Raw genomic sequence first — 230,686 nt, forward strand, 5'->3', positions numbered from 1 at the left:
CATCATGTTTTAAATAGTTCAGAGCGGATAAATCAAGATATTTTTTAAAAATATTTAGGAAATTTTTGTCAGTCAATACTGTTTTTTTAATTTTTTTGTTGTTAAGATGTGAATCCGAATATCCAACCACCTAGTTCTCTTCCTGTGGATATTTATTTCCAGAGTTCTATTTACATTTCTAAAGTTAAACTTCAATTCTTAAAATTCTCCTTGTCCTATATGGGTTTTTCCAGCTATTCCGGTTTATCTCGCATGAATTACTTATCCACATTTTCTGTGGATATCTCTGTGAATAGCCTCTTAGTCTTCTTATGAATTCAGCAGGATAATTGACTGATTAGGACTTACACAAAGTGCTGGAGCAGTATGTTTGTGTTATTAATCGCCGATGCATAACAAATGCTTTATCTTATTGATTTTCAACAGCCGATGTAGCCTGTATTAGCGAAGCGTAATACAGGATCGAAGTGGTAGCATACTCCATTGTTTCCCCGTATTACGCTTCGCTAATACGGGCTACAAAATAACCAATATACGCTAGGCTTTACCCTTCTTCCTTAATTTTAACGTCAAATCTCCAAATGCAGGCATGATGCCACATTCAGGAGATCCCTCATTGCATTCGGGATGACGTGCTGTTTTCAATTCCGAGAATACCGTCATCCTGAACGCAGTGAAGGAATCTCCAAATGCAGGCATGATGCCACATTCAGGAGATCCCTCACAATGTTCGGGATGACGTAATGTCATCACTGAATCTTGGAATAAAATCTACGTTGTGTTCTAAACAACCTCCAATAACGCGCAGGCCGCGATTCCTCCGCCTCCGGCAGCGACCAGAAGTACTTTTTCTCCAGATTGGATCGGTGAATTGACTCTTAAATCCTCGAGGGCGATTCCTACGCTAGCTCCAGAAGTATTGCCGGTTTCTTCAACGGTTTTGATTACTCGCTCATCAGGAAAACCCAATTGTTTCGCAACCGACAGAACCAGATTTTTATTTCCTTGATGAGGTACTAGCCAATCGATTTCTGTTGGGCTCATATTCAGTTCTTTAAGAAACATTTTGGCACTGTCAACCATTCCATGAACGGCTTTCACAAACAGGGCGGTGCTTTCACGTATGGTAATATGAAATTGATCCGGATTGGTACATAAAGACGCCGGTAAGCGTGACCCTCCTGCGGGTGTTGAAACGGTATCACTGACTTCTCCATCAGCAAATAATGCAGAAGCAATAAAACGAAATTCAGCTTCTGCCGCATCCTGAGAAACAATACACGCAGCGGCACCATCTCCAAACAGAACGCTGGTGGCAAAATTATTCTTATTTAAAAATTTGGAGCGAATTTCACTGGCAATCAGTAATATCGCTCCTAAACCTGCTTGTGCAATAGCAGCACTGGTATGCAAACCTACGACAAAACCCGCACAGGCAGCGCCTACATCAAAAGCGCCAGCACGATCTAAGCCCAACCGATATTGAATCAGTGGACTTGTAGGGGGCGCTATATAGTCTCCAGAGATGGTTGCGAGAATAACCTGGGTTATTTTATTTTTTTCGTCAGGTCTTTCAGAAAACAATCGTTCAGCAGCGCTCACCGCGAGATCACTACAGGCTTGATCTTCATTGACCCAACGTCGGTTTCTAATCCCGGTAGAAAATCCAATCAAGGCAGGGTTTTGGCTGCTGTTCATCCAATTCAGGACGTCCTGATTGCTCATTACTCTTTCTGGCAGGGCAACATAAGGGCCTTTAAGATAAATTGGTTTTTCTGCGCGTAAGAAATTCATTATGCCAATCCTTAAAAATCGATGGAATCGTGTATTATAGTGAATGCAGCTGCTGAATTCAGGATAATACTCCTTCAGAACTCATTAAAGGCAATCCACCGCTTACAGTGACTACTGAACCAGTCATGAATGACGTCAGGGAAAGAAGGGGATCCATAGCTTCCGCAACTTGATCAGGCTCGCCCATGGTTCCTTGTGGAATTATTTTTGATACTTTTTCCTGGTAGACCGGATTTTTCCAGAACTGTTCTGTTCGGGACGTTTTAATCAAACCCACTCGCAGTATATTGGATAATATATTTTTTGCGCTGTAATCTACGGCTAAATTGAGAAATAGTCCTTCCAGAGCAGCCTTTGCCGCGCAATAAGCCGGATATCGGCTTGTTCCTGTTACTGATGAAAGACTTGAAATCAGAACCAGTCGTCCCAATTTATTAAGAAGCATGGATGAAATGACTTTTTGAATCAGCCATATATTGCCGTTAATATTGTTATCGATGTACGTTCGTACTGCATTGAAGGGCAGGGCATGCAATTTGCGTAATTGAGTAACACGGGTGAAGGCATTAAGTACTAACCCATCCAATGGGCGCTGTATAATTTGTTCTAATTCCTTTTCACAGCGTTCTGGCTGAGCAAAGTCATAGACAAAACCCGTTACCTTCATTTTTTGAAGTTCGTAGAGTTCCAAAGTCTGATTGAGGCTCTGCTCATTAGAACAGGTGATAATAACCGTATCGCCCATTTGAATGCGTCTTTTGGCTATGGCCTGGGCAATATCTGAGGAACCTCCGGTAATTAACAGATTCATTTTGCCCCCAGATCTGCAAGGTGTTTTTCTATACTTGCTCTGGTTTCATAATGCTCTTTTATCAACGGGATGACGGGGATCTTAATTTGAAACTCACGCTCAAGTTCCAGAATTAACAAGGCCAGCATTAAACTATCCAGTCCTCCCTGTTCGAGTTGTGCATCCTTGTCTTGAGGAAGATTACCCAGTCCTATTCGTTCAAAAGCGTTTTGAATTCTATCGCTTAACATGGTGTGATTCCTTCTGATCAAAATTCTTAGTGTTTGCCAGCAACGTTTTTCTGTCCAGTTTACCGTGTTGATTTCTTGGTAATGAATCCAGAATACGTGCGCTAATGGGTATTTTTCTAGGAAGTAGATGCTGTTGAATGTGTTCTGTTAACTGCAGCTCAGTCAGATTAGTGGATAGAGTGCTTTGCTCAAAACAGGCGATTAATCGTGTGCCATAGAGTTCATCCTCTAGAGGGAGCACAATGACTTCTTTAATCTCATTCATTTGACACAGTTTTTGTTCAATTTCAGCCAGGTTTACTTTTTCGCCGCCAATATTCACCTGATTATCACGCCGCCCTTTGATCGCGACTAATCCATTGGGGAGTATCTCGGCAATATCGCCTGTATGCAGCCAGCCATTGTGTATCTTTTCATTCTCTTCATCTCCCAGATAGCCTAACATCATCTGACTGCCCTGTAGCAATAACTCCTGGTCTTCGGACAGTTTTATTTGCCAGTCACCTACCGGATAACCAGCATAGTCTTCAAAAAAATGAGGATCCTGACTGGAATAAGTCAGTACACGCGGTGATGCCTCAGTCAAACCGTAATTATTATAAATTATGGTCTGGTTAAAAAATGTATATAATTCTGTTCGTAAGGAAGTAGGCAGGGGGGCGCCCGCAGAAACAATAGCGGTAATTTGTTTGGCATTTTCTGGATAAGCAGCTGCCATCCTGCTGATGGCCACCCAATGAGACGGTACCCCACTCCACATTTGAGGAATCGGTCCATGTTCAAGAATGTTCTTGAGATCCGTAAATTGTGATACCAGTTGGATTGTGTGGCCACACATTAAACCGGGCAGTAATTGCCCTAATAATCCATAGGAATAGGAAAGTGGTAAAAACAGTAATTGACTCTTAACGTTTGGAAAATTCAGGGCCTTAATCACCGCCAGACAATTTGATGCAATGTTTTTAGCGGATAACTGGACTGCCTTTACTTGTCCGGTTGTACCGGACGTGAACAGGATCAACGCCAGCAGTGGGTGATGTTTGGTTGTTTTCTTTTCATAAAAGTCCAATAAATTTCCATTGCTGTCCACGGTCATCGCTGTGTCCAGAATGGACAGCCTGTTTTGCAATTCCTGTTCTGATAACGTAGTGGGACAAAGGGCCACTGGTTTATCACACTGCAAAGCAGCCATGAGTTGAATCACAAACTGGATGCTGGGGGTCGCTGTAAGCAGGAGTATGCCATCTGGTAACTTGTGTATTTGATTTGCCAGACGCGATACTTCATCGTGCAATTGTGCATAAGAAAGGTTTATCTCTCCTTCAACAAGCGCTGTCTTTTCAAGAAATTTATTGGATATAAGATGCATGTACTCAATCCTTATTCTTATTTAATTGCCAGGAAGCGATGACTGGCAACGAATTATCCAATAAATACTTACGACAGAAATTTCTGCGTATTTTTCCGCTGGTAGTATGGGGTATTGCATCAGGTGAAATGAGCACAATTTTATTAATTTCCAGTTGATGTATTTGATAAGTGAGTTTGAATATGGCGTTAAATAATTCATCCTGGGCAGCAGTATCCATCTGTTCATCTCTGAGCTCACATACTACTGTGAGTTCATATTCCTGTTCATTCTGAATAACAAATGCGGCGCATTTCCTCAAAAAAGATCGTAAGGGTGAATGCAGTAGACTGTATTCTATATCTTGAGGATAATGGTTTTTACCGTACAAAATAATTAAATCTTTGATCCTTCCGGTAACATATAATTCATCATCGTGTATAAACCCCAGATCACCAGTCCTTAAATAGGACAGGCCTGTTTGGTCGCCTTTGATTTTACCGTGAAAGGCATGCTCGGTTTCTTCTTTTTGATTCCAGTAACCGAGGGTGACGCTGTCGCCATGTACCCAGATTTCACCTACTTGATCACGGTCACAGGGTATTAAAGTATCCGGATCAACAATTTTAACGGTTTGAGCCATTGCGCCACAACCAACCAGAACATGGCTGCCAGGGCTATTCTCTGGCGCAAAATGGACACGATGATCGCGGTAGTGTTCTTTATCCAGAGTAAGTGTCTTGAAGTGTTGTCCAGGTGTTCCGCAAGTAACTACTAAAGTTGCTTCTGCCAAGCCGTAGCAGGGATAAAAGGCTTCCATACGGAATCCATAGTCTTTAAAGGCTTGATAAAAATGTTCCATGGTTACTTTACTGACGGGTTCTGCGGCATTTGAAGCGATGTTCCACGAGCTTAAATCCAATCCTTGTTTTTTTTCCTCCTTGATTCGTTTAACGCAGTAATCGTAAGCAAAATTAGGACTTCCACTAATGGTTACTTTATATTTGGTAATATTGGTTAACCAAGAAAGAGGACTTTCTAAAAATGAAAATGGCGACATCATAATTATCGGGAGCATTCTGTATATGGGTGTTAAAATATAGCCAATTAAACCCATATCATGATGTGGCGGCAGCCAGCTGAACAAGACATCCTCGTCATTGACCTGAAAGTTAGTACACATCAGTTCAAGATTATCGATTAAGTTACCGTGACTGACCATAACACCTTTGGGATGCATGGTTGAACCTGAAGTATATTGAAGAAAGGCAATATCGTTTTTATTGATTACTGGAGGATGCCAATCAGCTCCTTTATCTGCTTTGATCGAATCAACAGTGATACAGGGAATCTGAGCAAAAGTTCCGCTTGCTTCCGATTCTGCGTCACCGAATTGTTTCAGATGGGCGGCTGTCAGTATTACAACGCGCGGTTTGGAGTTTTTAATAATACGCTGAGTTTTTTCGAGTAGTTTTTCCTGTGCCGGGGGGTAGATTGGAACTGCTATGCAACCGGCATAAAGGCATCCAAAAAAAGCCTGGATCAAGGGTAATCCCGGAGAGAACAATAACAGCACCCTGTCTCCCTTGTTTAGTCCTTGCTCTTGTAATGTAGCGGCGATGGCTCTGGCGTGTTCATCCAGTTCAGCGTAATTCATTATGTGCTCTATCCCTTTATTGAGAAAGGTGCAGATGTTGTTCTGTGGACTACTTAGTGCTCTAAATCTCAAAACCTCAACCAAAGACTGACACTGTTTTAATTCGATACTCATCATAAATCCTTAGTGTTCACATGTTACATTTAAAGATTATCGATTCGCCATGATTCAGATCCCATGTTTGGTGGAAGTGCCAAATGGCCATGGTGCAGAATGTATTATTTTTTTTCATTTAACGATCCTTGTTAAATAGGTTTTGGGTTGTTTAAGTTTTGACGTATTGCAGTACTTGCGCAGCATAGGACAATCCGCCACCAACACTCATTAATAGAATTTTTCCTGATCGATCAAATACATTTTCTTCTACAGCACGTGCAAGGGTATACGCTATGGAAGCTCCTCCGATGTTTCCAATTTTATCGGAATCCCATAATACTGTTGTATTTTTGAATTGATTTTCATCCAAAAGAAGATCAATTAATTTACGGTTAACCTGATGAGGAATCACCCAGGTAATTTCATTTCGCTCCTGTTCTGTAGGGAGAATATGAGTAATCATCTCGGTATATCGTTTATAAGCCAGCTCTTTTAACAACGCTTCATCGCCGAGCAAATGATATCCTATAGTATCTAATTGCTCCTGAGTTGGTGGGAAGACTCCTTGAGTGGTGAATGCCTCAACATAGGCTCCATCCGTTGAAAAAAAACTTTGTTCTACTGTAAATGAACCCTGGTCTGATTGCTCAAGAAATAATGCTGCGGCGCCATCAGCCAGACCGATCCAGGTTTTTTCATTTTCGGGATCGATTACTTTTGATAAAGTCTCAGCACAACTGACTAAAACATTTTTATAGCCCAAAGCCATCAAAGCATAGGCTAAATGCAAGGTGGATAATGAAGTAGAACATCCTGTTTTCAAATCATAAGCAGGCGCATTTAAACCCAACTCACCCAATACTGCTGCTGCCTGAGAACCAGTAAATCGTTTATTTGTAGTAGAACCTAACAGAAATGAGGCTATGTGTTCGGGTTTATGAGTCTCAATTAATTTTTTTACTGCGCCCGCTGCCAATGATTCAGCGGTTAGATTTCGTGACGCATCAAGAGATTCCCAGGGTTTATGACACCAGTAGCGGGAATAAAAACCAAACTCTTCACCTATTTTTTCAGCGAATTTTTCGAGAAAAGCGGGAGATTGTTTTGCTGTCCTCGGAAAGTTCCTCAGAATTTCCAAATTGGTAATTGGGGCAGATTCAGGTAAGATTCTTGAGGCAGCGGAAATATTAAATCGAATATTAGGTTTTAAAATATCCATGACTTGTGTTCACCTCTGAACGTATTGGGGTGATGTGTTGTTATTGAAACTACACTTTTTTGTAGGAGCAGATCAAGTTTATTTTTTTCACTGAATTCAAAATTAGTATGTCATAATTAAATTAAGATTAGTCTATATTTTACTGATTGATAAATATTTAATCAGTTTTGGGGGGTAGATGTCTTTACAGTCTTCTGAGAAAGCTTCCATGAAATGGATAGAAAGTTTGATTGATGCCCATAGTTTTCTCCCACTGGGGTCAGAATATACTCCTGAGCATCAGCCCCATTTGAAAGTAGGTGCTGAAGTGATTACCGGATTGGCAAAGGTAAATCATCGGCCAGTTGCTGTATACGCGCACAACACTGGAGAGAATCGAGGTTATGTGACTCGTGAGGGCGCGATAAAAATTGTTCGATTGATGGACAAGGCAAGAGACTTAAAGATTCCTGTAATTGCTTTTCTGGCCTCTCCAGGTATTTCTCTGGATTTATTAAGTGGCGACGAATACACCCAAATCATCAGTAGAAACATTTCATTATCCGGTTTGGTTCCTCAGCTTGCCGTCATCTCTGCGCCTACTCTTGGAGCTCCTGCTTATTCTGCTGTATTAATGGATTTGTTGTTTTTTAATAAACATCGCAGTTATCTGATGGTCACCAGTCCTATGGTAGTCCAACAGGCTATAGGTGAAAAAGTATCGATGAGTGAATTAGGCGGTACTGGAATGCATGCTACAACTACAGGGATAGCTGATTTTGTGGATGACAGCACGGCTGCTCAAATCAACCATGTGAAATTGCTGCTGAATTTTTTACCCTCAAATGCCAATGAACTCCCACCACTGCATGCAGCACATGAACCGGTGCATCCCATGCCGGTGATCCCAGCCAATCCGCGTTTGCCGTTTAATATTCTGGAGTTGATTCACGCGATTGTTGATAATTCTGAAGTCATTCAATACAAACGTTCTTATGGCCAGGCAATGATTTGTGCTTTTGTTCATATTAATGGCTATGCCGTTGGTTTGGTTGCCAATCAAAGCATACGTTTTAGTGGAGCGATTGATTCTGACGCAGCGCAAAAAACGTCTAAATTTATTCGAATCTGCGACGCCTATTCAATTCCTATACTGACCCTAATCGATGTACCGGGCTTCATGCCGGGTAAAAGGGAAGAGCATAAGGGGTTGCTCCAACATGGTGCTAGACTGTGCGTGGCCATGCAGACCAGAGTGCCAAGGGTTAGTGTTGTTGTTCGTAAATGCTATGGTGCCGCAGCGTTTTTGATGATGCAAACCAAATCTCAGAATGGAGATTTGGTTCTTGCCCTGGAAACCGCAAGTTTAGGGGTAATGGGTAAAGAAACCACAAAAAAAGTGCACACTACGGATGGTCAGGTTCAGGATCACAAAATGGATTCAACATCAGAACATGCATCATTAATCGATGAATCACTCGCCGAAGCCTACTCTTTGGGAATCATTGATGAAATCATTAAACCCATGCAGATACGTGCGCGATTGGCACAGCATCTCGAGTTTTTATATAGAAAAATGCACCAAATGCCTGATGCGCGACATTCAATTGTATAAGGAACAATCATGTCTTCCCTTGATGATTTGATTCAATTATTAGAGTCCTTTGAAGCCTATCTGGGTAATCCTGAAGAACCCAAAACTCCCGTAAATTTTAAACAGATATTAATTCATGATGAGCAGGAAGCGCTTGACTGGAAGCATTTAAATTACATTAGGGACTGGGGATTTATGAATTACATTATCCCCCAGAATAGTGGCGGAGCATTGAATGCTCTGGATGAGGTTTATTTGCTGAGTAAATTAATTGCCAGAAGAGATATTACTGTCGCTATTGCTCTGGGATTATCTTTTTTTGGTGCTTTGCCTTTTTGGATTTCCGGTACAGTAGAACAGAAAAAATTATTGGCGGGGCTCATTAAAAAGGGGAGCATTGCTGCTCTGGCTTTAACTGAAGAAACTCATGGATCAGATTTGACCTCAAATGAAGTTATTGCTCAACCTGTTGAAGACGGTTGGGAACTTTCAGGACAAAAATGGTGCATTAATTTTGCTACTGAGGGGGATCTGGTTTCAGTTCTTTGTCGAACTCATGAAAAGGGAGGGCTTCTAGGTTTTGGTCTGTTTTTTATTGATAAATCACTAATTAACACAGGTTTTACACCAATACCGAAACTCCCTACGCATGGTGTCAGAGGCTTGGATATCAGTGGTTTTGTTCTGGATAAGCTCCGATTGCCTAAAGACGCATTAATAGGTACAGCACAACGTGGTTTGGAACTGACCTATAAAACGTTTCAAATTTCGCGAACTTTATGTGCTGGTTTATCGGTAGGTGGAGCCGATACCGCATTGCGACTGGCTCTTTCTTTTAGTTTGGACAGACAACTATACGGTAAGCCCGCTTATGAAATCCCTGCGGTGAAACAGCGATTAGGGGAATTGTTTACCCAATTGTTAATCGCGGATTGTACTTCTCTTTGTGTACTAAGAGCATGCACTGTGTTTCCTGAAAAGTTGAGTTTTTGGTCAGCGATTATCAAGTTTTTAATACCTCGGCTTTGTGAGGATCTCGTGGAGCAATGCGGGATTATTTTGGGAGCCAGAGGTTTTTTAAGGACAACACCGTGGGCTGTATTTCAGAAAATCAGGCGTGATATTCAGGTTGTGGGCTTATTTGATGGAAGTACTCAAGTCAATTTATCCCTAATTGCCGGTAATTTATTACCTCAGGTCCGCATGCGCGGTACTAATGCGCTGGTTGATTCGGAACAACTGAAGCGAATGTTTCATCTGGAATCCCCCTGTCCTCCATTTGAAGGGGACAATCTGAGTCTTTTTACCCATGAAGAAGATGATGTGTTTGCTGGATTAATGCAACTGGATTGTGAGCCCATCAATCATCTTATTGCTGCTGTTCGCGATGAAATTAAGACACTGGATCAACAGATTAGCCAACTTAGAGAACAAAAGGTATTTGACGCACGAAGCCTGCCTGCTTTTCGTTTGGCCGAGCATTATTGCTGGATATATGCTGCCTGTTGTTGCCTGCAGTTTTGGTATCACAATCACCATTCCCTGAGTCATGAATTAAAAGATATTAACTGGCTCAATTTAGCACTACAATTCATCCTGAATAAGCTGGACTCATCTCGCCTGATAGAAAGTGATTTACAAGAAAAGATGGCTGATCATTTATGTGCTTATTATCAGCAAAAAAAATTATTTGCTGTAATTTCAACGAAGATAGCGGAGTAGTGTGGATGAATTGGAAAAAGATGTTAATTGCTGCAATGACTAAAAATAAGTACAAAGCTTTTCTTAAAGATACCCAGTTCCCTAAGCAGGCACGAGACCGATTATGGACAAAGGAAATTATCCCTTTATTGCGCCAATCGACTTATTGGCCTCCTGTTCTTGAACAAAAAAAATCATTGGATCTTGATGAGTTTGCAATAACGAATTATGAGGATTATGAGGAAGCTTTATTAGCCGCTCAGAACATGCATATTCAGCCTTTCAATGGTGAGGAATTAATTTTTTGGTCTGAGACTTCAGGCACAGCGGGTGCCAGGAAATTCTTTCCGATTACCGCTTCATTTCAAAAGCAGTTTCAACGAACCATGCCACCTTACATCTACACCCTGACGCAGCGATTCAAGAATTTGTTCAAGGAAAAATTAGTGTATCTGGTTGCGGTAAATACGAATAAAACAACTCCTGCAGGTACTCCTTCGGGTTGGATTAGTAATTTTAACTACCGTCATCTTCCTTCGTTTATAAAGCGATTTTATGCGATGCCGGACGAAGTTTTTGCTAATGATGAAGTGTATGAACAATGGGCTCCCTTGTATGCTCTGGCTTGTGATTTAAGTGCCATGTTTGCGGTATCTCCCATGGTTATTGATACCTTTTACGATCGATGCGTTGAACGCTTTCATCATTATCTTCCCTATTTGATGGGCGAGAAAGCAGTTCCTGCTGGATTGCCACCCGTTCAAATAACAAAAGCCCGTCAGGAATATTTAAAAAACCTGGCGGCCAATAAATCTCCTCTGGGTTTTAATGAGTTATGGCCATCTTTGGAACTTGCGGGGTGCTGGACTTCAGGACTTTGTGAATTTCCCGCTCAGCAATTACAAAAACGGATGGGTGATAAAATAAGTCTGGTTGATGGAACTTATTCCGCTACAGAAGGTTGGCTGACCGTGCCACTGGAAGAGGGGGTGTTAGGCGGAATAGTGCATCCGGGTGCTCATATTGTTGAGTTTATTGAAGAAGGTAAGGAGCTGGATAAAAGTAATCTGTTGCAGAGCTGGGAGTTGGAAGTTGGCGCGAATTATGAGGTGTTTTTGACTACAGCGATGGGATTTGTGCGTTATCGGCTAAAAGACGTTGTACGCTGTACGGGTTATTTGAATAAGGCGCCCAGATTGGAGTTTTGTTATAAAACCCAGTTACTGAAATTGGAAAGTTGCGCAATAACGGGTCAGGAGTTGCAGTCCATGGTGCAGGCAGCTGATTTTAAAATGGCGCCACACTGGTTTTTTGCGCGAAACAGTATTGGGAACCGAATTGTTCTGGTAACGGATAATACGGTGGAACTATCCGAATCTATCCTGGCAGATTTACATCATAACTTAATGCAAATCAGTCCAACCTATGCTCATAGCATGGATACTGGCGAAGTTGTTCCTATGACCTTGCTTCAATTACCAAAAGAAGAATTGTTGGCTGGTGTTCATGCTCAGACAAAACCAAAATTAATTTCACAACAGGTTATTGCGGAACGATGATGAGTTGGTCGTTTGATACTGGGGCGCGGTAACTCGGTGAATATTTGTTAGAAATGATACCGGCGCAGAAGAAACCGAGCCGCGACCGTCAGGAAGCGGAAACCTGGGAAGATTGACGCACAATACGAGTAAGGAACTGAAATAAGCTGGCTGTATTTGAAATTAACTACTGGTTATTCAACGCGCTCATTATACTGTTCCGCTTCCTGACAGCCTCGGATCGGTTTCTTCTTATAAAGTATGAGGGTATTGGTGTGTATTTCCTCCTGGTAGTAAAACGTATTCAGGAGGAAATGGTGAATTTATGGCCGTAAGTAGCTGAAGTTTTTTTCTGAAGTATGATTTTCGAGAAAGGGTTGAAGTATGAAGGCGGACAGCAGAGGCATGTCTTTTTTCATGATGTATTGGGCACTATAGTTTATAGTGTATTTAGTGAGTCTGTTCGATTCTTCGATATTTAATAAGCCGTGATCGCCATCAATCTCATCGGGGTTACTTTTAATCCGATCGGTGAACCTTTGGATGTAAGCACTAGCGATTGGCTGCCCTTGTTGACGCTCTTTCTGGTAATACAACAAGATGACCTGAAAATGAGCTTTGAGTTTCATCAAATCCCCATATAAAGTGGGATATGGACTATCGTTCATCAGAGCGAATAACAAGCGGTTGGCAGTTGCTGTCAAGGTTTCGAGAAACTGTTTATTATTCAGTGGTTGATTCGAACTTTGAGCCAGATCAATCAGCTGACTGTTGTTCAAGTCTACCAAGTGCATAAAATTATAGATATATTGTGGTATGTCCCTTTCAGCGTTTATCTGTTTTAGAATGTTATGGGCTTCAATGCTTGATAACGGTATGTGAATCTCGTGTTCATAAGGTGATTCAATTGGTAGTTGATTAACTGAATTGGTTTTAGAAATTACAGTAGATTTTTTTTTAGTTTTGAAGAATGTTCCCATAATTTAGCCATCCCTATGCTCGTTTCATTGAGCTACTCGTGCCATTTCAAATGAATCCTTAAATCGGGCATCTCAATAAGCTATCTTCATTCCCTGCTTCTTTTTTTATCCTATGTGAATTAGAAACAATACTCCAGATATTCAAGTGAAAATAATCCTATGTATTCAACAATGAGTCAATTTGGTTTGTAATTTTATGCAATGTTTATTTTTTGTAATATACTTTAATTCGATAGCTAATTAAAATAAGGTTTATATCATGGACATGAAAAAATATATTTTATCGCTTTCGTTGGTTACTTTAATGGGTTCCCATGCCTTTGCTACAACACAGGAAGGTGAAGATGCTTATAATCAGAAACGTTATGAAAAAGCATTTATTTTGCTCAGTCCTGAGGCGGAAAAAGGGGATGCCAAGGCTCAATATTTGTTAGGTAAAATGTATTACAATGCTCAGGGTGTAGCCTATAATGCGGACAAAACAGAGCAATTATTGCTAGCCTCAGCAAACCAGGGTAATGTCGACGCCCAGGTACTTCTCGCAGGATTTTACTGGTACCTTAATACTCCCGAAGGATTTAAAAAAGCTCTGACCTGGTATCAAAAAGCCGCAGATCAGAATAATCCGGACGGACAATATGGTCTGGGCTATATGTATGATACCGGCTCAGGAGTCCCTCAAAGTGCTGAAACAGCGATGATCTGGTATAAAAAAGCAGCTGAATTGGGAAATTCAAACGCCGCTTTAGCTATTGGTTATGATTACGATACCGGAACGGGTGTAAAAAAAGATAAAGCTGAAGCCATAGTATGGTATTCCAAGGCAGCAGATATGGGAAATGCCAGCGCTCAGTATAATCTTGGTTTAATGTATGAGCAGGGTGATGGTGTTCCTGTAGATTATAATAAAGCGTCTCAATATTTTGAAAAAGCAGCAGAACAAAATCACGCCAAATCTCAGTTGGAACTGGGTTATTTATACGATGCAGGAAAACTGGGCAGGACTGATTTGCAAAAGGCTGCTTATTGGTATCAAAAAAGTGCCGATTTAGGTAATGCTAATGCACAATATAATCTGGGTGATATGTACTTCTATGGTGATGGAGTAGGTAAAAATCTGGAGCAATCTGTGTTGTGGATGCGCAAGGCTGCAGAACAAGGATACGGTAAAGCTCAAAATCAATTGGGTATCTATTATCGTGATGGTATTGGGGTAACAGCAGATCCCGTAATGGCCTATGCATGGTTCAGCGCGGCTGTAAATCATGGCTACGATAAAGCATCCGCAAATCTGAGTGATCTTGAGAAATCATTAAGTGCTGACGATCTGGTTAAGGCCAAGATGTTAGGTCAGCAATACAGTGATAATTATAAATCTCAAACAGAATAACACAATTCCCGGGTGAGTGATTGCCTTCACCCGGGTCACTTTCAGATTCCTTTTTTTAATTGTATTATGGATGTCTATAACGGCTTTAATTAAAGCTGGCTAGCTCTCAGGTCAAGATATATTGCTGTTATCCGGAGTGAAAAGAAGGATCACCTGAAACTAGCACAGTGCCGATACAGGGAGATCCTTCACTACGTTCAGGATGACGTGATACCCAAAGAACACGTCATCCCGTGTGAAACGAGGGATCTTCTGAAACAGGCACAGTGCCGACATTGGGAGATCCTTCACTACGTTTAGGATGACGTGATACCCAAAGGACACGTCATCCCGAGAGAATCGAGGGATCTCCTGAAGCTGGCACAGTGCCGATATTGGGAGATCCTTCACTACGTTCAGGATGACGTGATACCCAAAGAACACGTCATCTTGAGAAAATCGAAGGATCTTCTGAATCATTTGAAGGTGTTATATCAGATAGTGATCTGTTTATACTGTTCACGATTCAGTTGCTCAGTTTAAATTGCATCAATTTTAAAGGAACACGGTGTCATGACAGAGAAAGCCAAAAGTAAAAAATCCTCCCCCAAAAAAAATCAAATTACCGTTTCTTCTCTTCTTTTTATTGATTTAATTTCTCTGTTCTTAAGCTTGATGCCGGCCGTTTTTGCCATGAGTGTGACGGGTTTGTTTATTTATCATGGTTACTCAAAAACCTGGCTTGTATTGCCGTTAGCGCCATTTATTCTTTTTTTTACATTAATTGCGATTATCTTCTTAATCAGAATCAGTTTACCCAGATTAAAACCTGGGCGTTATAAACGGGAATTGAATCGAATGATGATAGCCTGGTTTTGTCATTTTGCCTTGTCCCGCGCTGCAAAAATCACCGGATTTATTTTTATCATTCAATCTTTTAATGTATTGAAATTTTTGTATTGGCGAGCTTTGGGAGCCAATGTTTCTTTTCAAATTATGAATTCCTTTGATATCGATTTGGTAGATACTCCTCTGATTACAATAGGAAAAAATGTCACTATCGGTAGCAACGTAACCATCAGCTGTCATTCCGATGTGGGCAGTCTTGTTTTTATGTCTCCTGTTGTCATTGAGGATGATGTATTTATTGGGATGGCAACCAAAATAGGCCCCGGTACTACAATCAAAAAAGGGGCATGGATAGGATATGGCAATACTCTGGTCAATGAAACCGTGGAAGAAAATGCCAAACTTGGAAGTATTCGAGCAGTTTCAGAATAGTTGTTCAGGATGAGCGTTTTTTTGCAATGCAACCAATGTATTTTTTTAGCACCTGATGCAATTGTGGTTGTGAGTTCCCTTTATAACAGGCCAGATAAACAGGCGTTCCTCCAGTTTTTGAATTCGTTGCGATAATGCGGATTGAGTAATATGCAACTGTTGTGCTGCCTTGGAAAAATTAAGTGTTCTGGCAGTCACTGCAAAAGCTTCTAATTGCTGCGATGAGAGTTTCATAAATAAAATTAATGGATCAATAAGAATAATTAATTTTACTTATAATAAGGTAACAAATACAGTGCTTCCATCAAATAAGAGGATGGAACAGAATGAACAAGTATATAGTTGGCTTATTGTTAGTTTCTTCGCTGGCTCATGCTCAGTGTAGGGTTTATAAGAATGAACAGCCTTTAGAACCCCGCATGCATGATCCCTTGTTTTTATTGTTATCAAAAGCGTCATCCTGTCCTGTGGATATTCATGAGCTTAAAAAAATAGTTAAAGAACAGGGAATGAAAGAGCAGATCAGCATGGTAGCTAATCGAGGGCGAAACAACCCTAACCAAGGGAGTTTCAGTTTTTTTGAATCCGTTTATGGCAGAGTACCTACAGGCGATTTGATTGCTCGAGGCGACTTATTTTTGGGGTATTTTACCGATTTACACGATTCTGAAATTATATTGGATCAACAGCCTGAACCACGTAAATTATTGATAGAGGCTATCGCCTGGGATAAACAAAAAGCCTTATATAATTTTTATGAGCTCAGAGGGATAGACCATGGCGCTGTTCGATGGTTTTATCGAGGCGACTCAGAGGATGCCTATAAAGACAACACGTGGTTGTACCGAGATAGTCCTAAGGATGAACCCCATTTTGGCAATCGCATGCGCTGCTCCGCCTGTCATAACTCAGGCGGTCCCATCCTGAAAGAATTGAGCAAACCGCATAATGACTGGTGGACGGAACATCGCCCGTTAATTCTGACTCCCAATACTCCCGATCATGCGGTTAAGGCTTTATTACAGGAAGTAAGTGATGCAGAGTTGTTCGCCGATGATGTAGAGGCTGGAATGGTGAAACTGGCAAGGAGCAAGCGCATGAGCGAGGTTCAAACCAAATTATCCTTACAGGAACAATTACGTCCGTTATTCTGTACTAATGAAATCAATCTTGAGTCGAGTACTACGCGTTTAGAACATCGTGTTGCTATTCCTTCTTCATTTTGGCTTAATCCCTTACTGGGACGAATCGATTTATCGGTTTCTTATCAGGATTATCAGCAAGTGCTTCGAGACTTTGATATGCAATTTCCTGAAACCTCATTAAGAGATGCCGATCATGCATGGCTCACACCGGTTAAAGGACAGTCGGACATCCGGATGATTCGTCAATTGATTCAGCACAACGTAATCAACACACATTTTGCTGAGTCAGTTTTGATGGTGGATTTTATGCACCCAGTGTTTTCATCGCAACGTTGTGATTTATTAAAGCTTCTACCTAATCACGTTACGGGAGATTGGATGCTCCAGTTTTTAACCAATCTAAGGAAGAACAGCGCACAGTTTAAAGGAGCTGCAGTGTTGGCCGATTATTTGGATAATGAGACCTTTTCTCATCAGGTATTTATGGATTACATCAAACAATACAGCCAGGATCTGAATCAGTTAGTCGGTACGGTTGCTGGCTTAAGTGTCAGTTATCAATACCTGATAGAATTACGAACATTGGTATTTACCAGCGAACTGTCGCAAAATCCTCTGGGGCAGATTATGGAGCCGGGATTTAGAGTTATTTTTCCTGTGAGCAGAATGTTTAATGAGGGGTAAAGTTAATGTTAGCATCGCCAACTGAATTGTATTATTTCAATGAAGTCTGTCATACGCTTAATTTTTCCAGAGCCTCGGAACGATTAGGAATCAGTCAACCTTCATTAAGTCAGGCCATCAAACGTCTGGAGACTTTTATAGGAACGCCACTGTTCCTGAGAGTAAAAACCGGGGTCAAATTAACTAAAGCCGGTTGCCAATTACATAGTCATACCAAGGAGCTGTTAACGTTATGGGAACGGGTTAAATCTGAAAGCCTTGCCTCCTGCCAGGAAGTACAGGGCAGTATTACTCTGGGCTGCCATTCCACGGTGGCGCGTCATATTCTTCCCACTTTATTACCCGATTTTGTGGCGGATTATCCCCATCTGGAAATTGCCTTGATCCATGATCTATCAAGAAAAATAGTTGAGGGCGTCATTAACATGTCAATCGATGTAGGGATAGTAGTGAATCCCGTACAACATCCGGGAATTGTTTTAAAAAAATTATATCGGGATGAAGTGGGTTTTTGGCAAGCAAACGACTATCAGTGGTCATTTGAGCAAGGTGGAACAATTATTTGTGATCCTGAGTTAATGCAAACCCAACAAGTCCTGAGTACCCTTCGTGAACAGGGGCGAAGTAATTATCGATTATTGACCAGCAGTAATCTGGACGTAATCGCCAGTTTGGTTGCAAACGGGACTGGTATCGGGATTTTACCCTATAGTGTTGTTAAAACAGTACGATCAGCTTTAAAGGCTGTACCGGAAATGCCAAGTTATCAGGATGAAATATACCTGGCTTATCGTCCGGAGCAACGTGATATTATGGCTTTAAAAGAATTAATAAAAGCCATTAAAAATACCGTTAAGCTGCTTCATGCAGATGATCTGCAAACCAGCTCCTGAGCACTTCTTCACCCAGTATCTCATAAACGTAATTAAGAAATAACGTGAGAGACTCAACGAATTGGGATTCAGAATAGGCCAGGCTCTCTCTCATATTGGGTTCGTGGTGAAGAAAGCGACCGAAATAGTGGTGACAAAAGTCATGATAATCTCGGGTTATTAATATAAATTCATGCCACATATTATCTATGGCGCGCATTTCCTCATGCATTACCGGAATAAAATGCAGGTCAGGATTATCAGGGGAGCGCTCTGAATCCCAGGAATGTTTCTCACATAGCCATAAATAACGCAGCATCTCGGTAAACAGGTGCTCGGCTCGCGCAGCTTCTTTGGGAAAATTAGCTGCAAAGCGTTTAATTACTGCTGGATTCTTGTATTCCAGTACGTCTTTTAATTGCGGTAGTTGATTCATCATGGAGTACCTGTATTGTCTTTTAGGGAAACAATCAGGACTTACGAACAACTCCCAATCTCTTCGTTAAAAGGAATTGTTAATTCGTTCTGGAGACGTCATCTCGAACGAAGTGAGCGATCTCCTGAAACGGGTATTGAGCCTGCTTTTTGAGATCCTTCACTGCGTTCAGGATGACGAAATTTCAGAGGGAATTGAGACGTTACACCAATTCTATTTGCCTCGACCTTTGGTGGTTCGTAAGTCCTGATCTTGAGAATTAAAACTAAATGAATTAACCATGCATTCCACGGCAACATTTACAATGGATGATGCCTTTTGCTAATTTGGCTTTGATGATTGTATCGATTATTTGTTGTCTCATTTTGGGTTCCTTTTAGTTAAATGACGAACCCAGTATAGAAAGAACGAACCCATTCAACCATTAGGAATGGGTTATGATGATGATAACGTTTTGTTATATCTTTATTGTTGAATTATTCATCCTTACAGTCTGACAAGCTTTTAACGCAGGTTTCAGTACCATTGATATAACAACAATAATCATATCCTGTAGCACAACGAGTTCCATCCGAGCAACGAGCCCCATCATTTGCTGCAACTGGAACTGAATTAATCAATTGATTATTTTGCGATTGCTGTAAAGAACACCATTGGGCTGAATTGGCGCAGGCACTGGTAGAAACAAAGAATAAAACCAAAAGAGTACTCAATAATTTAGGCTTCATAGTATCTCCATATAATTAAGAACTACCTTATGAGTTTTGGACTTAAGCCATCTTAATCATTAAAACAGTGTCGTTTTCACAAACGAGTCTTGTCAAGTACATTATAGTATTGATTCAGCTGAATATCCGGGAGAGCATTTTGTTGTTATTCTCTAAATGATTAAGAATGACCTGCTCCAAATACTGTTGACATAGGAACAAAAGGAGTATGGCCACCACCTAGTGTAAAATCCACAGGCATATAAGGAATATTAAAGAGGAACAAGGCGATAATAAATAATATCGCAGTACCTATGTTGCCAATATAAATCCACTTTTTTTCCTTTTCAACGCTAAACCATGCTGTGATGGCGTAATTGATGCTGAATAATAACCCGACTAGTAAATAGATAAGGAGATTACTATCTAATGAGTATTCTTTTAAAACTTTGTAGGTCAATATCAGGAACAGTATAAATAAAACGACTCTATAAACACGCAAAAAGAATTTAATCCAGGCCGGGTATTTAATCTCATTTGTTCCATCCTGGTAGCATGCATTAAAAAAGATAATACCCAAGGAGGATAAGGGTAATAAAACAATGATCGAACTGATAAATACTTTTTCGCCATAGAAATTATGGATGTTGTACATCACAAAATAGATGATGCTGTGCAGGGCTAAAAATGGGAATAGATAATACATGATGCGTAAGAGCAAAAAACGTAAATTGTAAATGAGTTTGATTTGTTCCTGTCCGATACTTAATCCAATAAAAAAAACAGTAGTGTTGCTGATCAAATTGAAATGGTGGTTATTAAAATATAAGTTCCATAAAAAATCGCTGCCAACAGTTTTAAACAGCACGGCGCCAAGCATCATGATCATATTGGTCAGTGAGCAAAAAATACTTGCAACAAATATTAATGGAAGAGTATTCCACACCGCGGCAAATAAACTGCTGTATTGGATTCGCCAGGTATTGTCATGTTGGTAAGCATAGTGAAATGAATGGGTGACATAGACAAAAAATGGAAATCCAAGAAGAAAGGTGAATAAATGCAGGTAATGATTATTGGATAAATCTATTTTAAGAGGAATAAGTGGAAGAGATAAAAACAATGCAACGAATAAACTGGTTACTGCGAGACGTATCTGATTTTTTTCGTTATAGGCAAATGCGTATAATAGACAAAACAGGGTTGTTAAACTGTAATAAAAGACTGTGGTGCTTGTATTGCGAATTAATAAATCGATAGTAATCCCAAGAAGTAAACCAATAGTTGTAAAAATATAGATCCCTTTTTTCGTTGTCATTTTTTCTCCTGAAAGGGGATAATCAATTATTGCATCTTAATCAATAAGGTTTTGCACAGGTTAAATGCATTACTTTATGATACTAATCATTGAGAAACTCACAAAGCAACCGTTGAAAATGATGAGTACCCTGTTCTTTTGTTGGTGAAAATCGTCCCGTATCATAATATCGTGATTTAATGCCTTGTTGGACTGATTCTACGACGGCCTCATCTTCAAGTTCCACTTGATCCAGCGCGCCTCCTGCGCCTTTACCCAGTTTTGATTTATCCAGAACATAGGTCAAAAATGAAACTTTTGTTAATTCAGGACCAATGGGTTGAACTACATTGACTGAGCAACCCCATGGATAGAAATTCAACATGGTATTAGGGAAAATCCAATAATAATAGGCCGCAACTCGTGTTCCATAATCTTGTGACTCTCTTGGCAAGTCGAAACACTCTTCCCCTTCACGAGCCAGCGCGAGTTGTAAATTACTGTATCGGTACAGCTCAGTGGTATAAGTAGTACAATCAATAACCTGCCTTAATCCAGGATGTACAAAGGGGATGTGTAAGGCTTCCAGATAATTTTCACAATATAAAGCCCAGTGCGCTTTAACCATATAATCGCGGGAACACGTTGTATCAAGACGCATTTGATCCATAGGAAGCCAGGACAGCCTTTCTTTAATATCCGCAAATACCTCATGGAAGGGTACTGTCGGAGCCAGGGATGCAAAAATAAAGGGTTCCAGTGTATTGAAAGGGACTGGGGTGAGGTGCTCCCGGGCTGACGGAAAATCGAGGGTTTGCTCAAACTCGGGCATATGGATGAATTCACCGCAGTAATTAAATCGGCGTCCATGATAGGGGCATTTAATTTTTTGCGAGGAACAGGGTTGATCAACCAGAATTTTTCCTCTATGCGTGCAAATATTGCTTAAGCAGCGAATAATTCCGTGTTCATCTTTGGTAAAAAGCACAGGTTCGTTTAGAAAATCAGGCAGTAGGGTATGAGGTACAAGGGTTCCCTTGCTATTCAACGTATCGGTGCCAAGACAGAATTGCCAGGTTTTGCTGAATATTTTCTCTTTGCTTAATTCAAACCAATCCTGTGAGGTATAAAATTGCGAGGTAATGGTTGATGCTTTTGCAATATCCGGATCAACAAACAGGGTTTTCATAGTGACATCCTTAGTATAATACCAATCCAAAATTAAGACAGGACTTACGAAAAATGCCCAATGTCTTCATTAAAAGGACTCTTTAATTCGTTCCAAAGACGTCATCCCGAATGTAATGAGGGAACTCCCGAAACCGGCACAGTGCCTGCATTTGGAGATCCTTCACTGCGTTCAGGATGACGCAATAATCTCCGGGCACGTCATCCCGAATGTAATGAGGGAACTCCTGAAACCGGCACAGTGCCTGCATTTGGAGATCCTTCACTGCGTTCAGGATGACGTAATTTTCAGGATCATTGAGAAGTAACCCAAATTCCTTTTCCTAGCCCCTGGGAGTTTTCGTAAGTCTCCTTAGGGTCTAAACGCTAGAGTAACTCACCACGTACTGTCAATAATTTAATGATTAAGTGGAGGATTAAAAAGTAATTTGCCATCATAATGGTTGATTAATTGCCCTAATGATGTAAAATTGTGCATTATTTGAAATAAAGGATCAGCTAATGCGCTATTCCAGAATTATATCGTTCATCAATGGGTTAATGATGTCGGGCAATGTAATTGCACTAACACTTCCCGCAATACCTTCATTCAGTCCTTACGTCGATCTGACTTTGAATACTCATTGGGATTCTCAATCTCAGGATATGGTGCCTATGGATTTGACCACGCCAGCACACACTGAAGGAATAGGCGCCTATCATTTGGCTTTTATAACGGACAGTGGACAGTGTCAACCCGCTTGGGGAAGCCAACAGGCATACAGTCTGGAAAAGCAATGGGGTAAGCAGGAGGCAGATTCATTGGCCAACGCCGGAGTGCGGCTGACCGTCTCATTTGGTGGAGCCAATGGCACTGATGTATCGCAAAACTGTGATAAAAATCAGTTGAACACTATTTTTCAGCAGGTGATAAAAATTTATCACGCAACCGGTTTGGACTTTGATATTGAAAATGGAAGTGCAGATGTTTCCAAATTAATTGATGCATTGCAGAACATACAACAACAATACCCCGAACTTAAATTAAGTTTTACACTTCCAGTGATGCCAGAAGGATTAACCGGTGATGGGAAAAACGTGATTTACCAAGCGAAAAAGGCAGGTCTTCGATTTAACGTGAATATTATGGCTATGGATTACGGTCCAGCCTATAGCGGTGACATGGGGCTTTACGCCATTCAGGCTGCAACCAATGTTCAGTTGTTTTTAAAAGACATTTATCCTGAAAGAAGGCCTGCTTCTTTATGGAACCTGATTGAAGTTACTCCCATGATAGGCGTAAATGATGTGAACAGCGAACAGTTTACCTTGAGCGATGCAGATCATTTAAAGCGCTTTGCTTATGAGAATCAATTAGGCGGCTTATCCATGTGGTCTTTTACCCGAGACAAGCCGTGTTCCGATCAATGGGCCAGTCCTGTATGCAGCGGAAATAATCTGCAAAACAGAGATTATGAATACATCGCTCATTTTAAGTAATTAAGGTTGTGAGCATCTTCGTAAATCCTGAGAGTGTTTTCTCACAATGAGAATCTGTTGATTACTAAGAATCTAAAATTAAGCTTAATATTCTCGAAATAATCAATTAATATCAATTGAGGTCAGGCAGGACTGAACAGGTAACTGCTCCATAGGTTCGAGATACATCATCTCGAATGAAGTCAGATATCTCCTGAAATTGCCACGGTGCCTGGATTGGGAGATCCTTCACTGCGTTCAGGATGACGTGATAATCTTCGAGCACGTCATCCCGAATGCAATGAGGGATCTCCTGAATGTGGTGCTGTGCCTGGATTTGGAGATCCTTCACTGCGTTCAGGATGACGTGATAATCTTCGAGCACGTCATCCCGAATGCAATGAGGGATCTCCTGAATGTGGTGCTGTGCCTGGATTTGGAGATCCTTCACTGCGTTCAGGATGACGTACTTGTCGGAGCTCTTGATAACACTACTTATTGAAAGCCAATTAACGGATTTAGGATGATGATGTTGACTAAAAGGGAACGTTTTGAACAATGGCGAGGGACAGAAGCGCGTAACGAACAAGGTATTATAGATACTGTCATCATAATAGAAGATTATTTTACCACTCTGGACAGTCTTGCTCCGATAAAAAATGATCTTGCCCATCATAAAACAGATCATTTTGTGAAATTGAACGTATACGGTGGACGTTCATTTGGTGCTGTGGCTTTTTGCCGATTCGTCATAGAAGAGTCCATGGATTTAATGCCTGATACAGCATCAGACGACAAACACATTTTAATGGACTTAAGAAACATCCTGGGCGAACTTTATGTTAACCCGCGAAATAATACCGTAAATAAGGCAAATCGTTTAATTGGACATATCCAAAAATTATTAGCACGAACGATAGAGGATGTTACTCAATTAAAACAAACCAGATCATTGTGTTTCTCTATTTATTATATTCTTAAACTTCTTAAAGCTGGAATTGATAATCTAAGTGATTGGAAAAAAATTGCGCTAAGCGCTTTTATCGATCTGGGAAAAATTATACAGGATACTACGGTACTTGCTGAACTTACAGAAGAAAAAATCGCGCAAATTGACTTAGCACTGGAACAATTAAAGATTGAAGAAGCTAAAAAATTCGATTCAGATAAAACACTGCAAGATTATTTTAATGAACGATTCGCAGCAGTTTTTATGGCAGAAGAACGAGAAGATAGAAAATTTCTGAATCTGCGCTCGTCTCTGGATGAACTGAGCGATGGGATCAATTCCCTAATTGCGGCACGAAACACCCAACATGAAATTACTGTGAATATTCCCAAAATCCAATCATTATTAAGCACACTGTTGGAGAATGATCAGAGAGTGATCGGCAGGCAGTATTTTTTGGAATTAGTGAAGAACTCACAGGACTCATTTAATGTTTTGATGGAACATACCAAGGGAATTAAAAAAAATCAGTTAATTGAAAAAATGAATCAACTTAAAGATCCTGGAATCCTGCAAAATCTATCTTCCAAACTCTTGTATGGTATGAGCTGGGCAACCAGTTTTCTTACTATTGGTTACCGATTAGTGACCTCCAATTCACTGCAGGATTCCATAGCAAAAAAAATACCATCAACCCTTGATGCTCAATGTAAAGCGGAACTTAAAGTACTGGCAACGGACTATTTAGCTGAATTGAGGCGACAATCCGTAGATGTTCAAAATCAAATTACGGCTCTTGAAGAACACTTGTCCAGAGGCGATGCGGTTTTAAAAAAAATGATAAATCATGCCTCTAATGAAAGATTATCCGATGTTCTGACTGCAAATCACGCTGTAGGTAATGCATTTAGTGAATACAGAAGAATTTCATTTTCATTAGTCCAGAAAAATCATTTTTTGACATCACTTAAAGAAACGCACAGCCAGATATGTGATTTTATTCAGCAACATGATGGATGGTTGGTGAAATTATCCAATTTTTTTGCTCAATTTTTTACATTTTTTAAATCAGAAACAGCACTATTGATCGATCGTGCCCGCGCTCTGAAGCACAATTTAGTGAGTTTTGAAACGGAATATAGAAAAGAAGTTAACAATGGTGTGATAGCAATTCAAAATAATCCTGATTTACCCAAAGAGATTAAAGATAAGTTTGTTAAGCAGTTCGGTATCGTCAAATCCCTGGAATCGGACAGGGTTATTCGTCCTGCGATCAGTAAGGAAGAGCTCGATACACTTATCAATAACACGTCACTTTTCTTTAATCAGGGCAGGAAGCATCGTCTACTGAGTCCGCAAATAAGAAATGAATCTACTGCAACTGATGGAGCTGTATTTTCTTTTTAATTCAACAGGTTACCTGATATAAGTGTAACTTCTCGATAAGTGTTGGAGTTTCGTCATCCTGAACGATGTGAAGGATCTCCCAATGCAAGCACAGCACCCTATTCAGGAGATCCCTCGTTACACTCGGGATGACGGATGAATTTCGTCATCCTGAACGAAGTGAAGGATCTCCAAATTCAGGAACAATACCACGTTCAGGAGATCCCTCGTTCCACTCGGGATGACGGATAAATTTCGTCATCCTGAACGCAGTGAAGGATCTCCAAATTCAGGAACAAGATCCCTCATTGCATTCGGGATGACGTGCTCCGGATAAATTTCGTCATCCTGAACGCAGTGAAGGATCTCCAAATTCAGGAACAATACCACGTTCAGGAGATCCCTCGTTCCACTCGGGATGACGGATAAATTTCGTCATCCTGAACGCAGTGAAGGATCTCCAAATTCAGGAACAATACCACGTTCAGGAGATCCCTCGTTACACTCGGGATGACGGATGAATTTCGTCATCCTGAACGAAGTAAAGGCTCTCCCAATGCAAGCACAGCACCCCATTCATGAGATCCCTCGTTACACTCGGGATGACGGATGAATTTCGTCATCCTGAACGAAGTAAAGGCTCTCCCAATGCAAGTACAGCGCCCCATTCATGAGATCCCTCGTTACACTCGGGATGATGGATGAATTTCGTCATCCTGAACGCAGTGAAGGATCTCCAAATTCAGGCACAATACCACGTTCAGGAGATACCTCATTTTATTCGGGATGACGATACCAGAGGATATTGAGAAGTTACATAGGATTTAAATTCGGGTGAGATTTATATGAATTAGGTCTGATGATTCAGTATCATCAGACCTAATGGGTACAATGCAGCGGAGATTAATTACTGAAATTGAATTTAGTGTGATAAGGATACTCTTGATCAGGGTATGAATTATCTTTTTTGGAAGAACCAAACAGAGAGTTAACCGCACCACCAATTAAATCAATTAAATTAACTAAAGGACTTAAAATAGCTGCAACTAAAAATAAGGGAGAGGCAAGTAATGATTTACCACATTCTTTTAAATTATCAATAGCTTCAGAAAAACTTAATTCAAGAATGTTTGAAAAAGTAAGCAATAATTTGCTGCCTGCTTCTAACAGGAGTGCAAGACTGGCTGATGTTAACAAAACAGGTGCTGTACCTACAGATGCTGTTCGAAAAGCAAAATCACTCGCAGATTTATATTTCGCAAAAAAAACCGGTCTATCATCACTGTCGATAAGTGGATATAAGGTGGCTCCAACAAATTTTTCTTTAACACTTCTACGGTCTCTCAAAAGATGCTCCAAAATAAATAAATGAAGCCGAATTATAACACAAATTGATAAAATTTAAACACATTGAGTGTGGTTTTTTATTAATTCCAAATGAAATAATTTTATCGACGTTCCGCAGAATTTTTTTTGGGAATGTGAGCAAAAGACAGAACGAAGTAAGCGAGCTGGAAATGAATCTTCTGCGGCAGATGGTGACAATGCTGATTCAATTAGCAAATAGACTGAATTGGGAACTGATTCGTTACGTGTTATTTGATAATTCGCTGCAAATATAGTAGGGTTTATTAGGTTCTGTGCACTTCTCTACTATCTCGGCCACAATGGCCTTATTTTTTGTGCCCCGATGCTCACATACTGATGTATGCTTCGCTTCGGCCCTCAAAAATAAGTTCATTTTGAGGCAAGCTAGCGATAAGTGCACAGAATCTAGCAATCGCATTAAAACTTCGGCGCATCCTTACAGCTTGAAAGTAGCCAGCGAACTTATAGATGTCCCGGGCTAACCTCGTGAGATCCTTAGTTTAATTGCCGACAAACCCTGGTTAACAAGAACTGCACTAAAAGGAGTTTAGTCCATCGTGAATATTTTAATAGCTGGAGCTTCAGGTTTAATTGGTCAGGAGTTGATTCATGGTTTATCTCAGGAGCATCATTTTACCGTACTTGGCAGACATAAAGATTTATTACGTCAGGTTTTTTCAGGACAATTTGTGTCGGTTTCCTGGGATGAATTGGATACATTAGATGCCAGTGAATTTGACGCAGTGATTAATTTGTGTGGATTAAATATTTCGGCTGCGCGTTGGACACCTAAAATAAAAGAAGAAATCATAACTTCACGCGTAGAGACTACTGAACGTTTGGCGCGTTGGATTATAAAACAAAAGGCCAATCCTCACTTTTACTGTGCCAACGCAGTCGGAATCTATGGCATGCAGGAACATGGTGAATCTGCTGTTTTAAGTGAGGATACGGTTATTGATTTTTCCCGTCCTAAAGATTTCTTAAGCGAGGTAGGGATACGTTGGCAACAGGCATTACAAGAAGCAGAAACAGCAGGACTTGCTGTGACGTCAACTCGATTTGGTGTGGTTTTAAAGAAAGGCAAAGGAATGTTGGGGAAATTATATCCCAGTTTTATCAGTGGATTTGGAAGTGTTATAGGAAACGGAAAGCAATATATATCCTGGGTGGACAGTAAGGATGTCGTCAATGCTTATCGATTTTTGCTCGAACGGCCTGATATTACAGGAGCTGTGAATCTTACTTCTCCTAATCCATGCATGCAAAAGGATTTTGCCAAAGCCTATGCTAAATCCCTGCATCGCCCGTTATTGTTAATGACACCGGCTTTTGTTATTCATCTTTTATTCGGTGAAATGGGTGATTGTTTAATCAATCATGGTCAACGAGTAATTCCCAAACGATTACTGGATGAGGGATTTACATTCCAATTCCCTACAATTGATAAGGCATTGGAGTATGAAGTAACAGCCACGGATAAAGTGTGATTTGGATGGTGATTCAGGAGCTGTTGACTATAGCTTGATAACTCTTGGGTGGTGCGACTTGTCCCTGAACGCTTCTCACTTTTGTACGTCATCCTCGCGAAAGCGGGGATCCATGCAACAAGGTGGCATGGTGCTAATTTTTAGGATGGATTCTCGCTTTTGGGAGGATGACAACCTAATTAAAAGTGAGATATTCATAGGAAAAAGCTCTGGCAGGTAAGCGTTTTCAGGTACTCGTCAAACTGAATAGGCAACACCATCCAGACTGGTTCATTAATTTATTGCGGGACAGGACATGAAGATATTTAAAAATGGACGATTGGCGCCACCAGCGAATATGTATTTACATTTAATCCGTAATTGGTTTATTGGTATCTTTCTTATTGTCGCCGCATTATCTGTAGGCATGCTGGGCTATCATGTGTTTGAAGGAATGCCATGGGTCGATTCTTATTTAAATGCGTCAATGATTCTTTCCGGAATGGGGCCTGCCGCTACTTTAACGACCTCAGCAGGTAAAATATTCGCCGGAACTTATGCATTATTCAGTGGGCTTGCTTTTATTGCCATTGTTGTAGTCATGTTGTCGCCAGTAATACATCGGTTTTTTCGTAAAATTCACATGGAAAGTGGCGCTACAAAGGATCAATAACTGATTGACTTCAGGTGATTAGCACGAGTTTTTTGATGCAGTGATCAGGTGAAATCCGCAAAACGAGATGCGTTTTGCGGGATGACTCAATAGACTATTAATGAGCTCTTTTGAAGAAGTATTTTAGTCTCATTGGGGTAATTTGTTGATTATCATTGATTGCAGCTGCGAATACATCCTGACGACCTGTATCGTAATCGCAAATAACCGCGCCGCCATGTTGCTCAGGAACTCCAGGAGCACTCATAGTACTTAAAATTTCATTAGCGCCTTCAATAGCAACTTCAGTAGAGTCTGCTTCTACTGGAGCGATAAGAAATCCCCAGGTAGATTCAGTATTGTAGTTGCTGATATTATAGCTGATATAAATATTAGGCCCAATTTCTTCAGCCATAGATATGCCTTCCGCTTTAATATCATTTATGTTGGGGCATATGCTTTCTTGTCCAGCAAAAGCAGATCCAGCGAGAAGTAATGCGCCAGCAAAAGCAGCTAATTTCGATTTCAACATCATGTTCTGTACTCCTGACTTGTTTATTAAAAAAATCAGCAAAAGAGTACCACTTGCTTATAAGATTTACAACAGAGTATTTTTTTGGAATCGAGGGTTAAAAATAAATCATGGACTTTTGTTTTTAGCGCAGTGAATTATCTAATAGTATTTTAAATCAATTACTTATAGGATTTTCTGGTAACTTCTCAATAAGTCCGGGAAACGTCATCCCGAACACTGTGAGGGCTCTCCTGAAAGTGGCACTGTGCCTGGATTTGGAGATCCCTCGTTACACTCGGGATGACGAATTTCCCGGACTTATTGAGAAGCTACATTTTCAGGGCTGTTGAACGTTACCTCTTCTGACACTGCTCTGTATACTTATTTTTGCCTAATAGCTCATCCTTGAAGAGCTGGCCTGTGAGTTCTGCTGAATTAAATGAGTCCCGATAAGCTGAGCTAATATATTTATTTGTCGTTCATACATGGCACGATCGTAACCTCCTTCCAAACCCCAATATATGCCTGTAATATGTTCTTTGTTTTCATTATATAACTCGAATATTTGTTCATAAAAAAAAGTTAAATCCCCATCATTAAATCGGGTTTTACTTGCCTCTGATTGTGACATCATCCGATCATTGACCCATTTTCCGCAGGGAGCGGTTTCGTCTTCGTGTGAATCCCAGCCTGTTGGTAATAAAAGGGCGACTTTATGGTGATGCGTTTTTGCCTGTGCAATCTGCTCTTTAAGCTTGGTGAGAGCAAATTGAAGCGCCGGATGAAGATCAATTTTTTTACGGGACGTCAAACTTAAATCGACAGCATAATATTCCAGATTATTGTGGTTCCAACATTTAATTTTTTCGCCAACCTCAGTACCCATTGAATTGAATTCCTGATTAATATAAGAATGATCCTGGCCTGGATACACTCTTGAGTCAAAGATATCAATGTGGCATATATTCATGTGGGATGCTGTCTGGCACAGAATCTGACATAAGCCATTATCCCTGTTCACATCAGTTCCAATTATAACGTAGTGCACCGGTTCCTCGTGTACAGTCTCCCAAAACTTCATGAGAACAGCGGTCTTGTTGATAAGACAAAAACCACTGCCTTCATTACTAAATGCATGATGAGTGGGTAAACCAAAGGAAAAAATTATTTTTGAAGGATTTAATAACGTAGTCGCGAGATCGGTGATCAGCACTCTAAAAGTTTCTGGAGTGATCACGATGTCTGAATTTATTTCTTTAACCCCTCTTTTCGATGCCTGAATGGAATAATCTATTAATTGCTTCAAGTAATCTCTAGGGTGGATTGCAAGCAGGGATTGGAGAATTATGTCGGTTTCAGGAATTTGATCTAATAAATGAAAGGCTGCTGGACGATTCCCTTTGGTGATTTCTCCAAATAACTGGGACCAGCGCTCGGGTACACTTCCCTGAGTGTTGGTCATGATCGGTAACGAATGGTAATTTTTCAGTGCCTGAGTCATATGCATAATGCGAGCTTGTTGATCTTCCTTACCACCGGCAGGCATATGATGCATCTGAGCTATCTCGTCAGGGGAGGGAATTTGAATGTAACACTCAGATAGATCAAATTCCTCAATGTCATCCTGAACTGAATTTAATAAATGCATACGTTCATCAATTTGGGCGATGATGCGTCTCAGAATTTGTTTTATAGCGGGTCTAAGATTGGAGAAATAAGGGTCTTGAATATAAGAGTTTATTAATTCTTTATATTCAATGAGATCCTCAATGGATTGCTGTTCCAGGAACTTTTTAGTTTTAAATAACTGATTAAGTGCGATTATGTCCTTTCTAAGGCTACTCGGCGATTGCTTCTCAAAAAATGTTCTTGGCATATAATATCCTGAGCAATTCAGTTCAGCTTATAATTAATATTCTAGTCTATACAGTTTAGCTGGTGTAGGCTATATGCTCAGGACTTTGGAAATAATGTGATCAATTGGCACGACATGCTGGAACATCCTGACGATAAATAATTGGGAGTACTTATTAATGATAACTCATAAAATAGTTCAATTATCACCTAAACCTTATGGAGTACATCTTATCACCAATGAGATATTAAATAAGGCTGAACTGTCTGGATCAGGAGTCCTGCATCTGTTTATTCAACATACTTCAGCTGCTTTGGCATTAAATGAAAATGCATCACCTGATGTGTTAACGGATGTGCACCAATTCTTTTGTGATTTTGTTCCTGAAAACAGGCAATACCGACATAAGGAAGAAGGTCCAGATGATATGCCTGCTCATATTAAATCCATAATTTGTGGCGCATCCTTAAGCATCCCTTATCTGAATAACTCTTTATTACTAGGTGTTTGGCAAGGAATTTACTTAATGGAATTCAGGAGGAACGCAGGCACCAGGAATATTGTCTTGAGCCTGCTGAGTTAATTCCTGGCGCAGGGTATTAATTTTTTCTGGCAATAACTGTGGGAAATATTCCCTGACTGTCATAGATAATGTCCAATACGTCAAAGCCTGCTTTATTCAACTGTTCACGGGTCTGATCCTCGGTTCTGTAGGTTTGCCAGTTGGCCTGTATGATATCGTTAAAAAGAGCATGTTGTTTCAGTGCATCGTCGCTGTTGATATTCTTCCAGGTGGATTGACTGTTAAATTTGGGAGGAGGTGTAATGAAACTGGTTATTAATATCCCTTTATTTTTTAATGCGTTATAAAATTGTTTGTACAGTAACGTGACTTGTTCATCATCAGATTCGTAAATATTAAGTCCATTACTGGTTATCAGGTTAAATTGTGATTCAATTCCCAGGTTCCATGCATCTTTTATCAAAAATGAGACGTTTTTAAAATCATATTTAACAGCATTCTGTGCGGCAAGTTCTATTGATCCATTATCCAAATCGATTCCAACCAGATTGATGTTGGTTTTATTTGAATAATCCAGACTGAGGAGATCATCCATTAATCCACAGGGAATTGAAGCCAGTGTCCAATTATCCTGTATATGTAATTGCAGTTGTTCCTGAAATATTTTGAAGCGTTCTTTAGTTGCTTTAAATCCTGGTGCTTTATTTAACAGCCAATGCTCTAAAGGGTGCATGGATTCTTTTTTCATGCTGTACAGAATGACATAGGCAGTCCAATACCCATTGAGGCCTCTGTTGGATAATAAAAACCGCCCCAGCTCAAATTGAGATAATCCATCAAGTAATTTGAGTTCCTCATCCAGAGGAAGAATTAAGCCATCCGAATTTTTAAGTCTGTTTTGGTGTTCGGATAAATTAATATTAATGCTGTTGTTATGTGAAATAAGCACGTTAAATTCCCTATTGGTTCATGTGGAGCCTAGTATATAACTTCCTTTAATCACATATCCAGAATCTTGAATCCGGACTTGGCAAAAACCCCATTTCTTTCGCGAGGATTACGTATCACTTCTTTTGCCTCAACCCTGGAGTTTTTCGTAAGTCCTGTAATTATTAACTATACTATATATTATTTTGGATTCAGGATGATCTCATGCCACCAGTAAATAATAAACAAATTAATAAAGCGGAACTGTTAACCGCATTGATTCTATTGTTTTTTTCTGAAGCACTACTGGCAAATGATACAGCTTTTGGTGGCGAGGGCTCTTTACCGATACCTATCTCACAACCGGATATAAAAATGGTTAATGAAGTCATTACCATAACCGGAAAGAATTTAGATAGCTCAGAGATGAATGGCTCCTGGCATTACAGATGCGATTTTAATTTTAAAAATACTCTGAATGAAACTCTGAACGTTACTATGGGTTTTCCGTTTCCAGTATATAATGAAGAATCAAGCAATATTGCTCTTCCTGAAGGACAGAAGACGGGGCAGGGAAAACCTTTGGTTTATGATTTTCAGGTACTGGTTGATGGTAATTCAGTATCTGCTCATAAAGAGAAAATCGCTCCAAACCGGGATAAAGGTTTGTACTATGATGAAGCGTATTTATGGACCACAACTTTTCCTCCTTTGGCATCGATACATATCCAGCATGATTATGATACAGGTGCAACGTTTGATGTAATGGGCTATCACTGGGTTGCCTATGTTCTTAAGACCGGAGCACTTTGGCATAATGAAACCATAGGGCATACCCAACTGGAGGTCATTCCGAATACCCCAACTCGATTATGCTCTGAAATTGACGGTAGTGCGGATTATTTGAAAACGACACCTGCTGGTATGACCATTCAGGGCAGTGGGGCAAGTAGAAAGTATATTTGGGATTTGCCTCAATTTCATCCTGCAGAGGATCTTTCTCTGTGTTTATTTACTCCTAAAAGTTTTGTGCGCTATAAAATGATTTATCCTGTTTTAAATGCTGAGAATCCTGTAAATGAGTTATCCAAATTGACTTCATCGCAACTACGAATTTTGCGTAACACTGTTTTTGCTCAATATGGAAGACAATTCAAATCTCCTGATTTGCAAAATTATTTTAATAATCAATGGTGGTATGAACCAAATCCCGCTTATTCAGACAATATGTTAACCGCTGAAGATAAAAAGTTAATTTCGTTCATTAGTCAGGTACATTAATTGGATGGACAATAGGTCGCATTTCCAGTGTATTGGGATAATGTACCGGTTTTAGTGCAGTGGGCTAAATCTGCCCACTGGATAAGGTGTATTATGCTGGTGAGTTGACGGATAGAAGATTTCGTTCGATTTCTTTATGATCAGGAGCAGAACCAAAATTAAACAGTCCAATACCACCCGTGAGCATGGCCGTGATCCCAATCCCTCCAACAACCAGGCCTGCAATTCCCCCCGAGGCAGCGTGTAACAGGGTAAAGGCCAGAGCAACCGCAGCTACCCCTATGGCAAAAATAAAGCCTGATATAATGTGACAATCGAAGCTATTTATCGATGTAGAAATTAATTGCTTGGTGTTGGTTTTATCTGTTGCGTTGCTTGCTGCACTGTTCTCGGAATCAATGAATCTATCAGCATGTTCCTGAGGTACCACGATTAGATCAGTTTGTGTCCCATCATCATTGTATACTATTCCATGAGGAAGCATTTCATGAACACCTTTTTTGCTTTCATCACACAGATCATAGAAAAAAGTGCCGTCAGCCTGATCCTTTAATTGATAAACCATGTCTTTAGTTGTTGCTGCACAATATCCAATGGCGTTGAAATAACGTAACCAGGCGTTTAAAAGCGCATCTTGCCATGAGTCTTTTATCCAAGGTTGAAATTCACCTTGAGTTTTGCTGTTTTGTAGTTCAAGTTTCGATTGAATTGCATTTCGGTTGTACTCATCTGTTTCAATAGTTAATGTGCCATGTGCATCATTTTCAGCAAATACTACCTGAAAGCGTATATAGTATTTATCTTCATGGCCTGGATAAGAGAGTGAATATTTAGAAATGCACGTTGCTGATATGGGCTTCATAAGCTGCTCGTTGTTATAAGCTATTTTAAAAAATTCGAAAATCGATTATAGAACATTATTTGGACATGCCAAAGAAAAATGTACTATTCTATTCTCGTTTTTCCTATGTCCCGATGATGTATTTTTTGCAATTTTAAAATACTATCATGTACTGCCATTTTATTTTGAAGGAATAATTATGAAAGCAATAGGATATTTACAGTCATTACCCATTGATAATGATCAGGCTTTAATGGATCTGGATCTGCCCACTCCTAAAGTTTCAGGGCGTGATATTCTGGTTGCTGTAAAAGCCATTGCTGTTAATCCAGTGGATACTAAAATAAGACGAAATGTTCAACCGCAAGGAGCTGAGCCTAAGGTTTTGGGTTGGGATGCCGCAGGTGTGGTTTTGGAAGTGGGTCCTGACGTAACCCTATTTAAGCCAGGTGATGAAGTGTGGTATGCCGGCGATTTAACTAGACCCGGAACTAACAGTGAATTTCATCTGGTCGATGAGCGAATTGTTGCAAAAAAACCTAAGTCGCTAGGTTTTGAGGAAGCAGCCGCTCTTCCATTAACCAGTTTGACTGCATGGGAGCTGTTATTTGATCGTTTGGAATTATCACCCACTGAACCTGGCAGTTTATTAATTACCGGTGCTGCTGGAGGAGTTGGTTCTGTGCTGGTTCAATTGGCAAGAAAGTTAACTCATTTAAGCGTTATAGGGACTGCTTCCCGTCCTGAGTCTGTCCAATGGATTCTTGATAAGGGCGCTCATCATGTTATCGATCACAGTAAAGATATGAAGGCTCAACTACAGGCAATAAATTATCCTGAAGTGGATTATGTCATTAGTCTGACCCACAGTGATGAGCATGCGAAAGCCTTGGTTGATGTTTTAAAGCCTCAAGGCAAATTTGCTTTAATTGATGATCCGCAGCATTTGGATTTTAAGATTTTTAAGCTTAAAAGTATTTCCATTCATTGGGAAATGATGTACACCCGATCTATGTTTAAAACTCCTGACATGATCAAACAGCATGAAATTCTTACTAAAATGGCTCAATTGGTTGATGAGGGGCAGATAAAAACTACCGTGGCTGAATGTATGGGGACTATTAATGCGGCTAATTTGAGAAAAGCTCATGCATTACTTGAAAGTGGTTTGGCCAGAGGAAAAATTGTGTTAAGTGGATTTTAGTCGATTTTTATCCAGTTATCTGAAGGGTACTTGAGTCAAAAAAATCTGTAGTTTTTAAGGCCACATACAGTGTATGAGGCCTTAAAGACTCAGAATTTTTTTTGTCGAGCGTATCAGTATTCACAGCGAGTGCATTTAACTGATTTAAATATGTGCAGATAAACCGAGCCGCGACCGTTAGGAAGCGGAACAGTCAAGTTACTGCATAGAATGTCCGGTATTCATTTTCAAATACAGCCAGTGATAAGCCTTAACTCATACCAAAAAGTAGTCATAGATTAGTACGTTACCCGTATGTTACGTCTATCTACCCAATGTTCCGCTTCCTGACGGTCGCGGCTCGGTTGCTATTTAGTTTTTGGTAATTCGCGAAGTTCGTCAGGATGGTCTAAATTTTTCAATTCCATATTAGCCATTTTCTCGCTCCTTTGAGTACATCTTGTATTAATAATAGCACACAAGATTTGTTGTTGGGCATTGTTAAACGCTGAGGATCTCTTATGGATAAGCCTCGGGACTTAATGAACAAGCGATTATCCTATAACTAACATAACAATAGATGAATACACTGTCATAATGAATGTATTTTGTTTCGATTTTCACCTGATTTAATGTGTTAGCTCTTTAAGGATAATCCCGTGTTGTTGTGCTCACAGGCATTGATTAAGTCCGTCAGATTATTAATCCGTTTAACGTTCATCGCCTCTCTAAGAGGGGCTTTAAATTCCTCAATAAATTCAGAAATCAGAGATCCCAAACTGCCTTGATTTAAAGCCCCTATATCTTTAGTAGTCAAAGTATTGTTTCCACCTTTTAATAAATCCAGTAAGTGAGTAACCGCGGTACGCTTCTCTGTTCCGGTGTATTGGGGAAACAGGGATAGATGATACATCTCCGGTTGTTTTGCTCGTTGCTTATGGTAGTGTTCCAATTGATATATAAGTTTGTCTACAGGATTTTGTTTATTCAGGGCATAAATTAATTGATTCACTGTCCTAATCGGTTTATCTGATTTGAAATGCGATTGAATAGCCAGTTCATGTTCTGCAAGATAATTTTTGATTGTCTTGTGTAATCGCCCATCATTCAAAACTGCTTTGTCAAAATTATTGATCAGGGATGCTGGATTTTTTAAAGCGTTAATAAAATGTTGCGTTGCATCCAATTTATCTTTTTTCGTGTATTGGAATAATGGGATCAAATAACGAGTGTAATGTTCCTTTTCTCTTATTTTTGCATATTCTTCGACTATTTTGATTAATCCTGATAATGGGTTTGGCTTTTGTGAAGCAGGTTGGTCTTTACTCGGAAGGGGGGTATTGCCAGGTGGTTGTTCATCTGGTGTTTTATCCTGCTGTTTGTTCAATTCGTTTTGACGATGTTGTTCTTCCAGAGCCTTTTGACGTTGTTGATCTTCCAAAGCTTTTTGATGTTGTTGTTCTTCCAAAGCCTTTTGAGGTTGTTGCTCTTCCAAAGACTTTTGGCGTTGCATCTGTGCTTCCAGTTTTTGTTGGCGTTGTTGTTGAGCCTCAATTTTTTTCTGGTGCAGTTGTTGTGCTTCAATCTTTAGTTGTCTTTTTTGTTGCGCTTCCAGATCTTTCTGCTGTTGTTGAAGAGCACTCTGCTCTTTTTGTTTTTGTTGCTCTTCGAGATTTTTATCAAAGGTACTCAGGGCATCAAAGGCTCTTTCCAGTTCATCTTGTTCATCGAAATAGGCAGGTACTAAATTATTAGTATCCATAATGTCTTTGAACTCCCGTATTTGATTCCGATTGACTTCATTTGATAGGAGTTCAATGGGTGAAATTCCTTTATTTCGATCAAAAAATTGTTCAATTTGAGGAATCAGATCTTCCATGGCAGTATTGGCTTTTTTGATGTCGTAATAGAGATCAAAGCGATAAAATTGGCGTTTCAGATCGATGTGTTGCTCTTCCATCAGTTTTTGTAGAGACATGATGCTTTCTTGTATCGCTTTTTTTTGCTCTTTAAGAACAACATTTAAGGCCAGGTCGTTTTTAGAACTTAGGAGTGCATTGAGTTCATGGCGTGGATCGTTGTGAAGAGATTGTCGAGCTTCGGTTTCGAGAACTTGAAATAGCTTACTGTCATGGCTTTTAAGTGTTGTTAATAAATCCTGGCTTAACCCATCAACAGTACGTCCTTTGAGAAAATGAACAATGAAAGGCCACATCTCTAATTCTACGGCTTTAGCGAGTACCTGTTCTATTTTATAATGATCGAGAAGGACACTGATAATTAATGGTTTATTTAAATGAGCACTAAATAGAGAAACAATATCCTCATTCACTTCAAGTTCGTTTTGCGATCCGCTTTCCGAATTATTGTGTACCTGATCAAGTAATGAACCAAGAATAGTTTGATCATTTTCTTCCAAGGCTCTGAAAATCAGTTGATTTTTCATAGGCTGGGATAATCCTGGATCATCAGTCAGTTCATTGATGGAGTGAAACAGGCTGGAAAAAGGACGGTATTTGTTTTGAATTACAAATTCATAGAGGCGATTGAGCGCTCGTTTATAAATTAAATCGTATGCAGTATGGGCTGTGTTTGTTGATTCTTTTGTATCCATACCAAACAATTTATCAAGCAGCTCGTGCAGTTCTTCTTTATCATCAAAATCGAGATTGGATTTTAGTAATTCATTCACTATATCTGGAGCCTGAGCCATACAGGCTTGTTTGAATAATTCTTTTGTGTGTGTGGTGAATTGTTCCAGTTTCTGTAACTGTCTAAATAGGACCAGATCATTATTGGTAATGGCAAAATTGATAAACGCCGCAAAATATTCGTTGATATTATCCTGTTCCGTACTCTGATTCATTTTTTTATAAAAATATAAAACAGCTTCAGGGGTTCCATCGTGAAACAAGGTATGCAGGAGTTCATTAGAATGTGTTCTAAAAAATTGTGCAAATTTGGGTTTTTGAAAAGCAGCTTCCAACAATCGGTCATTCGATTGTTTTATGGCAAGTGAAAATAATTGACGGGGTGACATCTCAGCGTCATATTTGATTAAGAGTAGATACCCCTCCTCATTTTTTTCTCGAATTGCCTCATAGAGTGGAGAGCCTTCGATTTTATATGCGGAATTGATATAGGGGGAAAGTAATTGAATCACCGGTTCATGATGTGCCCTGACAGCTTCTTTCAATAAACGGATATAAATCGTATGATCCATCGGTTTATTTTTCTGTAACAATAATGCCAGTAAATCAAACTCCTCTGATTCTGCCAGTTTTAAATAAATCTGCTTATTGGTTGATAGATTGGGATAATGGCTCAGGAGAAATTCAACGGATTTATAGTTTTTATTTTGATGTGCTGTGACAAACAGATCATATATTTCATTTAATGACAAATGAACCTGGGAATTTAACTCTTCGGCAAAAGAAAAATAGTGATTTTCAATGGCATACATTAATATATTACATAAGGGCTGAATGAGTTGGCGTGCTTCTGTACGGAATTTTTTATCAGCATACTCATCATCTTTTGTGGTTCGCTCAAATAATTTTTGTTCATACTTACTCAGTTCATCACGGATGAATTGATGCAATGGGGGTGACGAAAAATTTTCGCTAAACGCAGGAAGTGCCATAGCCAGTTTGATTGCATAAGGATAGAACTCAGCATTATTGCTATCTATAATTTCTTTTATGGTTTTTAAAGCCAAATCTGGAGCTTCTTTTGTAATATGCTCATACAGTTTTTTATTGTTATGTGTCACCGCAATCCATAATAAATCAGCCAATTGCAGATGATTTGCCGTCAAAGGTTGTTTATTTTGGGAATTATTTTTGTAGTTATTCCATGCTCTGATAATAAATTCATAGGTGCCCAGCTGAATCAATTCTGTAATTAATTGCTTGTTTGAGCGAGTAAAAAATTGAGCATAATCTATAGAGCTGGACAGTAAAGCCTCCAGTCGTTGATGATCATTTACCTTTAGAGCATTTTTGAGTTGTTCCACATGAAAATCAGTGGATACCTTAAATTTCTTCCGAGTAAAAAATTCGACCATTTCTTTATTACCGCATTCACAGGCAAATTTAAGTGCTTCAGTACCTGTATTGGCAGGAACTGAAGCGGGCCAATTTCGTTTAATCAAGTCATTTTCTTTGTAACTGATTAATACCTGCAGAGCAGTTAATTCCTGATTTTGTCTCAACAGATCAATAGGCTCTTCAAGAGAGTGATCGTGTAATTTTGCGATGAATTCCTTCCATACAGATGTTGGATTACTGGCAATACTCAGTTCAAAAAATTCATGGCGGTTGCGTTTTAACGATTCTGAAAATAGAGGGGGAGCTACAGTAAAACCTGATTGAATCAATTGCTGGAAATTTAAGAGAGAGGCTTTACTAATCAGCTTTTTATTGATTAAGGTACTATTTTCGGTTTTCGGAAGGCTTTCGCGAACCCCAAGCCAAAAACTTAATGCGCCGCGTTTATCATGGTTTGTCGCAGTACTGATTCCTGTGAGGATAACGGATTCAGATAGCACCGGGATTTCTTGAGTAAACGCTTTTAATAGTTCCGCATTCCCATTCTTTGTGAGCTGGATGATGATTTTTGTTAAGATAGATTCAGAAATTGAATCCAATGGAATATCATAACTTTTATACAGTTTTAATACTTCCATGATACACACAGGATTACTTGATTGCGCGGCTCTAAGCAAGCTTAAGTTATGTTGTACCAGGGTTTTGAACGCTAATTTTTCAACAGGTGTCACTACATGCTTTTTTTGGTAGTCTTCGGACATTTGCTGAAACAGTTCGATATTACCTGCCCAGATTGCATAGTAGAGTAATGTTTGTTTATTGTTTTTATTGGAATTGGAGTAGAGCTGAAAAACCAGTTCATTATTGCTTTCCATCTGCATTAAATAAGGGCATTCTTTTATTTCGATTTCACCTTGTTGCAGATGATATTCAACCGTTTGTCTGTCATTGATGTTCGTAGCAAAAAACAAGCTGTTATAATTCCAGTCCTTGTCTTTTATACCTATATCTCTTTGATAATCCGGTTTGCTTTTAAGGGACTCACGCAACAGTTTATTTTTATCGGGGTACGTGGCGGGGGTTGTGTCGTTAGGATTCGCGTAGACGATTATTCCTAATCCCACATTACTGTTGTCCGGATAACCAAACTGTTGCGATAACTCATTTATTGCCTCATCTGCCGTTATAAATCGCCGGGTATTGGTTGCCTGAGCATTGGGGTTTTCATCATTATCCTCATCGTAATTGGGATCATAGATTTCATATTGATTATCTACAAAGGATAGTGCTATGGCATGATTATGGGAACGAATATAACAGGCTCTGCCTTCGTTACGCATTTGTTCGAGAAGATTGGACCACTTGGCAAAGCTTGCAACCAGGCCGATACTAAATTCCTTTTTAATGGGTTTACCATCTATAAAAACGGTATGTTCCATATCCCCTTGATAATACTGGCCTTTAGTGTAATTAAATCGATTAAATTCAATTTCAATTTCTCTAATAAACTTATCGATGTCGCTATTTTGACCAATTTGATATTCTTCGGGTAGATTGGCCAATTGTTTTGATAATTCGAAAAACTCTCTTTTTTTTCCTTCCAAAGAGTATCGTACGTATAAGCTTGCTACACCACCACAAACTCCCCCTTTATTAAGTTTTACGGGGGTATCGTTTTTGCTTAGAACTTTATTGACTGAGTCAATAATTTTAACTTGTAATGGCATATCAACCTCTAGGTAATATCATTCGATGGTGTAAGTGATAATGAATTAAATTATAACACATTGTGCTTATTATGGTATCTCAATGGGTTGATTTGCGGTGTGTTTTAAGAGTAAATTAAGTAATTACTTGATTTAATGTCTGGATATTCACTAACGTTATTCATCAGAAAATAATTAATAAGGATGGCTTGTATGTTGGGTCTGTTTAATCAGGACAGTCAATGGAAGAAGGGCTTACAGTTATTTAATTTGTTTTTGTTGAGCACCGCAACGTATAAGTTGCTCACAGATCCTGATGCACAAGTCTCTGCAGAAGGATTGGAAATAACGGTTCATGCACTCAATTTTTTAAGCCTGAGAGAACACTCCAGTGTGCTGAGTGAGCTGCTCACTGTGGGCGTGAATCTTTTTAGTCTGGGCGCCTCTTATAGCCGCATGACCTCAGAAACAACGCACACATCCCCATTAATCGATGCATTGGGAGTTGTTTCCACTGTACTGAATACGGGAGCTTTAATATCCGGATCGACAACTGCCTATCCTGAAAATCCCTCACCCTGATCAAGGGCTCCTTGAATTAACTGATTTCTTTATATTTAAAATGAACACATTATCAAGACCTTCAATGGTACAACATAGCTCACACTATTCTAAAAATTTCCTATCAGTATCATTTTTAATGAGCAATGTGGTGTAAATTTGGAAACCCTTGATTTATTATATGCTTAGTGGATAAAATTTTGTCATTTTAACACTACGGGGTAATTTAATATGTTTGGTTTTTTTAATAAGAGCTCATCCTGGACACAAGGGATGCAATTGTATAATGCAACAATTATTTCTTTGGCTGCCTATTCCCTGGTGACTAATCCAGAAGGGAAGGTTGCTGAACTGAGTTTGGCTCTCGTTACTCATGCGTACAGTATGTATGGCTTGAATGTGACCAATGGATTTGAAACCAAACTAATGGGTATGGGGGCAAATTTGTTCAGGATGGGTGCTATTTATGCCGGCATAACCTCAGGTTGCTCTAATGCTTCATGGTCACTACAAGCGATGTGTGCCTGCGCGAATTTATTAAATATGGGAACCCTTTTTCTTGATGATAATACTGAAGACAATAGAGCCAAGTCTGCAAACAAGCTCAATTAATAATAGGGCGTGTTAACAATTCCAATTTCGACGTCCCTCGACGTTGGGAATTATTTGATGAGTTGTCAATATACCCTAACTGATTTATTCATTTATTTAATAAATCCTCTGGTTGTTTCAGAGGATTTCTTCCGGTACTCTCCTGTGAGATCTAGGTTACGATAAACCGCGGATGCACAAGAAATAGCACTACATAAACGGACTTTAACAAGGCTAAGGAAGCAAACATTAGGACTCACGCTATAGCTGAAAAGAACGGTTTTAATGGATTACGCTGGTTTACCATGTTATTGGTTGCGTTAATTTCGTTTCTTAAAATTGAAGATCATAAACTGTTGCATTAAATACAAATCGAGCTTAATCTGGGCACTATGCTATAATATTACCACCATACATCGGAGTAGAAGTTCATCATGCCAGCTGAAAACACAAAGATAGAAACTCGATTATTGGATTGTGCAAACAAAGGCCTGGTCAAAACAGTCAAAAGCTTTATGGACAGTTATTCAAAAGTTAAAGAAATCAGACCTGAAATGATAGATAAGGCTATTAAACAGGCTATATCTGCTGCACAGGGACACATGGCAAAGGGAGATGAAGAGACGGCAGAAAAATGTTGGGATGTGGTGAAGGTGCTTTGCAGCTCCAAGTGGAATAAACATCAACCCAGTCAGAACATGATGGATACAGCATTGAAAGCCGCGACAGAGTCTTATCAGTATCATTTGGTGGATTCACTTTGTCATTTACGCGCTCCAGCCAAATCTCCCAGTACCACAGCACTGGATAAAGCTTTGGAACTCGCCACTGAGATGGGTTTACAATCAAAAAAATTCAAGGTTCTGAAGACCTTATGCACAATCGAAGATCCTACTCCTAAACCAGGCCAGGAAGCGGTGGATGAAGCATTTACCAATTTGGCTCAAGCCAGGAATTGGAAGACAGTTGAGTGGATGTGTTCCAAGATGCATCAAGACAACAAACCCAGTCAAATGGCTGTGTCTTATGCATTACGTGTTGCGGCTGAGAATAAGGATTGGGGTGTTTTTCAATCTTTGTTTCATTATCAACAACCGGATTGGAGATCGGCGGGTTTATTATTGCATCTGGCCGCGAAAACAGGAGCTATGGAAGGAGTTCAATTGTTAAGCCAATTAACAAGCGAAAATCAACCCAATGCAAGCAGATATAAAGAGTCAATTAAAGCAGCAAAAGACGCAGGACATCAGGATGTTGTCAGGTACCTCTCTTGTGATTTGATTTGCAAAAATAAAACTGCAGCAGATCCTTTAGACAGGACAGTAGCTTTGCTTGATGATTATTTAACGCATACAAATCCCGTGAAAGGTTTTTTTAGCAATTCAGTAAAAGAAATCAGTATGATTTTTCAGGATTTAAAAAGAGGTTCCAAGAATTTAATCAGTGATGAAGAACGAAGCGGGGCCGTTGTCAGTGCAGTGAACCGTTTAAAATCCATTTCGAGCATTTCTAATGATTCAGCCTGGATTAGTCGTATACAGTATATTGAAGATCATAATCAGGATTTAAATGATCTGCATCTGGTTGAACTACCTAATCTGTGATCTATCTTGATGTTGAATCTGCGCCTGATCTGATTGGATGAAGACCCAATTAGATCGTCGAAACATCATCATGATCAAATTAAGATTTTACAATTTAAAATTTGTGCACTTAGATTGTTTGTGATCTATATTAATTAGTACAGGAATAATAATAATTTAAGATCACTACAATCAAGGAAATGCTATGATTAATATTCTGCTATTGCTACTAGCAGTAACATCATCTGATTTCGTTTCACTCCCTTTATCTGCAGTAGAAAAACAATTCACGATGAATGATAACGTTCAGAGCGTGATCCCTTCCTATAATTATCAATTGAATGAAATAAAAGAAATGTTGCAAAAAGAAGGGGGCACCTTAAGTGCTCCGGTCATCAATAAAGTTCTAAAATCCATCAAATGTGCGACAGCTTATAATGTACAGCGTAATAATATACTGACCATTATCGATTATTCTTTGCCTTCGAACGAGAAAAGATTATGGGTCTTTGATTTATATGAAAAGAAATTACTGTTTCATACTTACGTGTCTCATGGCATCAGATCAGGCACGTTATTAACCAACTATTTTTCAAATAAGTATGACAGTAAAGCCAGTAGTATTGGGGTTTATAGAACTGATCAAGCCTATTATGGTCGAGAAGGTCTGTCTTTACGATTGGCTGGGCTCGATAAAAATTTTAATGACAATGCCTATAATCGATCCGTAGTGATGCATGGCGGCTGGTATGTAGAAGAGAATTTTATCAAACGATACGGTAGGCCTGGACGTAGTTGGGGTTGTCCTGCTCTTCCCATGGATCTTTATAAACCGATTATTAATACTATAAAAGATAATTCCCTGATGGTCATTTATTATCCCAGTGACGAATGGTTTGGAAAATCCAAATTTTTAACCTGTGATGCTGTAGATCATTCAGCGAATTCAAATGTACAGATGAGCAAAATCGATTCACCACCTAAAGATGTGGATCTTCGTGAACCGGTGTTGTTTGTTGACATCAATAAAAACGACAGGCGTGAAGAAGAGGAACCCATTATCGTGATGTCTGCTAATGCTTATGAACGTGTGTTTCACACTCAGGTACCTTTAGGAAGAATGTTGCGTCGTCAAATTAATAATGAAGAGTATGTTGCCTTAAGCAGTAATGAATTTAATAAACTGGTAGTTCAAAATGACAGGGAAGGGCTGGATTCTATTAATTTCGTGATACCGGTCATTATTATGGTTCGCGGGTATTATGAAACGCAAATGAAACTAATTAATATGGGAAAAATCAATGGAGTGCATTCAAACGCGAATACCTCAAATTATTCTGATGATGCGATAACGAGTTATACTATGAACACTGATGTCAAACCAGTGCTCAATTTAAAAGCTACAAATCGCTTCATTCGTTGGGTGGGACTTTAATTTCGCTTTACAAGGTTGGCAGATCGAAAAGGATTTGCCAACTTTGTGTTCCTTGTGGTTCAAACAAAAAACTTTTTAATCCAACAGCAAAAACCACTGGTGATGCTGCATAGGATAATTCCCCAAAACCAATCAATTAATGAAATATAAAGAGGCCAATTTTTTAGTACCGATAGATTGGTCATATCATATATTCCATAGACTATCATACCTAATAACGCGCCGTAGAGTACACTCTGGGATATTTGGTTCTCTGCCAGAGGAAGGACAACATACCATATCATGACCGCAAACAGGATGTAGACTATGAAAGCAGCGGGTAGATTCGGTTTTAATTGATTCCCTTCAATATTTAAGAAGTGACCAAGCTGACTAAAATACAATGATTTTCCAATCCATCCAATCCATAGAAAATCCAGAAGACAGAATAAAATCATTGTAGGAATAATGCATTTAAGAGCGGTCATGAGTTAATCCTTAATCATTGAGTGAGTAGCTGGGAATAAAAACTTTTGACATAAAATAGGAAACAGTACCATCCATATTAATCCAAGAATAATAGAGCTGGTAGTACCTAAATGAAAAATGGCTACATGAAATCCTACTCCGCCAAGATATGCGGCGGGAAATCCAATTAAAGCAAGCAGCCAGAGAAAACGATGTAGCAGATTCAGCATTTCTACCAAACTGATGCATAACACACTAAAATTTATCCATAGACCCAACATCCATGGGGGAGCAAGGTATGGATAAAAGGGATTGGGTTGAAAATGAATGAGGGATGTTGCTGTAAAAATACTGTCAATTAAGAACCCCAAACACGACAGACTTAACATAAATAACTTCCAGTTGTTGACTTTGGACAAATCACACCAAAAAAATAATTGAAGAGAACTGATGGCTAGGGATAAAAGGAGAGGGAGCCAGGCAAAATTGTTTGCGGCCAGGATCAGAGAGCCAAACCAGACGATGTAATAAGTGTAAATGACTAATATTTTATTCATGTATTGGCCTAAACAGGGGTGGATACTGCTCCAAAGGGATTGATTTGAAATATCCTGTTTTCATACAGGCCAGGGTGAGAAGCATCTGGTCTTTGATTAGAGGTGTTTTGCAAAAAGTACCGTGTAACCTGTCTCTTAAAAAACCCATAACACGATTTGAGGATTGGAACCAAGGGGTAACGAAGCGGCTTGCGGTCTGATAATAATTAAGTTGAGATGTTCTTTTTTCGGTATAAAGGGGCAGAGCTTTTTGAACAGGATATTGGCGCAAACATTCAAACAGGATTTGGGCATCAATTAAACCCAGATTGGCACCCTGACCTAATTGGGGACTCATGCCATGAGCTGCGTCTCCAATGATAACCACTCTGTTGTCATGCCATGGATGGATGTTCACATCCGAATAAGAAGCAAACGCAAATTGATCATGCGAATGAAGTTGATCAAATAATGGTCTTAGTTTGGGCCAAACATTCAGGACCTGATTTTTCCATGTGGGGAACGGAGTATGCTTCCATTGTGCCAGTTTCGATTGATGTAAACTCCAGAAAAAACTGATCAGTAGGTTCTTGTCCTGATGCCCCATAGGCAAAATACCGGCCATAATTTCGGTATGCTTGTAAACCTGTTCCAGAACGGTATTGAATTGATGTTGTGTATCCTGGCATATTGCCCATAAAGCACCCCATTCGTAGGGTGTGACTTTTATTTTGCAGTTCATGCTATGCCTCAGTTGAGATCGTGAGCCGTCTGCAATAATGACGCAATCATAAGGGCCATAATGCGTTCCCTGATTATCTTTAAGATGAACAGATTCCGCTAGGTTTTCAATCCCTGTAATTTCGCAGGGATTAATGATTTTGATGTTTAATTCTGTCATCTTTTTATAGAGTTCCTCATAGAGGACGGCTCTATGTATGCCTAAACCTCTATGGTGTGGCACCAAATCCGCATACTGCAAATCCAGAACAACTTTATTCTTATGATTGATTCCATGCAGCCCCGAAATGGGAGCTCCTCTGGAAATTAGAGATTGAACAATCCCTAAATGGTTCAGCACATCCAGACCCGCTGGTTGTAACAAGAATCCTGCACCAACAGGTTTTAAATTTTCGACCTTATCAAATACAGTAACTTCAGCATTTAATTGCTTTAAAAAAATGGCAGCAGCAGGGCCAGCAATCCCGCATCCAATTACAGCAATTTGTAACATAACCTGATCCTTTTAATGTGCCGAATTATTAAGAATGGGTCACATGAATCGCATAAGGGCCTGTATAGTTATCATTCCCTTTACCGAATAAATTATCCAGATCGAAGACATTGGGCATTGAATCATGTCCGTGGACGTAGTTCACAAAAAAATGTTTGCCCGTTGGTTCGTGATCACGATGTAAAATGGTGTAATCCCTGTTCCATAAAACCTGCTTTATAGGGCTTTGTGTGTTCGACTTTTTGTGTTCCTCATTCAGTTCATTGTAATGAACTGTAAACGTACGATTCATTATCCACTGGTGAATCTGATGGTTGATGCTATCGAAACTTTTGGTTAATTCAGCCAGATTCGAATCATTATAAGGAGTCTTGAGATCCTTTGCCAACTCAGCAAGTATGCCGAGATCGATTGGCGCATGACTATAAACAGTCAGTTCATTTTTTTGTTTGTTATAAGTATAACCTGGAAACACGAGATGCTTCAGGTAGTGATTCTGAATGATATCCAGTACGTCTTGTCGTTCTATAATACCGCGATCGATGATTCGCCCCAAATGGAGCATTGACTGTACAGTAGACTCATTTTCTCCCTCACCATAAGGATTGAAGCTGAATGATTGCTCTGGCCGTTCATAAGCACTGAGGAAAAAATTACCGTGATTGGATAAAACAACGTCAAAAGGAACACCGGCCATATCTAATTTTTTGTAGAGTTGTAAGGTGTAATAATCATTCATTCCCCGATCACATAAATCATCACCAAGAAATCTGATTTGATGATGAGAGTTAATTTCAGCAGCATTCAATAGTACCTGAAAATAAGCCAGGTCTTTTGCTGTAAGATCATCCGGACTTTTTTCATAGATAGAAACAAAGAGTTTATAATCTTCCTTGGTAATTTTTACGACATCATTTCGAATAAGAAAATTAAGTAATTTAAGCGCGTTGCCATGTAAATCACCAATCGTTACTTCAACCCCGGGTTCGTGTACTGTGATGTGTTCAGGATATTTTTTCAGGTTTACATGATTTATTTGTAATTCATTATATGGTTTTTGTGCCATTGCATCGGGTTGTGCCAGGATCACATTCAGTACTATAAAGGCGAGGTAGACTATCGGTTTCATTAACGTAACTTCCTGTAAAATATTGATGTCTTCAGGATGTACAAAATACTTAGGGTGTGTTGATAATTCATCAACTGATTCCCATGTGATCAATACTAATTTGAAATTCCTCTGGATACAAGTTTGGTTAGAAACCAGTGCATTTTGCACTCATTTAAAGATGAAGGATGGCTTAGTCCTTGTAGCCCGTATTAGCGAAGCGTAATACGGGGAACCAATGGAATTTCTTGCCACTTCGCTCCCGTATTACGCTTCGCTAATACGGGCTACATAGATATTAACTTGATGGCAGTGAGGTTAAGGCAACGGGGTCATGCTTGCTTAATCGGCCTCGGGATAGAATTAAATATCCCATTAGAGCAATAAAGCTGACCCACAAGGGGGCAAGCCAGGTCATGTGATGGATATGAGCCTGTTCTGCTGCTGGTAAACTGATTGCTCCAAGGCTTGCGGATATTGCCCAGACAGTGGATACACCACGACAACGGTATTGAGCGGGAAGTTGGAGGTATAAAAAATAGTAGAGGGCAGAGCACAGCAGGCCATTGGCCATTACATAAAAAACAAGGCCAAGTAATACCCCGGTTACCGATCCAGATGCAGTAAACATAAATAACACCGGTGCTCCGAAAAAAGCGGCGATCATACTGTTTCGTAATAAAAATAACACTTTGGTTGGAGGGGTATAGCGGGCGATAGGTAATGCCAGCAGGGCAGACATTAATTGAGCGATTGATCCCGCCCAGGCACAGACAACGGGAGATCCTATGCCCTGATCGGTGGCATAGGAAACCCAGAATGCATTACAGATATAAACCGTGACGCTTACAAAGGCTCCCATGATACTGATATTAATTATTCCAGGCCATTCTTCCCGGATTATTTGTCTTATCGGTGATTTGTTGGCAATAAATTCGGGAGATTCCGTTAATTTTTTCCGTAAGCTACATACCCATAGTGAGAGCAGCCCAACTAAAACAAAGATGACGCGCCATAAGCCATCAATTGGTGCTGATTGAACCAAAGCTGCGGTTGCTCCACCCAGAAACATGCCTGCAGCACCACTGGCCGCGACAAAGCTGCCTGCAATCAAAGGTTTATGGGATTGATGTTCCACCAGAAACATGGCTGAATTGTTGATCTCTCCACCCAAAGCAAGACCTTGGGCGATTCGTAACAGAAGCAATCCCCAGGTTGCACTGATACCTATAACTTCATAGCCAGGAAGAAGGGCTATGCCTATAGTCGCCATACCCATTAAAGCTGCAGAAAATATAAGAGGCGTTCTTCGACCATAACCGTCGGCAGAACGCCCGAACAACCAGCCACCTAATGGCCTGGCGAGAAAGGCTGTAGCAAATAAGGCAAAGGAAAGCATCAAGCTGTAATTTGATGGCGGGAAAAAATTTTTGGCGAATACTGATTTAGCCAGATAGAGGTACAAACTGAAATCCAGCCATTCGAGGAAGACCAGGGCAATGACAACCAGTAATGCTTTTCGATTCATTCTACAATCCAACAACAAAGTAACTTCTCTATAAATCCAGGAATTTAGTCATCCTGAACACAGTGAAGGATCTCAAAAAGTTAGCACCGTGCCTCATTGAGGAGATCCCTCGTTACACTCGGGATGACGGTTTGATGTGGTCGTCATCCTGAACACAGTGAAGGATCTCCAAATGCAGGCACCGAACCACGTTCAGGAGATCCCTCATTACACTCGGGATGACGGTTCCCGAGGCTTTTTAGAAGTACACATCAGGATCTTAGTTTAACGTATAGTTTTGTGGCAATTTCTTTTCACCGATAACGGCATCGTTTACAACAACCAAAGATACCGAATAAGTACCATTGGGTATGTCTTTACGCAGAATGGTGCCAGAAAAGCCTGCCAGATTCAGATGCTTGCCATCATGTTTAAATGCAAGGCTAACACTTTGTCTTTGTCGTTTAGTCATACTGAAAAAGTACGTGTGTTTGCCATCCGTCAATTTCAGATACAGTTCACTAAGCCCCGCATCCTGATTAGGTAAATACGCCCAGCCATAGGTAGTGATGCTGTCAGCATTGATGCTGAACTGTTCCAGATCTCCATGGGCTGCCAATGCATGTTCAGGTACGTTGAGTTGAACCGGCTCGGAATATAATTGAAAATTCGGCATTGGAAAGATTAAATCGCGTTGAACTTTTTCATAGACAATAATGTCCGGATGATACAGTTCAATAAGAGTTGATAAACTCCATGCTTTGTTTCCTGGATGAATTCTCACTGTATTATAAAAATCATTATGAAAATAAAAACCCAGCGCTTCGGAGAAACTGTCACCAATTAACAGGCAGGTTTGTTTATGGTTTAGCGCTTTGTTGATCGTTTGATAGGGCGTGTTCAGGATATTAGGGCTACCTGCCAGCGGATCTATTTTGATTTCTGATCCATTGAATTCTTTTCCAACCAAGTCGATTTTTAGTGCTGAAGTATCAGGAAGTGGACTATTTGATTTAATATGGGTAAGTTGGAGAAAATTGGTCAGATCAGAATAGGTTGTCTGTTGAGGGATAAACTTAAAGTTAATGTGGTTAATTTTAATTCCCTTACGCTGCATCTGTTCCGAAATGGCTTGATAGGCAACGTAGGCACCCAGATAATTCCAATGGCTGTCGCCTTTCAGATATAAATCGCCGTATTGTTTGCCCAGGGAATTTTTTGCGGTTAATTCCTTCTGCTTTAAACTGACAAAATCGATTCCATTTGCCGCCATCCCATCTTCAAGAAGTTCCAGTCGATTTTTATTTGTTCCTTTTTGAATATTATCCGGTAAATATTCAGGGTAAATCTCATGTTTATCTGGCGCAAGAGCCACCAGAAAGGGAACAGAGTACTGGCTGGCTATTTTGCTCATGTGTTTTAAAATGGACAGTTGGATGTATATTTCTTCTTCAGTAGGTTGATTTTTTCCCGTGTATTGATCAATGGTCGCAGAAAAATCATTGCCCAAAAACAGCCAATCGTCTTTACCCAGTAATGCCTGACCGGGTTTTATACTGGTTCCTAATTTATAAACAATATTGCTTGTGATCTTGCTTAGGGTGGTAATGAGTAATGCACGGTCGATAAACCAGTTTTCAATGCCTTTAAAATCCGTTCGTCCCAACTTTATAATATTAAATGGGGGGAACGGGTAGGGATCACGATTAAACAACGTCCTTATTTCACTAGCCTGTTTTTCAAAAAAAAGTCCAATACCGGGTATGGTTATAATTAGAATAAAGACAAAAATTAAAAATCGGTCGGAATATTTGCTAAAAACGTTCATGATCAAAACCTGAAATATAGAAATGGGTTATATGAATTAGTGCTTAAAAACAGGATTGAAACCAGTAATACCGATAAACCCAGGAAACTGCTTAACTGTTTGTAGGCAACAATCATCGTTTTATCGCGATTTAGAATCAGGTAATCCTTTATGGAGCGATTAGCGCCCAAAGATAGGATGATGCCCGTAATAATCGCGCATACGGTCAGAATGTTGACGCAGGTTGATAGCGAGGTTAAATTCAAGTCACCGGGAATAAGCATGGTTTTGATAAAACTTAATGCCGAATCCAGATGTTCTTCTCTAAAAAAGACCCATCCAATCGTCACAACAAACAGGACGTAGGCATGCCGAATGACATTGGGAAGTCCGGCCATAAACCTGCCAAAACCTGTTCGCTCCAGAATCAGGAACACACCATGGTATAATCCCCAAAGTACAAAGGTATAATTGGCTCCGTGCCATAAGCCGCATAAAGTGAATATGATGATTAAGTTAAGCTTGGTTCGCATATCGGATTTGTAACTTCCCCCTAATGGGATGTAGATATAATCTCTAAACCAGCTGGACAAAGAAATGTGCCACTTTCGCCAGAATTCCTGTATTGATAATGAACCGTAAGGGAAATTAAAATTTTCTTTATATTTAAAGCCGAACATTAAACCAAGCCCGATGGCCATATCAGAGTAACCCGAGAAATCAAAATAGATTTGCAGCGCATAAGCGATGGCACCAACCCAGGCTACAGCAAAAGTTAAATCGCCAGGAGGAAGATAAAAAACATAGTCAGCAAGTTTAGCTACTTCATTGGCAATTAATACTTTTTTTGCCAGGCCAAAACAAAATCGTAGAATTCCGTTTCGCACACCAGTCCGGGTAATATAACGATAATAGAATGAATGTCGGATATCGATATAGCGAACGATTGGACCTGCTACTAATTGGGGGAAGAAGGAGACATAACAAACGAAGGTGACAAAATTACGTTCGGCTTTCACTTTGTTCCAATATACATCTATGACATAACTTAAAGCATGGAATGTATAAAAACTGATTCCTAGCGGTAATGCAATTCGTTTGAAACCCGATATGTTCAAGTTAAACGCGTCACTCATTGTGTTGAGGAAAAAGTTAAAATATTTGAAATAGATTAAGAGGGCCAGTGAGGCTGTAATGGAGGTGATGAGGTACACCTTACGTTGTCTTACGCTTTTGCTTTCTTCTATAAAGATACCGCAGAGATAATTGACCAGAATACAACCTAACATAATGAAAATATGATCTTTTTCACCCCAATAATAAAAGGACAGGCTGAATATCATTAATATAAAATTTTGCCATTTTATTCGTTTTAAACAAATTAAATAGGTTAAATTAAGACTTGGGAGAAATAAAAAAAGAAATGCTAAAGAAGAAAAAACCATTCTATCTCCGTGAAGGTTAGTCGTTAGAGTAACCTAACTCATTTAATCGGTTAAAAAGCCAGGCGTTGACTGGATTTTGCATTATAGGGAAGTGTAATTCAGAGTGCAAATTTAAGGGATATCCCCACAGCGATTCAATTAAAATGAAATAAAAAAGCACAATAAATCCGAGCCGCGATTGCATGCGGTTGTGGAACATATCAATTTTAATAACAAGTAACTAATCGCTTTTTATTTTATCAAAAAAACAACGCTCACCCCTCTCCACCGCACGTAGGATGGGGAAGAGGGATCAAAAGCAACAACGCTCACCCCTCTCCACCGCACGTAGGATGGGGAAGAGGGATCAAAAGCAACAACGCTCACCCCTCTCCACAGCACGTAGGATGGGGAAGGGGATCAAAAGCAACAACGCTGACCCCTCTCCACCGCGCGTAGCGTGGGGGAGAGGGATCAAGGGTGAGGGGGTCTAAATTTGTCGCGTAAGCGACTCCTTAGGAAGCAGAATAGTTAGAAGGCTGTACGCAATGCCCAGTTTTTATTTTCAAATACGGCGATCAATCACATACAGAATCAGTTCTCTTGCCAGTTAGCCATGAAATAAATAAGATGCAGGAACATTGCGATCAAGGAACATGGATTTTATGAAAAAAAATATATTGTGTATTGGTGGAGCCAATATTGATTTAAAATTGAAATCCGAAGCTCATTTGTTCTTACATACCTCAAATCAAGTGACTTCAAGTACTTCCTTTGGTGGCGTCGCGCGTAATGTTGCCCACAATCTTGCAAAGGTCACTACTGATATTCATTTGCAGTGTGTGGTTGGAAATGATGAAGGCGGTCGTTCTTTACTTGAGCATATGCGGTCATTAGGAGTCAATACATCACATAGCTTGATTCTCGATGGCAAACGGACGTCACAATATCTTGCTGTTTTAAATGACCAGGGTGAACTCTTCATCGGTCTGGCCGACATGGCTGTTTATGATGAGATCAATGAAGAGTTCATCACGGCTTCCTGGGATTTATGGACGGAGCAGAGTCTGATATTTATCGATACCAATTTGCCGGCAAAACTGATTGATTTAATTTTAAAACGCGCGGCCTTATTCGATATTCCCGTGTGCATTGATCCTGTATCGGTTGAGAAAGCTAAAAAACTGCCGTATCGACTGGATTCCGTTTTTCTAATCAAACCGGATATGCAGGAGGCCAGCGCATTAACCGAGATGCCGGTTCGCACTATAAACGATTGTCTGATCGCGGGACGTAAATTAAAGGAGCGAGGTGTAAAAAATACCGTGATCAGTATGGGGAAATCTGGTTATGTACTTGTAAATGATGATCATGAAGTTCATGTGCCCGTTTCAGGTGATGTACAAACTGTAGATGTAAGTGGGGCAGGGGACGCGTTTATTGCTGGAATCTTACATGGATTACAGCAGAATAAAGAGGTTTTGGAAGCGTGTACAACAGGAGCTAAGGCAGCAGAATTGACCATTCAGTCAGTAGACACCGTAATTTAATCGCGTCCTTGCGATTCATTTACTGGACAGGGGGAATAAGATTCTTAGCACTCTCTTCAATTAACTTATCCATAGAGCCCAGAACTTTGTTTGCGGTATTCATACTAGCTGTACGCGCTTCGAATAGTCTCCAGTTACCGCCTCTGAACAGTGCCGTTATTGCGAACAGGACGTTTATAATATCAAGAACAATTTGTTTGTAGCCACGATGTTTCTCCAAAACCGGTTTTGCCTTTTCCAGTGCGTCAGTACAATTTTTCTTGAAGAGAGCGGCATTGTCTTTGGGGTTTATTAATAAAGTGTTTACTTCCCCTTTTAGCTTATGATAGAGATCGAAGGCAACTCGAGCGGGTTGCTCGTATTTAGGATTATGAGTAGCCTTAATGGCATGAGACAAGGATTTTAATCTCAACTCTTCCAGAATACAGAGGAATTTACCCTGGATGTTGTTCGACATTAAATTTAATTTAATGGATTCTTTGTGCTCGTCACGTTTATGTTCCAACCACTGATTTTTTGTGTTTTCAGACAGAAGAGCACCGTGTTTGAGGGCTAAAGCCAGGCTGTCATAGTCGTTTGTGTTATTCAGAGTTTTCAGGAGCTGATCTTGAGTTAACCAGTTCCACGCTTTAATTGTTCCACTGTATTCTGGTTTATTAAATAAAAACTCGGCAACAGTACTGTTCATTCGGGGATGAGCGAGAAATGTGTCTATTTGTGCTGTATCGAGTCGCATAGTGGCAAGCACCATTAACTCATTCTGAAAAAAGTTTTTGTCCAGATTGATTAAAGCATCCAGTTCTTGTTTGTCAGCCTTACGAATAATGGGCTCTAGACTTACATGATCCAGTGCTTTCTTGCCTAAATTGTGTAACAGTCTAAGTGCCAGACTGGGGCTTATATTGGAAAAATTATCTGCGATAATTGCGCTTATATTAAGAGACGCATTGTGGATTTTGGCTTGTTTAACAATTTCATCGAAACATTGCTCCCATTGAGCATCGTGTTTTTTAATGTCACACACTTTGGTAGCAAGTTCTAATAATAAATTCAGGGGTAGCTGATTTCTCAGGATCAGCAAAGCCGCCTCTGCATCAAATGATCGATGACTTATGATGAGGCCAAGGATTCGGTCATTCACCAAGGGATGCTGAATCATTTTTAACAGAACTTCATTGCCAATCGCAGGCATACGCGCTATCTCCTGAAGAATCTCGCTGGTTACTGTTGTTCGTTGGTTTAGAAGCAATAGCAATTGAGGATCAGGGATGTTGTTTCTTAATAGAGCCCGCGCGGGTAATGCTGGATGTTGTAACAAACTGTGTTGTACCGATTCCGTCGCGGAGGGGTGATTGTAAATAAAATCCATTAGGGGCTGAGTCATTGTGCCTTTAAGAAGCTCAGCAAAGTGTTGTTCAGTCAGTGATAATCGATTGAGTTCTTTATATAAAACAGGGTTTTTGTTGATTATCGGATGCTTAATAATCAGCATTAATTCATCATCAGTCATTTGTCCATTATCAATTATGTCCAATAATACAGGAACAGTAAGCAATGGATGTTGAAGTAGCCCCTTGCGGACCTGTGAATTGGCGGATCGGTGGGTGTAGACTCGTTCTATAGTTTGTTGACTCTTGCAACGCGAAAGTATTGCTACTAAGTGTTCTTCGTCAAGTTGGCTTTTAGCGAGTAATGAGTTCATCACGTCTTCATTACATGCATCCGGATGCTTTAAGATCAGGAGAATTTCGTTTTTGGTAAATGATTTATCATTTAAAAGATTCAGAATGGTCTCAGGGGACAGCAATTTATGTCGTAATACCTGTTCAAAAATCTCCGAATCGGCAGAGGGATGGTTATACACGTACTCAAGGATCCGGTCATTGTAGCAGTGTATGAGAAGTTCCTTAAAATGTTCTTTCTTGAGTTGGGAACGCTGCAACGCCTGACTTTGAACACTAAAGTTATGACCTGATTGATGTTTTAAAATAACTATCAGTTCATTATCAGGGATGCTTTTATTATAAAAAAGCATCATAAAGAAGGATGCAGTCAGATTTTTATTCGATAAGAGTTGCTCCCGAATTGTGGAGTTTGCGGATGGGTGGCTGTATATTGCTATTGCGATTCGTTCATTGTCACAATGTTTTGCAATGAGTGTCAGTAAAACAGGTTCACTCAATTCTTTTAAAATCAGAATTCTAAGAATAACCGTTTCATTGATCGCTGTCGGATGTTTTAAGAGAAGGAGTAACTGGTCTTCAGGGAGCGTGTTATGTTGTACTATATCTTCAGCTCCACTAGGAGTGAGCAAGTGATGTTGCAAAACCTGTTTTTGTATCGTTAAACTCGCCGATTGACTGCTGTAAACATATTCAAGAGTTTTGGGCGTCTTGAGGTGATTAGTGAGAATGTGATTGTATAATTCGTCATCAAGTTGTTTTTGATTTTTAAGTACTTCCTGAATTACTTTTTCATCCGCTGCATAGGGATGTTTTAAAATAAGGAGGAGCTGCTCTTTAGTGAATTGTTTGTTATCGATTAAAAGCATCATGTGGCTTTTATTGAATAATGGATGGTTCAGTATCGGATCTAAAAGCTGTTCAGAACATGACGGATGCCCCTCGACTAGTGATACAGTGTATTCATTTTGCGCACGGTCTAATATTGAGTGTAACTGGGATTCAGTAAGGGATTGTATGTTAAGTAATGCAATGAGTGCATCATCATCCAGTTTTATCTGTTTGAGAATCTGGTCGATTACTGACTCTGTACTGCATCTTTTGACAATGAGTATCGCTTGAAAGCTTGTAACATCTTTTCTGGCTTCAAGAATTTCCAGTATTATGGATTCATCATATTTCCTGTTGTTAATGATGTTAAAAATTAGTTGGTTTGTAGGAAACTCTGAATGAATTATGGGGCGTAAGTCATCCAGATTCATTGCACTTTGGATACACTCTTCAAAATATTGATTGAATAGCATCTTGCCTTTAAAGGCAGGGGTAGTATTCAATATGTTGATAAGATGTATGCTCATATGTGTCATTTCGACGAGCTGTTTACCAATCGGTAGTTCAACTGACTTCGGTGGTTCGAAGTGTCGCAATTGGTAAAATTGTTCAAGAGTCATCCCCAGACATTGTTCAATAGGCTCCTTTTCTTCTGCTTTCAATAAATTAATAAAGCTCAAAAAAGGAATCGGCGAATGATATTGCTCAAAACGTTGCAGCAAACTCCTAAGCGACATAAGGTGCTTTAAATGTTTATCGACATAGATGAGGCTATTCATGGGCAGGTTGAACTGGATTTGTAAGTCTTCAAGTCGAATCAGTTTTTTATCCCAGTTCTGATTGATATAGACAAAAACTTCCGCTAACTTGCGATACTCTTTTTCTTGTGCAGGGATGATGTTGGGGAGTATATCAATCCAGTTAAACTGAGTCAGGTCTTCATAGGGATGGTCGGCAATATAAGTATATCCTTCCGCTTTAGCCTGGGTTAGCGCTTCTTTCAGTTGATGAAGACTTGCTTCACATCCAGGACGATAGGGCATTAAGGTGTTTTCAAAAAAATTGATTTTTTCTTCAGGATGAGCTTTTAGCCATAATAAAGGACTATCCTGGTTTAACAGACCGGAAAATTCCCCATTAAAAAAGCGGATCTGCTCTCGTATTATCTGGTAGCGCTCAGTTTGAAGCATCCCATCTGGTCGGTTCCCTGCAACTACTGTGTCCATTGTCGTCGAAATCCAGCTTGATTTTTTTTTATCATTGAACGCCTTTCTTGTCAGTTCCTGGGCTTCCTGTGGAGTAACAATCATTGCAGTGAGTTCGCCTTGATAGTTTTGGTGGTACCATATTAAAAATACGGGTTTAATAAATGCGTTTGCACATTCAGTTTGTCCTCTATAGTTATACGCGTAGTTAGTACTGGCCATAAGGTTGTCTGAGAAGAGATCAGGATGTTTATTTCCACGTGCACATACTGCATTTAAGCTCAATGCCACTTTTTCAAGCGCTTCCTTATTATGAAAAAATGAGTCAAGATCGTATATGTAGTTCCAATTTTGCGCTGGTTTTTCTTTTAATTGGGCATTGTAAAATTCATTCAGGGTTAATAGTTCAATCTGAACTTCTTTTTCAACCTCTTTTTGTACTTCAACTTCCGTACTAAAGGAATTATCAATGGCATCATATTCAGGTAAACAGAATGGGATCGCTTTATTGATAATGGATTGCAGTTCGCGGGACATCTGTTTAATGTCTTCAGCAAAAGGGGGCATGTCAGCTGATTTTAATCTGGATTCCCACAGATTTTTCATTTGCTTCTTAAACTGTTTAAGGATTACTCCTATGGCTTGTTTTTTATTGATACCACCATAAAGAGCAAAGAGATCCAACGATTGAGTCTCTTCAAAAAGCGGTCGGAAATGTTGCATTAAAGCGGCTTTTTTATCCGCCTGTTCTGATGGAATATCCTGAATCAGGGTTAGGAATTTTCTTCTTATATGATTCCGCATTTGGCCTTCTGCGGCAGCAGGGGCATCCATAACCACAGCCATTGTATCATTGTGCTTGAATTTGGCATCCAGTTGTTCCAATGACAGTTCTTTCATGCGCTCAGGAGTGATCAGTTCATTGGTTTGATCTAAATCCAGTTCTCTTTCCCGCATTGAACCTTGTAATAATTCTTGCTTGGTTGTTTTATCATCCACTAAAACCAGTGCGTGCGCTTGAGCGAATTGTTTAATATCAATGCCTGTAGTGTGAATTTGATCATATAAGGTAAAGCGTTCTTCAGGGGTTGAGTCGAGCAGACGATTTAATTCATCATTATCTGTTGTACCCAGTATGATGGTTTTATCTGGGGCGTTAACATTTAAAGCACATAACACCTGGTCTTCATTAAAATACAGAACCTGTTTTAACGGAGTGCTGAACTGAGCTGGGTTCGTTCTGATGTATCGAGCTATTTCTTTAGCGACTTCCAGATTACTGACACCAGTAAATGTTCCTTTAATATCGATGATGCAGCGTGTTCGATCGCGGGCTTTGGAGCGAGAAATGATGTCGTTTATAAATTGAGCGCAATGGTCATAGTCACAGCTTGAAACGGAAGTCTTACTCCGCATGACTTCAAAAATATATCCGTCTGATCCGAGGGAAGAACTTTTATCGTAATCCAGTCGTTGATGATAAGCCGCACCATTTAAGGATGGAGTGCCTGATACCCCCTGAACGCTTCGATATTGGTCGGTATGATTGAAGTTATCGCTGGAAAGGATGGCACTGTCCTGCTTGATTTGTTTTAGCGAATATTCCCTTAAAAAATCAAAAATGAGCGAAGTGTTCGATTGAAGTCGTTGATGCAGCTCGGTCATTTGAGCATCATTTTTACTATCAACCTGACTTAACCGAATGCCTAATCCACTGGTTAATAATGCAAAACCTTGAGCTGTAGGTGTATCATCAATTGAAGGAATCTTGTCTGAATCAGCAGGTATCTGGAGTTGCAATAATTCCTGTCGGGCTAAGGCTATCCATTCTTCAATCCGTTCAACCAGTTGTTCCTTGCTGACTCCTTTGAGGAGCATCATTTGAATGGTTTTGTTAATTGCTTCCAGTTCTTCCTTGTAGCGATTCCTTTCGTTAGGCGTGTCCACTCCAGCATAAGGAATCGCCAGCGTTTTCTCCAGAGGACTTAAATCTTTACGATGTGATTCACCGTAGTTTTTACCCAGTTTCTGGGTCAGGGTCTGTTGCAACCGTACATTAATTTCTTGTTTAAAAAATGCTAATGTTGCCTGGTCATCCTTGCTTGCGGTACTAACCGCTTCAGGCATCGAAGGCGAGCTATTGGTCAGATAGGCAATAAGTTCCGCCTGAACATGGGCACCGTATTTGGTTTTTGCCTGGGCCACAAAGGTGCTTAATGGGCTGGAGGGATCCGTAATGAGCTTGACTGCCAACTCTGTTTTAAACGGTGTCCAATCATGAGAGTCATCATATGAAGGGGCTTCACGGATGATGTTCTGATCAATAAAACTGAACAGAGCGATCGCGTTTTTGATTAACGATGGGCTGATGGGTTTTGATTCACCTAAGGTATAGTTAAGCTTTTTCTTTATAGATAAGCCTTGATGGACTTCATCAATGAGGCAATCGGCGTGATTTCGGAAGAGGTTGGTAATTTTATCACACCAATAAACTTGCTTTTTCCATGTTTCATCGTGCTCTGCGTTTGAAAGCAAAAGCTCTACGTACTTTAATTCCAGCGATTGAATGGACTCTCCGGTGGTCACCAGATAGCCTCGAGTAGTCATGACTTCTATCAATAACTGGTACATTTGTTCGAAGCGTTCAGGAGAACAGTCACTGTCTCGATTGAATTCAAAACGGTAGGCTCTTTTGCCAAACAGACGTTGTGAGGTACGGTTTAAATCAACGTGATTCGTTGCTAACAGCGCTTGGGGGACTTCAATTACCACCAGGTTGTCGCCCTGTGCTTTCTTTTCAGCCAGAATAGGGAGAATTACCTTGGATTTACCGCCACCCATAATGATTTTTTCGATGGTTTCATTAAAGCGACGTCCTTCCTTAGGTTCTTTGAGTAAGGATTCCAGGGCGCTAACTTGTCGTTTGCGCAACAAGATCTTGTCTTCATGCTGCAAAATCACTATGGATGGATCATCAAGTCCTGGAATTTCTGTTCGAGCCAGTATATCCAGAGCTTGAGCCATGATATTGGCATTACCAGTAGTTAATGATTTGCTCAGGTTGGTTTTTACTTTTTCCAGAGACTGAAGTTGTATTCCGTGCACTAAGGATTGATGGATTAAATCGTGCAGGCGTTGTACGTTTTCAAGACTCAAACCTGTTTTTTCAACGCTGTAGGCAAAGTCTGCTCGGGAGTAGAGTGACAGCAGATCAGACTGTGTTAATGCCGCTCGGGCCCTGGATTTTTTTTCAATAGACCATATCCTGCGTTTTTTAGGATCTTCAGGACCTTGATTGGCAAGAGCAAGAGCTTCAGACCAGGATTGTTTTATCTGTTGAACGAGCAAGGGTTCTGCAGTTTTTGCGGCGGTGAGCAGTTTTTGGGTCAACTCAGGAGATTGGATTAATGTCCTTGCAGCCAACCTTTTTTCATGCTCAAGGGCAAAAAGAATTTTTCCCGCCTGTTCTTCAATGGCGAAGGTGTGTTCCAGATCATTTTTGAGGCCTTTACTCAGTAAAGAAATCGCTTCGTTGGCTTTCTCTTCAAGTTCTTTATATTGAGCAAGTACTCTGTTGATTGCCTCTTTTGATCCAGCCGACTGCTGGAACAGTAGGGGTTCTATTCCCATTTGTGCGATTAGGGAAGGTAAAGCAGTTCGGGTCACTTTTAAAGGGGGGTGGTCCGGACGTTCATGATGAGCCAATAACTCTTCAGGTTTTGCTAAAATGTGTTGGTAGACGTCTTTAGCCTGATAAACAGACAAGGGAGGGACTTTTAACCGATTCAAGTGTAAGACTAATTCATTGAATTTATAAGTTTTATACTTGAATGTATTATGACTCTCTGTGGTTAATAATCGATATAATATATTACATAACAAAGGTATATTGGATTCTTGATGTTCTAATTGGGTGTGACGTGTAGCAATTAAGGTTTGAGAACAGAAGTCGTATAATTCTTTGCGTTCCTTTGAGGCTATTGTACAGGCTAATTGTAAGAAGGCAGGAAAATGTTTAATGAAATCATCATCAGTCATTACAGATGAAAGAGCGCTAACTGCTACCTGTTGCTGATGAGGACTGACGTCGTCTCCAGGTAATTTATGAAACCACTGCTCCATTAATGCGATTGTACTCTGCGTGAGCAGATTCTGTTTTATGCTGCTGGAAGCAGGAAGTTCCAAATCAATCGGTACTAATTCCAGGACAGTCGATTTGGCAACAACAGGTTTTAAACGGGCCAGATTTTCATTAATAAAGTTTAATCGATCTTCATCGGCACGCGATAATGATTTATCGGCAGTTTGTCGAGCCAGGATCCCATCGCGTTCTTTAAGCAGTTCTTCAAGACTTAAACTCATCCATTCATAACCCAAAGCTCCTTGAGGCGCATGGTCTTTGGGTTGTGATTGATGGTAATAAGATAATAACCTTTTGCGTTCCAGGGGTGAAAGAATATAGCTGTGCTCTAAATGGCGTCGCATGGTTTGTAAGCGAGAAAAAGAGTGATATATCCTTTGTGGCAGGTTATTTTGAAAAGTTGTTAATTCATCTTGTCTTAATGATTCATAAAGAGCATTGGCAGTTCCCTCGGGAAGCTTGGTATCTTTTAACTTAATGGGGCCATTTTGGGTGAGGTAATCACATAAAAGACTCATTGCTTTTAATTGACACGCAACATAGGGGGGTGTTCTTCTTTTGGGTTTATTTTGTTCGTACTCACTCTTATCACTGGGAAGAATGTGCGGCATTTCATTGCATATCCAGTGGATAAATTGCAGCTCTTCAGGACTCCCTGTTAATCCTCCCAATCGGGTATTACATTCCTCCAAAGTCTTCCAGGCTTTTTCCGTTTGATTGGTCGCCATATACACATAAACAAGATACAGGGCGTCAGCGACGTTATCCGCAATGGGTTCACCGTCCTTGATTCGAAAACTGATGTAGTGTCCCGAGTTTTGGTACTGCCACATCGGTTTTTGAAGGGGCGGATTACTTTTCCAATGAAATTGGAGCCTGATTTCAGGAATGAGTCCATGTATGTCGTGTTCTACTGGATAGAACTCACTTTTTTGCGCTCCCTCTTCTGTAGCATAGAATCGGGCGACTGGAACAATATAGCGTTGCTGATCTTTAGAGGTCAGAACCAGGCCGGCTACACCAGGATGAATTGGTGATGGAGAATCGACTACTAGCTCACCTGTTTCCTTGTTAATGATTTGTGAATTTTTAAGCTCAAAATTCAGATTATACCTTGGGAGGCTTACATAAGAACCGGATTGACTTTCATGAGATAAGAGGAACAGAGAACTTTCAAACTGTTTGAGTAATGGTGGATTATCGCTCGATAACTGGGCTTTCGTTTCGTTTCCTTTTGAATCAAGTGCTCTTAGCTTGCCATTGTACACTGAATATATTGGAATATTATTTTGAACTAATATCCCATGGTTGAGGCTGTTCACATCCCGCCAATAATTCATCGTACCGTCAGTTAGAGTTTTGGGTAGATCCGCTCTAATAGGCAGGATATTTTTATTGGCATGCAATGCCTGATGATTTTCAGTCAGCGCCTGCAGTTCATAATCGCCTTGAATGCTTTGAATGGTCCATTTTTTTCGAACCGTTAACTGGTTTGCATTATGGTACAGGTGAACCTCTTGTCCCTTTTCTGACAAAATCATATAACTTTGATTAGAGTTCATGAGACATTCTTTAACATGCTCTAGTCCCAGTTCCTTGATTAATGGGTGATTTTGAATAACCAGCGGCACACCACTTCGAGCAAGGCCGCGTTCAAATAATTTTCCTTGTAACGCATTAAATTCATAAGATTTGCGAGTTAACTGGTTTTCAACATAAAACACTGGAAATTGGCCTCTGATAATGAGATCGTTTTCAGTGACGTGTTCTACTTCCTGTAATGCGCTTGTTATTGTTTGTCCTAAAGCGACTCTAGGTTGTTGCCTGATGATCGCTTTAAATTGGGCAATAGCGCAGTCTACACTCAGACGATGCGCTTTATCCTCCAGTATCAGGGGATTGGTATGGCTATTCAAATAGATATAGGCTTTATAAGCCAGGGTAAAAATCTCATCCGATTGTTCACCTTGATCCATGCGCGCTACCAGGCTCAAAAATAGATAATGTTGCAGTACATAGATTACTTCAGGCTCATTAGGCAGCGACAGTTGTTTTTCCAGATCATGTTGAATGTCTTGAAGTCTTTTCATACCTGTTGGATTTTTATCCAGGGCAAGATAGCGGCTGACCAGAAAATCGAGGCGTAAAAATTGAAGTGAATCACGTGTATGTTGTCCATTTTGAGTAAAAAACCGCATCCCTGTTTTGAGATACGTGTCAAACTGGGGAATAAATTGAGGCTTCTTGCTCGCATTTAACAGCAGTCCAGGTTGGAAGATATTCGCTTCAACGTAGCGTTGATTGGACTCGTCTGACAATGAATCAATATGACGTGTAAAGTAATCAAGAGTGAGCGGAATTTGCAGTTCTGGATCACTTCTCAGATGCAAATAATCTCTTGCTACTATATCAGCCTGAGTGATTTGTCTGGCGCTTTCTTTATCATCAGCCGGTTTTTCCGGGTTTAATTGAATAGAGTTGGCTGTTTTGCTGGTAATTCGTTTGGAGTAGGCCGTGAATTCAGAAACATCTGCTTCAAGGGCATCTTTAGCCGGCGAATCTTTTAAATTGTATTTGGATTGAGTTAATCCAGTAACTAATTTCTCGCTGGAAATGAAGCCGGGAAATAAAGGTGATGATACGCGAAAGGTGTTGTAATCGATACTCAATCTAAACCAAACCCTATCCAGATATTCTTGTTTAAAAAATGGATTGACGGCTTTTCTGAGCGTGGACTCATGTTCCATATGGTTCACAACTTTTGTGATAATGGGGTTAAATTTAGCATCAAGACGTTTGGTATTATCATAATGTCGTGCGATCAAGAATAATGATTTTAGTCCCAGCCTCCTGATTTCATCATGCAGTTCCGTAGTGTTTTGGCCAAATTCTTGATCGTAAAGAGCCATTAATTCATTATTCAGTTGAGGTTCAGATTCCAATAATAATTTTAAATAGCGATGATAATCGTCTGTATACTGTCTTGTTGCATTTTTGTAACGTTCCTGCATTTCTTTGAATCGCTGATCAAGGACAGGATTATTCGTGGCATAAAAAGGGTTTCTGTCCTGATTTCCTATAAGGGATTGCATCAGACAATGTGATAAAGGTAAAAATGAGGGCAGATTGCTGTTTAGTGGGATGACTGTATAGGCATCGATTTGCAGACTGATGATGCTCAAAAGCATCAAGTTTATGGCCGGATTCTGTTCTTTGTTAAACCAGTTGGTTTTAAGTTTGAGAAGTAGACCCTGAATCTGTTGTAGCTGGTCTTTAAATCGCTCAAAATCATTCATGCTGAGCAGTTCACGATAAAAATCGGGATTATTCGGCAATTTTGGACCCAGAGGCATCTCCAAAATAAGTCGTTCAAGATAATTGTATTGAGTAGCCGGATCATTAATAGCATTGATGTTTGAAAGGGCTCGTGTGAGATTGTCAAGGAGGTTTGTCCCGTCCTTCAATTCAATCATCGTGGGAATGAGGGCATCATGCGCCTGTTGATCCAGTTGGATTTGAGGGGCTGCATTGGCTTGGGAGTGAATAGTTAATGAAAAAACTTCCGCATGGGGGAGCGATTTTACTACAGGTGCGTCAAATGGTGTTGCGCTTAATCGTTGTTCTAATGCAACTATTTTATCGTGTTCTGCTTCAATTTCAATTTCGTTAAATAGATCGGGACTATTCAATATCTTTAAATTATTATCAATAGCCAGACGTATTTGATCCAATACTCCCGGGGTGTAGGGTACCTGTTTATTGATGCAGGATTCAACATAATCAACCAGAGCGTACTGTTTGAACTGGAACATGAACCCTTGATATGCTTTTAGTGATTGGGTGTTTATCTTGAGCATTTGATGGGGTGATCGTTGTGAACACGTTCCTGACAATTGTCCACCGGTATAGGCATGCTCTGAAAGTCCTTGACTTGCATCAATTTCTACCCCATTAACGTAGCTGATGCTGGGTAGAATTTCTTCATAAAGTACTTTTTCATTCAAGGGTTTTTTTCTGGAGTGTGCTGGCAATGGCAACCTGGCTTTAAGAATTTTTGCAATAAAATGAACCAGTTCTTCCCTTTCTTTGGCAGAGGTCGGAGTGGGGATATGCCAGGATTTTCTTGGGTTATATAACTCTTTTTCTGTAGCTGATTTTTTGGCATGGTATTGTATACCTGCGCCTGCATTGATTGCGCTAAAAATGAAACCTGTGTCGTCAGGCGTAAATTCATACACCATGGAATGACCGCCATCACTGTTATGCCATCCTCCAGGGAGTAGAGTTTTGCCCTTCTTGGGCATATTGATAATGTGTTCAACTATTGAATCAGCCAGTTGATTTATATCCCGATCAAATAGAGCTGCTTGAGTCATGTTTGACGTTTTTTGCTCAATACTGCTGATGTACTTCATCTGATCGATTAAAGTACTGTACTCAGGGGGAAAGGGTTGTTTCGTATGGATGAGATGATCCAGGTACTGACTCAGATATTCGACCGTTCTGGCGAAAGGATGTCCTTGTAGATGGTAGGTACCGGTAAGGGATGAGTCGTTTTCAATATGGCCAAACAATGAGGCATCTATAAGCATGTTCTGTTCAAATTATATTAATATGGAATAATTATAGTTCATTGTGTTTTTAATTGAAATACCGTGAGTAAAATAGATGGTAATGGAATTATTGATGGATAAATTTTATTATATTTTATCAGTATGAGGATACTTATGGCTATTAAACTGTTCCGCTTCCTTACGGTCGCGGCTCGGTTCTCTTGTTCATGTTCTGTCGATGAAATGATTCGTTTGTTTGTTGCTTAAGGACTGGGACTTTTGGTGAGAGTAAGTTGGGCTGGATTTCCTGATCATCCAGGGTTACTGATAGGAGATCGGGATCAATAACGGGTCTTCCCAGAAGGCTCAGTGTTTTCAGACTGCCATTTTCGTTGGTTTCAGTATAAACCGGTTTAATCTTAAGTTCGGTTTTTAAATCGTGCTCATCCGAATCGAACACTTTGTATCTGTTTACATTACGTAGATAGTCTTCTGTTGCAGTTTTATCAATCAGTTTATGTTGATTTTCTTTTAGAAATTGAAATGATTGATTGATTTGCTCATTCATAGTCTTTCTGGATTCTTTTCCACATAAGGTATCCAGATTGTGAATGTGCGGCAGTATACTTTGGAACGGGTCATGTCCGTGAACATAGGTAAGGGTATAGCCATTGTGAGTCGCAGGTCTTGCAGTATCTGTATCTTTTGCCAGGTTCCATCGATTCCAGATGAAATAAACCAAAGGACTGGCAGTACATTCATCTTCTGACATATTGGTTTTATCATGGATGTTGTGATTATGAATCAATAAATGAATGGTATTGTTGTTAGCGTAATTTTGGAATTGGAAATTAATCTGTTCGATTGTAGCTGCCAGGGCTTCTTTGGAGGAGTCATCATAGTGTAGTCTTAATCGATTGGTTAACTTGCGAATACTGTCAAATCGAATAGGCGCATGACTGAACAGGGTGATGCCTTCTTGATTCAAGCTGTAATCAATAAGGTTCAGAGCAGGATTGTAACTTTGTTTTACTATACGAGACAGTTCTTCTTTATTGATAAGATCATGCTCCAAAAGTAATTTAAGTCCAATAAATGAGGTAATTTGTGCCTCATTGATGGTACCCATAGGTAGAAATGGTCGTCCGTTCAGTAATTCTTCGAAAGCGTAAATAAATTCACAGCTGTGATTCGAAAGTATGATGCGTACGTTACTGTGATGGTGCTGAAGAAATTCTAAAATTCTTAACGTAAAATAATCACAATTTCCTCGATCTGCAATTTCATCACCAATTAATCGTAGAAGCGTTTTATTATCTATTAATTCCAGAGTGGTCATCAAATGATTAAATTGATTGAGGCAAGCGCGACAGTGTTCTTTTTGTTCGAGTAATTGCTGTACCAGGCTTTGTTTAGTATTCAGGTTATTTTGTAACTGTTCTGTTATGTGCTTTTTTTGGATGATCCATTGCGCTATTTGTGATGAGTTATGCTGTATTGCGCTCGTTACATGGTTCTCAGTGCTGGCAAGTCGTTCTTCGGCGTTCGTTATTTTTAGTTGTATGAAGTGTAAGGTGATCTGCAGCTCCCGGTATGTCTGGAGTAGGTCCCCATAGTGTTCATAAACTGTTACAAACTCTTGGTAGGTATTCTCTTTATTGATTACTTCCTTTTTAAAGCCGATGATCTGATGACGAAAGAGAAAATAGAGCAGTTTGATGGGATTGCCATGTAAGTCGCCCAAGGTAAGAGAGCCTAGACTGATATCCAATTGATTTGGAATGCTGTAAATATCAACATTATTATTAATAACCCGACGGGTCATGGTCTAATCCCTTAAAACACTATCAGTACTTATGAACTGCGTCCTGATATTATCTTAACTTAAAGTGATCGCATGAAGCTATAAATAAACGGCAGCAGATTCGTTTTGATGTTTTGATAAATCCAGTCATTTGCACTCTTGGTATTACAGGCTCCTGGTTTTACAAGAGCCTTGATTAAGTAATGACGCTTCAACTGGAAATTGCTCCATCAGCTACGGCGTTTCTTTTGATTCGATAGGCTGCGAATGCATCAATCATTTTAGCAAATGCTCCATTACCCAGGACATTAGCGCTGGTAATGACCGGATCAAAAAGAATGTACAGTGCTGTAATCAAAGACATCATTTCAGCATTAAAGCCAAGATAAGTTTCAAGGATAGGCAGCATTACAATAATTCCGCCACCGGGTATGGCCGCTACAGAAAATTTGGCTAATACAAAATAGAAAGTAAACAGAAGATACGTTAATAAAGAAGGTTCATCCATTCCAAAACTTTTTAAGACCGCGTAAGCAAATATGGGGATGGCAAAACAATCACCAATCAGATGAATATTCACTGTAGCAGGAATAACTGCACTCGACAGTTCTTTATTCTGTGTACTGTTTTCTACGCCAATAATAGTAAGAGGCATACTGGCTGCGCTTGACATAGTGCTAAAACCGCTAATAACTGCAGGCAGCATATTTTTGAGATCTTTGAATAATCCGGTAATTCGAAACTGGTTTAAACACAACAAGACAAATCCGATATAAACAAATTGAGCAAGGGCTATTAGGAGAAAAATAGGGGCGTAGTCTTTGATGATGACCGATACCACTCCATCGTACTGCAATTTGATAAGAAATCCGGCCACAAATAAGGGTATGAGACAGACAATGAATGACAAAAGAACGTGCATCACGTTGTCAATTTTGCGCACAATCATCAATGATTTATAAGAGTTAAGTCTGGACAGGATGAAACCCAGAATAATTCCCGCAAACATAGCCTTGTCGTTTGCAATTAATTTGGGCGGTTCAAACATCCATAAAGGAAGCAGCTCCATGGTTTTAGGAGGAACTATCATCGAGAAACCCAGGTGGTATATCCCTATTCCAACAAAATGACTAAGAAAAGTGGAAATAAAATTGGAACAGCAGACAAAGATCAGGATCATGCCAATAACTTTGGTTGCTTTACTGGATAAGGTCAGTACTGTTTTTAACAGGAGAGCAAAGATAATAAACGGCAGGGCAAGAACAATGAGGGATTTAATACTCAGACTTATAGAGTATAAAACTTGTTTTAGCCCGTAGGGCATCATCGGGGCAAAGCATAGAACTGCCAATATAATGGCTAATAAAATAAATGGCATTTTACGAAACATAACAATTCCTCGGAGAGGTTAAAAAAAAAGTAATGGAATGATGTGTATAGAAGATGAGTACCGGACTAGCCGGTGGTATTTGTGGTGTGAATTGTAGTGATCTGTTGTATTAATATCATTCAGGTAAAGCCATAAAGTATTAGTGTATTAATATTCTACAGAACAACCCTAACATATGTTTTTTTTTTAAGCAATACCCGGAGTTGAATTCTTTACTCTCAAGACTACCTTGATGAAATGCACAGTTGAACCTCATCCAGTGAGGATGTCGTTTGATAAATCAATCAATCCTGCAGATTTTTTAATCTGTACTATTATTTAAAGATGTTTTACATGCGCGATTTTATTCATTGGTTTAAATGGGTACAAGAACGTATCTTTACGAGTATTTGCGGGGCAATAAAGAGTGATGTTTCGTTTGTACTTCATAATGGAACGTTTCGACTCGCTCGGGAAGACATTGTTATATTGATTGTTAAACAGGGTATTAGTCCAGACATAGGTATTTCGCGATGATTACGATCAGAAAAGCCAAAGACAGAGGGATAACTCATACTCACTGGCTTAATAGCCTACACACCTTTTCATTTGCAGACTATTATGATCCTGAGTATATGGGGTTCAGCCAGTTAAGAGTGATAAATGAAGATACCGTTCAGCCAGGAATGGGCTTTGGGCGTCATTCTCATCAAAATATGGAAATTATTTCTTACGTCATTGAGGGCGAGTTAGAGCATAAGGACAGTATTGGAAACGGTTCCATTATTCGCTCAGGTGAAATCCAGTTGATGTCTGCAGGGATTGGTATAGCACACAGTGAATTTAATCATTCTTCTACAGCTCCAGTGCATTTTCTTCAAATATGGATTACTCCTGATGAACATAACCTCGAACCAGGGTATCAACAACAACCCATCATCAAAAAAGACAATCAATTAATCTTGGTTGCTTCTGGAGCAGCAGGTAACGGAGTTATTAAAATTCACCAGGACGTCGCTCTATATGCTGCTTATCTTGATGAGAATCAAGTACTGGACTATGAGTTCGGGATGAGTCGATGTGGTTGGTTACAGCTTATAAAAGGATCAATTGAATTCAATGGGCATCCTTTGTCCTCAGGTGATGGAGTCGCAATAACTCAAGAACCTATCCAAATTAAATCAAAAAATACATCTGAGTTTTTATTGTTTGATTTGCCTTGATTACTTTTAAAGGAGTACATTTTATGGATAAGAAACTGGAACTTCTAACACCACAAAATTCTGTTGTGTTATTGATTGATTACCAACCCCAAATGGTTTTTGGCGTTGTGAATATTGATCGTCAGAGTTTAAAAAATAATGCTGTAGCTCTTGCAAAATCAGCCAGATTATTTGATGTTCCCACCATTATTACCTCTGTTGAAACCGAGAGTTTTAGTGGTTATGTATTGCCTGAATTATTAGATGTCTTTCCTCAGAATGAACTTATTGAACGAACCAGCATGAATTCATGGGATTCGGAAAAAGTACGAAACAGCATCATTAGTACCCAAAGGAAAAAATTAATTTTAGCCGGTTTATGGACCGAAGTGTGTATCAACATGTGTGCCTTCTCTGCGATGCAGGACGGTTTTGAAACTTATGTCGTAGAAGATGCGTGCGGTGGTACCAGTGAAACTGCTCACAGATCGTCAATGAATCGGATGATACAGGCTGGAATTGTACCTTTGACCTGGCAACAGTTAATGCTCGAATGGCAAAGAGACTGGGCTCAAAAATCCACTTACAATGGAACCATGGATATAGTCAGAGAACATAGTGGCGCTTATGGAATTGGTGTTGATTACGCTTACACTATGGTTCATAAGCAAAAACCAAGAGCCAAATGGCAAGGCAAAGTGGTTAAATAAATCAGCTGAGGCGCTATTATGGACAGTATTTTCTTTAATGGTTTGTTTCAAGGTCCTGGAATTGGTGATCAGAAGACAACTGCTGTTGCAGTTAAAAATCAGCGTTTTGTTCAATTTGGTTTAGATTCTGAAATAATCAAATTAAAAACGCCTTCAACCCAAATGATCGATTTACAGAAGAAAACAGTTATTCCAGGACTAAATGATTCACATATTCATCTGATTCGCGGTGGTCTTAATTTTAATATGGAATTACGGTGGGATGGAATTAACAGTCTTGCTGACGCCTTGTATCTGTTAAAAGAACAGGCTCAACGGACCCCTGTGCCGCAATGGGTTCGTGTGGTTGGTGGGTGGACTGAGTTTCAATTTAAAGAAAAGCGGATGCCTACCTTGGAAGAAATAAACGCTGTTTCCAAAGATACCCCAGTATTTGTATTGCATTTATATGATAGAGCACTGCTTAATAAAGCGGCATTAGCTGCAATTGGTTATGATAAACATACTAAAGAACTTCCGGGAACCTTCATACAAAGGGATAAATCTGGAAATCCAACAGGTATGCTCATTGCTAATCCTAATGCACTCATTCTTTATTCAGCTCTGGCTCAAGGTCCCAAACTGGCTCACGCAGATCAAGTGAATTCCACGATATATTTCATGCGTGAATTGAATCGATTGGGAATAACCAGCGTTGTTGATGCTGGAGGAGGCTTCCAAAATTATCCTGAGGATTATGCGATTATTGAACATTTGAATCGGGAACATCAGCTCACAGTTCGAATTGCTTACAATTTATTTACCCAAAGACCCGGTAAGGAACTGGAAGATTTTTCACTGTGGACCAAAACAACAAAGTACCAACAGGGCAATGAATATTACCACCATAATGGAGCAGGGGAGATGTTGGTTTTTTCTGCCGCTGATTTCGAGGATTTTTTACAACCACGACCAGACTTGGCTGCGACTATGGAAGAGCAATTAAAACCGGTGGTGCGATTGTTGGCAGAAAATCAATGGCCTTTTCGCTTACATGCCACTTATGATGAGTCGATTGTGCGAGCATTAACTGTTTATGAGGAAATAAATAAAGAAATACCAATCAATACTTTAAATTGGTTTTTTGATCATGCTGAAACTATTTCTGATAAATCCATTGAACGAGTTAAAAATCTCGGAGGTGGTATTGCCATCCAAAATCGAATGGCATTTCAAGGGGAGTATTTTTTACATCGATATGGGAGCGAGACGACAATGCGTTCTCCGCCAATAAAAAAAATACTTGATGCAGAAATACCTGTAGGTATGGGTACTGATGCCACAAGAGTATCCAGTTATAATCCCTGGCTTTGTCTTTATTGGTTAACAACGGGTAAGACTATCGGAGGAACTTCTCTTTATCAGGAGGATAATATACTTTCCAGAGAAAAAGCATTGGAACTGTATACGAAAGGGAGTGCGTGGTTTTCAAATGAATCCACAATCAAAGGTTCCTTTTTGCCCAATCAATTAGCTGATTTTGCGGTGTTATCCAAAGATTTCTTCACCATACCGGATGAAGAAATCAAGGACATTTATTCAATCATGACAGTCGTTGGAGGCAAAGTTGTTCATGCGGGTGACCAGTTCTCAAACTATAGTCCTTCTCTACCCCCTGTTACTCCTGACTGGTCACCAATAAATCATTATGGAACCTATGGCGCTAATCGAACATTGACTCATAGCGTCCGTCACTCGCAGCATCTATGCAGGGAATTGCCGCATCAACATCATCATGATGGACTTTGGCAATGGGGTTCGCAATGCTTCTGTTGGGCATTTTGATTGCCCAACATCTCCTGACGAAATTGTTTTTATGAACCGTAAAGCATATTTTGAATGACAATGGCAGCACCAGCTACGGCAGCAGCTTGTAATGTCATTTTACTGGGCATATATTGTTTAAAAAATCCGTGATTGGAGTTTATATTTGTTGATTGACTCTCTGATTCTTGTTCCGGCTCAGAGGTTGGCATTTTCTCGGGCTCAACGGTAAGCATTTTTTTAGTGTGTAAGGTATCAGTACCTAATTTATCGGCATTTAACTCTCTATTACTAAAGAAGATATCAGTGCTTGAGCGGGGAGTTCCTAATAATTCGTCTAATAATGCTTTTGACTTTAATGCTTTTTGTTTTGATAATTCTTCTTGTTTTAATTGTTCCTGCCTTAATTGTTCTTGTTTTAAAGCATCTTGTTTTGCTCGTTCTATTTTAATTTGATGCTCAATCTTGTCTCCAATGCTTCTGGAGGAAGAGTTCAGTTGTTCTAACTCTAATGTTAACTCTCCAAGATAAGAATCTGAGGTTTTTCCAGAGGGAATATCCTGATTTAGTGATGCCTCTTTTTCATGTACATTTTGTTCTGCTGTTTTTATATTTTTAAGCAATGGAATCTCAATTGCCCAGGAAATTAACCAATAAAAGAATTTGGTTATAAACCCTGTATTTTGCCATTCCTGATTTACTTTGAGATGATATTGTTTGGCTTGTTCTAACTGATTTCTTTTGGTTGAGAATAAATCAATTTTAAGCTGTAATTGTACTTTTTGCTTATCCAGATCTTCAAGAGACATTCGAAGAATGGCCAGACTCTCAAGATCTTCTGATGTGTTCTTTAATTCTTTAAGTGGTGATTCGATACGGGGCAGTTCTTCTGGTTCGTCCTTTAACTCCTCAGAGGACACTTGGATTTGAGTCAGATCTTCCGTGGTTTCTGGAGCGTGCATTACTTCCTCAAGAGGTAATCCTGCTCGAGTCAGATCTGCTCGCTCTTCTGATGAGGACTCTTGATCTTCAATCGATTTTTGGATTTCGATAGCCTCAACAGGCTCATCAGAACTTTTTAGGTCCATTTGTTCTGGTTTCACCGAAAGAAAAGTACTGACTAATCTTGAAACATAATCATTAGCTGCTTCTTTGTTTTTATTTAGAAGCTGAGTTTCATCCAGTTCAATATTTTGACTTTGACAGTAATTCTTAATTTCAACAAGCATCGCATTTGCTTGATTGGCAGTAGGCTTCTTTTTATCGTTAACCGCGCTAGTTACGAAACCTTTCATAAAAAAATTAATTGATCCTTGATAACTGACCTCTGCGTAATTGGATAGATGTTGAAAATACAGGATTGCGAAAATCAAACTCTTGGGATTCGTTATTTTGGGTAAACTGAATTTGTATTCTTTATCTGGAGCCTTATAGACTACTTGATGGTTAAAGTCTTTGGCTATAGTATGCAGCGAGTTCACTACTTGTTTGATTTCTGTTATGCCTAATTTCTCTATTGTTAAACCAATAGCAATTAATTTGTTTGCTGTAGCAATTTGTCTGGAGTATTCTTCATTTCCAGTTGAATCTGCTGGAAGGCTATCAATACAATCCTTATATTGCTGCCAATAGGTAGTCATTGAAATCATGTCGTTCCCTTGTTTGAAAAAAATTCTGCCAATTATACTCTAATTGTCTGAAAAAATCTACTATTTGATTAAAAATTGAGTAATAAATGCGTAGAAATTGATTAAGTTCAGAGTGTTCGAAATCTTAGTCGGTGTTTATTGTGGTATCAATTGGTTCAGTTTGGATTTAACTTGCTCCACCCGTTGAATTAAAATTGTAATTTTTTCTGCGGTTTCTTGAGCTCCTTTTTCCCCTATAAAAAAGAAATGATTGCCATTAATACTTAGGGTGAGCTGAGTGTATAAACTGTTTATCAAGTCTGTTATGGCTTGCCACCGTTGAGGTGAAATATCATCTGGAATTTTGCCTTTTAAGTATCGTGCATAAATCATTTCACTGCGAAGTAAATACCAGCTGGCAGGATCAATCAGGCTAATCTTGGCTGTACCCGGATCAGTATCGACCAATAGAGCTATCCACGGAGTAGTGCTAAAATCCAAAACAGCGGCATCCTTCAATGTCGCATCCGTATTGCTGATAATTTTATTTCCCTGATGCCAATAACCCTCAGCGCTTAAGGCTGCTGGAATGTCTCCAACAAATTCCTCTTCATAAATTTTTTTAGGGATGATGATTTCACCCTGATCGTGTTCCTGAGCCTGTACTAATTGATAAAACAGTGGAATAACTGGTCTTCGGTCCGCCAATCCTTGTTTTGATATGATGTTGGTATCATATTGTCCCTTTTGCATAATGAATGGCAATGGCGGCATGGACGCGAGGCCAATAAATAATTGCACATCCAAACCTTTTTGATGCGCTGATTGAGTGAGCCGATTTTCGATGCTTCCTCCCATACTCCAACCCAGGATAATAAATTTCTTTTTCAATTGATGATCAGTGATGGTCTGGGAAATAATGGTGGCTGCCTGTTCGCCCCAATCCTGAATAGTAAAATCAGGATAAACCTGACTGTATACAGCGTTTTTTAATGGATAGGATAGAGCTAAAAAGGGGTAACCTTCTTTTTTTAACCAATAGGCCAGAAAATTTTTTGGATTCCCTGCAGGATATCCATAGGCGATCCTGGCCAGATGAGAATCACCAGGAATAAAAACCAATAAAGGTTTATTGCTGTCTCCCGGACTAAAGTAAACCAGAGATTCTACACCATTAACTTTGATTATTTTTTCGCCAGGAAATAAGGTGTTTTGACTAAAGCTGCATATGGACCAGCACATGAGAATAATGGTTAAAAGTTGATTCATGGCAGCTCAATTTGATTTTATTGATTTAATTGTAGTAAAGCAGCATTTTTTTAGCCAATTCGCCTGTCCGATTGAACGTTATTGGGTCTTATTGTGTACAAATAACTTTCAACTCCTGTTGCTGGGTTATTGGGTTATAAACCATAGTAGGCGGACAGGCTGTTTTCATCGGAGCAATCCCTGGCGCAGCTGCCGGACATAGCCCTGGGCATGGATTATCCAGATCATAGGAGCTGGCACAAATAGTCAAGTCGGTAAATTTGCAATTGCATTTGCAGGACGCCTGTAATTGAAAGGGTATTAAGCAGATTAATATCATAATGATCGTTTTCATCTGGAAATCCTTTTACGAATGGTTGCTAGGATAGGTGTTGATTTTAGAGTCATTAACGACCTATATGGTTAATATTGTAGCATATTTAGTGGTTGTCTGATGGATTCATTTTTCATACAAAATCAGGGTTGAGGCCAAGTTAATTTTTAATGAATGAATTTAATATTCTCTAATATGATTTTAATATTGGTAAAAAACCGAGCCGCGACCGTCAGGAAGCGGAATATTTAGATGACTGTAGATAGTATTCCGCTTCCTGACGATCGCGGTTCGGTTGCATACTGCTCTTGATATTACTGCCTTATTAGTTTAATTTAATTCAACTAAACTTAAGCAAAGGAATGATTGTTCTAATGTTAATCCAAAAATTGTTAAGGGCTTTAAACAGTCGAAGCGCCGTTCTTCTTACCGGAGCTTATCTGACTTATGGAATCAGTACTTCATTTGCAGGTTTATCTACCCCGGTTAAATCATGGCATCCTGTTTTTAGCCTTGGTGCCGGAAGTTCTTCAGCAAAACCGGGTGATGCTCAAGAGTTTCCCATTGTAAATCAAATCACTGATGAGTTTTACTATTATTCAGGAACACAAAAAACTCAAAATTCAGGTTTATTGGATATCCTTCTGAATGCGGAGTGGAATTTCAATACAGACTGGATGATACAGGCTGGCCTTGACTATAATCGTACGCAGCCTTTTTTAGCTAATGGCATTTTGTTACAAGGTGCGGACGCACAGTCAGCGGATACTTATTTATATACCTACAAGGTGCTGACCAATCAAATTTTATTAAACTCCAAATTGCTTTATACACTCAAAAATCGATTTCATCCCTATCTGTTTGGAGGATTGGGCGCTGCATTTAATAAAGCATATAAATACTCGGTGAATATACCAAGGTACATCACTTTTTCACGTAATTTCTATGATAATAACACTACTGATTTCAGTTATGCAGTAGGGGCAGGCCTTGATGTTGATCTTACTTCTGCCATGCGTGTTGGAATCGGATACCGATATACTGATTTGGGTAAAATGAAGCTGGGCAACGCTTATATTGATACAACCCCTGTAGCCGGTACCCTGACTCAAAACAATCTTCATGCGAATCAATTTTTGGTTCAACTGAGCTGGCTGTTTAATTAATTGATTAGAAGCTCATAGAAACATAGGTAGCCTCTAATCCTGTTTAAAATAAAAGGCATGGAGTAGTTCTCATTAGGTTGTGTTGACATTTTATCAATTTATACCAAACTTCCTGAGTCCATTACTGAACAATCCTCATTTTTTATATATTACCCTCTGCGGCCTCCCGCCGCCTTCCGAGGCCTTCCGTCACCTTCCGAGGCCTCCTGTCGCCTTCCGAGGCCTCCTGTCGCCTTCCGCGGCCTCCCGTCGCCTTCCGCGGCCTCCCGTCACCCTCCGCGAAGGCGGAGGGTCCATTCTTTATCATGGTGTGTGTAATTCACATACCTGCATTATTCGTGTGTACCCAGATCCTTTTAATGAGATTTAATATATTACTAGACTATAACGCCCCCTTTTTTATTAGTTGCAATGTACTGATATGAATATTTTCTTATGGTTTTTTTGTATCGGATTTACCATACATGGACCCTCCGCCTTCGCGGAGGGTGACGGAGAATGGAATGCGGAGGGTGACGAGAATGGGATGCGGAGGGTGACGGAGAATGGGATGCAGAGGGTGACGAGAATGGGATGCGGAGGGCGACGAGAATGGGATTCGGAGGGCGAAGGAAGATAGCGAAGAGTATCCGTCAACCCTCAGCACCCGATCCACGTCACCCTCCGCGAAGGCGGAGGGTCCATTCTTTATCATGGTGTGTGTAATTCACATACCTGCATTATTCGTGTGTACCCAGACCCTTTTAATGAGATTTAATATATTACTAGACTATAACACCCCCTTTTTTATTAGTTGCAATGTACTGATATGAATATTTTCTTATGGTTTTTTTTTATCGGATTTACCATACATGGACCCTCCGCCTTCGCGGAGGGTGACGGAGAATGGAATGCGGAGGGTGACGGGGAATGGAATGCGGAGGGTGACGAGAATGGGATGCGGAGGGTGACGGGGATGGGATTTGGAGGGTGACGGGGATTCGGAGGGTGATGTATAAAAAATGAGGATCGTTCAGGGACCAGATGCAGGTCAGCGAAATCGGAATGAGTAACAAACCCTAATGATTCAGAAGTTTAAGTGGTATACAAAAATGTTCCTGAGTCGCAACATCATCTGCTGATACATTGATATCAGAGGTGCGGCTATTAGTTGGTGAATATAATATCAGTGGAATGTTTCATTTAAAATTTACTGAATCAAGGCCGAAATCCCGAGGAACTCTCTACGCTCTCGTTAAACAGTGGAGGTGGTGATAACAGTCCGTTACTAAGTAAACTATGTATAGGCCATTGTAATTGCTGATGTTCTGTTAATTTGCTGTTGCAAGAACTGAGTATGAGCTGTCCTTTCCCGTTAAAAATGACAAAATTGGTATCATCGGGTAGATTTTTTATTGCTTCATCGGATAATGAAGCAGTTCTGGGGTTGGAAATGACCCCAGCATATATAGAGTCCATGCGACTCTCTATAGGTTCATCATGCAGTAAGTCGAAATAGTTTTGTGCGCACTGAGCCAAGGATGCCGCACTGCCAGCCAGTGTTCTTACCTCGCCTTTTTGTCCAGAGGGCAGTGTGCCCATTTTCATTTTGAACTGACCTTCCTCATCCGCCAGATAAAAACTATTGTGTTCTTTACGAATATCAAGGGATCCCAACTTATACAAACCGTCTTTACAGCCTGTGGGTCCTAAAGCATCGGTTACAAGCATAATTTTGTTTTTCACTGCGTGATGTATCAGAGTACCAAACGAAGCGGAGAGATGGGCTCCATCAAGAATCAGTTCAACACCTGAAGGGCATCGATCTGGATGTTCAAGTACCCATCGCACTACATTACTTGTGGTATCAAGTACAGATAGATCCCGGGTTTCCCGACTGCAGGATTCCTGACATGCATTTCCTAAATGAGTAAAACCTGCTGCACCAGCAGAAATAGCACAATCAATAGCTTCTTTATCTTCTGGATTGGTATGACCGATAAATACTTTGACACATATACCTTCTTGTTCAAGAGTTTTAGTTTGCTTGATAAACTCTTCGGCACCTTTCAAATCAGGAGCTATAGTAATTTTCCATTGTTTAATATCAGGGGCCACATCAATAATCTCTCTGAATTTCTCCATGTTGATTTCAGATTGCAACGCGTCTTCACTATGAGCGCCTTTACAACTTTTAGAGATAAAGGGGCCTTCCAGATGGACACCGATCAGAGTTGTGTGACCGGGGGTTGGATTGATGTTTTGTTTTTTCATATACTCATTGATGATTATCAGAGATCTTTTTAAAGATTCCACTGGCATGGATACCAGGGTCGGTACAACGTAGGATAAGCCGGTTTTCCCCAATTGTTTGACTATGACTTCCAACTCGTTCTCGCCATGTTCCTCACTGAGATTGGCAAAATCAAATCCACCTTGACCATGAATATGAGCATCAGTCATTCCGGGCATTAGGAAAAAAGTACCCTTGCTATCAATGATTTTTATTTCTTGTTGTTCAATAACGGATAAATCATCTTCTGTACTGTAGATTATTTTGGAACCATCTTCTTTTAGCTCAACATGTTTAAGTTCTTTCAGTCCCTGTTCGTCGTAAACATAGATATTTTTTATTAACATACAATCCCCTCGTTAAGCTCGGTTCCCTGTAAACAACGAGGAAGTATAAATGAGTTAAATGAGTTTAGTCTATTTCGAATTTATGCTTCGCAAACAATAGAGAACAGAGTGGCCGTACTGACTGAAACTAACCTTGGCCTTATTTCTTAACTTAAATCCTCTATTGCATGCTACTTAAGTAATAAATGCTATTGAAGAGAGGGGAGGAATACTGCCAAATCATATCTTAATTACTTGTTTCAGGAAACAAAAGACAGTGAATGGCTGATATCATGCTCTGACTTGTCAACAGACCGGACCTGTTGAAAAAAATTGGGCTTAAACGGACTTAATGCTTCAATAGCTGTTCCAACAAATTGTCCCATTACATCCATATCCGCAAATCGATGCAGCGTGGTGCCATTTTGACTTGTACCAATCAATACTTTATTCACGTAACTAAAACAGTCATTATCACCTGCTTTCATTTTTGTAATGATATAACTCGGTGTGGGGGCATTGGTTTCCTGAAGCTTTCTGTGATATGCCAGCATTTGAATAAGTTGTTTACCCATCACTGATCGTGTTTCACTTTGAGCAGGTTTTTCACTCGTGTCTGCGGGCTCAGGCGAAAGCTCTATTAAATATTCTGAATTTTTAATGTTTATTTTGATATAAGCATGATGCCCAACACACCCGTGCAGCAAGGAAACACCAATAAAACTGGCCAAAAAGGTGTTGATTTCATATTTAACTTCCTGTTCCAGGAATTCATTATAGTCTTCATCGGTTTCAAAAAGCGTTTTAATTTCTGCTTCTACTTCATTATGATAAAAAGAAAAGGGTTGTATTTTATTCGCTGCAAAGAGGGCAGGTGAATGTTCTTTCTGGACGTGTTCCAAACACTCATCCAGGCCATCCAGACCAAATTTGAATTGGCGTATTAGACTGTCTTTAAATATTTTTTTGGGAGTTCTAAAACCAAAGGCACCCGCGATGAAGTTGCCTGCAAATGCGCCGGCGAGCATACCGATAACAGGTTTGTAATTCCATAGTCCCCTGGCTAAACCTATCAGTGCTCCTACGAAGCCACCAATAATGCCGAGAACAACACCAGCAAATACTCCTGTTATGTGAAGTACAACAATTTTAGCTTGAGCGGGAACAGTGTGCGTACCTGCAATACGTTGCAGCTGTTCCAAATGATTACTGATGGTTATCAATAATTCATTTGATTCAGATGCGCTTTGACTGTCCGTTCTATCTAAGTTGTTTCGTTCATGTAACAGGTGTAACACGTCTATAAGTGACATCAGTTCCGCTAAAAACGATCGGGTTATTTCTCTGTTTGTACCTTTAATTGTTTCTAATAAAATAAACAGATAGTATTTAATTTCGCTGGTCGGTAGATCAAGGATACGTTTCCTTGCCTCATCAGTAGTCGTCAGAAAATTAAGTTCAGTTACCATTGCAGTTGTACTCGAAGTCTTATAGATTGTCCTTTGTGGCCGTATATTATACATTAACGGAGCCTTATTGGAACTGTGCTCTGGATTGCTTCACTCCGTTCGCAAAGACGAACGATTAAACTGTATAGTTGAAAATTATCCTCGCAAGAACAAGGAGGTGATTACTCAGGGCTACTCATGTTCAAACCAACCTTATAGCATCAATCCTGATGTTCCTTAACTGACAGTGGCTCCTATCCTGGCAACGCGAAATGCCAGTTCATCGCTTTAGATAGACCTTCCAGCATTAATTCTCCACGGATGCTGTTTCCTTTTGCATTGACTCTGGGGCTTAGTGCAACGATGCCTGCTTTTCCCGGTACAGTGCCGATAATGTAGCCTGATACACCGCTTTTAGCAGGTATCCCGGTTTTTACCATGTGTGTTCCTGTTTCATCATACAAACCACAGGTCGCCATAATGGCCAAAGTAATTTTACAGGTCTCTTGAGAGATGATGGGTTCATGAGTCACGGGATCTGTACCGCCATTGGCCAGCAATAACGGAAGATAAAGCATTTGTTCCAGTGTTGCTTCATAGGAACATAAGGCAAAATACAAATCCAGAGTTTCATTAACATCAGCACCCAAATTGTTACGGCTTTTTAATAAATAGGCCAGAGATCTATTGCGGTCGCCAGTTCTTTTTTCTGAAGCATATACCAGGGGATTAATGCTCAGTTTTTCATTAAATAATTTTTTTACCCAATGCTCCAGCCAGCCAAACTGGTGTTCACCTGTACCAGGAATATGAGAGCATAAGGTAATAGCTCCTGCATTAAGCATTGGATTTGATGGTTTAGGACCGAATTGTTCAAGTCGGGTAATGGATGCAAAATCATCTCCCGAAGGTTCCACTTTGACCCATTCAAAAAGTTGTTCCGCCCCCACTTCTTCCAGTAAACCTATGAGCGGGATTAACTTGCTGGTGCTCTGCAGGGTAACCGGTTTTAATTCTGCATTGCTCCAGGAAATCGGTTGTTCCCCCAATTGCTGAACAGCCAGGGCAGTCAGTTCTTGATTCACATTTGCCAGTTCAGGGATGTAGGAAGCTGTATTGCCTGCCTGATTTAATTCAGCAGATTCAACTAATTCTTTTAACAAATTGATAGTTAATAAATTTTCTGTCATACGGACCTGCTTGGAAAAATCGACCATTATGCTAATTTTAGCACATCAATGCAATATGATTTGACAGTCTGCTGCTCATTTGGGCTTTGCGAGTTGAAATTATGTTTGTATTTGTAGCGCGGAATACATGTTGGATTTATTCTTAAGGACTAATTTGTATCTGCTATACTTTTATTTATTCATAAGATGATGCATCAATTATGCGTGATACAGACAGAGATGTTCCTGATCATTTAGCTCATTTCACGCTCACCAGTGGGTTTGATCTATTCAATCCAGATGTTACGATTGAACTGACAGAACAATCCAAAGAATTTTATGTAAATGCTGCTCCAGGCGCCGGCTTTATTTTTATTTTGGAACTTCCAGATCGGAATATTGGTGACGATCCATCAAGTGTTACACTTCATCTTGTTCCAGCTTTTTATAAGGATGATGGTTTAATTCATGGAGTGAATCAAAAAGGAGATACTTACCCTTTTAGCCTTGATATAATTATCGCCCCTATAGGTTCTCTTAATAGTGGAATCCAGCATGATCAGGTTGCTTCCCTATTGGGACTTGGATCAAAGAGGGATAACGGATTGTTGATGGGCGGATCAGTATTTAAAGCAGGGTCTGCTGTGAGATTTTTAGCTACCTTGCCTGACAGGGAAGGGCGAATTCCCAATGATTATTTGCTTACCCGGGATCATGTGAATCAACGCTGGTCCTTGCATTTTGTGAACAGGGTACCTCTATCTAACCATGGTGGTTGTGTTCTTTCAGAAATAGATACATCAACCATCCAGGGACTCGATGAGGCATTAGAGCATCTGCCAGAAAAGGAAATTATAACGGATTATACTTTTGCTGAACGACATGAGATAACCAATATTCTGACTCAGTTGCCAATCCCTAAAACAGAATTAACGGTGCACATTAATTCATCTGCAATCGAACCAAATTTATTAAATGAATCCAGGTCAGACACTATTCATCTGAATACCGATTACGAACATCATCAATGCAGTATTACTTATCATTCAACACTGGAACAGGCTGATTTTCAAATCAATCCAGTAGAACTCCCTGAGCAGATACAAAAGGTGATAAAGCAGCTTATTCTGGAACCATCTGGGGCTGTAAGTAGTGAAGTGAACGAATCATTAACCAGAATGTTCAATGAATTAATAAATGAGCCTTTGAATCGGGAGGGGCAAGTTTATGGATTTAAAAGTTATAACAATAGGTCCAGCTCTCTTAATGTGCTTTCTATCAAGTACACTGATCACTATTATGCATTTTTTAACAGCTCTACTAAAGGACATAATGCTCACTTACTTCAATTACCGAATGAAATTCCATTAAAAATATTTGAAAAAATTGTTAATGGCTTATGTTTGGGACTGAATTTCCCACCCGAATCGGAGCTTGGCTCTAATCCTCGGGTTCCTTGTGGATTTATAGGACCCCGAGCTCATTTATGTATTGAACAAATCTGGTTATATTCTTCATTAACACCTATCACCCAATCGCTTTCTGATGAGCCGTTTCATTCTGCGCTTCAGACCGAAGTTCTATCGGAGTTGAGGCACCCAGATCCTGAAGGAGCACATTCGGACAACAGTTCGATTAAGGATCCTTATTTGGAGTTATTATCTATAGTAAACAGTGGGTTTTTTATTGAACCCGGAATCCGGTTTAAAGAACAATTTTATCCAAATTTAAAAGCATTGGTAAAAGCTCTTGAAAATAAGGATGAATTGATAGATCTTCAGTATATTGCTCTTAAAGGAATTGAAAAAAACAATGAAGTAAAAGAGCAACATCCTAAGCGAGATCATACTCAAAATAATTACAGATTAATTTTGTTTGAATCAATTTGTAATGCACAATCGCTTGAAGAGGCAGTGGATGATATAAAAAGTAAATTTCCTCAATTATGTCAACGTTTGGTTGATACTAATAAGAATACATCGAGCTAAATGATGTGTGGTTTTGTCCCAGTTTCTGGATTTTAAATAGTCGTTCAGTAGTTCATCTATGAGGACAGCGTTTGATAATGACATTGTAGGGTCTCTGAAATTCAATGCTTCGAAATAATACGGAGTGATCTTCTGGTTTGCAATCTTGGTTCGTAAAATGAATCTGTTTTCAATTCATTGGTGATGATGGCACTGTTTATTGCGTTGAACGCAATCAACAATTGTGAGCTTATGCAGTATAGGTGGAATAATCTTGTGGATGTTCTAAGGATTGATAAAGTAAGGGCGCTTGTTAAAACAATACCGATAGGGTGAAATTTTTACACTAAGATTTAACATTGAGCATTGTGGTGGTTTGTGATAGGATCTGCTGAATTTTTTTAATTCATTATTACTATGCTTTTTGATCTGAAAATAGCTTCACAATTTAACGTGCCTGATTCAACAGCGAAAGTCTTTTGTTACTCTATTGGAAAAGCAAGTGTTGATGATCTGATAAAAAAGTTTATGGAAGAAGGGCTTGATATAAGTCTCCTGCAAAATAATTCATTTTCCTATTTAGTCCTTATCCGTGATGAGGCTCAGAACAGATCGGATTTTTATTTCAGTAAAGACGAAGTTAATGAGGAACATTTTGATATTAACTCGCTGGCAAAAATAAACAGGGTCAGCACGATTCATATTAAGAAACAAAGATCTAATAACAGTGTTGATACAAAAACAAAGGCTCAACAGGATAAGACAGAAGATCTTAAAACATTGGAACATCTGGTTGTATTGATTGAGCAAATGGAACAACTTTCAGAGGAACATCTTGACGATCTTCCTCAACTGTTTAAAGAGATCAGCAGACTTGCAAAATCGATCAGTTACAATGATAAAGGGGAGCATGCTCATCACTACATCCGAAATAAATACGGCAACATTAATCGCCATGATAATGCGAAACGCAGGCCTAATGGACTGGAACTCACTTATTTAAGTGTCCTTGGTCAAACAATCAGTACTGAATCGGATAAATTAACCATTCGACAGGGACTTCAGGATCTAAAAAATGATTTTAGTACTATAAAGAACAAAATCAGAGCCATTCTTAATGCGGAACACACTAATAAATCACCAGGAAGTATTTTAGCAGGTTTTAAAATATCTCCCCATCTGATTGCCCTGGTGCAATATTCGTATTCACAAAAACATATCAATCGTATTTCTTTGCTCCTGAATGACTTGCACTTATTAGATCTGGATTATGCGAATAAAGAGCATCGATATTATTTGGGTAGAGTCCTGACTCGTATCGGTGAATTATCCAAAGAGTTAATTGATTTTCTTAATTTTGGCAAGGATTCAGGTGTTTTTACCTTCTTTAAAAAAATTCGCGATAAACTGGCTCATGAACATCAAGCCATGCATTCAGAAAGTCATGGCCACATTTTAAGACGAATTACCGATCAGTGGATTCCACGGTTGAAAGAGGCTCTTGGACACTTTAAGCACAGTGTACTCATTCCCGAGGAGGATTCCGAACCAGGTGTGCTATGGCAGCATATTATGAATTCCAAAGTTACCCTGGAGGTAACATCATTGACTGCTGATGAGAAAAGGGAATGCAGGGTATTAATTGATGCTTTTAGCCAGGATCATTTTGCCTTGCCTGAAGCAATGGAACCAGAAGTTAAAGAAATTCATGTCGCACCAGTTAAAGCAGTGAAAAAAACGTCCAGGATAAATCATAACGTCGCTACCATGAGTCCTTTGCAAGGACTGCTGGAGTTAGAAAAACTCATAGAACATCGCCAATCGATATACAATAAAAAAGAACATTTGCTTTTGGCTGGCATCAAACAAATCAGCAAAATGTTTCAATTAAATATTCCCATAATAAAATTTATTAAAAATTATAATGCTAAAGTTTTACGCGATAATACTCCTGAATGGATTATTCCATTTGAGGAAAATAAGCCACTTGATTTTAAAGAGATCTTATCTTTTATTCGAACAATGAAAGATCGTTACTCAGCCGATCTCCCCGCATCTATCGAAGTACCTCTAATAAGAGCCAGAGCAGAACGTGACCAGCACAGTTCAATTAACAGTCCGAATAAGGGTAAATCGGAAGTAAAAAAAGTATCTGGTTCAGATAAAAAGAAATTGGCTCGGGTTAAGTGTTTGGCAGATGAGTTGGAGTATGCGAATCAATTAAGGCAATCAGAATCAGCTGTTAAAAAGTATGCTTTGGAATTTTCCATTTCAAAAATTGGCCAATTGATAAAAGATTTATTAGACAAAGACAATAACTTAGTAAAAAAATTCGCTCCGATTGATTTGATAAAATCCATGACTTCTACCATTAAGGCTAGAAATCAATTAATGCATACAACAGCTCTGGAAATGGATTTGGATGCTCATCGTATCCTGCTTAGAGAGGTACTTCCTATAACACGGGAAATTCAAGCGATAGATCATTTAAGTAAACATCAAGACCTGATGCCTTGCGATGATCAGCATGAAGTTTTATTCAAAATGGCGGAAGCCTATATTATTTTAAAAAAATATGATGAGGCAGATGTCTGTTATGAAACCTTGCTAAAATCACCTGATTTACCAACCCCCTTGTATATTGAGTTGGTATTTTCACAGGCATGGCTATACGAACTGTGTGCAGAGGAAGCTTTAGCTGAGTTGAATAGTAAAAAAGCCAATACGTTTATTCATAAAAAAATCTGCTTGCTGGAGTTTTTATTGCAATTCCTAGTTCAGAATGATCTCCATTCAATTTATGACTTGTTGGCAGACTATATTTATCAAGGTATTTCTCGATCTTTAATGACGATGAATCGATTTGAAGATGTCATCAACCTGAATTATATGTTATTGGCTAACAAGAAAACAAATAGCAGTTTAAACGACATAACATTAGTGAATATGTTGGGCAATATCGCATCAGCAACCTTAGAGAAAGAGATCGATCACTGTAACGATCAAAAGGTAATCGAGAATATTGGAACAGCCCAAATTCAACAAGCTGCCGCATTATTTTTCGAATTGGAATATCGATACACTCAATTAGAATTGCCAAAAGAAACGAGCAATTATATAGCGATGTTATCCAGTTTTATTGAAGCTTTGATTTGGAGTGCTGAAGTTGAGTCAATTTTCCAGGCCAGCTCTCTTTTTCAACAATTGCAATCCATTTGTGAATCTACGCCGATGCGAGAGAATCAACCCGTCCTAGTTCAAGTTAATCGTCTAGGTCATTTGATTGGTTTTGTCTCTGAACTTATAAATCGAGAAGGTATTGATGGCAGCAGATCAACAGAGCGTGAACAGGGCAAGGATGTTTGGGAACTGAAAAAGTTGTATTTCTTAAAATCATTTTATAGCGCAATTGGAAAAGAAGCAGAGCTACAAAAACGTATCGACACACTGAGTGCGGACCTGTTGTCAAAATACGGTTCATCAACTTTTAATGAAATGGTACGTTCTGTTTTAAGCAAGGTAAAGGAGTTGGAGTCTGAAGTACCTTTTATGTCATATGAAGTTCCTCAAAATTCAAGACCTAATCTGAGGAAGAATACTGAGTTCAGAACAAGTACTCCACCGATGAATAAGCTGAACTCTAACAGTCATACTTTTTTTGATGTATCTAAATCCCGAACTTTGATCAAGAATCAGTTGCATCTTTTGACCGGACACTCAGGATGGAACATAAGCACGAAACCAAAGCTTCTGTTTTGGATTGAAGTGCCTGATTTAAGTACGGCCGGGCAGATCAAGGAACAACTGAATAAAACAAATGCGTTGAAGGTAGGGGTGTTCTATAAAAAAGGCACCACGCAACCCGTTGTGCAATGTACCGATGTGAACCTGAGTCAATTTTTATCTGCTGTAACAAGTAATTCTGTAGCGTCTCGTGTTCATGCGACGGTTACTGCCTAGAGCGCCTAATAATTTAAATAAGTACACATTGAATTTGACGAATAATAAGCCAAAAATAGTTATTAACAAACAGTCTTGACGTCCCGTGGCTTGTCCACGGGACGTAGAGACTACGAGAGGAGTACCTATTTGAATCATTCGGCGATCTAGTGATCCGTCCTTATTCAATAATACGTATAATAAAGCGGTGAGCAGGTTTTCTCATATCATTTGGGCATTGTTGTTAAGGGGAGGCATGAACCGCTCAGACCTCTCTTTTTTTAATGACCTCAAGTACTTCTTGATTGGGCAAAATATGATATTTTTTTCGTAAATCATCAATGTTGCAGTCTATCACCGGCCAATAATCCCAATTGTCAAAAAGATCCACATTCATTAAAGTACCCCGTTGAAGGGCTAATAATTCTTCTTCCGGATTAAATTCTCCTGTGGTTACAGGCGCGTTTATAGGTACTGTTTTAACACCAAGTTGAAATTGGCTGATAATAAATAATAAAATCCAGACCATTCCTGATTTTCGGAATCCAGCGGTAAAAGACGCAACCTGTAATTCCCCACCTGGAGTTGTATTATATCCTCCCAATACATGAGCCATATCATGGTTGGTAATCATTACAGGAGAGCCGTATTTTTGCCCTGGAAAGGTAAATTGATGATCCTTATAGAATCGCCAGAATTCCTTGCCTAATGTACCGGAAGGTAATTGCCCAAGTTGCTCATATCGTTTAGCTAATTGCGGATCTTCATAAAAACCGTTCATACTGCCAATGATTTTATATATTCCTTTGAATCGTTCCTCATGCCAGATTTTTGCAAAACCCTCTCCTATATACATATGACGCATGACATCAAAGGCATACATATACTGATGTTGATGAACCAGTTTAAATAATGCACTAACCGCCCCTTCATTGACATTAAGTGCTTTTGCCAAATGCTCAATCAGCTTTACTTGCTCCAGTTTGGGCACGCCATTCACGATGGCCATGATAATCATACCTGAAACCAACTGGTGACTCAGTGCTGTATCAGTGAAACCTAGTCGCAACTCGTCACTTTTTATAGGCTCATCAAGTTCATCCAGAGGGAAATCGGTAAACGTAATAAATTTTTGCACTGCTGCTAAAGTTCGTATTTGTAGTTCTGTCAGCGAATTAACCTCAGGATCAGCACGCATGATAGTTTTAAACGCTCTTAATCCGAGTTTAGCTTGTTCTGGTGATGGCTTCAGTAGAAGCATGGCAACATCCTTTTCAACTTTAATTAAATAAATATAGTCGTTCTACATCTTAATTTCGAATTTGAAGAAGAGAACGATGAGGTTAGGGTGATGAATTGATAACACCCTGGAATCTTTTGATTATTGAATTTTCTGGGTCAGTTTCCTGAACCATAGTCGTCAAGCTAAGGAGACAATCAAAAGTAGCCCGGATGAAGCACAGCGAAATCCGGGAAGCCTATGCGCAGCATAGTACCTTTTTAATCGGTGTCCGCTTCGCGGAATTTCCCGGATTACGCGCTTCGCGCTTCATCCGGGCTACAATTAATACTGAAATCCCTTCGCTTGACGGCTATGGGGAATGGATAGGCAATGTATCTAATTGTTCCGGATGACGCTGGAAGGACTAACTAAATTGTCCAGGATTACTTGTGAGATCTGGGTGAGGACATCTATTTTCTTGGTGGCGCTATCGAGTATAGCAGTGACCTGGTACCTTGCGCTGTGTATCGGGGAACCTACCAAGATGAATGGCATATCGGTTCCAAAATATTTTTGCACTGTATCGATAGTCTTTTTAACTTGGTCTTCATCAATGCCAGCCAAATAAAAAATACAACCATGAGGTGGTCTGGGGCTTCTTACGCTAGCATCTTTACTTATAAATGGCTCTAGAGATTCAAACCGAACTGTTCGTATTTTAGTTTGCTCATTGAGAGAACTTTGTTTTTCACTGAGAGTAATATCAGTTATAAGATTCGGTTGACTGCTTGTAGTGGGTTTATTGTTAACAGAAGTACCGACTATTTCTAATATTTTGAATAGATAATCATACTCAGGCCCCTGAGGTTCACTGTTTTTTTTGCCAAAGAATTTACCCAATAGAGACTTCTTTTTTTCACCTTTGCCGTACATTTTATTTTCTCGCCAGCATTCAATTTGCTTGATAATAGCACAGTCCAAATTGAATATAAATTGTAGTCCTTGGTATTAATTTAGTCTTTTGAATGTTCATTATTTAAGAACAGTGATACCAAAGTCCCTAAACCAGGTTCGCTCTGTATATCAATCTGACCGTTATGTATGGTCATAATTGATTTAGCAATTGCCAATCCTAAACCGATGCCGATGTTTTCATTGCTGGTTGAGTGATCAACACGATAAAAGCCTTGACACAGCAAGGGCAGGTGTTCTTTGGCTATGCCAATGCCATTGTCCTTTATGGTGATTTGGATGTCATGATGTGCTTTTTCTTCAATCGTGATAACTATCGCTCCACCGCGTTTCGTATACTTCAGGCTGTTATCAATCACATTTGAAATGACACGTTTAAACAGATGCTCATCTACTTCTATCCTGGCATTACCAACAACCTTAATTTCTATCTCTTTGTCCAAGGCGGTGGAATGATAATATTCGACAATAGAATTGATTAAATCCTTTGCTGGCAATTGCTTTCGATTTAACTGAATTTGACCATGTTCACTACGGGTTAAAAACAGGAGGTTATCTATAAGCTGAGTTAAATTTTGATACTCTTCCATGTGCGTTTGCAACAGGTGCTGGTAGGCTTCAACCGACTGCGGTTTAGCCAGGGTGATTTCCGTAGCTGTTCGGAGGTAGTGTACGGGATTGCGTAATTCATGTGCCATGCTAGCAGAAAATTGCTTGATGTGCAGAAATGCACTTTCGATTCGAAACAACATGGCGTTGCATGTTGCGGCTAATTGTCTCAGTTCTTTAGGATGCCCTTCATTTTTCAGGCGTTTATCTAATGATGAGGCGTTAATTGAGGCAAGCTCTTCGGCGAAGTTATATATAGGTTTCATGCTTTTTTTGGCAACTAAATAACTGGCGCAAATTAATATTAAGGCAGAAACCCAAAGCCCGATAAAAAATTTTTTGATGCAAATTTGTGTTAATACAAAGTTGTATTGCTCATGATTTATATGCGCTACATGAAGCAACTCTTTCAGTGGAGGGTATACTAAACCAGTAATGACTATCAAAATCAGCAACATGGTGCTGAGAAAAATTAATAACAACCGATTAATTATTGACATTGAGTTAGCGAATTTCCAGGACATATCCCACTCCTCTGACGGTATGGATTAATTTTCTGGGGTAGTCACTGTCTACTTTTTCCCTTAAACGTTTTATTGCGACATCAATGATGTTGGTGTTGCAATCAAAATGGATATCCCAAACCTGTTCCGCAATAATGGTTCGTGAAAGCACTTCGCCGCTTCGTCTTAACATCAAGGCAAGGAGCATGAATTCTTTTGCCGTTAGCAAGAGCTTTTTCCCACCTCGTTCTGCAGTATGTTTCATTAAATCCAGTTTCAGATCATCAATGGTTAATGCTATGGGATTGTCATTTGGTTTTCTGCGCAACAGAGATTTGACGCGAGCCAGTAGTTCGTTGAATGAAAAGGGTTTAATTAAGTAGTCATGAGCGCCGGCTTCCAGACCTCTGATTCGACTTTCTACATCATCACAAGCTGAAAGCATTATAACCGGTAAGTCGGGTTTTGTTTCACGAATCTTTTCAAGTACAGTCCAGCCATCCATTATAGGTAACAGGACGTCCAGAACAACCGCGTCGTACTTTATCTCAGACAGTTGAAACAGTGCTTCCGCGCCATCGTAAACGGCATCCGCCTGAAATTGATATTCCCTGAATCCTTTACAGATAAAATCAGCGGTTCTTTTTTGATCTTCAACAATTAAAATACGCATACGGGCATAATGGATAAAACTTAGCCAATAATAGCATAAAAGAAGAGTGAAGTTAATGAATGAAGATTACAAGTTTGTAATGTAACCGTCACTCTTAAGACAGGATTGAATCATTAATATGGTTCTATAGTTCGTTTCCTGTGGATGCCGATGAAAAAAGACACTCAAGATCTAAAGGAAAAAAAGCCAGTCCTGAAATCAACCTTAACGTTTTTTAATAGCCAACTGACTTATTTGAACACACAAAGGCTTCAGTTGAACCGAAGCAAGGGATTCGCCAAATATCTTGCTCAGTCGCACAAAAATTTAAGGACGCTTACTCCTTTGGATACAACTTTAGGCGTGATGAGTTTTACGCTCTATATGGCGCGTTTTTCAGTCAATTTCAGTTTATTAGCGCAAATTTTAGTTGGGGAGCAGCACGATGAATCTGATGATAAAACAATCAAGGATTTATACTACAACCTCTTGAATGACAGCTTGTGGGGCGCTGTTAATCTCACCCAGTTTTTTTGGTTGTCATTTAACAACTCCCAGTCAGCAGGTTTTTACGGGATACAATTGGAGGTTATCGCACAACTGATTGATGTTTTAGTTATGGTTACTCGTTTTCAAGAAAGTCGGGAGGAATATGAATTAAAACTCAGGCAGGCAAGTGGCGCGGATCAACAACGCCTGACTATGGAGTGGCGGCATAGAGAATTAAATTTTATTCGATCCTTCCTCACTGCTTCATCGATTATGGTAGCTTTAGGTTTGCTTGCTTTTTCTATTGCATCCGTCCCGGTATCTCCTATCATTTCTGCAATCCTCCTAATCAGTGCATTGTCACGCGTTTTGATTGATGCTGAGAAGGATAAGCAATTAATGAATCAACTGAGGCTGGATGGAGTTGATCCACAACTTATAGCTAAAGAGCAAAAGATGTTAACTCGTAATCGTCTCAATGATCTTAATCAGGTGATCCTGTATAATGTATTTATACCCGTAGGATTATTCTTGTTCCTCACAACTCCCATTTCTCTTCTACTTGCAAGTGTGTTATTGATGTCCTTTATTCATTGTTTCACTTCCTATTTAATCAATACCTCGGATGAACAGGGGACAGCTGCGTATTCATTAGGCTCATGTACCTTGAGGTAAGGTCCACAAGGGTTTTTGTAGACCTTCTAGAGTTAGTTTATGCACCTAATGTTCCGCTTGGCTCGATCTGCTCCTTCTTCCGCGTAAGGAATTTGAATTGTAAGCTAATGTGTTTTCTCGGGAAGAGGGTTGATGAGAGGGAATATCACGAATGGTTATTGATTAAAAATCCTGTTAACGTTTAATTTACTGTCTTCAACAGTTTTTTATGTTCATCAGCTAATTGCCAACAATTGTGAAGGTATTCACTGTAATAGTGCAGGGAATGTGTACCGTATTCAATTAATGTTGGTAACGTTTCAGGATGTCGTTCTAAAAAATCAGTTAACATGGTTTTATTGTGTTGTGTATGAAGTATGTCTAAATTCACGTGAGAACGGATGAAGCTTAAACATTTAATGAGTCCAAAACCATAATGTTTGATGTTTTTAAACAGCAGTTTTGGCCCATGGCGAATTGATATTTTTTCAATTTCGTATTCAATGGCAATTTGGCCATAGGGTGTATCACTGTTGATGCATTGTTCATGAAGTGCTTTATAGTTTAATACACCTTGAGTTAAGGTTTGTGATAAAAATACATTCGCATCAAGATGCAATTGATAACGTGAATTAATAAAGGCGGTTAAAGCAAGAGTGTCATGATGCATTAAAAGTTCATGTCCTGCTTCTTCACGGGCATGTTGTATCAGTGATTGCCCTAATTCCTGATAACCTGTTTCCTGGCAGCGTTTGCCGGCATGGTTAATCCAGGTGCTGACGTATTCGGTCATTCCAACCCCAAGAGCACAAAAATAAATGAGAAACAATAGCGCCGTGTCCTGGTCTATTTGATGATACAGAGAGTCAATGTCCTGTTTCAATTGTTTCCGAGCAGGCTTCATTTGCTGTTCATATTGAGTAAACAGTGTTTTTTTCAAAGGAACTCACAAAATGAAGGGGATGATGTAGAAATTGTAGTTCAAGTTGTACTCGTATACCTAATCCATATTATAGTAAGTAAGAGTACTGAAAGAACATAAGAATAGCTCATTATGAAAGACTTCTATTGCCAGCATAAGCTACCTCACGAGTTAACTGCTCCTGAACTCCATGAAATCTGTGTGTTGCATCAACAGTTTTTTACTTTACCCGAGCAATTGATTGGAGAACTCTTGCAAGAGAGGGACAAAATTATTTTATACCGATCTAAAGCAACGAACCAAATAATTGCCACGGTAGGAATATCTTATATTAAAACAGAGAATAAAGTGATTTCCTATTTAGGCAATACAGTAATTGATGAAGACTACAAACACCGCGGGATATTGGCTCATAGCCAATTACGGAATGCTCTGCATTTAATATTTAAATATCCTTTAAAACACAAATTCCTCTGTGCTTTTGCAAGCTCGGAGAAAGCATATCATTGGGCGCAACATTCACCGATTTTTTGGCCCAATGAGCGGTATCGAACGCCTGAACATATGGTGCAACTAATGAAATTTATTGCAAGAGAGTTGGTAGGTGATACTCATTACCGTGTAGAAGAAGACAGGATCATTATTGATAAACTGGCTAAGTTGCTTAAAGAATACCAGTGTCCATTTCATAAGGATCAATTATCCGATCCTTGCAAAGACAGTTATTTCTATAAAATCAATAAATTTGCGGCTCAAGGTGAACAGTTATTGTTGTTAGGACCCATTAATGTTACTAATTTTGTTCATGGGGTGTTTTATATAATTAGAGCAGGTCTGACTTTTTGGAATAAAAGTTAGTTGGATGGCTTTTAAAATTTCATGTCACCGGATTAACTACCCTTCATTTGGATTCCGTTGAAAACCTGGAAGCAGGGTCTTCGTTGTTATTACAAGAAATTATCCTCAATTAATGATCGCAAATTATTCTTATTGGCTAATTGTTAGTATCTTTTGAACTATAATTGATATAAAGGAAATTAACTATGTCCAAACATGCAATGGATTGAGCCTAGAGTACGTGCCGAATAAAGTGTTTAAGGCTCAATTTATAGCACGCTCGTGATACTGAGTTACTGATAATTAGAATGTGCAGTTGCATCAGGAAAAACTGCATGTTGCTCTGTTTTTTTTGCAGGTGGCAGAATGAGATTGAAACTGGATCAGTTCTTTAATTTTTTAGTTACCGGATCCGATCTGCACAAAATCATGTCGATGCCTGTCTATCCGAAACCTATGGAGCTAATTAAGGCTTTTGATGCGGGTGCATTACCCCATGAGGCCGTCTTTGAATTTACCAGAGACGTAAATCAGTTAATTGAAGAATTCAATAATACCCGTGATGTTGATGGTAAAATTCATTTGCTTAAAGAAATTCAAAAACAAATGAAAAAGATTGATTATACCTATCCTCAGGATTTATTGGCTAATTCACCTGGATACCAAAAAATAAGTTCAGAACTTTTTAAAAGCATCCAATATCAAACGTCTTCATTGGGAATCAAGTCGTTACTTCCTACTACTGCTACACCAACTCTTCTTACGGAAATAATTGCTCAAATGGCGCCAGAAAAAGCAGAACAATTGGTCAACATACTGAGTGGTATGGGGAAAAGAAAGTCTGGCATGGAAGTGCATGATCATCTTAAAAATTTATATCCCTTAGAAGATAAGAGCCCAGAAGCAGAGCTGTTTCGCGAGTTTTTGGCTACTCATCAGATTAGTTTTTTAGGGGGGGGGAATGCAAAGAATTTTAAAGTAACTCACTTAAAAGATAATAGCACTGCAGTTTTAAAAATAGATGATCGACTGTATATGCCAAGAAAGGCAGAGGCTCATTTACGTGAACATGTAGGGAATAGTTTGGCGGTCATAGATACTGAGCGTCAAGTATTTTGTACGAACAAAAGTGGTGAACCTGCTTCTCGAACATTATTAGTTACCGAATATTGTTCTGGGGGTGATTTATTTAGCTATGGTTTAGATTCCTTGCGAGGGGGGGAACCCGTTAAGACAGTTTCAAGGGTTTTTGAGCAAATGGCTGATGTAATGTTGCAAATTCAAGACGCCGGTTGTATGTTTCCAGATGCAAAAATAACGAATTGGCTGATCAATTCGGATGGAAAACTTATAATTTCTGATACAAAAAGTTTTTTATTTACCGATGAGAATCAGAATTTTGTACCAGGAATACCTGGCAATGAATATTGCACGCTTTTAAGTTCAACAAACTTTAATCCACCTGAATTTTATGTCCAACCTGTCTCAATCAATGCCGATAGTACTCATGCGTACTTACTAGGAAAAAATATCCATAGATTTATTACCGGTTCTATTCAATCTGCTCATGATGGCTCTAAGTTTGATTTTAATTATCCTTTTTTCAAAGAAGGAGAGGGGCTTGAAATAAGGACATTAATTGAAGCACTGGTCAAGCCTGATCCTGCTGAGCGTATGCCAGTTAAAGAGGCCTTGACCCAATTTTTTCTTATGAATAATCCTGAAGTTAAATCCTTAGTCAAAGAACTTAAAGAATTAAAGTGTGGTCCAAAAGATAAAAAAATGGATGAATTTATTGATGAAAAAATAGGAGAGATCCGTAACGCTACGCCACAAAAAAGAGAGGAATTAATTAGTGAATTAAAAGAAATAATAAAAGACTTAAAAGCAGATGCAACGGTGAGTGAGGCTAATCGAATTGTTACCAACTTTAGGAACAATCCTGATGAATTTGCCATGGGTATCAATACCAGAGCGGATAAGATAGAACAAGAAATGGTACACATTCCCATTCAGGAACGAAGGACACTGCATCATTCAGAGACTTCTTCAGTTGTGAAGCAAGCCATTGAATCTCACCACCATTTAAATAAATCTGCCTCCAGTGATGTCCCTCAGGCTAATACGGCGCAAGTAGCTGCAACATTTAAAAATTACAAGGAGCGATATGCTCAACAAACGCATGGAAATGAGGATAAGGTAGAAAATGAAGCCGAAGCAAGTAGTAGTATAAAAGTTCATTAAAAGATGCAAATAAAGGATGTTTAGATGAAATTTACTATGTTATGTGAACAGCTAGGTCTTAGTGGTCAGGAACCTGATGCAGAAAAACTCCACAAATTGGAGAGCTGGTGTTCTGAGAATGTTTCGCGTGATCTCATATTTTCTGGTTCGTTAAATGAAAAATATGATAATTATCTGAAGTTAGCCGAGACTTATCTAGACAATTTTGCTCTGTATCTCTCTGATGATAGCACCCAACCTATGCCACAGCTTCATGGTGCAACTATTTTTGATACCGTGGTCTCTTTTGGACTGGACAAAGTTCTACTGTCTATGAGGCTATCTAAAGATAGTGTTAATAAAACTAATACCTATGGAATGACTCCCTTACATGTTGCCGCATTAGAGGGATATTATTATACAGTTTGGGTGCTTCTTTCGTTAGGGGCTGATTCAAACCTTAAGAATATGCAATCTCAATTGCCCTTATTTAGCGCTTTAGTACTTCCTGTTTCTTATGCTCCTGAATTAAAAGAAACCAAAATTAAAATTTTTAGGATGTTACGAGAAAAAACACCCACTATGCTGAATTTGCAGGATAATAATGGTGATACCGTACTTCACCTGATGGCTACTCATGGATTCTCTTCATTGCTGGAAGAGAGCGTGAGCTCTAACCCCATGTTAGCTTATATAAAAAATAATAATTCACATTATCCCGTACACACTGCGATTTTAAATGATCAGCTTGATTGCCTGCGGATTCTTTTAAAAGACAAAGACATCAGTATTTTAGCGGATAGTAAGGGTAGGGTAGCACTCCATTACGCAGCCCGTTATAGCGGAAAAGAGATGGTGGAGCTGTGCTGTGATGCCGCACCGACAATTAATCCTCTTGATAATACAGGATTATCACCATTTATGTTGGCTGCAGCAGCCGGCAATGAACTTGCAATGAGCATGCTTATTGATAAAGGCGTTGATGTTCATTTATCTGATATGCAAGGACATTCTGTATTGCACCAGGCGGTCTATCGTGGGGATATAAGTACAGTACAGTGGATTTTGGATCACACGGATATTAACATCAATGCCATTGATAAAAATCATCAGACACCACTTGTACTCAGTGAAGCGATCGGTAACGAAAAAATAATAAACTTGCTTAAAAGCAGAGGGGCTGTTTCTATTAAATAGCTCAGTCAATGATACAATCAGCCTTTAATCATAAAACGTTCAAACTCATCACTCGGAAGAGGTCTACTGTACAGATAGCCTTGCCCAAAACCACAGTCAGCTGCAAACAATAAATCATGATGTTCTTTAGTTTCTATGGTAACACAATGCTTTGATTTGTTTTAAACCAAAAGATCATATTTTGCGCAATTTGCACTATAATATCAATAAGGTTGAAATTTATAGTGTGAAAAAAATGGCTAATGAAAAACATGAAGAGCATGTTCAAGAGTTCGATAATAATGCTTCAAAGGATCAAAAAGGCTCAAAATTATACAATATGTTATTAAGTCAGGTTCCAGAACCATATCAGCAATCTGCTTTGGGAGTCGTGACCTATGGAGTAGGTCTAGGCTTTTCTTTTGCAATGGGATATTTGGGGGATGCTCTTGCGCCTAATGCAGAAGGTACTATGGGGATAAATGTTGATCAGCATATGAGGATTGATTCCATTATCAAGACGGGTACATTAAATCAATACGATGAGTATTATAAACAATGGCAAGATATCGGGGAAAGCCTGTTTATTCAATCAGTTGCTATGGGAAAACAATTATATAATAACACTCCTGGTTTGGCTGATTTTCTAAAAAATACGGTCAAATTGAATACTGCGCATCAAGAAATAGCTCAATCCCAAAGTGCTCCTGAGGAGATTTTGAGAAGAAATATGGAGTTCAAAGATCGTCATAATAAATCAAAAGAGCAATCAGAGCCTCAAATAGATAATCCAGAAGCTGAGGATAGTTCAGATTTAAGACCCTGATAAAAAAACGCATTACAATCAAAACCTGTAGAATTATAGTTCTATATCATTTTCCTTTAAGCCAAAGGTATATCTCAATTTGATTCGATTTAAATGTGTATCCTCTATAGTTATCTGCTTTGATTCACCCTTGTTACAGCAAAGAATTTTAGAGTGGTTTTCGTTGAAAATTTGTTCAATTCGATCTATATTTAATCATAAGATGCTGATCTGAGGGTATTTTAATGACTAACAAACAAAATGAGCAAGATCAAGATCAAGAGCAAAATCAAGAGCAAAATATAGAAACAAACGAACAAGATCCCAATACATTAACTGCTTTTTTTAATGAAGCTGTAGGTGGGCTTATTGAGGATGCAAAAAAGAATTGGAAAAAAGTTGCAAAAGAAGTGTACCGTGATGAATATAAACAGATGAAAAAAGCAGCTCCTGCAGTAGATGTTTTTTTTCATCCCGATCGAGACACAATTGCAAAACATGCGGGAAACCTGTATAGCAAATTTGTAATGAGTGCATTCAAGGAATTCTTAAAAGTAAAAACGGGAGCTGATCCAGAGGATTATATGGATCAAAACGGTTTGGATGCACTGGATGAGATGAAGGAGTTCCATAGGCAATTTGGTGTAATGGCGTCTAAAAAACTCTGGGATTTAACCGAGCATTATATCGTACCCATGTTACCCGGTTTGAAAAAAGAAGAACCCAATTTGAAAACAAGACTGGAATCTGTAAAAACTCAAGATGAACCAGAACACAATACAGATGAAGAACCAGATCACGACGATACACAAAATCTTAAACTTTAGAGCTAAGGTGATCCGATATAAAATTCTGCATTTTTATATTTAATTGGTGTAAGTAGTACTATAAAACTAGTCATTGCACCTTACCACAAACTTAATAGCCTGGATGTCAATTATACAACAGATGGGTATTTGTTATTCATGTAATATAAATATTGAGCACCCAATTTTTCTATAATATAATGATGGCCAAATTATGACATATTTGGCAAATAATTATCTATGAAGCAGAGCAAAAAAATTCAAAATTTTAATTTTATAAGAGACATTTTAAATCAAGAGGAATGGAATCAGTTTGATCCCCGGGAACAAATTGAGAAGGATGATTTTCCTAAAATGAAAATCCATACTCAAAGTTTCAAATGTACCGAATTGTTTGATGTAGATTATTTTAAACAATCACCTGAATTAATGAATCTTGTTTATAAAATTCTTTTGGGTGAATCATTTACTAATGAAACTGAATATTTGCCTTCAAATTACATGGGTGAGGTCATTGCTTCGATTAGAGAGCATGTTGAAAAAAATGATGTTCATCTTAGCACCGAAGACCAAGCGGAACAACGTGATGCTTTAGAATTTATTTTTTCAAAAATTATAGCATTGCGTATCTATAAAGAAATTCGTTATCAGGGAATAGGGTGTAACTTCCTTTCTGTTTCTGAAAAGGATAGAGATAGCTCCTTTCAAAAACTTCTAAACTATCTGAAAATAAAGTCAATACGTGAATTGAATACTCAGTTACCCAGTACTACTGCGGGACAAAAGGCATCAAGATTTTACACCGACGAACACAGACTAAAAGTCTATAATGACCGTTCAAAAAAGACTGTTTTTGATGTATGGAACAGCAGCACTTTATTGTCTTTTTTATCTAATCAGGTTCGTGTTCTTGTTAAAGAAAGAAGAAGCATAATAGCCAAAAAGATTGCAAAAAATAATCAGAATGGAACGCATGGTACAAATACCTTTGATGAAAGGAACATTAAATTTCCAAAATTTAGTAATCGTCGCATGACAAATAAACTAATAAGAAACTTTGGAGTTACAAATTACAAACCTATATTAGTAGGGTTATTAATTAAATTTTTAGGTGAGCGATATCCGGAAATTCCAATTGAACATATGCTTGATCTGTGTTCTGGGTGGGGGGATAGATTAATTGGTTCTTTCGCATCAGCATCATTGGGTTTGAAAAGATATGTAGGCGTTGATCCTCAGGAATTGTTACATGAAAGCTACCAACGTATGGCAGAACAGTTTTCACCACCAGGTTTTTCAACCTTTTTTTATGCCAGTCCAATGGAAGAGTGCACTCAGGAGCAATTAACACCAGAACATACTCCCAATCAATTAATGATGACTTGCCCACCTTATTTCAATCTTGAAAATTATAATGGAAGCAATCAAAGTCACATTAAATATAATGTCTATTCATCATGGAAAGAAAATTTTTTATATAAATTAGTAGGTCAGTCCATTATTTCACTTCAACCAGGTGGTTTTATTGCGATTCATTTGGGTACAAGTAAGGGGCATAATATTCATCTTGACTTCCAAAAGTACGTTAAAAGTCTAAGCTATGTTACCTATTTAGGTGCTTTTCAAACAACGGTTGAAAATTCTGCTTTAATGGTTATGCAATATAAAGGCGATTTTCAACTGTATGCACCTGTACCATCTCGCTGTTCTCCAGCCCCACTCATTCCCCCAGGAAATGCGGATGTTAAATCCGCAGAAGACCAAACATATCAATCTTACTCCAATAATTGGTCTGCTGCTGCCGTCCGGAGACCTTTACCCGAATTCAGATCCATCACTGTCCCTGACTCAGGTGAAAAGCGTAAAATAGACAACTACCCCAATAGAAAAAAGCAGAAGGCAAAAGAATACCCACGCATTACGAATGAGAAAGCAATAGAATTCTATACGCAATTTGCAATGCTCCCAAATCGACTAACTCTATCCAGCGAATTAGTGCACTATGCTCAATGTTTGTATGAATTTCATCATGTACCTAAGCCTGCGATTGATCCAAGTCATCCAGAGCTACAGGTCAATCCCGGTAAGCTTGATCCTAAAAGAGTACTGATTCCTTTCTCAGGAGGAATTGATAGCACTGCAGCAATTTTATGGGCACAGGAAAGGCAGTACGAGATTTATCTATTGCATATTAATGTACTTAATTTTTCAACGGCTTCACTTGAACGAGAGGCAGCTATAAACATAGCGACGCAGTTAGGGTTAATTAATAATTTGATCATTGTGAATCAATCGCCAAATTTGAGAAAACTAAATCTCAAACAAAAGGAGCTAGGACTCAAGGAAAACCCGGCAAAAAATCAGTATATTTGGTTGGTTGCACTAGAATATATGAAAGCGCATGGGTGCGGGACTATTATTATACCAGCACAAGACGACTCACCGTGTACTCATTTCTCAGATACGATAAGCTCCAATGAACTTTTTTTACCTTATGCTCAGTCGATACTTGGAACGCATCAGTTGTTAATTCCATTCAAAACCAAAAAAGAATATGTGAATTTAGTGATGCAACGCGATGATCTAAAAAATTTAGTGTCTTCATGTTTTACGGGGGCACAATTTAGAAAATCGAATCGTCAAAAATATAATGATCACTCTTTATTATGGGATAATGAATGTGGCTCCTGTATGAAATGTAAGAAATTAATAGCGATACGTGACGAGTTATTAACAGCTCCAATTGTAAATCCCACATCGAATAATACCGCATCAAAAGATGAATTCGATAGAGCAGATGAAGCATCTCGTCTCAACGTATTTTCCCAAGCCTTTTACGGAACTCTCTTTCAAGCAAGTCCACTAGGAAAAGCGCCAACAAACAGTAGTGTTTTTGATGAGTGCTTTGTTGAAATTTCTGCTCTTGAGGCTAAAATTCAACACAATATTAGTGCCATGAATCATGATGAGTTTTTTGCTTTTCCGTTTGATGAATTAAACGCATTGCAGGATAAAATAGATCACTTTGAGGACCCAATAATTAAGGGACGATTAGTTCATGAGTTTAACCATAGAATTCAAAGTCAATTAGGAGGTTATCAGGAATATCCTGCTCAAGACCCAGTGAGTATTAACATAGTCAATTCAGCTGTGTAAGTTTTAATGTGTTTTTTTTCTATGATTTTTATCATAGAAAAAAAACACATCCTATCCGTCCCTTGTTGAATTACAACACGCGCTTATTTTGCCCCTTTTAGTGTCAACACATGCCACATGTGGCGCAAAAAGAAACCATGATGCCTATTCAATTTAGTTTTTTAAATTCAATGTTTTATGCTAGCATGCACCCACTTTGGGATTACACATGTTTATCATGTCATAGGGAATATATGTTCAAATTAAAATATTCATTAACGTCACTTTTAATGATTGGTAATAGCTTTGTGTTTGCAGGCGCAATGGGCTCAGCATGCGTGCCTGGCGATGTCAGCATTCCTTGTGACAAAGCAGGCTGGAGCTTCGGTGGGCAAGCATTATATTTGCAACCCTCTTTTGGTGGAAACGGTCTTGGCTATAGTGCATTCAGTTATGGGACTGACAGTTTTGGTACTACTGTAGGTGCCAATAATCCCAACAATACCATCACTAATATTAAACCCGAATGGTCATGGGGATTTCAAATTGAAGGTGCTTATAAGTTTGGTTCTGGCACTGATCTGGATGTAAATTGGTATCATCAGAACAACAGTACCAGTATGTATTTGCCACGCGGCTCTTTATTTTCTGGTAACGCCCCTGCTCTGTATGCGGGACTTATTACGGTTGAACCAACATGGGATGCCGTTAATATTGAACTGGGACAGCACATTGATTTTGATGAAACCAAAATAATGCGTCTTCATGCGGGTATCGATTATTCAAGAGTCAAGACGGTATTTACGAACTATCCTCGACTTCTTCCAGATAGTAGCCCGCTTTTTATCACAACAGATAATATCTCATTCAATGGCTTTGGACCTCGAATCGGTGATGATTTTACTTATTTACTGGGACATGGATTTGGAGTTTATGCAAAAGGCGCGGCTAGCCTATTAATTGGTACTGCCAAACAACAGGTTTCTGGTTATCAAAATTTAGCATTTCCCCAATCATTCAGTACAGGGAATTATGTTCAAACAAATCGTAGCGTTGTAATCACTGAATTAGAGGCTAAATTAGGCCTGAAGTATGATTATCCCACAGCACAGGGACTATGGGGTGTTGATGTGGGTTATATGTGGATCAATTATTTCAATGCACTCGTCAGTCAAACCGGTTCAGGATTAGCAGGCTCTGCCAGCAGTACCAGTTCTGCAGCAAACTTTAATTTAAATGGACTGTATTTCGGTCTGAAATGGGTCAAATAAAGTCAAAACTGACGTAAAGAGGATTTATGTTTAAATTGAAAGGAATAGCCGTAGCTGTATTGATAGTGAATTGCAGCATATCATTTTCTGGCTCTATGGGGCCAATCTGTGAGCCTGGTAAGGTAAAAATCCCTTGTGGAACTAAGGCGTGGAGCTTTGGCGGCACAGCGCTCTATCTACAGCCTTCCTTTGGTGGTAATGGTTTAGGATACACTGCCTATAGCAATTACTCTGGCAATGATAATAATGGTGTCTTTATTGGTACCAGTGGTGCACCCAACCAAATGGTTAATATTGGTCCGAAATGGGGGTGGGGTTTCCAAATCAATGGAACATATCAATTTAAAGCCAATGATTTAGTTGTCAATTGGTATCATCTGAATTCTCATAATAAGGGAAATTTCCCAATAGGATATGCATTTGCGGGCAATAACGATGGATTTTATGCCAGTGAATTTCAAGTGAGAACCAATTGGGATGAAGTTGATATTGAATTTGGACAGCACCTGCAACTCGCTGGAAATAGGTTGTTGCGACTTCATGCAGGGGCGGAATTTGGACGCATTAAAAATCAGTTCGGTAACATCTCCCTGTTGCACCCAACTTCAGTAGTTGCCTATACCACGACGGATACCCTTTCCTATAATGGTTTTGGCCCACGTCTGGGCATTGATCTGGGATATATGCTTGGAGATAGCGTAGGGCTTTACGCAAAAATGGCTGGAAGCATGCTCATAGGTACTGCGAAACAACGGAATAGCGGTTATCAAAACTATCCTTACCCCAATAATCCCATCAGTCCTTTTGTAACGGGTAATTATATTCAATCACTTAACGGTGTCGTAGTTCCTGAGCTGGCAGCCAAACTGGGGGCACAATATGATTGGAGGTTTGAACAAAATATACTAAGTTTTGATATTGGGTATATGTGGATGAATTATTTAAACTCAATTATAAGTTATACAGGCAATGGGATTGTTTTCGCTAATGTTGGCAATAACTCAACAGCTAACTTCAATTTGAATGGAATGTATTTAGGTTTGAAATTGACTGGGAATACCTAACTATTTTTTATAATCCGATTTGATGCGTTTAGCCAATAAATTACAATCGCTGAACGTACGGTTTATTATAGTTTTTCACAAGTTGAAATTCTGTTCCAATGTCCTGGGAATGATGTAATTCAACCGATGTTTATTGAGAGATGGAAATTCAAGCTATGTTAAAGGGATTAAAGGTAATTGATCTGAGTTCGGTGCTTGCAGGTCCATCTGTAGGTACTTTTTTTGCTGAGTTGGGTGCTACCGTAATTAAAATTGAACATCCCATTCATAAAGATGTGACCAGAACATGGAAACTTCCAGAAGAAGACCCTGATGCAGAGATATCTGCCTATTTTGCCAGTGTTAATTATGGAAAAGAGTACCTGTTTTTAGATCTCATGAAAGAAGAAGACCACACCAGTTTTCTTAAGCTTGTTTCAGAAGCGGACATTGTAATCATGAACTTTAAAAAAGACGATGACATCAAGCTTCGAGTACAAGATGAGTTTCTTCTAAGCATTAATCCACGCCTAATCATTGGAAAAATAAACGGCTACGGTGATGATAGCGACCGGGTAGCGTACGATCTGGTACTTCAATGTGAAAGTGGTTTTATGTCAATGAACGGTACCGATGAGAGTGGTCCAGTAAAAATGCCGATCGCGTTAATCGATGTCCTGGCAGCACACCACTTGAAAGAGGCTATTCTTCTGGCGCTCTATAAACGGGAACAAAGTGGGAAAGGCAGGGTTGTCTCGGTCTCTCTTTACGATGCTGCCATTAGCAGTCTTGTCAATCAGGCATCGAATTACTTGATGACGGGACAGATACCACAACGTATTGGATCAAAACATCCTAATATCGCTCCTTATGGCGAGATATTCCGTACAGCGGATGGTGCACTGATTACTTTTGCAATTGGTTCTGATCGGCATTTTAAACGATTATGCGCCGTCCTGGATCTCAAGGATCTACCTGGGAAGAATGAATTCAGGACTAATCAAAACAGGGTAAGGAACCGAGATAAGCTCGCTTCTCTAATCGCTGAACAAACACTGAAATTGCAGAGCACCAGTCTTCTCGAAATCCTGCATGGTGAACAAGTTCCAGCAGGGAAGATTATGGATCTCAAAGAGGTATTTGAAAACGATCGCGCGAAAGCGCTCATCCGGGAAGAACTCATCGAGGATATCCCTACAGCACGTGTTGCTTCGTTTATTTTTAATTTTAAATAGTCAGCGCTATATCATATTATTCAAATTTGTAGCACGAGCGATGGGGGCAAATCAAAGTACGCTAAACAATCTGTGTTTCAATTGAGATTTGGGGATTGCAAAAAACGTTAAGTACGTTGCTTATATAAAAAATTGATAATACCTATAGATAAATGCAGAGAATATTTAAGAAATACTTAATGTTTGGTTAATAAAATATCATTAATTGATCAATCAGGTTTTTTATTGTCCATTTAATCCTGTTTATCAAGAAATTAATAACCAAACAGGAGGCATAGTATGTCAGCAAGTTCTAACCAGGTATCCCAATTAATTGCTTATGATTTTTCTAAAGCTCGTTCTATGGAAACAATCTTTGAACGTATTCAATTATTTTCTCAGGAGGAATTTAAAAATTTTCTTAAACACGTTCGAGAAAATCCGGTTGAGTTTTTAAAACAAAACAAGAGATGCTTTTTAAGTGAGTGTTGGTGTGAAGGCTCAAGAGCTCACTCTCGAAAGGATTCAACACTACGACAAGAGTTTGAACAGAGAGTGGTGGATGCAGTAGCTCATTTGGATCGAAGTACTCCAATTAATTTATTAAGTATAGGAAGTGGTGGTTTGTTTCAGGATTTCATGGTTCTACTTAAATTACATGAGATGGGATTTACTACCATCCATTTGGATTCTGTAGAAAAAGAACGTGACATGTATCCGATGTTATTACAACACATTATTTCCAAGTGGAACACGGAATGTGGTGTTGATATTACTTTTCGTTCAGTGGAAGAAATTAGTGCACTTCCAGCCGATAGAAGTTATCACACTGTTTATGCTGTGGATTTGGAAGAAATGCAGCATTATCTAGGGCTTGATTTCTCGCAAAGACAGATAAACGATGTGAGCTATATGCAATATAATGATGGTGTCAGCCTGGCTACATTAATGGCAGAGGCATTATCCAGATTGTCAACGCATGAGCGGTCTTTGTTCTGGATGTCATGTGGCAGGGATGTGATTGCATATAATGGTGTGGAGGATTTTTCAAAATCACACATGATTTCATTCTTTGAGCACTATTTGAAAGAGAACCATCAGTTTGACGGATTTTGCATTAATGCGAATATTGCCAACGTTGTTCATCATCTACCCTATTTGCTGGCTCAGAAAAAGCCCATATTGCTTGATGCATCCATTGCAAGCGAGACTACCCTGAGTGCAGTACAACAATTTCTGCAATCAAGGGGTTTAGAAGCCTATATTTTAACAAGGGCTGAAATTGACCAGCAAATTGTCTCTCGTCCGGGAAGCACATTGCTTGTTATTGATGATTCATTTTATAATCCATCCTCATTGGATGAGGACCGTTCTTATCGTCTTTCAGTTCCTCATTATAGAACACGATTAAGTCAGAATTCATTTAATGAAACCCGCGTCGCTGCATTCAATTACGGAAAAATTATTCCGATGCCATTTGATATCGTATCGGTACAACCAAAACCTGAAAAACCGTTTGTGGCAGTCTCTTCAAATGGTGCATTACCATGTGAAGAATACTACAGCAGTTTTGATAACAGTATGCCGTTGAATGGGTATAGCTTTTTCACTCCGCCTGAATCTCCTAAGAGAATTTCCGAAGGTGTCAATGCCATGACAAAAGAAGTCATTCAAATAATAACTGATCAGCGTTCTATGATGAGTCCATTGTAACCATGCTCAGGCATCAGGAGTACATCTCGTAAGATTTACTCCTGAATGATGCATACACTTTTATTTTTGCTCAGGTAAATCAAGTAGATCATATGTTTTACCTTGTGCCTATTATTTCCACGAAAGAATCTTTGGTGGAGTATGAGACGGGGCTAGTGTCTCTCCGGCAGGCCATCCAAGGATAATCGCGGCTTGAGCTTTCATGCTGGTCGGGATTTCTAATTCGTGCTTCCATTCTGGCAAGTTTAATCCAGAGAGGGCAAATCCAATAACACATGAGCCCAGTCCTTTAGCATACGCGGCAAGCATTAAATTTTCAGCAGCGAGCCAGCACTCAGCTTTTACAAATGGGCCTGAATAAGTGCTGTATATAACAATTAATGTGCTTGCGTTATAAAATACGTTATAGTCTGGTTGTTTTATTACATCAAGAATATGTTTTGTTTGTTCTGTTTTGTATTTTAGTTTTTCATCAAGTAACGCTTTTTTACAATCATTGGACAATCGATCCAATCGATCTTTCTTTTGAATTACGGCAAATGCTCTGGGTTCTTCATGCAGAGCAGTAGGAGCTTGTATCGCTGCGTCTAATAAAGTATGAATCAGATCTAAGCTCACTTTAGTAGGAAGGTAATCGCGAACAGCTCGACGATTATAGAGAGCATCCATTACATCCACAGTTTTATTTTCGTTTTCAATGTCTGATGAGTTTTTCATAGCTAATCCATTATTTTGCTCAATGATGTATTTAGTATAGTCTGCCTTTCTAATTAAAATTAAAAGAGGCTCATTAAATTATTTCGCTTTGTAAGACTGATTTTTATATCCATTTCCACATTAATTTTCTTTTAATCAGTTCTACCAGAAACAGATAGGTAACCGTCGCTGTAATAAGAAAGAGAAAATAGGTTGCTGGCAGTGGTATGAATCCCAAAAGAGGGGCTATGGGTGTAAATGGCAAAAGGACTCCAATTGCAACACAAAGGAGTACTGTTGATATCAAGGGTATGCTGGGTTTGCTTTGCCAGGGATTTTTAACAGAACGAATAACAAATACCACCAGAGTTTGGGTTGCCAACGATTCAACAAACCAACCCGTTTGAAATAATGCTTCTGTTGCTGCAAAAACCTTCAGCATGATGAAAAAAGTAATGAAATCAAAAAGTGAACTAATAGGGCCAATATAAAACATAAATTTACGAATTATACCGATATCCCAATGCTTGGGTTTTTGCGTAAAACTGCGATCAACATTATCAGTCGGAATGGTAATTTGAGAGCAATCATAAAGCAGATTATTTAAAAGTATTTGAGACGGTAACATAGGTAAAAAGGGTAAAAAGAGAATAGCGACAGCCATACTTAACATATTTCCAAAATTAGAGCTGGTGCCCATCATCAGATATTTCATCACGTTTCCGAATGATTTACGACCTTCAATTATTCCATCCAGTAATACACTTAAATGATGTTTTAATAAGATGATATCTGCAGCTTCGCGAGCCACATCGACAGCGCCTGCAACGGAAATTCCCACATCCGCACTGCGCAGTGAAGGGACATCGTTAATTCCATCGCCAATATAACCGACAACATGACCGCGAGAGCGCAATGCGCTGATGATGCGTTGTTTTTGCATGGGGGAGATGCGCGCAAATACATCCACTTGCTCTGCAATTGAGCCTAATGCGGAGTCACTGATATGCTCTAATTCTTCACCGAGGACTATGGTGCCTGAATCAATCGAAACTTTGTTGCAGATATGGCGTGTAACTAATTCATTGTCTCCCGTAATAATTTTTATCTTCACCCCTTCCTGATGCAATTCTTTTATTACGGCAGGAATGTCTTTAAGTGGCGGATCTAAAAAGGCAAGAAATCCAGCTAAGACCAAGTCTTTTTCATCCCGTGCATGATAAGAGGGTTGTTTGGTTATATTTCGATAAGCAACAGCCAATACCCTGTAACCCTGTTCGCTTAATGACAAAAAAGTCGCTTCAAACATTTTACGATGTTCATCATCCAATACCTGGTTTTTGCTTTCGTTATCATAATGGGTGCAGGCTTTTATTATGTACTCTGGCGCACCTTTGGTTATAAGAATATGAGCGTCATTTTTTTCAATAACCACACTGGAGCGGCGTCGCTCAAAATCAAATGGAATTTCATCGATTTTGTTGTAGGGTTGTACATCCGGGTGATCATGTTTCAAGATCGCTACATCAAGTGGGTTAATGTTTGCTTTTTTTAATACAGCAATATTAAAAGGACTGGGTATTTCAGTTCCAAATAAACTGTTCAAATAGGCCAGTAACATCACATATTCAGATTTTTTTCCAAAAGGATCAATGTGTTGCTCTAATATCATTTCCCCACTGGTTAAGGTTCCCGTTTTATCACTGCACAGTATATCGATGCTGCCAAAATTCTGAATTGCTGACAGGTTTTTAACAATGACGTCTTTCTTTGCCATATGAAGGGCGCCAGCTGCGAGAGTTACAGTAGTAATCATGGGCAATAATTCGGGAGTCAGGCCTACTGCCAGGGCAACAGAAAATAATAATGACTCAAGCAATGATCGCTTAAGATATATGTTGACTGAGAAGACAAATATCACCAGAAAAAACACTACTTTCATGATAAATATGCCAAATCGAGTTATCCCTTTTTCAAACTCTGTACGCGGTGTCGCTTTTGTGAGCGCTTCAACTATGTGACCAAATTGAGTGTTTTGTCCGGTAGAAATTACAACAGCCATTGCTGTACCGCTAACAACAGATGAACCTGAAAAAACAGCATTACTTGCCTCAGATGGGTTTTTAAGTCTGGTGGTTTGTGCAACAGCTTCTTTTTCTACAGGCAGTGATTCACCAGTAAGGGCAGCTTGTTGAATATGCAGGTCTCTGGCTTTTATCAATAATGAATCTGCTGGTACTACATCACCCGCTATGAGTTGAATAATATCCCCTGGCACCAGTTCTCGACAAAGAATTTCCTGCCATTGATTGTCACGTAATACATTGGCCGTGGTCGCAATGTGCGTTTGAAGTTTTTTAACGGCAAGCAATGATCGATGGCTCTGAAAATAATCCAGGCCAACACTCATAACCACCATTGTAACAATGATACTGGAATTGACTATATTCCCAGTAAAGGCTGAAACCAGAGCAGCAATTAACAAGATGGCAACTAAAGGATTAAGTGAATGAGAGATGGCTTCAAAAATAAGTAAATGATAGGGTTTACGGACATATTCATTCAGTCCGGATAATTCCTGCCTTTTCTGTGCTTCAAGACTGGTCAGTCCTTGTAGAGAGCTATCCATTTGGGTTAGCACTTGTTCGGGGCTAAGAGTGACTAATGTTGATAAATCTCTATTCATATTATTCGTCCTGGATATACATTATGAAGTTATCCTAAAATGACTATGAGATGAAGCTTTTTTATTTCTTGTACACTATAGTGTAAAAAGAGGTGGGTGATGTTAATAAATAACGTCCAAGATGACATCTTGATAGTGAACACCCAGAAAATCCTATGCGCAATATCTTTAATAAGATGATTCAACTACATAAAGCCGGTTTTCGTCAGGAGCATGAAGCGACCTGCGGTCCTGCTTCAATTATTCTTGCAACATTAGGCCTGGGTTTAGAACAAAAACACGAATCAGAGTGGATAAGCACTCGTTTTTCCCGGTTTATGCCCGTTCACCAATTTTTAGAACGAGGAATGGCCTTGCATGAACTGCATTTTATTTCCGAGCTTATTTATGAAAACAGGCTTGATATAAGGACTCAACGCGCTTATGAAGAACATTTTCCCTTGTTTTTAAACGATGTAAAAAAATCGGTACAAGAAAAAAAGTCGGTCATCATCGTTAATTACAGACAGGATGATTTCGTATCTAATGTTGTATCATGCTCGCAGGGTAACCCTCATTACTCGCCTATAGTTGGGTGGGATGCTAAAGAAGAGAACGTATTGCTATGCGATATTGATTCATCCATTCAAGATTTGTATTGGGTGAATATTCAAACTCTTTATCACTCCATGAGTCAGTACAACCCGGTCTTTAATCTTCCCAGAGGATGGTTAGTGCTAAAAAAAAGGAATGAATCCGGAGTTACAAACAACTCCGAATCAATTCCTTGAAATCACTATAACTATCGAATTATGGCTCAATTAGGTTCACAGATGGTGTGGTGTTGTAGTGTTCTTGAATGAATAATAATTAATCGAAATAAGCGTGCAACGAAATCAGGATCGATTGCGTAGGATTGTGACACATTTTGATAGAATTCAAAATTCTTTTTTTCCTGATTCATATCAATAATTGATTTACCTTCCAGCTGTTTTAAACGCGCAATTTTTTTACACAAGTCCTGGCGAAGCGCTAAATTCCTGATAATGGCACAATCGGTTTCTTGAATGTGTTCTCTCAATTGTTCGATAGTTGACATAGGCAGTCCTAAGGTTGAGTTTCGCTCCAGTGACGAATTAAATAGCCATGCTCCAACTGATTTACGTCTTGAATATTGGCTGGAATGCACACCACATGACCGCTTCCAGGAGCTCGTTGCATTGAGTGACCTTCAGTGCTTTCGATGGCTTCGAGCGGAGCAATGTAATTACCGGTCGGCAGCATGACTTCAAGAGTATCGCCTATAGAGAATTGATTTTTTACTTGGACTTTGAGCAGTTGTTTACTGCAGTCATAATCCAGCAATTCACCGACTACCTGCTGTTTTATACCTGTTTCATTGCGATCTTTATAACTTTGATATTCCTCGGGAACGTGTCGACGATAAAAACCTTCTGTGTATCCTCTGAGTGATAATCCTTCCAGAGCATCCATGAGACTCCAGTCAAATGGTTTGCCAGCAATCGCATCATCAATCGCCTTTCGATACAACTGGGTCACGCGGGCCACATAAAAATCTGATTTGGTTCGACCTTCTATTTTTAAACAATCAATACCCATTTGAGCAAGTTGTTCCACATGCTGAATTGCTCTTAAGTCCTTCGAGTTAAAAAGATAAGTCCCATGCTCATCTTCTTCCATGATATTCAGTTCTCCCTCGCGTTGAGGAGACTGTTGAAATAGAGCAGTCCTGCTTTCTACACGAGCATTACCCCATTCATCTTCTGTGCTTTCTTTTACTTCATAGTTCCACCGGCATGCATTAGTGCATGCACCTTGATTGGGATCACGGTGATTAAAATAACCGGATAAGAGACAGCGTCCGGAATGAGCCATACATAAGGCGCCATGCACAAATACTTCCAATTCAATATCCGGACAATAGTCTCGTATGGCTTGAATTTCTTTTAAAGACAACTCTCGAGATAAAATGACTCGTTCAAGCCCCAGAGAGTGCCAAAATTTCACTGCAGCATAATTCATCACATTAGATTGAACGGACAAATGAACCGGTTGATCAGGCCATTGTTCTCTAACCATCATAATGAGTCCAGGATCTGCCATGATGAGAGCGTCTGGCCCCGCTTCAATCACTGGCGCCAGATCCTCCAGATACGTATTGATTTTATTGTTTTGGGCAATAATATTACTCGCGACAAAAAATAATTTACCCTGGGCATGCGCTTCATTAATCCCTATAACCAATTTTTCATGAGAAAACTCATTATTTCTAGCGCGAAGACTATAACGAGGTTGACCGGCATAGACTGCATCTGCGCCATATGCAAAGGCTCTTCGCATGCGTTTTAACGAGCCTGCAGGAGACAATAATTCTGGAGATTTTATGTTCATAATGTAACTCGTATAAAATAATTCAATATCACTATCTGTAGGGTAAAAGGCCAGAAGAGTGTTCTTCAGACGATTGTTTACGTTCAGAATTTATGTTTTGGCTTCTTTAAAAGTTGACCAATGTTTGCTCTCAAAATCGTATAACTTGCAACTCTTAAAAATATTGAGCACGTAACGTAATTTAAATTGATACTCATGAACGTATTCCCCGTATTTAACTTTTAATGCTTGGTGAGCTTGAGGTAAGTTATAAAAAGGAATTCTGGGATCGAGGTGGTGAGGGACATGTATCATGATGTTATGCAATAATACTCGTGATAGTTTTGAACAATGAATGATCGTACTGCAGTACAAAGCGCCAACAGAATGAGACCATTCTGCTTTTAAATCAAAGAAAGGGATATCGGGATGTGTATGATGCAAATAGACAATTATGGCGATGAAATAATTAAAAACAATAAACGGTACCACTACAGCGACAGCAACACCCACAATGCCTCCAGCAAAAATATATGCCAACACAGACATCGCTAGCCCATAAAACAGCACTATTAGTTTACCATTGCGATAATATCGACGTTCCTGTTTCTCTTTACCCGGATTAAAACACAACATTTGCTCCCACCATATCCGGCGCAAATAATGGAACGCAGAGGTGAAAAAGCAGCGTTCTATCCGATAGAGGACGCGTTGAATACTGGAAAGTGATTGATACTCCTTTCGTGTCAGGGGGCGCCATATCCAATCAATTGGAGAAAAAGAGGCGAAACCATGATGAACCTTATTATGACCGAAGGACCACATTCGATACACATTTAATGAAGGAAGCATCGCTATTGTTCCCAGCATTTCGGCAATTTTGCTGTTTTTAAACAACGCGCCATGAGCCGCATCATGAGCCCAAACAAACAGCATGGCTGTAGCAACACCTGCAATCACACCACCAATCAGTTGGAATTCCAGATGACTACTCAAAAAAACAAGAGCAAGTCCTCCTAAAAACAGTATGAGATCAAAAAAATACCAAAATAGATTTTTAACCTGAGATTGCTTATAACATTCATGCGGAATGCTGGTGCGAGCCACAGATGATTTTATTTCCTTTACTTGCTTCCATAATTTATTTGACTGGATGGATTTCATAAGACACTACCTTTTTATACAGCGTTGGCCAAGGCCACTAAGGGACAAGTCCTGTTTTATACGTCATCTACGCAAAGACGCTTGGGAATACGGGCATTTATTGAGTCATTTTATAGACCTTCGTTAATTCAACCTGAGCAAAAATTACGTCATCCTCGCGAAAGCGGGGATCCATGCATCAATGTGGCATAGTGCTCACTTTGGCCAAAGAACCCAATCGTGTTGAGGATGACAAACTTATTATTCGGGGTATTTTAGATGGATTTTCAGGAATGACCTTGATCTACATCATGGAAATGTAAAAGTAACGTTCAGGATTTACGAAAAATGCCCTGATTCTTCATGACGGAACAGTGTTCCATATCCGCAATGAGTTTTAATTGTTCGGGTTGCAAAAGTTGAATGTTCTTCTGATCAATCGCAATCAGTTTATTTTTTTTAAATTGAGCGAGAAGACGGCTAATCGTTTCTGCGGTAAGCCTTAAATAATTACCTATATCTTGACGAGACATAGGCAGAAGAAATTGCAATTGCATTTCTAATGGATGTAATCGAGTGGCTAAATCAATTAGAAAAGCAGCAAGTCGTTGTTCCGCGGTGATGTAACATAAATAGGAACCTACACTCAGTTGTTGGCTCATTAAATATAAAATATGCTTTTGCAAAGACGGATTTAATTGCAGTAACTCAAGGAAATTATCGTAGGGAATTTCACAAACGACAGTATCGGACAAAGCAACGGCTGAAAAAAGGTAGTGCCGTGAATAAATGGCTTCAAAGCCCAGAACTTCCCCGGCAAAATAAAAACCCTGAATTAATTCATTTCCATTCGCATCAACTTGATAGGTTTTTAAAGTTCCACGTTGAATCGCATACAGGTTTCGAAACATATTTTGAGGAAGATATAGGGGTTCATTCTTTTTTAGATGATGGTGTTGTTTTACCGTATGATTATTTTGATTTATCCAATCCAATGAGTTCTCTTCCGCAATGCAAAAAGGAGAGAAAGTACAATGTTCGCAGGTTGATGGATTGGTGTCGTTGTCTGTCATTGGTGAATCTTCATAAAGCGCTTCAATGGAGTCATTGCATCATGTACGGGGCTCAAGTTTTTTATTATATCATTTTTTTCCATGATGTAGATCAAGGTCATACCTGAATACGGCCGATAGAATCCTCAATAAGTACTATTCGAGGTGGAAACGAACATGAATAACATCACTCAAGTTACATCCTATTTATCGGATTTACAAAGTTCAATCTGTCAGGAATTGATTCTGATCGATGACAACGCCAGCTTTATAGCAGACAACTGGGAGGATCCCAATTTGGGTTATGGAGTGAGTTGTGTGATTGCAAATGGCGACGTTTTTGAAAAAGCCGGAGTGAATTTTTCCCATGTCAAGGGGAAGCATCTGCCGGGCTCCGCTACAGAGAAAAGGCCTGAACTCAGTGGCTATGAGTTTGAAGCGGTGGGTGTTTCGCTCGTTATTCATCCTGTAAATCCCTTTGTACCTACAACTCATGCGAACTTTAGACTGTTCATGGCTACGAAGGAGGGGGCTGAACCTGTTTGGTGGTTTGGGGGCGGATTTGATTTGACCCCTTATTATGGCTTTGAAGAGGATTGTGTCTATTGGCACGCCAAAGCGAAAGAGGCGTGTGACCCCTTTGGCGATGAGGTGTATTCAGACTTTAAACAATGGTGTGATGATTATTTTTTCATCAAACACCGTCAAGAACCAAGAGGGATAGGCGGGTTATTTTTTGATGATCTGAACAAGTGGGACTTTGAAACATGTTTTAATTTTTTACAATCAGTTGGCAATCAATTTATGAAAGCCTATGTGCCAATTGTCATGCGTCGCTACAACATCCCTTATTTTGAACGGCAAAAAGATTTTCAATTATATCGACGAGGTCGTTATGCAGAATTTAACCTGGTTTACGATCGCGGAACAGCTTTTGGTCTGCAAACAGGAGGAAGGATTGAGTCAATTCTCATGTCTTTACCCCCTAAAGCATCCTGGGTTTACGATTGGCAGCCTCAATCTGGAACTGAAGAAGCGAAACTATATACCCATTTTTTGACTAATAAAAACTGGCTTGGTCTTAGGATGTAACAAGGGGCCAGGGAGGGCAGAATTGAAAGGCACTGACTTAAGGAACATCGCTAGCAAATGCAGGTTGGTGCTGAGCGTAGCGAAGCCCGACAACGGAGCGTAGCGACTTCCCTGCACTTCGTTTAGCACCAGCTTATGAAGGGACTATTTACACTATATATTCCTTAAGTCAGTGCCATTCGGGGCAGTGTTTTATAGAAATTTATTTAGGGTTTGTTGACATTTCGCCTTTATAAACACCCACGTCACGTTGGTGTTTATAGAGTACGAGTTAACAGCCCTTTGTCATAGGGAAATGCACATGTTTGAAATACCGGAATTTAGTCTTCCAGACTTAACAAAACATCAAAAATCGAAATTTTTGCGTTATGCGCGACAGGTTCTTGAAGCCCAGCAACACATGATGACTCCGGGCGTAAACAATATTATTCAATATACCTTAGAGAAAAAAAGTCGTCATCAACATATGGACCATTACCCTAAGGGTGATCGGATCGATCATGTTACTGGAGCTCAGTATTTCTATCATTGTCATCGCGAAAATTTTGAAACAGAAGAACACGGACATTTTCATTGTTTTTTGCGCTATGGTCATATTCCGCAACACATGAAACCAACACCGTTACCGGACTGGGATAAACACATTGACAATCCAATGACGCATCTTGTTGCCATTGCAATGAATCGCTATGGCCAGCCTATTCGTTTATTCAGCGTTAATCGATGGATAACCCATGAAATCTGCTACGATGCAGAACATACTTTGAATTTCATAAGACGCTATAAGATGACAAAGAACGACAGTGCGTATTGGCAGGTACTTGATCGCTGGGTGGAAGGGATGCTTCATTTATTTGCGCCTCAAATTCAGTGGGTCAATAACGCACGGGATCGAGTCATTTCACAGTACAAGACAACTCATTTTGATAGCAATCCTTATGAAGATCATCAATTGGAAGTGTTGTCTGAAATTCCAATTAATTTAAACAAACAAATCCAATGGATTTTGGAGGCTGACAGGGTTGAATCAGTTTGATAGGGGAGCCATTAGACCAACCGATTTATGGCTTGTTAGAAACCAAAATAATGCTATGCTCTCACTCCAAAGGTACGTCATCCAGAGCGCGTTTTTTGCGCGAAGGATCTCCCGGCAGTGGCACAATCTCTGCTAAATCGATGGGGATACATCAGATCCAGAGCGCGTTTTTTTGCGCGAAGGATCTCCCCGCAATGTCACCGTTTCTGCTAAATCGATGGGTATAAATCGTTACTTCGGTTTTTATAATTCCAATTGACTTGAATAATGTGATTGTTTAAGATGGCGACGGCTCGGAATTGCCTAATGGAAACTACGGAGTTGTATCATGAAGAAACAAAATAAAATCCAACCTACTAAATTAATGGAATGCCTCGTTCCTTTTGTTATCAGACATCAGGTTGTACTCATCGCTTTTCTTTTACTTTATTTAATTTGTTCTAATTTTGCTTTTTTAAGTTAATTAATTTTTATTTTTTATTTTGAGAATTTTAAGTTTATCAGAACTAATTGATTAAGTTTGTAAAGGATTATGCTGTGAAAAATCTGTTGTTATTATTTTTTATTTTATATTGTTCCTCCTCGGTGTCTCTTGCTCAATCTTATGTAAGTATGATATTTAGAAAGAGTCCTCCATCGACTGTTTTTTACGGTGAGACGGTACGCATTCCAGTGCAAATGGATGTAGCAGTGCATTGGTGGGCAACACCTGGTGCCTCCCTTACTTGCAAGCAATGGGACTTACCGATAGGTAGTAGTCTTCAATATACCTCGGGAGATTGTCGTCAGTTTACGGATGATGTGTATAATAAAAATCCCCATCCATTTACCTGCTATTTCGATATCGTTATTCCAGGCAATTCCTTTGGGACTGTAGCAGGGGCATTAAAATTTAATACGTGCAAAACATCCCCTTATTTGGATCGCTTTTTTTTCTCCCCAAACTTTTCAGTCCAGGTGATTCCTCATGGAATATCAATGTCAACTATCCCAATCCAAGAAGCTACTGCAAATATCCATTTTGAATATAACCTTAAATCGGCAGTAAAATTTTATGATGAAAACGTAAAGGCAGGTTATCCTCCGAAAGGCATAGTGAGTCCAGAAAAACTAGATGGATTATCCTTTGATCCGAACAATTTTTCTATTTCTGGAACACCAACTCGCACTGGAACGTACTTGTTTAAAGTAGGAGCTTATAACAGTTATGGTACAGCAGCTTTTGTGGATTTTAGAATACAGGTTCAGGTCAATGAAAAAGACAAGCCTGTTTTTAAACAGAACTATCCAATACCCAGTGCCTTACCCGAGCAAAAATACAGTCTAAATCTCATGGAATTAATTGAACCGCAAGCGAGATTCATGCAAACCAATCAGATTTCATTTCGCATCGACCCCAATTCGATTCATCCTGACTGGTTAAAAATTTCAAGTGATGATCCGACTCGTCTGGAAGGGATAGTACCTTCTGGTGCAGCAGGTAAGGAAGTAGAAGCCACTCTTATTGCCTCTTCAAATACAGGTGGTGATTGTTTAAAACCGTTAACGATAAAAATTTCTGTTGCTTCTGACCCAGCCAAAAAGCCAGTAATTAATTCATTTGAGCTGGAGAAATTGGCCGGAGCCAATATTTATGAAGACTTGTCAGGCTACATTAATGATCCTGCTCACGATCCTGACATTAAATTAATTTTGGATAAGGTAGAGCCTGCTGCAACCTGGCTTAGGATTAATTCTCTAAATCCAATGATATTGGAAGGAACTGTTCCTGATGATGCTACAGGCCAGAAGTATTTACTTACTTTGCGAGCTAATACTTCAACTGGTGGTAGCTCAGAGCCTGTAACTATTCCTTTGCAAATCATTATTGATAAAGCACGGGTACCACGATTTAAATCAGCTAAACCTTTGCTGCCCTTGGTCTATCCGGGACAGCCTTATTATTATGATTTTGTAGCAAATAAAGATATCTATCCTGATTATCGGGATGCTCCTTATGTGATTCGTTTTGCTGAAGACTTTATTCCTCCAGACTGGATGCGTTTGGAAGATAACAAATTAACTTCAGATATGGTTCCCCCAGAGATTGTTAATGATGATTTAGAAATAAAAATAGTGATAAAAAATATTCCAGGTGGTTTATCGAAAGAATATTTATTGAGTTTAACTTTTATGAATTAATTTAGGGTCGGTTAAGAAAAATAGACCAACTATCAGGACGTATTATGACACAAATATTCACCGGTGAAGGATTGGGTTTACAAGGTTCCTCTTTAGGCCTAGGCAGTTATGGGCCAAAAGGCGTTGCGGCATTGGGGCAAAGCGGCGAGTCTGTGTACGTCAATGCGGCAAATGGAAACCTGGTTTTGCGCCAATCGGATGGCTTTTTAGCGGATATAGGTTTTGGCCTGGATTTATTTCAAACTTACAATTCCATGGGGGAATCGGGATCGAATTGGCGCTTCAATATGCAATCCAGATTGGAACTTTCCGGTGAGCCCAATACTTCGGGTTCCACAGTAACTCGTATTGCTGAAGACGGCCACAGAAGCCGTTTTATTTTTGATGCCAGCAAACAATCCTATGTGCCAGAAGAAGGGGGTACTGCACGTCTTACTTACAGTCAAAATGGCTGGATGTATCGTGAGGGTGCTCAAAAGACAGTCTGTTATTACAGTCAGGAGGGACAACTCAGCGAAATTCGAGATTTAGATGGCCATAGTGTATCGTTTACCTATGATCATGGACAACTGATCAACATAACAGACAAGAGCGGTAAACAAACCATACGCTGGTTATTTCAAAATGGTTTAGTACGTGAAGTGAAAACCATCAGTGATGGGGTAATCGTGCATGATGTGCATTTTGAATACGATGATCAGCAGCGTTTACATAAAGTAAGCCGCGATTTAGGTCAGGGAAAGATCTTTTGGATTACCTACAATTATGCCGGAGATTCAAACAGAATCAGTGACATTAAACAATCTGATGGAACTGCTCTCCATATCGAATACGATGCTCAAGGCAGAGTAAAAAAACTGGTTGATGGTGAGGGGCGTGTTACGCTTTATGATTATCAATCAGGAAAAACAACAGTAACCAATGGTTTGGGAGAGTCCTGGACTTATTATTATGATGAGCACAACCGATTAACGGGCATTGATGGGCCAGAGCAGTACCGTATTCGTTATTACTATGAAGGAGCTTTATTAAGCTCTATTGTTCAGGGTAATCAGGTTTGGAGGTTTCGTTATAATAACGAAGGTGATTGCATTTGGGCTGAAGAGCCATCAGGTCAGGTGACGCAACGTGTTTATGATTCAGCGCATCATGTGATTTCTGAAACGAAGTATCAACGCTTTGATGGTACTCATCATCCGACTAAACCACAAACGACCCGTTACATTTATGATGAACGAGGTCATTTACGTTTTACAATCGCAGCAGATGGCACGGTTACCGAACGACGTTATGATGAAGAGGGACAATTAGTCAGTACTCGCTGCTATTTACGTGCAGGCTATGATCTGGATTCCATGGGGCAGGATGAGCTTCCTGGTCTGAAGGAATTAGAATCCTGGGTGACCAGGCAAAATCCTCAGGACGTCAGTCTGATAGATTATCGCTACGATTGGCGTGGTCAACTCATTGAAGAAGTGCATTACGCTCAGGTGGATTCACAAGGGCACGGGATTAATTCTGGTGCGCTCAGTACTCGTTGCCGTTATGACGCAGCAGGACGTCTGGTTGAAAAAAGTACTCCTATTAATGGAGAATGGTGTATTACCCAATACCTCTATGATGATTTGGGACGTCTTATTCAAACCATGGATAATCAAAATCACAGTCAACGCTTTGAATACGATGATGCACATCAGCGAGTGATTCAAACCGATGCCAATGGCTTGCAAACCATTCGTCTTTACGACAGAAGTGGTTTACTGCTTTCCGTCATGCGCCTGGACAGTGGCCATGCTTATGGCAGTACGACTTATAAATACGATGCAGCGGGTCGTTTGATTGCCGAAACCGGGGTAGATGGCCTGACTACCTATACCTTTTATGATCATCAGGGGCGTGTACAGGCTCAAGTAAGTTCCAGCGGTCAAATTACAGAAACTCTCTATAATGATGAAGGTTTGATTGTAAAAACCCGTCAGTACGAACAGCGTGTTTCAACCTATGGCTGGTTGGAGCAGATTCCAACTTTTGAGTCGATAAAACCAAAAAATAGTCTCAATGATCGCATCGCTCAGATTGTCTATAACCAGTACAATCAAATCGCGTACCGCATTGACTCTCAGGGGGCAGTGATTGGGTATGAATACAATGCTATGGGGCAAGTGGTTGCTACAACTGCTTTTGCAAAAAGGCTCAGTCCATTTTATCCAGATCAATTACTGACTTGGGACAATATTCATTTGGCTTCAGATGGCGCAGATCGGAAAGTATACTATTATTATGATGCTTTGGGGCAACTGGAAGCCAAACTTGATGGTGAGGGGTATGCCACGGCATATCATTACGACCGCTTGGGGCATCTGATTGAAACGGTCCGTTATGCAAACCCCATTTCAACTCGATTGTGCGGGGATTGGTTGCAGGATAAGCCGAATAATTCAATCAAAGACATTCATACCTATAGCCTTTATGATACCCGAGGCCTTAAGGTAGCCGACATTGATGGCGAAGGATATCTTACGGAATATCGCTATGACTCCAGCGGGTTATTAGTGGAGAAGTGTGCCTACGAGAAGGCTATTGATCTAAGTGTTTTAATTAATGACACAACGACTTTGGATCAGCTCCGGCCGCGAGCACAAAATAATGATCACCATACCACTTATCAATATAATGACCTGGGCTTATTAACCCAGGAAAAAAGTCATACTGGTCTAATAACCACATACGTTTATGATGAAATGGGTCAATTAGTGGTAAAAACCTTAACGGATGAGCAAACTCATTTGGCTAGGCAACAACGCTATCGTTACGATGCTTTGGGGCGAGTCATCCAAAGCTTGAATGAAGTTGGGTGTGCTTTATTGGAAAAAGGGTATCCTTCCCAAGAGCAAATCGAGTTGATTTGGCAAAAGCACAGTAGTTATTTTGAGTACGATAATTCCGGTTTATTGCTGAGTAAAACTAATGCTTTGAAACAGACAACCTGCTATTTTTATAATGAAGGTCGAGAACTGAAGTATACCGTGAACGCTGACGGTGCGGTGATGGAAACCGGTTATAACTCTTTTGGTCAGGTTGCATTCACCAGAGCGTATAGTGCCTATTTAAAAATCAATCCGATGGGGTTAAGCACCGACGAGTTGAGTCATCATGTGCAATTGCTGCAAGACGATCGTTATGATGAATTCACTCGATATGAATACAATACGATTGGCCAGGTCATCGCACAATACAGCGGAAAACGAGGTCTTGTAACTACCCTTTATAATGCTTTTGGTGAAATTGAGTTTACCAGCCAGCGCATTAGTGCCAATAGAGCTATTGATACTGTATTTGAATACGACAAACGCGGCTTGTTAACTCGGCGTATCGACGATTTTGGTGGATTATCAAGGAGTAGCGAACTTCGTTATGATGCTTTTGGTTGGGTGAGTCGAAAGATTGATGGCAAACTGAATCAGATCAGTTTCGTTCTTAATAAACGTGGTGAGCATGTAAGAATCTTCAATGCCAGCAATCAATTAAAAAAAATCAGTTATGATGCGTTTGGCCGAGTGTTAACGGAAACTGATTATACTTCATCAAAAACTATAAAAATATTCAGTTACGACGATAAAAATAAGACTATTTCTTTATCTAATCCTAACGAAAACACGCTTGTTATGACGCAATTTAATTCCTTTGGAGATAAAGTTTCGATAAAAGATGCTAATGGCTATACCACTGATTTTCATTATGATGAACAAGGGCAACTTGTTCGGGTGGATTCTCCTGAAGGGACTTTTAAAGAATATCGGTATGATGAAGCAGGGCATCTTATTTGGCAGCACGATGCGAGTGGACAAATTATTGATTATCGTTACGATGCATCAGGCCATCTCTTGTCGAAAACAGTAGATCCCAATCATTTAAAAATAACAACCCTTTACCAATACGATGCTCTGGGCAGGCAATTGCAAATCACGGATGCTAATGGAGGCATTAAGCAATTTGTGTATGACGATCAAGGCAATTTAATACGAACCTGTGTCGATCCGGATGGTTTGAATTTAGTTACTGAGTTTTCTTATGATGATCGCGGCTTATTACAGAGGCAAACGGAAATTAATACACATGGAGCGAACAAATGTATCGCTTATGAATGGGATAATTTGGGACGACGGACGGCGACTATTAGTGATCCCGACGGCTTGAAACTGATCACGACCTATCAGTATGATGCCAATGACAATCTGGTATGTCAAATTGATGCAAACCACCACAGTACTCATTACATTTATGATGCATTGAATCGTTGCCGTTATCAAATAGATGCTCGAGGCGTAGTTACTGAACATATTTACGATATCAATGGCAATGAAATCGAAACAGTGACATATGCCCAATCCATACCTCAACTGTCGCACTATGACGAAGCCAGTTTAAAGTCTATATTAAAAGAGGACGCGCAGCATGATCACTATCAATTTCGGTTATTTAACACCAATGGTCAAGTGCTTGCAGCCTATGATGGCTTAGGCTATGTAACGACTTATGATTATGACGGTAATGGAAATCTGATCCATACTCGTCAGTATGCCAGCGCTGTATCTCTCGACGAGCTAAAAAACGGGAACAGTCCTGAATCGCCAAAGGATGTGGGGAGAGAAACGCATTACGTGTACGACGGATTAAATCAACTTCGTTTTACCTGCACTAATGATGGATACGTTACGGAATCCCGTTATGATAAGAATGGGCAATTAGTCAGTAACACCAAGTATTTTGAGCGATTGAGTCTGGGTGCTAATGGCCACTACACTTTAGATAACGTTATTCAAAAATTAGAACCCAATCCGCAACGTGATCAAACTACCCGTTATACTTACGATAACGCTGGACGTCTCACTGCAGAACTCAGCGCAGAAGGAATTGCTAAATCGTATCAATACGATAATCTGGGTCAGGTCATATCCAGTACCGTGCATGCTACACGAACCAAGTTTATCAACGGAGAATTGAACTTAATTACCAGCGCCAATGACAGAACCAATCATTTTGTTTATGATGCGGCAGGCCGTGAAGTCTATCGGATTAGCAGTGAAGGCCGGGTGCTTGAACGTCGATACGATGGGGTCGGTAATGTGATTGCCGAATTAACTCATTCAATACCCGTTCATCTGGCTCAATATAATGAAAACGCCATCAAAAATGTGCTGACTCAGGACAAACAAGCCAAAGTTACTGGATATGAATACGATGCCATCGGAAGGCTTCTCACCCAAGTGAATGCTGAACATGGAGTTATTCATTATACTTATGATGCCCAGGGTAATGTATTAAGTAAAACAGAAGCCAATCAGGCCGTATGGACTTATCAGTATGATGAAGCCAATCAGCTCATAGAAACCCGATCGCCCAGTATCAAGGTAACCACGGCACGAAGTCAAGAATGGCGTTCCATAGTAACGCGCAACAGTTACGACAGCTTTGGTAATCTAATCGCAGTTATTCGAGATGCCGAAGGTCAAAAGCAAACAGTGCTTTATGAATATGACACTAACAATCATAAAATAAAAACGCTTTATCCGGACGTCAAAGTGAATGGCTCTACTGCTCAAGCATCCAACCAAAGGCAAGAAATCACTCAGACTTTGTTTGAGGAAATTCAATACAATGCCTTTGGTGAAGTCATCGCAAGCAGTGATAAAGCAGGCAACTGGAAGCACTATGCTTATGATAACCAAGGTTTATTAGTTTATAGCCTCGATACCCAGGGTGGCTTAACTTATTATCAGTATAACTCCTTAGGCCAAGTCATCAGTAAAACGCTTTATGCCAATCGACTGGAGGTAAGCAAAAACTTTGACTACACCATAGGTAATATCAGTAATGCCTTGAGCACAAGCCGTTACGACCGGCATGAATTCTATGTTTATAATCTGGATAATCAGGTCATCGAAGTCAGTCGTGATCCGGTTCTAATGTATAATCCCAAAACCGGTCGTTATGATAAAACCATCAGCCCTACTACAAAAACGCTTTACAATGCCTTTGGTGAAGTCATTCAATCTTCAGTACGAATCAATGAATCCGAATGGGCTGAGACTTACACTTACTATGATAACGAAGGGCATCCAACGGCAGTCATTGATCCCGAAGGATATGTAACCACTTACCAATACACTGTGTTCGGTGACCTGGAAACCATGACCGAATACGCGTTGGCTGCCCGTGCTTGGGATACGGAGCATTTCACTCCGGGTCAAACCAGTTCCAAAGATAGAACGGTTACTTACACCTATGATGCTTTAGGACAATTAACTGCTAAAACCTTAAAACAAGTGCGTTATGAGCGCTTGAAATCAGGTACTAACTCCTACGAAACATTCACGGGTGATCTCACCACGACCTACAGTTACGATGCGCTTGGCCACTTAACATCCACAACTGACGCAAAAGGCAATACAGCGTATTGCTACTATGATGAGTTAGGTCAGTTGATTGCCAAGGTTGCCCCTAAAACTCAGGAAGGTCGAGCAGCGACAACCTATTCTTATGATGCCTTGGGTCATTTGGTAGAAACACGACGCTGGGCGCAGGGCGCTATTGAAGCGGATGAGACCCACTTTTTATTAAAGGGTGCTTCCACTCTGGATGTTGTAACTAGACAGGAATACGATAACCAAGGTCAACTTGTTGTACAGACGGATGGGATAAACCATCAGGTGAATTACAGCTATGATGCTAATGGCAACCTGGCACGCAGTTGGCAGACTTTAAAACAGGCTGATGGCAGCATTTTGATTCAAGATAAACGATACACCTATGACAGCGAAAAGCATCTGTTGCAAACCTCGACGTTTAAAAATTCAGGTGATCTACATACTGAAGACTTACAATACAACACCTTTGGTGAAATGGTAGCCAAAGGCAATAACGGCCAATATAAGACACATTACGATTATGACAATCTGGGTCGTGTTTGGCGGTCAAACAGTCAGGGTTATTATCAGATTTTTGTTTATGACTTAACCGATAACGTCACTCAAGTGGTTACTTCGAGCAATATTTTTAGTGCCGAGAAGAACCGACATGGATTAGATTTATCGGATGAAGCTTTTGAACGAGAGGTGAGTTTTGATCAGGATCGTTTTCAATATGAATTACAAAGACAGAGCAATATTTACGATAAGTCAGGTCGTTTGATAGGCCAAAGAAAGGAGTATGGTGTTAACACATCCGCACAGGGCAAAGAAGTGTATTTACAAAATGCCAGCCAATCCCAAACAGTAGATCGCTGGGGAAATATGCTGACTTACACCAATGCGCTGGGGCAGATCACCTGTTACGAATACAATGCATTTAACCAGGTGATTAAACAGGAATTGCCTGAAGTGAAGGTGGTTGATGAACATGGCGTAGGGCGATTGTTAAAGCCTATTAATTTATACGCTTATGATGAATTAGGTCTGGCTATAGCTATGGTTGATGCCAATGGCCATGCGGTGAGCAAAGAGTATGATGCCTTGGGTCGTGTGATAACAGAGCGTGATGCCAAAGGGAATAAGCGTACCCGGCAGTACAATTTATTGGAACAGTTAACCAATTTGACCAATGAGCTGGGAGGCGTAACGAGTTACACCTACGATCAGGCCAATCGTTTGGTCGCAGTCAACACGCCTAAAACGCATCAACAGTATGAGTATGATGAAGCGGGTGAATTAATTAAACAAGTTAATGGTGAGAAAGAGACGAGCAGTTTTTGGTATGATGCCGTTGGCAATCAAATCAAACGTCGAGATGCTCGTGGTTTGGAAACCAGCTACGAATATGATGATGCTGGCCACAAGACTAAAGAAACAGATGCCAATGGACGCAGTCAGTCATGGGTTTATGACGAGCAGGGCAGGTTAAAGCAGCACGTTGATTTAGGAGGGCATGTTACATCTTACGACTACAATACAAATGGATTGTTGCTTGAAGAAACTTCCACCACAGGAAAACACATTAAATACCATTATCAAGGCGATGGGGCACTGATTCAATACGTGGATGAAGCGCTTAAAGAAACAGTCACTTACACCTATGATGCTGAAGGTCAGATGACCAGTAAAGAGTCTGCTCGAGGCGATACTCTTGACGACGGCTGGATAAGGGAAACAGACCATTATCAATATGATGCATTAGGACGATTGGTTCAGGTCAGGCGCAGAAATCCTCAGGATACAGACAAGCGTTTTCCAGATAAAGACCATGCCTTATTGTCCATTGATTATGAGTATGACGGGGTGGGGAATATCCGTCATACCCAGGTCCGCGCGAATTATACAAAGTATGATGCAGTGCAGAGTGATGATTATTACCTGTTTGATGAAAACAATCGCATGACGGTGAACAAAGGGCAATTAGTCAATGGCCAGATCATGATGACCAGCACCCAGGGCAGTACCTCAACTTATGATGCGGCGGGCAATATCCAGACTGCTTCGAAGTATGAGCATGGTGAATTGCAAAATTATCTTTATGTCTATAACAACGACAATCAATTGGAATTGATTCAAAAGAATAATGTTAATCTCCAATCTCGATTTTATGATGAAGCAGGACGGGTTATTCAGGAGAACAGTTTTGATGCAAAGGGTAATTTATCGCAAAAAAACATCATGTCTTATGATAAGGGTTTGTTAAAGGCGCAAAGTACGTTGAATAGCAGTGGCATTGAAGTATCAAAAACGACTTTTGAACACGATAATGTGGGGAATTTAACTGAATTAAAGACACGGACAAACAGCCAGGGCTCCACGTTAGGTTCTACCCTGACTCACCAATACAGTTATGAACTTTGGGATAACTACCAACAAATCCTGGATAAAGCGACTCAAGTTGTTGACCAGGGTGGAGTAAGCACAGGAAAGAGCACAAAAGCCTATGATATAAACGGCCAGTTAAAAGAATCAATAGACGAGCAAAGCAGCAACAAAACGTATTATCTGAACAGTGGTGTGGAGGGGATTAAAGGACGAAAAGACAAAGACGGTCAAACCAGTTATTTGACTGTTGCCGGAAAAACCATAGGTGATTTACGCGTGGACAATTCAGGCAAACAGCATCTTACGGTCTATGGAGGATTCACTCCATCGGGAAGTCAGCAAAAAGCAGCAGAGACTACTACTAAATCTACGTGGCAACGTGGGGCGGGCATGCGGACCACCAGTAACTTTTTAGACCGTACTCCAGGAGAAAATGCGGATGGAATATTGCCGGAAGCACCACAAGATAATTTAGGCGCCTACACCGTACAAACTGGAGATACTTTGGAGCGTATTGCTATGCAAGTGTATGGAGACAGCAGCTTATGGTATGTCCTGGCCGATGCCAACGGCATCACGGATAAAAATGCGATTGCAGGAAGCAGCAGTCAACTTCACGTCGGACAGCGTTTGAACATCCCGCCTGTTTCCACCGGTCAGCAGCACACCGATGGGACACACAAGGTACTGAATGCCTATGAGGTTTTAGGCAACACCAGTGCTACAACCAAAAGCCCAATGATCAGGTCAGCTCCACCGCCACTACCGAAAAGACACAATGGACTCTTTTCGAAAATTGTGGTGGGCATTATCGCCGTAGTAGCCACGGTGATGACGGCCGGGATTGTGGGTGCATTAGCTGGCGCTGCCATTAGCGGTGGCGGAGGCTTATTTTCTTTAGGTATGGGCATATTGGGAGGTACTGCTACAGCGAGTCTCGGAGCCACCCTTGCGGCAGGGTTTACGGCCGGTTTTGTGGGCAGCATTGCCAGTCAGGGAGTAGCTAAAACACTGGGAATGCAAGAAGGAATAAATTTCAAAGGCGCTTTAATCTCAGGTCTTGCCACTGCAGCAACAGGAGGGTTTTTACGAGGATTAAATGGCAGCCAGGCCTATAAAGATTTTGTAACGGCCTCGGATAATCTATCGGTTTCAAAAAACTTCAGTATTTCAAGCGCTGCCCAAATGATGGAACAAAACACCTTAAGCCAGGGCATCAGCCTAGCCTTACAAAAACACCAGCATTTTGACTGGGAACAGCTAGGAGCAGCAGGGATTACCGGAGGACTGATGGGCAGCACAACGGGAAAAAATATAACCAACAAATTAAACAAACTGGACAAGGGCACCGGTATCATCACTTCAGAAGCCAAGTCAGTAGTCCATGGAGGAGCCGAAGCCGTAGCGAAAGGCGAACATTTTAACGCGGTAGATGTTGTAACGGATAACTTAGGTAGTGCCGCGGGTGACGCACTGGTTGGTTTAGCCGGATCACGTGAATTACCTGAACCCCAAAAGAGTGAGCTAACGGATGAGTTGTATTTAACAGACAATGTTCTTGATATGATCCATCCCGAGAGGACTGCAAAGTTGGTGCTTCAGAACTATCTTGCAACAGTGATGAGCGGAAGTGGAGGATATGAATCGTCTTCTGACCTTCTTGGAACTAAACAAGCACAATATTTAGGTAATTATCAAAGTTTATCATTTGACTCAGATTTGTTTCAATTGGGTAATAGTGAATCGGATAAAAATAATTTTGAGAATAAAGTGTATTGGAGTGCAAAAGAGCATGGTAAGAAAGGATTTGTTGGTGATTCTAAAGTAGGCTTTGATGCTATGGGACTAAATATAATTGACCCTATATTAAGCTTATCAGCAGAGGAAATATGGAATATTAGAGCATTTCAAGGAGAGCCTATTCCTAATAAAAAAGCAGGACGGGTTGATGCTATTGAACGGTTTGTTGGTTTTGATAGAAAAGAATGGAATAATTTATCGGAAAAACAAATGAGTGCTAATTTAGATAATCTGCAACAACATGTATTGACTGCTCATAAAAACTATCCGAATGTGCCTATTGAATTCATCAACGCAGTTATTTTTCATGAAAGTAAGGGTGCATGGAATGCAATATCTCCGACGGGTGCTTTAGGAGTGATGCAACTTACTGCGGATAATTATTATAAAGGGCAAAATGCAAATTTTAACCCCTTTAATGTAGGGAAATCAATTAATTATGGAGTAGGAATGTTAAGTGGATATTTAAAAAAATTCGGTTCAACTCAAGATGGAATCAATAAGTCTCTTGCGGCTTATAATCAGGGATTAGGTCATGTATCTAAGGCAATAAATGAACATGGTACCAATTGGGTGAATCACATTAATAAAGATGGTAAGAGTTATATAGAGAGTATTGAGCTCATCCGAACAAATAGAAAAAAAATACCGGGATATTTTGGAGAAAAAAGATGAGGATTTATTGTCTATTAATTGGGCTTTTTTTCAGTATTGAGCTTTATGGAGATACTCCCAAGCCTTGTGAGGCAGTGGGTTTTGATAAGCTAATAAAATATATTACTGTTTCAGATGGGCATATGTTATTTGCTACTGCTGATGGGGAGCGTAATATGATTAAACTATTTAAAAAGTGCATTCATACTGCAGCTGTTTGTATTGTTCAAGTTGATATGAAAAGCAATAACTGGAAGAGAAGAAAAAATTGGATAAATGAGCAATTGATACCGCCTGTTGATGAAGATTTTGATCCTGTAAAGGGAGAGCTTGTTTTTGGTTTGTTACAGTATGTTGATAAAAAAAATAACGAGTCAGTTTGCATTGTAGCAAAAAATAGTTTTGCTCATGCGATTCCCTGGTACGGTAGAAGTTGGGTTGTAACTGAACAAGATATAAAAGATTATGAGATTTATGGTTCACAGTTTCATATAGCAATGACGCCTAATAGTTTATATAAGGCATTATTACAAGCCCATCAAGAAGCAGTGATACAGGTTAAAAAGGATGAACTTGAGAAAGAAAAAAAAATTGAAGCTGCTCAAAAAATGTTGGAAGAGGGCTCCGATCCCGATTTTGTTTCTAAATTAACTGGTGTACCGCTGGAGAGCATCAGGTTAATACAACGTTTGGGTAATTGATAGCCAACAAGGAGCATGGAATGCAGCTATCCTGGGAGTATGCTCAAAGGGTTGTATTCCAGGTTTTCATTTTACTACCATAGCTCAACTAACCCGTATAAAATTCCATTCAAAGGAAATCCAACTTCATAAACAACTATGGTTTACTTTCGCAGAGATTTTACACCTGGCGGTACTTATTTTTTTACTCTTGCTTTGAGAAATCGGAACTCACCAATATTAACCAATCATATTGACCTGTTGGGTGAGTCATTTCGAAGAATAAAACAAAAATATCCTCACCCTTGATCCCTCTCCCCCACGCTGCGCGCGAGGGAGAGGGGAGAACGTTGGTATTTTGATAAAATTAGAAGCGATTAGTTACTTTTTATTAAATTACTTTTTATTAAAATTGATATGTTCCACGCCTCTTTCCTGAAGGCAACACTCTGCGTTTTTTGCAGAGCTAAGCCCTGCTGTGATATTATTTTACCAAATTTTAAGCACTTGTTTTTTATGACTATAAATCTGGAAAAACTGTCTTCAAGTATCCTGATTCGCGAGCCGACCCTGCATGATGAAGAACACTTCGTGACTACTATGGCACGCAGTCAATCATTGCATCATCCTTACTTAAAAGCGCCGAGTACTTCACAGGAATTTCAAGATTATTATCTTAAATACCAACAAACGAACAATAAAAGTTATTTAGCACTAAATAAAGACCACTTAATCATTGGTGTCTTTAATATAAATGACATGGTGCATGGAGTATTTCAAAGTGCTTACATGGGGTATTTTGCTTCAATCGATTTTGCTGGACAAGGATTGATGAGCAAAGCATTAAAATTAGTTCTGCATCGCGTATTCACCCAATTAAACCTTCACCGGATAGAGGCAAACATCCAACCAACCAATAAAGCATCAATCCATCTGGCTACCAAAAATGGCTTTCAAGAAGAAGGATATTCACCCAGATATCTCAAAATAAATGAAATCTGGTGTGACCATATCCGATTCGCATTAACTTATGAAGACTGGATTACCCTTTAACTGATACCTGAATTGTAAGAGGTCACGTGGGAATGGTGAATCTTGGTTGAACGAAAAAAATTCCCAGAAAAGCGAAACATAGGTGGCTATGTGAGCATTTTCCGGGATGCTTTTCGTTCAAGATGGACCAAGATAGGAACTTTGAATTAAGTTAATGTAGACATATCAATAACAAAACGATATTTAACATCGCCTTGTTCCAATCGTTTAAATGCCGTATTGATTTCGTCCATTCGAATCAGCTCAATATCTGCGGTAATGTGATGCTCGGCACAAAAATCTAACATTTCCTGCGTATCTTTTATTCCACCAATCAATGACCCACTGACACTCAAGCGCTTAAAAATCATCGGCAGTAATGGAAGTTCCATTGGCTCAGGCGGCAACCCCACTTGCGTGAATTGTCCACCAACCTTAAGAAGGTTCAGATAGCGATTCATATCATGTTTGGCTGATACGGTATCAAGAATAAAATCATATTGATTGGCCAGGGCATGCATGGCTTGTTCATCAGTCGATAATACAACATCTGAAGCGCCCAACTGTTTTGCTGCATCAACTTTATTTGGAGAAGTAGTGAATACGGTAACGTATGCGCCCATAGCATGAGCCAATTTAACAGCCATGTGCCCTAGACCGCCTAATCCTACGATTCCTATTTTACTTCCTTTTCCTACCTGAGCTCTTTTCAATGGAGTATAGGTAGTGATGCCGGCACACAACAAGGGTGCAGCAGCTGCCGGATCCATTGATTTATTGATTCGTAATACGAAATCCTGGGTTACTACGATCTTTTTGGAATAACCTCCATAGGTCACTCCGCCAGAATGTAGGTCTTTAGTGTTATAAGTCTGCGTGTTCCCAGCCAAGCAGTATTGTTCTTCATGGTTGTCACAATTAGGACAATGACGGCAGGAATCAACCATACACCCAACCCCAACCAGATCACCCACAGCAAAACGAGTGACATCAGATCCGACGGCAGTGACCCGCCCGATAATTTCATGCCCGGGTACCATAGGATATTGAGAAAAGCCCCAATCATTATTCACCTGATGGATGTCTGAATGACAAATGCCACAAAATAAAATATCTATGGCTACATCATTAGCATCCGGCTCACGACGTTCAAAATCAAAGCGTTGTAAGGGAGCGCCCCTTTGAAGCGCGGCATAACCAATTGTTGCTGACATAATCTGTCCTTACACTGAAAAAAGTTAAATAAACTGCGTTAAGAGCGGTTGACAACTACTCTACAATCCAATCGTGGCACGTCATTTACGCGAGCATGCCACAAATAAGGGTCAACAGCCTATAACCCGTCTGTAAACTCATAATGATTTAAAACTATAGACCTAATTACAGTATCGATCCAGCCAACATTCTCCATATGAATCACAAACTTCAACTTCCTCACAGACCGGAACGTAATATCGTTGTACAGGAACATTGATCACAACATTTGGAACAACAATCGATGGGCCAATACCATAGTAATAACCTCGATCATAATATGGGTAACCACCTGGATAGGGATAACCACCGGGGTTATATACCGTTATGTCTTCGCCGTGATAATGGACATTACCACCACCAAAACCAACGCGTACTGCGCCCCCATTCCAGGCCTGACTGGCAGTACAGACAAGCACACCCAGCACAAGCCCACAAATTCTTCGCGCAGTGCTCTTGATATACATCATGATGTTCACCTTCTTTTTATTTTTATTATTAAAGACCTGTTAACAGTTCATCAAGTCAGATGATTCAACAACCTTACGTACTGCAATTTGTCCGCAGAATCCAGGAGATCCCTGGATGGCGCTGACAATCCGCACTACGTGGGGTTTGTACGCTATAATTCGTTTTTTTTGGCAGCTTTCGGAACCCTACACCCCCTGTTCTAAAACCTTTTATTTTTGATGGTAATTACGAATTTTTTTATCCGTAGTGTATTGGGAAAGTGAATAAACAGCCCAAAGAGCAGCAGGTACCCATCCAATAAGCGTGAGTTGTAATAGCAGGCAGATGATACCCTGAATAGGTCGTCCAATAGTAAAAAATACCGTAAAAGGTAAAAATATAGCTAGAAAGAGACGCACGGTACATCCTTACAAACGAAAAGAGTTCTTATTGATCTAATTGTAATCACTTGATATTTGATAATCAATGAGTTAAAGACAAAATATCCGCAGGGACTACGGGTATTCCATCTATAATCCGCGTGAAAGCAAGGGAGCCATTAATTAAGCACAATGAGGTGCTCATTGAATGCATGAATTACTGCCTTCGCATGGATGACATGCAAAATATGAACAAAAATTAACCAAAAATACACTATAATTTAAAATATCTATGCGATAAAAATCGGAGACAACATGTATAAGCTAACTCAAATTGAAGGCATAGGACCGAAATTTGCCGCCATGCTGAAACAGGCTGGTATTGAAGATCAGGAAGAGCTATTACGCACATGCAGCAGCCGAAGAGGAAGGTTGAAGTTAGCAGAACAAACAGGAATCAGTCATAAACTAATTCTGAAATGGACTAATCAGGCCGATTTGGCACGTGTTGACGGAATCAGTGAAGAATTCGCCGAGTTACTGGAGAAGGCTGGGGTAGATTCAATCCCGGAGCTGGCTCATCGCAATCCAGAACACCTTTATTCTGTGTTAAAAGAAAAAAATGAGGTCAGCCATCTCGTACGACACATTCCCGGACTCCCTCAAGTAATGAACTGGATAGAGGAAGCAAAAAAACTGCCCAAAAAGGTATTCCATTGATGTCTTGGCAGAAATTAATTCAGAAAAAAGCATCCGATTTAAATCTGTATATTATTGAATATTTAATCATTTAATTTCTGATAAATAGGTGGCATATAAAACATAAATATAAACCAAACTTAATAATTACTTAACACTTTGTTGCTATAATCACTCTATTACATATTTGGAACACATTGCCCATGCCTACATTTTATCAAGGTAAAGAACTTACTCGCTATAAAGAAAAGTCTGGTGGAAAAAATAAGAGTGAAGTAGATGGCTTTTATGAAAACAGCGATCACGAGCGATTTTTTATCAAAAAACCTGCTGATAAGAGTGAATTGTTTACCGAATTATTTGCCGGTTTATTGCTCAATGAATTCAAAAATCGCAAATTAATAAGTGAGGTTTATTTTCCCTCACTCATTTGTGCCGATGTCATTCAATTTGATGATGGCTCATACGGCTTGATCCAACCCTTGGTCGCTTTTGACGAATTACATAAAATTATTGGTACCAGTTATACTGATGGAAGTGATAGAGACCCATTAAAAGAAGCACTAGCCGGGCCTAATTACTATACATCCGTTACCAAGTTAGGCGAATCTTTTGGTCTATCGATAGCGTTGATGTTTTCCTTATTACTCGGAGCCCACAGCGTTCATAGTGGAAACATTGTCGCGCTCAAAGGGGATGAGAAATCCACCAGCTTACAATTCGGCCGAATTGACTGGGGTGACGCGTTTCGTAATTTTGCCCATAAAGAAAATAATACGGATATTCTGTACGCTTATGAAAACCGAGGCGTATTCAATTATAAAAGGTTTACAAAAGACTACTTCCTCAATTTCAAGAAAATCAATGGACTATTTCCTGCAATGGCTGAAAAAGCTAAAGAATTACTCCCTAAAGTGCCGAAAGATATTCTGCTGGATATGGTGGTCAGCGCATTGAAAAAAATCCCGTCCGATTTCATTAATCAAACAGCCAAAGATAAATTAGCAAGCGATATGTATATGCCTTCGTTCAAAGAGGTACAATTGGGTTCAGAAGCTCATATTGATACTTTTGCGACAGAAATGGCCAATTTACTAGAACAACGTATGACTAAAATCACTGAATTAAAGGATATTGTCGTACAAGAAATCCCAGAAAATATGTATGCCAGCGTTATTCATATACCACCTTATACACTTACATTTAAGGAAACTACTTCATTCCCCGATATAATAAAACAATGGAGCAGTTCAATTCGTCCCGGTGTCACGATTGATATCTCTGGGTTGAACCTTGCAAATCTGGCGAAGGTATTTAATGGTCATGTTTCAGATCTCGCCAATAGCTGCGAATCCACTAACCAATGGGCACATACCCTCTCCAATAATTACAATATATTCCAGCCCTATGATATGGGTCAGGGTGAGCAAATCCACGGCCATGCTTTCGTTCCACAATATAAAGAAAGCACCATATTACGCCGATTATTTTCGATGGATCCCCATACGCTTAGTACACCAAGATTTGCAGCCTTTGAGAAAGCAATCCAAAATTATTCAAAAGAACATACCGAATCTGAATGGGTGAAAATACAAACAATGTTAGGTCTTGGGCAAGAACTAATAATGCTCCTTAATATAATCAACCAAACCCGAAAGTTTGGTATGGAAGAAGAAGTCAGCCAGAATATTGAACGTTTTAAAACGAATCTGGCTGCGTTCCTGATAGCAGAAGCTGAAGTTCGTCATTTATTCGAGAATCCAGGAGTATCCCCGCAAAAAGAACCTAATCACGAAAGTACCTTTTTTTATCCTGTAGAGGACATCGAGTTAAATCAAATGACTGGCGATCAACTGGCTACTATATACCTGGAAGAGATGAATGAGGTTGTTCCGAGCCAATTAATCGTGCGCATCATAAAAAATGATACCTTGTGGCATCGAATGAATCAGGCTTTTGATAGTGGTGTCTATAATCCAAGACTTGACAGTCCTAAAGAAAAGATAGCAAAAGCTCGTGAATGGAGGCAATTATTTGAAATAGAACATGCGCACACAGCGCAACACATCAGAGTCTTGGAACAACAGACCGTTCTACTAAATAAAGAAGTAAAAGAAAAATCAGAAGAAGCGAAAAATCTGAATAGTGACTTGCAGCAACAAAAAGAAGCAACTCAGGGGCTATTAAAGAAAGTAGAGCAATTAGAACAACAACAATCAGAGTTTCACGCCATTAAAAAAGAAATAGCACGTTTAAAACCGGAAATTGAATTACTCCAACACCAGTTAGACAAAGCAGCAAAAACAGAATTGTCGGTTTTAAGAGAACACTCTGAAGAAATCAGTTCGCTCAATCAAAAGATCAGCGAAAAAGAATCGCGTATTACCCAATTAGAGGAGCAGTTACAAACCCTGCAAAAAGTAAATACTGAACTTCAAGCCGAGGTTAAAAAGGAACAACAGGGAAAAATACACGCAGAACAATCTGCTGAGTTAGTTAAAAAGGAACTGGACAAATTAAGTCCAGAATTAAGTCGGCTGCAACACGAATTAACAACTGCGACACAGCAGGGTTCTCTTTTATCCAGCGAACAAGTGCAAAAAATTGAAGCGCTTGGTAGCCAGTTAAAGACCAATCAAGTGTTATTAAAACAAGCACATGAAGAATTAAAACAATTAGATGAACTCAATAAAACCCTCCATTCCGAACTAAGTCAGCTGAAAGAAGGCAAAACAATGGCTGAACACTCTGCTCAGAAACTGACAGAGGAACTCAAAACGCTAAAAATCCAAATGGAACAACTGCACCTTCAACTGTCTGAAAAAGACCGCTCTATTTCAGAACTGCAACAACAAAGAACCGTTACATCTCCTGTAGATAAACCTCTGGTAGCAGCCGATCTCCCGTCAACTGAATCTGTAAGGAGTAAGGAGCAGGATGAATTAATTCAACAGCAGTTAAAAAAGGAAATTGCATTACTTCAAGAAGAGCTGAAGAAACGTAAAGCACAGACAAATCCTTTAGATGAACTGATTCAATTAAATTCCATAGCACAACAAAAGTATAAAACTGCTTTAGAACATAATAAACCGATTAATTTTGCTCGCCTGGAACGAATGGCTCCCGTGCTCCTTCAAGTAAATAATATCGAAATGAAAGCGGCCAAACTGGCTAAAAGAAATGAAACCGAGGCAGCTGCTGCCGCGTTAAATCTTGCTTCACAAATTCGTACAGAAATAAAAGAATATGCCGAGAGTGACGAGCAAAATGAACAGCTTGCTTTGAACAATTTTAAAATCAAGGCAGGACGCCACATTGATGCATCAAAAAACACATTGATTCAGCATAGGGAAGAGTGGAAATACATCCTGGCCAATATCACTGTAGGAATACTTCTGCTTGGAATCGGTTATGCTGCCGCAATACTGATTAATAAACAAGTAACAGGTCATTATACATTCTTTAGTAAAACAGACAGCATCAAACAAGTGGAGCAATTAAACGAAAGTATCGTCTCAAATGACATAAAACCCCTCAGTGGTGGCTGAACCATTTAAACCTCAACTCAGGGGTATATACTTTCCCCTCATCCATCAGAATAATTAATTCATGATGCAATGAGTCAATTTACATTTTGATTATCCAATGCCTTGATCCAACCACGATAGGGTCCTTAAAGACTGTATTATTTCATGGCTTATGTCTATCGTATTGGAACAATGTCGTACGGTATTGCAGGTAATTATTTTGTCCACTCCACCAGCCAAAATCTGTTGATATGCATCTCCGGAAAAAATCGCATGCACACCAATACACACTGGGGGAGGTAAATTGAGCGAATGTACATGTCTCACTGTCTCTATCATGGTCATGCCAGTAGAGATAATGTCATCAATTAATATCGGTGTTTTTCCCGGATAAAGATCAAGATTAGGGATTGATACGTCAACGGAACGATCCCCCTTTCTGTTTTTTTCTAATATGACACAAGGTGCCTGAGCCTCATCTGCGATAGTTTTAACCCATTGCCTGCTTTCTTCATCAGGCCCAATAAGTAATGGCTGCTGTATGTTATTTCTTATCCAGTGCGCAATGGGCTTGGTCGCATGAAGCACCTCAGTGGGTATCTCATAAACAGCATTTAAGGAATGCCAACGATGTAAATGAGGGTCTATGGTAATCAAGCCATCAAAGTAATGCGAGATCAGTTTGGCAAAATATTGTGAGGTAATTCCCTGACCCTTTTCAAATACCTTATCCTGACGCATATAAGCGAGATAAGGCGCGATCAGAATTACTTTCGTCGCTCCTAAAGCTCTTGCTGTTTCTGCAGCAAAGAGTAATGGCACTATTTTAGGGTTTGGTGTATCTAAACTGGCGATGAAGAGTACTGGACGGTTCGTGACCTCTGTTTCAATTTTAAAAACGGTTTCCCCATCTGGAAATTGATGTTGTTTCATTCTACCTAATTCATAATGACAATCTTTTTGTATTGCAAGTGCCAGCTCATCGTAGTCAAATAAAGGGAATATAATCGGTTTATTGTTCATCAGCTGACCTCAATTTGAAAAATATCATGTTCCTGTCTCAAAAAATCAAGCGCATAATTCAGCTGCCCTTTGGTTTCGGCATGAACTTTGAATAATGGCTGGGATTTTGCGACCACGCTATGCAAAGGTACAAATAATTCAACACCTGCGGCTTTTGCTTCAGGCGCCCCTGCTAATTTAGCAACACGGGCGATATGACGATTATCAATATTGACTATAGTACCAGAAACGGTCGATTCTATGGTCTGAGAAAAAGGGGCTTTGGGAATACTTCTGAAGCCGCCCTGCGCTTCACAAATCGCTTGAAACTTAGCTAAAGCTTTGCCACTGTCAAGCAGTTCAGTGGCAAGACTTAATCCTTGACCAGGTACAAGACCTGGAGCAAACTCAATAACCTGCCCCGCGAGTAAGAGTGCATGCTCCCTTAAGCTCTGCGACGCATCTGCATCCCGATTAAGAACAGATAACACATCAACTGCTTCCAATGCCGGGCCTATACCTCGGCCTACAGGTTGAGCACCATCAGAAAACACGATTTTTATGTGCAATCCGAATTCATTAGCGACTGATTCCAGAAAGTTTTTGAGGCGTCTCGCACGCTCTATAGATCGGACTTTAGCCGTTGTACCGATAGGCATATCTATCACAATATGAGTGGAACCAGCCGCAATTTTTTTTGACAAAATTGAAGCAACCATTTGTCCTTCACTGTCGATATTGACCGTTCGTTCAATTCTTATTAATAAATCATCTGCTGGACTCAATGCCATGGAACCACCCCAGACAAGACATCCGCTTTCCTTCTCGACCACCTTACGCATTGCAGAGAGATCCAGATCGACATTGGTAAACACCTCCATAGTATCCGCGGTTCCTGCTGGGGATGTGATGGCTCTTGATGAGGTTTTAGGGATCATCAAACCATAGGCTGCGACTATAGAAACAACTATGGGCGTCGTTCGATTTCCCGGCAGTCCACCCACACAATGCTTATCAACAATAATTGATGAAGGCCAGGTTATTCTTTGTCCCGTTTCTATCATTGCTTTAGTTAAATCAATTACTTCCCTTTTGGACATGCGATCGTCAGAACTGGCCGCTATAAACATGGCAATATTGATGTCGGATAATTGTCCGGAAATCAGATCTTCAATGATTTGTCGGGTTTCATTAGCTTTCAATTCATGGCCATAAATTTTAGAGCGAATGTAACTCAATGAATCCAGAGGCTTAGGGTGAGTAACCGTCACTTCATCACCGACTTGAGCTGACAATAAATCCCAGGCATAACGAGAAAGACTGGCTTCATTATGTCGCAATAATTTGGTTTCAACAGTATTCACGGTGGCGATAATGGAACGATCTTTTAAGGTTACTCTGACCCGTGACTGCGCAGTAAATCCTTCTGATTGACAGATATGGCAATCTTCCCTCATGTAAATTATGGGATCTTTAAATGTATTGATACCTAAATATTTAAGTGTCAACGTTGAATAAGCATCGCTCATAATAAGTTCGATATAATTGAGTTAATATTAATGTCCTTATTTACTTATTTCGTGCAAAACACCAGATTTAATCATAGAAACAGTATGCCATAGTCCATCCAGCAAAAAAATTACAATAACGTACTTTTATGTGAATAAACCGGTTCAACCGATCTTCGCCCGATAGAGGCTGTGGAACATATCCATTTTAATAAAAAAAGTAACTAATCACTTCAAATTTTATCAAAAAAACAACGATCTCCCCTCTCCACCGCGCGCAGCGTGGAGAAGAGGGAGCAAGAAAGTAACGAATCACTTCAAATTTTATCAAATAACAACGATCTCCCCTCTCCACCGCGCGCAGCGTGGGGGAGAGGGATCAAGGGTGAGGGGGTTTTAAATTTGTCGCGTAAGCGACTCCTTAAAATAAAATTTGTTTAATCTGTTAGGTACATTTAACCTGTGTCAAAACCTGCATCGCTTTAAACGCAAGGTAATTCATGGTGTAACAATTGAATTTTCCTAACAAATGATGGGGTATAAGATTAGCCGAGCTGTTGCCTTGGTTAATAGAGTGGAGTCGCTTACGCGACAAATTTAAAACCCCCTCACCCTTGATCCCTCTCCCCCACGCTGCGCGCGGTGGAGAGGGGAGATCGTTGTTAATTGATAAAATTTGAAGTGATTAGTTACTTTCTTCCTACATTTGCAATATGTAGCCTGTATTAGACGAAGTCGTAATACAGGATGGATTTACAACATAACCATTCAATCAGTTTCCTCTAAACTCCATGTTTTATTCATCAAACCTTTTTTGATGTATCGATGGATACTTGAATAAGGCCAATCCAAAGGTTTTTTTACATAACCATGCTTTACCGGATTGTAATGGATGTAGTCGACATGAGTTTGCAAATCAATATTGTCCCTGATTCGGTGTTCCCAAAATCGAGTTTGCCAAAGATTAACGTTTCCACGAGCGTTTTTCTCTAAATAAATATTTAAATCTAATAAGGACTGGGTAAAATGAGTTTTAATCAATCGAATTCGTTTTGAATAATCTGAATCATTAAGGGGCAATTGCCATATACAATGAATATGATCAGGCAAAACAACAATTGCACGAGTGATAAAATTTAATTTTACTTTAACAGATCGAAATGCATTTCCTAAATAATTGATATGGTCAGTTAGATATTTGGATTGCCTGTCTATTAACGTTAATGTGAAAAAATAGCTTGCGCCGGGTGAATAATCCCTTCGGTAGTGAACCATACATACTCTTCCTTAAAGTTGGACGATTGGGATTATACCAAATTGAATGAGGAGTGGTAGGTTTGGTGAAGTGCGCCCTGTATTACGACTTCGTCTAATACAGGCTACGATTGGTATCAAAAAGTAGGAATGTGTAGCCTGTATTAGACGAAGTCGTAATACAGGATGGATTCCATCCGAATTATTTCAGCTGTTTTCTCCATAATTCCACTCTTAAAAATAATGGATTGCACCATTCACAAACTCAATTCTTAATGAACCTGCCCCGAAGGCGTGTTGCGTATTCTACTGATTTCCCTATCAGTGTCAAATACTTTTTGCATTTTTTTTAATTGTTTTTCTATTATTAATTCACTCTCCACCATATCGATCTACCAATAATCATGTTGATCATATTTTTTGCTTGAGATATCCTTCCCTTACTTTAATTGTACGGAGATTTAAGATGTTTCGCGCTATCACTTTATTATTAATGACATTCTTGGTTCATTCTGTTTTTGCATATCCTAATGTGCATCACCATCAAGTTTCACCATTAACCAATGCATTACGAACTGGAACAGATACCAATGGATCTATTTTATATCTTTGCCAGGCAAAATTGTTCGGCAGTATTCAACCTGGAAAAACTTGGGCAGGATATGGTCGCTGCAATGTTCCTTATGGCGGTAAAGAATATGTAGTTGATCAGTTTACCATTCCTAATCAACGTAGTTTTGGACAATTTAATTGGGAACGTGATCAGCATAGTGCGCTGCAAATTGGTAAAGATACAAATGGAAATCCTTTATTTGTTTGTCAGGCTAATTTTAATGGCAGTATCCAGCCTGGAAAAACCTGGCCAGGTTACAATCACTGTAATATTTCCTATGCAGGGCGTGAAGTTATTACTGATTATTATCGGGTATTAAGCAGACAGCAAGAAATCATTGTTGGTTCAAAAATTCCAAGGGGTCAACCTAATACTATGCATTCACACTATTGATATACTCTTGATTATTTTCTTTCATAAATAAGAAAGGTCATATCGTATTGGTTCTTCTCATCACGCTGTCGGAATTCCTCATTTCGACAGTCCCACACTGATGCATTAATTTCTGGAAAATATACATCGGCAGAAAATACATGCTGAATTCGAGTGAGGTATATTCTATGAGCACTATCTATAGCCTGAGAAAATAAATTAGCGCCACCGATAATCATTACTTCATTTTCTTCAGATGTAGAGGATATTGCTTTCTCTAGTGAATCTAAAACAGTAACACCATCTATAGCAGTCGCTGAATAACTTAATACAATATTCTTTCTCCCTGGTAATGGTCTGCCAATTGATTCGAATGTTTTCCGACCCATGATAATCGGTTTACCCATAGTTGTTTGTTTAAAATACAGTAAATCTGCCGGCAAATGACACAATAGTTGATTGTTACAACCCAAACCACCTCGCTCATCTACTGCCGCGATTAAGCTGATAATACTCATAAACTATTCCTTGCACTCGCCATTTCTACAGCCATTTGTACTGCTGCTAATAAACTACCAGAATCAGCACTATTTTTTCCAGCTAATTCCAATGCTGTTCCATGATCCACGGATGTTCTTATTATGGGTAATCCAAGAGTGACATTAACTGAATGATTAAAACCGGCAAATTTTAGAACCGGTAATCCCTGATCATGATACATTGCAACATAAGCATCACATTTATCCTCATTATTTGCAGTAAACATGGTATCAGCAGGTAACGGGCCTTGAACATCAATTCCTTTTTTTCTTAATGCTATTAATGCAGGACTTATGACCTCAATTTCTTCTCGCCCCAAATATCCTGATTCGCCAGCATGAGGATTTAACCCGGCAACTTTTATCTTTGGATTCAAAACACGAAAATCCTGAATTAATGAGTGATGAAGGGTGCTGATTACGTTAATAATTAATGAGGTGTTTATTGCATCAGGAACTTGGCGTAATGGAAGATGAGTCGTAACTAACGCAACTCTCATAAACGGACAAGCCAGCATCATTACCACTTGTTCTACACTAAAATACTGCGCGAAAAATTCTGTATGACCTGAAAAAGGGATGCCTCCAGCATTAATATTGGCTTTATGTACTGGGGCAGTGACTAATGCAGAAAACTCACCTTTGCTACAAAGAGTTGCGCCAAGTGTTAACAGTTCCAATACATAAGCTGCATTTTCTGGATTTAATTGTCCTGGAGTGACCAATCCTGGGCAGGGTACAGACAGAACCGTTAAACAACCCGGGTCTGTTTTTACACTTTCTTCAGATTTATATTCATAAAAATCAATTGTCCTTGATAATTCAATCGCTCTTTGTTTAAGGACATTCACATCACCAAGAATAACTAAAGGAACATCATAACCTGCAAGAGCCAAACATAAGTCCGGACCAATCCCTGCAGGCTCACCACTGCTAATAAGCAGTGGCTTCATGCTAGATCCTTATCGACAATATTTACGTATGCTTCAGTTCGTAAGTGCTGTTGCCAATTTTGGACTGCTTCAGCAAATTTACGTTGTTGTAAAAACTGTCTTACCTGTTGACGTTTAAATGATTCAGAATCATCTTTTTGTTTACGTGCGATAACTTCAATCAAATGCCAACCGTATTGAGTTTTCACCGGCTGACTTACTTTATGTAAAGGCAAGCTATTCATTGTCTTCTCAAATTCAGGTACCAATTCCCCTGGACTGACCCACCCTAAATCGCCCCCTTTCACGGCACTCGTAGCATCCAAAGAATATTGTTTGGCCATAAGAGCAAAGTCTTTTCCTGATTTTATTTGTTGGTATATGTTTTTCACTTGTTTCAATGAATCAGAAGGTAACATACTGGCATCAGGCTTCAATAATATATGACGAACATGAGTCTGGGTAACCACATGATGTTGATTATCTCCACCCTTAGCAACCAATTTAATTAATTGAAAACCATTCCCTGTGCGCAAGGGGCCTACTACCTGGCCAACCTTCATTTTAACCACTTCTTTCGCAAAAATTTCGGGCAACTCAGCTAAATGCCTTTCCCCCAGGTCGCCACCTTCCAAAGCCAGTTCACCACTGGATTCTTCAATTGCCAATCGACTAAAGTCTTCACCTTTTTTAATTTTTGCTAATAATCTTTCGGCATTTGCTCTGGCGCTTTTCAGTTCTTCAGTAGTAGGCTCTTCATTTAAAGGAATCACTATATTTTGCAAATGAAATGTAACCGCCGAATTGTCAACTGTATTCGCTGTTTTCAAATACTGCTCAACCTGCTCATTGGTTACTTGAACTTCTTTTCCTACTGCTTTCTGTTGCAGACGGCTGAGTAACATTTCTTTGCGAATATTTTGTCTGTACTCCTGCCAGGTAATTCCCTGTTTGGTAATCTCTTCACGTAACTGAGACAAAGTTAAATTATTCATCGTGGCTACTCGCTCAATTGCTTCGTTGAGCTCAGTACTGTCCACTGTAATTCCATGTTGTTTCGCCAATTGCATTTGCAAGTCGACATCGATCAAATGCTGTAAAACCTGTTTACGTAAAACGGTTTCTTCAGGCATTTGCATTTTTTGAGCAAGAATCTGTTTTTTGGATAATTCAACTTGTGCATCCAACTCACTGGAAGTAATCACTCCGTTATTCACAATTGCAACAACTTTATCCAACAGCTGTTTGCCTTCAGCGATATTTAATCCTGAAAGTAAAATGCACAATAATGCCAATCTTTTTAACATGCCTTAATCCTCATCTACTCTATGCCGCGCAATTTAGGTTATTCTTAATCAAAATACAAGCAACTTTGGTTAATTTCTACTCTAATTATCGACGGAATGGATCATTATATCCTGGAATATAGGTACTCAGTATATTATAAGGATCACTATTTGCCACTGATCCTAAGCCTTTTAATAATAATTGCAAATACACATTATTATTATATTGAGGTTCAAAATTATCATTTAGATTTTTAAATGTTCGTCCACCCATTACTCGTACTGCCCAACAACAACTATCATATTGCACACCAAGCAAAGACATCATACTGTAATTTTTACTAATATTCTGACTGTATGCTCCAATGCTGCTCCACTTTTCACTTAATGGCCAGGAAAAAGCGGCAATAGCTTGATTTAGCGCGTTATTTGCTCTTCCATTGTCCCTGACGGCCGTTACATCTCCATTAACCAAATAGCTGTACCCCCCGCTGATTATAGCATTGGGGATGGGTTGATAATGCAAATTTAGATCAGCATTGTTTGTAGCCTTGGTAGCAGGATCCCAAATGTAATCGCCCGTTATTGCCCAAGCTGGATTTATGCGATAAACCGCTCTTGATGCAACGGGTGATGTGCCAAATGTTGAGGATAAATTACCAAAGGTATTGGGATCATCGACACAATAACCTGTAGGACTTTGACATAATTGAACTTTCCTGTCTGAAAAATATTTGATTTGACCTACAGTAAAACTCGCTCGTTCAACACCCGTTTCTTCAGATAACCAACGAGAAGTGAGCGCATAAGTCAATTGATTTGCATCTCCAATTCGATCAAAGCCTGAAAACCGGTTCGTTCTGAATAGTTGATCCGCATTAAATATCATAAATCCTGAATCATAAACAGGAATAGGTGTCTGATTTTGAAATGGAACACGCAAATAATATAATCTTGGCTCTAAAGTTTGAGTATATGACTCCCCCTTTAACGATAGATCCCGTTCAAAAAACAGGCCGCTATCCACGCTGAATCGCGGAATAGTACGATTAAAATCCTGGTGATATGAACCAAAATTGGTGCTGTTTTGCACGCTGTAATAATTCTCCACAAATTGAGCCGAAGGAGTGACATAACCCCAGGGTTTTATCATTGGAACTGATATTATGGGATTAAAATGAAATCGAGGGCCTTGAGGCATTCTCAAGGGAGCCAAATCCCATCGTTCAACAGGCCAATGGAACTGATCATATTGACCGAGAATACTAACATTGGCATTAAACGGTAAATCATAGTAGTAACCATTTGCCATTAACTGAGGTAATCGTTCATAAACAGGGGAAAGACGTATTTCATTTACTGGTTGTAATGTTTGGTAACTTTGCCCCATTCCTCTGAAGGTCCAATTTTCAGTAGAGTAAATTAAGTCTGCCTGACGTAATAATTGTCGTTGGGTAATCATCACCAGATTAGAACTGAAATCCTGAAAATAATAATCATCGGATACTTGTTCCAAATTAATATTCATCTGTAAATCAGGAGTAAAATAGGTTCTATCCAAAATGCCAAAAGACCAGCGATTTGTTGAATTTCCCAAAAGTCTGGGATATTGAATTTCGTTATTCTTCAAAAAAGTACCAAAGGCTCTATCGTCTGGAAGAAAACTGCCCTCAATGTTTCCGGAACTCATTCCTGTTAAATAACGAAATTGCCCCCCCATCATGACACCACGCTCGGAATACAAATGTGGCTCGATAGTCATGTCATAATTTGGAGCGATGTTCCAATAATAGGGTAAGCCAAGATCAAAACCTCCCACATTGGAATATCCGGCAAGCGGCATCAAAAAGCCTGATTTGCGTTCTTTGCTGGTAGGAAAACTGAGATATGGAGTATAAAATACGGGCCAATCATGAATTCGTAATACCGCATTGCGCGCAACGCCTTTCGCCTTTGCATCATCCAAGGATAAGGTTTCAGCTTGTATGTCCCAGGCTTTATCCTGAGGAGCACAGGTTGTATAAGTTGCTTTGCGCAGGAAGTAATCTTTATTCGCAAATCGTCTGATTAAACTTGCACGTCCCCATGCTGGAAGCGCCGCATTGTTTCGATTGGTGTTAAATCGGTATAATACATCTTCTGTTATACCTGATTTATCCTGCGGATTAATGACGGCTTTACGTGCAATCATCAGTCTATCAGGTTCCAAATATCGAACATCTCCCAGAAACTCAATTTTTGTGACCTCATTGGTCTTGGCATCTCTATATACATAGGCTGTTTGCGCATTAACAACACGCTGATCTTGTTGCACTTCAACATTGCCAGAAAGAGTAGATCGTTTATCACGGTAAAATGAAACACGGTCAGCCAATATGCGCACTTCGTCAACGCTGCCCAAAGGCGTAACGGTTGTTGGTTTATAAGACCCCAAACAGATAGGGGAGCTTTGATCAGCCTGCCAGCCTAGACATTCAGCAAATTTAGCCCGTATAGCATCCGTTAAATCGACATCTCGAGCGATGACACAGGCTTGTACCGGTTCGGATATAAGAGAAGCAGAATAGGCAAATCCATGATAAATCAGCAGAAGCAGCAGGCATCCAGTCATACCAGCACATATTAAAAACCATTTGGCTGAATTAAATAAATCAGTTACGGTTTCAGAAGAACATTTAAAAAAACAATAGGCTCTATCTCGCAATAAGACGATTCGTGAAAAAAAATTAAGAAGCTTCTTATAAAACCTAATGTTCACAGCAAACAAAATGCCTTATGATGCACACAATTATCCTCATTTACGACGAGTATATAAATTGATAGCCGGTAATAAAGTTGGGAAGTATAACATGCATGAAAGAGAAAACGCACTGAAACTATGGTTGGAACATGTTATTCCTCAGAAAGATTTTAGCCTGACTCCGCTAACAGGAGACGCCAGTTTTCGAAGATATTTTCGTATTCAATATAATGGCTTATCAAGGATAGTAATGGATGCGCCACCAGACAAGGAAGATCTTGAACCGTTTATTCATATTGCCAAAACCATTGCCAGTGCCAATGTAAACACTCCTGAAATTCTTGCTGTAAATAGCGAACAGGGATTTTTGTTGCTCAGTGATTTCGGCGATCAACTTCTGCTAGGAAAGTTAGAAGAACATACAGCCGACACTTATTATCACGAAGCCATTAAAACTCTTCTTAAAATTCAAACTTGTTCCGTTGATGATCCCAATTTACCTGCTTTTGATAAACAATTCATGTTAAATGAAATGGCGCTTTGTCCAGAGTGGTTTTTAAAAAGATACTTGAAACTAAATTTGCAGGAAGATGAATCACTCCTGATGCAACAGATGATGGAATGGATTGCCACAGAAGTAGCGCAACAGCCTTCAACTTTTATTCACCGGGATTACCACTCACGTAATCTGATGTTAATCGATGGTCCAGACTCTGTTGATTTTGGAGTTATTGATTTTCAGGATGCTATGCGCGGCCCCTTAACCTATGATTTGGTCTCTCTTCTTAAAGACTGTTACATTTCCTGGCCCAGAGACAAGGTTCTGCAATGGGTACGATTTTTTTATGAACATAAGACCAGTGCGCAAAACACTTATAATTTTTCTGAATTTGTCCGAGCCTTTGATCTCTGTGGACTGCAAAGACATTTAAAAGTTTTAGGAATTTTTTGCCGATTGTATTTACGAGATAATAAATCGGGTTATCTGAATAATTTACCTCTTACCTTAAAATATGTTCTTGAATGCAGTGAGACTTATGAAGAACTTCATCCCCTCTTTCATTTTCTGCAAAAACGAGTCTATTTACCATGAAAGTAGCGATGATACTGGCAGCAGGAAGAGGCGAACGTTTAAAACCTCTTACTGATGATCAACCCAAAGCACTGTGCATGGTTAAAAATAAGCCTTTAATAGAACACCATGTACTCAATCTGGTACAAGCAGGTTTTGAAAAACTGGTGGTAAACCATGCTTATCTAGGCGGTCAAATCAGGCAATTTCTGGGTAATGGACAACGCTATGGTATAACAATCTGCTATTCTCCTGAGCCACCAGGTGGACTTGAGACCGGAGGGGGGATAGTAAAAGCATTACCTCTATTAGGTAATGAACCATTTGTAACAGTCAACGCTGATATATTTACAGATTTCAATTTTGCGCAACTTGATCTTGAGTTAGAAAAACCGATTCATCTTATTCTGACTAACAAAAATCCAGCATTAAATCATCATGGGGATTTTAGTTTAATTAATCAAAATCAACTGTGTAATGAAAACCCAGAATATACTTTTTCAGGTATAGCCGTTTATCATCCCAAAGTCTTTAGTCAATGCAAACAGGGAAGATATTCTGTTGCTCCATTAATTCGACAATTGGTGACACAAAATAAGGTAACTGGAAGCCTATATCAAGGGACATGGTTTGATATAGGCTCAATGGACCGACTTAAAGCCGCTGATAAGGACTAGCCTTCTTAGGGCATACCCGTGCTAGTAGGCGCTACGGTTGGTTCGATTTCAACACCTTCTTCTTTGCCAGCAGCAGGTTCTCTGCGCACTTCAGGAGCTTTTTCAACAACTTGTTCTTTTTCAGACACAATTTGTTCTTCTGGATATTCATGTAATTGCACAACGACTGGAATTCCTTTTTCTTCCATAAATGACTCACATCCTGACTCTGGATCCGAAATTTTTGCTATTAATTCCTCTGGATCAGCAGTGACTGGTTTCCCATTTGCGTCGGTTATTACTTCACCATTAGTATCGGCCTCATATATCTTGCTTCCCTTGCTTACGTTATTTTGTTGAGAAAACCAGGCATTTAAAAGAACATCCAATGCCCCAATTTGCTCAGACGAAAGAGGACTACCATTCGTGGTGCTATACCCTCGCAACAAGTCAGCAAATTTCCCAAAGGCAATATCCAGATTTATAGGACTGATCAGGTCTGACAATTTCTTAGCGGCAGCAGTAGCCAGATTTTCTTGCATATTCTGAAAATCGGTTAAAAACCTCTGATCACCAAACCAGAATTGTGTGCTTGGTGTTAATTTATGGATAGTAAATTCTAAATATTCATCTACTTTATCCATTATATCCTGACATTCTTTCAGCATATTGTTATCGATCAGAAGCTGTCTAAATTGTTGAGCAAAATACTGTGCTCCCGGGATTGATGAGCCCGTTAGCTTCATAAGCTGTAAAAGTATTTCCTTCGGGGGCAATGGTTTTTTGGGCATGTTATAAGTCTCTCTAAAACTGTTGGCGTACTGTTTCAGTTAAAATCACCAAGGCAATGGCGATCAGAACATCAATTATTTCAATTTAATTATTATGCTCTATTATAGCAAAACCATTAACATTTTATTTAGCGTGAAACGCAACACCTTCACATGTATATAAAATAAGTAAAATGTATAAATTTATTATAGCAAACCAGCACCTTTGTTCAGGTAGCTGGTTTTTCAATAGACGTTAATTAATTGTAAATTTTACATAAATGGAGTTTTGATTGTATCGATAACGGAGTTAAATGTTTTCTTTTTCATAGAATCAAAGGTGAACTCATCAACCAGAATCGCATCCCAGCGAGCATCCTCAACTGCCAGTAAATCACTCATTTCTTGTTGATTTAATTCGCCTTTTTCAACTTTTTCCTGCAGTTTCGCTTTTAGTTTACCGAATTTCAATCGTTTTGAATCAGCTATCTTTGCAGTAAGTCCTTCAGTTTGAATGATCAACTGAAGAGCATGCTCCATTCGATCAACTGGTTCTTTAGGATCACCACTTAAAAAGATGTATTTTTTCATGCGATCACGATAATTATTATTACCAGTCATCAGTTTTGCTAATTTTTGATCCAGTTTATCACTGGGGTATTGCATGGTTTGTCCAAAAGGAAAAGCAAGTAAACGCGCAACGATCCCTAAAAATCTGGAGGGAAAATTATGGCATAAAGCAATCATGGATTTTTGTGCGTGATAAAAGCAATAACTGACAGCCCATTTTGCATGAATTTGTTCATCAGGATGATCTTGGTTCATCTGCACATTGCGTAATGCCGCCATAGCCATATAGAGGTAAGACATCCCGTCAGCAAGACGAGCGGATACACGCTCTTTCCTCTTTAAATCACCACCCAGATAGATTAAAGACAAATCAGCAAGCCAGGCATAAGCATGACTTAAACGAGCTAAACGCTTATATTCCCGTTTCATTGAATTATCTGGAGCCGAAATAAAGATCCCACCGGTCCATGCAGAACACACCGTTTTAGCCAGATTTTGCATGAAATACTGAATATGCTTCCAGATTACTTCCCCGAATGCCTCTTTATTCTCACCTGCAACAGCATAAAATTCTTCACGAATATAAGGATGACACGCCATGGAACCCTGACCAAAGATCAGCAGATTTCGTGACATAACATTGGCTCCTTCCACTGTAATCGAGATAGGAACACCTTGATAAAAACTGGTTAAATAATTACGAGGACCGACGACGACAGCGCGCCCGGCATGTACATCCATAGCCGAATTAACTACGATTCGAGCTAATTCTGTATTGAAATACTTGGTAATTGCAGAAGCAACAGAGGGCTTTTTATGCTCATTCACCGCCGCAACCGTTAATAAGCGGGTTGAATTAATTAAATAATTTAAACCAGCAATTTCGGCTAACTTTTCTGTAACGCCTTCAAACTGTGCAATTTCCACATTAAACTGACGACGAATTCGTGCAAATGCCCCTGTAGTCAAATAAGACACAGAGGATGATCCGGCACCTAAGGCAGGCAAGGAAATGGATCGCCCAATTGACAAACATTCAACCAACATTTGCCAACCTGCCCCGGCTTTTTTCTGACCTCCAATAATAGAGGTAATAGGTACAAAGATATCTTTGCCACGGATGGTACCGTTCATAAAGGGTTGGTCAGCAGGCAGATGTCTGTTACCAATCTCAAGATTTTCAGTCTCCCTCGGTATCAATAAACAGGTAATACCTTCCTCTCCCTCACCCTGTAATAAACCATCAGGATCCTTCAAATTGACTGCCAAACCGATTAGCGTAGCTACTGGAGCCAGGGTAATCCAGCGTTTATCTAATGTAATATTAAGGCCTAATACCGTTTTACCTTCAACTTTCTTTTTAACCACGATGGCGTAAGACTGAATTGAAGTGGCATCACTACCAGCACCTGGTTCTGTCAAGGCAAAACAGGGAATATCAATTCCCTTGGCAAGACGAGGTAAATAATACGCTTTTTGATCTTCTGTGCCGTAATAATTGAGTAACTCGCCTGGGCCTAAAGAGTTAGGAACCATAACCGTTACAGCAGCCACACCGGATCGGCTCGCCAGTTTTAATACAACATCCGAGTGTGCTCGTGCTGAAAAGCCTTTACCACCAAATTCTTTAGGTATCACTAATCCCAGGAACCCTTTTTCTTTAATATAAGTCCACACTTTTGCCGGTAAATCACGTTCCTGGCTGATTTCCCACTCGTCAAGCATGCTGCATAAAATTTGGGTCTCATTATCTACGAATGATTGTTCTTCCGCTGTAAGCTCGGTACTCACTTTAGCTAATCGGTCCCAATCAGGCGTACCAGTAAAAATATCCTGCTCCAGCCAGGTATCTCCGGCATTTAACGCTTCTTCTTCTGTTTTTGACAGTTTAGGGACTGATTTTCCAGCAGTCTTATATAAAAAATCCGCAATATAAGCACGTACAGGTTCAACTTGAACGATTAATAGGGCGGCCAGAATAACAACCCACAGTACTATTCCTATTACCCATGGAAAACCCAACCCAAAAGTTGCTGGAATCAGATAAACAATACTACCTATTTCCCATACCAATGGATTCATGGCTCGATATAGCACTACCAGAGTAAATACCAAATAAACTAAAAAAAATAATAATGCCATAAATATACCTTCCTTTGCTTTTTTATTATTGCAGGCTAGATTGGTAGTATATACTCTTTGCACTCCATTTTGCGAGTATCATATTATTCACTTTTAAAAATGAAAATGAAGGTTAAACTTGCATAAATTAACTTCTTAATCTAGCGTAAACTTATGTACACAGGTGATTAAAGCATGACGCAACGACTTGTTTGGAATTTTGAATTTTCAACAACCAAAACGATTCCCTTAACGAATCTCGTCACGGATGAGCATGAAGAGATTAAATGGGAACGACGTTTTTTTTGGTCTGAAGATGAAATTATCCATTTAACCTGCATTGATAATTCTTTGTTGGATCTGGCTAATTATCATCAAAAACATAAAGAGGATTCTTATTACCTGCTCCCTGACTCTAATTTAAATATTAAACTTCGACGCAATGAATTATTGTACAAACCCATACTGCAACATACCCCGTCGGCAACAGGATTTGGTACCAAAATAAATCTGGACACGATACATAATCAACCTGATACAGCAGAAGACATTAAATCAGATTATTTAGATTCTATTGCCCAGGAAGCACGACAAAAGGGCATTGAAGTATTTGTCAGGAAAGAAGCTTTTATTTATAAATTTCCAACCACTCCTCATATAAAATTGGAACTCGCTCGGCTGGAAGTAAGAAATCATGTCTATTTTAGTGCCTGTATTGAGGGTAAATCGTTATATTTAGTAGAATTACTTAGCGAGCACTTGCTGGGCAAGCAGGTTTCCTGCGAATATGTAACATTCCTGAAAAACATCATTAAATCATGATCAAAACACTGTTAGGTATCATTTACAGTTTTGGAAAAATTGGCATCATCTCCCTGGGTGGCGGAAATTCCATGCTGAAGCTTTTGGAATATGAAGCAGTAAATTACAGGCATTGGGTAGAAAATGAAGAGTTCATAGGAATGCTGGGAACCAGTTTTTTATTTCCTGGACTAACTGCAGTAAAACTATCAGCACTTATAGGATACAAGGCGGGAGGAGCTTTAGGTTTAGTCCTTGCGGTGATATGCCTGAATCTACCTGGCCTGATTATGGCAATACTGGGTTATCATTGGTTAACGTCACATAACGGACCCGTTACGCGAAAAATAATGATTTCAGTACAATATGGTGCCTTAGCCCTCTTGGCTGCTGCAACCTATTCGGTAGCGCAGGGAGTTATTGACGTGCATTTTTCAATCCCTATTGCATTGATTACCGTATTGTTTTTTATTGCCTTGACAGTATGGAATGTTTCTCCTTTTTATGGCTTTCTTGTATTTATTGCGCTCTGTTTTTTTTTGGTGCGCTAACTACTCATTATGAATCAATAAAAAATGGCTAAAACCTACTGGTGGGTTGAGTTTTTTCAGATTTAGCTCTACCCTGACTAAAAAGAAGAAAATGGAGTTCCCCTTGGATACGACTCTGGATAACCCAGACTATTATATTAATAGAGAATTTTCTGCAATTGCATTTAATCAGCGAGTGCTCATGCTCGCTAATGATGATCGTGTTCCATTATTAGAACGAATGCGATTTCTTAGTATTTGCAGCAGCAACCTTGATGAGTTTTTTGAAATTCGTGTTGCTGGACTTAAAGAAAAAATTGCTCTTTCTTCAGGAAAATTAACAATCGACGGTTTACGAGCCGACGAAGCATTTAGCCAAATCAGTCAAAGAGCACACCTTTTAATCGATCAGCTCTATAGCATCTTCAATAAACAATTACTTCCTGCGTTGCGCAAAGAAAATATTCATTTCCTTGAAACCCATCAGTGGACTGATGATATTCACTTATGGGCAAAACATTATTTTAAAAATGAAATATTGCCTGTAATCAGCCCCATAGCATTAGATTTGGCACATCCGTTACCCAGATTAATTAACAAAAGCCTTAACTTTATCATCTCTTTAAGTGGCAAAGACGCCTTTGATCGAAATATTAATTACGCAGTAGTACACGCCCCAAGGTCTATACCTCGCATGATTCATTTACCTTCAGAATTATGTGGTGATGCTCATTATTTTGTTTATTTGTCCTCCATTATAAAAACTCATGTAAACAGCTTATTCCCTGGAATGGAAATAAGCGGATGCTATTCTTTTCGCCTGACTCGTAATAGCGATTTGTTTCTTAGAGAAGAAGAGATTGATGATTTAGCTAAAGCGGTGCAGAGAGAAATATTTTCTCGCCATTATGGGCATGTGGTCCGATTGGAAATTGAACAAAAATGTCCAGATAAAATTGTAGATTTTCTTTTACAAAAATATCATCTACGCCATGAAGATGCCTATTATTGTGATGGTCCTGTTAATCTTCAACGATACATGACCGCCATTAATAGCATAGACAGACCGGATCTTAATTATCCTGTTTTTGCCGCACAATATCCTAAGCTTCCTAAGTCACAGCGAAATTTATTTAACGTTCTTGATGAGCAAGATATATTACTGCACCATCCTTATCAAAGTTTTGATTTGGTCATTGATTTTGTCAGACAGGCCGCATCAGATCCCAATGTATTGGCAATTAATCAAACTCTTTACAGAACTCACTCAGAATCAGTTATGGTTGATGCATTGGTGAATGCAGCACACTCAGGAAAAGAAGTCACTGCGGTTATTGAATTACGAGCCCGTTTTGATGAAGAATCCAACCTAAAACTGGCGAATAAGCTTCATGCCGCGGGTATTTTGGTGCTTTACGGCGTGGTGGGTTATAAGACTCATGCAAAAATGACCTTGGTCGTTAGAAGAACGCACGGTAAGTTAAAACGTTATGTACATCTAAGTACTGGAAATTACCATGAACAAACCGCGAAACGCTATACGGATCTTGGATTGTTAACTTCTGAACCAACGATTACCTCTGATGCTCAACTGATTTTTCAACAGCTAACAGGATTAGGAAAGGTAGTAAAATTAAAGGCGCTTAGTCACTCCCCTTTTACTCTACAAAAAACACTCTTACAACTTATAGAACAGTGCAGTACTGCAGCTGCAGAAGGCAATGAGAGCGAAATTATGCTTAAAGTAAACGGATTAACTGACAAAGTGACTATCCAAGCGTTATACAAAGCGTCACAAGCGGGAGTAAAAATTAATCTTCTGGTCCGTGGAGTTTGCTGCTTAAAACCAGGGTTGCCAGGAATTTCTGACAACATCAGAGTGCTTTCCTTTATTGGCCGTTTTCTGGAACATCATAGAATATTCTACTTTAGAACAAATGAAAAAGAACAGTATTTTTGCTCCAGCGCTGACTTAATGGAACGGAATTTATACCATCGCATTGAAATTATGTTTCCTATACTCAATGATGAGTGTCAAAAAAGAATCAAGAATGAAATTATTAAAAACTATCTTAAAGACAACAGTAACACTTGGGAAATGCAAAGTGATGGTACTTATAAACCTACAACGCAAGGGAATAATTGCGCCCAGGAAAAATTAATTGAACTTTATGCCGAAAAGGATATACCAATTTAAGGTGTGTTGACCACACTAAATCAGTAGTGTTTTGTGCGTCTTGCCCGGCTCTTCCCTTGCAAGACGTGGTAATAAATATCCTGGCAAGAGACTTTGTAACTGCTGGTAGATGGTTTGTGCTTTCGAAATGGACATATCAAAGTGAGCAGCACCTTTAACCTTATCCAGTACATGGAGATAATAAGGCAGTACTCCATAAGCAAATAAAGCATGGCTTAATGCAGCCAAAATTTTTGGATCATCATTTATTCCTGTTAATAAAACGCTCTGATTCAGTAACAGGCAACCTGCAGTCTTTAAGTCAGTACAGGCTTTAAGGACGTTCTCATCCAACTCTTGCGCATGATTACAATGCAAAACAATTACTTTATTTAATCGAGTTGATTCTAATATCGAAAGTAAATCACTATCTATTCGTTCGGGAAATACTACAGGAATACGCGTGTGCACCCGTAAGGTTGTTACATGGTGTATATGCTCTAATTGTTCGATCAATTCCTTTAATACCAAATCGGAGGCAAGTAATGGATCTCCGCCACTTAATATAACCTCAGAAATTGAAGGATCATTCGCTACATACTCACAAATCTCTTTCCAGCCATTTCGTCCAGGATTATTTTCCTTATAGGGGAAATGTCTTCTAAAACAATAACGGCAATTAACGGCACAAACTCCAGTTACTGTTAATAGTACGCGTCCATGATATTTATGAATTAAGCCTTTTAAGGGATTAGTACTTAATTCCTCAAGAGGATCCAAACTGTACGCCTCATGACTGACCAACTCGCCTTCTACAGCCAGTACCTGTAATAACAAGGGGTCATTCGGATTGCCCTTCTGCATTCGATTTGCGAAACTCAAGGGTATACGTGAGGAAAATTCTTTCTCAGCTAAAGCGCTCCCCATTTTATTTGGCAATTCTAAATAACTTAATAAATCAGTTGCTGAATTGAATCCTAGTGCTAATTTTTTTTGCCAACTCAATGAGGTATCTCGCATTAATTATACAGACTTGATAAACTGTGCGAACTTTAGCGAAAATACAGCAAAATCTCAACTATGGAGCACTAATGGCAATCTATAGCACTAATGAATTTAAAAATGGCTTAAAAGTAATGGTAGATGATGCTCCTTGCAGCATTCTTGACTGTGAATTTGTTAAACCGGGTAAAGGACAGGCATTTACTCGTATTAAAATTCGCAATCTGAAAACAGGACGAGTAGTAGAGCGTACCTTTAAGTCAGGTGATACCCTGCCTTCTGCTGATGTTGCCGATGTAGAAATGCAATATCTCTACAATGATGGCGAACAATGGCACTTTATGGTTCCAGACAATTTTGAACAATATGCACTTAATGAAGCTGTTCTTGCAGATGCGGCTCAGTGGTTAAAAGAACAAGATATTTGTATTGTAACTTTATGGAATAATGAACCAATACAAGTTATGCCTCCTACTTTTGTTATTTTGGAAATTGTTGAAACGGATCCTGGCTTAAAAGGCGATACCTCTGGCGGCGGCGGCAAACCAGCGAAATTAGAAACAGGAGCAGTAGTTCGAGTACCTCTGTTTGTGCAAACAGGCGAATTAATCAAAGTGGATACCCGTAAAGGCGAATATGTTTCTCGAGCAAAAGAATAATCGTCAATAAAATTAATAGCCTTATTTTAGGTAGCTTAATGAAATGCCAATTACATATGGCATTTCATTAACAATATCAGAATCAAATTCAGATATTCTAATATCCATTGTAGTAGCCACCACCCCAATAACCGTAATCATCTTCCCAATAGCTGGAGTAATAATAATTATTTCCCCAGTACGGTCTGTTATTATAATAACCAACAGAGTACACATAATCATTGCTGTATCCTGGATCATAAGCCACTGTATCAACAGAAACAGTTTCTACAGTGCAACCATTCAGCAACAATAAAGGAACACTTATAACAAGAGAAAGTAGTAACTTGTTCATGATAGCTTCCTAGCAAGGTTGTCGCCATTTAATTATACAACATGATCCAATATTACTCAAATTAGACACAACTTTCTGTAACAAAATTCTTGGCTTTTTAACTCAGTTAACCCAAAGCAGTCTGATTTAATTACCGATAAAAATGATTATTATAAAATAGAATAACGCACAACAAACCATCCGCAGATTCTCTATCCAACAGATATTCATTGATTGTTAGAATCCTATTATTTACTATTATCGCCTGATTGATATTCACACCAATAACTGATGATTTGAAAAGGATTTTTATGAACGTATATGCCAAATCAACTAACACACTGCTTCACTTTGTTATGCCATGCTTTATATTATTCCTTCTCTGCTTTACGAAAATTGCCTGGTCAACTGATCAGTTTGGATGGAATGAAAGTCGACGGTACATGGCTCATGGAATTTGTCAGTCAAATCATGATGACATGTGTCAAGGTAAAGGCGTATGTGACACTGGAGGCGCTGTAACCCAATGCTCTCCAGGATGCTCCGAAAAACCAGGGGGTTGGTATCAATACTCTTATTATTGCTCACAACCGCCCGCTGATGTCTGCTCAGGAAACGCTATAGCAAAAAATTATGCCTATCCAAAACAATCCTGTGATGAGTACTGCATTGGCTGGGGAGTTCATTATTGTTTTATTTTAGATGGTGAGTTTAAAGCCTGCTCGATGGGAAATGATCATGGCTACTGTATGTGTGGAACGATAATTGGCACTACTCCAGGATGTACGCCCACTCCACCAGAGCCTCCTTTAGCGAACAACCAATAACAAAATTAAGCCCGTATTAGCGAAAGCTCATACGGGCTGTTAGCGGTAGATTCCGGTGTAACATATAGTACAGGCAACGACCTCCCGAGTTCTGAGCCGCGACTGAAATGCAAAATGGAGATTTATGTAGAGCTTAAGGTTTCCTACCGATTGTAGGCTTACACACCACTCTCCAAAACAACCTCCCAATCTGGAATTATTTACTGGTTCAGTCGGGATCAGTCATTACCTATATGTACTAATAATAGACCACCAAAGGCATTATTGGCAAATTTTTATACAGATTCACTGGTGTCGAATAAAGGAGACTGGATAGTGGGCAACAAGAATGGATGCTCAACATATTTAGGGTTTAAACCCGGGGCCTTTCAGCTCACTCATTTTTTCACGGCATAGTGTTTCAAACGCAATAACAGAACTGGTTTTAATAAGCCCTAGCGACAACTTGGTGATTAAGCCTTGACCGGTAGCCAAAATAGCATAGTCAGTACTTTTTTCAATTGCTTTAATTTCTTTCTTAAGGTCTTGTACAGTCTCACATTTTTCGATTTTTTTATAGAGTTTATCCAATATTTCAGACTTTAAAGCATCCCCTTTTAATTGATTTCTCATTGAATCACTTGAAACTTTAAACCAATGAGATCGACCTGGATTAGTTGACCTGTCTGCTTTCTCTATATAGTAGGCATAATCACTTTTCGGATTATGTTTTAAGCGAGTATGAGATATCGGTTGAGGGTTAGGTGCCGGTTGCAAGGGAGTCCCGTGAGCCGAACCATTGTCTTTAGAAAAATCATGTTTCTGTTTAAAAATAAAACTCCTATAATCTTCCAAAATCAAAGAGTTGGTAAAGCAATTTGCCGGTTTTAAATTTTTAAATTGAATCACGTCGCTCATTTCTTGCAATAATTCATGACGTTCAGGTAAAGTACGAGTTTTACTGTACACAAGTTCCAATTCAGCAATGATATCCTTACCCCGACGCCATCGTTCATTAACTCGAGATAATGAAACAGGAAATTTGGTGAACGGTTTAAATTCAGCCTCACCTGTTGAATTGAGTACAACCTGCTCACTTCGTTGTGTTGGCTGAGTTTTTAAATAATTACCGGCGGATGGTACGCCAAAGAATCTATCATAGGCTTTTTGTATCCTTTGGCCAGGTTTACCTGGGTCGGAATGTGCCGTTGTTAATTGGTTCGTTTGGGGATCACGAGAAATATTGGTCGATGCTGACCAGTCGCCCAGAGCTGTATTCAAATTTGAATTTTGTACATTATTTGTATCGCCCCCCATAACAGAGAGAACACCTCTTTGCTCCATGGTTCGTTGATACTCTTCAATTTCATTTTTATAATCATGCCCATAAAGTAAATGAAGGTTGGTAGCGACAACTTTACGATTTGAACCATCTTTTAAAGTAAATGTCGTTTCATACCCACGATATTTCTGTTTCCCATTGGCGTCTGGGGGAGCTGGAAAAACGCCCTGACTGGAATTTAATCGCAGCTTGTTCGTATTATAAATCATAGCCATAGGTTGTTGAGTACGATTAGGATCGCTCGGTCGTTGAGTAAACACCAATTCATAGCCATGCCGTTTTAACATCTGTTGAAACTCATTTTTTAATCCAAGATTTTGTTTGCCAAACAAAAAATCAACTTCCTGGAGAAACACAATATCGTCGCCGCCATTTGAAATATTCGCTTCGATTTTATTGAATTGAGCACGTTTACGCACCTCATAATTAGCCTGAGTCTCATCTGCGTCATAAGGATTATTCGCATAGGCTTGAGTAACATGGTTCGCTTTTGAAAAACATTTGTCTTGTATATTCCAGGTGCCTACACTTAATTGAATCTGTACGCTGTTGTCTTCTGGATTGATTGATAAAAACTCTGTTGATTGATAAGCATGATCGGATAATACAGGAATAAAATCGGACATAATAAAAACCTCATCAGGAACATATGTATAATTATAATGCAAATATACTTTTATATACTCACAAGTTCCTGATGATAGCCACAAAACAACTCTTGGATTACTTTTAACGAACCTCGCGATGTAAATGATTCGCAGAAGCTTGTACTGTAGGCATGATGATCATTTGTTCAATATCAACATGTTGTGGTCGAGTGATGCAATAGATTACCGCATCGGCAACATCATCTGCCAATAAGGGCTGAAATTCCTTATAAAAATCCTGAGCTCTTTTTTTATCATTCCAACGTACTTCACTAAATTCAGTATTTACTGCACCTGGAGCTATTTCAGTGACTCTGACAGCACTCCCAAGCATATCCAATCGCATCGATTTAGATAATGCATGTACTGCATGTTTCGTTGCTGAATATATGTTCCCATTTGGATAGCACTCATGTCCGGCGATCGATCCTATATTGACTACATGCCCTCTAGCCCGCTCCAGCATTCCCGGAATGACTTCTCGACTGACATAGAGAAGACCTTTGATATTAGTATCAATCATGGTATCCCAATGATCGTCTATACCTTGAGAGATAGGCAGAGTGTCTAAAGCAAGACCTGCATTGTTAATTAGCACATCGATTGAGCACCATTCCTCAGGTAATGAACTTAACTGCAGTTTCACTTGTTTTTTATCCCGCACATCAAGAGGAACACTATAATTTATATTTTTAAACTGTTGTGTTAATTCTTGAGCCAATTGTTCCAAACGCTCTGTTCGGCGCGCACTTAAAATAAGCCGGGCTCCCTGAGCAGCACACAAGCGCGCACATGCTTCACCAATACCACTGGATGCTCCAGTTATTAATACAATTTTATTAGTTAATGAATTCATTTACTTACCTCAGCAGTTTTTAACTCTCATTAGTGATGCCGGAAGAGTTGTATAGGGTAACGACTTGAGAATAATTACAAACTATCCCATGATCTTCAATATAAAATATATTATTAAAAAAATAGAATCTGTTGGCCATTCATCCATAGATCCCTAACGTCAAGATACTTAGAAATCGGTATGGTCAACAGCTATTAATAATTAGATGGAAATAAATAAAGCAATAGAAGCACAAGTCTCGAACAATTATCTCTGATAGGATAAATTATTATCTAAAACAATGTCACTCTCACCACTATGCTCTTTCAACACGCATCCAATTCCTAGTTTCTTTTTAGAGTCAATTTCTATTTGTTGCATTAATGCATAGGTATATTGAGTAGAATAAGGATCATAATCGCCTGAATCATAACATTCCCAGTTCGATCTTATGCCAAAATATTCCTTTCTATTCGACAAATCAATTGGACTCTCCTTAATACAGCCAACATAATTATTCCATGGATCGCAGACCAGAGAGTCATTCACCAAGAGAAAAGCATGATGGGAAGTAGTATAGATCGATAAAGGAATACATACATCATTAGTCGACAAAGTAACAGCAACAAATTGTCTTATTAATCTATCCAGGGCTACAAAAGACTGAAGCTGACAGTTACCTGCTCCAAATTCTGTTATTTTTTTGACACACAGAAGTATACGCTCCAAAAAAGACAACTCCGTGTTTGCAAGTATAGTGTCCGAAGCACTTTGAGACATGTATGCAAGAGTAGAAAAAAATCGATTTTTTTGCTTTTCACCAGGTATGTTACACGCTCTTATTTCCTGATGGATCTCTGATGTAACTTGTTTCACAATCTTATGTATTACCTGTGACCGCATGATAACAACCCAAATTGTTAAAATCTGAAATTAATTGATTATTTTATCACAAAAAACATCCAAATGTATCATATATGAGCAAATGTGCACGATTTAATTCAATGATATTTTGTTAATTAATACTCTCTTAATGTTCAAACCTTATAATACCAATCCATATTTACCAATACTATTACCAAAAGAGCAATATATGGACACCAAATTCTGTGCTTTAGAAAGCGCCCCTATTAGCGAACGACAACGTCAGTTGTTCCTTGATGACTTTTATTCCAGTTTTCATCAATTAAAAGCTAAAAATGCAGAACTAGTTTCCGCCACAATTGCTGAAAAGGATATAAACCCCCATCCGGAATCAAAAAAACTGGAATCAAGGAAAGCAAACAGATATGCAGAACTCACCCATTCAGATGTTGTTGACGTAAGAAAAAAAGCGCTTGCCACAAAAAAGCAGTATGATTTCAGTACGGATGATATCACAGTCTGGAATATGATTGTCGCAGTGAATCAATTAGCTCAAGAAATTTGCTCTTCTGATTTACCTACGGACAATGAGGAAGATGCGGTTTTAGTCAAATTAACTCAAGATTCAGCGGATAGTATATTGAATAACCGGCGTATAAGCTGGTTACGTAAAATTCTTGATATAGCACTCTTGACCAAGCAATCTGGATTTGGAAATTGTCAGGAAAAAGCTTTTTTTGGATTTGCCGCTTTAGTACTTGAGTCTCAAAACATGAACTCCCTAATCCATACGCTCAGGCTGGCAACATTTAAAAATCATTTTATTGTCATTGTTAATGAACAAATATTAATGGACCCTTGGTTAAATCTGGCGTTCCCTCTTGATGATGAAAATCTCCAGAACAATATCGATTATGTATTCTCAGGATTTGGCCAGTTAATTGATTATTTTACTTTTAAGACAAATGGAGATTGCTTCACTCATGAAGTAATTGAAGGAAAAATATCTGAACTCGATTCTAAGTCAATGACTGATATGTCACCTTGCCTTAATTTACTGGCTCAAAATCACAAATATTTTGCTTTACCTGCGTTATCAGGGAAGGAAAATCAATCAAAGAGACATCGAGGGGAACCAGAAAAGCCATGTCCTCCTGATGAACCATTAAGCAATAAGACAAAAACCCACCAAACTCCAACGGATTACCAGAGCAGCAGCTCGTTTTTTTCAAAACCCCATCCAGATGTAAAAAAACAAAAGAACAATAATCTGAAACAAAGTCAAAATAGAAGTGGAATGCCTGCAAGTCTACCAAACAGCACATTATTTTCAACTGCGAACCCCTTGCCCAGAGGATCTTTGCTTGATTATCCGAGTCAACCGGGAGTCTCTCACCCTTTGCTCTAATCATCTGCGGTAGAAGGCAGATTTGTACCTGCCTTCATCTCAAGAATAATCAGAAACAACTCAAGACCAGTAACTCAATAACATTAAACAGCCCCTTCTGTGCTGTTTCCTTCGCTATAAGAATGCGAACCTACACCAGCTAATCTGCCATTGTGTACGATCAAATATTCATCTCGAATAGGTTTGTTACCTAACCAACACTCAAGAATTTCTCTAACACCAGCGGCATATCGAGCTTGTGCTGATAAGGTTGTACCTGAAGTATGAGGGGTCATGGCATGATGCGGCATGCTCCGCCATGGATGGTTACTTGATGGAGGTTGTGGAAACCATACATCACCAGCATAACCGGCCAGATGACCTGATTTTAACGCGTCAGCTATAGCGTCTCTATCACATATTTTGCCACGCGCTGTATTAATCAAGTAAGCGCCCCGTTTCATCTGCTTGATTAATTGTTCATTAAATAAATGCTCCGTTTCAGGATGTAAGGGGCAATGAATAGAGACAACATCACACACTTTTGCCATGGACTCAACATTAGGGTGATAGGTTAAATTTAATTCTTTTTCCACAGCAGCAGACAATCGGTGTCTGTCTGTATAATGTAATCCGACATCAAATGGTTTTAATCGTCTTAAAACTGCCAGTCCGATACGTCCTGCTGCCACACACCCTACCTGCATACCTTCCAAATCATAAGAACGACTTACACAATCCGCAATATTCCAACCGCCTTTCAACACCGTGTTATATTGTGGAATATAATCGCGAACTAAAGCCAGAATCATCATGACAGCGTGTTCCGCAACACTGATACTGTTACAAAAAGTCACTTCACATACAGTGATGTTATGTTCCATGGCTGCCTGTAAATCCACATGGTCAGAACCAATACCCGCAGTAATAGCTAATTTGAGTTGTGGAGCCTGCTGTATGCGCTCCCGAGTTAAATAGGCGGGCCAAAAAGGTTGAGAAATGACAATATTGGCATCCTTTAATTCTCGTGCAAAAACTGAATTAGCGCCTTCCTTATCACTGGTTACTACATATCGATGCCCCATGCGTTCCAAAAAATGTCTTAATCCCAATTCACCACTAACAGAGCCTAATAACGCCCCGGGAATAAAATCAATCTCAGTTGGTGATGGCATACTTTGACCATCTGGATATTGGGATAACTGTGGAATGGAATCACGAGCATATTCAGGGGGGAAACCTGATTCGGGATCATCATAAAGTACACAAACAATGTTCTGGTTTGGCAATTGAGACATAAAATACTCCTTTATAATTAAAGACTTCCAAAACTTGAAACAGATAGTCATACTAAATTAAAACAGGGGTTGCAGACCAGAATTTTTAGATTAAATAGACTTTTTACTTATTAAAGAGCTATATTCATCATTTGATTATTTGAAGATTTAATTATTATTCAATCATGTGTACTTTATTAAATGGAGTTACTATGTCCGAACGCGATTGGCCTGCAAATGATTATGCAATTGGCTCTTATATTCAGGCATCTGTAGCCGATCATCACCTATCAGAACTCAATATTGCTCCAACTGACAAGGTATTGGATATTGGCTGTGGCAATGGCACTTATACTCGAAAGATACTTGATATGGTCCCACACGGTTCCGTATTGGGAATTGATGCATCAGAAAATATGTTAAAACTGGCTCAGGAAATCACATTAGAGTACCCCAATTTTTCGATTAAAAAAGACAATGTAATCAGTATGAATTACACCGAACAGTTTGATTCTATTGTCTCATTCTGGTGCTTGCAGTGGGCCACTGACATCTATGAGTCTTTTGTAAATATTATTAAAGCTCTAAAACAAGGCGGTACTTTTTTTACCTTGTTCCCATCAGGTGATGATCCATTCATTATGAGTTATTATGCTCTTAGAGACTCAGGCCAATTCAGTGTCCTGTCTGATTTCAAACCACCGGTTGACTACTCCCAGATGGACCATCTGGATAAAAAACTGAAGGACATAGCCTGCAAAAAACTCAACGTGAAATTATGCAAACAATCGATTGTCCTGCCCTCACTGGATGTATTTAGAAAATTCGTTAATGGTATTGCCTTCTATCAAGGACAGTTAGCAGAACCTGATATTAAAAGAGTCAATGAAGCTATGGTTCAATATTTTGATAATGAATGTCAGCGTAAATACCACGGAGAATATCAATTTAACTTTACTATATATTTAGTGACTGGAGAAAAATAAGACAATTTATCAGGACTTACGAAAAACCCCAAGGTCGAGGTAAAAAGGAATCATTAACGAAGAGATTGGGCGTTTTTCGAAAGTCCTGTTCATTTCACTTATTCGAGTGGGATGTATCTGTTTGGATGTGCATATCTTCAGCTTTATTAATGATATTTCGTGGATTTGGAGGAGGAAATAAACCTTGTTCTCTGGCAAAGTTCCTGGCAGACAAATACTCTTCTGTCAATTTGACTGCATCATCAGGAGTTAAATTGAATTTTTTAGTCAGAATCTCTTTAAACTCATTGAACTTATAATGGCGTAACTCAATATGCATTAATCGATTGTCCAAAGCGTTAGAAAGCATCTGTCGACCATGAAAAGTAGTGGGATTTTGAGTACCAATAATACAAAAACCAGGATTATGCGGAGGATTACCCTCCAAATCGTATCCAGAAAGTAACGCATTCAATAATTGCTCGTTAACAAGAGTATTAAACTCATCGATAACGACTACCTGACCTTTATGAAAAGCTTCTAATAGTTTGTTTTGCATGAGATCAGGAGTTGTGGGCGAAATCGTTACACAATCCACCCCTTTGGCTTTTAACAACGAACTGACCAATTTACTTTTACCCAGACCAGGCTCACCTTCCATAATGAGCCCATTAATGCCATGTTCTTGCTTAAATTGACCGTTAACTTTCTTATCACGAATCAGTAACAAGGTTTCAATGGCATATGCTGCTTTATTGCGTGATTCAGTCCATACGAATTGCTGATCACTGGATTGGGGCACAGCGTTCTGAACAGCATCTTTTAATTTATTTTTATCTTGGCGCCAAGATGTCGCCTGTTTGATATCGGTTCGAATATCCCGACTCAGCTTTTTATCCAGAGTTAATGTTTTGATTTCACTTAAGATGGCGTAACGCAACAAAAAATCATCGGGCAATAATTGAGTGTGTAGCGATTCCTTTAAGATAAAAAATCGCAGACACATCATCTGAGCATTTCGCGGGGTAATCGTAAGTCCCGCGTCTTGTGCTTTGCCATAGTAGGTCTCTATAAGCCCAAGCATTTTATTTGCATTATCATACTGCGCAAGCAAAGGAGTTAAAATGTTCTCTAGAGACTGTCCCTTAAACGGCAGATAATTCGGGTAATGTTTGAATAAATCGGGCTCAAATCGCCCTTCATATTGAGTTGGATTTCCAGCAAAAATGACTTTATGGTTCGTCAGAGGATAACATTCTCCTTCAAACCAGAAGTGTTTATCGCCGCGAGCCAAAGCTTCAAAGACCGCATAATGTTCATTGGCCAGGTTGGCCTCATCAATAAACAATACGGGCTGACTCTCTCCTGTATGCCGTAACCAATCTTTAATCCCCGTCATTTCATAATAAAGAGTGATTGGTTTATTCTGCTTGCGACAATATTCCCTTAAAGTCTTCTGGACAAAATGACTTTTCCCTTCACCTGTTTTGCTGATGAGAAATACAAAGGAATGGTGTTCCAGATAATTCATCACGGTCACAGGTGATGTTGGGCCGGTACTTTCAGGGAGCGCTCCTGCCCTCCATTCCAGCCGCTTGATTAAATTGTCGACCCAGGCTTCATGCAACACAATATCTTCGGGCAGATCTGCAAAATGACTATGACACGGCGTAACCCTGAGCCTTTGATACGTTTTTTTTAACTTGTCATCTAAGTCCTTGGTTAATCGATTAAAATCCATTTCAGGTTGGTACACATATTCATTAAGTTGTATGGCTTTAAAGGGAGTAGCATCATCGCTTATCAGGATCAGATTATTCGCTAAAACTGACTCCCCATTGACCCAAATGGTTGGAGGATCAACAAAAAGTGTCTGTAATTGTTGCGCCAGGGTTACGGAAAATCGTCCCTTCAAAATGACTGGTTTACCCGTTTTAATGGCGTTTAACAATTCAGTTTCCTGGCCATTAAATTCTCGATTATTTAATGAGACATGGTAAAACAACTGATTAAAATTGGTTTTTAGATCTACATTAATAACTATGGCCTGTTCATCTACCTTGGCATCCTGAACGGCATCCAAATCAGTCGTGATAAACAGAGTGTCATTATTCTTTAAAGGCGGACCAACTGTGACCAGTGAACGTAACGGGTCAGGAATAAAAACATCCGGTGTTGTCTGAATGGATAAAGCACAATTCTTTTCTTTAGCTTCCTTTAAGAGGTTATACCACTGAATTTCAGTCAGATGTTCAGTAATTATCAGTTTTATTGATGAGTCGGACTCGAGAAAACCCACTTGTGGTTTTAGCCGCTGATCGGCACCAATTTTGTATTGATTGAACAACAAAGGATAGGTGTTCTGATTCACTACGCGGGTATAATTCAGATGTTCACCAGGCGCAATGATCAAGGGATAGGTCGATAAATCAGGAGTAACAAAATTAAAATGAACCTGTTCTGATAACTGATGCCACTCCCCATTGAAAAAAAACCGCTTGCTTCTCATCAATTCATTGATAAAAAAACGAAATTTAGGATCTTCAAACGGGGCGTTATGTAACGTTAACTGCTCCGCCTTGGTTACAGACGCCGTCATCAGGGCGCCAGGAATCATATCCAGAATGCCATTATCAAGTGTAGGACGGCCAAGCAATACAGTTTCCCAAGTCAGCGGAGAGGGAAATAATATATCGCTCTCATTGATGGGCTGATTTACCATTATCTCCGGTAGTTTCATGGCAGGAAGATCTGGAGCCTGGCTTATCGCATCGAAGCGGGAATAAAAATCATCCCCCATTTTTGATGCGGAGGTCTGATCAGTTGCCACTACAATATGAACATTAGACGGTATAACCAATCCATCCAGATTACGGCCGTCATTATCAATTACACTGTTTAATCCGACATGTCGTGCTTTAGGATCAGACCAGTTAATAAACCAGGTATAGGTCTCATTGGGATTAGAGGCAGCTGTTTTAATGAACAGACTTAGAGGACTGTCTACTTTCGTATCCTTACCCTTATCAATACGAAGAGATTCCAGTTTCAGAGTATCCAGATCTCGAGAGAAAAAACAATTTGGATATTGAGTCGACTCCTGATGAAGAGCTTCAAGTCCCTGTTTATCCTTAAAAATCAGCCATTGTCTTGCACAGGCCTCTTTTGCAGTAAGTGCCTCAACAAGTTCAGCTGCATCATGTGCCACAAGAGGAAGGTTATTCCAGGTCTGAAATCGGTTATCCTCGGTCAAGGGAATAAAGTGTTTTTTTACCTTCTTTTTAGCGTCCTGTTCTTGTTTTAAAAGCTGCTCAGCCTGAGTTAGATGAGATTGCTTATCAGCTAAATTGCTCAGAGCAGGCATCGGTAAATCGATAAGCTGAGCAGCCCCTCCTCCTAAATCAAGGCTATAACGGCGATTCCCATCACGCACCTTAACGAATTCATGTACATCATTACTAATCAATGCAGCATCAATATCGAGTGACTCAGCCATTGCTACAAACAATTGTGCACGATGACGACATACTCCCGCTCGTTGGTGGATTAGACCATTAAGAAGGTCTATAGCATCACCTGTAATATTATGAGCCGAGGATGTATCTGGAAATCTGCAGAATGAAGCCAGAGCCTGGACACGTTGATCGTAATCAAGTGCCCGCAGTTTTTGATATTCAGAAGAATGAATTAATCGTCCATTCAAATCAAAAGTACATTTTGATAACCAATCCAAATGCTCCTCTGGAACATCATGATTGAGGGTGTCATCCACAGATTCCGAAGAATGGATGATGTAATTAAAAACGCAAGATAATGCAGGTTTATTAAACTTGATAAAATAATACCCTGAATATTTGTCTTTTTTTAATTCAAAATCCGCAGTGCTGTTGGCATAATAAACCAATTCATCATCCATACTTAAGGCCGGTACCTGTATCCATTGATTGAATGCTGGTTGACTCAATGAGATTTGGCCATAAATATATTTTTTAGACGGTTCAGAACGATTAAATAAATCATCTACCTGTTGATTGGTTAGCTCCATTGATTCGTCAATTGGTTCCAAATTACTTTCTTGTGGTATTTCCGGCACAAAAGTTCTGGTTCCGGAATCCCAGGAAAAAGAATTCAGATGATAATGACTGAAATGAGGCTGAGTTTCTTCTTTAGCCTTAAATAATGTCCTGGCGGGCAGTATTGGAATACTGTTTTTATCGGCTATATGGCCATCCAATGACTTGGAAGAAACATTGAATTGAGAGCGTTCAGAATAACGTTCTGTTGGGGAGGGAGGCGCCAAATAGATTATTTTAATATGAGGATAACTTTGGATAAACCAATTCAAAGCTGCCTCCCCATCCTTGTCTGGTTGTAACATTCTAATCATGTTCAAATTGGGAGCAATTTTTACTAACTGGATAAGCTCAGCAACACTTAAACAATCCAATTCAGATTGTACTGTAGTTAAGGAAGGTAATAAGTTCGCTTTCAGACTATCAAGAAACTCAGGAAAATCATCAACTGGATTGAGACCTAGAAATTGTAAATTAGGTGCAGCGTCAAAAATGCATTTTAATTGAGATGTAGTGATGTATGTTCCCGAAGCATTGAAATGGGTTAACTGGGAAAGTGCATTTTCTTTAAGATCGAATGGTTGATCATCAAAGAGAAAACTATTCTTTAGTTCTAATTCACATAACTCTGGAGCTATTTTTAATAAAGCGCTGAGTTGTTCGGGACTTAAAGTAGAATCAGTTATATTCAACTTTTTTAAATTTTTGTACTCATTCGTTGTTTGAAATAAAGATCCATCTGAAAGAACATTGTTTATTCCAGATAAAGTCAACTCCTCTAAATTAGGTGTGTTACTTAAAAGATAATAGAGTTCACTCAAGCCAAAAGTGAATGTTATATCCAACTCTTTTAGATGAATAAGAGGATAGTTAATGTGCAGTGATGAATCGTAATTAAGGTTGATCGAATCGAGCTTTAGTTTATTTAAATTGGGCGTCGCATTAAGTAGCGCATTTAATTGCTGAACAGATAATCTCAATTTGTTTTCGAGAATTAAATTCTGTAATTTTGATAGGTTTCTATGTTGAAGATTAAATTCTGTATCCTCATTTATTTCAAAACCACTAATCGCAAGTGAGGCTAGGTTTGGCGCATGAAGAAGCACTTCTGACAAAACATCCGCCGGGACAGGAGTATCCTTAATTTCCAGATGTCGCAATGATGAAGTAAAAAGCTGTTCTTCTCCAATGGGGAGCAACTCACAATGATTCAGAGAAAGAGAGATTAAAGACTCGGCTTGATTCAGTAAGGTAATTAAATTACATTCAGTGTTCGGTATGCTTGCGTAACGAATTTTTTTTAATAAATCAAGATGCCAATTCAACAGATAATCCAAATACAATTCATGTTTTATCTCGTCATCTATCTCGGAATTTTGAATTGAAGGTAAAAACTGGGGGTAGAGGTTAATTGATTTATTTTCTTTTAAAACTTTACGTTCAAACAACTCGTGTTTCGCGGACCAATCCTGCCCAGCATCAAAATGAGAAGGAGCATCATCACTCCATTCAACACCTCCTTTCAGATAAGAATAAACACACTCAGTGCAATTAACGTCTGAAATTAATCCAGAAAAATCATTTAATCCGCTAAAGTTAATAAAATGAAAAAATAAATCAGGGGTACTTAAAATCTGTTCCGATAGTTCATCCAATCTGGATTTATCAAATACTTCAGTACGATCTTTTGTTACATTTAAATTTTTTATTTCAACACTCTGCTGTTGAGGTGTGATTGGAACCATGTTGGGTAAATCGATTTCAACGCGTAAAGGATCCTCTAATGTGATAAATCCTTTAGATGTACGAAAATAAATAATAAAACCATCTTCAATTAATTTACTGATAATTCTTTTTTTCAGGTAATCGTCTTTTAAGTCTTCATTAAAATCACAATTTATAAAAATAGTCTTTTGTTCTAATTGCGAAGTACCCGAAGTGACTATATCCCAACATTCGGGATTATCACTCAAAACCCGATCAATGTTTAAAACTCCTCCATTAGGTTCAGCTGAAGACTCGATTACGGGTAATTGAGTCTTTTCATAAAGAAGACCGAGCGAGTTCAGAATATCAATGGGTTTTTTCATATCACAAACCAAGATAAGTTATAGACCAGAAAACCTGGAGAGCTGTTTAAAATAAATTCACATGTATAATTATAAACCTTTTTTAACTTATCATTTTGGTAATTACTTCAATAAGATGTTCATGAGTTCAATGATTTTTATTGGCTTACTGCAAATTGATGAATAAATCCATATCAAAATCATTAAAATTATTAATAGTGGTTATCATTTTTTTAATATTTACTCTAAAAATCGCGATTGCTAACATGACCTATACCAATTTAAATCTCTAGCAAGTTCGTTCATGGAAGATTCAATAATGCATTTGAAATTCAAAACCTCAATTAAATCTATCCTTGTTCAAAATAATATTACATGTTAAAAATAAGCTCTTTCATAAGGTGTGTAATCCCTGTTTTAAACAGACCTTACGAAATTAGAGCAGAATGGACTCTGCAAGGTTGGAAACGACATAGTGATATAAAGTATCAGTTCAGATACTCTGTTCGATGACCTCCTCAGTTCTTTCTAATTCTTATAATGTTAATTACAGGACGTTATTATCATGCCAGGAGAAAACCTTTTAGCACCATTTTCCATGACTACCTCTGCTGTTCCAGGAACTGTGGGCTCATCAATGAGTGGCGCTGTTGCTGGTAGCCAAAAATCCGGACTGGTATCATCAAAAGTTTTACAAGAAAGTGATGTAGCAAAACGCGATTCATTATTAAAAGCATTGAATCTACTATTTAATGGTATTGATGAATTTCGTGATGATAAAGCTCCTGGCTTGAATTTATTCCCTGACGATCTCCAGGAAATGCTTGGTTTCACGCACAATGCTGTCGCTTCAACGGTAGAAAAAGCATTACTTGGACCTGCGATGACCGTATCACATATCGCTCAATTACCCCTCGATGTCAAAGCCTGTATTGAGGGAATTTTACATTCAGTTGAACACTACAAACAATTTTCTCAAACCCAACGAGCCTCTACTCTTGACCTAGAACAAGAACTTAAAGATAAAAAAAGTGGATTATCGGCTAACTCTCATGCCTTATGGATGAATTTGAGTAATATTTCGGATCAATTGAACAAAAATATTGATCATGATTTTAAACATAATGGAAGTGCGGGCAAATCACATCGACATCTGGTAGAAACCAGCGCGAATACCGCAACTGCTGGTTCTCTGGGGACAGCCAGTCTTATAGCTCTTGTGGTTGATGCTCTGGGTTCCGCACTGCGTGAGCTTAGCGCTGTTGCCCATTTTTCAAAAGAAGAGACCTCAAATCCAAAAGAAAAAAATGTATATCAGGCATTCCAGGAATGTTGCACAACCTTTTCCCAAAGCAAGAACAGTCAGGAATCATTAATGGCTCTTCGCAAGCTTGAGGAAGCGCTTTTAAATTATGGACTTGCAGCAGAAATGCAAGAACACCATAGCGTGACCAGCCCCGGGATGTCCGTATTTATAAGAATGTTAACGGCAATGCCATTTGTCAAATCATTACAGGCAGTGAACTCTTCTGTTCTTGCTGTAACTGCAGCGGAACATGCATTAACGCAAGAACAAGATAAATTTTCGCAAAATACCCAGGAATCTGCGTCCAAAGCCAGTCTGCTCAAAGACATCTCTGGAGGAGATGCTTTAAATCACTCGCAAAATGTTACTGATTTTTGCCATCAATTTGATAAAGCAATAGAACATATTGATGGTGAGCTTCAAGCAATCGAAAACCATGAAGTTATCGCTTCAAGCGCTATTGGCACCGTGCATAGTCACTCCGCTCTCGTCATTGCCTCCAGTCTTATTCCTGGCTTTACCGGGATGATTTCACGTGAACTCAGTGGAAGTGTGGACTTTACTAAAAATGACAAGGGAAGTAATGAGGAAAGCAAAGTCGTCTTGCAATCCCGTCAGGAAATGACAGGTGCAGATCTGGATAAACTCATGTCCCGAGTGTGTGCATTGCAAGAAAGGCTTGAACGATGCGAGCAATTAGGTGTATCAGCTCCCGTAGCCTTAGGTATGAGTGAAGCCGTTACTTCCGGCTCACTGATCGCGTCTCTGAATGTGATTGCCGGTATGTACTCAGCCTTGAGGGAACTGCGCACATTGGCAGAAAGCCCCAGCATCCCCTTGCAACTTAATGAAGCAGAACAATTAAAAGCTAAAGAATACGCACAATCCGTGCTGGACTCTAATAAAGGCAGTGCTAAATTAACAGGAACAGGCCCCATTTCAGATAAACTTTCCCTAAATCACCACCTCCAAAGCGTCATGGAACACGTGGTATTAACTCATCGTTCTTACCGAAATTTTATCCTGCCGGATATGGAGCGAAATGATTTGGATTCTGCTGGTAAATCCACCATAGCCTTTTTTCAAGGCAACAGCACCGGATTTTTATTAGGTTCTGTAGGAGTACTTGCTTTAATCGGGTTACAAAGCGGTATCAGTGTAGAAGCCTTACTCGGAGGCTTACGATACAGTCTTGCATTAAAAAGAATGAGTGATGGTGTTGACAAAACTCAACTGGATAATGGCTTCAAATCCAATCTGAGTTTTGCCAGTAATGCGACAAGACTGGCAGAACAATCCATGGACTCATCCTCTGTGATTCAAGCCAGCTCCAAAACAACATATTTCCTGGCAGAAACGGCTTTTTCCCGCTCGATGACAGTAGCCTTATGCCATTCAGGCGCCTTGAAGGAAATGCTGCGTCGATTAGTCAAACTGGAAGAAGACAGACTGAAAGAAGACAAACAAATTCCAGCACCAGGGTATTCAGACAGCGCTCTTGTGTCTGACGCCATAATGCCTAAACTCTATAACAATATAGTGAAAGTGCTGGATGATGCAGAAGCAAATCATAATCCGATCCCCGGCCTGAATGCGGCAATGGCATCACAACTGGCTACAGTGACCAATTCCAGCATTGCTGCAGCATTATGCTCACATAGCGCATTCATTACACCCGTTTTAAAATCCATAGTCGTTGCAAAAAGGGCCAGCGTCATTGAGGATGAAATCAAAAATGAAGCCGTATCGGCACAAAGTATCATCAGCAAAGTAATCAGCGAATCGTTAAATGTCATCCAGGCATTCACCATCAACTTTAAAGATGAAATGCTGCACATGAGAGATCCCATTAAGAACAGCACTGCAATTCAACTTTCAGCTGAATCTATTGCAACCAATATCGCAGGTTCTTGTGCTGTGTCTTTATTGTGCGAGGAATTATTTGAGATTTGCTTGAGTCGTTCCTTAACACTCCTGGATAAAGAAAAGCTTGATAAATCCACCCAAAAATCAAGCGAGTTAACTCAGGAAGAAGCAAAACTATCACGTGAGGCGATAGCAGATGATAGCGCATTAGGACAAGAAAACAATTTCACTCACGTTATTTCGGCTTTGCGTTTAACACTATCTCACTTAGGTGTATCTCTGGGGAATATTGCCAGTGAATTGGATCGAAAGCCTGAGCTTTTACAGGATAAATTAGAGATACATTCATCACAAATCAGCCTGATAAGATCCCTGACCTCAGTATTTAGCCAATGCAGCGCCACCATGTTATCTCTTACTGCATTATTACCCGTTGCCCCTTTAACTACTGCAGGCAGTGTTGATGCCCTACGAGAGTTAGTACATAGCATTGATAAAGAACTGGTATTAAAACCTGTTCACAGTAGCGCGCAATCAACAAAGGATTGTGGTTCTGAGAGCAGTTTATTAACAGGTATAGGTACAGATTGTGTTTCCAGTATACTTTCTACAACCACAAAACTGTTACTACAAGCCTCCGTTCTTGGATTGGATACCTCCTTATCCATAGCAAAAATTATGGAAATACTGTGTATTCACCCACGGCCAGGTGAGGCTTTAGCTCTTGAATTGCAAGCATTGTCTCAACCCAATGGACTCTCTCGTAATTCAAACGAGCAGTCACAAAGTGTTTTGGTCGCAGGAAGCATAGGTACAGCCGGGATTTCACTTGCCAGCAAAACAGGAAAATCTGTTGTTACCGAAGATTCCCTTCGTGGATTTCAAGAAGCGGTAAATCAACGAATTGATCAGATTGCGCTTCTGGAAGATGAGAATGAAACCAATACCCTGGATTTAAAGGGATTTTATAAATTATTAATTCGTCTTATGGTTGAAGGCTCTGGAACTGATGATGCCTTTGAAGAAATTATTCAAAGATTTCATCGTGGCGGTATTATTTTATCCAGTTATCATAGTGATCATGGCGGAATTATTGAGAGTAATAGAGTACATAACTCAAACAGTCTCATTTCAAATAATAGCTTTCAAGGTTGTGATGATGCTAACGCAGTATTAATTACCTTTATTGACAGAGCGTTCCATTCTGAGCATGGACCCAATTCCCTGCTGGACAAACTCAAGCGTGAAATGCTCAATTATGAACAGTTAAGTGGAAAAACCCAAAGCAGTTGGGAACATATAGTCAATAAAGTGTGTGATCGATTACGAACAGAACACGTTAGAAATAGCGTTTTTAATCGTGGTGAAAATAAACGCCCCCAACAAACTCTGGCAGAAAAGAAAGAAAAACTGCTTCATGATTGGACGCATCCGAAAGCAGACTATGAGGAAATAGCATCTCCTAATAATTAAAATTGATACAGGCGGATTTATGCCAAATTATTTACCCGATGCAGACTTTCGCAAATTAAAACATTCGCTTCCTCATGTATTTCGTATACAGCTAACCAATGAGGAAGCTGTTTTAGCGCAGGCTTATCCGCTGCTGAATCTTCTCTGCCCCAATCGTGATGTGGTGAATCGATTAAACACTAGTCTCGCTATACCAGAACCTCTGACCAGTAAAGATTTGGCGAGACGGTTGACATCGTTGACGTTGGAATTGGAAGGCAGTTTTAATGTTGATGCATTATTTCAATACAGGCTTCCCATCGTTCTAAGTGAATTCCCTAAACACAGCCGCTCTATTAATCAGGCCATTCAGAAATTTAATGAAATTATAGAAGCTTATCATCGTGGTGAGATTGATGCTCTTTCGGAAACGAGTCTGGAACAGCATTATAAAACAATTCTCGCGGCGATAAAGGAACAAGGCTTCTATCGAGACAGTGATTCGTTCTGGCAATTAAATTGTGATAATGAGTCCTTATGGCAATTAATAGGAATGATGGCTGGTTGGTCAAAAATCTCACCCGTGGATGTATTTAACAGAGAAAACATTCCTATAGCCGCATCTTCGTCAGATCCAACGAGTATTCATTCATCCATTGAATCCATAAAAACGCCTGTTGAAGTAATTGATTTACCACAGGATGTGAAACCTATTATCAAAAACCCGTTTATCCCGGATTATAATTACAATTTTAATGGCGCAGGGCGTCTGGATTCAGAAACAGAGTTCTTATTACTTAATGCTTTTGGGATGAAATTGGGTGGTCATTTTGATGCTCAGGTCAAATATCCTCCTCGTTTTATTCCTCTGGACCAGCTGCATGCCATCATTCGACGGCAACTGTCCCATCGAATGGACGTGTGGCCAACTGAATTATTTCAATTATGGTTGGAAACTGCTTTAGCTCAACTCGGTGTCGAATTTATCCAAAAAAACAAGAAGGACAGCTCCACAGATATATTGGTCAATCCCTTTTTAAAAGAACCCATCAGTTTTTTAAGCCCTGAAAAAATCAATACCGTACTTAAAAAAACCTTAGTCAATTTTACAGATGAAGAATTCAATCCTGGCAAATCTGAAATCAATATACTGTCACAATATTTGTTTGAGTTGTTACAAGGATTTCAAATCAATCCTGGTCTGGCGTTAGGTATTGGGGCGAATTGGGATGGAACGGTAAACCTGTCCAACGAAGCTGGAGCCTATGCATTTAAATTCAGAGAGTCCAAGGCTGATTGGGGAAGACGATTTAAACAAATCAGCCTTCATCGACAAGGTCCTTCTGAAGCAAAAATGAATGCCGCTATAGGCATAAAATTTGAACTTCAATCACTCTTGACCGATTTTAATTATATGAGTCAATTGCAACCTTCTGAATATCATGAAGTTATTTACAATGCCCTAATCGATAATCTGGTAACCGATCTGTTACCAGAACCAGCCTACTTCGAGAATGAACGTTATCCAAAGTACAAAAAGCACTATGTCGTCAGAAACAACAAAAGCGGCTTAACCGAGATTGACAGTTTTTTAATACCGAGTAACCAGGGCACTTATTTTAAAGGAAGAGATGGGGAAGAAAAACAAACCCCGATGTACCGGCGTGCCGGCACTCTGGACGTCCAGGCATTTCCTAAAAATACGACCTATAGCGAGCAATCCAAAGTCTGTTATGCAGGCAATCCCTTGGGGCCTTTGCAAATGCAATATGCCCAAGCAATGTATCGAAACGTCAGAGGACATGTTGTCTATGATCCTGTTGCTCCCGATCAATTTCTGGAAGATGCATTTTATGGCCAGGTAATCCGCGGAGATAATGATGATTATCTACCTTTTATAGGAGTAATCCCCAAGAATTTTGACCGCTATTTTAATCAACCTAATGAACTGTGCGCTTCATTCGTTATTCGCGTGTTGCAATCAGCCCGCATTATGGAATACTGTCCGACCTTCAAGTCGGCTTATGATCAGATCAAGACACGCTTTTTACCTGATCCCCAAAAGCAACCTCCCGCACTACCGCCATTTTGTAGTGACTATCTTGCTGAACAACACAAGAAGCTCACCAACACCCTTGCCAATAATGAGCGAAACTTTTCAGAGTGCCAAAAATTATTTTTTAGCGTGTTCAAAAACTTGATTTATAGTCTGTACGATATAGGCCGTGACGATAAACAATTCAAACAGGGTTTCCTGACCTTTATTAATTCCAAGGATACTTTTTACCCCATAAACAGAGCCAAATGTGACAAGTTGATACGCGACCTTACGGTCACCAAACCGGTTGAAGTATCTCCTGAGGCCATGTCTCGATATGATCAAACACTGAACTTTTTACGTGACATCACCTCCTATTTCTATCCTCAACCTTCTGAAGAACTGGCTCAGGAAATAGCCAAGCAAGCTAAGCTGCATGTGAGTCCCTTATTACAAACACATGCGATAAAAGCTTATTTTAATACTCAAAAACAGAATAAGCAGGAAAATTTATCCAGGAAACAAACACCTGGAATGCTCTATGCCGCGCTTAAACACCAAGGACCATCAAAATCAGTAGCCCGCGATTACGGACGAATGCACGATTATAATTTTCCCTCCTATTATCGTGACCCGGATGGCACGCCACAGGGAGAACCACAAACGAATGATCGTCTTATCGATTGGAGCGCAAAACATGTGGGCGCTGGTCTACAAATCATGCATAAATATCATCTTTTTGCGATTATCCACAACCCCATTTACGAAACCTTTACGCGCGCAAAACAAATTGCAGCCGCACATCAACATGACCCCTTAAAACCGTTATGGGCCTTAAAAGGCGCATTAGAAGGATTATTCTGGCACGGTATCATTATTGGATTGTGGCAAACGACTACGACTCCATTTCATATGCTTAGCGATTTTTTTAGTTGGCAATTGACGCATTTTAAAAGAAAACCCATTAAAAATATTGAAAATCCATTGGCACTTCCCGCTGCGCCAGCCAATGAACTGAATACCAAAACAGAGGTATCAGCTCAATCTCGTGATTATTTGTTACACTTGTTAGGAACACACCAATCGCTCGAAACTAAAAAAAACTCAGTAATTGCCTATACCACGAAGCTGATTCGTGTTTTATACCCTCACATCAGCGCAGAAGATTTAACCCTTTGTAATCAACAAGTACTAGCCGACTTTCCCCTGACGGGAGAGGACTGGAGCTCGTTATTTGCTCCCGTGTTAAACGCGGCAGAACATAAAGATTTGTCGGCTCTTCTTCATCGATATAATGGCGTTATCAACAACAATCTGATTCATGCTGTATTCCAATGTGTAACACACCCTCTTTTTTCAGATCAGCCTAAAACACTACTCAAAACCATGCAATCCACATTTTCACTTAACTCAAAACAAAACGAAGTGTTGGAACAGATAGTCAAGTCATACAGGCAAACACCTATAGAAGGAAAACGAAACTATATCAAATTATTTCAATTTAACGGCGCCATTCAGAAGGCTTTACAGCGAAGAGATCAGCTCATTCAGAAAGTTCAAAACTATGTCCTGAAGGTATTTGATGAGCAATGGATATTGACCTTGCTCTTCAATCATCACGTGGAACAGTTAACTACAGACTTAACCCCACTTACGCTGGAAAGTACAATATTAATGCTGCCTGACACCATAAAATGGCCACTGCGCCATTTACTCACCTCAAATAATACGCATGTCCTTGAGGACTACGTATTAAACGAAAACCAAATAACTCTGTTAATTAAAATACTCTCATTATTTCACCTTAATCCAGAACCAGAACAACAAGAAAAGCTATTGAATATCTGCCGGGTTGAACTTACTTCAAATGAGAATAAAACCAGTACAAAAGAAAAGGCTCAGAATAAGTGGGCGAAATTTGCAGAAAGAGAATTGAAACACCAACTCCTATCCGATAGTGAAGTCATGAACATCATCAACCTCCTCTCGGATAAAATGACTTCATTTCATGATTTAAAACCTCTTATAAACAGATTACAAATCAGTTATCACTCGCTGAATACCAATGAAGGTCTGGATTTATTCTATGAAACAGCCTGCACTATTAAAAACAGCTTATCCCAATATTTGCGCCGGAATACTAAAGCACATAAAATCAATGTGACGGAAGCAAAAACCCTGCTGAATAATTTTATAAATATTACATTCAATGCGGTTGTTAATTCACGGCTGGATCAGGTGGATGTATTTAATCATGAGAAACCTCAAAATCCTCTATTGTCGAGCAAAGCCATAGAAGCATGGTTATCGGGTCTACAAAAAAATAATCATCATTTACGTTCCCTTTTGGAGCAGCAACTGCATCAGGCTCCTTCTCTCGATCACACATTGTGGCGCTGTAAATGTATTTTCCAAGTACTGGAACAACAGCATCCCACAGAACGAATCACGAACACGGGAATGCAGTCCTTATTACGTTTTTGGAGTCAGCATAAAAACAATGTGACCATTACAGGTGAACACTATACCAATCCAGACTTCAGCAAACCTAATAAAAGTACGTACCCAAATTTGTTTAATGACTCGGTAACTTTACAGCATGCCATGAAGCGGGTGCGTGAAAAACTGCCCAGAATATCCATTTTTAATATGCCTCGTAAAATGGAACAAGATGAAGTTTGCAAGAAAGAGTTGAGTATGGAACTCTAATCAACTCATGATTTATGATGGTCTGGCTCGTTCACAAACAACATGAGTAGACCGCCAAGAAGAAAAAAAGGAAGTAGCATTGCCATACCCACCGTCTGACTTGAACTGAACGCAGTGACCATTCCAACTAATAAAGGCCCTAAAAAACTGGTTGCTTTTCCAGAAAGAGCAAAAAGACCAAACATCCGGGTAATCTCTTCAGGTTTACTCAAACGAGCTAACAAAGTACGACTGGAGGCTTGAATTGGCCCGACAAAAACACCAATAACAGGCGCGGTCAACCAAAATAAGGATACGGAGGTAACCGTTAGTAAAAAACAATAAGTACTGACCAAACAAAACAGGCTAACAAGAACAGTCCTTTTTGACCCCATCCAGTCATCACATAAAGCAAACAATGCTGCTCCAATACCTGCCATAATATTAATGATAATTCCAAAAATCATAATCTCATTGATTTCTAAGCCAAAGGTTCCTGCGGCGTAAATTCCACCCAGTGCCAACAGTGTATTTAAACCATCGATATAAAACATTCGCGCAATAAGAAACAAAAAAAGATCTTTTTGACCCGGCAAACCTCTTAATGCGCACAGTAATTCACTCCACCCTGTTCTTATTGCGATACCCGGTGTTAAATATTGTCCATGCGTTGGTTTTACAAAGAAACAAAAGGGTAAACTAAAAAAAACAACCCATACAGCGACAAACAAAGGGACAACACGAATATTTGCTGATTCTGTTTTTCCCAGCCAAACTCCCAAACGACCATCAATAAAAATAGTTAAGGAAATAATCAAGCAAACTAGTCCACCCAGATAACCCATCCCCCAGGCCCACCCTGAAATCCGGCCTATATATTGAGATGAAGACAATTTAGGTAGAAATGCATTGTAAAAAACAGTGGCCACTTCCAATCCGAAATTACTGACAAAAATACACACTAAAACAAGTGGGATGGAACTGCTGTCTGGATAAGCAAACCATAAACAGGCTATAGCGATGACTGCCAGCAAAGTAAAAAAGATCAACCACAATTTATGATGACCACCATAATCCGCTATTGCGCCAACAAAAGGGCTGACTAAGGCAATCAATAAGGCAGAACCAGAAATGGTATATCCCCAAAGAGCGGTTCCTTCAATAGCATTCAAGGCAATCTTATCAGTAAAATAGGTAGCAAATACAAAAGTAAATATCACCACAAAATAAGCAGAAGTGGCAAAATCGTAAAATGCCCAGGAAATGATTTGTTTTATTGAAACATTATTATCAAGAATAGAATCCAAATTCTTCATGAGACGTCCTGGATACTCCACTGATATGCAAAGGAATCAACACGAGACTCCTTTGCCTGTTACCTATACCTTGATCCATCTAATATGGATTAGAAATCTGGCAACCCAAACCAAAACACCCCATGCTACTCGTAGTACTCGTGCACACTACTGGTGAAAAAGTTATTGATGAAGGTGAAGATGTGACAGTAGTAGCTGTAGTGGTACACACCTGTCCACTGGTAGTTGACGACACCTTAATTGTCGCGCCTTGATATATTAAAAATTGAGGCCATGGAGTGACTGTGTTTATATTGGGAGCTGTCCCATTATTTGCGGGTATTGTGACATTAATGTTTGGATATTGTCCTGAGGGATAAGATATTTGTACATTAAATGCCGGCTGTGGTGAAGGAGGGATAGTTCCGTTAATGGTCAACAGAGTGCCATTAATGTAGCCTTGACACCCCGTTGCGGAAACCAAGGCATTATTGGGGACCATGCCCGCTGCTTTTTGATTGCAATTCGTGTCAAACAGGCCATAGTTCTGTTCTGCTGTTGGACCGGGTTTCGCCGGTTCATCGTAAGCTTCAAAAGCCAGAACACCATTATTGTATCCTGAAGTACTGACAAAATTACTGGTGTTCATCTGATATAGAGTTTGGAAATAAGTTGTAGCATTTGCAACGGATGGAACACAGGGTCCCGGAGAGTTACATGCATAACCGGTAGTTGTGCCAGCAGTTGCCCAACCTGTTTCCGCCATTAAAAGAACACGACCCGCAGTATAAAATGACTGTCCTGCGGCACTTGGCAATGCGGGAGGATTCGCTGATCCAACAACCTGAATGTAATCCCAGGCTAATGAATTTGTTGGTTGGGTAGTAGTGCTTAAAGGCGGGGTCCACACTCCTGCATTCGCCGGAGAAACGCCCCATTGAAAAGGATAAGGATCAAAACCTAAAGGCGCGCTTGGCGAATATTGATTAATTAGCGTTTGCATATCAGCAGCAATCGCAGGACTGGGTGTTACCAGATTGCCACTGACCAGGGCTGAACTGACAGGTGTAGTCAACCCTAAGGCTGCAATTGTTAATTGCAAATCCATCACGGCAGTAGTTAAATAACCCACATTTGAAACCATGGGATTATTACAAGGAGATGTAACATTTCCAGCCTCACAATAATTTTCATGACCAGCCAAAACAAGGCTGACCGTACTGTTAAATACTGGTTGAGTAACTCCAGTAATCACGGCTTGCAGTGTCTGTTGAGCGCAGGGAATGTAATTTAAGGCACCAACACCAACCGGGCACCCAGCATAGTTTGAGTCATTTGGTTGTTGGGGAATTACCGCTTCATAAATGACTTGCATCCCCAGAGCATGGGCCTGATTAATAATATCTATCCAACTGTAAGGTTCTGTCTGATAGGAACGTACCGTAGTAAATCCTGCGTTCTGAAGTTGTTGTAATTCAGCATAAACATTTGTAGCCGCGGGATTATTTAGTGTTCCTGTGTAAAACACATCATGAAAATTAAATGGGTAACTGTTGGTATAATGATTGGGATTATAATCGACACCAATTAATTGATTAAAACTCGGCGCCTGTAATATGGCCGTAGTGCTCACCCTGTTTGAACTGATTAAACCGATTAACTCTGCTGTCAGAGTAAAAGTACCATTGCTTGGTGAATTGAATTTACCGGTAATACGGCATTGTGCTCCCCCTGCTAAAGTCCCCGTTGTTCCTGATGGAGAACATGTATTACTGGTTATTAAAAAATTAGGATGCAGCGGATCATTATTTTGTAAAATCAGCGGAGTAAAACTCACCGCTGTTGGTTCATAATTAGCAAAGGTAAATGTCACGGTATAGTCAGTATTAGTAAATCCCCGACTGGGCAAAGGATTTGCCAAAGGGAATCTGATGGTACCCAAAACTCCAGCGGGTGTTGATTTTGCATTTGTAGTCAAAGGAGGTCTAATCGTGACCACATTATTGTCATATCCGCCATAACTGATCTGAACTGTCTTTTGTCCAGTAGTTTTAGCAGTTAAAGAAACACTATAGGTACATCGCTCCCTAGGCTGTAACTTTTTTCCCGTACATTGATCAATGATAGTGTATTCATTAGCGTTAGCAGTACATACTTCGTTAAGAGCAGGACAAAATTTTGCGGTGACCTGAAACGGCTTTTTAAAAGCCAAAGGGAGATTATTTGTGAACGTATATGTTGCAGTAACAGTTCCACCTAGAGTAGATACCTGAGCAGGGAAAGGGGCATCAAGAGAGTAAATTACTGGATTATCGGCAAAAACCTGGTTCATCATTAAAAATAAAGCACATACTATGCTTAATTGTTTCATGTCAACTCCACTCAGATACTTAATTATTTTTTTATTAAGAAGATCAGATCTATTCGACTTGTTCTATTTTATAAATACATTATTTTCTTTTTTATCAAACAGATAAGTTAACTCAAGAAGAAAAGTATTGGCTTTTAAATTACCAAGATTTAATCGTTGAGTTCCCCAATCTATTCTTTGGCCGTATCCAGTACTGAATTTGCCAAAATATTGATAGGCATAGCCAAGAGAAAGAATAATTTGAGGATTAATCAGAACATCAACGCCCAATCCCAGATCATAAGTCAGTTGTGATTTAGTCTGTGCTGCAAAAGCAGGATTGTCTCTTGGAACAATGCCTGGAAGAGGCTTTTCTTCATAGAGTTCTGAATGATTGCGGGATAAACCAAGGCCACCCGTCAGATAAGGTAATACTGGACCTAATTGTATTAGTTCCAACTTGGTATAGAGGGATAAAGTATTAATACTCGCACCCAGGTTATAGTCATAATTGGTAAACTCAGGTAACGAGTATTGCATGACCTGACCCGTAATATCCTTGGCAAAGAAATGCTGATAACGCAAACCGAAAGCATAGCCAGGAATAAATTGACTGGGTCGTTGCCAGAATCTCCCAACAGTTGCTGTTGCAAGATAAGAATCAGACCATTTCGCGGAGAAGGCGTCCATATTGTTGGGCGGATCAAAATCCGATCCGTTATTTATCGAAAAACCGGCAGGAATACTGGGTTGCATTCCCCCGAAGCCAACACCTGCAAACCACGAGCCCTTATAATTAAACGATGTATCCAGCGTGGATACTAAAGGGCTTTTCTGGCTTTGATTGATTTCTTTAACGCTGTTTTTCTGGGGCTTTAAGGACTCTGCACTTATTGGTTTTGTAAGACTTAAAGCTAATATTGAGATTACAAACATCAGTGAATCTCTTAAATCCATTTTTTTCATTCAATAACCTCAAATCCGGACTTATTGAGAAGTTACCGGATATCCGTTTAACTTATTGAATTACAATAAAGTATGCACTGCCAAATAGCAATGAAAAAGCACTCATAAAACATCAATACCATCCAATTAGGTGTGCCTCTCATTGTTTACTTTTAATTCCAGCTTATCAAGTTGCATGTATTTATAAGTCATTACAGAAATAATCCAGCTGGTCATAAAAATTCCAACGATGACGTATCCTAAAATATCAAAATGGCTGTTTATCCCTTTAATTAAACTCCAAATAGCACCATTCGCTTCAATTTTATTAGCGATTAAACCAAGCACTTCTACCGCTCCCAGGCAAAACGCCACTAGAACTGAAACCAAAGTAATTGTTAAATTATAATAAAGTTTCCGTATAGGCTTCGTAAATGCCCAACCGTAAGCGCCGACCATGAGCATACTATCGGTAGTATCTATAAGGGTCATACCGGCAGTGAATAATGCGGGGAAAATCAATACTGACCAAAACGATAAGCCATGTACCATTTCAGACGCGGTAATTCCAAGTAAAATAATTTCAGTTGCAGTGTCAAATCCAAGTCCAAATAAGAAACCTAAAGGATACATTTGCCAGCTGTGACTGATCACTTGAAACAGACGTCGAAATCGATTAGCCAAAAATCCCTTGCTATTCAGTAAGTTATCAATATCTTCTTCCTGATAATGAGTTCCTTGTCTGACTTGCTGGAACACCTTAAAAATAGATATGAAAATAAATAGATTAATGAGAGCAATCAATATTAAAAACAATGCCGAAATAGATATACACACCATGCTGCCAATTTCATGCCATCGGTTTATATTACTTTGCATCAGTGTAGCTGTTGTCAAGGCAACACAAACTGTTGCTATAACAACCACCGTAGAATGGCCAAGAGAAAAGAATAATCCGGCTGATAAAGGCTTTTTGCCTTCCTGCATCAACTTCCGAGTCACGTTATCTATGGCAGCAATGTGATCGGCATCTACAGCGTGACGTAAACCAAAGGTATAAGCCAACACCGCTGTACTAAACAGAAGTGGGTTATTATGCAAGGCATAAAATGCCCATATCCATACAATAACATGATACACAATCAACAAACTGTATATCCCTGTTATTTTATTACGAAGACTGCCACCATAATCACTAAAAATAGTTAGTAGATATTTTCGCATTAAAGATACCTTTTAATTTAATAAATCATTTAAACCGTAGATCAAAGAACCAATTATTTCGCCTGTTGGTACAGTATTAATTGAGTTAATGAATTGAATAATACTGTAATTACTGGGTTATTCTATTGTTAATCGTACGAACAATAGGATAAATTTAAAAACTTCCTCCGATGACACCCAATGACTCTTACTCACTCATGCGGATCAATTCCTATGATATCCATGGTATCAAGGGCTTATTAACACGGCCCTTGATACAATGACTTCGTTCCACTTCTCAAAATTACAATTTACTTTTGTTTAGGATGGGGGGTGCCCAAATATGGAAACTCTTTTAGAGTATCCGTATGCGGTTTAAGACCGTCAGGAGGACATTCACCCTTGGTAAGAAAAGCAAGTCGATTATTAATCACATCATCAGTAAAGACTCGCCCATTAGGATACATTGCCGGTTTTGATGGATTAAAACACAACATATCAGGTAATAAACGATGATCGTCGATAGCAGCGATTGCTTCTTCACGTGTATAGTTACCAGTGTGTCCCATTAAATGAATAAATTGCTCCGTCCAACGATCACGATCGTTCACTGGTTCACTGGCATTAAACTCCAATTTTGTATCATCCGTATTAAAAAAACTGCTGACACTGGGATGCCCGGCACGATCGGCATGAATCAATTTACCGTCCTTACGTACACTACATCGTCCCCAGATACGAATCTCTGGATTAGGATTCAGTTCTTTTGTCGGCATTTCGATTATCATCGAGAACACATTGGCTTCAGTATTTGAATCAATACCGGTCCATGGCGATTTGCTGCCAAGGTGCGGCGCTGTAAAGTTTCTTCCACCTGATGTATCAAAAAGATTCTTAATTCCATCATAGTCAAAAAAGAATGCATCACTGCGACTTCCTGCAAAAAAAGTATACTCCCCTGCGTTCACTATATTGGGTTGAGGGCCAAAAGATACCTCGGCGCCAGAGATGATTTTTTTGCCAACAGCTTCAGGTGAATGAGATTCTTTTCCCTTTGCGACAAAAACATCCACCGTCTGCTTGCCGTTTTGCGGTTGTGAAAACACATAGCTGATTGCAATATCGGTCAGACAATCGCCATCATTATCGATATTAAGCCGATAAATCGCATCAGGATGTAGTGCGTCAGCATTGGGGTTTGCATTGAGGATAATGACCGTCCTCTCTGGATTATTTGGTGACTGGAATGCATATAGATCACATAAGTCGAGTCGTTGATCATCAAGAGGAGGACCTAGACTTAGACCAGTAAAATGATTAGACATGTTATTCTCTCCTTAGAGATCCGTGATACTACCGGATCGAAACGAGTGCGGTTTTAATGCAGCCATTAATGACTCCATATAAAACTGTACCCAAAACCCTTTCACATATCTTAAATTGCGACATACTTTAAAATCATAGCGTGTCTTTGGACTGATTGAGCCTGGGTTCGAAACACCTGAAGTCTTCTTTTAAAAGGCTTATTCACAGAACAGGCATCCTATTCAGGATATGGCCTCAAATCCGATGATATTAAAGTTCGATTTAATTTTAGTCGTTGAGAAGCTAATCCGCAAATATCTATCACGGTATTTCTATATGAATTGGTGGCTCATTCTAGCCATCCTTTAGATTATAAACTCATAAAAAAGGGTAAGTATTTGACTTAATAGTACGTTTTTTATTAAAGACTGAGATTACGAATTTTTTAAACAATCAACTCCTCATGAATTGTTGGCCGTTATTTATAAAATACCCCTCATCGAACAGATGCTCTAATGGCAAAAATATAGGCTCTGGCAATGAATGAAGCGAAAACCATTGCCAGGAAACGACTTTATTCTGCTCCATATTATGTATTGCTTGATTGCGGGGATATTCGGCTTTTAAAAATATAGAAACATAATGCTTGTGTTCTTTTTCGAAGACATCATTTGTAATTGCAAATACTTTAGGAGAAGTAATAATTAATCCCGTTTCTTCTTTGGTTTCACGAATGGCGCACATCTCAAAAGTTTCACCAAGCTCCAAGTGTCCGCCAGGCGGTCCCCATGTGAGATGGCCATGTTCACTTAGTCGCTGACCTAACAATAGCTTATTGTTATTAAAGATCAAAACACCAATACCAACCCTGGGATAATTCATTACGTCTCAACAAAAAAGTACTATTACGACACAAAATGTAAATTATATCACTTTGTATTTCGATTATATTTCAAGGCAATTAATGATTTTGCCAGATCTCGGGTAAACGAATTTAAATTTGAATTCATACTTTGAACTAAAGCGTCTACACTGACTACAGGAACTCTGACATGATAATAACGATCATATTTTTTAATCATTTGCTCCTGGTTTGATATAGAGTAACTGGCACGTAAACTGCTGTTGCCGCAGATATCAATTTTGAACTCAGAGATATCAATTTGCACATTATAGTTAGGTTTGAAATCTATATCCCAGGGCGCATCTTCCATAACTATACCAGGAATCAGCGTATTTAAATTGGCCTTGATAACACCTTTAATGTTTTTATCCAATGATTCAGCCCATTGATGAAATTCTTCCAGTTGCACCCGATTTAAACTGTCATAAATCATCAACTGCGGTTTCTCAGTAAATGGCGGAGTGTGAATGGGTTCCATTCCAATCTTCAAAAAAGTATGCCGATCAACGGGAGCTGACTTGGGTGGAATTGGATTTAACATATAATACTCTGGCTGTTTACTTCGCCCGCAAGCACATAATATGAATCCCAATGCCAAAATAATGATTAACTGATACTGTTTCACCGTTTACCTCGCAGCAATGATTCCGGATTTCGGGATAAATAATCCGTCAAATTTTGAGTTGATGATGCTGCATCAGCAATTTTTTGCATGGTTATATTAAAGTACGCCATGGCTGGAGGCAGATTTCTATCCATTCTAATCGCTAAAACTGACATACTGTCACTCATATGATTAATAGACTTAATCAGATCTTTCACTTCGTCAGAAGTAACCAGCTTTCTGAATGCTTCAAAGGACATTTTAGCGGATTTGATGGAGTCATCGAGCGTAGGTGATTTCTCAACTCGGCTCCGGGTTGGAAATACGGGGTAATCATTAAAAAATATATCTTTTGATGGAGTATGGGAATCCATTTTCACCAATTCAATTTCAGCATTACCTGTTATAAAATTAGGAGTAGATACTTGCGCAACATAACCATTGCTCATTAACAGATGAATAGGGTTTTGCGTAAAGCCCAAATTTTTTTCAACAAAGAACTGAACATAAACGGGTATCCTGACCTTATTCATCGCTCTGTTTTCAGTAATTTCAATCAGTTTTACTTCACCAATTTTTACTCCCCGGTATGTGACAGGTGTTGATGAGTTTAAGCCCTTTAAAGACCCCTTAAAAAACATAACATACATCTGGGATTGGGCATGGATGTACTCCTCGTAAAAAAATACGATCGCCATGATCATCAGGATCAATGCACCAACGACGAAAACACCAATTGATGTATAAAATTTTTCGGAGCGCATCAAATTCCCTATAGATTTAAAAATATAATGGACACACTACTTATAGTTAACCACAACGATCCCCGAGTTAAAATTCGCGAAACCGCTTTTCTCAAAGGTACATGTCTGGTGGCAACCATATAATAGTAATATCCTGCAGTAAAACTGACAATGGAACAATATAACAAAGTTTTAGCAACTGAATAAGCAAAGGCAAACAGGGTTGTTGTCCGTTCCAAATCCAGTAAAAAAATATAATTACTCATATTAAAAAAATTATGGAACGTAAGGTACATGCTCAAAAATATAATGATGATTAAGTAAATATATAATAACAATCCCGTAATATTCACTCCGATAATAATCGGAAGTATGTACTCCAGAATCACATCCTGAGGAGACCGCTGTAATTTGGTAATTTTGATACGGGCATTGATAATATTCAAAGAGACCTGAACACATAAAACAAAACCAATAATGACAGGAAGAATATCCTGGATCAGGAGGGTTTGTGCTATCGAAAGGGCTTTATCCTGTATATTAAAGTTTCTTAAAATCGTATAACTGTTTATGGACAAGGACATGGTCATTAAGGCACAAATGATGATTAAAGGTGTGACCAGCGTTACGCCAGAGTAATATAATATTTTCCACACATTTTGCCAGGAAATGGTCAAATGTCGGGTAATAATATTTTTGATGCTGTGACTTAAATGCCCAATAAAACTCAAAAAAAAGAAAATGGATTTAAAAAATCGTATAAAATGAACACCTGTGCGATTAAAAGCGTACATTGTTATTGTCCCTTTTATTCCTCGTTATCCTGTGATTCGTATTCACAAAATCTGCTCTTGCACAAAAAAACTCATGTAAAGTCGGGGGGATCATTTACCCGTTAACTGAATTACCCTCTTAACGAAAGTTGGGCCTGGATCTGTTTTATCGGTTTGGTATGTTGGATCTTTTTCAAGCCATAAAGGAGTATTTTTATAATTAAGATAATCGTTATGACCAATTACGTATTGGATTGTCGGATATTTCTTCTTTAAATAACATACTAGAAAAGCATTGGCTTTAACCTGTTCTTCAGTTAAATCATCTTTACCGTCTACGCCACCAATATTTTCTATACCTATCGCATAATGATTAAGACCAATAACATGTCTGGCCATCCAGGTTTCGGGCATCAGCTGATAAATACTTCCATCTTTATCAATTAAAAAGTGGCTTGATACATTCAAATCTCCCGGTAATTCACTTCGTCTTGGAGAACTGGCGGGTAACTTCGATGGATCAAATATCCGAAAGGTAACATCTAAAGAAGGAACGCAGGTCCAATGCATCACGATCATTCTGGGTTCAATTTCAATAGATTTCGAATCAATTCCATAATGAGTTAATTGATAATCACGTGTTAAGGCAATACGCTCCTTGCCAAATTGAATTGGTTTTTGATGAATTACCTGGGGATCATAGCAAGAGAATGCAAACCCCAAGGTGCTGAAAAAAAATGAGAGCGATAGAATAATTTTCATAATTATAATGAGTGTATCATAAGTGATAATGATGAAATCATTATAATCCTTAAATTTATGAATAAGTTAACTATTTATTTAACAATTCTACTCTAATTTTACAAAATCAGTTTTTTAGACTAAATAATAACCATGTACCTTCACTTAGAGCAATTATGAAAAAATGGACCGGGTTGCTTATATCCTTAGTAGTGCTAATTTTACTCGCTTATTACATTATGGGATTTTTGGTAGAACGCACTCTCAATAAAAATATCAATGCCTTTCATAATACGTCTATGGCAAGTGTTCATCTGGATAAATACCATCGGGGCTGGTTCTCATCTCGAGCCAACCTGGTTTTCGAAATGCATATACCCGCGCAACAGGTAACCAACGAGAATGGAAGTACAAAAAACAATCCTCCCGTCGATTTAAATATTAACTTCCCTCTCAAGATTAACCATGGACCATTTATCGTTACCGATTCAGGGATGCGCTTTGGATTGGGATATGTGACAACCAAACCGCAAACACACTATGGTGCATTAATAAGTTATTATAATAATACTATTTTCAAATACTCGCTCCCCTCAATTATTACAAAAGGCAAAACCGGCTCTCAGGATTATCAATTTGAATGGCTGGGTTTAAACGCAGTACTTAAAATTTCACCGAATGTAGATAAAATCAAAGGCAGTTGGACAGCTTATGGTTTCAATGGAGATGCTAGTAATGTCTCGTTTAAACTGGGAAAAGTGTTTAATAAATTTAAATTTTACTATACTGAAGGCTTGTGGATAGGTCAGACTCACTTATCCATTCCATTTTTTACTCTCAATGCGAATAATGCCAAAGTAGTAGAAATGGAAGCATTTGACGTAGATTTAGGTTCAGATATCAGCAATAAATTACTGAACTACAACGCCAACATATCCTTGAAGAAGTTATTTGTTAATAATAATAACTACGGTCCAGGCTCATTTAAGTTGAGTATTAAAAATCTGGACCCTTCTGCCATGGCTGATATCAATAAACTGCAGTGGACCATGTTGGAAAACAATCAACATCCAGAATTAAACATGCTGGCTTTACTGGCTGATTTACCTAAACTTTTGTCTAAAGGATCAGAACTTGAATTATCCGAGATGAATTTAACTGTACCTGATGGACAAATCACTGGTGCTTTAAACATTGTTTTGCCTCAAAGCGACATAAGTGATGCGGCACAAATAATGAAAAAAGCACATGGCGAAGGGCAATTTAAAGCGCCCGCTGCTACTGTAAAAGCACTCATAGTCGCCTCTTTGCAAAGTAATTCAACGAATAATCAAACTCAATCAACAACAGCTCGAGATCCCGTGCCTCTATCCTCAACCACTACAACCCCTGTAAATGATACAGACAATTCAGAAGCGCAAGCAGACACCATCATCAAGAACTATATAAATAAAGGGCTTTTGAGGGTTGAAGGAGATTATTATATTGTTGACATTAAAATTGATAATCAACAACTGTTTATTAACGGAAAACTCTTTACTCCAGAAATGCTCAACTGATGTCCAGGAGCATTTCTTATGGCCGCCCGTTCATGTTCTATGATGTGCAGAGGTGCTCTTGAAGATAAGCCCTGAATGAGCCCCTCTTTTCCTATGTCCTCCTCGTGAAAGCGAGGAGGACAAACTTATTTCAGCGACAACTTCATGAAGTGATCATAAATCGCTCGACTGGCCAAGGCAATGGCTCGACTCCTTGAATAATCACTGGCTGCTTGCGATTTAACATAGACCGCAATAGCGATATGCCCTTTATTATTAGGTAAAGTAATAATCCCTACGTCACTGGCAAATCGGTACAATTTTTTAGAACCAGGATACTTTAAATAATTTTGTTCATCTATTGCCCAGGTTCCTGTTTTATGTGCTACTTTGACATTGCTTGGCAGTAAACCTCTGATCCTGCTTCGGCCTGTTCTGCATTGTTCCATAATCTTGATGAGTACTTGCGTGCTGGCTTCCGAAAGAGCCTCTTTTTTATACAATTTTACTAGTAATTTTGCCATTTCAGCAGGTGTTGTTGTATCGCGTTTGTCATTTTCAAAGCGCTGCCAAGCCAACATTTTATTCTTTAGAGGAATACTGTTAAATATTTTTTTCCAGGAATAAACAGAACGGGGTTGATTCATTAATGAATGATCTACATGATTCGTATCCATGAACATTTCGAGAATAGAACGATTTATTAATATATTCTTGAATCCAAGTTCATACATTCGTTTCGTTACATATTCCGGTCCGTTCACTGTATGCAATATTGTGTCGCTGGCGCTGTTGTCACTATTAGTGAGCATGTACTTGAGTATTTGCTGCATCGACATACTGATTTTTTTTCGTTCACAAGCTTGATGCAAGGTACCTGAACCAGGAACTGAATTGCTCAGTCCAAGCTTAATAATTCGATTCAAGGAGTCTTTTTTTTGGTCAACTCGATGCAGAAAAGCCATGGCAATTGGTAATTTGATAGTACTTGCCATAAAAAATCGCTGCGTACTGTTGTGGGTCACAACCTTATTTTTCTCTATATAGATAGCGGTAATACCCATTATAGAATTTGATTTTTTCTCGATAGCAGAAATTTTTTTAGTTAATTCAGCATCGCTATTGGCCGCAAAAGAGGTCAATGAATAGACGAAACTGTACAAGATACACAGAAAGAAATTCTTTATCATGATTCGTGTACTCTTTGGCATAAATAATTTTATATCCATAAAATAGTTTCATATCCCTTGTTCATTATTCATTTATAACCATCGTTCTTTAGCTACCATTATTTAATAATTGCGCTGATTTTAGTAGCTATTTTCTGGATATATTTTTAGATCCGCTCATTCAGGCAGGACTATAACTCAGAAGAGGTCGCCTCAGTGTTTGATTCGCTAGCAAATGATACAAGCAGATTGCCGCTCAGGGGTTTTCCCCCGCAAACGAATAAATTCCTGCTCCAGGTAGTTCTTGTTGAGCAACTGTAACTTTAAATCGAGGACAAAATCAGGTTTCATCCAATACTCTTCTTTTAACAAATCAATTATTTCGGTCAAGAAACCGGGTGAATCATTGCTGCCATCAATCCGCAAATTAAACATGTTCCTGTTTTCATCAAAAGTACACAATTCGCGACCAGCCCCATGACGTAGCTTGAGTGTCACAAGACCGCTCATGGTATCGCGAACTTTTTTTTGAATTTCCTTTTCCTTACCGAGATAGTGAATGCTCAGTTGGGTCACGTCACCGCGGGCATTGAACACAAATTGAATAGACTGCAAACAAACCAAGCTTCTTTGTGGAGAAGCCGGCATTAAAACATAGGCAAAACCCGGCTCAGTAATCTCATCAGTAAAACTGCTGTACATTTTAGTATAGGTAATTAATTCCGGTTCCATGGATTTAAACATTTTTAACATCGAGTACTCCTTACTCTCAAATTAAACGGACTATTTAACGAACAGAACTACAATCTCGCTCGTGTTTCATGATGAACACGTGGCAAAGTTTCATACTCTCAAACAAATACAAAAATTGCTACTTTGAACTAACACCCCAAATACTACTGCTTACAAGTCAGGGAGTTTATAATCCAATTTACCCTTAATCCGCTCGGGCAGAAGCAGAATCCTTAACTTAAAGTGGTGCTCCTAATAAACTCACTTAATCAATTAATACTCAGCGATGTTTCTCTATTCTGCAGAAAGAAATACACTTCAGAAATTATAAATAATCAAAAATAAAAAATACTTTGTATTTTTTTTCTTGTCATGATGCTGCAAAAATGACACTATCCCCTCGTCGTTTTTTGTTAGGGTGTTAATGATTATTGCTTGAAAAAATAGAGTTTTTTTCGGCAGCCTGGTTTAATTTTATTACACAAATGATCGAGGATAGTACTCTAGCTTTAACTCGATCGTGACAACAGGATGTTATAAATGAATAAAACATGGACTCAATCTTTTGCTGTACTCAATCATGTTACTATTCACAAGCATACTCTAATCAAACAATCAACTACTCCACAATTGGCCTTTATCCAATCCCACTTTACACACAACTCAACTCTAAAAAACTAATGGAGGTATTTATGAAAAAACTCGTTCTCTCTTTAGGTCTCGGTCTCACTCTTGCGGTGAATGCGTTTGCAGACAATGTACTTGACCAGCTCAACTCACAAGTTGTAAAAATTCTTAGCCCCTTCCAGAATGAATCAACCACTGTACAGCTTAAATTCAACGAAGTAGAAACCACTCCGGAGCATGCATTCAAAGTTGCCCTGAATTCATTTTATCGAAAAACAGGCTCCCAAAATACTTTCGAACTAAAACTCGATAATCTCGCATATGATTACGGTGTAGGTGCCACTCCAACTACTGTCATCAAAGGATCACTTGGAGTTGATTTCACAAAACTGCTACCCCAAGACGAAATTAACTATCTGATTCCCATGGCAGTTCAAATGATAGAAACCCTCGCTAAAGAATACACCGAAGAAGAATATGGTGATGCAGCATCTATCAAAGCCGTAATTACCTCAACGAGCAAAGATAGTGAAGACAATTACACCGGTCTCACCGCTTTAATTTCAGTTAAAATCGATCTCACCAAACTGCCCGAGGAAACCTTGAAAGAAGACATTATGCTCACTGACATGGTACTTTCATTGAACATCAATTTGAAGACTGGTCTAATGATTGATGCATTCATGATAAGCAATCCAGAATACAAAGGATTTAACAGTGATGAACAAGGTCTTAAAGAACTATTGGATAGACTGCTCGCACGTGATGAACAAGTAATGGCAGAAATTGAAAACCTGGCTCAACGATTAGATGATATCGCCTCAATGATCGTTGAAAAAACCAATGATTTTAAATTTCCCGGCCTTTATAGCACTCGCTCTAAACCTGCTCTATCGTAACTTCACGCTATAGAGCAAATCAAAAGCCCGGATGAAGCGCAGCGAAATCCGGGCGGCTTAATATACAGAAATTCCTTAGCTCTACGGCTATGGGGCATTTAGACCATGAGACAAAAATAATTTTTAAACCCGTTTGCATAGAATAGTGAATTAATACTTGATAATGTATCGTTCAGATTAAATTTCACTGATACATCTCGTGACCACTTCTTAAGAGCAGCATGATGCTTTGGATCCTGATTTCCCTTTTTTTCTGTTGGTTGATTTACCGTGAGCTCAACGGCCACATGCCCATTTTCAAACCCTATCTTGCTGTTTTATTGTTGTTAGCCCTGTCAAGCGCATGGCCGCCTTTTCATCACTGGCGAATGGAACGGTTATTTTCTGCCACAGCCAGTAAATTAGCCGACAATCATCCAGCAAAGGTACATTGTAATACCTTGTTTGACACGCTTTTCGATGAGGAAATCAGGGTTGGCGGCCATACGGATCCGAAAACCGGATATATAGTCATTCAATACCCGAGGTGTTCCATCCTGATGGACTATCTTGCCCATCCCGATCACGCGAGTCAAGAAGAAATCATCAGCCTGAACATACTAACTCACGAAAGCATGCACGCCCGAGGTGAGTACAATGAAGCAAAAACAGAATGTCAGGCAGTACAAAGAAATTATCGCACAGCAAAACTGCTAGGCGTACCCGAACTCATCGCAAAACAAAATGCCCTTGATTATTATAATAACCATTATTTAAAACGAAATGATGGCTATTTTTCTAAAGAGTGTGCTCCAGGTAAAGATATGGACGAGCATTTGAATGATTCGATCTGGAATTAACAGAATAAAAAAATCACGTAAATCAGGCTCATCAAATCCAATAGTACTCCTAATTACCTGAAGTTAATCAAGGCGACCAGAAATGTGAAAGCAAGTCCTGATTCTCTCTTATTTAGTGTTATCCTATTGAGGAAGATCGCATTTTATACCACATTTCTCCAATTTAACGTCTTCCAAAACATCACTATTGATTTTGACCATCATCAGATTTCGACGAGAATTATCCAATAGAATAACCCGCGCAGATGTAACCTTATTTCCAGAATACTTAAGGGTGATGCCGGCTATACCTGAATTAGCCAATTTGCGGTATTCCAGAGTATCACTATAATTTAAATAACGTCCAAAATAATAATCTATAAAATTAGGGTTATCCAGAGCGATATATCCTTTCCGTTTACCATCATAACTTTGAAGCTGTTTAAACGAACTCACAAGCTCTAATTTATTAGAATTTGGATCAATTTTTAAAAAAATAAGCGCGTCACCATTAATTAAGCTTTCGGAAGTCACTGTGTCATGTCTACCATCATAGTCAAAAGCAATAACTGTAGAATTTAAAACAGGGCCCTGATGATAAGTAGGAGATTTATGAAGAAATAGATAGAGTGCGGTTCCTAATATAATAATCAATCCTATCCCTATCAATCTCATGGCTATCCTTAATAATGATGTACGTTTTTAACGAATCGAATTTGCAATATAATAATATACTATATAGATAATTAAAATTTGTCACAAATCGAGTCTGACACAGTCATCGATCCTGATATCTAGTTCAAATCAAACTCTTATTTAGTACAAAGCGAACTTTTGTGGAAGTTGAGATTTAACCCGCTTTACCAAGTCCGGTGGAAGAATAAGTTATCAGAGAGGAAAACCGTTAATGAACTTAGAGCTACACCTAAAACCTCAAAGTATCACTCACACTGCCAGATAATAGCTATACAATATCGATTACGGCTAATAAGAACGATTAACTTAAGGAGGATATGTGGGTATAAAAGGATGGAATCGCGATGAACTCACTAAATTATTGGACGAACTCAATAAACCAGTTCAATTATCAGCTACTGTATCAATGACTATTAAAGACTGTGATCCAACAACAGGTAAGTACAAACATGACTTGCCCAAAGGGTATCCAAGAGAAATAACTGCAATAAGTTAAACCATTTAACACTTCTTTTTATATTAATACGTTAATGGGTGGCTCATTTCCGGTTGCGAATAAGACTGCTTAAGCACCGCTAGCAATTGATCTCTTTTAGCAAAGGGATTGTCATCCTCTCTTATCTGATTATTTAAATAAGAAGTAGCTTCTCTGAGTACATCAAGAGTAGGCTCATCAAGATGCTCCAAAAGAACAGTGGGGGTGATTTGCTCATTCGTTTGAATTCGAGGCACGATATTTTGAAACGCCTTCGATAATGCGCTCAAAAATACCTCGCTATTCGCTATCATTTTTTTAAGGTGACATTGTGTGATTATTAATTGGCATTGATCTTGGTGATTTAGATTAAACAAAGGATCTCGATCATCTGGTTCGATAATCGGGTTTTGCCAGGATGCTCGGCCATCGTGCATATCAATGTTCAAATTGTATTTAAGATCTTCTTCGCAAAACTGCTGAAGGAGTTCTAATATCACCATCATTTCATGAGGATCATAACACGTAATTAAAATTGGAGCTTCTTCACTCTTGTTTTCCAGAATATTCCATAAAATATGACACATATCTAAAATTAACCTTTTGGGGGTTTCATCATGATCACTTAAAAACTCTGGATGACGCCAAATAATGCAATGAGCGTGGGAAATCGCGAATACAGGAGGAGCGCTGGCAATATCTGAATGGATATAAATCTGGTTAACCGATGGAGCTTTCTTTTGTAAAACACGAATATTAAATTTTAAATCTCGCGAATCAATATCACAACCAACATAATTAATCTTAACTCCCCTGGAGCGGGCGAGTAGTTCAAGGGTTGATAACTCCAGTGCTGCGCCACATGCAATACTCACTACATTAATTTCATCCTGATTGAAATTCGCGATGAGATTTCTTATCGGGGATAACAAGGTATAAGAAATACGAAAATGTTTAAGAGAAAACAGGCTGTTATTGGGAAATGAGTTAAAAATAGCTTTCATTGCAACCAGAACTGAACGTAGTGTTCCAATATTATACATCTTAATAATTTTAGGTGCAATTATGACCTTTACGTAAAACTACCTGACAATCATAAAAATAGATTAAAAAGCTTAATGATCGCAGGTGAAGCAGCTTGCACAGATAGCAAAGTGAATTTAACTGGTTTAGTCAAGGTAGCCTGTATTAGACGAAGTTGTAATACAGGGTGGTTTCCCCAATGCGATGCACTCCAGTTATCATCAATCATTCTACGTTTAATTAATCGATAGATACTCAAATATTTATACACAAGATACAAGAACAGTGGGTTATTGAAGAGATTGATCCTGTATTACGACTTCGTCTAATACAGGCTACTCCCGTTATGCTTAAACTTTATGAGGATCTCTCAGGAGTAAGTCGTGGGACATTAGAAATAAATCGATGAATTGTCAACACACTCTAATTTCTTAAATTAGTCAGATTACACTCGGCGCAAAGACCTTTAATTTCTACAGTGCAATTAATAATTGAAAACTGAATGGCGTTAGCCGATTCTGTTACAGAGGTAAAATCGATAATGCATTCCAACTCCTTAACAAAGTCACATTGATTGCAGATGAGAAATTGAGCCTGTCCCACGTGATGTCCATGCAAACAGGCGACATAAGACTTAAGGCTGTCAATGCAGTGAATAAATCCCTCTTGATGCCAAAACTGGATGGCTCGATAAACTGTCGGAGGCTTGGGGTTCTCAATTTCCAAAGATAATCGCTGTAAAATATCGTAAGCTCCGAGAGGTTTTCGTTCATCCACTAATATTTTGAGGACACGCTCTCTTGGCTCAGTAAATCGGTAGCCATGACTCATGCAATGCTTATATGCTCTGTCCAACAAATTATGTTTCATCAACCATCTATACGTTTAATTATTAGAACCTTCAATTTTATCATACTCTCAATTTCAATGAAAAATAATCAAATAAAGAACACAAATAAACACATAATTTTTATATAGTGTCTAAAAATTACTTAATCTTACTTGCTCTTCAACAATTGAGTGTTATATTATAACACTTCTTTGAGGGTGATGAAATGCAATTAAAGTAATCAAGCACAACAAAACCTTCTTTAGCATCTCTCTAATCATTTAAGTAGAGGAAACCAATGTATTATTATAATTATCGATTCCATCTTTCAGATGATACTCAACTTCTCGAACCGGCAAAAATAGAACGGATTTTGTATGAAGCGAACGAATTAGGGATAGTGCGTGTTGCAATCGATACCACTAGTGCTAACAGAAGCATTAGTTTGTTGTGTACATCCAAAGACCAAAAAACCATTCAAAACCAGGTGACACAACTTTTATTGGCCGAAGAAATCTCCTTAAGTGAACGTGTCGAGTTAGAAGCAGTTTGGAACGAAAACGAAATAAAGCATAAAGATCACGCGCATGAATCCAAACCAACACATTCCAGTCATCCCAAAAAACACAAAAAAAATACGAAACAGCCTCACTCCCATGATCACCACCACGGCCATCACCATGGCCATAGCCATGATCATGACCATCATGAAAATCATTGGCTAAAAGCGACGTTAGGGTTAATTTGGGGAATAGGCTTACTGGTCATCTCGATTGCGAGTTTTAACATTCCGATGATGGCCTATTACGTCATAACCGGGCTTACTACGTTGATGACATTTTATTTAGGACGCTCTGTTTATGAATCAGCCTGGCATACCTTACAGAGTTTAAAATGGGATACCACAACTTTATACGCAATAAGTACTTTGACCATAGTCGGTGTATCTATAGCCAGTATGTTTGTCCCCGGGTTACCGATGATGTTTGAAGCGGCACCTTTAGTTTTAGGCTTTTGGCATTTAGGCGAAGGAATAGAGCATACCTTGATAGGTAAAATTAATAAAAAACTGGATGTTCGCGATTGCGTACCTCCATTAGTTCTTTTAAAGGGTAACCCGGATAAGGACATTTCAGTCAAACAATTAATTCCAAACGATATGATTGTAGTGAAAAAAGGAGAGGTGATTCCTGTCGATGGTGTTGTAACAGAAGAAACGCTACTTTACACAACTCGGGTCGACGGATCCCCCCACCTCAGGATGTTTAAACCTGGTGATGTCGTAAAATCGGGTATGCGCCTGGCTGACCATATACCTTCATTGGAACTGCGTGTTACAAAAACATATCAAAACTCTTATCTCTCATTAATCGCAAAAAATATTAATAAAGCGAATCATGAAAAAGCACCAGTCGAGCTGTTTGCCGATCAAGTCTTATACTACTTTATTCCCGGCTTACTCGGCGTAGCGCTGGTATCGGGTATCGTCATCGGTTCATTATTTACTCCCGCGCTTGCTATCCAATGCGTCATCTCTGTTCTTGTGAGCGCCTGTCCATGTGCTTTGAGTTTGATTACCCCCATGGCAGTTAAAATCGGGATGAAAAAAGCGTCTGAACAAGGGATTCATTTTAATAATGGGAAGGCATTACAGGCCGCCTCAGATATAGACACCGTAGTTTTTGATCTGAACGGAACCCTTACTGAAGGCAAAATTGCAGTAGAGTCCATGCGTATTTCAGATGAGAACTATTTGAGCCATGTCGCATTATTAGAAGATCAATCCGATCATCCAGCCGCCAAAATTATCAAGTCTTATATACAGAATAAAGGCATTATTCCAAGTGAATCTTTAGAAATCACGTCGATTGATAAAAGCCATCACTCAGGCATAAAAGGCATAATTAATGGTGAAACATTCATCATTGGTAATAAGGACATGCTGGTTGCTAATGAAATTACACAGTTCGATGAACCTTATGATAATCCGGACAACGGCTCTGTTTATATTGTGCGAGGAACAACAGTAATAGGACAAATTGCCTTAACCGATCCTTTGCGTCCGGATGCTGTTGCCACGGTGAATCAATTAAAACGTCTTGGCAAGACAGTACATATTTGTACTGGAGCTGATAGAGCATCGGCAGAACAATATGCCGCTTTATTAGGTATTCCAAAAGCGAATATTAGCGCGAATACAGTAGGGGCTATCACAAAACCCGGTGAGCAATCAAAAACAAGTTATATTCAACAATTACAAGCCAAAGGCCACAAAGTCGCCATGGTAGGTGATGCCGCTAATGATATAACGGCTATCGCCTATTCTGATATTGGTATTGCGGTTAAATCGAGTATCGGTGATACCGTCACCGAACAACATGCCGGTATAGTAGTTCAACAAGGTTTGTTATTCCCTATTGCTACGGCCTTTGATGTGGCTAAAAAAACAAAAGATAATATTTTCCAGAACTTATTCGTGAGCCTGGCTTATAATTCAGGGATTACTCTAGTAGCAGCCGGATTATTTGTTGCCATAGGTTTTGCACTGAATCCAGTCTTGGGCGTTGCCTTGATGGTTCTTGAATCCACAATTGTTTTAGCCAATTTGTATCGTTTTAAACAACAGGACATTGTGTCTGCAGCATCCAATAATAAACATAACGCAACTGATGTAGAAACCCCTGACCATACAACTGCAAAAGTGATGAAGCGTTTGGGTTATCGTTCGCAACCTGAAGAGCACTTAGCCAATCAGCAGGAATCCAATCTTAGATATTCTAAAGCGGGTACCTTATTTGCGCAGGAAACGAATCGATCTGCTTATGCATCTGGTGAGAACGCACACGAAATAGCACCTCAAATGGCCGGCTCACATTAACTATGTTCTGGTGAGGATATTCTAAATCAGGCTTAGAACAATAAATGAATTTAATTATTAATTAACAATAGGTTATAATCATTTTTAGTAACTTCTCCCTAAGCCTGGGAACAATACTTGATTGACGTCCTGCGGACAAGCCGCGGGACGTCGGGAGCTTGATTTTTCCTGGACTTATTGAGGCGTTATTGCTTGTACTATAAAAATATCAGGCCGTCTCTTACTGAATTTGTTGCACCCCCAGAAAAGAAGGCATCACTTATTTAAGCTTAAACGGGTTAACAGTGACATCACTCCCCCCAACCCATAAGCACTCAAAATGGAGAATATACAGTGGATGTATTAATAAAACACTTAAAAAGGGCATGTTGTTTCGCGATACTTCCTCTGTTATGTATTGCAACACAGATTGAAGCCAGCAGCAATCCGCTGGCGACTCAAGAACAACGGGATCTTGATGCCAAGGCAATTAATATTTTTAAAAATCATGCATTTCATTTATTGCGCTATAAAGCCAAACTAACCTATACAGTAGCTTATGGATTATTTGTAAGCGACGAAGCCAAGCCATTAATGGATGGCATGATCGATGAACTGGTTTTCAGTTCCATTCAAAAAGCGGTTAATAGTGACCCCTACTACCCCAAAGTGTATTGGGTCGACACCGGACCACGTCATTGGTTCGGAGAATCAATACCCGGAGGCCGTTATTCTTATGATAATCCGGATGTTATCTATCGTACCATTCCTATCAAGGACAAGATCCATTATGTCCTACATGGAATACGCGATAGTAATGGTTTAGCTGATGCAACGTTTTCATTGATCAGTAACCCCAATTCACAGAAAACGGTTGCCGTCTTGACGGGCAATGATTTAGTCATCAATGCTGATGGCACCTATGATATCACGATTGATAGCCAACCAGCTAATGGACGAGTAAACCATATTCAATCCACCAGCAGTGCAGTGATGCTTTTTGTACGAAATACTCTCGGTGATTGGCAAACCAATAAACCCGATGAATTAAGTGTAGAAGTACTTGATGACGTTTCCGATCATAAACCACGTAGCGATACTCGTATCTATATGGAAACATTAAAAAATCTTGCTGAATCTACCTTTTTTTATGGTACCGGTGCTTTAGGTATTAAAACAAAAATCAATAAAGTGAATACGTTTAAACAGCCCAGCCAATCAGATGATTTAGGAACTCTGGTAACTCAGGCAAGCTCTTTTGGGCATTTTAAACTGGAGGATGATGAAGCATTAATTGTCACTATTAATTCAGGTGGCGCCCAATATTTTGTTGTTCCGGCAACGAATCCCTGGACTATTACCGTAGATCCAGGCAAGTATTTATGCAGCTTCAACAATACCCAAGCTCTAGCTGATGCCGATGGGCAATACCGATTTGTCATCTCTCGTACAGATCCAGGTGTGTATCATTGGATAAGTACGTCGGGTCTTCATGAAGGCACCATGATGCTGCGTTGGCAAAATCTGCCTGTATCAGCACCAACCACTGGCAAGGCGTCCGTGCAGACAGAATTAGTCAAATTAAGCGACTTGCCTTCTAAACTCCCACAAGAAACACGATGGGTCAGTACCAATGAGCGAGCGACACAACTCGCTGATCGCTTAAACGCTTATTTATTACGATCTGCTATTGATCTTGATTAAAAGAGCATAGCATCACCGTAGCTATCCATAACAGGCATGGGCAATGAAAACCCATGACCTGAGGATGGCAATGATTAATAATGATCTGGAGCTGTCCAAAAACTTATCGCATTGATAAAACTTGCAATTTAATCGTCCCTCAAATACTCTTTGATACAAATAATAATACAAGGAGTGATTATGCCAGGAAATACAATATCAACAGATGATGCCGGAAAAACAGGAACATTACTTAGTCTGGGTAACATGATTTTAGCACCACTTTACTGGGCTGATACTCGGCTGGGGCTCTCTGCATCAATTCTTGCCACTGCCGCATTTCTCTATGGAGCTCATGAGGTAGGTAAAAATCGAAGACCTCTGGAAAATGCAACCAACCGCGCTAATAGTTTTTTTGGCGCTAAAACGGGAGATAAGAGCACTGAGGTGGAAAATGCTCTTGCAAATATTGCGGTAGGTGGAGCGGCGATGTTTGACGAAATATTCCCGGAAAATAAAGTAAAGCCTAAATAATCGCCCCTAAGCCAATCATAACGCAATTACGCCGATTGTTTGGGTCATAAAGAGCCATTCCCGAATAAAAGGGAGTGGCAGCATCAGAAATGAATCAAATTCTCAGTATTAGCCGTTTTATTATTTAAAAAATATAATCCCTATTGGAATAAAGAGTTCGTCGCGTCATAAACAATAAGACAGGCTTGGATAAACAATTAATCACCTATTTTCAAGATATTACACACCACATTCAACGTCATTAATAATCACTTAATATTCATTTGTTATAATTTTGAGCTTAGTAAACAAAATCAGGGCTTCCTCTCTGTTCTCACTTGATTTATTTGGGATATATTATGCAAAAATGTTATATACAGTATGCAATCACTTCCAAAAATATTCTTATAATTTGTTGTTACCATAATCAAATTTCTGCAGTCACAGCGTTTGTAGATCTTAAGAAAAAATATCATGATACGAATACTTTGCCCCCACTTAAATTATCTGAAGATATTCCTTCTGTAGAACATCAGGTGGGTGAAGTCGTTATTGAGCAATTAAAAAAAATTCTGTCCTATGTAACAACCCAACAAACCGAGATCACAAGTGTGTATTATGCTGGTGATGTCAATCTGGGATTTGGGGGTACATCCAGATTCCCCTTATTCCTTATGAATGACACAATACCTCAATTGTTTAAAAGTCATCAATTAATAAATGAGGCACCAATCCATCTATTATTGGAATCTGCTAATGAGGACATTGTTAAAGAAGCCGCAGCCATTTATTTAGAACAGTACGCCGCTTCTCACGAATCATCGTATCCAAACTCACCTGTTATCTTCCAACAGAAAAAAGGTTCTTCACTTGTACATAGCTCGTCATCTCAATTAAAAAAAATGGACGTCTTACCAAATGATTCAATACAGAACGACTTGGGTCCTACAAAACAGATGACTCAAGTAGTGCCTCAGGCGTTCTTTACTCAACTGGTTGCAGTAAATTCACCGGAAATAATTATTCGTAAGGACAGCGGTGTTAATGATCTTCGCATAAACTAGGGGTCCTGACGTATTTCATTTTATTAGGGTTCCATAGCTTTGCGGGAACATGAACGCTCATTGTCTTGTTTTGCCTGCATGATTTACATTAAATTTAAAAAATTGTTAAGCTAAGTCTTTAATTTCCTAAATCAACAATTGCGATTCAATGGGCCGCTTCTGCCAAAGATGTTGAAATGGAGAATAAAAGGGTCAGGGAAGGATTAAAATTAAATCCAGATACCTTGTTAGTACTTACTCAAATGGGGAAGAGCAATTTAGCCGTTCCTGAACACACGGAGTACTTTAGAGTACTTGTCTGGTCAAAGGGCAAAGGAAATCCAGATTGTCTTACAAACTGGGTCGATTTGATACCGAATAAAACCTATACATTAATAAAAGATCTTCTGGTTCCTGTAGCCCTCATGTCAGGCACAGGATGTTAAAACAGCATTCAGAATGCAGAGTCCACTCCCAAAAACAGCTGAATTTTCTTACCAATCCTATTTGATCTGCATCTGCTCACCTTTATCTTCATCCCGTTTTATTGCGTCTCGCTCTGCTCCTATTTCGCTTTTCCAGTTATTTGCAAATGCTTTAGAAGCTTCCGTTTTAAGGGCAGATTTATTGGTATCATAAGCTTCAACTAAATCGGCTTTGTCATTATCATATGTAGCCTTAATACTAGTTACTGGTGATTGAAATCCAGCCGCAATTTTTCCCGCCAAATCGATTGATGCCTTAGGATCATTCCCATCTTGATTCGCGGGTTGAATGATTACTTTGGGTTGATCTCCAAATAACAATTTAGAAAAGAAACCTGGGTTATATACCTGAACAGTAACTGACGCTTTCGCATTATCATCCTTTAAGGTTATTGTACCTTCATAACCGGTCAAAATATTTAGCCATGATTTTGGCTTATCCACAGTAGCCTTAATTTCCGCACTTATTCCTGGAAATACATCTTGAGCCTTTGTATTGGATTGAAGCAATGAATTCAATTTATTAAAAGTAGGATCATTATCAAGAAGATTTGAATTAAACTCATATCCTGGGCTAGTCTTTATGAAATTGAACTTAAAGGGTTGTGCTTTAATATCCTCATATATTTGTTTTAAAAAAGCCATGTCATAATCTTTTTTATCTGTACTATCTTGTTCAACATTACAACCCTTTAGCATATTTGCAAACTGCTCGAAAGTCATTTTGTCTTTTGGGAGTACACTGGGATTATGCAAACTAGTTTGAAGCATCATGACTGCAAACGCAAAAACATAAGCCGCTGTCGTATCGGCAAAAACACCAGGATTTGCATTACAATAAGACTTACCAAAACTTTCAAGTAACCTATCAATTTGCTGGGCTTCCGCTGGCAATTTAAATGCAGTTAAAAAAGTTCTTAAACTCGTAGTAAAATCCTGCTCTTTAAAATCAAAACTAAGAGTAAACGCGTTTAATACAGCCTGATTCTCAGCTTCTATACCACTCAGATAAACACCAACAGCCCCTAAATCCAGATTTTGTTTTTGTTTTATAAATAACTCGGCAATTTCTTCTTCAACCTGAACATGTTCCTCACCCGCTAATAAATCCTTTATTTTTTGGATACCCTTTTTAGGCTTGTCGTTAAAGGCTTCAACAATTTCTCTCTGTGCAGCTTCTATTTTCGGATGCATACCATTCTCCTTACGGATTCATTAATCATAGGTTTGCTTCAATTACAGACAATAAATGAGAAATAAACCAACAATATAATTATATTATGGTCCAATTGGGAGAAAATGGTTAATTTCGTATGAAATTAACTTATACTGTGCATACGATTGACTAGGACCGTAGGGCTAACTAATTTCAATGTGCTCTCGCAAGTTCTTTATAATGTTCTTCATTAAAACCCAATGCGATTGTTTTGTCATTTTGTACCAGAACAGGTCTCTTGATTAGTGATGGATTTGCGATAATAAAATCAATTTTTTCCGACATACTTAAAGCCTCGTACTGCTCTTTATATTTTCGGTACGTCATTCCCTTTTTATTGATGGGAAGCTCTCCTGCATAATCACCCCATGCTTTTATTTGTTCTTTGGTCGGCGGGGATTTTTTGAAATCAATAAATTCGTAATCAATTTTATTGTGTTCCAGGAATTTGCGGGCTTTCTTTACCGTATCACAATGGGGTATTGCAAACATTAAAATCATTTTGATCCAGAGTTTTGCTGTTCATTGCTCTATCTTATCCACATGCTTTTGCATTGCAAAGTGTTTTTACTGCCTACAGTTCTGTCAAAAAAAGAATTAAAGCATAAAAGAACCACAACATACGCATTGCAAACAGATTACAACCGCATTAAGGCAACTTACTCTTATAGTATTTTGTTGTTACACTTATCCTGAGTCACCCAATATAAGTACACCATCAAATGAACAATGGACGTTATAATGAAGCGCCAACCTGCCTTTAAAATACGTAACCTTACTAAAACCTACCAAATGGGTGAGGTACAAATCCACGCATTGCAGCAAGTTAATCTGGATTTATATCAAGGTGAATTGGTCGTGCTCTTGGGTCCTTCGGGTAGCGGTAAATCAACACTGCTTAATATAATCGGCGGCCTGGATGTTCCAACGTCTGGAGAGGTAATCTATAAAGATCATATAATCACGGCTTCAAGTGAACATGAACTGACTCGCTACCGGCGTGAGCATATTGGGTTTGTCTTTCAATTTTATAATTTAATATCCAATTTAACTGCATTAGAAAACATCTCAATCGTTACCGAAATTGCGGAACATCCGATGAATCCCCTTGAAGCAATCAAATTATTGGGACTTGAGCATCGAATATCACACTTCCCTTCACAACTATCGGGAGGAGAACAACAGCGTGTTGCTATTGCCCGCGCCATAGCCAAACAACCTGATGTACTCCTGTGCGATGAACCCACTGGCGCTCTGGATTGCGAAACGGGTAAAATCGTACTGGAAACCCTTGAGATAGCCAATAAAAAGCTCAACACTACCGTGGTCATCATTACCCATAATTTAGTGATTGGTGAAATGGCAGATCGGATAATTCATATCGCGGATGGTCGAATCGCCCAGATCGTTGAAAACAAAAACAAACGAAAAGCCGCTGATTTATCATGGTAATGAGCTTAAATAAGAAATTATTTCGTGATTTATTCAAACTTAAAGGCCAGGTCATCACTATTGCTCTGGTTGTCTGTAGTGGGATTAGTGTTCTGATTTCATCATTCAGTACCTATCAATCCTTGTCTCAGGCTCAACAGACGTTTTACTCCGATTATCATTTTGCAGAGGTGTTCGCGACTTTAAAACGAGCACCTGATGCCATGCAAAAAAGGATAGGAGAAATTCCAGGCGTATCTCAAGTCGAGACGCGCATAGTTGAAGACGTCACTCTGGATTTGCCTTGGTTACAAGAACCGGCTATTGGACGTTTTATATCCATCCCCGATTCAAGGCCATCTCATTTGAATCAGTTATTTTTGCGTAAAGGACGTTTGCTTGAGGCTGGCAAAGCAAATGAAGTCTTGGTTAATGAAGGATTCGCCGAAGCAAACTCTATAAAGCCAGGGGATCAGATTTATGCCCTGTTAAATGGTCATCGGCAACTCCTGCGTATAGCAGGCATCGTTTTATCTCCAGAATACGTCTATGCAATTCGTGGTGAAGATCTCCTCCCTGATAATAAACACTTTGGGGTATTCTGGATGAATCATAAAGCATTAAGTGCTGCGTTTGGAATGCAGGAAGGATTTAATGATATCAGTTTAACTCTGGCGCCCAACGCCTCAGAACAATTAGTTCGCAACAAGCTGGAACAATTATTCCAGGATTACGGTCTATCGATTACCTATCCCAGGAAAGAACAAGTCTCAGATCGATTCGTTACGAATGAAATTAAGCAACAAAAGATAATCGCCTCCGTTATTCCACCTATTTTCCTGATTGTCGCTTCTTTTTTATTAAATTTTGTTACTGGACGGCTGGTTCAAAACCAACGAGAACAAATTGCTCTATTAAAAGCACTAGGTTATACCAATGCGTCAATTATCTTCTATTATTCAAAACTCGTGTTGGTTATCGTTTTTTTGGGAGCCATCCTGGGGATAGGCCTTGGTGCCTGGTTTGGTAAATTAATGACTCAGCTCTATGCTGAATACTTCCGATTTCCCATGTTCATTTATTCATTTTCCGAACAAGCCGCAATCATAGGGGTTTTGGTCAGTTTATTTTCTGCTGGATCCGGAGCCTTAAGATCAATACATCAAGTAGTGAATCTGGCTCCAGCGGTAGCAATGCGTCCACCAGCGCCCCCCATCTATAGAACACTACGCCTGGAACGTATTGGTTTATTATCTCGTTGTTCGGCAAGCGCGAAAATGTTTTATCGCCATACCTTCAGACATTTATTTCGGACTGTTATCACTTCCGTAGGAATTGCTTTAGCAATGGCCATAGTTATATTAGGCCTCTTTTGGCAGGACGCAATCCAATATTTAATAAAGACACAATTTTTAATGTCACAAAAACAAGATGCAACCGTATCGTTTACTCAACAAGTACAAGATAACGTACTCATTGAACTAAAACATGTCAAAGGGATACTCAATACTGAAGGCTACCGTATTTCCCCTGCGCTATTAAGCAGTCAAAATTACTCCGAACAAACGGCATTATTTGGCATTCCATCTGACGCCAAATTAAAGGTAATCCTCGATGAATATGAAAACCCAATCTCTATACCTGAAAACGCGCTGGTGCTAAGTAAAGGCTTGGCTGAGCGATTGCATGTAACTCAGGGAGACTGGATTCAGATCAATATGCTTGAAGGGAACAGGGCAAAAACCAGGCTTGAAGTTCAAGGCATAGTTAATGATTATGTAGGAATGTTCGCTTATACGAATATTCGTTTAATTAATCGAATACTGAATGAAGATCACCTGATAAATCGTGCCGGTATTTCCATTGATCATCACTACATTAATCAATTGTATAAACAAATCAAACAGATCCCTAAAGTAAGTTCGATAACGTTTAACAATTCAATTGTTCAAACATTCAAAGAAACCTTTGCAAAACACATACTGGTTTTTACTTCGATATTAACCGGGTTTGCACTCGTTATTGCGATAGCTGTTGTTTATAACAATGCCATCATTATTCTTGCTGAACGTTCTTGGGAGTTGTCCACGTTAAGAGTATTAGGGTTCACTGAGCGCGAGGTGTCTCAAATTCTTTTTTACACTATTATTTTTGAAGTGCTATTAGCGATTCCATTGGGTATTCTCTTTGGATATTGGATATCATGGTCTATATTAGAGTTAATGCAGACTGACTGGTTTAAGATCCCGTTTATAATTGAACCAAAAACCTATGCCATATCCATAATTGTAGTAGTGATTTCAAGTATCATCAGTATGTTTATTATTAGAAAACGAATACAACAACTCAATTTAACAGCCGTATTAAAAGTAGGTGATTAGTGCCAGTACTTAATCCAAACATTAAAAAATACATTGGGCTGTCTCTTATTTTAGCCTTATGTTTCAGTATTATTTTTTGGTTATTCCTGCCTTCACCGATCAAGGTGCAACTGGCGGTAGTTCACTATGGTCCTTATTCAGAATACATAGAAGATGATGCAAAAACCCGAGCGATTAATATATACACCGTCACCGCCCCAGTGATGGGAAAATTACTCAGGATTAACTACCTTGAAGGAGATACTGTACACCAGAATGACATACTGGCAACCCTTCTACCGGCCTTACCATCATTACTTGATGTTCGTGCCAAAGATCAACTGGAGCAAGAATTAGGCGCGGCAGAAGCCCGATACGAAGAAGCCAAAGCCATGTTAGAACAAGCCAAAGCCGCATTAGATACTGCCCTTTCGGATTTTAATAGAAAAAAAGCGTTAGTAGAGAAAGGATATGTCAGTCCAAGTGACATAGAACATACTGAATTAGAGTACAAACTGAAACAGAAAATCGTTCATGCTGCAGAACGAAAAGTGCATAGTGCCGAACACGATATTGAAAAAATTAAAGCCTCTTTAACCGCCACTGAATCGAATCAAAACTACTCTAAAGAAAAAATTAACCTCCTCGCTCCAATCTCTGGAACGATATTACGTATTAACCAAAAAAGTGAAAGTACCCTCAATGTAGGTACCAATATAATGGAACTGGCTGACGTGACTCAATTGGAGATTGTAGCGGATGTCCTGAGCACTGACGCGGCTCAAATCCCCAATAAAGCAAAAGTATTAATTAAACGATGGGGTGGACCTGTAGATTTAAAAGGTACCGTGCGCACCATTGAGCCCAGTGGCTATACTAAAATTTCAGCTCTGGGCGTTGAAGAGCAACGGGTAAATGTCATTATCGATATTACTTCTCCTCATGAACAATGGAATAATCTTGGAGATGAGTTTCGAGTTGATGTCGATATTTTTACATATGAATCAGAAAAAGAATTACTGGTCCCAATGAGTGCCTTATTTCGAGACGCTGAACATTGGGCAGTATTTGTCGCTGAACATGGCAAGGCTATCAGGCGCATCATAGAAATAAAACGTCATAATGCTGATACTGCAATTGTGGCAAACGGACTCAAGGAAGGAGAAAAAGTAGTCCTTTATCCTGGAAATTTAATCAGTAACGGGGTACGAATAAAAGAATAGATCATGGATTAGATTATAATGACCCCGTGTTTTTTAGAGCGTATTCTTCAGGTGTTTCTGACAATTCCGTGTTTTCTGGAATGATATCGAGCTTACTAACATCATTCGCTCTTTTTGTAAAAATTGATGAGCTTAACAAAGGGCTCTTGGACGTATTATTATCTAGAAATGTTATAGAATCCCGAAACTCTTCTAATGCGGGTAGTCTGAACGAGGTACTCGACTCGACCATGGCTTTGAATTTTTCATCATCAAGAGAGTCATAAAATCCACCTAGCTCCTTCCATAATTTCTTCGTAACAGGCTCTTTAATCGATTCCCAAATTGGCAGAATATTGTCTTGAAGTTTAATCATTAATTCCATTAAATGCAGATATTCTGCTTCTGATTTTAACGGAAGCATTTTTTGCAGATAGTTCATAGAAACACCGGAAAGAATCTTGTTTTTTCTAGATTCAAGAGCCCGCTCTAATGCATATTCAAGATTAATAAACTCGTCAAGCTCAGGTTCATAAATAAAAACCTGCCCTTTTTCCAACTCATAATACCATCCATGAATTGTCAACTCTTTACGCGCCATTTTCTCGTCGATCAGTGGATAAGTTTTTAAATGTTTCATTTGATGCACAATATTCTTTTTAGTAGCAATCTCAAGTTCTCGAGCCGGATCAGTCAATTCATTTGTTCGCGCTGCCTTCATTTCTTCTAACACAGCGTGAGAGTGACCAAGCCAAGATGCTACGCCAGGCAATTGGTCTTCAATATGTGGCGTTAATAATCCTTTCATTGCACCGCAATTTGAATGACCACAAATGATAATGTCTTTTATATCTAATACATTTAATGCGTATTCCAGAGCAGCAGCTTCGCTAAAACTTGATGGATAAGGCGGAATAATGTTACCTATATTACGTATGCTGAATAAATCACCTGGATCTGCTTGAGTAATAAGACTTGGAACAATTCTTGAGTCAGAGCACGTTATAAATAGTGTTTCCGGATTCTGTTTAACACTTAATTGTTCAAATAAATCTTTCATCCCCTGAAAAGGTTTTTTCTTAAATTCAAGTAATCCGAGCATCAATTTAATTAACATCGTTTTCCTTATATTTTCTTTACATAATTCATAAATTTAAGACAAATTAGCATAGTATTAAATAATCGTAAAGCAATGTTTCAGTATTGTAAGCAACACAATATTCTAATGAAGTGAGATGGGCAGAACAATAAGATACGCCCTGAACAATAAAGATGTTTTTAGCTATCATTTGCAGTCACTGCAGCCATAAGATATTCTGAAACTATTGAAGTGAAAACCAATATAAAATTAGAGAACTGATGACTGATACTCAATCCTCAAAAGGAAAAATAATTTTAATATTGATTAGCATCGTCGTGCTCCTTCTCTTTTTAATTAATTTCATATTGACCTATCTTGCCAATCTTTTTATATCCAATACCATCGTTCCTCAAATTAATAATCAAAAGGATGCTGTTACTTTTTATGCACATGTTCGTTTGTTCCCGTCCATAAAATTAAGTATTGATAATTTTGAATACAAACAAGACAATAAATCCATTATCAAAATAGATGAGGTATCCGTTAAAATTGCTTTTTGGCAATTATTTAGTAAAAAACTGCATATAACAAAACTGTCCATCAATGATGGCGTTATTAATCTTTATAATATTCCGCAGATAAAATGGAAAGAACATACAAAAACTGCCGAACCAAAAGAAAAGAAACCGGAACACCGCGAAGAAATTAAAACAGTTCGGGATACCACGAGTCAGAAATCGTCTTTTTTTTCACTGGATAAAATTGAATTAACAAACCTGCAAATCAATTATTCGCCCTCGCAATCGAGTCAACCAATTTATTTAAAAAGCATTCAATACGATAATACTCTAACAAATAACTCAGAGCATGTTGTTACTTTATCAGGTAGCTGGTGGAATGAACCCATCAATGCAACAGTTACGATCAAGCTCAATTCAAACTACCCCATGCTAATGGCACACATCAACTTTGCTGGAAATGAACTCTTTTTAACGAGCAATACCCTAGCAAACGGCTTCCAACTGCAAACCCATATAGCAATAAAAAACCCAGAGATTCTTGCACAATTAATATCAATAGCAAAGATGCGTTTACCTACCCAGATGAATGCCACTCTCAAGGCAGAACAGCATCAATTAAGCATCGCGCCAATCCAGATTGTTTTCCCCAGCGCAACGCTACTAGCCACTATCACTCTCGCAGGGGAATCACCCATTATCATCCAATTGACCCTCCCCAATGCGTTGTTAACAGACCTTTCGGGTAACATAATTTATGAAGAATGTCCGCTGCCGCAAATCATGAGTATGTTACTCAAAGGAATAAATACCGAAGTGACTATTACTACACCACAAGCCGCCAATATAAATACAGAACAATCCCATATCAAAATAGATGGTCCTGGCATTCAATTTGAGGGGAATAACATACCCAGCGCACTGAAAAAAAACTTGCAAACCTGTTTTGATTATAAATTGCCCGATGAATCCAAAGTGACGAATACTCTATTCGGAAACTCCAAATGACCCCATGGTTCCTCAGGCGCGACATTGAGTCTTCACAAACACGAATCAGTTTTAGTTCCATTTGGATAATGAGATCATTAAATGCTCCGAAAGTATTCGGCATTTTTCACATTGATCTTAAAAATGACTAAAGGTAAGATACTCGCCCGCAACACCAAAAGAGATCACTATGTTTTCAAAAAATACAAAAAATGGGGTTACCCCACAAGACTTACAAAAAGCCATACAGAATTTATCTGCACAACAGGAGTTGATAGCACGCCAATTAAAAGATGGCTCTATATCGCAAACTCAGGCACTGGCAGATACACAACGATTATCGCGCCTGCAGAGTTCATATAGGAATAACGTAGAAACCCTACTGGATGAACAAAACACTACTTATTCACCAAAATAAGCTGACCTTCTGACCGCCAGCAATTTGGTACGAACCTGATTGCCAGCGGAACTTTGATACGCTTCGCGGTTTCAGCTCCATCACCCACCTGTTATCACAATAAATACTTCTTTTTTAATAAATTTTATCTCGTAACCAAATCTGGACATATATGAATATTTCGAGTAAATTCCCCCGAAATTTTTAAAACAAAAAATACTATCATTGGAGAATGTATTTGAAAAAAGGATTTTTACTTTTATTACTCTGTGTTACGAGTCAGGTTTTTGGTTTTCAAAATACAAATAACGCTACAATTCACTCTACTCAATCGTCTAACTCTACTTTTGTTTTTTTAGATTTGTTACTGTGGCAAATACGAGAAGTAAGTGATGATAATTGGGCTCAAATTCTTAAGCCAGCAGATGTTAATGAACGCATTCAATTTTTAGATGTTCCATTCAAATGGGATCCTGGATTTAGAATAGGAATAGGCTATAACAACACTTCTGAGAATCCCTGGAATATTCAGCTTTATTACACCGGATATAAGACCAAAGGTGTGAATCAGGCAAGCATCAATTCAGGTGAAATTCACTCAGCCTTCGCGGGTAATTTTTATGCGAACAATGCTGCAGGCGATGGCATATCAGGACCCTATTATCATCAAGCAGGAATACAATGGAATGTAGTGTATGATACCCTTGATCTGGAGCTTGGACGAACGATTAAAATTAACAGTATTCTAAATCTTCGTCCATTTGTCGGGCTTAAAGCTGCTGTTATCAATCAGAACGTTAATACAACCTGGCAAGAACCCTACGAACCAACCACAAACGCAAATCCAAACCCTACACGAATAACAACGTTCTCTTCAGCAACTGAAAATATGACCAATAATTTTAAAGGATTTGGACCATCATTCGGCTTGGATACCACTTGGCATTTATTTGAGCCGGCTAATCATCAATTGAATCTGATTGGTAATTTTTCAGGCGCATTTTTAGGCGGACATTGGGCATTAGCAGACGTCTACTACGATAATACTCCGGTAACTATCACGGTCATTAATGACAGCCTGACAACGGCAGCGCCAATGGCAAAAGGATATTTAGGTATGGAATGGATAAGCGCAATAAAAAATACCCATTTGAACATCCGTCTAGGCTATGAAGGGCAAGTTTGGTTCAATCAGTTGAGATATTACACTTTCGATATGGGGAAGACGAATGATTCTCTATTTCTACAAGGTGGTGTTTTAGATTTTTTATTCACTTTTGATTAAGATTCATAATGAAAAAACAACAAATTAGTACATGCGCTTTTTTGAGTTGCTTAAGCTTCTTAAGCGCGGCTTCAGGTGAAATAACTGTTTTTGAAGATCTTCTTTATTGGCATGCGTCTCAAGAATCAACATCAACCTGGGCATACGTTCAAACCATTCAAATCCCTGAGCCTCCACCACCTCGCCCATCAAACACCTATACTGAACCCAATGTCTATTTTAATTGGAGTCCAGGGGTTAGAACGGGAATTCAATACGAACAACCCGCATTATTTGATACTAAATTGTATTGGACTTACTTTTCTAACAAAGCACGAGAAGCAATAACCGCCAATCCTAACGAAATTATTCTGCCTGAGTTTTTTAATGGATTTACAGTGCAAAACGTGTTTAATGCCGCTCAATTAAACTGGAGAATAATCCTTAATATGGTCGATGCTGAAATAGGCCATAAATTTAACCCTCTTGATACGCTCATTATACGCCCATTTATAGGAATTAAAGGTGGAACCATTAACCAATCAATAAATTCCTCATGGCAAGAAAACTTATTCAATACCACTTTATATTCCGCTACAGAACATTTAAAAAATAATTTTTGGGGAGTTGGACCAAGCTTTGGAATAGACAGTGTATGGCACCTTTATAAAAACATTAATATCCGTAGTGATTTTGCAACTGCCCTTTTGTGGGGACATTGGAATATAAAAGATGTTTATCATCAACCAGAAGCTCTATTAGGCTTTGTTCCAGAAAAAACAGTCACTTCGAATATGAATAATTCAATGATGGGATCATTTATGACCCGAGGTTTTTTGGGGCTGGAATGGTCCTTCCAGGCAAAAGCCCAGGTAACAATTAAAGCGGGATATGAAATGCAATTTTGGAGTAACCAATTAAGGATACCCATTTTCCAAGCAGTTCCTATACATGGTGATTTGACATTACAAGGTGCCACATGCGGTATTTCAATCAATTTATAATTATTTCAGGGTTATTTTTTTCCTCAATTGCCTATTCCATTGATTTTTATGCTGATGCTTTGTATTGGCAAGCATCAGAAACGGTAGATTGGGCTTTGACCAATAATTTAAGGTTACCGAATCAAATTATCGCCTATAAAACTATAGATTTTGATTTTGCGCCAGGATTTAGAGTAGGTGCAGGCTTACAAAAAGAAGATTGGAATATCAGAGCATTTTATACACGATACTATGTACAGGCTAAAGCAACTACTCAGGACAATGTAATCTCGGCGTTTATGCCGAGCAAATTTGTCGAGACGTTTTATCAAACAGCGCAAGTCGACTTTACTATTGACTACAATATATTTGATCTTGATCTCTATAAAAGCATTCCAGTTGGTGAATCCTTAATTCTGAATCCTCTAATCGGACTCAAAGGAGGCGCGATCAATCAACATGTAAATACCGGCTATCAGGGATTAGTCTCAGTTTTAGAGCAGGTAACCAATAATTTCACAGGCATTGGGCCAAAAATCGGCCTGGAAAGTCAATGGTCGTTTTATAAGAAAAATAATATGCAGTACAGCCTGATTGCTCATGTTGCTACTTCCTACATGTGGGGCAAATGGTCTATCTACGATACGCTCACCCGAAATGATTCAGCGCAAATTGGCTCGGTTATAGTTGGAAAGCGAGACCTGGGCGCTTTAGCACTCCAAGGGCTTGTTGGTATCAATGTTGATTATAAAAATTTCTCCATGAACATTGGTTATGAAATTTCCGATTGGTTCAATCAATTTCAAGTTTTTGATAACGCCACGGGAACTCATACTAATGATTTAGTTTTACAAGGCGCAACCCTGGCTTTTAAATACCGTTGTTAAGATTGCATTTAGAGGCATGATTTAGGTCTTTTCATATTCTCAATTAATCTTGTTTCTATCCTGGAGGGTCCCCATTAAATATGGCCCCTCTTGATATGCTGTATCATTGAAATGGTCAATTTTCTTGACCATATCCTCTTTAACTGGTCTGATTATATCAATCAAAATATTGCAATTATTATGCAAATGAACTGCATAAGGAATATTCATGAAATTAATTCATCTTTTCATTATTCTTCTTCAATTACCGCAGGTAGTGTTTGGTTTTCAACTGGAAGAAGCGAGCATTACAGAGGTGCAAAATGCAATAAGGGAACATCAGTTAACTTGCGAGCAATTAGTTACCGCCTACATTGAGCGAATTAAAAAATTTGATCTATCCGTTACTGATGCTCCTCCCATTAATGCTCTAACCGAAATTAATCGATCTGCTTTGGATGACGCACGACAAAAAGATAATCTTTTTGAAAAAACGAATACATTATCTGGACCATTGCACTGCATCCCTATTATTTTAAAAGATAATATTGATTCATTTGATACCACAACAACTGCCGGCTCTTATGCTTTACTAGGCAATCAACCTTCAAAAGACGCTTTTTTAAGCCAAAAATTACGAGACGCAGGCGCCATCATTCTGGGAAAAGGTGGGATGGATGAATTTGCCTGGGGCATGATGGGCATTAGTAGTCGAAATGGCAGAATAGGAAATGCTTATAATCCTAATAAAAATCCAGGAGGTTCAAGTGGAGGTCCTGCTGCCGCAGTAAGTGCGAATTTTGCAATGGCAGGAATTGGATCAGATAATAGCGGTTCAGTACGTATTCCTGCTGTATTTAATGGGTTAATAGGATTGCGACCAAGTACCGGTTTAATTAGTCAATCAGGCTTGTTTCCTATGGGAAAAATTGATGGTGTTGCGGGACCAATGACCAGAACAGTTTCAGATTTAGCAATTCTATTGGATGTTATTGCCAAACCAGATCCTGACGATAAGAAAACCAAAAATACAATTCAACCCCAAAGTTATACTGCTTATTTGAATAAAAATGGATTACACAATAAGCGTATAGGTATTGTGCGACAGGTGGGTACTGTTGATACATTTAAGGATATGCCCGAACCCATTCACAAGATGATGCAAAAAGCATACACCGAGATGCAAAATCTTGGTGCACGATTTATTGAAATTCAGTTAATTGGATTTGATACAAATCGCGAATACAATCAAGCCGGTGAAATTCAAGATATTAATCAGTACTTAAACAGCTATCCGGCAACCAGAACAAATTTCCGTGATATTTGCGAATCAAACCGCACTCGTAATTTTGGTACACTTAATGAGTGCTTGAGGTTCATGAAAAAAATGGAGAAGCAAACAGTACATGAAATCAAAATTGCCAAGAGTATTGCTTCAAAAAACAATGAATATGTTAACCGTATGATGCAAGAAAAGCAGTTGGATGCCCTGCTCATACCCATTTCAACACAAGGAATTGCAACTTATGATGGCAATACTATAAATACTTGGCGTGCCCCAGTTTCATCAAACTCAGGGATACCTTCTATCGCATTTATTATTGGATATTTCCAAAACATGCCAGTAGGAGTTGAGCTGATTGGTAAACAATTTACCGAATCTGCATTAATTGAAATGGCTTATGCTTACGAGCAACATATGCCCAAACGACAAGTACCTAAAATGCCCAAAGAAAATAAACAAGTCGAGAACATGTCTATAGCTCAATTTAATAATGTGATCAACCAATTGGGTAAAGAAGCGTATGAACACGTACTAAAACAGTATGGTAATGACGAGAACAAATTAACGGCAAAGGTTTTTCAAAAACTCACTCAAAAGGTATTGAATAAAGAGTGATGTTTTAAATAATTGTTGGAAAGAGGATCGAACTCGCTACCAGGGTATTTAAGCAGTTCCTGCAAGGGCACCAGAGACCATGAAAGACCACGTCCATTCCGTTTTCTCGTCTCTTTACTTAATATCCTAAGTAAGTCATTCATGGCCGTTAATTACCTGCACATGGTGCCGATTATGGTGCTTCTAATCCAATCCGCTTAGACCTAATTACTGCACTTCGTAATCAGCTAGTTCTGAATTTTATGACAAGACACCGGTGCCTCTATTATTTCATAGCACCGCTGTCATTTAATAAAACATTACTCTTAGATCTTCAGAGAATTTGATCCCTTTTGTTTTTTGAAGGTAACAATGAGATTAGAATTTTTGGACTTTAAATCCATTGAATTGGGGTCATAACCACTTGGCAATTTAAAAGACTGTGTGTAGTTACGTTGAGAATAACTATAGCTTTTGTTGCCATGTTCACTATGTGATGTTTTCTGTATAAGGAGAGTATTAACAATCATTAAACCGTCTTTAACAGAAACATCGATTTTACTATCACTGCCTTCGGGTTGTGTGATCGTGTAAGTGAGTTCGTTGTTGTGCTCCTCCATTTTAATATCTTGTGAAGGATTTAGAGTGCTTTTTGAGTTCATAAAACCCATTGGGTTGTTATTCATTTGTTTGAATTGCTGCTGCATTAGACGGTCCATAGCCTGTTGCATGGTCTTGATTTGATTCAATACGTCATCATCGGATTGAAAAAATGGATCGTTATCAAATAAAGATGCGCTTTGATACATACCTTTGGGTATCGGATTTGCAACAGCTGCTTTTTCCACGAACATCATGGCACTAAGGATGAGCGCCCACGATAAAAATAGAATGTGTTCTTTTTTCATAACATCCTCCTTCTCTATCAATCGATATCTAACTGAAACATTTTAGAAACAGGGGCTATGACTACAGACCCTGTCTCGATAAATTAATACAATTTATGAATTCTTTACACGGCTTGAGTCATTACATCACTTTTATAATGTCGCAAATAATCCAACTGATTTCTGTTGAAGAACTGTTTCTTTTTGTGATGCTTTTCTAATAATTGCTCGAGTGCTAAAAAGCCATTACGAATAGCAATAAATAAATTGGAATCTTGCTTTTTACTTACCAATTCTTTACCGGGGATGGTTATATCGATGCACACACTATAGAGTTTGTCTTTGTGCGTGTTGTTTTTTTCCAAATCAACGACCACCTTGCATTTATTGATTTTGCTGTAGGCTTTTTTAAGTTTGTTGAACTGTCTATCAACATAGTAATTGATAGCTGGTGTTGATGAAATACCTCGGATTGTTGTTTGAACTGTTGACATAGTTTAAATCCTCTTAATTCTAATTTTTATTAAAAGCAAAAAATACAAACAAAATTAAGCTGTTTTAGTCCTAGTTTCCTAAGTTCATAATAATCACAAAATAAGTTATAACCCTCCTAAAGTTGGTGGTACTGATAAGGTAGGTTCAAAAAATCAATTTTCAAGAGTGTGTTTTTAAAATAACGCGTCACCTAATACTTTTACTACAAGTCGAGATCCACAAAATGGGAGCATTGAAGTAACGACTGGTTTAATTTAACGGTTAACTCAGTAAGAAATTACTGGACTTACAGCTCATGAGCTCGCCCATATTGTTCTATCGTCAATCTCATTAATGCCAAGAAGTTTGCCTATTGATGTGCAACCCATCCGTTGACTTCGAAACGAGTAGCAAGTCTTAGAACCATGCATTAAGAGCCAATCAACATCAATTTTTTTAGGTCTTAGGCTTGAATTTTATTCAAGAACCCTTATCTAAGAAATCAACCAAAAACATATTTTAAGGAGACAGCATGAACACATTAAGAAGAACTATGCCCATGTACCGTGATATGGGTCAATTGTTTGATGATTTTTTTAACCTTCAAAAGCAGGATGATTCATCCTACATTGAAACAAGCACTTGGTCACCGTTGGTGGACATTAAAGAAGAAAAAGACTGCTTTTTAGTCATCGCCGATATCCCTGGGGTGAAAAAAGAAGATATTAGCATTTCTTTAGAGCAACACGTCCTCACTTTAAAAGGCGAACGTCAATTTGAAAAAACAGAGCAGCATCAGAGTTATACTCGAAGAGAGAGGACTCAAGGACAGTTTTATCGTCGCTTTAGCCTGCCTCAAACTGCTGATGATGCCAAAATCACCGCTCGCTATGCTCATGGGGTTCTTGAAATTAGAATTCCTAAAAAAGAAGCAGCGGCTGAGAAAAAAATCGAGATCAGTATTGAAGAATAATAAGGCCTCATCAAGAGGCCTTCCCATTAAAAACTCTTATAAAAATTTAATCAGCTTTTAATCTTTTAAAATTAATAGGCGTGAAAACATTCCATCAACTAAAATGACACATCATTTGGCTTCTGACTTATCAACAATTCAATGCCCATTTGATGATCTTTCAATAAAATTAAACAAATTCATAGAAAGATAAATAATTGTCGTCTGTTCCTCAATCAGGAGTTATGGACCCAGATTAGGTGAGAAGTATCATGACTGAAAATAAAAAAACAATTAATCAATATGAATACTCCAATTTCATAGACTGTGCGCTAGCTATTCATGGTTCGGTTACTCCTAGAGTATGGACAAAGGTCTTGGCCGCATTTATTTATGCGTGTCTCATCTCTTTGCTCAGTATTTTTATTCCCTCCCTCTCTCTTCCTATAAGCCCCTTTGAGTATGCAGGGGTAATTATGGGTTTAATTTTAGTTTTTCGTGTTAATGCTGGGTATGATCGTTGGTGGGAAGCAAGAAAACTTTGGGGCACAGTGGTTAATTGCAGTAGAAACTTGGCAATCATCGTCATAAATTACAGTCGAAAATCCAATCGTGACGAGATAGATAATAGTTTAGGCCTCATTGCAGCGATGCCCTATCTTATGAAAAATCAGCTTAGGGGAGTCACTACGACAGATGAAGTACAACATCTATTGGATAATGAAACTTATATTCAATTGCAGCACTGGCAACATCAACCGAATTTCATCTCATCCAAGCTCGCTGAACAGTTATCGCAGATGCAAGAAGATGACTCGTTAAATCAGTTTTCTTTTTTGAAAGCTGAAGAGATTCGTGAGATGATTCTTGATTGCCAAGGTGCATGCGAACGGATATTAAAAACACCCATGCCTTTTGTCATGGCAATCAAATCGCGCCGCTTTATTCTTTTATTTCTTCTTATACTT

169 protein-coding genes (1 of these 169 running past the window's edge) are annotated in these 230,686 nt (G+C 39.2%); 82 read left to right on the top strand and 87 right to left on the bottom strand.

What is annotated here, in order from left to right; all coding sequences use genetic code 11:
• Window positions 1–537: 537 nt before the first annotated feature.
• From IZU94_RS14925 to IZU94_RS14955, 7 genes are all read right to left on the bottom strand, one after another.
• Complete coding sequence (locus IZU94_RS14925) at window positions 538–750, bottom strand: hypothetical protein (RefSeq protein WP_203112329.1); 213 nt, start codon at window positions 748–750, stop codon at window positions 538–540.
• Window positions 751–783: 33 nt separating this feature from the next.
• On the bottom strand, window positions 784–1,794 hold the full coding sequence (locus IZU94_RS14930) for a 3-oxoacyl-ACP synthase III family protein (protein ID WP_203112332.1): 1,011 nt from the start codon (window positions 1,792–1,794) through the stop codon (window positions 784–786).
• Between the two features lie 58 nt (window positions 1,795–1,852).
• Window positions 1,853–2,605 (bottom strand): SDR family NAD(P)-dependent oxidoreductase, encoded by a 753-nt coding sequence (locus tag IZU94_RS14935; protein ID WP_203112334.1) that lies wholly within the window; start codon window positions 2,603–2,605, stop codon window positions 1,853–1,855.
• On the bottom strand, window positions 2,602–2,835 hold the full coding sequence (locus tag IZU94_RS14940) for a phosphopantetheine-binding protein (protein WP_203112336.1): 234 nt from the start codon (window positions 2,833–2,835) through the stop codon (window positions 2,602–2,604). The genes IZU94_RS14935 and IZU94_RS14940 overlap by 4 nt, the downstream gene beginning before the upstream one ends.
• A complete protein-coding gene (locus IZU94_RS14945) occupies window positions 2,822–4,204 on the bottom strand; it encodes a class I adenylate-forming enzyme family protein (protein ID WP_203112337.1) in 1,383 nt (460 codons plus the stop codon). The genes IZU94_RS14940 and IZU94_RS14945 overlap by 14 nt, the downstream gene beginning before the upstream one ends.
• 4 nt (window positions 4,205–4,208) lie before the next feature.
• Window positions 4,209–5,954 carry a fatty acyl-AMP ligase gene (locus IZU94_RS14950; RefSeq protein WP_203113395.1) on the bottom strand — a complete coding sequence of 582 codons (1,746 nt, stop codon included), beginning with the start codon at window positions 5,952–5,954 and terminating at the stop codon, window positions 4,209–4,211.
• 151 nt (window positions 5,955–6,105) lie between these two features.
• Window positions 6,106–7,155, bottom strand: a complete 1,050-nt coding sequence (locus IZU94_RS14955; RefSeq protein WP_203112339.1) for a 3-oxoacyl-ACP synthase III family protein — start codon at window positions 7,153–7,155, stop codon at window positions 6,106–6,108.
• Window positions 7,156–7,333: 178 nt separating this feature from the next.
• Here IZU94_RS14955 and IZU94_RS14960 point away from each other — a divergent pair, with 178 nt between their 5' ends.
• The 3 genes from IZU94_RS14960 to IZU94_RS14970 are packed head-to-tail and all read left to right on the top strand — an operon-like array spanning window position 7,334 to window position 11,988.
• Window positions 7,334–8,749, top strand: a complete 1,416-nt coding sequence (locus IZU94_RS14960; RefSeq protein ID WP_203112341.1) for a carboxyl transferase domain-containing protein — start codon at window positions 7,334–7,336, stop codon at window positions 8,747–8,749.
• Between the two features lie 9 nt (window positions 8,750–8,758).
• A complete protein-coding gene (locus IZU94_RS14965) occupies window positions 8,759–10,450 on the top strand; it encodes an acyl-CoA dehydrogenase family protein (protein ID WP_203112343.1) in 1,692 nt (563 codons plus the stop codon).
• 5 nt (window positions 10,451–10,455) lie between these two features.
• Entirely contained in the window at window positions 10,456–11,988 is a 1,533-nt protein-coding gene (locus tag IZU94_RS14970) for a GH3 family acyl-acid amido synthetase (RefSeq protein ID WP_203112345.1), read from the top strand.
• Between the two features lie 302 nt (window positions 11,989–12,290).
• On the opposite strand, the gene IZU94_RS14975 is transcribed toward IZU94_RS14970, so the two are convergent.
• Window positions 12,291–12,947 carry a hypothetical protein gene (locus IZU94_RS14975; protein WP_203112348.1) on the bottom strand — a complete coding sequence of 219 codons (657 nt, stop codon included), beginning with the start codon at window positions 12,945–12,947 and terminating at the stop codon, window positions 12,291–12,293.
• Window positions 12,948–13,206: 259 nt separating this feature from the next.
• Here IZU94_RS14975 and IZU94_RS14980 point away from each other — a divergent pair, with 259 nt between their 5' ends.
• Together IZU94_RS14980 and IZU94_RS14985 are read left to right on the top strand one after the other, a co-directional pair.
• On the top strand, window positions 13,207–14,337 hold the full coding sequence (locus IZU94_RS14980; RefSeq protein ID WP_203112351.1) for an SEL1-like repeat protein: 1,131 nt from the start codon (window positions 13,207–13,209) through the stop codon (window positions 14,335–14,337).
• Between the two features lie 552 nt (window positions 14,338–14,889).
• A complete protein-coding gene (locus IZU94_RS14985; protein WP_203112354.1) occupies window positions 14,890–15,597 on the top strand; it encodes a DapH/DapD/GlmU-related protein in 708 nt (235 codons plus the stop codon).
• A 45-nt stretch (window positions 15,598–15,642) separates the two neighbouring features.
• On the opposite strand, the gene IZU94_RS14990 is transcribed toward IZU94_RS14985, so the two are convergent.
• Window positions 15,643–15,831, bottom strand: coding sequence for a LysR family transcriptional regulator (locus tag IZU94_RS14990; protein WP_203112357.1), 189 nt, complete (start codon window positions 15,829–15,831; stop codon window positions 15,643–15,645).
• 92 nt (window positions 15,832–15,923) lie between these two features.
• Here IZU94_RS14990 and IZU94_RS14995 point away from each other — a divergent pair, with 92 nt between their 5' ends.
• Both IZU94_RS14995 and IZU94_RS15000 read left to right on the top strand, forming a co-directional pair.
• Window positions 15,924–17,426: a hypothetical protein gene (locus tag IZU94_RS14995; RefSeq protein ID WP_203112360.1), complete on the top strand. Its 1,503-nt coding sequence runs from the start codon at window positions 15,924–15,926 to the stop codon at window positions 17,424–17,426.
• Window positions 17,427–17,431: 5 nt separating this feature from the next.
• Complete coding sequence (locus IZU94_RS15000) at window positions 17,432–18,319, top strand: LysR family transcriptional regulator (protein ID WP_203112363.1); 888 nt, start codon at window positions 17,432–17,434, stop codon at window positions 18,317–18,319.
• On the opposite strand, the gene IZU94_RS15005 is transcribed toward IZU94_RS15000, so the two are convergent.
• The 5 genes from IZU94_RS15005 to IZU94_RS15025 form a co-directional block, all read right to left on the bottom strand.
• Window positions 18,279–18,737 (bottom strand): UCP032817 domain-containing protein, encoded by a 459-nt coding sequence (locus IZU94_RS15005; RefSeq protein WP_203112366.1) that lies wholly within the window; start codon window positions 18,735–18,737, stop codon window positions 18,279–18,281. The genes IZU94_RS15000 and IZU94_RS15005 overlap by 41 nt on opposite strands.
• A gap of 473 nt (window positions 18,738–19,210) precedes the next feature.
• Complete coding sequence (locus IZU94_RS15010) at window positions 19,211–19,462, bottom strand: hypothetical protein (protein WP_203112368.1); 252 nt, start codon at window positions 19,460–19,462, stop codon at window positions 19,211–19,213.
• 160 nt (window positions 19,463–19,622) lie between these two features.
• Window positions 19,623–20,759: a hypothetical protein gene (locus tag IZU94_RS15015; RefSeq protein WP_203112371.1), complete on the bottom strand. Its 1,137-nt coding sequence runs from the start codon at window positions 20,757–20,759 to the stop codon at window positions 19,623–19,625.
• 82 nt (window positions 20,760–20,841) lie between these two features.
• Window positions 20,842–21,927, bottom strand: coding sequence for an SRPBCC family protein (locus IZU94_RS15020; protein ID WP_203112383.1), 1,086 nt, complete (start codon window positions 21,925–21,927; stop codon window positions 20,842–20,844).
• 82 nt (window positions 21,928–22,009) lie between these two features.
• Window positions 22,010–22,177 carry a hypothetical protein gene (locus tag IZU94_RS15025; RefSeq protein ID WP_203112385.1) on the bottom strand — a complete coding sequence of 56 codons (168 nt, stop codon included), beginning with the start codon at window positions 22,175–22,177 and terminating at the stop codon, window positions 22,010–22,012.
• A gap of 250 nt (window positions 22,178–22,427) precedes the next feature.
• On the opposite strand from IZU94_RS15025, the gene IZU94_RS15030 reads away from it, so the two are divergent.
• Window positions 22,428–23,405, top strand: a complete 978-nt coding sequence (locus tag IZU94_RS15030) for a chitinase (protein ID WP_203112388.1) — start codon at window positions 22,428–22,430, stop codon at window positions 23,403–23,405.
• Between the two features lie 112 nt (window positions 23,406–23,517).
• On the opposite strand, the gene IZU94_RS15035 is transcribed toward IZU94_RS15030, so the two are convergent.
• A complete protein-coding gene (locus tag IZU94_RS15035) occupies window positions 23,518–23,835 on the bottom strand; it encodes a hypothetical protein (protein ID WP_203112391.1) in 318 nt (105 codons plus the stop codon).
• A 72-nt stretch (window positions 23,836–23,907) separates the two neighbouring features.
• Between IZU94_RS15035 and IZU94_RS15040 the strand changes: the two genes are divergently transcribed.
• The gene (locus tag IZU94_RS15040; RefSeq protein WP_203112394.1) at window positions 23,908–25,740 is read left to right on the top strand and encodes a hypothetical protein; all 1,833 of its coding nucleotides are present in this window, start codon (window positions 23,908–23,910) and stop codon (window positions 25,738–25,740) included.
• Between the two features lie 882 nt (window positions 25,741–26,622).
• Here the strand turns inward: IZU94_RS15040 and IZU94_RS15045 are convergent.
• Complete coding sequence (locus IZU94_RS15045; RefSeq protein ID WP_203112397.1) at window positions 26,623–27,066, bottom strand: hypothetical protein; 444 nt, start codon at window positions 27,064–27,066, stop codon at window positions 26,623–26,625.
• A gap of 578 nt (window positions 27,067–27,644) precedes the next feature.
• Between IZU94_RS15045 and IZU94_RS15050 the strand changes: the two genes are divergently transcribed.
• Both IZU94_RS15050 and IZU94_RS15055 read left to right on the top strand, forming a co-directional pair.
• Window positions 27,645–28,577 carry a TIGR01777 family oxidoreductase gene (locus IZU94_RS15050; RefSeq protein ID WP_203112399.1) on the top strand — a complete coding sequence of 311 codons (933 nt, stop codon included), beginning with the start codon at window positions 27,645–27,647 and terminating at the stop codon, window positions 28,575–28,577.
• Window positions 28,578–28,872: 295 nt separating this feature from the next.
• The gene (locus IZU94_RS15055) at window positions 28,873–29,229 is read left to right on the top strand and encodes a hypothetical protein (protein ID WP_203112402.1); all 357 of its coding nucleotides are present in this window, start codon (window positions 28,873–28,875) and stop codon (window positions 29,227–29,229) included.
• Window positions 29,230–29,326: 97 nt separating this feature from the next.
• Here the strand turns inward: IZU94_RS15055 and IZU94_RS15060 are convergent, their stop codons facing one another.
• Window positions 29,327–29,743 (bottom strand): DUF4949 domain-containing protein, encoded by a 417-nt coding sequence (locus IZU94_RS15060; protein WP_203112405.1) that lies wholly within the window; start codon window positions 29,741–29,743, stop codon window positions 29,327–29,329.
• 370 nt (window positions 29,744–30,113) lie between these two features.
• Window positions 30,114–31,598, bottom strand: coding sequence for an arginase family protein (locus tag IZU94_RS15065; protein ID WP_203112408.1), 1,485 nt, complete (start codon window positions 31,596–31,598; stop codon window positions 30,114–30,116).
• A gap of 157 nt (window positions 31,599–31,755) precedes the next feature.
• On the opposite strand from IZU94_RS15065, the gene IZU94_RS15070 reads away from it, so the two are divergent.
• The gene (locus IZU94_RS15070) at window positions 31,756–32,160 is read left to right on the top strand and encodes a secondary thiamine-phosphate synthase enzyme YjbQ (protein WP_203112411.1); all 405 of its coding nucleotides are present in this window, start codon (window positions 31,756–31,758) and stop codon (window positions 32,158–32,160) included.
• Between the two features lie 16 nt (window positions 32,161–32,176).
• On the opposite strand, the gene IZU94_RS18470 is transcribed toward IZU94_RS15070, so the two are convergent.
• Window positions 32,177–33,049 (bottom strand): class I SAM-dependent methyltransferase, encoded by an 873-nt coding sequence (locus IZU94_RS18470; protein ID WP_203112414.1) that lies wholly within the window; start codon window positions 33,047–33,049, stop codon window positions 32,177–32,179.
• Window positions 33,050–33,252: 203 nt separating this feature from the next.
• Here IZU94_RS18470 and IZU94_RS15080 point away from each other — a divergent pair, with 203 nt between their 5' ends.
• Complete coding sequence (locus tag IZU94_RS15080; RefSeq protein WP_203112416.1) at window positions 33,253–34,308, top strand: YARHG domain-containing protein; 1,056 nt, start codon at window positions 33,253–33,255, stop codon at window positions 34,306–34,308.
• Between the two features lie 91 nt (window positions 34,309–34,399).
• Here IZU94_RS15080 and IZU94_RS15085 read toward each other — a convergent pair whose 3' ends face one another.
• Complete coding sequence (locus IZU94_RS15085) at window positions 34,400–35,170, bottom strand: hypothetical protein (protein WP_203112422.1); 771 nt, start codon at window positions 35,168–35,170, stop codon at window positions 34,400–34,402.
• Window positions 35,171–35,348: 178 nt separating this feature from the next.
• On the opposite strand from IZU94_RS15085, the gene IZU94_RS15090 reads away from it, so the two are divergent.
• Window positions 35,349–36,353, top strand: coding sequence for a zinc-binding alcohol dehydrogenase family protein (locus tag IZU94_RS15090; RefSeq protein WP_203112425.1), 1,005 nt, complete (start codon window positions 35,349–35,351; stop codon window positions 36,351–36,353).
• A gap of 616 nt (window positions 36,354–36,969) precedes the next feature.
• Here IZU94_RS15090 and IZU94_RS15095 read toward each other — a convergent pair.
• Complete coding sequence (locus IZU94_RS15095) at window positions 36,970–42,108, bottom strand: hypothetical protein (protein ID WP_203112429.1); 5,139 nt, start codon at window positions 42,106–42,108, stop codon at window positions 36,970–36,972.
• Window positions 42,109–42,300: 192 nt separating this feature from the next.
• On the opposite strand from IZU94_RS15095, the gene IZU94_RS15100 reads away from it, so the two are divergent.
• From IZU94_RS15100 to IZU94_RS15115, 4 genes are all read left to right on the top strand, one after another.
• The gene (locus tag IZU94_RS15100) at window positions 42,301–42,669 is read left to right on the top strand and encodes a hypothetical protein (protein WP_203112440.1); all 369 of its coding nucleotides are present in this window, start codon (window positions 42,301–42,303) and stop codon (window positions 42,667–42,669) included.
• A 252-nt stretch (window positions 42,670–42,921) separates the two neighbouring features.
• On the top strand, window positions 42,922–43,260 hold the full coding sequence (locus tag IZU94_RS15105; RefSeq protein ID WP_203112444.1) for a hypothetical protein: 339 nt from the start codon (window positions 42,922–42,924) through the stop codon (window positions 43,258–43,260).
• A 413-nt stretch (window positions 43,261–43,673) separates the two neighbouring features.
• Window positions 43,674–44,843: a hypothetical protein gene (locus tag IZU94_RS15110; RefSeq protein ID WP_203112447.1), complete on the top strand. Its 1,170-nt coding sequence runs from the start codon at window positions 43,674–43,676 to the stop codon at window positions 44,841–44,843.
• 184 nt (window positions 44,844–45,027) lie between these two features.
• Entirely contained in the window at window positions 45,028–46,257 is a 1,230-nt protein-coding gene (locus tag IZU94_RS15115; RefSeq protein WP_203112450.1) for a murein L,D-transpeptidase catalytic domain family protein, read from the top strand.
• Window positions 46,258–46,316: 59 nt separating this feature from the next.
• Here IZU94_RS15115 and IZU94_RS15120 read toward each other — a convergent pair whose 3' ends face one another.
• The 7 genes from IZU94_RS15120 to IZU94_RS15150 all read right to left on the bottom strand — a co-directional run bounded on the left by IZU94_RS15120 (window position 46,317) and on the right by IZU94_RS15150 (window position 54,341).
• Window positions 46,317–46,724, bottom strand: coding sequence for a DUF2177 family protein (locus IZU94_RS15120; protein WP_203112453.1), 408 nt, complete (start codon window positions 46,722–46,724; stop codon window positions 46,317–46,319).
• 3 nt (window positions 46,725–46,727) lie between these two features.
• Entirely contained in the window at window positions 46,728–47,261 is a 534-nt protein-coding gene (locus tag IZU94_RS15125) for a DUF2878 family protein (protein ID WP_203112456.1), read from the bottom strand.
• Window positions 47,254–48,474 carry an FAD-dependent oxidoreductase gene (locus tag IZU94_RS15130; RefSeq protein WP_203112460.1) on the bottom strand — a complete coding sequence of 407 codons (1,221 nt, stop codon included), beginning with the start codon at window positions 48,472–48,474 and terminating at the stop codon, window positions 47,254–47,256. The genes IZU94_RS15125 and IZU94_RS15130 overlap by 8 nt, the downstream gene beginning before the upstream one ends.
• 28 nt (window positions 48,475–48,502) lie before the next feature.
• Window positions 48,503–49,603 (bottom strand): Dot/Icm T4SS effector Wip, encoded by a 1,101-nt coding sequence (gene wip / locus IZU94_RS15135; protein ID WP_203113398.1) that lies wholly within the window; start codon window positions 49,601–49,603, stop codon window positions 48,503–48,505.
• 277 nt (window positions 49,604–49,880) lie between these two features.
• The gene (locus IZU94_RS15140) at window positions 49,881–51,110 is read right to left on the bottom strand and encodes an MFS transporter (RefSeq protein ID WP_203112463.1); all 1,230 of its coding nucleotides are present in this window, start codon (window positions 51,108–51,110) and stop codon (window positions 49,881–49,883) included.
• 259 nt (window positions 51,111–51,369) lie between these two features.
• Entirely contained in the window at window positions 51,370–52,917 is a 1,548-nt protein-coding gene (locus IZU94_RS15145) for an alginate O-acetyltransferase AlgX-related protein (protein ID WP_203112466.1), read from the bottom strand.
• A gap of 2 nt (window positions 52,918–52,919) precedes the next feature.
• The gene (locus IZU94_RS15150; protein WP_203112469.1) at window positions 52,920–54,341 is read right to left on the bottom strand and encodes an MBOAT family O-acyltransferase; all 1,422 of its coding nucleotides are present in this window, start codon (window positions 54,339–54,341) and stop codon (window positions 52,920–52,922) included.
• 644 nt (window positions 54,342–54,985) lie between these two features.
• Here IZU94_RS15150 and IZU94_RS15155 point away from each other — a divergent pair.
• Complete coding sequence (locus IZU94_RS15155) at window positions 54,986–55,870, top strand: carbohydrate kinase family protein (RefSeq protein ID WP_203112472.1); 885 nt, start codon at window positions 54,986–54,988, stop codon at window positions 55,868–55,870.
• A gap of 19 nt (window positions 55,871–55,889) precedes the next feature.
• Here the strand turns inward: IZU94_RS15155 and IZU94_RS15160 are convergent, their stop codons facing one another.
• The 3 genes from IZU94_RS15160 to IZU94_RS15170 all read right to left on the bottom strand — a co-directional run bounded on the left by IZU94_RS15160 (window position 55,890) and on the right by IZU94_RS15170 (window position 71,476).
• Complete coding sequence (locus IZU94_RS15160; RefSeq protein WP_203112473.1) at window positions 55,890–68,321, bottom strand: DUF3638 domain-containing protein; 12,432 nt, start codon at window positions 68,319–68,321, stop codon at window positions 55,890–55,892.
• A gap of 160 nt (window positions 68,322–68,481) precedes the next feature.
• On the bottom strand, window positions 68,482–70,107 hold the full coding sequence (gene wip, locus IZU94_RS15165; RefSeq protein WP_203112475.1) for a Dot/Icm T4SS effector Wip: 1,626 nt from the start codon (window positions 70,105–70,107) through the stop codon (window positions 68,482–68,484).
• Between the two features lie 190 nt (window positions 70,108–70,297).
• A complete protein-coding gene (locus IZU94_RS15170; protein WP_203112477.1) occupies window positions 70,298–71,476 on the bottom strand; it encodes a cation:dicarboxylate symporter family transporter in 1,179 nt (392 codons plus the stop codon).
• 333 nt (window positions 71,477–71,809) lie between these two features.
• On the opposite strand from IZU94_RS15170, the gene IZU94_RS15175 reads away from it, so the two are divergent.
• From IZU94_RS15175 to IZU94_RS15190, 4 genes are read left to right on the top strand one after another with little or no spacing between them, the layout of a single operon-like run.
• Window positions 71,810–71,992, top strand: a complete 183-nt coding sequence (locus IZU94_RS15175) for a hypothetical protein (RefSeq protein ID WP_203112479.1) — start codon at window positions 71,810–71,812, stop codon at window positions 71,990–71,992.
• Window positions 71,989–72,678, top strand: a complete 690-nt coding sequence (locus IZU94_RS15180) for a pirin family protein (RefSeq protein ID WP_203112481.1) — start codon at window positions 71,989–71,991, stop codon at window positions 72,676–72,678. Before IZU94_RS15175 ends, IZU94_RS15180 begins: the two co-directional genes overlap by 4 nt.
• Window positions 72,679–72,701: 23 nt before the next feature.
• Window positions 72,702–73,367, top strand: coding sequence for a hydrolase (locus tag IZU94_RS15185; protein WP_203112484.1), 666 nt, complete (start codon window positions 72,702–72,704; stop codon window positions 73,365–73,367).
• Window positions 73,368–73,385: 18 nt separating this feature from the next.
• Complete coding sequence (locus IZU94_RS15190) at window positions 73,386–75,191, top strand: amidohydrolase (protein ID WP_203112487.1); 1,806 nt, start codon at window positions 73,386–73,388, stop codon at window positions 75,189–75,191.
• Window positions 75,192–75,220: 29 nt separating this feature from the next.
• On the opposite strand, the gene IZU94_RS15195 is transcribed toward IZU94_RS15190, so the two are convergent.
• From IZU94_RS15195 to IZU94_RS15205, 3 genes are all read right to left on the bottom strand, one after another.
• Window positions 75,221–76,819, bottom strand: coding sequence for a V-type ATP synthase subunit I domain-containing protein (locus IZU94_RS15195; RefSeq protein ID WP_203112490.1), 1,599 nt, complete (start codon window positions 76,817–76,819; stop codon window positions 75,221–75,223).
• A gap of 135 nt (window positions 76,820–76,954) precedes the next feature.
• Entirely contained in the window at window positions 76,955–78,067 is a 1,113-nt protein-coding gene (locus IZU94_RS15200) for a lipase family protein (protein ID WP_203112493.1), read from the bottom strand.
• 88 nt (window positions 78,068–78,155) lie between these two features.
• The gene (locus IZU94_RS15205) at window positions 78,156–78,401 is read right to left on the bottom strand and encodes a hypothetical protein (RefSeq protein WP_203112496.1); all 246 of its coding nucleotides are present in this window, start codon (window positions 78,399–78,401) and stop codon (window positions 78,156–78,158) included.
• 353 nt (window positions 78,402–78,754) lie between these two features.
• Between IZU94_RS15205 and IZU94_RS15210 the strand changes: the two genes are divergently transcribed.
• Entirely contained in the window at window positions 78,755–79,546 is a 792-nt protein-coding gene (locus tag IZU94_RS15210; protein ID WP_203112500.1) for an outer membrane protein, read from the top strand.
• A gap of 1,197 nt (window positions 79,547–80,743) precedes the next feature.
• Here the strand turns inward: IZU94_RS15210 and IZU94_RS15215 are convergent.
• The 3 genes from IZU94_RS15215 to glsA all read right to left on the bottom strand — a co-directional run bounded on the left by IZU94_RS15215 (window position 80,744) and on the right by glsA (window position 84,782).
• A complete protein-coding gene (locus tag IZU94_RS15215; RefSeq protein WP_203112502.1) occupies window positions 80,744–82,165 on the bottom strand; it encodes an N-acetylglucosamine-6-phosphate deacetylase in 1,422 nt (473 codons plus the stop codon).
• Between the two features lie 239 nt (window positions 82,166–82,404).
• A complete protein-coding gene (locus tag IZU94_RS15220; RefSeq protein WP_203112505.1) occupies window positions 82,405–83,667 on the bottom strand; it encodes a hypothetical protein in 1,263 nt (420 codons plus the stop codon).
• A 179-nt stretch (window positions 83,668–83,846) separates the two neighbouring features.
• The gene (glsA, locus tag IZU94_RS15225; protein WP_203112516.1) at window positions 83,847–84,782 is read right to left on the bottom strand and encodes a glutaminase A; all 936 of its coding nucleotides are present in this window, start codon (window positions 84,780–84,782) and stop codon (window positions 83,847–83,849) included.
• Window positions 84,783–84,982: 200 nt separating this feature from the next.
• Here glsA and IZU94_RS15230 point away from each other — a divergent pair, with 200 nt between their 5' ends.
• Both IZU94_RS15230 and IZU94_RS15235 read left to right on the top strand, forming a co-directional pair.
• Window positions 84,983–86,749: a hypothetical protein gene (locus IZU94_RS15230; RefSeq protein ID WP_203112519.1), complete on the top strand. Its 1,767-nt coding sequence runs from the start codon at window positions 84,983–84,985 to the stop codon at window positions 86,747–86,749.
• 396 nt (window positions 86,750–87,145) lie between these two features.
• Complete coding sequence (locus IZU94_RS15235) at window positions 87,146–90,688, top strand: hypothetical protein (RefSeq protein WP_203112522.1); 3,543 nt, start codon at window positions 87,146–87,148, stop codon at window positions 90,686–90,688.
• Window positions 90,689–90,932: 244 nt separating this feature from the next.
• On the opposite strand, the gene IZU94_RS15240 is transcribed toward IZU94_RS15235, so the two are convergent.
• The gene (locus IZU94_RS15240) at window positions 90,933–91,928 is read right to left on the bottom strand and encodes a hypothetical protein (protein WP_203112524.1); all 996 of its coding nucleotides are present in this window, start codon (window positions 91,926–91,928) and stop codon (window positions 90,933–90,935) included.
• A 191-nt stretch (window positions 91,929–92,119) separates the two neighbouring features.
• On the opposite strand from IZU94_RS15240, the gene IZU94_RS15245 reads away from it, so the two are divergent.
• Window positions 92,120–92,302, top strand: coding sequence for a hypothetical protein (locus IZU94_RS15245; RefSeq protein WP_203112526.1), 183 nt, complete (start codon window positions 92,120–92,122; stop codon window positions 92,300–92,302).
• Here IZU94_RS15245 and IZU94_RS15250 read toward each other — a convergent pair.
• The 3 genes from IZU94_RS15250 to lciR all read right to left on the bottom strand — a co-directional run bounded on the left by IZU94_RS15250 (window position 92,286) and on the right by lciR (window position 94,646).
• Complete coding sequence (locus IZU94_RS15250) at window positions 92,286–92,822, bottom strand: hypothetical protein (RefSeq protein WP_203112528.1); 537 nt, start codon at window positions 92,820–92,822, stop codon at window positions 92,286–92,288. The genes IZU94_RS15245 and IZU94_RS15250 overlap by 17 nt on opposite strands.
• Window positions 92,823–92,902: 80 nt before the next feature.
• Window positions 92,903–93,994: a copper-responsive two-component system sensor histidine kinase LciS gene (gene lciS / locus IZU94_RS15255; RefSeq protein WP_203112530.1), complete on the bottom strand. Its 1,092-nt coding sequence runs from the start codon at window positions 93,992–93,994 to the stop codon at window positions 92,903–92,905.
• Window positions 93,975–94,646 (bottom strand): copper-responsive two-component system response regulator LciR, encoded by a 672-nt coding sequence (lciR, locus tag IZU94_RS15260; protein WP_203112532.1) that lies wholly within the window; start codon window positions 94,644–94,646, stop codon window positions 93,975–93,977. Before lciR ends, lciS begins: the two co-directional genes overlap by 20 nt.
• Window positions 94,647–94,796: 150 nt before the next feature.
• On the opposite strand from lciR, the gene IZU94_RS15265 reads away from it, so the two are divergent.
• A complete protein-coding gene (locus IZU94_RS15265; RefSeq protein WP_203112535.1) occupies window positions 94,797–95,789 on the top strand; it encodes a hypothetical protein in 993 nt (330 codons plus the stop codon).
• Between the two features lie 181 nt (window positions 95,790–95,970).
• Here IZU94_RS15265 and IZU94_RS15270 read toward each other — a convergent pair whose 3' ends face one another.
• Window positions 95,971–96,708 (bottom strand): hypothetical protein, encoded by a 738-nt coding sequence (locus tag IZU94_RS15270; protein ID WP_203112538.1) that lies wholly within the window; start codon window positions 96,706–96,708, stop codon window positions 95,971–95,973.
• A gap of 114 nt (window positions 96,709–96,822) precedes the next feature.
• Here IZU94_RS15270 and IZU94_RS15275 point away from each other — a divergent pair, with 114 nt between their 5' ends.
• The 10 genes from IZU94_RS15275 to IZU94_RS15320 all read left to right on the top strand — a co-directional run bounded on the left by IZU94_RS15275 (window position 96,823) and on the right by IZU94_RS15320 (window position 110,913).
• Window positions 96,823–97,548 (top strand): hypothetical protein, encoded by a 726-nt coding sequence (locus tag IZU94_RS15275; protein ID WP_203112540.1) that lies wholly within the window; start codon window positions 96,823–96,825, stop codon window positions 97,546–97,548.
• A gap of 345 nt (window positions 97,549–97,893) precedes the next feature.
• The gene (locus tag IZU94_RS15280) at window positions 97,894–99,771 is read left to right on the top strand and encodes a protein kinase family protein (RefSeq protein ID WP_203112543.1); all 1,878 of its coding nucleotides are present in this window, start codon (window positions 97,894–97,896) and stop codon (window positions 99,769–99,771) included.
• A gap of 24 nt (window positions 99,772–99,795) precedes the next feature.
• Window positions 99,796–100,947, top strand: coding sequence for an ankyrin repeat domain-containing protein (locus IZU94_RS15285; protein ID WP_203112545.1), 1,152 nt, complete (start codon window positions 99,796–99,798; stop codon window positions 100,945–100,947).
• 235 nt (window positions 100,948–101,182) lie between these two features.
• Window positions 101,183–101,752, top strand: coding sequence for a hypothetical protein (locus tag IZU94_RS15290; RefSeq protein WP_203112547.1), 570 nt, complete (start codon window positions 101,183–101,185; stop codon window positions 101,750–101,752).
• A 224-nt stretch (window positions 101,753–101,976) separates the two neighbouring features.
• The gene (locus IZU94_RS15295) at window positions 101,977–102,558 is read left to right on the top strand and encodes a hypothetical protein (RefSeq protein WP_203112549.1); all 582 of its coding nucleotides are present in this window, start codon (window positions 101,977–101,979) and stop codon (window positions 102,556–102,558) included.
• Between the two features lie 219 nt (window positions 102,559–102,777).
• Window positions 102,778–105,693 (top strand): 7-cyano-7-deazaguanine synthase, encoded by a 2,916-nt coding sequence (locus IZU94_RS15300; RefSeq protein WP_203112562.1) that lies wholly within the window; start codon window positions 102,778–102,780, stop codon window positions 105,691–105,693.
• A gap of 233 nt (window positions 105,694–105,926) precedes the next feature.
• Window positions 105,927–106,943 (top strand): Lpg1974 family pore-forming outer membrane protein, encoded by a 1,017-nt coding sequence (locus IZU94_RS15305; protein ID WP_203112564.1) that lies wholly within the window; start codon window positions 105,927–105,929, stop codon window positions 106,941–106,943.
• Window positions 106,944–106,969: 26 nt separating this feature from the next.
• Window positions 106,970–108,007 (top strand): Lpg1974 family pore-forming outer membrane protein, encoded by a 1,038-nt coding sequence (locus tag IZU94_RS15310; protein WP_203112566.1) that lies wholly within the window; start codon window positions 106,970–106,972, stop codon window positions 108,005–108,007.
• A 155-nt stretch (window positions 108,008–108,162) separates the two neighbouring features.
• Entirely contained in the window at window positions 108,163–109,221 is a 1,059-nt protein-coding gene (locus IZU94_RS15315; protein ID WP_203112569.1) for a CaiB/BaiF CoA transferase family protein, read from the top strand.
• A 279-nt stretch (window positions 109,222–109,500) separates the two neighbouring features.
• Window positions 109,501–110,913, top strand: a complete 1,413-nt coding sequence (locus IZU94_RS15320; protein WP_203112572.1) for a hypothetical protein — start codon at window positions 109,501–109,503, stop codon at window positions 110,911–110,913.
• Between the two features lie 111 nt (window positions 110,914–111,024).
• Here the strand turns inward: IZU94_RS15320 and IZU94_RS15325 are convergent, their stop codons facing one another.
• Together IZU94_RS15325 and mgtA are read right to left on the bottom strand one after the other, a co-directional pair.
• Window positions 111,025–111,630, bottom strand: coding sequence for a nitroreductase family protein (locus tag IZU94_RS15325; protein WP_203112575.1), 606 nt, complete (start codon window positions 111,628–111,630; stop codon window positions 111,025–111,027).
• 103 nt (window positions 111,631–111,733) lie between these two features.
• Window positions 111,734–114,295, bottom strand: coding sequence for a magnesium-translocating P-type ATPase (gene mgtA / locus IZU94_RS15330; protein ID WP_203112589.1), 2,562 nt, complete (start codon window positions 114,293–114,295; stop codon window positions 111,734–111,736).
• A gap of 155 nt (window positions 114,296–114,450) precedes the next feature.
• Between mgtA and IZU94_RS15335 the strand changes: the two genes are divergently transcribed.
• Window positions 114,451–115,065, top strand: coding sequence for a phytochelatin synthase family protein (locus IZU94_RS15335; protein ID WP_203112592.1), 615 nt, complete (start codon window positions 114,451–114,453; stop codon window positions 115,063–115,065).
• 26 nt (window positions 115,066–115,091) lie between these two features.
• Here IZU94_RS15335 and IZU94_RS15340 read toward each other — a convergent pair whose 3' ends face one another.
• The 3 genes from IZU94_RS15340 to IZU94_RS15350 all read right to left on the bottom strand — a co-directional run bounded on the left by IZU94_RS15340 (window position 115,092) and on the right by IZU94_RS15350 (window position 117,829).
• The gene (locus tag IZU94_RS15340) at window positions 115,092–115,373 is read right to left on the bottom strand and encodes a chorismate mutase (RefSeq protein ID WP_203112595.1); all 282 of its coding nucleotides are present in this window, start codon (window positions 115,371–115,373) and stop codon (window positions 115,092–115,094) included.
• A gap of 8 nt (window positions 115,374–115,381) precedes the next feature.
• The gene (gene trhP, locus IZU94_RS15345) at window positions 115,382–116,686 is read right to left on the bottom strand and encodes a prephenate-dependent tRNA uridine(34) hydroxylase TrhP (protein ID WP_238400286.1); all 1,305 of its coding nucleotides are present in this window, start codon (window positions 116,684–116,686) and stop codon (window positions 115,382–115,384) included.
• 90 nt (window positions 116,687–116,776) lie between these two features.
• Window positions 116,777–117,829 carry a fatty acid desaturase gene (locus tag IZU94_RS15350; RefSeq protein WP_203112598.1) on the bottom strand — a complete coding sequence of 351 codons (1,053 nt, stop codon included), beginning with the start codon at window positions 117,827–117,829 and terminating at the stop codon, window positions 116,777–116,779.
• A 173-nt stretch (window positions 117,830–118,002) separates the two neighbouring features.
• Here IZU94_RS15350 and IZU94_RS18350 point away from each other — a divergent pair, with 173 nt between their 5' ends.
• The gene (locus IZU94_RS18350) at window positions 118,003–118,131 is read left to right on the top strand and encodes a hypothetical protein (RefSeq protein WP_255541643.1); all 129 of its coding nucleotides are present in this window, start codon (window positions 118,003–118,005) and stop codon (window positions 118,129–118,131) included.
• Window positions 118,132–118,140: 9 nt separating this feature from the next.
• On the opposite strand, the gene IZU94_RS15355 is transcribed toward IZU94_RS18350, so the two are convergent.
• Window positions 118,141–118,881: a helix-turn-helix domain-containing protein gene (locus tag IZU94_RS15355; protein ID WP_203112601.1), complete on the bottom strand. Its 741-nt coding sequence runs from the start codon at window positions 118,879–118,881 to the stop codon at window positions 118,141–118,143.
• 156 nt (window positions 118,882–119,037) lie between these two features.
• Here IZU94_RS15355 and hemF point away from each other — a divergent pair, with 156 nt between their 5' ends.
• The 7 genes from hemF (at window position 119,038) to IZU94_RS15385 (ending at window position 136,151) form a co-directional block, all read left to right on the top strand.
• A complete protein-coding gene (gene hemF, locus IZU94_RS15360; protein WP_203112604.1) occupies window positions 119,038–119,952 on the top strand; it encodes an oxygen-dependent coproporphyrinogen oxidase in 915 nt (304 codons plus the stop codon).
• A gap of 301 nt (window positions 119,953–120,253) precedes the next feature.
• Window positions 120,254–120,988, top strand: a complete 735-nt coding sequence (locus IZU94_RS15365) for a DUF6969 family protein (RefSeq protein ID WP_203112607.1) — start codon at window positions 120,254–120,256, stop codon at window positions 120,986–120,988.
• Window positions 120,989–121,316: 328 nt separating this feature from the next.
• Window positions 121,317–121,451: a hypothetical protein gene (locus IZU94_RS18355; protein ID WP_255541644.1), complete on the top strand. Its 135-nt coding sequence runs from the start codon at window positions 121,317–121,319 to the stop codon at window positions 121,449–121,451.
• Window positions 121,452–121,525: 74 nt separating this feature from the next.
• Window positions 121,526–123,169 (top strand): putative Ig domain-containing protein, encoded by a 1,644-nt coding sequence (locus IZU94_RS15370; protein WP_203112614.1) that lies wholly within the window; start codon window positions 121,526–121,528, stop codon window positions 123,167–123,169.
• A gap of 44 nt (window positions 123,170–123,213) precedes the next feature.
• The gene (locus tag IZU94_RS15375; protein WP_203112619.1) at window positions 123,214–134,439 is read left to right on the top strand and encodes a transglycosylase SLT domain-containing protein; all 11,226 of its coding nucleotides are present in this window, start codon (window positions 123,214–123,216) and stop codon (window positions 134,437–134,439) included.
• On the top strand, window positions 134,436–135,119 hold the full coding sequence (locus IZU94_RS15380) for a hypothetical protein (protein WP_203112621.1): 684 nt from the start codon (window positions 134,436–134,438) through the stop codon (window positions 135,117–135,119). The genes IZU94_RS15375 and IZU94_RS15380 overlap by 4 nt, the downstream gene beginning before the upstream one ends.
• Before the next feature lie 495 nt (window positions 135,120–135,614).
• A complete protein-coding gene (locus IZU94_RS15385) occupies window positions 135,615–136,151 on the top strand; it encodes a GNAT family N-acetyltransferase (RefSeq protein WP_203112623.1) in 537 nt (178 codons plus the stop codon).
• A 146-nt stretch (window positions 136,152–136,297) separates the two neighbouring features.
• On the opposite strand, the gene IZU94_RS15390 is transcribed toward IZU94_RS15385, so the two are convergent.
• The 3 genes from IZU94_RS15390 to IZU94_RS15400 all read right to left on the bottom strand — a co-directional run bounded on the left by IZU94_RS15390 (window position 136,298) and on the right by IZU94_RS15400 (window position 138,253).
• Window positions 136,298–137,344 carry an NAD(P)-dependent alcohol dehydrogenase gene (locus tag IZU94_RS15390; protein WP_203112625.1) on the bottom strand — a complete coding sequence of 349 codons (1,047 nt, stop codon included), beginning with the start codon at window positions 137,342–137,344 and terminating at the stop codon, window positions 136,298–136,300.
• A gap of 162 nt (window positions 137,345–137,506) precedes the next feature.
• On the bottom strand, window positions 137,507–137,854 hold the full coding sequence (locus IZU94_RS15395) for a hypothetical protein (protein ID WP_238400287.1): 348 nt from the start codon (window positions 137,852–137,854) through the stop codon (window positions 137,507–137,509).
• A 210-nt stretch (window positions 137,855–138,064) separates the two neighbouring features.
• Window positions 138,065–138,253, bottom strand: coding sequence for a YqaE/Pmp3 family membrane protein (locus tag IZU94_RS15400; protein ID WP_203112627.1), 189 nt, complete (start codon window positions 138,251–138,253; stop codon window positions 138,065–138,067).
• A 276-nt stretch (window positions 138,254–138,529) separates the two neighbouring features.
• Here IZU94_RS15400 and IZU94_RS15405 point away from each other — a divergent pair, with 276 nt between their 5' ends.
• Both IZU94_RS15405 and IZU94_RS15410 read left to right on the top strand, forming a co-directional pair.
• On the top strand, window positions 138,530–138,934 hold the full coding sequence (locus tag IZU94_RS15405) for a DUF4332 domain-containing protein (protein ID WP_203112630.1): 405 nt from the start codon (window positions 138,530–138,532) through the stop codon (window positions 138,932–138,934).
• A gap of 182 nt (window positions 138,935–139,116) precedes the next feature.
• Window positions 139,117–142,461: a LepB GTPase-activating domain-containing protein gene (locus IZU94_RS15410; protein WP_203112638.1), complete on the top strand. Its 3,345-nt coding sequence runs from the start codon at window positions 139,117–139,119 to the stop codon at window positions 142,459–142,461.
• 90 nt (window positions 142,462–142,551) lie between these two features.
• Here IZU94_RS15410 and IZU94_RS15415 read toward each other — a convergent pair whose 3' ends face one another.
• The 3 genes from IZU94_RS15415 to IZU94_RS15425 all read right to left on the bottom strand — a co-directional run bounded on the left by IZU94_RS15415 (window position 142,552) and on the right by IZU94_RS15425 (window position 146,225).
• Window positions 142,552–143,463, bottom strand: coding sequence for a ribose-phosphate pyrophosphokinase (locus IZU94_RS15415; protein ID WP_203112640.1), 912 nt, complete (start codon window positions 143,461–143,463; stop codon window positions 142,552–142,554).
• Window positions 143,463–144,971 carry a thymidine phosphorylase family protein gene (locus IZU94_RS15420; protein WP_203112642.1) on the bottom strand — a complete coding sequence of 503 codons (1,509 nt, stop codon included), beginning with the start codon at window positions 144,969–144,971 and terminating at the stop codon, window positions 143,463–143,465. The genes IZU94_RS15415 and IZU94_RS15420 overlap by 1 nt, the downstream gene beginning before the upstream one ends.
• A gap of 747 nt (window positions 144,972–145,718) precedes the next feature.
• Window positions 145,719–146,225, bottom strand: coding sequence for an REP-associated tyrosine transposase (locus tag IZU94_RS15425; RefSeq protein ID WP_203112644.1), 507 nt, complete (start codon window positions 146,223–146,225; stop codon window positions 145,719–145,721).
• Window positions 146,226–146,670: 445 nt separating this feature from the next.
• Here IZU94_RS15425 and IZU94_RS15430 point away from each other — a divergent pair, with 445 nt between their 5' ends.
• The gene (locus IZU94_RS15430) at window positions 146,671–147,210 is read left to right on the top strand and encodes a DUF3421 domain-containing protein (RefSeq protein WP_203112647.1); all 540 of its coding nucleotides are present in this window, start codon (window positions 146,671–146,673) and stop codon (window positions 147,208–147,210) included.
• An 11-nt stretch (window positions 147,211–147,221) separates the two neighbouring features.
• Here the strand turns inward: IZU94_RS15430 and IZU94_RS15435 are convergent, their stop codons facing one another.
• The 4 genes from IZU94_RS15435 to IZU94_RS15450 form a co-directional block, all read right to left on the bottom strand.
• Window positions 147,222–147,707: a dihydrofolate reductase gene (locus tag IZU94_RS15435; RefSeq protein ID WP_203112650.1), complete on the bottom strand. Its 486-nt coding sequence runs from the start codon at window positions 147,705–147,707 to the stop codon at window positions 147,222–147,224.
• Window positions 147,704–148,681, bottom strand: a complete 978-nt coding sequence (gene pdxA / locus IZU94_RS15440) for a 4-hydroxythreonine-4-phosphate dehydrogenase PdxA (protein ID WP_203112653.1) — start codon at window positions 148,679–148,681, stop codon at window positions 147,704–147,706. The genes IZU94_RS15435 and pdxA overlap by 4 nt, the downstream gene beginning before the upstream one ends.
• Window positions 148,678–149,967, bottom strand: a complete 1,290-nt coding sequence (locus IZU94_RS15445; protein ID WP_203112656.1) for a peptidylprolyl isomerase — start codon at window positions 149,965–149,967, stop codon at window positions 148,678–148,680. Before IZU94_RS15445 ends, pdxA begins: the two co-directional genes overlap by 4 nt.
• Window positions 149,968–150,052: 85 nt before the next feature.
• Window positions 150,053–152,557, bottom strand: a complete 2,505-nt coding sequence (locus IZU94_RS15450; protein ID WP_238400532.1) for an LPS-assembly protein LptD — start codon at window positions 152,555–152,557, stop codon at window positions 150,053–150,055.
• Between the two features lie 238 nt (window positions 152,558–152,795).
• Between IZU94_RS15450 and IZU94_RS15455 the strand changes: the two genes are divergently transcribed.
• Together IZU94_RS15455 and murU are read left to right on the top strand one after the other, a co-directional pair.
• Window positions 152,796–153,779 carry an aminoglycoside phosphotransferase family protein gene (locus tag IZU94_RS15455; protein WP_203113409.1) on the top strand — a complete coding sequence of 328 codons (984 nt, stop codon included), beginning with the start codon at window positions 152,796–152,798 and terminating at the stop codon, window positions 153,777–153,779.
• Window positions 153,776–154,435, top strand: coding sequence for an N-acetylmuramate alpha-1-phosphate uridylyltransferase MurU (gene murU, locus IZU94_RS15460; protein ID WP_203112659.1), 660 nt, complete (start codon window positions 153,776–153,778; stop codon window positions 154,433–154,435). Before IZU94_RS15455 ends, murU begins: the two co-directional genes overlap by 4 nt.
• 5 nt (window positions 154,436–154,440) lie before the next feature.
• On the opposite strand, the gene IZU94_RS15465 is transcribed toward murU, so the two are convergent.
• Window positions 154,441–155,205 (bottom strand): hypothetical protein, encoded by a 765-nt coding sequence (locus IZU94_RS15465; protein WP_203112661.1) that lies wholly within the window; start codon window positions 155,203–155,205, stop codon window positions 154,441–154,443.
• Between the two features lie 252 nt (window positions 155,206–155,457).
• Window positions 155,458–157,896: an acyl-CoA dehydrogenase gene (locus IZU94_RS15470; RefSeq protein ID WP_203112663.1), complete on the bottom strand. Its 2,439-nt coding sequence runs from the start codon at window positions 157,894–157,896 to the stop codon at window positions 155,458–155,460.
• A 174-nt stretch (window positions 157,897–158,070) separates the two neighbouring features.
• On the opposite strand from IZU94_RS15470, the gene IZU94_RS15475 reads away from it, so the two are divergent.
• The 3 genes from IZU94_RS15475 (at window position 158,071) to ppk1 (ending at window position 161,403) form a co-directional block, all read left to right on the top strand.
• Window positions 158,071–158,697 (top strand): hypothetical protein, encoded by a 627-nt coding sequence (locus IZU94_RS15475; protein ID WP_203112665.1) that lies wholly within the window; start codon window positions 158,071–158,073, stop codon window positions 158,695–158,697.
• A complete protein-coding gene (locus tag IZU94_RS15480) occupies window positions 158,694–159,227 on the top strand; it encodes a chromate transporter (protein WP_203112668.1) in 534 nt (177 codons plus the stop codon). The genes IZU94_RS15475 and IZU94_RS15480 overlap by 4 nt, the downstream gene beginning before the upstream one ends.
• A gap of 91 nt (window positions 159,228–159,318) precedes the next feature.
• Window positions 159,319–161,403 carry a polyphosphate kinase 1 gene (gene ppk1, locus IZU94_RS15485; protein ID WP_203112671.1) on the top strand — a complete coding sequence of 695 codons (2,085 nt, stop codon included), beginning with the start codon at window positions 159,319–159,321 and terminating at the stop codon, window positions 161,401–161,403.
• A 15-nt stretch (window positions 161,404–161,418) separates the two neighbouring features.
• Here ppk1 and epmB read toward each other — a convergent pair whose 3' ends face one another.
• Complete coding sequence (gene epmB / locus IZU94_RS15490; RefSeq protein ID WP_203112674.1) at window positions 161,419–162,402, bottom strand: EF-P beta-lysylation protein EpmB; 984 nt, start codon at window positions 162,400–162,402, stop codon at window positions 161,419–161,421.
• A gap of 71 nt (window positions 162,403–162,473) precedes the next feature.
• On the opposite strand from epmB, the gene efp reads away from it, so the two are divergent.
• Window positions 162,474–163,043, top strand: coding sequence for an elongation factor P (gene efp / locus IZU94_RS15495; protein ID WP_203112683.1), 570 nt, complete (start codon window positions 162,474–162,476; stop codon window positions 163,041–163,043).
• 97 nt (window positions 163,044–163,140) lie between these two features.
• Here the strand turns inward: efp and IZU94_RS15500 are convergent, their stop codons facing one another.
• Entirely contained in the window at window positions 163,141–163,377 is a 237-nt protein-coding gene (locus IZU94_RS15500) for a hypothetical protein (protein WP_083501240.1), read from the bottom strand.
• A 290-nt stretch (window positions 163,378–163,667) separates the two neighbouring features.
• Between IZU94_RS15500 and IZU94_RS15505 the strand changes: the two genes are divergently transcribed.
• On the top strand, window positions 163,668–164,183 hold the full coding sequence (locus IZU94_RS15505) for a hypothetical protein (protein ID WP_203112685.1): 516 nt from the start codon (window positions 163,668–163,670) through the stop codon (window positions 164,181–164,183).
• Between the two features lie 345 nt (window positions 164,184–164,528).
• Here IZU94_RS15505 and IZU94_RS15510 read toward each other — a convergent pair whose 3' ends face one another.
• The 3 genes from IZU94_RS15510 to IZU94_RS15520 all read right to left on the bottom strand — a co-directional run bounded on the left by IZU94_RS15510 (window position 164,529) and on the right by IZU94_RS15520 (window position 167,862).
• Entirely contained in the window at window positions 164,529–166,130 is a 1,602-nt protein-coding gene (locus IZU94_RS15510; protein WP_203112687.1) for a hypothetical protein, read from the bottom strand.
• Between the two features lie 103 nt (window positions 166,131–166,233).
• The gene (locus IZU94_RS15515) at window positions 166,234–167,007 is read right to left on the bottom strand and encodes an SDR family NAD(P)-dependent oxidoreductase (RefSeq protein WP_203112689.1); all 774 of its coding nucleotides are present in this window, start codon (window positions 167,005–167,007) and stop codon (window positions 166,234–166,236) included.
• A gap of 246 nt (window positions 167,008–167,253) precedes the next feature.
• Window positions 167,254–167,862 (bottom strand): hypothetical protein, encoded by a 609-nt coding sequence (locus tag IZU94_RS15520; protein WP_203112692.1) that lies wholly within the window; start codon window positions 167,860–167,862, stop codon window positions 167,254–167,256.
• 217 nt (window positions 167,863–168,079) lie between these two features.
• On the opposite strand from IZU94_RS15520, the gene ceg10 reads away from it, so the two are divergent.
• Window positions 168,080–169,258 (top strand): Ceg14 family Dot/Icm T4SS effector, encoded by a 1,179-nt coding sequence (gene ceg10, locus IZU94_RS15525; RefSeq protein WP_203112694.1) that lies wholly within the window; start codon window positions 168,080–168,082, stop codon window positions 169,256–169,258.
• 83 nt (window positions 169,259–169,341) lie between these two features.
• Here ceg10 and IZU94_RS15530 read toward each other — a convergent pair whose 3' ends face one another.
• Window positions 169,342–170,535, bottom strand: a complete 1,194-nt coding sequence (locus IZU94_RS15530) for an NAD-dependent formate dehydrogenase (protein ID WP_203112696.1) — start codon at window positions 170,533–170,535, stop codon at window positions 169,342–169,344.
• Window positions 170,536–170,726: 191 nt separating this feature from the next.
• Between IZU94_RS15530 and IZU94_RS15535 the strand changes: the two genes are divergently transcribed.
• Window positions 170,727–171,500 carry a methyltransferase domain-containing protein gene (locus IZU94_RS15535; protein ID WP_203112698.1) on the top strand — a complete coding sequence of 258 codons (774 nt, stop codon included), beginning with the start codon at window positions 170,727–170,729 and terminating at the stop codon, window positions 171,498–171,500.
• Window positions 171,501–171,594: 94 nt separating this feature from the next.
• On the opposite strand, the gene IZU94_RS15540 is transcribed toward IZU94_RS15535, so the two are convergent.
• The gene (locus IZU94_RS15540) at window positions 171,595–177,642 is read right to left on the bottom strand and encodes a hypothetical protein (RefSeq protein WP_203112700.1); all 6,048 of its coding nucleotides are present in this window, start codon (window positions 177,640–177,642) and stop codon (window positions 171,595–171,597) included.
• A 544-nt stretch (window positions 177,643–178,186) separates the two neighbouring features.
• Here IZU94_RS15540 and IZU94_RS15545 point away from each other — a divergent pair.
• Both IZU94_RS15545 and IZU94_RS15550 read left to right on the top strand, forming a co-directional pair.
• Complete coding sequence (locus IZU94_RS15545) at window positions 178,187–182,266, top strand: hypothetical protein (protein ID WP_203112702.1); 4,080 nt, start codon at window positions 178,187–178,189, stop codon at window positions 182,264–182,266.
• 19 nt (window positions 182,267–182,285) lie between these two features.
• Complete coding sequence (locus tag IZU94_RS15550) at window positions 182,286–186,992, top strand: hypothetical protein (RefSeq protein WP_203112704.1); 4,707 nt, start codon at window positions 182,286–182,288, stop codon at window positions 186,990–186,992.
• 5 nt (window positions 186,993–186,997) lie between these two features.
• Here IZU94_RS15550 and IZU94_RS15555 read toward each other — a convergent pair whose 3' ends face one another.
• The 10 genes from IZU94_RS15555 to IZU94_RS15600 all read right to left on the bottom strand — a co-directional run bounded on the left by IZU94_RS15555 (window position 186,998) and on the right by IZU94_RS15600 (window position 197,855).
• A complete protein-coding gene (locus IZU94_RS15555; protein WP_203112707.1) occupies window positions 186,998–188,287 on the bottom strand; it encodes an MFS transporter in 1,290 nt (429 codons plus the stop codon).
• A gap of 79 nt (window positions 188,288–188,366) precedes the next feature.
• Entirely contained in the window at window positions 188,367–190,637 is a 2,271-nt protein-coding gene (locus IZU94_RS15560) for a hypothetical protein (protein WP_203112709.1), read from the bottom strand.
• A 63-nt stretch (window positions 190,638–190,700) separates the two neighbouring features.
• Window positions 190,701–191,582, bottom strand: a complete 882-nt coding sequence (locus tag IZU94_RS15565; protein WP_203112712.1) for an outer membrane protein — start codon at window positions 191,580–191,582, stop codon at window positions 190,701–190,703.
• Window positions 191,583–191,708: 126 nt separating this feature from the next.
• The gene (locus IZU94_RS15570) at window positions 191,709–192,785 is read right to left on the bottom strand and encodes a HoxN/HupN/NixA family nickel/cobalt transporter (protein ID WP_203112715.1); all 1,077 of its coding nucleotides are present in this window, start codon (window positions 192,783–192,785) and stop codon (window positions 191,709–191,711) included.
• 290 nt (window positions 192,786–193,075) lie between these two features.
• On the bottom strand, window positions 193,076–194,089 hold the full coding sequence (locus IZU94_RS15575) for a DUF4331 family protein (protein WP_203112719.1): 1,014 nt from the start codon (window positions 194,087–194,089) through the stop codon (window positions 193,076–193,078).
• Window positions 194,090–194,522: 433 nt separating this feature from the next.
• Window positions 194,523–194,951 carry a nucleotide triphosphate diphosphatase NUDT15 gene (locus IZU94_RS15580; RefSeq protein ID WP_203112723.1) on the bottom strand — a complete coding sequence of 143 codons (429 nt, stop codon included), beginning with the start codon at window positions 194,949–194,951 and terminating at the stop codon, window positions 194,523–194,525.
• Window positions 194,952–194,998: 47 nt separating this feature from the next.
• The gene (locus IZU94_RS15585; RefSeq protein ID WP_203112726.1) at window positions 194,999–195,514 is read right to left on the bottom strand and encodes a PqiC family protein; all 516 of its coding nucleotides are present in this window, start codon (window positions 195,512–195,514) and stop codon (window positions 194,999–195,001) included.
• 80 nt (window positions 195,515–195,594) lie between these two features.
• Window positions 195,595–196,341 carry an MlaD family protein gene (locus IZU94_RS15590; RefSeq protein ID WP_238400507.1) on the bottom strand — a complete coding sequence of 249 codons (747 nt, stop codon included), beginning with the start codon at window positions 196,339–196,341 and terminating at the stop codon, window positions 195,595–195,597.
• 8 nt (window positions 196,342–196,349) lie between these two features.
• Window positions 196,350–197,114 (bottom strand): ABC transporter permease, encoded by a 765-nt coding sequence (locus IZU94_RS15595; RefSeq protein ID WP_203112737.1) that lies wholly within the window; start codon window positions 197,112–197,114, stop codon window positions 196,350–196,352.
• 90 nt (window positions 197,115–197,204) lie between these two features.
• Window positions 197,205–197,855, bottom strand: a complete 651-nt coding sequence (locus IZU94_RS15600) for an N-acetylmuramoyl-L-alanine amidase (RefSeq protein WP_203112739.1) — start codon at window positions 197,853–197,855, stop codon at window positions 197,205–197,207.
• A 155-nt stretch (window positions 197,856–198,010) separates the two neighbouring features.
• On the opposite strand from IZU94_RS15600, the gene IZU94_RS15605 reads away from it, so the two are divergent.
• Window positions 198,011–199,393 carry a YdgA family protein gene (locus tag IZU94_RS15605; protein WP_203112741.1) on the top strand — a complete coding sequence of 461 codons (1,383 nt, stop codon included), beginning with the start codon at window positions 198,011–198,013 and terminating at the stop codon, window positions 199,391–199,393.
• Window positions 199,394–199,518: 125 nt separating this feature from the next.
• Here the strand turns inward: IZU94_RS15605 and bla are convergent, their stop codons facing one another.
• Together bla and IZU94_RS15615 are read right to left on the bottom strand one after the other, a co-directional pair.
• Entirely contained in the window at window positions 199,519–200,583 is a 1,065-nt protein-coding gene (gene bla, locus IZU94_RS15610) for a class A beta-lactamase (RefSeq protein WP_203112744.1), read from the bottom strand.
• 186 nt (window positions 200,584–200,769) lie between these two features.
• Complete coding sequence (locus IZU94_RS15615) at window positions 200,770–201,294, bottom strand: hypothetical protein (protein WP_203112748.1); 525 nt, start codon at window positions 201,292–201,294, stop codon at window positions 200,770–200,772.
• Between the two features lie 519 nt (window positions 201,295–201,813).
• On the opposite strand from IZU94_RS15615, the gene IZU94_RS15620 reads away from it, so the two are divergent.
• The 3 genes from IZU94_RS15620 (at window position 201,814) to IZU94_RS15630 (ending at window position 203,638) form a co-directional block, all read left to right on the top strand.
• On the top strand, window positions 201,814–201,954 hold the full coding sequence (locus IZU94_RS15620; protein ID WP_203112750.1) for a hypothetical protein: 141 nt from the start codon (window positions 201,814–201,816) through the stop codon (window positions 201,952–201,954).
• Window positions 201,955–201,965: 11 nt separating this feature from the next.
• Window positions 201,966–202,799 (top strand): hypothetical protein, encoded by an 834-nt coding sequence (locus IZU94_RS15625; RefSeq protein WP_203112751.1) that lies wholly within the window; start codon window positions 201,966–201,968, stop codon window positions 202,797–202,799.
• Window positions 202,800–203,086: 287 nt separating this feature from the next.
• Window positions 203,087–203,638, top strand: coding sequence for a hypothetical protein (locus IZU94_RS15630; RefSeq protein WP_238400717.1), 552 nt, complete (start codon window positions 203,087–203,089; stop codon window positions 203,636–203,638).
• A gap of 123 nt (window positions 203,639–203,761) precedes the next feature.
• On the opposite strand, the gene IZU94_RS15635 is transcribed toward IZU94_RS15630, so the two are convergent.
• Window positions 203,762–204,292, bottom strand: coding sequence for a hypothetical protein (locus IZU94_RS15635; RefSeq protein ID WP_203112753.1), 531 nt, complete (start codon window positions 204,290–204,292; stop codon window positions 203,762–203,764).
• Between the two features lie 340 nt (window positions 204,293–204,632).
• Between IZU94_RS15635 and IZU94_RS15640 the strand changes: the two genes are divergently transcribed.
• A complete protein-coding gene (locus IZU94_RS15640; protein WP_203112755.1) occupies window positions 204,633–204,809 on the top strand; it encodes a hypothetical protein in 177 nt (58 codons plus the stop codon).
• A 23-nt stretch (window positions 204,810–204,832) separates the two neighbouring features.
• On the opposite strand, the gene IZU94_RS15645 is transcribed toward IZU94_RS15640, so the two are convergent.
• Both IZU94_RS15645 and IZU94_RS15650 read right to left on the bottom strand, forming a co-directional pair.
• Window positions 204,833–205,831, bottom strand: coding sequence for a hypothetical protein (locus IZU94_RS15645; protein WP_203112757.1), 999 nt, complete (start codon window positions 205,829–205,831; stop codon window positions 204,833–204,835).
• 403 nt (window positions 205,832–206,234) lie between these two features.
• Window positions 206,235–206,681: a Fur family transcriptional regulator gene (locus IZU94_RS15650; RefSeq protein ID WP_058472895.1), complete on the bottom strand. Its 447-nt coding sequence runs from the start codon at window positions 206,679–206,681 to the stop codon at window positions 206,235–206,237.
• A 257-nt stretch (window positions 206,682–206,938) separates the two neighbouring features.
• Between IZU94_RS15650 and IZU94_RS15655 the strand changes: the two genes are divergently transcribed.
• The 5 genes from IZU94_RS15655 to IZU94_RS15675 all read left to right on the top strand — a co-directional run bounded on the left by IZU94_RS15655 (window position 206,939) and on the right by IZU94_RS15675 (window position 213,182).
• Window positions 206,939–209,518 (top strand): heavy metal translocating P-type ATPase, encoded by a 2,580-nt coding sequence (locus tag IZU94_RS15655; protein WP_203112760.1) that lies wholly within the window; start codon window positions 206,939–206,941, stop codon window positions 209,516–209,518.
• A gap of 333 nt (window positions 209,519–209,851) precedes the next feature.
• A complete protein-coding gene (locus IZU94_RS15660) occupies window positions 209,852–211,201 on the top strand; it encodes a hypothetical protein (protein WP_203112763.1) in 1,350 nt (449 codons plus the stop codon).
• Window positions 211,202–211,381: 180 nt separating this feature from the next.
• Window positions 211,382–211,714 carry a hypothetical protein gene (locus IZU94_RS15665; protein ID WP_203112766.1) on the top strand — a complete coding sequence of 111 codons (333 nt, stop codon included), beginning with the start codon at window positions 211,382–211,384 and terminating at the stop codon, window positions 211,712–211,714.
• Between the two features lie 338 nt (window positions 211,715–212,052).
• Window positions 212,053–212,757: a hypothetical protein gene (locus IZU94_RS15670; protein ID WP_203112769.1), complete on the top strand. Its 705-nt coding sequence runs from the start codon at window positions 212,053–212,055 to the stop codon at window positions 212,755–212,757.
• 176 nt (window positions 212,758–212,933) lie between these two features.
• The gene (locus tag IZU94_RS15675) at window positions 212,934–213,182 is read left to right on the top strand and encodes a hypothetical protein (protein WP_203112772.1); all 249 of its coding nucleotides are present in this window, start codon (window positions 212,934–212,936) and stop codon (window positions 213,180–213,182) included.
• Window positions 213,183–213,239: 57 nt separating this feature from the next.
• Here the strand turns inward: IZU94_RS15675 and ralF are convergent, their stop codons facing one another.
• On the bottom strand, window positions 213,240–214,415 hold the full coding sequence (ralF, locus tag IZU94_RS15680; RefSeq protein WP_203112775.1) for a T4SS guanine nucleotide exchange effector RalF: 1,176 nt from the start codon (window positions 214,413–214,415) through the stop codon (window positions 213,240–213,242).
• Between the two features lie 175 nt (window positions 214,416–214,590).
• On the bottom strand, window positions 214,591–214,938 hold the full coding sequence (locus IZU94_RS15685; protein ID WP_203112778.1) for an arsenate reductase family protein: 348 nt from the start codon (window positions 214,936–214,938) through the stop codon (window positions 214,591–214,593).
• Window positions 214,939–215,178: 240 nt separating this feature from the next.
• Here IZU94_RS15685 and IZU94_RS15690 point away from each other — a divergent pair, with 240 nt between their 5' ends.
• From IZU94_RS15690 to IZU94_RS15700, 3 genes are read left to right on the top strand one after another with little or no spacing between them, the layout of a single operon-like run.
• On the top strand, window positions 215,179–215,889 hold the full coding sequence (locus IZU94_RS15690) for an ABC transporter ATP-binding protein (RefSeq protein ID WP_203112781.1): 711 nt from the start codon (window positions 215,179–215,181) through the stop codon (window positions 215,887–215,889).
• The gene (locus IZU94_RS15695; protein ID WP_238400718.1) at window positions 215,889–218,249 is read left to right on the top strand and encodes an ABC transporter permease; all 2,361 of its coding nucleotides are present in this window, start codon (window positions 215,889–215,891) and stop codon (window positions 218,247–218,249) included. The genes IZU94_RS15690 and IZU94_RS15695 overlap by 1 nt, the downstream gene beginning before the upstream one ends.
• Complete coding sequence (locus tag IZU94_RS15700) at window positions 218,249–219,451, top strand: efflux RND transporter periplasmic adaptor subunit (protein WP_203112787.1); 1,203 nt, start codon at window positions 218,249–218,251, stop codon at window positions 219,449–219,451. The genes IZU94_RS15695 and IZU94_RS15700 overlap by 1 nt, the downstream gene beginning before the upstream one ends.
• A gap of 13 nt (window positions 219,452–219,464) precedes the next feature.
• On the opposite strand, the gene IZU94_RS15705 is transcribed toward IZU94_RS15700, so the two are convergent.
• Window positions 219,465–220,547 (bottom strand): carbonic anhydrase, encoded by a 1,083-nt coding sequence (locus tag IZU94_RS15705; protein ID WP_203112790.1) that lies wholly within the window; start codon window positions 220,545–220,547, stop codon window positions 219,465–219,467.
• Between the two features lie 242 nt (window positions 220,548–220,789).
• On the opposite strand from IZU94_RS15705, the gene IZU94_RS15710 reads away from it, so the two are divergent.
• From IZU94_RS15710 to IZU94_RS15735, 6 genes are all read left to right on the top strand, one after another.
• Window positions 220,790–222,037: an AsmA family protein gene (locus IZU94_RS15710; RefSeq protein ID WP_203112794.1), complete on the top strand. Its 1,248-nt coding sequence runs from the start codon at window positions 220,790–220,792 to the stop codon at window positions 222,035–222,037.
• Window positions 222,038–222,206: 169 nt separating this feature from the next.
• A complete protein-coding gene (locus tag IZU94_RS15715) occupies window positions 222,207–222,434 on the top strand; it encodes a hypothetical protein (RefSeq protein WP_203112796.1) in 228 nt (75 codons plus the stop codon).
• 217 nt (window positions 222,435–222,651) lie between these two features.
• A complete protein-coding gene (locus IZU94_RS15720; protein WP_203112799.1) occupies window positions 222,652–223,698 on the top strand; it encodes an Lpg1974 family pore-forming outer membrane protein in 1,047 nt (348 codons plus the stop codon).
• A gap of 8 nt (window positions 223,699–223,706) precedes the next feature.
• Complete coding sequence (locus IZU94_RS15725; RefSeq protein WP_203112802.1) at window positions 223,707–224,681, top strand: Lpg1974 family pore-forming outer membrane protein; 975 nt, start codon at window positions 223,707–223,709, stop codon at window positions 224,679–224,681.
• The gene (locus IZU94_RS15730; RefSeq protein WP_203112805.1) at window positions 224,657–225,547 is read left to right on the top strand and encodes an Lpg1974 family pore-forming outer membrane protein; all 891 of its coding nucleotides are present in this window, start codon (window positions 224,657–224,659) and stop codon (window positions 225,545–225,547) included. The genes IZU94_RS15725 and IZU94_RS15730 overlap by 25 nt, the downstream gene beginning before the upstream one ends.
• A gap of 208 nt (window positions 225,548–225,755) precedes the next feature.
• Window positions 225,756–227,426, top strand: a complete 1,671-nt coding sequence (locus tag IZU94_RS15735; RefSeq protein ID WP_203112808.1) for an amidase — start codon at window positions 225,756–225,758, stop codon at window positions 227,424–227,426.
• 305 nt (window positions 227,427–227,731) lie between these two features.
• Here IZU94_RS15735 and IZU94_RS15740 read toward each other — a convergent pair whose 3' ends face one another.
• Both IZU94_RS15740 and hpf read right to left on the bottom strand, forming a co-directional pair.
• Window positions 227,732–228,313: an Hsp20 family protein gene (locus IZU94_RS15740; RefSeq protein ID WP_203112811.1), complete on the bottom strand. Its 582-nt coding sequence runs from the start codon at window positions 228,311–228,313 to the stop codon at window positions 227,732–227,734.
• A gap of 104 nt (window positions 228,314–228,417) precedes the next feature.
• Window positions 228,418–228,786: a ribosome hibernation-promoting factor, HPF/YfiA family gene (gene hpf / locus IZU94_RS15745; RefSeq protein ID WP_203112814.1), complete on the bottom strand. Its 369-nt coding sequence runs from the start codon at window positions 228,784–228,786 to the stop codon at window positions 228,418–228,420.
• Window positions 228,787–229,298: 512 nt separating this feature from the next.
• On the opposite strand from hpf, the gene IZU94_RS15750 reads away from it, so the two are divergent.
• Together IZU94_RS15750 and IZU94_RS15755 are read left to right on the top strand one after the other, a co-directional pair.
• Entirely contained in the window at window positions 229,299–229,739 is a 441-nt protein-coding gene (locus IZU94_RS15750) for an Hsp20/alpha crystallin family protein (RefSeq protein ID WP_203112818.1), read from the top strand.
• Between the two features lie 251 nt (window positions 229,740–229,990).
• On the top strand, window positions 229,991–230,686 hold the 5' portion of the coding sequence (locus IZU94_RS15755) for a bestrophin family protein (RefSeq protein ID WP_203112821.1). It continues 228 nt past the right edge of the window; 696 of the gene's 924 nt are visible here — the first part of the coding sequence; its start codon is at window positions 229,991–229,993; the stop codon falls past the right edge of the window.

It is taken from the genome of Legionella bononiensis (genome assembly GCF_016786215.1).
In the GTDB taxonomy this organism is placed as follows: domain Bacteria; phylum Pseudomonadota; class Gammaproteobacteria; order Legionellales; family Legionellaceae; genus Legionella; species Legionella bononiensis.

Bases quoted from the DNA above. Each gene is read 5' to 3' on its own strand.
- IZU94_RS15750 (WP_203112818.1), top strand. From the start codon at position 229,299: ATGAACACATTAAGAAGAACTATGCCCATGTACCGTGATATGGGTCAA.
- ppk1 (WP_203112671.1), top strand. From the start codon at position 159,319: ATGGAGTTCCCCTTGGATACGACTCTGGATAACCCAGACTATTATATT.
- IZU94_RS14970 (WP_203112345.1), top strand. From the start codon at position 10,456: ATGAATTGGAAAAAGATGTTAATTGCTGCAATGACTAAAAATAAGTAC.
- IZU94_RS15705 (WP_203112790.1), bottom strand. From the start codon at position 220,547: ATGTTAATTAAATTGATGCTCGGATTACTTGAATTTAAGAAAAAACCT.
- IZU94_RS15305 (WP_203112564.1), top strand. From the start codon at position 105,927: ATGTTCAAATTAAAATATTCATTAACGTCACTTTTAATGATTGGTAAT.
- IZU94_RS14985 (WP_203112354.1), top strand. From the start codon at position 14,890: ATGACAGAGAAAGCCAAAAGTAAAAAATCCTCCCCCAAAAAAAATCAA.
- IZU94_RS15325 (WP_203112575.1), bottom strand. From the start codon at position 111,630: ATGAAAAACTCATCAGACATTGAAAACGAAAATAAAACTGTGGATGTA.
- IZU94_RS14990 (WP_203112357.1), bottom strand. From the start codon at position 15,831: ATGAAACTCTCATCGCAGCAATTAGAAGCTTTTGCAGTGACTGCCAGA.
- IZU94_RS15430 (WP_203112647.1), top strand. From the start codon at position 146,671: ATGTTTCGCGCTATCACTTTATTATTAATGACATTCTTGGTTCATTCT.
- IZU94_RS14975 (WP_203112348.1), bottom strand. From the start codon at position 12,947: ATGGGAACATTCTTCAAAACTAAAAAAAAATCTACTGTAATTTCTAAA.
- IZU94_RS15420 (WP_203112642.1), bottom strand. From the start codon at position 144,971: ATGAGCGATGCTTATTCAACGTTGACACTTAAATATTTAGGTATCAAT.
- IZU94_RS15690 (WP_203112781.1), top strand. From the start codon at position 215,179: ATGAAGCGCCAACCTGCCTTTAAAATACGTAACCTTACTAAAACCTAC.
- IZU94_RS15265 (WP_203112535.1), top strand. From the start codon at position 94,797: ATGAAAAAAGACACTCAAGATCTAAAGGAAAAAAAGCCAGTCCTGAAA.
- IZU94_RS14930 (WP_203112332.1), bottom strand. From the start codon at position 1,794: ATGAATTTCTTACGCGCAGAAAAACCAATTTATCTTAAAGGCCCTTAT.
- IZU94_RS15575 (WP_203112719.1), bottom strand. From the start codon at position 194,089: ATGTCTAATCATTTTACTGGTCTAAGTCTAGGTCCTCCTCTTGATGAT.
- IZU94_RS14935 (WP_203112334.1), bottom strand. From the start codon at position 2,605: ATGAATCTGTTAATTACCGGAGGTTCCTCAGATATTGCCCAGGCCATA.
- IZU94_RS15385 (WP_203112623.1), top strand. From the start codon at position 135,615: ATGACTATAAATCTGGAAAAACTGTCTTCAAGTATCCTGATTCGCGAG.
- IZU94_RS15530 (WP_203112696.1), bottom strand. From the start codon at position 170,535: ATGTCTCAATTGCCAAACCAGAACATTGTTTGTGTACTTTATGATGAT.
- IZU94_RS15675 (WP_203112772.1), top strand. From the start codon at position 212,934: ATGGAGAATAAAAGGGTCAGGGAAGGATTAAAATTAAATCCAGATACC.
- IZU94_RS15665 (WP_203112766.1), top strand. From the start codon at position 211,382: ATGCCAGGAAATACAATATCAACAGATGATGCCGGAAAAACAGGAACA.
- IZU94_RS15185 (WP_203112484.1), top strand. From the start codon at position 72,702: ATGGATAAGAAACTGGAACTTCTAACACCACAAAATTCTGTTGTGTTA.
- IZU94_RS15245 (WP_203112526.1), top strand. From the start codon at position 92,120: ATGAAGCACAGCGAAATCCGGGAAGCCTATGCGCAGCATAGTACCTTT.
- IZU94_RS15110 (WP_203112447.1), top strand. From the start codon at position 43,674: ATGCCAGCTGAAAACACAAAGATAGAAACTCGATTATTGGATTGTGCA.
- IZU94_RS15545 (WP_203112702.1), top strand. From the start codon at position 178,187: ATGCCAGGAGAAAACCTTTTAGCACCATTTTCCATGACTACCTCTGCT.
- IZU94_RS15540 (WP_203112700.1), bottom strand. From the start codon at position 177,642: ATGAAAAAACCCATTGATATTCTGAACTCGCTCGGTCTTCTTTATGAA.
- IZU94_RS15555 (WP_203112707.1), bottom strand. From the start codon at position 188,287: ATGAAGAATTTGGATTCTATTCTTGATAATAATGTTTCAATAAAACAA.
- IZU94_RS15450 (WP_238400532.1), bottom strand. From the start codon at position 152,557: ATGACTGGATGCCTGCTGCTTCTGCTGATTTATCATGGATTTGCCTAT.
- IZU94_RS15125 (WP_203112456.1), bottom strand. From the start codon at position 47,261: ATGAATAAAATATTAGTCATTTACACTTATTACATCGTCTGGTTTGGC.
- IZU94_RS15600 (WP_203112739.1), bottom strand. From the start codon at position 197,855: ATGAAAATTATTCTATCGCTCTCATTTTTTTTCAGCACCTTGGGGTTT.
- IZU94_RS15475 (WP_203112665.1), top strand. From the start codon at position 158,071: ATGACGCAACGACTTGTTTGGAATTTTGAATTTTCAACAACCAAAACG.
- IZU94_RS15425 (WP_203112644.1), bottom strand. From the start codon at position 146,225: ATGGTTCACTACCGAAGGGATTATTCACCCGGCGCAAGCTATTTTTTC.
- IZU94_RS15090 (WP_203112425.1), top strand. From the start codon at position 35,349: ATGAAAGCAATAGGATATTTACAGTCATTACCCATTGATAATGATCAG.
- IZU94_RS15650 (WP_058472895.1), bottom strand. From the start codon at position 206,681: ATGAAACATAATTTGTTGGACAGAGCATATAAGCATTGCATGAGTCAT.
- IZU94_RS15565 (WP_203112712.1), bottom strand. From the start codon at position 191,582: ATGAAAAAAATGGATTTAAGAGATTCACTGATGTTTGTAATCTCAATA.
- IZU94_RS14980 (WP_203112351.1), top strand. From the start codon at position 13,207: ATGGACATGAAAAAATATATTTTATCGCTTTCGTTGGTTACTTTAATG.
- IZU94_RS15055 (WP_203112402.1), top strand. From the start codon at position 28,873: ATGAAGATATTTAAAAATGGACGATTGGCGCCACCAGCGAATATGTAT.
- IZU94_RS14945 (WP_203112337.1), bottom strand. From the start codon at position 4,204: ATGCATCTTATATCCAATAAATTTCTTGAAAAGACAGCGCTTGTTGAA.
- IZU94_RS15465 (WP_203112661.1), bottom strand. From the start codon at position 155,205: ATGCCCAAAAAACCATTGCCCCCGAAGGAAATACTTTTACAGCTTATG.
- IZU94_RS15410 (WP_203112638.1), top strand. From the start codon at position 139,117: ATGCCTACATTTTATCAAGGTAAAGAACTTACTCGCTATAAAGAAAAG.
- IZU94_RS15240 (WP_203112524.1), bottom strand. From the start codon at position 91,928: ATGCTTCTACTGAAGCCATCACCAGAACAAGCTAAACTCGGATTAAGA.
- IZU94_RS15175 (WP_203112479.1), top strand. From the start codon at position 71,810: ATGCGCGATTTTATTCATTGGTTTAAATGGGTACAAGAACGTATCTTT.
- bla (WP_203112744.1), bottom strand. From the start codon at position 200,583: ATGCCAAAGAGTACACGAATCATGATAAAGAATTTCTTTCTGTGTATC.
- IZU94_RS15300 (WP_203112562.1), top strand. From the start codon at position 102,778: ATGAAGCAGAGCAAAAAAATTCAAAATTTTAATTTTATAAGAGACATT.
- IZU94_RS15235 (WP_203112522.1), top strand. From the start codon at position 87,146: ATGCTTTTTGATCTGAAAATAGCTTCACAATTTAACGTGCCTGATTCA.
- hpf (WP_203112814.1), bottom strand. From the start codon at position 228,786: ATGTCAACAGTTCAAACAACAATCCGAGGTATTTCATCAACACCAGCT.
- lciR (WP_203112532.1), bottom strand. From the start codon at position 94,646: ATGCGTATTTTAATTGTTGAAGATCAAAAAAGAACCGCTGATTTTATC.
- IZU94_RS15150 (WP_203112469.1), bottom strand. From the start codon at position 54,341: ATGGTTTTTTCTTCTTTAGCATTTCTTTTTTTATTTCTCCCAAGTCTT.
- IZU94_RS15025 (WP_203112385.1), bottom strand. From the start codon at position 22,177: ATGCAGGCACTGTGCCGGTTTCAGGAGTTCCCTCATTACATTCGGGAT.
- IZU94_RS15285 (WP_203112545.1), top strand. From the start codon at position 99,796: ATGAAATTTACTATGTTATGTGAACAGCTAGGTCTTAGTGGTCAGGAA.
- IZU94_RS15020 (WP_203112383.1), bottom strand. From the start codon at position 21,927: ATGAAAACCCTGTTTGTTGATCCGGATATTGCAAAAGCATCAACCATT.
- wip (WP_203113398.1), bottom strand. From the start codon at position 49,603: ATGAAACCGATAGTCTACCTCGCCTTTATAGTACTGAATGTGATCCTG.
- IZU94_RS15515 (WP_203112689.1), bottom strand. From the start codon at position 167,007: ATGAATTCATTAACTAATAAAATTGTATTAATAACTGGAGCATCCAGT.
- IZU94_RS15695 (WP_238400718.1), top strand. From the start codon at position 215,889: ATGAGCTTAAATAAGAAATTATTTCGTGATTTATTCAAACTTAAAGGC.
- IZU94_RS18350 (WP_255541643.1), top strand. From the start codon at position 118,003: ATGCATCAATGTGGCATAGTGCTCACTTTGGCCAAAGAACCCAATCGT.
- IZU94_RS15290 (WP_203112547.1), top strand. From the start codon at position 101,183: ATGGCTAATGAAAAACATGAAGAGCATGTTCAAGAGTTCGATAATAAT.
- IZU94_RS15160 (WP_203112473.1), bottom strand. From the start codon at position 68,321: ATGCTTATAGATGCCTCATTGTTTGGCCATATTGAAAACGACTCATCC.
- IZU94_RS15455 (WP_203113409.1), top strand. From the start codon at position 152,796: ATGCATGAAAGAGAAAACGCACTGAAACTATGGTTGGAACATGTTATT.
- IZU94_RS15445 (WP_203112656.1), bottom strand. From the start codon at position 149,967: ATGTTAAAAAGATTGGCATTATTGTGCATTTTACTTTCAGGATTAAAT.
- mgtA (WP_203112589.1), bottom strand. From the start codon at position 114,295: ATGAATAGAGATTTATCAACATTAGTCACTCTTAGCCCCGAACAAGTG.
- IZU94_RS15195 (WP_203112490.1), bottom strand. From the start codon at position 76,819: ATGATTTCAATGACTACCTATTGGCAGCAATATAAGGATTGTATTGAT.
- IZU94_RS15250 (WP_203112528.1), bottom strand. From the start codon at position 92,822: ATGTACGGCAAAGGTGAAAAAAAGAAGTCTCTATTGGGTAAATTCTTT.
- IZU94_RS15480 (WP_203112668.1), top strand. From the start codon at position 158,694: ATGATCAAAACACTGTTAGGTATCATTTACAGTTTTGGAAAAATTGGC.
- IZU94_RS15230 (WP_203112519.1), top strand. From the start codon at position 84,983: ATGCGTGATACAGACAGAGATGTTCCTGATCATTTAGCTCATTTCACG.
- IZU94_RS15715 (WP_203112796.1), top strand. From the start codon at position 222,207: ATGTTTTCAAAAAATACAAAAAATGGGGTTACCCCACAAGACTTACAA.
- IZU94_RS15005 (WP_203112366.1), bottom strand. From the start codon at position 18,737: ATGATGAATCAACTACCGCAATTAAAAGACGTACTGGAATACAAGAAT.
- IZU94_RS14950 (WP_203113395.1), bottom strand. From the start codon at position 5,954: ATGAGTATCGAATTAAAACAGTGTCAGTCTTTGGTTGAGGTTTTGAGA.
- IZU94_RS15190 (WP_203112487.1), top strand. From the start codon at position 73,386: ATGGACAGTATTTTCTTTAATGGTTTGTTTCAAGGTCCTGGAATTGGT.
- IZU94_RS14965 (WP_203112343.1), top strand. From the start codon at position 8,759: ATGTCTTCCCTTGATGATTTGATTCAATTATTAGAGTCCTTTGAAGCC.
- IZU94_RS15335 (WP_203112592.1), top strand. From the start codon at position 114,451: ATGCGCAATATCTTTAATAAGATGATTCAACTACATAAAGCCGGTTTT.
- trhP (WP_238400286.1), bottom strand. From the start codon at position 116,686: ATGAACATAAAATCTCCAGAATTATTGTCTCCTGCAGGCTCGTTAAAA.
- IZU94_RS15355 (WP_203112601.1), bottom strand. From the start codon at position 118,881: ATGACAGACAACGACACCAATCCATCAACCTGCGAACATTGTACTTTC.
- pdxA (WP_203112653.1), bottom strand. From the start codon at position 148,681: ATGAAGCCACTGCTTATTAGCAGTGGTGAGCCTGCAGGGATTGGTCCG.
- IZU94_RS15380 (WP_203112621.1), top strand. From the start codon at position 134,436: ATGAGGATTTATTGTCTATTAATTGGGCTTTTTTTCAGTATTGAGCTT.
- IZU94_RS15560 (WP_203112709.1), bottom strand. From the start codon at position 190,637: ATGAAACAATTAAGCATAGTATGTGCTTTATTTTTAATGATGAACCAG.
- IZU94_RS15080 (WP_203112416.1), top strand. From the start codon at position 33,253: ATGCCACCAGTAAATAATAAACAAATTAATAAAGCGGAACTGTTAACC.
- IZU94_RS14960 (WP_203112341.1), top strand. From the start codon at position 7,334: ATGTCTTTACAGTCTTCTGAGAAAGCTTCCATGAAATGGATAGAAAGT.
- IZU94_RS15395 (WP_238400287.1), bottom strand. From the start codon at position 137,854: ATGATGTATATCAAGAGCACTGCGCGAAGAATTTGTGGGCTTGTGCTG.
- IZU94_RS14995 (WP_203112360.1), top strand. From the start codon at position 15,924: ATGAACAAGTATATAGTTGGCTTATTGTTAGTTTCTTCGCTGGCTCAT.
- lciS (WP_203112530.1), bottom strand. From the start codon at position 93,994: ATGTCCTGGAAATTCGCTAACTCAATGTCAATAATTAATCGGTTGTTA.
- IZU94_RS15505 (WP_203112685.1), top strand. From the start codon at position 163,668: ATGAACGTATATGCCAAATCAACTAACACACTGCTTCACTTTGTTATG.
- IZU94_RS15120 (WP_203112453.1), bottom strand. From the start codon at position 46,724: ATGACCGCTCTTAAATGCATTATTCCTACAATGATTTTATTCTGTCTT.
- IZU94_RS15320 (WP_203112572.1), top strand. From the start codon at position 109,501: ATGTCAGCAAGTTCTAACCAGGTATCCCAATTAATTGCTTATGATTTT.
- IZU94_RS15510 (WP_203112687.1), bottom strand. From the start codon at position 166,130: ATGTCCGATTTTATTCCTGTATTATCCGATCATGCTTATCAATCAACA.
- IZU94_RS15210 (WP_203112500.1), top strand. From the start codon at position 78,755: ATGTTAATCCAAAAATTGTTAAGGGCTTTAAACAGTCGAAGCGCCGTT.
- IZU94_RS15155 (WP_203112472.1), top strand. From the start codon at position 54,986: ATGAAAAAAAATATATTGTGTATTGGTGGAGCCAATATTGATTTAAAA.
- IZU94_RS14955 (WP_203112339.1), bottom strand. From the start codon at position 7,155: ATGGATATTTTAAAACCTAATATTCGATTTAATATTTCCGCTGCCTCA.
- IZU94_RS15635 (WP_203112753.1), bottom strand. From the start codon at position 204,292: ATGAGATTGATAGGGATAGGATTGATTATTATATTAGGAACCGCACTC.
- IZU94_RS14925 (WP_203112329.1), bottom strand. From the start codon at position 750: ATGACATTACGTCATCCCGAACATTGTGAGGGATCTCCTGAATGTGGC.
- IZU94_RS15590 (WP_238400507.1), bottom strand. From the start codon at position 196,341: ATGCGCTCCGAAAAATTTTATACATCAATTGGTGTTTTCGTCGTTGGT.
- IZU94_RS15390 (WP_203112625.1), bottom strand. From the start codon at position 137,344: ATGTCAGCAACAATTGGTTATGCCGCGCTTCAAAGGGGCGCTCCCTTA.
- IZU94_RS15685 (WP_203112778.1), bottom strand. From the start codon at position 214,938: ATGATTTTAATGTTTGCAATACCCCATTGTGATACGGTAAAGAAAGCC.
- murU (WP_203112659.1), top strand. From the start codon at position 153,776: ATGAAAGTAGCGATGATACTGGCAGCAGGAAGAGGCGAACGTTTAAAA.
- IZU94_RS15620 (WP_203112750.1), top strand. From the start codon at position 201,814: ATGAATAAAACATGGACTCAATCTTTTGCTGTACTCAATCATGTTACT.
- IZU94_RS15000 (WP_203112363.1), top strand. From the start codon at position 17,432: ATGTTAGCATCGCCAACTGAATTGTATTATTTCAATGAAGTCTGTCAT.
- IZU94_RS15740 (WP_203112811.1), bottom strand. From the start codon at position 228,313: ATGAAAAAAGAACACATTCTATTTTTATCGTGGGCGCTCATCCTTAGT.
- IZU94_RS15060 (WP_203112405.1), bottom strand. From the start codon at position 29,743: ATGATGTTGAAATCGAAATTAGCTGCTTTTGCTGGCGCATTACTTCTC.
- IZU94_RS15735 (WP_203112808.1), top strand. From the start codon at position 225,756: ATGAAATTAATTCATCTTTTCATTATTCTTCTTCAATTACCGCAGGTA.
- IZU94_RS15315 (WP_203112569.1), top strand. From the start codon at position 108,163: ATGTTAAAGGGATTAAAGGTAATTGATCTGAGTTCGGTGCTTGCAGGT.
- IZU94_RS15280 (WP_203112543.1), top strand. From the start codon at position 97,894: ATGAGATTGAAACTGGATCAGTTCTTTAATTTTTTAGTTACCGGATCC.
- IZU94_RS15085 (WP_203112422.1), bottom strand. From the start codon at position 35,170: ATGAAGCCCATATCAGCAACGTGCATTTCTAAATATTCACTCTCTTAT.
- IZU94_RS15040 (WP_203112394.1), top strand. From the start codon at position 23,908: ATGATGATGTTGACTAAAAGGGAACGTTTTGAACAATGGCGAGGGACA.
- IZU94_RS15095 (WP_203112429.1), bottom strand. From the start codon at position 42,108: ATGCCATTACAAGTTAAAATTATTGACTCAGTCAATAAAGTTCTAAGC.
- IZU94_RS15200 (WP_203112493.1), bottom strand. From the start codon at position 78,067: ATGAATCAACTTTTAACCATTATTCTCATGTGCTGGTCCATATGCAGC.
- IZU94_RS15295 (WP_203112549.1), top strand. From the start codon at position 101,977: ATGACTAACAAACAAAATGAGCAAGATCAAGATCAAGAGCAAAATCAA.
- IZU94_RS15655 (WP_203112760.1), top strand. From the start codon at position 206,939: ATGTATTATTATAATTATCGATTCCATCTTTCAGATGATACTCAACTT.
- IZU94_RS14940 (WP_203112336.1), bottom strand. From the start codon at position 2,835: ATGTTAAGCGATAGAATTCAAAACGCTTTTGAACGAATAGGACTGGGT.
- IZU94_RS15500 (WP_083501240.1), bottom strand. From the start codon at position 163,377: ATGAACAAGTTACTACTTTCTCTTGTTATAAGTGTTCCTTTATTGTTG.
- IZU94_RS15015 (WP_203112371.1), bottom strand. From the start codon at position 20,759: ATGACAACGAAAAAAGGGATCTATATTTTTACAACTATTGGTTTACTT.
- IZU94_RS15730 (WP_203112805.1), top strand. From the start codon at position 224,657: ATGCGGTATTTCAATCAATTTATAATTATTTCAGGGTTATTTTTTTCC.
- IZU94_RS15100 (WP_203112440.1), top strand. From the start codon at position 42,301: ATGTTGGGTCTGTTTAATCAGGACAGTCAATGGAAGAAGGGCTTACAG.
- IZU94_RS15275 (WP_203112540.1), top strand. From the start codon at position 96,823: ATGAAAGACTTCTATTGCCAGCATAAGCTACCTCACGAGTTAACTGCT.
- IZU94_RS15340 (WP_203112595.1), bottom strand. From the start codon at position 115,373: ATGTCAACTATCGAACAATTGAGAGAACACATTCAAGAAACCGATTGT.
- IZU94_RS15375 (WP_203112619.1), top strand. From the start codon at position 123,214: ATGACACAAATATTCACCGGTGAAGGATTGGGTTTACAAGGTTCCTCT.
- IZU94_RS15115 (WP_203112450.1), top strand. From the start codon at position 45,028: ATGATTAATATTCTGCTATTGCTACTAGCAGTAACATCATCTGATTTC.
- IZU94_RS15365 (WP_203112607.1), top strand. From the start codon at position 120,254: ATGTTTGAAATACCGGAATTTAGTCTTCCAGACTTAACAAAACATCAA.
- IZU94_RS15615 (WP_203112748.1), bottom strand. From the start codon at position 201,294: ATGTTAAAAATGTTTAAATCCATGGAACCGGAATTAATTACCTATACT.
- IZU94_RS15595 (WP_203112737.1), bottom strand. From the start codon at position 197,114: ATGTACGCTTTTAATCGCACAGGTGTTCATTTTATACGATTTTTTAAA.
- IZU94_RS15130 (WP_203112460.1), bottom strand. From the start codon at position 48,474: ATGTTACAAATTGCTGTAATTGGATGCGGGATTGCTGGCCCTGCTGCT.
- epmB (WP_203112674.1), bottom strand. From the start codon at position 162,402: ATGCGAGATACCTCATTGAGTTGGCAAAAAAAATTAGCACTAGGATTC.
- IZU94_RS15405 (WP_203112630.1), top strand. From the start codon at position 138,530: ATGTATAAGCTAACTCAAATTGAAGGCATAGGACCGAAATTTGCCGCC.
- IZU94_RS15310 (WP_203112566.1), top strand. From the start codon at position 106,970: ATGTTTAAATTGAAAGGAATAGCCGTAGCTGTATTGATAGTGAATTGC.
- IZU94_RS15010 (WP_203112368.1), bottom strand. From the start codon at position 19,462: ATGAAGCCTAAATTATTGAGTACTCTTTTGGTTTTATTCTTTGTTTCT.
- IZU94_RS15670 (WP_203112769.1), top strand. From the start codon at position 212,053: ATGCAAAAATGTTATATACAGTATGCAATCACTTCCAAAAATATTCTT.
- IZU94_RS15205 (WP_203112496.1), bottom strand. From the start codon at position 78,401: ATGAAAACGATCATTATGATATTAATCTGCTTAATACCCTTTCAATTA.
- IZU94_RS15070 (WP_203112411.1), top strand. From the start codon at position 31,756: ATGATAACTCATAAAATAGTTCAATTATCACCTAAACCTTATGGAGTA.
- IZU94_RS15710 (WP_203112794.1), top strand. From the start codon at position 220,790: ATGACTGATACTCAATCCTCAAAAGGAAAAATAATTTTAATATTGATT.
- IZU94_RS15630 (WP_238400717.1), top strand. From the start codon at position 203,087: ATGCCCATTTTCAAACCCTATCTTGCTGTTTTATTGTTGTTAGCCCTG.
- IZU94_RS15585 (WP_203112726.1), bottom strand. From the start codon at position 195,514: ATGTTAAATCCAATTCCACCCAAGTCAGCTCCCGTTGATCGGCATACT.
- IZU94_RS15030 (WP_203112388.1), top strand. From the start codon at position 22,428: ATGCGCTATTCCAGAATTATATCGTTCATCAATGGGTTAATGATGTCG.
- IZU94_RS15535 (WP_203112698.1), top strand. From the start codon at position 170,727: ATGTCCGAACGCGATTGGCCTGCAAATGATTATGCAATTGGCTCTTAT.
- IZU94_RS15140 (WP_203112463.1), bottom strand. From the start codon at position 51,110: ATGAATCGAAAAGCATTACTGGTTGTCATTGCCCTGGTCTTCCTCGAA.
- IZU94_RS15605 (WP_203112741.1), top strand. From the start codon at position 198,011: ATGAAAAAATGGACCGGGTTGCTTATATCCTTAGTAGTGCTAATTTTA.
- IZU94_RS15725 (WP_203112802.1), top strand. From the start codon at position 223,707: ATGAAAAAACAACAAATTAGTACATGCGCTTTTTTGAGTTGCTTAAGC.
- IZU94_RS15350 (WP_203112598.1), bottom strand. From the start codon at position 117,829: ATGAAATCCATCCAGTCAAATAAATTATGGAAGCAAGTAAAGGAAATA.
- IZU94_RS15550 (WP_203112704.1), top strand. From the start codon at position 182,286: ATGCCAAATTATTTACCCGATGCAGACTTTCGCAAATTAAAACATTCG.
- IZU94_RS15435 (WP_203112650.1), bottom strand. From the start codon at position 147,707: ATGAGTATTATCAGCTTAATCGCGGCAGTAGATGAGCGAGGTGGTTTG.
- IZU94_RS15470 (WP_203112663.1), bottom strand. From the start codon at position 157,896: ATGGCATTATTATTTTTTTTAGTTTATTTGGTATTTACTCTGGTAGTG.
- IZU94_RS15105 (WP_203112444.1), top strand. From the start codon at position 42,922: ATGCAATTGTATAATGCAACAATTATTTCTTTGGCTGCCTATTCCCTG.
- IZU94_RS15215 (WP_203112502.1), bottom strand. From the start codon at position 82,165: ATGTTAATAAAAAATATCTATGTTTACGACGAACAGGGACTGAAAGAA.
- IZU94_RS15415 (WP_203112640.1), bottom strand. From the start codon at position 143,463: ATGAACAATAAACCGATTATATTCCCTTTATTTGACTACGATGAGCTG.
- IZU94_RS15645 (WP_203112757.1), bottom strand. From the start codon at position 205,831: ATGTATAATATTGGAACACTACGTTCAGTTCTGGTTGCAATGAAAGCT.
- glsA (WP_203112516.1), bottom strand. From the start codon at position 84,782: ATGACAGAAAATTTATTAACTATCAATTTGTTAAAAGAATTAGTTGAA.
- hemF (WP_203112604.1), top strand. From the start codon at position 119,038: ATGAATAACATCACTCAAGTTACATCCTATTTATCGGATTTACAAAGT.
- wip (WP_203112475.1), bottom strand. From the start codon at position 70,107: ATGACCCGTCGGGTTATTAATAATAATGTTGATATTTACAGCATTCCA.
- IZU94_RS15570 (WP_203112715.1), bottom strand. From the start codon at position 192,785: ATGCGAAAATATCTACTAACTATTTTTAGTGATTATGGTGGCAGTCTT.
- IZU94_RS15220 (WP_203112505.1), bottom strand. From the start codon at position 83,667: ATGTATAATATACGGCCACAAAGGACAATCTATAAGACTTCGAGTACA.
- IZU94_RS15625 (WP_203112751.1), top strand. From the start codon at position 201,966: ATGAAAAAACTCGTTCTCTCTTTAGGTCTCGGTCTCACTCTTGCGGTG.
- IZU94_RS15170 (WP_203112477.1), bottom strand. From the start codon at position 71,476: ATGTTTCGTAAAATGCCATTTATTTTATTAGCCATTATATTGGCAGTT.
- IZU94_RS15065 (WP_203112408.1), bottom strand. From the start codon at position 31,598: ATGCCAAGAACATTTTTTGAGAAGCAATCGCCGAGTAGCCTTAGAAAG.
- IZU94_RS15180 (WP_203112481.1), top strand. From the start codon at position 71,989: ATGATTACGATCAGAAAAGCCAAAGACAGAGGGATAACTCATACTCAC.
- ralF (WP_203112775.1), bottom strand. From the start codon at position 214,415: ATGCATCCGAAAATAGAAGCTGCACAGAGAGAAATTGTTGAAGCCTTT.
- ceg10 (WP_203112694.1), top strand. From the start codon at position 168,080: ATGGACACCAAATTCTGTGCTTTAGAAAGCGCCCCTATTAGCGAACGA.
- IZU94_RS15580 (WP_203112723.1), bottom strand. From the start codon at position 194,951: ATGAATTATCCCAGGGTTGGTATTGGTGTTTTGATCTTTAATAACAAT.
- IZU94_RS15145 (WP_203112466.1), bottom strand. From the start codon at position 52,917: ATGAACGTTTTTAGCAAATATTCCGACCGATTTTTAATTTTTGTCTTT.
- efp (WP_203112683.1), top strand. From the start codon at position 162,474: ATGGCAATCTATAGCACTAATGAATTTAAAAATGGCTTAAAAGTAATG.
- IZU94_RS18355 (WP_255541644.1), top strand. From the start codon at position 121,317: ATGAAGAAACAAAATAAAATCCAACCTACTAAATTAATGGAATGCCTC.